The 223,250-nt window shown below is 68.0% G+C and carries 208 protein-coding genes, 4 tRNA genes, 3 rRNA genes and 4 pseudogenes (2 of these 219 running past the window's edge); 115 read left to right on the forward strand and 104 right to left on the reverse strand.

Annotated features, from left to right (window positions below):
• On the forward strand, positions 1-912 hold the 3' portion of the coding sequence (locus LCF40_RS05635) for an A24 family peptidase (protein ID WP_224827703.1). Its footprint begins 222 nt before the window's first position; the window shows 912 of its 1,134 coding nt (coding positions 223-1,134); the start codon falls outside the window, past its left edge; the stop codon is at positions 910-912.
• Positions 913-1,484: 572 nt separating this feature from the next.
• Here the strand turns inward: LCF40_RS05635 and LCF40_RS05640 are convergent.
• From LCF40_RS05640 to LCF40_RS05660, 5 genes are all read right to left on the reverse strand, one after another.
• The gene (locus LCF40_RS05640) at positions 1,485-1,718 is read right to left on the reverse strand and encodes a hypothetical protein (protein WP_224827704.1); all 234 of its coding nucleotides are present in this window, start codon (positions 1,716-1,718) and stop codon (positions 1,485-1,487) included.
• A gap of 41 nt (positions 1,719-1,759) precedes the next feature.
• A complete protein-coding gene (locus tag LCF40_RS05645; protein WP_224827705.1) occupies positions 1,760-2,551 on the reverse strand; it encodes an ABC transporter permease subunit in 792 nt (263 codons plus the stop codon).
• Entirely contained in the window at positions 2,544-3,518 is a 975-nt protein-coding gene (locus LCF40_RS05650; protein WP_224827706.1) for an ABC transporter ATP-binding protein, read from the reverse strand. Before LCF40_RS05650 ends, LCF40_RS05645 begins: the two co-directional genes overlap by 8 nt.
• Before the next feature lie 161 nt (positions 3,519-3,679).
• Positions 3,680-4,099, reverse strand: coding sequence for an HIT family protein (locus LCF40_RS05655; RefSeq protein WP_224827707.1), 420 nt, complete (start codon positions 4,097-4,099; stop codon positions 3,680-3,682).
• Between the two features lie 175 nt (positions 4,100-4,274).
• Positions 4,275-4,913: a uracil-DNA glycosylase gene (locus LCF40_RS05660; RefSeq protein WP_224827917.1), complete on the reverse strand. Its 639-nt coding sequence runs from the start codon at positions 4,911-4,913 to the stop codon at positions 4,275-4,277.
• Positions 4,914-5,075: 162 nt separating this feature from the next.
• Here LCF40_RS05660 and LCF40_RS05665 point away from each other — a divergent pair, with 162 nt between their 5' ends.
• Positions 5,076-5,306: a DUF8151 family protein gene (locus tag LCF40_RS05665; RefSeq protein ID WP_114578012.1), complete on the forward strand. Its 231-nt coding sequence runs from the start codon at positions 5,076-5,078 to the stop codon at positions 5,304-5,306.
• Between the two features lie 107 nt (positions 5,307-5,413).
• On the forward strand, positions 5,414-8,590 hold the full coding sequence (ileS, locus tag LCF40_RS05670) for an isoleucine--tRNA ligase (RefSeq protein WP_224827708.1): 3,177 nt from the start codon (positions 5,414-5,416) through the stop codon (positions 8,588-8,590).
• Between the two features lie 3 nt (positions 8,591-8,593).
• Here the strand turns inward: ileS and LCF40_RS05675 are convergent, their stop codons facing one another.
• From LCF40_RS05675 to LCF40_RS05690, 4 genes are all read right to left on the reverse strand, one after another.
• Positions 8,594-8,773, reverse strand: coding sequence for a GPR1/FUN34/YaaH family transporter (locus LCF40_RS05675; RefSeq protein WP_114577925.1), 180 nt, complete (start codon positions 8,771-8,773; stop codon positions 8,594-8,596).
• A gap of 83 nt (positions 8,774-8,856) precedes the next feature.
• Complete coding sequence (gene prs, locus LCF40_RS05680) at positions 8,857-9,720, reverse strand: ribose-phosphate diphosphokinase (RefSeq protein WP_224827709.1); 864 nt, start codon at positions 9,718-9,720, stop codon at positions 8,857-8,859.
• Positions 9,721-9,906: 186 nt separating this feature from the next.
• A complete protein-coding gene (locus tag LCF40_RS05685) occupies positions 9,907-10,449 on the reverse strand; it encodes a GrpB family protein (RefSeq protein WP_224827710.1) in 543 nt (180 codons plus the stop codon).
• Positions 10,450-10,695: 246 nt separating this feature from the next.
• Complete coding sequence (locus LCF40_RS05690; protein WP_224827711.1) at positions 10,696-11,547, reverse strand: HVO_0234 family beta-propeller protein; 852 nt, start codon at positions 11,545-11,547, stop codon at positions 10,696-10,698.
• Between the two features lie 73 nt (positions 11,548-11,620).
• On the opposite strand from LCF40_RS05690, the gene glmM reads away from it, so the two are divergent.
• On the forward strand, positions 11,621-12,985 hold the full coding sequence (gene glmM, locus LCF40_RS05695) for a phosphoglucosamine mutase (RefSeq protein ID WP_114577922.1): 1,365 nt from the start codon (positions 11,621-11,623) through the stop codon (positions 12,983-12,985).
• On the opposite strand, the gene LCF40_RS05700 is transcribed toward glmM, so the two are convergent.
• Positions 12,982-14,118, reverse strand: coding sequence for a DUF7118 family protein (locus LCF40_RS05700; RefSeq protein WP_224827712.1), 1,137 nt, complete (start codon positions 14,116-14,118; stop codon positions 12,982-12,984). The genes glmM and LCF40_RS05700 overlap by 4 nt on opposite strands.
• Positions 14,115-14,489: a phosphoribosyl-AMP cyclohydrolase gene (hisI, locus tag LCF40_RS05705; protein WP_114577920.1), complete on the reverse strand. Its 375-nt coding sequence runs from the start codon at positions 14,487-14,489 to the stop codon at positions 14,115-14,117. Before hisI ends, LCF40_RS05700 begins: the two co-directional genes overlap by 4 nt.
• Before the next feature lie 198 nt (positions 14,490-14,687).
• Between hisI and LCF40_RS05710 the strand changes: the two are divergent.
• Positions 14,688-15,621, forward strand: a pseudogene (locus LCF40_RS05710) (transcription initiation factor IIB).
• 108 nt (positions 15,622-15,729) lie between these two features.
• Here LCF40_RS05710 and LCF40_RS05715 read toward each other — a convergent pair.
• Entirely contained in the window at positions 15,730-22,746 is a 7,017-nt protein-coding gene (locus LCF40_RS05715; RefSeq protein WP_224827713.1) for an LAGLIDADG family homing endonuclease, read from the reverse strand.
• A gap of 1,096 nt (positions 22,747-23,842) precedes the next feature.
• Between LCF40_RS05715 and LCF40_RS05720 the strand changes: the two genes are divergently transcribed.
• From LCF40_RS05720 to LCF40_RS05745, 6 genes are all read left to right on the forward strand, one after another.
• Positions 23,843-25,317 (forward strand): 16S ribosomal RNA (locus tag LCF40_RS05720).
• Between the two features lie 112 nt (positions 25,318-25,429).
• Positions 25,430-25,501, forward strand: a tRNA-Ala gene (locus LCF40_RS05725).
• 228 nt (positions 25,502-25,729) lie between these two features.
• Positions 25,730-28,646: ribosomal RNA gene (locus LCF40_RS05730) — 23S ribosomal RNA — on the forward strand.
• 115 nt (positions 28,647-28,761) lie between these two features.
• Positions 28,762-28,883 (forward strand): 5S ribosomal RNA (gene rrf / locus LCF40_RS05735).
• Together the 16S, 23S and 5S rRNA genes with 2 tRNA genes alongside form the textbook arrangement of a ribosomal RNA operon.
• A 195-nt stretch (positions 28,884-29,078) precedes the next feature.
• Positions 29,079-29,154 (forward strand) — tRNA-Cys (locus LCF40_RS05740).
• A gap of 257 nt (positions 29,155-29,411) precedes the next feature.
• Entirely contained in the window at positions 29,412-30,425 is a 1,014-nt protein-coding gene (locus LCF40_RS05745; RefSeq protein ID WP_224827714.1) for an LLM class flavin-dependent oxidoreductase, read from the forward strand.
• Between the two features lie 42 nt (positions 30,426-30,467).
• On the opposite strand, the gene LCF40_RS05750 is transcribed toward LCF40_RS05745, so the two are convergent.
• Both LCF40_RS05750 and LCF40_RS05755 read right to left on the reverse strand, forming a co-directional pair.
• On the reverse strand, positions 30,468-30,875 hold the full coding sequence (locus tag LCF40_RS05750; RefSeq protein ID WP_114577916.1) for a JAB/MPN domain protein-containing protein: 408 nt from the start codon (positions 30,873-30,875) through the stop codon (positions 30,468-30,470).
• 30 nt (positions 30,876-30,905) lie between these two features.
• A complete protein-coding gene (locus tag LCF40_RS05755; RefSeq protein WP_224827715.1) occupies positions 30,906-31,592 on the reverse strand; it encodes a hypothetical protein in 687 nt (228 codons plus the stop codon).
• Between the two features lie 170 nt (positions 31,593-31,762).
• On the opposite strand from LCF40_RS05755, the gene LCF40_RS05760 reads away from it, so the two are divergent.
• The gene (locus tag LCF40_RS05760) at positions 31,763-33,277 is read left to right on the forward strand and encodes a TrkH family potassium uptake protein (protein WP_224827716.1); all 1,515 of its coding nucleotides are present in this window, start codon (positions 31,763-31,765) and stop codon (positions 33,275-33,277) included.
• Between the two features lie 24 nt (positions 33,278-33,301).
• On the opposite strand, the gene LCF40_RS05765 is transcribed toward LCF40_RS05760, so the two are convergent.
• The 4 genes from LCF40_RS05765 to LCF40_RS05780 all read right to left on the reverse strand — a co-directional run bounded on the left by LCF40_RS05765 (position 33,302) and on the right by LCF40_RS05780 (position 37,138).
• On the reverse strand, positions 33,302-34,480 hold the full coding sequence (locus LCF40_RS05765) for an aspartate kinase (protein WP_114577913.1): 1,179 nt from the start codon (positions 34,478-34,480) through the stop codon (positions 33,302-33,304).
• A gap of 144 nt (positions 34,481-34,624) precedes the next feature.
• The gene (locus LCF40_RS05770; protein ID WP_224827717.1) at positions 34,625-35,053 is read right to left on the reverse strand and encodes a universal stress protein; all 429 of its coding nucleotides are present in this window, start codon (positions 35,051-35,053) and stop codon (positions 34,625-34,627) included.
• Positions 35,054-35,086: 33 nt separating this feature from the next.
• Positions 35,087-36,262 (reverse strand): inorganic phosphate transporter, encoded by a 1,176-nt coding sequence (locus tag LCF40_RS05775; protein WP_224827718.1) that lies wholly within the window; start codon positions 36,260-36,262, stop codon positions 35,087-35,089.
• A gap of 117 nt (positions 36,263-36,379) precedes the next feature.
• A complete protein-coding gene (locus LCF40_RS05780; RefSeq protein WP_224827719.1) occupies positions 36,380-37,138 on the reverse strand; it encodes a TrkA C-terminal domain-containing protein in 759 nt (252 codons plus the stop codon).
• Between the two features lie 785 nt (positions 37,139-37,923).
• On the opposite strand from LCF40_RS05780, the gene rpiA reads away from it, so the two are divergent.
• A complete protein-coding gene (gene rpiA, locus LCF40_RS05785; protein WP_224827720.1) occupies positions 37,924-38,601 on the forward strand; it encodes a ribose-5-phosphate isomerase RpiA in 678 nt (225 codons plus the stop codon).
• On the opposite strand, the gene LCF40_RS05790 is transcribed toward rpiA, so the two are convergent.
• From LCF40_RS05790 to LCF40_RS05800, 3 genes are all read right to left on the reverse strand, one after another.
• Entirely contained in the window at positions 38,598-39,038 is a 441-nt protein-coding gene (locus tag LCF40_RS05790; protein ID WP_224827721.1) for a Rieske (2Fe-2S) protein, read from the reverse strand. The genes rpiA and LCF40_RS05790 overlap by 4 nt on opposite strands.
• 24 nt (positions 39,039-39,062) lie before the next feature.
• Positions 39,063-39,464, reverse strand: coding sequence for a hypothetical protein (locus LCF40_RS05795; RefSeq protein ID WP_224827722.1), 402 nt, complete (start codon positions 39,462-39,464; stop codon positions 39,063-39,065).
• Between the two features lie 102 nt (positions 39,465-39,566).
• Positions 39,567-39,734, reverse strand: a complete 168-nt coding sequence (locus tag LCF40_RS05800; RefSeq protein ID WP_114577906.1) for a DUF1931 family protein — start codon at positions 39,732-39,734, stop codon at positions 39,567-39,569.
• Positions 39,735-39,972: 238 nt separating this feature from the next.
• Between LCF40_RS05800 and larB the strand changes: the two genes are divergently transcribed.
• The 3 genes from larB to LCF40_RS05815 all read left to right on the forward strand — a co-directional run bounded on the left by larB (position 39,973) and on the right by LCF40_RS05815 (position 41,316).
• Positions 39,973-40,725 (forward strand): nickel pincer cofactor biosynthesis protein LarB, encoded by a 753-nt coding sequence (gene larB, locus LCF40_RS05805; protein WP_114577905.1) that lies wholly within the window; start codon positions 39,973-39,975, stop codon positions 40,723-40,725.
• Between the two features lie 109 nt (positions 40,726-40,834).
• The gene (locus LCF40_RS05810; protein WP_224827723.1) at positions 40,835-40,984 is read left to right on the forward strand and encodes a DUF7563 family protein; all 150 of its coding nucleotides are present in this window, start codon (positions 40,835-40,837) and stop codon (positions 40,982-40,984) included.
• 80 nt (positions 40,985-41,064) lie between these two features.
• A complete protein-coding gene (locus tag LCF40_RS05815; RefSeq protein ID WP_224827724.1) occupies positions 41,065-41,316 on the forward strand; it encodes a GIY-YIG nuclease family protein in 252 nt (83 codons plus the stop codon).
• A gap of 1 nt (position 41,317) precedes the next feature.
• Here LCF40_RS05815 and LCF40_RS05820 read toward each other — a convergent pair whose 3' ends face one another.
• Positions 41,318-41,908, reverse strand: coding sequence for an NADPH-dependent FMN reductase (locus tag LCF40_RS05820; protein ID WP_114577903.1), 591 nt, complete (start codon positions 41,906-41,908; stop codon positions 41,318-41,320).
• Between the two features lie 124 nt (positions 41,909-42,032).
• On the opposite strand from LCF40_RS05820, the gene LCF40_RS05825 reads away from it, so the two are divergent.
• Both LCF40_RS05825 and LCF40_RS05830 read left to right on the forward strand, forming a co-directional pair.
• Complete coding sequence (locus LCF40_RS05825; RefSeq protein ID WP_224827725.1) at positions 42,033-42,608, forward strand: hypothetical protein; 576 nt, start codon at positions 42,033-42,035, stop codon at positions 42,606-42,608.
• A gap of 96 nt (positions 42,609-42,704) precedes the next feature.
• On the forward strand, positions 42,705-44,087 hold the full coding sequence (locus LCF40_RS05830) for a phosphoglucomutase/phosphomannomutase family protein (RefSeq protein WP_224827726.1): 1,383 nt from the start codon (positions 42,705-42,707) through the stop codon (positions 44,085-44,087).
• Position 44,088: 1 nt separating this feature from the next.
• Here LCF40_RS05830 and LCF40_RS05835 read toward each other — a convergent pair whose 3' ends face one another.
• Positions 44,089-44,367, reverse strand: a complete 279-nt coding sequence (locus LCF40_RS05835) for a DUF7577 domain-containing protein (RefSeq protein WP_224827727.1) — start codon at positions 44,365-44,367, stop codon at positions 44,089-44,091.
• 130 nt (positions 44,368-44,497) lie between these two features.
• Here LCF40_RS05835 and LCF40_RS05840 point away from each other — a divergent pair, with 130 nt between their 5' ends.
• A complete protein-coding gene (locus tag LCF40_RS05840) occupies positions 44,498-44,845 on the forward strand; it encodes a hypothetical protein (RefSeq protein WP_224827728.1) in 348 nt (115 codons plus the stop codon).
• On the opposite strand, the gene LCF40_RS05845 is transcribed toward LCF40_RS05840, so the two are convergent.
• The 3 genes from LCF40_RS05845 to LCF40_RS05855 all read right to left on the reverse strand — a co-directional run bounded on the left by LCF40_RS05845 (position 44,842) and on the right by LCF40_RS05855 (position 46,685).
• Positions 44,842-45,246 (reverse strand): GNAT family N-acetyltransferase, encoded by a 405-nt coding sequence (locus LCF40_RS05845; protein WP_224827729.1) that lies wholly within the window; start codon positions 45,244-45,246, stop codon positions 44,842-44,844. The two genes, LCF40_RS05840 and LCF40_RS05845, sit on opposite strands and share 4 nt — an antisense overlap.
• Positions 45,243-45,470: a ubiquitin-like small modifier protein SAMP2 gene (gene samp2 / locus LCF40_RS05850; protein WP_224827730.1), complete on the reverse strand. Its 228-nt coding sequence runs from the start codon at positions 45,468-45,470 to the stop codon at positions 45,243-45,245. Before samp2 ends, LCF40_RS05845 begins: the two co-directional genes overlap by 4 nt.
• A gap of 132 nt (positions 45,471-45,602) precedes the next feature.
• On the reverse strand, positions 45,603-46,685 hold the full coding sequence (locus LCF40_RS05855) for a DUF8173 domain-containing protein (RefSeq protein WP_224827731.1): 1,083 nt from the start codon (positions 46,683-46,685) through the stop codon (positions 45,603-45,605).
• A 96-nt stretch (positions 46,686-46,781) separates the two neighbouring features.
• Between LCF40_RS05855 and LCF40_RS05860 the strand changes: the two genes are divergently transcribed.
• On the forward strand, positions 46,782-49,859 hold the full coding sequence (locus tag LCF40_RS05860; RefSeq protein WP_224827732.1) for a replication factor C small subunit: 3,078 nt from the start codon (positions 46,782-46,784) through the stop codon (positions 49,857-49,859).
• 69 nt (positions 49,860-49,928) lie between these two features.
• Positions 49,929-52,703, forward strand: a complete 2,775-nt coding sequence (gene alaS, locus LCF40_RS05865) for an alanine--tRNA ligase (protein ID WP_224827733.1) — start codon at positions 49,929-49,931, stop codon at positions 52,701-52,703.
• Positions 52,704-52,852: 149 nt separating this feature from the next.
• Here the strand turns inward: alaS and LCF40_RS05870 are convergent, their stop codons facing one another.
• On the reverse strand, positions 52,853-54,685 hold the full coding sequence (locus tag LCF40_RS05870; RefSeq protein ID WP_224827734.1) for a carboxypeptidase-like regulatory domain-containing protein: 1,833 nt from the start codon (positions 54,683-54,685) through the stop codon (positions 52,853-52,855).
• 239 nt (positions 54,686-54,924) lie between these two features.
• On the opposite strand from LCF40_RS05870, the gene LCF40_RS05875 reads away from it, so the two are divergent.
• Both LCF40_RS05875 and LCF40_RS05880 read left to right on the forward strand, forming a co-directional pair.
• Positions 54,925-56,328 (forward strand): MATE family efflux transporter, encoded by a 1,404-nt coding sequence (locus LCF40_RS05875; RefSeq protein ID WP_380683715.1) that lies wholly within the window; start codon positions 54,925-54,927, stop codon positions 56,326-56,328.
• Positions 56,329-56,377: 49 nt separating this feature from the next.
• A complete protein-coding gene (locus LCF40_RS05880) occupies positions 56,378-57,697 on the forward strand; it encodes a cation:proton antiporter (protein ID WP_224827735.1) in 1,320 nt (439 codons plus the stop codon).
• Positions 57,698-57,724: 27 nt separating this feature from the next.
• Here LCF40_RS05880 and LCF40_RS05885 read toward each other — a convergent pair whose 3' ends face one another.
• The 4 genes from LCF40_RS05885 to trmY form a co-directional block, all read right to left on the reverse strand.
• Complete coding sequence (locus LCF40_RS05885) at positions 57,725-58,081, reverse strand: hypothetical protein (RefSeq protein ID WP_114577892.1); 357 nt, start codon at positions 58,079-58,081, stop codon at positions 57,725-57,727.
• Positions 58,082-58,388: 307 nt separating this feature from the next.
• A tRNA-Pro gene (locus tag LCF40_RS05890) sits at positions 58,389-58,461 on the reverse strand.
• 76 nt (positions 58,462-58,537) lie between these two features.
• The gene (locus LCF40_RS05895; RefSeq protein WP_224827736.1) at positions 58,538-58,939 is read right to left on the reverse strand and encodes a CHY zinc finger protein; all 402 of its coding nucleotides are present in this window, start codon (positions 58,937-58,939) and stop codon (positions 58,538-58,540) included.
• A complete protein-coding gene (trmY, locus tag LCF40_RS05900) occupies positions 58,939-59,532 on the reverse strand; it encodes a tRNA (pseudouridine(54)-N(1))-methyltransferase TrmY (RefSeq protein WP_224827737.1) in 594 nt (197 codons plus the stop codon). Before trmY ends, LCF40_RS05895 begins: the two co-directional genes overlap by 1 nt.
• 99 nt (positions 59,533-59,631) lie before the next feature.
• Between trmY and LCF40_RS05905 the strand changes: the two genes are divergently transcribed.
• A complete protein-coding gene (locus LCF40_RS05905; protein WP_224827738.1) occupies positions 59,632-59,790 on the forward strand; it encodes an HVO_A0556 family zinc finger protein in 159 nt (52 codons plus the stop codon).
• Positions 59,791-59,817: 27 nt separating this feature from the next.
• Here the strand turns inward: LCF40_RS05905 and LCF40_RS05910 are convergent, their stop codons facing one another.
• The gene (locus tag LCF40_RS05910) at positions 59,818-61,116 is read right to left on the reverse strand and encodes a S1C family serine protease (RefSeq protein ID WP_224827739.1); all 1,299 of its coding nucleotides are present in this window, start codon (positions 61,114-61,116) and stop codon (positions 59,818-59,820) included.
• Between the two features lie 82 nt (positions 61,117-61,198).
• Between LCF40_RS05910 and LCF40_RS05915 the strand changes: the two genes are divergently transcribed.
• From LCF40_RS05915 to LCF40_RS05935, 5 genes are all read left to right on the forward strand, one after another.
• Positions 61,199-62,551, forward strand: coding sequence for a tRNA pseudouridine(54/55) synthase Pus10 (locus LCF40_RS05915; RefSeq protein ID WP_114577888.1), 1,353 nt, complete (start codon positions 61,199-61,201; stop codon positions 62,549-62,551).
• A gap of 71 nt (positions 62,552-62,622) precedes the next feature.
• Positions 62,623-63,093, forward strand: coding sequence for a YbaK/EbsC family protein (locus LCF40_RS05920; RefSeq protein ID WP_114577887.1), 471 nt, complete (start codon positions 62,623-62,625; stop codon positions 63,091-63,093).
• Between the two features lie 628 nt (positions 63,094-63,721).
• On the forward strand, positions 63,722-64,378 hold the full coding sequence (rnhB, locus tag LCF40_RS05925) for a ribonuclease HII (protein ID WP_114576757.1): 657 nt from the start codon (positions 63,722-63,724) through the stop codon (positions 64,376-64,378).
• A 73-nt stretch (positions 64,379-64,451) separates the two neighbouring features.
• Positions 64,452-65,351: a DUF502 domain-containing protein gene (locus tag LCF40_RS05930; protein WP_224827740.1), complete on the forward strand. Its 900-nt coding sequence runs from the start codon at positions 64,452-64,454 to the stop codon at positions 65,349-65,351.
• Between the two features lie 37 nt (positions 65,352-65,388).
• Positions 65,389-66,399 (forward strand): sodium:calcium antiporter, encoded by a 1,011-nt coding sequence (locus tag LCF40_RS05935; RefSeq protein WP_224827741.1) that lies wholly within the window; start codon positions 65,389-65,391, stop codon positions 66,397-66,399.
• Positions 66,400-66,418: 19 nt separating this feature from the next.
• On the opposite strand, the gene LCF40_RS05940 is transcribed toward LCF40_RS05935, so the two are convergent.
• The 3 genes from LCF40_RS05940 to secF form a co-directional block, all read right to left on the reverse strand.
• A complete protein-coding gene (locus tag LCF40_RS05940) occupies positions 66,419-67,135 on the reverse strand; it encodes a DUF2270 domain-containing protein (RefSeq protein ID WP_224827742.1) in 717 nt (238 codons plus the stop codon).
• A 108-nt stretch (positions 67,136-67,243) separates the two neighbouring features.
• Positions 67,244-68,830 (reverse strand): preprotein translocase subunit SecD, encoded by a 1,587-nt coding sequence (locus tag LCF40_RS05945; RefSeq protein WP_224827743.1) that lies wholly within the window; start codon positions 68,828-68,830, stop codon positions 67,244-67,246.
• The gene (gene secF / locus LCF40_RS05950) at positions 68,830-69,708 is read right to left on the reverse strand and encodes a protein translocase subunit SecF (RefSeq protein ID WP_224827744.1); all 879 of its coding nucleotides are present in this window, start codon (positions 69,706-69,708) and stop codon (positions 68,830-68,832) included. The genes LCF40_RS05945 and secF overlap by 1 nt, the downstream gene beginning before the upstream one ends.
• A 118-nt stretch (positions 69,709-69,826) precedes the next feature.
• Here secF and LCF40_RS05955 point away from each other — a divergent pair, with 118 nt between their 5' ends.
• A complete protein-coding gene (locus LCF40_RS05955) occupies positions 69,827-70,183 on the forward strand; it encodes a DUF7968 family protein (protein WP_224827745.1) in 357 nt (118 codons plus the stop codon).
• A 14-nt stretch (positions 70,184-70,197) separates the two neighbouring features.
• Here the strand turns inward: LCF40_RS05955 and LCF40_RS05960 are convergent, their stop codons facing one another.
• The gene (locus LCF40_RS05960; protein ID WP_224827746.1) at positions 70,198-70,584 is read right to left on the reverse strand and encodes a hypothetical protein; all 387 of its coding nucleotides are present in this window, start codon (positions 70,582-70,584) and stop codon (positions 70,198-70,200) included.
• 318 nt (positions 70,585-70,902) lie between these two features.
• Between LCF40_RS05960 and LCF40_RS05965 the strand changes: the two genes are divergently transcribed.
• On the forward strand, positions 70,903-71,175 hold the full coding sequence (locus tag LCF40_RS05965; RefSeq protein WP_114576765.1) for a hypothetical protein: 273 nt from the start codon (positions 70,903-70,905) through the stop codon (positions 71,173-71,175).
• On the opposite strand, the gene LCF40_RS05970 is transcribed toward LCF40_RS05965, so the two are convergent.
• Genes LCF40_RS05970 through LCF40_RS05980 form a run of 3 tightly spaced genes read right to left on the reverse strand, consistent with a single transcriptional unit; the run spans position 71,172 to position 72,729 of the window.
• On the reverse strand, positions 71,172-71,660 hold the full coding sequence (locus LCF40_RS05970; protein WP_114576766.1) for an NUDIX hydrolase: 489 nt from the start codon (positions 71,658-71,660) through the stop codon (positions 71,172-71,174). The two genes, LCF40_RS05965 and LCF40_RS05970, sit on opposite strands and share 4 nt — an antisense overlap.
• 12 nt (positions 71,661-71,672) lie before the next feature.
• The gene (locus LCF40_RS05975) at positions 71,673-72,152 is read right to left on the reverse strand and encodes a DUF5812 family protein (protein WP_114576767.1); all 480 of its coding nucleotides are present in this window, start codon (positions 72,150-72,152) and stop codon (positions 71,673-71,675) included.
• A 37-nt stretch (positions 72,153-72,189) separates the two neighbouring features.
• The gene (locus LCF40_RS05980) at positions 72,190-72,729 is read right to left on the reverse strand and encodes a DUF8056 family protein (RefSeq protein ID WP_114576768.1); all 540 of its coding nucleotides are present in this window, start codon (positions 72,727-72,729) and stop codon (positions 72,190-72,192) included.
• 131 nt (positions 72,730-72,860) lie between these two features.
• Between LCF40_RS05980 and LCF40_RS05985 the strand changes: the two genes are divergently transcribed.
• Entirely contained in the window at positions 72,861-74,183 is a 1,323-nt protein-coding gene (locus LCF40_RS05985) for a glucose-6-phosphate isomerase (protein WP_224827747.1), read from the forward strand.
• Between the two features lie 30 nt (positions 74,184-74,213).
• Positions 74,214-75,329, forward strand: coding sequence for a CPBP family intramembrane glutamic endopeptidase (locus LCF40_RS05990; protein ID WP_224827748.1), 1,116 nt, complete (start codon positions 74,214-74,216; stop codon positions 75,327-75,329).
• Between the two features lie 40 nt (positions 75,330-75,369).
• On the opposite strand, the gene LCF40_RS05995 is transcribed toward LCF40_RS05990, so the two are convergent.
• Both LCF40_RS05995 and LCF40_RS06000 read right to left on the reverse strand, forming a co-directional pair.
• The gene (locus LCF40_RS05995; RefSeq protein ID WP_114576771.1) at positions 75,370-75,828 is read right to left on the reverse strand and encodes an NOB1 family endonuclease; all 459 of its coding nucleotides are present in this window, start codon (positions 75,826-75,828) and stop codon (positions 75,370-75,372) included.
• A gap of 4 nt (positions 75,829-75,832) precedes the next feature.
• On the reverse strand, positions 75,833-76,078 hold the full coding sequence (locus LCF40_RS06000; RefSeq protein WP_114576772.1) for a PRC-barrel domain-containing protein: 246 nt from the start codon (positions 76,076-76,078) through the stop codon (positions 75,833-75,835).
• Positions 76,079-76,189: 111 nt separating this feature from the next.
• On the opposite strand from LCF40_RS06000, the gene infB reads away from it, so the two are divergent.
• On the forward strand, positions 76,190-77,998 hold the full coding sequence (gene infB, locus LCF40_RS06005) for a translation initiation factor IF-2 (RefSeq protein ID WP_224827749.1): 1,809 nt from the start codon (positions 76,190-76,192) through the stop codon (positions 77,996-77,998).
• 22 nt (positions 77,999-78,020) lie between these two features.
• On the opposite strand, the gene LCF40_RS06010 is transcribed toward infB, so the two are convergent.
• From LCF40_RS06010 to pepF, 5 genes are all read right to left on the reverse strand, one after another.
• Positions 78,021-78,857 carry an MSCRAMM family adhesin SdrC gene (locus LCF40_RS06010; protein ID WP_224827750.1) on the reverse strand — a complete coding sequence of 279 codons (837 nt, stop codon included), beginning with the start codon at positions 78,855-78,857 and terminating at the stop codon, positions 78,021-78,023.
• Between the two features lie 95 nt (positions 78,858-78,952).
• Positions 78,953-79,348, reverse strand: a complete 396-nt coding sequence (locus LCF40_RS06015; protein ID WP_114576775.1) for a DUF5811 family protein — start codon at positions 79,346-79,348, stop codon at positions 78,953-78,955.
• Positions 79,349-79,468: 120 nt separating this feature from the next.
• Complete coding sequence (locus tag LCF40_RS06020) at positions 79,469-79,948, reverse strand: pyruvoyl-dependent arginine decarboxylase (protein ID WP_224827751.1); 480 nt, start codon at positions 79,946-79,948, stop codon at positions 79,469-79,471.
• A 556-nt stretch (positions 79,949-80,504) separates the two neighbouring features.
• On the reverse strand, positions 80,505-81,737 hold the full coding sequence (gene pan2, locus LCF40_RS06025; RefSeq protein ID WP_114576777.1) for a proteasome-activating nucleotidase Pan2: 1,233 nt from the start codon (positions 81,735-81,737) through the stop codon (positions 80,505-80,507).
• A 113-nt stretch (positions 81,738-81,850) separates the two neighbouring features.
• Positions 81,851-83,647 (reverse strand): oligoendopeptidase F, encoded by a 1,797-nt coding sequence (gene pepF, locus LCF40_RS06030; RefSeq protein ID WP_224827752.1) that lies wholly within the window; start codon positions 83,645-83,647, stop codon positions 81,851-81,853.
• Positions 83,648-83,761: 114 nt separating this feature from the next.
• Here pepF and LCF40_RS06035 point away from each other — a divergent pair, with 114 nt between their 5' ends.
• Complete coding sequence (locus LCF40_RS06035) at positions 83,762-84,817, forward strand: lactonase family protein (RefSeq protein WP_224827753.1); 1,056 nt, start codon at positions 83,762-83,764, stop codon at positions 84,815-84,817.
• A 481-nt stretch (positions 84,818-85,298) separates the two neighbouring features.
• Here the strand turns inward: LCF40_RS06035 and LCF40_RS06040 are convergent, their stop codons facing one another.
• The gene (locus tag LCF40_RS06040; RefSeq protein WP_224827754.1) at positions 85,299-86,312 is read right to left on the reverse strand and encodes an SGNH/GDSL hydrolase family protein; all 1,014 of its coding nucleotides are present in this window, start codon (positions 86,310-86,312) and stop codon (positions 85,299-85,301) included.
• 134 nt (positions 86,313-86,446) lie between these two features.
• Positions 86,447-87,292 (reverse strand): aldo/keto reductase, encoded by an 846-nt coding sequence (locus LCF40_RS06045; RefSeq protein ID WP_224827755.1) that lies wholly within the window; start codon positions 87,290-87,292, stop codon positions 86,447-86,449.
• Positions 87,293-87,532: 240 nt separating this feature from the next.
• On the opposite strand from LCF40_RS06045, the gene LCF40_RS06050 reads away from it, so the two are divergent.
• Entirely contained in the window at positions 87,533-88,882 is a 1,350-nt protein-coding gene (locus tag LCF40_RS06050) for a M28 family metallopeptidase (RefSeq protein WP_224827756.1), read from the forward strand.
• Positions 88,883-88,925: 43 nt separating this feature from the next.
• On the opposite strand, the gene truA is transcribed toward LCF40_RS06050, so the two are convergent.
• Positions 88,926-89,735, reverse strand: coding sequence for a tRNA pseudouridine(38-40) synthase TruA (truA, locus tag LCF40_RS06055; protein ID WP_224827757.1), 810 nt, complete (start codon positions 89,733-89,735; stop codon positions 88,926-88,928).
• Between the two features lie 229 nt (positions 89,736-89,964).
• Here truA and LCF40_RS06060 point away from each other — a divergent pair, with 229 nt between their 5' ends.
• Complete coding sequence (locus tag LCF40_RS06060; protein WP_224827758.1) at positions 89,965-91,491, forward strand: sulfatase; 1,527 nt, start codon at positions 89,965-89,967, stop codon at positions 91,489-91,491.
• 112 nt (positions 91,492-91,603) lie between these two features.
• Here LCF40_RS06060 and LCF40_RS06065 read toward each other — a convergent pair whose 3' ends face one another.
• Both LCF40_RS06065 and LCF40_RS06070 read right to left on the reverse strand, forming a co-directional pair.
• Positions 91,604-92,563: an NAD(P)/FAD-dependent oxidoreductase gene (locus tag LCF40_RS06065; RefSeq protein WP_224827759.1), complete on the reverse strand. Its 960-nt coding sequence runs from the start codon at positions 92,561-92,563 to the stop codon at positions 91,604-91,606.
• Between the two features lie 73 nt (positions 92,564-92,636).
• Positions 92,637-93,635, reverse strand: coding sequence for an ornithine cyclodeaminase family protein (locus tag LCF40_RS06070; RefSeq protein WP_224827760.1), 999 nt, complete (start codon positions 93,633-93,635; stop codon positions 92,637-92,639).
• A 243-nt stretch (positions 93,636-93,878) separates the two neighbouring features.
• Here LCF40_RS06070 and LCF40_RS23125 point away from each other — a divergent pair, with 243 nt between their 5' ends.
• From LCF40_RS23125 to LCF40_RS06080, 3 genes and pseudogenes are all read left to right on the forward strand, one after another.
• A complete protein-coding gene (locus tag LCF40_RS23125) occupies positions 93,879-94,001 on the forward strand; it encodes a hypothetical protein (protein WP_318247888.1) in 123 nt (40 codons plus the stop codon).
• Positions 94,001-95,158 (forward strand): annotated as a pseudogene (locus tag LCF40_RS06075) (RNA-guided endonuclease InsQ/TnpB family protein). The gene LCF40_RS23125 and the pseudogene LCF40_RS06075 overlap by 1 nt, the downstream one beginning before the upstream one ends.
• A 126-nt stretch (positions 95,159-95,284) precedes the next feature.
• Positions 95,285-96,208: a hypothetical protein gene (locus LCF40_RS06080; RefSeq protein WP_224827761.1), complete on the forward strand. Its 924-nt coding sequence runs from the start codon at positions 95,285-95,287 to the stop codon at positions 96,206-96,208.
• A 134-nt stretch (positions 96,209-96,342) separates the two neighbouring features.
• On the opposite strand, the gene thsA is transcribed toward LCF40_RS06080, so the two are convergent.
• The 8 genes from thsA to rio1 all read right to left on the reverse strand — a co-directional run bounded on the left by thsA (position 96,343) and on the right by rio1 (position 104,365).
• Positions 96,343-98,022 carry a thermosome subunit alpha gene (gene thsA / locus LCF40_RS06085; protein ID WP_114577051.1) on the reverse strand — a complete coding sequence of 560 codons (1,680 nt, stop codon included), beginning with the start codon at positions 98,020-98,022 and terminating at the stop codon, positions 96,343-96,345.
• Positions 98,023-98,206: 184 nt separating this feature from the next.
• Entirely contained in the window at positions 98,207-98,764 is a 558-nt protein-coding gene (locus LCF40_RS06090; RefSeq protein ID WP_224827762.1) for a KH domain-containing protein, read from the reverse strand.
• A 175-nt stretch (positions 98,765-98,939) separates the two neighbouring features.
• On the reverse strand, positions 98,940-100,379 hold the full coding sequence (locus LCF40_RS06095) for a 5'-nucleotidase C-terminal domain-containing protein (protein ID WP_224827763.1): 1,440 nt from the start codon (positions 100,377-100,379) through the stop codon (positions 98,940-98,942).
• 130 nt (positions 100,380-100,509) lie between these two features.
• Positions 100,510-101,007, reverse strand: a complete 498-nt coding sequence (locus LCF40_RS06100) for a metallophosphoesterase (protein ID WP_224827764.1) — start codon at positions 101,005-101,007, stop codon at positions 100,510-100,512.
• A gap of 56 nt (positions 101,008-101,063) precedes the next feature.
• Positions 101,064-101,774 (reverse strand): DUF2270 domain-containing protein, encoded by a 711-nt coding sequence (locus LCF40_RS06105; RefSeq protein WP_224827765.1) that lies wholly within the window; start codon positions 101,772-101,774, stop codon positions 101,064-101,066.
• A gap of 42 nt (positions 101,775-101,816) precedes the next feature.
• Positions 101,817-103,061, reverse strand: a complete 1,245-nt coding sequence (locus LCF40_RS06110) for a tryptophan--tRNA ligase (protein WP_224827766.1) — start codon at positions 103,059-103,061, stop codon at positions 101,817-101,819.
• A 229-nt stretch (positions 103,062-103,290) separates the two neighbouring features.
• On the reverse strand, positions 103,291-103,455 hold the full coding sequence (locus tag LCF40_RS06115; RefSeq protein WP_198667868.1) for a hypothetical protein: 165 nt from the start codon (positions 103,453-103,455) through the stop codon (positions 103,291-103,293).
• A gap of 40 nt (positions 103,456-103,495) precedes the next feature.
• Positions 103,496-104,365, reverse strand: a complete 870-nt coding sequence (gene rio1, locus LCF40_RS06120; RefSeq protein WP_224827767.1) for a serine/threonine-protein kinase Rio1 — start codon at positions 104,363-104,365, stop codon at positions 103,496-103,498.
• Between the two features lie 85 nt (positions 104,366-104,450).
• On the opposite strand from rio1, the gene LCF40_RS06125 reads away from it, so the two are divergent.
• The 3 genes from LCF40_RS06125 to ligA all read left to right on the forward strand — a co-directional run bounded on the left by LCF40_RS06125 (position 104,451) and on the right by ligA (position 107,588).
• Positions 104,451-104,828, forward strand: a complete 378-nt coding sequence (locus tag LCF40_RS06125) for a 2Fe-2S iron-sulfur cluster-binding protein (protein ID WP_224827768.1) — start codon at positions 104,451-104,453, stop codon at positions 104,826-104,828.
• Positions 104,829-104,881: 53 nt separating this feature from the next.
• Positions 104,882-105,373, forward strand: coding sequence for a DUF302 domain-containing protein (locus LCF40_RS06130; RefSeq protein ID WP_224827769.1), 492 nt, complete (start codon positions 104,882-104,884; stop codon positions 105,371-105,373).
• Between the two features lie 91 nt (positions 105,374-105,464).
• A complete protein-coding gene (gene ligA, locus LCF40_RS06135) occupies positions 105,465-107,588 on the forward strand; it encodes an NAD-dependent DNA ligase LigA (protein ID WP_224827770.1) in 2,124 nt (707 codons plus the stop codon).
• On the opposite strand, the gene LCF40_RS06140 is transcribed toward ligA, so the two are convergent.
• Genes LCF40_RS06140 through LCF40_RS06150 form a run of 3 tightly spaced genes read right to left on the reverse strand, consistent with a single transcriptional unit; the run spans position 107,585 to position 109,744 of the window.
• Positions 107,585-108,487: an ABC transporter permease gene (locus LCF40_RS06140; protein WP_114576796.1), complete on the reverse strand. Its 903-nt coding sequence runs from the start codon at positions 108,485-108,487 to the stop codon at positions 107,585-107,587. The two genes, ligA and LCF40_RS06140, sit on opposite strands and share 4 nt — an antisense overlap.
• Positions 108,484-109,413, reverse strand: a complete 930-nt coding sequence (locus LCF40_RS06145) for an ABC transporter ATP-binding protein (protein ID WP_224827771.1) — start codon at positions 109,411-109,413, stop codon at positions 108,484-108,486. The genes LCF40_RS06140 and LCF40_RS06145 overlap by 4 nt, the downstream gene beginning before the upstream one ends.
• Positions 109,414-109,468: 55 nt before the next feature.
• Positions 109,469-109,744: a DUF7967 family protein gene (locus tag LCF40_RS06150; RefSeq protein ID WP_224827772.1), complete on the reverse strand. Its 276-nt coding sequence runs from the start codon at positions 109,742-109,744 to the stop codon at positions 109,469-109,471.
• 101 nt (positions 109,745-109,845) lie between these two features.
• On the opposite strand from LCF40_RS06150, the gene LCF40_RS06155 reads away from it, so the two are divergent.
• From LCF40_RS06155 to LCF40_RS06165, 3 genes are all read left to right on the forward strand, one after another.
• Positions 109,846-111,579: an excinuclease ABC subunit C gene (locus tag LCF40_RS06155; protein WP_224827773.1), complete on the forward strand. Its 1,734-nt coding sequence runs from the start codon at positions 109,846-109,848 to the stop codon at positions 111,577-111,579.
• Positions 111,580-111,593: 14 nt separating this feature from the next.
• Positions 111,594-111,914, forward strand: a complete 321-nt coding sequence (locus LCF40_RS06160; RefSeq protein WP_224827774.1) for an SUI1 family translation initiation factor — start codon at positions 111,594-111,596, stop codon at positions 111,912-111,914.
• A 192-nt stretch (positions 111,915-112,106) separates the two neighbouring features.
• The gene (locus LCF40_RS06165; RefSeq protein ID WP_224827775.1) at positions 112,107-113,333 is read left to right on the forward strand and encodes a putative manganese transporter; all 1,227 of its coding nucleotides are present in this window, start codon (positions 112,107-112,109) and stop codon (positions 113,331-113,333) included.
• Between the two features lie 128 nt (positions 113,334-113,461).
• Here LCF40_RS06165 and LCF40_RS06170 read toward each other — a convergent pair.
• Positions 113,462-113,546 (reverse strand) — tRNA-Lys (locus LCF40_RS06170).
• A gap of 128 nt (positions 113,547-113,674) precedes the next feature.
• Here LCF40_RS06170 and LCF40_RS06175 point away from each other — a divergent pair.
• Entirely contained in the window at positions 113,675-115,492 is a 1,818-nt protein-coding gene (locus LCF40_RS06175; protein ID WP_224827776.1) for a helicase C-terminal domain-containing protein, read from the forward strand.
• On the opposite strand, the gene LCF40_RS06180 is transcribed toward LCF40_RS06175, so the two are convergent.
• The 3 genes from LCF40_RS06180 to LCF40_RS06190 are packed head-to-tail and all read right to left on the reverse strand — an operon-like array spanning position 115,489 to position 117,993.
• Positions 115,489-115,611, reverse strand: a complete 123-nt coding sequence (locus LCF40_RS06180; RefSeq protein WP_224827777.1) for a surface glycoprotein — start codon at positions 115,609-115,611, stop codon at positions 115,489-115,491. The two genes, LCF40_RS06175 and LCF40_RS06180, sit on opposite strands and share 4 nt — an antisense overlap.
• Positions 115,612-115,615: 4 nt before the next feature.
• Positions 115,616-116,824 (reverse strand): class I SAM-dependent methyltransferase, encoded by a 1,209-nt coding sequence (locus tag LCF40_RS06185; protein WP_224827778.1) that lies wholly within the window; start codon positions 116,822-116,824, stop codon positions 115,616-115,618.
• Complete coding sequence (locus tag LCF40_RS06190; RefSeq protein WP_224827779.1) at positions 116,824-117,993, reverse strand: 60S ribosomal export protein NMD3; 1,170 nt, start codon at positions 117,991-117,993, stop codon at positions 116,824-116,826. Before LCF40_RS06190 ends, LCF40_RS06185 begins: the two co-directional genes overlap by 1 nt.
• Before the next feature lie 145 nt (positions 117,994-118,138).
• Here LCF40_RS06190 and htpX point away from each other — a divergent pair, with 145 nt between their 5' ends.
• The 3 genes from htpX to radA all read left to right on the forward strand — a co-directional run bounded on the left by htpX (position 118,139) and on the right by radA (position 120,817).
• Positions 118,139-119,035, forward strand: a complete 897-nt coding sequence (gene htpX, locus LCF40_RS06195; RefSeq protein WP_114576805.1) for a zinc metalloprotease HtpX — start codon at positions 118,139-118,141, stop codon at positions 119,033-119,035.
• Between the two features lie 43 nt (positions 119,036-119,078).
• Complete coding sequence (gene pspAB, locus LCF40_RS06200; protein WP_114576806.1) at positions 119,079-119,684, forward strand: PspA-associated protein PspAB; 606 nt, start codon at positions 119,079-119,081, stop codon at positions 119,682-119,684.
• A 101-nt stretch (positions 119,685-119,785) separates the two neighbouring features.
• Positions 119,786-120,817 (forward strand): DNA repair and recombination protein RadA, encoded by a 1,032-nt coding sequence (gene radA, locus LCF40_RS06205; protein WP_224827780.1) that lies wholly within the window; start codon positions 119,786-119,788, stop codon positions 120,815-120,817.
• Between the two features lie 105 nt (positions 120,818-120,922).
• On the opposite strand, the gene sufU is transcribed toward radA, so the two are convergent.
• Both sufU and LCF40_RS06215 read right to left on the reverse strand, forming a co-directional pair.
• Positions 120,923-121,348, reverse strand: coding sequence for a Fe-S cluster assembly sulfur transfer protein SufU (gene sufU / locus LCF40_RS06210; protein WP_114576808.1), 426 nt, complete (start codon positions 121,346-121,348; stop codon positions 120,923-120,925).
• Positions 121,349-121,392: 44 nt separating this feature from the next.
• Complete coding sequence (locus tag LCF40_RS06215; RefSeq protein WP_224827781.1) at positions 121,393-121,671, reverse strand: DUF8015 family protein; 279 nt, start codon at positions 121,669-121,671, stop codon at positions 121,393-121,395.
• Positions 121,672-121,788: 117 nt separating this feature from the next.
• On the opposite strand from LCF40_RS06215, the gene LCF40_RS06220 reads away from it, so the two are divergent.
• Positions 121,789-122,238, forward strand: a complete 450-nt coding sequence (locus LCF40_RS06220) for a DUF5814 domain-containing protein (protein ID WP_224827782.1) — start codon at positions 121,789-121,791, stop codon at positions 122,236-122,238.
• A gap of 12 nt (positions 122,239-122,250) precedes the next feature.
• Here the strand turns inward: LCF40_RS06220 and LCF40_RS06225 are convergent, their stop codons facing one another.
• The 3 genes from LCF40_RS06225 to LCF40_RS06235 all read right to left on the reverse strand — a co-directional run bounded on the left by LCF40_RS06225 (position 122,251) and on the right by LCF40_RS06235 (position 124,296).
• A complete protein-coding gene (locus LCF40_RS06225) occupies positions 122,251-122,664 on the reverse strand; it encodes a DUF8146 domain-containing protein (RefSeq protein ID WP_224827783.1) in 414 nt (137 codons plus the stop codon).
• Between the two features lie 81 nt (positions 122,665-122,745).
• Positions 122,746-123,366, reverse strand: coding sequence for an RPA family protein (locus LCF40_RS06230; RefSeq protein ID WP_114576811.1), 621 nt, complete (start codon positions 123,364-123,366; stop codon positions 122,746-122,748).
• A complete protein-coding gene (locus tag LCF40_RS06235; protein ID WP_224827784.1) occupies positions 123,367-124,296 on the reverse strand; it encodes a replication factor A in 930 nt (309 codons plus the stop codon).
• Positions 124,297-124,433: 137 nt separating this feature from the next.
• On the opposite strand from LCF40_RS06235, the gene LCF40_RS06240 reads away from it, so the two are divergent.
• From LCF40_RS06240 to LCF40_RS06250, 3 genes are all read left to right on the forward strand, one after another.
• The gene (locus tag LCF40_RS06240) at positions 124,434-124,751 is read left to right on the forward strand and encodes a DUF7091 family protein (protein ID WP_114576813.1); all 318 of its coding nucleotides are present in this window, start codon (positions 124,434-124,436) and stop codon (positions 124,749-124,751) included.
• Between the two features lie 161 nt (positions 124,752-124,912).
• Positions 124,913-125,821, forward strand: a complete 909-nt coding sequence (locus LCF40_RS06245; protein WP_224827785.1) for an NAD+ synthase — start codon at positions 124,913-124,915, stop codon at positions 125,819-125,821.
• A 42-nt stretch (positions 125,822-125,863) separates the two neighbouring features.
• Positions 125,864-126,706 carry a polyprenyl synthetase family protein gene (locus tag LCF40_RS06250; RefSeq protein ID WP_114576815.1) on the forward strand — a complete coding sequence of 281 codons (843 nt, stop codon included), beginning with the start codon at positions 125,864-125,866 and terminating at the stop codon, positions 126,704-126,706.
• Positions 126,707-126,755: 49 nt separating this feature from the next.
• Here LCF40_RS06250 and LCF40_RS06255 read toward each other — a convergent pair whose 3' ends face one another.
• The 3 genes from LCF40_RS06255 to pheS form a co-directional block, all read right to left on the reverse strand.
• Complete coding sequence (locus LCF40_RS06255; RefSeq protein ID WP_114576816.1) at positions 126,756-126,944, reverse strand: hypothetical protein; 189 nt, start codon at positions 126,942-126,944, stop codon at positions 126,756-126,758.
• Between the two features lie 115 nt (positions 126,945-127,059).
• Positions 127,060-128,820 (reverse strand): phenylalanine--tRNA ligase subunit beta, encoded by a 1,761-nt coding sequence (gene pheT, locus LCF40_RS06260; RefSeq protein WP_224827786.1) that lies wholly within the window; start codon positions 128,818-128,820, stop codon positions 127,060-127,062.
• Positions 128,820-130,322 carry a phenylalanine--tRNA ligase subunit alpha gene (gene pheS / locus LCF40_RS06265; protein WP_224827787.1) on the reverse strand — a complete coding sequence of 501 codons (1,503 nt, stop codon included), beginning with the start codon at positions 130,320-130,322 and terminating at the stop codon, positions 128,820-128,822. The genes pheT and pheS overlap by 1 nt, the downstream gene beginning before the upstream one ends.
• Positions 130,323-130,817: 495 nt before the next feature.
• Between pheS and LCF40_RS06270 the strand changes: the two genes are divergently transcribed.
• Positions 130,818-131,060 carry a hypothetical protein gene (locus LCF40_RS06270; protein ID WP_224827788.1) on the forward strand — a complete coding sequence of 81 codons (243 nt, stop codon included), beginning with the start codon at positions 130,818-130,820 and terminating at the stop codon, positions 131,058-131,060.
• Between the two features lie 145 nt (positions 131,061-131,205).
• Here the strand turns inward: LCF40_RS06270 and LCF40_RS06275 are convergent, their stop codons facing one another.
• Positions 131,206-131,580: a CBS domain-containing protein gene (locus LCF40_RS06275; protein ID WP_224827789.1), complete on the reverse strand. Its 375-nt coding sequence runs from the start codon at positions 131,578-131,580 to the stop codon at positions 131,206-131,208.
• A 120-nt stretch (positions 131,581-131,700) separates the two neighbouring features.
• Here LCF40_RS06275 and LCF40_RS06280 point away from each other — a divergent pair, with 120 nt between their 5' ends.
• Entirely contained in the window at positions 131,701-131,895 is a 195-nt protein-coding gene (locus LCF40_RS06280) for a cold-shock protein (protein WP_114576821.1), read from the forward strand.
• 152 nt (positions 131,896-132,047) lie between these two features.
• Positions 132,048-132,257: a DUF8106 domain-containing protein gene (locus LCF40_RS06285; protein ID WP_114576822.1), complete on the forward strand. Its 210-nt coding sequence runs from the start codon at positions 132,048-132,050 to the stop codon at positions 132,255-132,257.
• Positions 132,258-132,270: 13 nt separating this feature from the next.
• On the opposite strand, the gene LCF40_RS06290 is transcribed toward LCF40_RS06285, so the two are convergent.
• The gene (locus LCF40_RS06290) at positions 132,271-132,492 is read right to left on the reverse strand and encodes a hypothetical protein (protein ID WP_114576823.1); all 222 of its coding nucleotides are present in this window, start codon (positions 132,490-132,492) and stop codon (positions 132,271-132,273) included.
• Positions 132,493-132,586: 94 nt separating this feature from the next.
• Between LCF40_RS06290 and LCF40_RS06295 the strand changes: the two genes are divergently transcribed.
• Together LCF40_RS06295 and LCF40_RS06300 are read left to right on the forward strand one after the other, a co-directional pair.
• On the forward strand, positions 132,587-134,575 hold the full coding sequence (locus LCF40_RS06295) for a helix-hairpin-helix domain-containing protein (RefSeq protein ID WP_224827790.1): 1,989 nt from the start codon (positions 132,587-132,589) through the stop codon (positions 134,573-134,575).
• Between the two features lie 96 nt (positions 134,576-134,671).
• On the forward strand, positions 134,672-135,796 hold the full coding sequence (locus LCF40_RS06300) for an ORC1-type DNA replication protein (RefSeq protein WP_114576825.1): 1,125 nt from the start codon (positions 134,672-134,674) through the stop codon (positions 135,794-135,796).
• Here the strand turns inward: LCF40_RS06300 and LCF40_RS06305 are convergent, their stop codons facing one another.
• From LCF40_RS06305 to LCF40_RS06315, 3 genes are read right to left on the reverse strand one after another with little or no spacing between them, the layout of a single operon-like run.
• The gene (locus LCF40_RS06305; RefSeq protein ID WP_224827791.1) at positions 135,797-136,828 is read right to left on the reverse strand and encodes a DUF7972 family membrane protein; all 1,032 of its coding nucleotides are present in this window, start codon (positions 136,826-136,828) and stop codon (positions 135,797-135,799) included.
• Positions 136,821-137,027 carry a Sp36 family protein gene (sp36, locus tag LCF40_RS06310; RefSeq protein ID WP_224827792.1) on the reverse strand — a complete coding sequence of 69 codons (207 nt, stop codon included), beginning with the start codon at positions 137,025-137,027 and terminating at the stop codon, positions 136,821-136,823. Before sp36 ends, LCF40_RS06305 begins: the two co-directional genes overlap by 8 nt.
• A gap of 45 nt (positions 137,028-137,072) precedes the next feature.
• Complete coding sequence (locus LCF40_RS06315; RefSeq protein ID WP_224827793.1) at positions 137,073-137,348, reverse strand: DUF7553 family protein; 276 nt, start codon at positions 137,346-137,348, stop codon at positions 137,073-137,075.
• Positions 137,349-137,469: 121 nt separating this feature from the next.
• Here LCF40_RS06315 and uvrB point away from each other — a divergent pair, with 121 nt between their 5' ends.
• A complete protein-coding gene (gene uvrB, locus LCF40_RS06320) occupies positions 137,470-139,527 on the forward strand; it encodes an excinuclease ABC subunit UvrB (RefSeq protein ID WP_224827919.1) in 2,058 nt (685 codons plus the stop codon).
• 195 nt (positions 139,528-139,722) lie between these two features.
• On the opposite strand, the gene LCF40_RS06325 is transcribed toward uvrB, so the two are convergent.
• Both LCF40_RS06325 and LCF40_RS06330 read right to left on the reverse strand, forming a co-directional pair.
• Complete coding sequence (locus tag LCF40_RS06325) at positions 139,723-140,268, reverse strand: HD domain-containing protein (RefSeq protein WP_224827794.1); 546 nt, start codon at positions 140,266-140,268, stop codon at positions 139,723-139,725.
• 140 nt (positions 140,269-140,408) lie between these two features.
• On the reverse strand, positions 140,409-140,981 hold the full coding sequence (locus LCF40_RS06330) for a DUF5518 domain-containing protein (protein WP_224827795.1): 573 nt from the start codon (positions 140,979-140,981) through the stop codon (positions 140,409-140,411).
• A gap of 585 nt (positions 140,982-141,566) precedes the next feature.
• On the opposite strand from LCF40_RS06330, the gene LCF40_RS06335 reads away from it, so the two are divergent.
• The 5 genes from LCF40_RS06335 to LCF40_RS06355 all read left to right on the forward strand — a co-directional run bounded on the left by LCF40_RS06335 (position 141,567) and on the right by LCF40_RS06355 (position 146,639).
• Positions 141,567-142,625 carry a thiamine ABC transporter substrate-binding protein gene (locus LCF40_RS06335; protein ID WP_263623605.1) on the forward strand — a complete coding sequence of 353 codons (1,059 nt, stop codon included), beginning with the start codon at positions 141,567-141,569 and terminating at the stop codon, positions 142,623-142,625.
• A 68-nt stretch (positions 142,626-142,693) separates the two neighbouring features.
• A complete protein-coding gene (locus LCF40_RS06340) occupies positions 142,694-144,475 on the forward strand; it encodes an ABC transporter permease (RefSeq protein WP_224827796.1) in 1,782 nt (593 codons plus the stop codon).
• Complete coding sequence (locus LCF40_RS06345; protein ID WP_224827797.1) at positions 144,472-145,560, forward strand: ABC transporter ATP-binding protein; 1,089 nt, start codon at positions 144,472-144,474, stop codon at positions 145,558-145,560. The genes LCF40_RS06340 and LCF40_RS06345 overlap by 4 nt, the downstream gene beginning before the upstream one ends.
• Positions 145,561-145,649: 89 nt before the next feature.
• The gene (locus LCF40_RS06350; RefSeq protein WP_224827798.1) at positions 145,650-146,186 is read left to right on the forward strand and encodes a DUF7342 family protein; all 537 of its coding nucleotides are present in this window, start codon (positions 145,650-145,652) and stop codon (positions 146,184-146,186) included.
• Positions 146,187-146,639, forward strand: coding sequence for a toxin-antitoxin system TumE family protein (locus LCF40_RS06355; protein ID WP_224827799.1), 453 nt, complete (start codon positions 146,187-146,189; stop codon positions 146,637-146,639).
• Between the two features lie 575 nt (positions 146,640-147,214).
• Here the strand turns inward: LCF40_RS06355 and LCF40_RS06360 are convergent.
• Both LCF40_RS06360 and LCF40_RS06365 read right to left on the reverse strand, forming a co-directional pair.
• Positions 147,215-149,593, reverse strand: a complete 2,379-nt coding sequence (locus LCF40_RS06360) for an ATP-dependent DNA helicase (protein ID WP_114576836.1) — start codon at positions 149,591-149,593, stop codon at positions 147,215-147,217.
• Between the two features lie 119 nt (positions 149,594-149,712).
• Positions 149,713-150,015, reverse strand: coding sequence for a hypothetical protein (locus tag LCF40_RS06365; protein WP_224827800.1), 303 nt, complete (start codon positions 150,013-150,015; stop codon positions 149,713-149,715).
• 145 nt (positions 150,016-150,160) lie between these two features.
• Between LCF40_RS06365 and LCF40_RS06370 the strand changes: the two genes are divergently transcribed.
• On the forward strand, positions 150,161-150,745 hold the full coding sequence (locus LCF40_RS06370) for a DUF1684 domain-containing protein (protein ID WP_224827801.1): 585 nt from the start codon (positions 150,161-150,163) through the stop codon (positions 150,743-150,745).
• Positions 150,746-150,764: 19 nt separating this feature from the next.
• On the opposite strand, the gene LCF40_RS06375 is transcribed toward LCF40_RS06370, so the two are convergent.
• Positions 150,765-152,117: a serine hydrolase domain-containing protein gene (locus tag LCF40_RS06375; RefSeq protein ID WP_224827802.1), complete on the reverse strand. Its 1,353-nt coding sequence runs from the start codon at positions 152,115-152,117 to the stop codon at positions 150,765-150,767.
• A gap of 96 nt (positions 152,118-152,213) precedes the next feature.
• Here LCF40_RS06375 and LCF40_RS06380 point away from each other — a divergent pair, with 96 nt between their 5' ends.
• The gene (locus tag LCF40_RS06380; protein WP_224827803.1) at positions 152,214-152,873 is read left to right on the forward strand and encodes a metallophosphoesterase family protein; all 660 of its coding nucleotides are present in this window, start codon (positions 152,214-152,216) and stop codon (positions 152,871-152,873) included.
• 110 nt (positions 152,874-152,983) lie between these two features.
• Entirely contained in the window at positions 152,984-153,358 is a 375-nt protein-coding gene (locus LCF40_RS06385) for a hypothetical protein (RefSeq protein ID WP_114576841.1), read from the forward strand.
• Here the strand turns inward: LCF40_RS06385 and LCF40_RS06390 are convergent.
• The 4 genes and pseudogenes from LCF40_RS06390 to LCF40_RS06405 form a co-directional block, all read right to left on the reverse strand.
• Positions 153,355-154,692, reverse strand: a complete 1,338-nt coding sequence (locus LCF40_RS06390) for a tryptophanase (protein WP_224827804.1) — start codon at positions 154,690-154,692, stop codon at positions 153,355-153,357. The genes LCF40_RS06385 and LCF40_RS06390 overlap by 4 nt on opposite strands.
• A gap of 100 nt (positions 154,693-154,792) precedes the next feature.
• Complete coding sequence (locus tag LCF40_RS06395; RefSeq protein ID WP_224827805.1) at positions 154,793-155,983, reverse strand: DUF1616 domain-containing protein; 1,191 nt, start codon at positions 155,981-155,983, stop codon at positions 154,793-154,795.
• Positions 155,984-156,055: 72 nt separating this feature from the next.
• Positions 156,056-157,090, reverse strand: a pseudogene (locus LCF40_RS06400) (glycosyltransferase family 4 protein); the annotation flags it as partial.
• 99 nt (positions 157,091-157,189) lie between these two features.
• Positions 157,190-158,053: a hypothetical protein gene (locus LCF40_RS06405; protein WP_224827807.1), complete on the reverse strand. Its 864-nt coding sequence runs from the start codon at positions 158,051-158,053 to the stop codon at positions 157,190-157,192.
• A 231-nt stretch (positions 158,054-158,284) separates the two neighbouring features.
• Here LCF40_RS06405 and LCF40_RS06410 point away from each other — a divergent pair, with 231 nt between their 5' ends.
• Positions 158,285-159,304, forward strand: a complete 1,020-nt coding sequence (locus LCF40_RS06410; RefSeq protein WP_224827808.1) for a lysylphosphatidylglycerol synthase transmembrane domain-containing protein — start codon at positions 158,285-158,287, stop codon at positions 159,302-159,304.
• Positions 159,305-159,315: 11 nt separating this feature from the next.
• Here the strand turns inward: LCF40_RS06410 and LCF40_RS06415 are convergent.
• A pseudogene (locus LCF40_RS06415) lies at positions 159,316-159,821 on the reverse strand (archaeosine biosynthesis radical SAM protein RaSEA); the annotation flags it as partial.
• 167 nt (positions 159,822-159,988) lie between these two features.
• Between LCF40_RS06415 and LCF40_RS06420 the strand changes: the two are divergent.
• Entirely contained in the window at positions 159,989-161,878 is a 1,890-nt protein-coding gene (locus LCF40_RS06420; RefSeq protein ID WP_345777842.1) for a bifunctional metallophosphatase/5'-nucleotidase, read from the forward strand.
• A 313-nt stretch (positions 161,879-162,191) separates the two neighbouring features.
• Here LCF40_RS06420 and LCF40_RS06425 read toward each other — a convergent pair whose 3' ends face one another.
• Both LCF40_RS06425 and LCF40_RS06430 read right to left on the reverse strand, forming a co-directional pair.
• Positions 162,192-165,854 carry a DNA polymerase II large subunit gene (locus tag LCF40_RS06425; RefSeq protein ID WP_224827810.1) on the reverse strand — a complete coding sequence of 1,221 codons (3,663 nt, stop codon included), beginning with the start codon at positions 165,852-165,854 and terminating at the stop codon, positions 162,192-162,194.
• Entirely contained in the window at positions 165,854-166,273 is a 420-nt protein-coding gene (locus LCF40_RS06430) for a PPC domain-containing DNA-binding protein (protein WP_114576849.1), read from the reverse strand. Before LCF40_RS06430 ends, LCF40_RS06425 begins: the two co-directional genes overlap by 1 nt.
• Before the next feature lie 212 nt (positions 166,274-166,485).
• Here LCF40_RS06430 and LCF40_RS06435 point away from each other — a divergent pair, with 212 nt between their 5' ends.
• The 7 genes from LCF40_RS06435 to LCF40_RS06465 all read left to right on the forward strand — a co-directional run bounded on the left by LCF40_RS06435 (position 166,486) and on the right by LCF40_RS06465 (position 175,259).
• Positions 166,486-168,618 (forward strand): ABC transporter substrate-binding protein, encoded by a 2,133-nt coding sequence (locus LCF40_RS06435; protein WP_224827811.1) that lies wholly within the window; start codon positions 166,486-166,488, stop codon positions 168,616-168,618.
• A gap of 169 nt (positions 168,619-168,787) precedes the next feature.
• The gene (locus LCF40_RS06440; RefSeq protein WP_114576850.1) at positions 168,788-169,861 is read left to right on the forward strand and encodes an ABC transporter permease; all 1,074 of its coding nucleotides are present in this window, start codon (positions 168,788-168,790) and stop codon (positions 169,859-169,861) included.
• Positions 169,858-171,576 (forward strand): ABC transporter permease, encoded by a 1,719-nt coding sequence (locus tag LCF40_RS06445; protein ID WP_224827812.1) that lies wholly within the window; start codon positions 169,858-169,860, stop codon positions 171,574-171,576. Before LCF40_RS06440 ends, LCF40_RS06445 begins: the two co-directional genes overlap by 4 nt.
• Positions 171,576-172,928, forward strand: a complete 1,353-nt coding sequence (locus LCF40_RS06450) for an ABC transporter ATP-binding protein (RefSeq protein WP_224827813.1) — start codon at positions 171,576-171,578, stop codon at positions 172,926-172,928. The genes LCF40_RS06445 and LCF40_RS06450 overlap by 1 nt, the downstream gene beginning before the upstream one ends.
• Entirely contained in the window at positions 172,925-174,262 is a 1,338-nt protein-coding gene (locus tag LCF40_RS06455; protein ID WP_224827814.1) for an ABC transporter ATP-binding protein, read from the forward strand. Before LCF40_RS06450 ends, LCF40_RS06455 begins: the two co-directional genes overlap by 4 nt.
• Positions 174,263-174,264: 2 nt before the next feature.
• The gene (locus LCF40_RS06460; protein ID WP_224827815.1) at positions 174,265-174,699 is read left to right on the forward strand and encodes a DUF7555 family protein; all 435 of its coding nucleotides are present in this window, start codon (positions 174,265-174,267) and stop codon (positions 174,697-174,699) included.
• Between the two features lie 38 nt (positions 174,700-174,737).
• Entirely contained in the window at positions 174,738-175,259 is a 522-nt protein-coding gene (locus tag LCF40_RS06465) for a DUF7529 family protein (RefSeq protein WP_224827816.1), read from the forward strand.
• 34 nt (positions 175,260-175,293) lie between these two features.
• Here the strand turns inward: LCF40_RS06465 and LCF40_RS06470 are convergent, their stop codons facing one another.
• On the reverse strand, positions 175,294-175,470 hold the full coding sequence (locus LCF40_RS06470; RefSeq protein ID WP_198667872.1) for a DUF7556 family protein: 177 nt from the start codon (positions 175,468-175,470) through the stop codon (positions 175,294-175,296).
• 95 nt (positions 175,471-175,565) lie between these two features.
• Here LCF40_RS06470 and LCF40_RS06475 point away from each other — a divergent pair, with 95 nt between their 5' ends.
• The 4 genes from LCF40_RS06475 (at position 175,566) to LCF40_RS06490 (ending at position 179,237) form a co-directional block, all read left to right on the forward strand.
• On the forward strand, positions 175,566-176,417 hold the full coding sequence (locus tag LCF40_RS06475; RefSeq protein ID WP_224827817.1) for a CBS domain-containing protein: 852 nt from the start codon (positions 175,566-175,568) through the stop codon (positions 176,415-176,417).
• A 188-nt stretch (positions 176,418-176,605) separates the two neighbouring features.
• Positions 176,606-178,354, forward strand: coding sequence for a glycine--tRNA ligase (glyS, locus tag LCF40_RS06480; protein ID WP_224827818.1), 1,749 nt, complete (start codon positions 176,606-176,608; stop codon positions 178,352-178,354).
• A gap of 54 nt (positions 178,355-178,408) precedes the next feature.
• Positions 178,409-178,984 (forward strand): dolichol kinase, encoded by a 576-nt coding sequence (locus tag LCF40_RS06485; protein ID WP_224827819.1) that lies wholly within the window; start codon positions 178,409-178,411, stop codon positions 178,982-178,984.
• 40 nt (positions 178,985-179,024) lie between these two features.
• Positions 179,025-179,237: a hypothetical protein gene (locus LCF40_RS06490; protein WP_224827820.1), complete on the forward strand. Its 213-nt coding sequence runs from the start codon at positions 179,025-179,027 to the stop codon at positions 179,235-179,237.
• On the opposite strand, the gene LCF40_RS06495 is transcribed toward LCF40_RS06490, so the two are convergent.
• Positions 179,238-179,708, reverse strand: coding sequence for a TspO/MBR family protein (locus LCF40_RS06495; protein ID WP_224827821.1), 471 nt, complete (start codon positions 179,706-179,708; stop codon positions 179,238-179,240).
• Between the two features lie 124 nt (positions 179,709-179,832).
• On the opposite strand from LCF40_RS06495, the gene LCF40_RS06500 reads away from it, so the two are divergent.
• Positions 179,833-182,247, forward strand: coding sequence for a DEAD/DEAH box helicase (locus tag LCF40_RS06500; RefSeq protein ID WP_224827822.1), 2,415 nt, complete (start codon positions 179,833-179,835; stop codon positions 182,245-182,247).
• Positions 182,248-182,266: 19 nt separating this feature from the next.
• Here the strand turns inward: LCF40_RS06500 and LCF40_RS06505 are convergent, their stop codons facing one another.
• Together LCF40_RS06505 and LCF40_RS06510 are read right to left on the reverse strand one after the other, a co-directional pair.
• Positions 182,267-183,118 carry a phosphatase PAP2 family protein gene (locus LCF40_RS06505; protein ID WP_224827823.1) on the reverse strand — a complete coding sequence of 284 codons (852 nt, stop codon included), beginning with the start codon at positions 183,116-183,118 and terminating at the stop codon, positions 182,267-182,269.
• A 96-nt stretch (positions 183,119-183,214) separates the two neighbouring features.
• The gene (locus LCF40_RS06510) at positions 183,215-183,946 is read right to left on the reverse strand and encodes an Sjogren's syndrome/scleroderma autoantigen 1 family protein (RefSeq protein ID WP_224827824.1); all 732 of its coding nucleotides are present in this window, start codon (positions 183,944-183,946) and stop codon (positions 183,215-183,217) included.
• Positions 183,947-184,064: 118 nt separating this feature from the next.
• Between LCF40_RS06510 and LCF40_RS06515 the strand changes: the two genes are divergently transcribed.
• From LCF40_RS06515 to LCF40_RS06565, 11 genes are all read left to right on the forward strand, one after another.
• A complete protein-coding gene (locus tag LCF40_RS06515) occupies positions 184,065-184,454 on the forward strand; it encodes a DUF7522 family protein (RefSeq protein ID WP_114576863.1) in 390 nt (129 codons plus the stop codon).
• Between the two features lie 41 nt (positions 184,455-184,495).
• A complete protein-coding gene (locus tag LCF40_RS06520) occupies positions 184,496-184,993 on the forward strand; it encodes a DUF5813 family protein (RefSeq protein ID WP_224827825.1) in 498 nt (165 codons plus the stop codon).
• A gap of 48 nt (positions 184,994-185,041) precedes the next feature.
• Complete coding sequence (locus LCF40_RS06525) at positions 185,042-186,094, forward strand: AI-2E family transporter (protein WP_224827826.1); 1,053 nt, start codon at positions 185,042-185,044, stop codon at positions 186,092-186,094.
• An 83-nt stretch (positions 186,095-186,177) separates the two neighbouring features.
• Positions 186,178-186,330, forward strand: coding sequence for a 50S ribosomal protein L39e (locus LCF40_RS06530; RefSeq protein ID WP_114576866.1), 153 nt, complete (start codon positions 186,178-186,180; stop codon positions 186,328-186,330).
• A gap of 2 nt (positions 186,331-186,332) precedes the next feature.
• A complete protein-coding gene (locus LCF40_RS06535) occupies positions 186,333-186,611 on the forward strand; it encodes a 50S ribosomal protein L31e (protein ID WP_114576867.1) in 279 nt (92 codons plus the stop codon).
• Positions 186,612-186,616: 5 nt separating this feature from the next.
• Positions 186,617-187,282 (forward strand): translation initiation factor IF-6, encoded by a 666-nt coding sequence (locus LCF40_RS06540; protein ID WP_224827827.1) that lies wholly within the window; start codon positions 186,617-186,619, stop codon positions 187,280-187,282.
• Between the two features lie 123 nt (positions 187,283-187,405).
• Positions 187,406-187,873, forward strand: coding sequence for a prefoldin subunit alpha (pfdA, locus tag LCF40_RS06545; RefSeq protein WP_224827828.1), 468 nt, complete (start codon positions 187,406-187,408; stop codon positions 187,871-187,873).
• 9 nt (positions 187,874-187,882) lie between these two features.
• Positions 187,883-189,346, forward strand: a complete 1,464-nt coding sequence (gene ftsY / locus LCF40_RS06550) for a signal recognition particle-docking protein FtsY (RefSeq protein ID WP_224827829.1) — start codon at positions 187,883-187,885, stop codon at positions 189,344-189,346.
• Between the two features lie 83 nt (positions 189,347-189,429).
• Positions 189,430-189,681, forward strand: a complete 252-nt coding sequence (gene purS / locus LCF40_RS06555; RefSeq protein WP_224827830.1) for a phosphoribosylformylglycinamidine synthase subunit PurS — start codon at positions 189,430-189,432, stop codon at positions 189,679-189,681.
• Between the two features lie 90 nt (positions 189,682-189,771).
• On the forward strand, positions 189,772-190,446 hold the full coding sequence (purQ, locus tag LCF40_RS06560; protein WP_224827921.1) for a phosphoribosylformylglycinamidine synthase I: 675 nt from the start codon (positions 189,772-189,774) through the stop codon (positions 190,444-190,446).
• Positions 190,447-190,550: 104 nt separating this feature from the next.
• Positions 190,551-192,833: a PAS domain S-box protein gene (locus tag LCF40_RS06565; RefSeq protein WP_224827831.1), complete on the forward strand. Its 2,283-nt coding sequence runs from the start codon at positions 190,551-190,553 to the stop codon at positions 192,831-192,833.
• 1 nt (position 192,834) lies between these two features.
• Here LCF40_RS06565 and LCF40_RS06570 read toward each other — a convergent pair whose 3' ends face one another.
• On the reverse strand, positions 192,835-193,929 hold the full coding sequence (locus tag LCF40_RS06570) for an archaeosine biosynthesis radical SAM protein RaSEA (protein ID WP_224827832.1): 1,095 nt from the start codon (positions 193,927-193,929) through the stop codon (positions 192,835-192,837).
• Between the two features lie 80 nt (positions 193,930-194,009).
• Here LCF40_RS06570 and LCF40_RS06575 point away from each other — a divergent pair, with 80 nt between their 5' ends.
• A complete protein-coding gene (locus LCF40_RS06575) occupies positions 194,010-194,270 on the forward strand; it encodes a hypothetical protein (protein WP_114576875.1) in 261 nt (86 codons plus the stop codon).
• Here the strand turns inward: LCF40_RS06575 and LCF40_RS06580 are convergent.
• Positions 194,252-194,467, reverse strand: a complete 216-nt coding sequence (locus tag LCF40_RS06580; protein WP_114576876.1) for an HVO_0649 family zinc finger protein — start codon at positions 194,465-194,467, stop codon at positions 194,252-194,254. The two genes, LCF40_RS06575 and LCF40_RS06580, sit on opposite strands and share 19 nt — an antisense overlap.
• A 78-nt stretch (positions 194,468-194,545) precedes the next feature.
• Here LCF40_RS06580 and LCF40_RS06585 point away from each other — a divergent pair, with 78 nt between their 5' ends.
• From LCF40_RS06585 to LCF40_RS06600, 4 genes are read left to right on the forward strand one after another with little or no spacing between them, the layout of a single operon-like run.
• On the forward strand, positions 194,546-196,408 hold the full coding sequence (locus LCF40_RS06585; protein ID WP_224827833.1) for a bacterio-opsin activator domain-containing protein: 1,863 nt from the start codon (positions 194,546-194,548) through the stop codon (positions 196,406-196,408).
• A gap of 42 nt (positions 196,409-196,450) precedes the next feature.
• Positions 196,451-196,645, forward strand: a complete 195-nt coding sequence (locus LCF40_RS06590; RefSeq protein WP_114576878.1) for a DUF1328 domain-containing protein — start codon at positions 196,451-196,453, stop codon at positions 196,643-196,645.
• A gap of 40 nt (positions 196,646-196,685) precedes the next feature.
• Positions 196,686-197,516 carry a 3-methyl-2-oxobutanoate hydroxymethyltransferase gene (panB, locus tag LCF40_RS06595; protein ID WP_224827834.1) on the forward strand — a complete coding sequence of 277 codons (831 nt, stop codon included), beginning with the start codon at positions 196,686-196,688 and terminating at the stop codon, positions 197,514-197,516.
• Positions 197,513-198,445, forward strand: a complete 933-nt coding sequence (locus LCF40_RS06600) for an alpha/beta fold hydrolase (RefSeq protein ID WP_318247889.1) — start codon at positions 197,513-197,515, stop codon at positions 198,443-198,445. Before panB ends, LCF40_RS06600 begins: the two co-directional genes overlap by 4 nt.
• Here the strand turns inward: LCF40_RS06600 and LCF40_RS06605 are convergent, their stop codons facing one another.
• The gene (locus LCF40_RS06605; protein WP_224827835.1) at positions 198,446-198,715 is read right to left on the reverse strand and encodes a hypothetical protein; all 270 of its coding nucleotides are present in this window, start codon (positions 198,713-198,715) and stop codon (positions 198,446-198,448) included.
• Between the two features lie 117 nt (positions 198,716-198,832).
• Between LCF40_RS06605 and LCF40_RS06610 the strand changes: the two genes are divergently transcribed.
• Positions 198,833-200,080 (forward strand): aminotransferase class V-fold PLP-dependent enzyme, encoded by a 1,248-nt coding sequence (locus LCF40_RS06610; protein WP_224827836.1) that lies wholly within the window; start codon positions 198,833-198,835, stop codon positions 200,078-200,080.
• A gap of 91 nt (positions 200,081-200,171) precedes the next feature.
• On the opposite strand, the gene LCF40_RS06615 is transcribed toward LCF40_RS06610, so the two are convergent.
• From LCF40_RS06615 to LCF40_RS06630, 4 genes are all read right to left on the reverse strand, one after another.
• Positions 200,172-200,537, reverse strand: a complete 366-nt coding sequence (locus LCF40_RS06615; RefSeq protein WP_114576883.1) for a NifU family protein — start codon at positions 200,535-200,537, stop codon at positions 200,172-200,174.
• 61 nt (positions 200,538-200,598) lie between these two features.
• On the reverse strand, positions 200,599-202,368 hold the full coding sequence (locus LCF40_RS06620) for an LVIVD repeat-containing protein (protein WP_224827837.1): 1,770 nt from the start codon (positions 202,366-202,368) through the stop codon (positions 200,599-200,601).
• Between the two features lie 43 nt (positions 202,369-202,411).
• Positions 202,412-203,380 carry an ROK family protein gene (locus LCF40_RS06625; protein ID WP_224827838.1) on the reverse strand — a complete coding sequence of 323 codons (969 nt, stop codon included), beginning with the start codon at positions 203,378-203,380 and terminating at the stop codon, positions 202,412-202,414.
• 77 nt (positions 203,381-203,457) lie between these two features.
• Positions 203,458-203,907 (reverse strand): universal stress protein, encoded by a 450-nt coding sequence (locus LCF40_RS06630; RefSeq protein ID WP_114576885.1) that lies wholly within the window; start codon positions 203,905-203,907, stop codon positions 203,458-203,460.
• Positions 203,908-204,005: 98 nt separating this feature from the next.
• Here LCF40_RS06630 and LCF40_RS06635 point away from each other — a divergent pair, with 98 nt between their 5' ends.
• The 16 genes from LCF40_RS06635 (at position 204,006) to LCF40_RS23130 (ending at position 219,848) form a co-directional block, all read left to right on the forward strand.
• Entirely contained in the window at positions 204,006-204,746 is a 741-nt protein-coding gene (locus tag LCF40_RS06635; RefSeq protein ID WP_224827839.1) for an SDR family NAD(P)-dependent oxidoreductase, read from the forward strand.
• A 92-nt stretch (positions 204,747-204,838) separates the two neighbouring features.
• Positions 204,839-205,270 (forward strand): PPOX class F420-dependent oxidoreductase, encoded by a 432-nt coding sequence (locus tag LCF40_RS06640; protein ID WP_114576887.1) that lies wholly within the window; start codon positions 204,839-204,841, stop codon positions 205,268-205,270.
• A 78-nt stretch (positions 205,271-205,348) separates the two neighbouring features.
• The gene (locus LCF40_RS06645) at positions 205,349-205,597 is read left to right on the forward strand and encodes a hypothetical protein (RefSeq protein WP_224827840.1); all 249 of its coding nucleotides are present in this window, start codon (positions 205,349-205,351) and stop codon (positions 205,595-205,597) included.
• Between the two features lie 128 nt (positions 205,598-205,725).
• Positions 205,726-205,983 (forward strand): hypothetical protein, encoded by a 258-nt coding sequence (locus LCF40_RS06650; RefSeq protein ID WP_224827841.1) that lies wholly within the window; start codon positions 205,726-205,728, stop codon positions 205,981-205,983.
• Positions 205,984-206,096: 113 nt separating this feature from the next.
• Complete coding sequence (gene uvrA / locus LCF40_RS06655; RefSeq protein ID WP_224827842.1) at positions 206,097-209,060, forward strand: excinuclease ABC subunit UvrA; 2,964 nt, start codon at positions 206,097-206,099, stop codon at positions 209,058-209,060.
• Positions 209,061-209,133: 73 nt separating this feature from the next.
• Positions 209,134-209,514, forward strand: a complete 381-nt coding sequence (locus tag LCF40_RS06660; protein WP_224827843.1) for a DUF7994 family protein — start codon at positions 209,134-209,136, stop codon at positions 209,512-209,514.
• Between the two features lie 55 nt (positions 209,515-209,569).
• A complete protein-coding gene (locus tag LCF40_RS06665) occupies positions 209,570-210,553 on the forward strand; it encodes a WD40/YVTN/BNR-like repeat-containing protein (protein WP_224827844.1) in 984 nt (327 codons plus the stop codon).
• Between the two features lie 223 nt (positions 210,554-210,776).
• Positions 210,777-212,783 carry an ABC transporter substrate-binding protein gene (locus LCF40_RS06670; RefSeq protein ID WP_224827845.1) on the forward strand — a complete coding sequence of 669 codons (2,007 nt, stop codon included), beginning with the start codon at positions 210,777-210,779 and terminating at the stop codon, positions 212,781-212,783.
• 62 nt (positions 212,784-212,845) lie between these two features.
• The gene (locus tag LCF40_RS06675; RefSeq protein ID WP_224827846.1) at positions 212,846-213,820 is read left to right on the forward strand and encodes an ABC transporter permease; all 975 of its coding nucleotides are present in this window, start codon (positions 212,846-212,848) and stop codon (positions 213,818-213,820) included.
• 2 nt (positions 213,821-213,822) lie between these two features.
• The gene (locus LCF40_RS06680) at positions 213,823-215,010 is read left to right on the forward strand and encodes an ABC transporter permease (RefSeq protein WP_114576895.1); all 1,188 of its coding nucleotides are present in this window, start codon (positions 213,823-213,825) and stop codon (positions 215,008-215,010) included.
• Entirely contained in the window at positions 215,007-216,047 is a 1,041-nt protein-coding gene (locus tag LCF40_RS06685; protein WP_114576896.1) for an ABC transporter ATP-binding protein, read from the forward strand. Before LCF40_RS06680 ends, LCF40_RS06685 begins: the two co-directional genes overlap by 4 nt.
• Complete coding sequence (locus LCF40_RS06690; RefSeq protein WP_224827847.1) at positions 216,040-217,389, forward strand: ABC transporter ATP-binding protein; 1,350 nt, start codon at positions 216,040-216,042, stop codon at positions 217,387-217,389. Before LCF40_RS06685 ends, LCF40_RS06690 begins: the two co-directional genes overlap by 8 nt.
• A gap of 75 nt (positions 217,390-217,464) precedes the next feature.
• Positions 217,465-217,779, forward strand: a complete 315-nt coding sequence (locus LCF40_RS06695; protein ID WP_114576898.1) for a 30S ribosomal protein S24e — start codon at positions 217,465-217,467, stop codon at positions 217,777-217,779.
• A gap of 1 nt (position 217,780) precedes the next feature.
• Complete coding sequence (locus LCF40_RS06700; protein WP_114576899.1) at positions 217,781-217,915, forward strand: 30S ribosomal protein S27ae; 135 nt, start codon at positions 217,781-217,783, stop codon at positions 217,913-217,915.
• 30 nt (positions 217,916-217,945) lie between these two features.
• A complete protein-coding gene (locus LCF40_RS06705) occupies positions 217,946-219,610 on the forward strand; it encodes a bifunctional N(6)-L-threonylcarbamoyladenine synthase/serine/threonine protein kinase (protein WP_224827848.1) in 1,665 nt (554 codons plus the stop codon).
• 106 nt (positions 219,611-219,716) lie between these two features.
• Positions 219,717-219,848, forward strand: coding sequence for a hypothetical protein (locus LCF40_RS23130; protein WP_255565231.1), 132 nt, complete (start codon positions 219,717-219,719; stop codon positions 219,846-219,848).
• 61 nt (positions 219,849-219,909) lie between these two features.
• On the opposite strand, the gene LCF40_RS06710 is transcribed toward LCF40_RS23130, so the two are convergent.
• Together LCF40_RS06710 and LCF40_RS06715 are read right to left on the reverse strand one after the other, a co-directional pair.
• The gene (locus tag LCF40_RS06710) at positions 219,910-221,547 is read right to left on the reverse strand and encodes a hydantoinase B/oxoprolinase family protein (protein ID WP_224827849.1); all 1,638 of its coding nucleotides are present in this window, start codon (positions 221,545-221,547) and stop codon (positions 219,910-219,912) included.
• Positions 221,544-223,250: the 3' portion of a hydantoinase/oxoprolinase family protein gene (locus LCF40_RS06715; protein WP_224827850.1), read on the reverse strand. The gene runs 309 nt beyond the window's last position; only the last 1,707 of its 2,016 coding nucleotides appear in the window; the start codon falls outside the window, past its right edge — the gene reads right to left on this strand; the stop codon is at positions 221,544-221,546. The genes LCF40_RS06710 and LCF40_RS06715 overlap by 4 nt, the downstream gene beginning before the upstream one ends.

The following is a 223,250-nucleotide window of genomic DNA, read 5'->3' on the forward strand; positions in this document are numbered from 1 at the left end:
CCGAGCGTCGCGTGGGTCCCCCTGGGGGCCCTCGGCGCTGTCTTGCTGTGCTGGGAGGCGTGGCTGGCCTGGCGGGCCGGCCCGCTCGCCCGGAGCGACCTGCTCGTGCCCGCCGCCGTCGGCTTCGGGCTCGTCGTCCCGATCGCCTACTTCACGTGGTGGGCCGGGGGGTTCGGCGGCGCCGACGCCCGGGCGCTGTTCGCGCTCGCGCTTCTCTTCCCGACGGTTCCGACGTACGCCATAGAGATCCCGCCGGACACCCCCCCGTTTCCGCTCGAGCCCGGGACGATCGCCGCGTTCCCCTTTACGATACTCGCCAACGCGGTCGTCGTCGCCGCCTGCGTCCCCGTTGCTCTCGCGGTCCGGAACGCCGCCGCTGGCCGGCTGACTCCCGCGATGGCCGTCGGCCGCCCCGTCGACTGGGACGCCCTCGAGGAGACCCACGGTCGGCTCCTCGAGACGGCGGAAGGGCCCGCCCTGAGAGCGGGACTCGACCTCGATGCCCTCCGGATGTACCTCCGGTGGCGGGGGCTGACCGTCGCCGACCTGCGGGCCGATCCCGACCGCTACCGCGATCCCGCGACCCTCCCCGTCGAACCCGATCGGCCGACCGACGGCGCGGTCGGGGCGGGGCGGTCAGCTCCCACAGGAGCCGCGGCGGGCGATGGCGACCGACCGGCCCGCGGCCCGGAAGCGACCGCCGACGACCCCTGGGGAGCGGAAACCTTCCTCGACGAGATCGAGGGCACGGCCTACGGCACCTCGCCCGAAACGCTCCGGGAGGGCCTGGAGGTCGTCCGTCGCCGCGACCGGGTCTGGATCTCGCCAGGGATGCCCTTCCTGGTCGCGGTCCTCGTCGGCCTCGTGATCGCGCTCGTCTACGGCGACCTCCTGGTCGGGCTGGTGGCGTGATTCCGCTGCTGTACGCCGTTCCCGAGAACCCCAACGACGGTCGTGGTTGTACCGGACCGGAGACGCCACTCCGTTCAGCAAACGGTAGCGAGGAGCCTCCTTCCTCAACGAGCGACCGACGGGAGCGAGTAGGGTGGAGAGGAATCGCGTTGCGAAGCTGGACGAAACCGCAAGGATTAGGCCGTCTCCGCCCGTTATGTGAGATACTGCCGTCCTCGCACAAGCCGGGGTCGGTAGGAGCCACGAGTAAACTGGCTCCCGTGGTGCGACGGCGTGGCCGTCGCACCCTATACTCGGGAACGACGACCGCGAACGGGTTCGATCCCCGTCCCCAGTGTTGGGGTAGAGTGAGAGAACACCGGGAATTAAATCGGCGGGACAATCCACGGAACGGATCCGGTAGGCGGGTCGCAGCAACAACTCCGACCCGCCGTCCGCCCGTGGACGGTAAGAGGAAGCCGGGCCGCGCCCTTGCATGGGGTTGCGGGGTACAATGTCGTTGCGGTAAAGCCCCGCCCTCAAGGAGTGACCGACCGCCGCAAGGCGGGAGGGTGCGAGTAGGGCGGGGTAGTTTACCCGTATCGGTCGTACACCGGAACGAGGACCGTCCACACGACCGCGACCCCCGCGCCGACGGCGACGATCGCGGCCCAGAGGGCGGTCGGCCCGCGAGGCGGCGGTCCCCGCGCGAGCGCGACGACGAGCGCGAGGAAGAGCCCGGCGCTCGCGAAGAGGGTCCCGAGTTCGAGGGCCGCGGCGACCGGGGTGGCGCGGACGTCGGCCCACAGTCCCGAGAGCCATCCCATGGGGCGAAATCCCACCGGGACCCACAAAGTCCTTCCTCCCGCTACGCGCCGACGTCCGCCCGCCGGAACCGGATGGACGCGAGAACCACGAGCGCTGTGGTCGCCCCGAGCAGGACGACCGCACCGCCGAGGTCGTGGCTCCCGTCGACGAGGATCGCGCTCGGGTCGTAGTAGGCGGTCGGGCTGATCCCCCCGATCCACTCGAGGTTCTCGGCGCTCGCCGATATCGAGTCGACCAGGAACAGCGCGAAGACGGCGGCGAGGGCGGCCCGCTGGGCGACGTCGGCCCGGTCGACGAGCGTCGAGAGCAGGAGGCCGATCGCCGCACACGCGAGCAGGTAGGGGATCGAGAGCAGGTGGACCATCGCCAGGTCGACGGCGTCGATCGACTCGCCGACGGCGATGACGCCGCCGTAGACGGCGAGCGGGACGACGGCGTTGAGCACGAGGATCGGCACCGCGAGCGCGAGGAACTTCTCGCCGAGCACGCGGCTTCGGGAGACCGGCAAGGAGAGCAGCAGGTCCATTCGGTCGCGCTCGACGTCGGTGGCGATCGCTCCGGCGCCGAGGTAGGCGACGTAGAGCCCCAGAAGGAGCACCCAGAGGAACTGGTAGACCTCGACGGCGAGAAAGCCCTCGATGGTGCCGATCGCCTCGATCCCGAAGGCCTCCCGGAAGGCGGGCGGGAACGCCTCGGCGTAGCTCTCCATGTCGACGTCGGCAAAGGAGGGAAAGAAGGCGACGAAGAAGACCGCGAGGGCGCCGAGCCCGACCGCGAGCGCGAGGGTTCCCGTCAGGCGCTTTTCGGCCTCGTAGCGGACGATCTCAAGCATCGGCGTCACCTCCGGCGGGTTCGCTCGCCGGTTCGGGCGCCCTTCCGGACTCTTCGCCCGCATCGCTCTCGTTGCCCTCGCCGTCCGAGTCCTCGCTCCCGCCGTAGTAGTGCATGAACACGTCCTCGAGAGGCGGTTCGGCGATCTCGACGTCGACGACGTCGTAGCTCGCGAGGTGGGCCAGGAGCGTGCCGTAGTCGCCGGCATACGCAAAGCGGTGTTCGTCGCCGAGCCTCCGGACGTCGGTCGCGCCCTCCACGTCGCCCAGCCCGCTCCCCTCGCCGCCGACCTGGACGCGGACGCGCTTGCCGCCCCGGTCGACCAGGCTCTCGACGTCCTCGGCGGCGACCAGTTCTCCCTCCCGGAGGATCCCCACTCGGTCACAGACCCGCCGGACCTCGCTCAGGACGTGACTCGAGAAGAAGACGGTCGTCCCGCGGTCGCGTTCGGCCCGGACGAACTCGTTGAACCGCTCCTGTTTGAGCGGGTCGAGCCCGCTCGTGGGTTCGTCCATGATCACGAGGTCGGGGTCGTGCATGAACGCCTGGATCACGCCCAGCATCTGGCGGTTCCCCGAGGAGTATTCGCGGATCTCCCGATCGAGGGGTGGCGTGAAGATCTCGAGGAGTTCCGCGCGTCGTTCGTCGCCCCGGATCGACGCGAAGTAGTCGAGCACCCGCCGCCCGGTGACGTCCTCGTCGAAGCCAAGGTCGGCGGGGAGGTAACCGATCCGGCGCTTTGCCTCGATCAGATCCGACTCGCTGGTGACGTCGGCGCCGAGTACCTCCGCCGAACCGGCCGTCGGCGAGAGCAGCCCCAGCAGGACCCGGATCGTCGTCGTCTTCCCGGCGCCGTTGGGGCCCAGGAAGCCGAAGACCTCGCCTTTCCCGACGGAGAAGGACAGCGACTCGATCCCGACGACCTCGCCGTAGGTCTTCGTTAGCTCCCGGACCTCGATCGCAGCCATACCACCGGTAGAACGTGGAGCTACATATACAGTTCCGGTCGCCGATAGGAGCCACGGCTCCTCTTCATACGGACTTCTGTGAATCAGTACCGGTGAAACCGTGACCGTTCTGGGATTTCACCGGTAAATCGTTACAGCAATCCGTATCAGGCCCGAGACGGTCAGAGCCGGTCGTCGATATCGCCCGCGATCTTATCTAGTTCCTCGTCGGAGAGGTCGGGCGGGTCGCCCGCGACGGCGTGGATCGGGCCGCCGCCGTCGCCCTCGAATCGGGGGATGACGTGGCCGTGGACGTGCGGGACTTCTTGGCCTGCGGCCTCGCCGTTGTTGAACGCGACCGTCGTCGCGTCGGCATCGACGGCCTCCTCGACGGCGGGCACCACCCGGTGGAGGGTCGCGTAGAGGTCGCTCGCGACGTCGTCGGGGACGTGGTTCAGGCGCTCGTACTCCTCTTTGGGGATCACGAGGGTGTGTCCCGGCGCGAGCGGGTTGGCGTCGAGAAAGGCCAGCGTGGTCTCGTCCTCGTAGACGACGCGCGCGGGGATGTCCCCCGAAACGATCTGACCGAAGATCGTGCTCATACGCGGACGTGTGTCCCCATCGGGCAAGAAGGTTGGCGATGGTGGCGGAGACCGGTCGCGGAGTGCGACCCGAATGGTTCCCGATCGGTCGATTCACACATGATTCTTCCGGCTCTGTCGGGCGGCGACCGAACGCTGTGGGGACGGCCGACGACGAGCGGCGACGACCGGACGGTCACCCGACGAGGTCCTCGAGTGCCTCGCCGACTGCCGTCCGGTACTCCTCGGGTTCGTACCCCAGCCGGGCGACCCAGACGTCCTGGTAGGAGGGGTGTAGGATCGGGAGCAGCGTGAGGCCGAGTCCGCCCAGTGGGATCGGCTCGAGCACGCAGTCGAGAAAGCCGTCCAGCTCCCGTCCCTCGGCCGCGAGCACCGAGGTCGTCGCGTGTTTGCCGGTCGCAAGCACCACGGCGGGGGAGACGGAGTCGATTTCGGCGAGCAGGTGATCCCGACACCGCTCGCGCTCCCCGGGGGTCGGCTCGCGGTTCGTCGGCGTCTCGTCCTTGCTCGCGGCTTCGCCGCTCGCCTCCGAGGACCGTGGCTCCTCGCTCGCGGGAAAACACTTCACGGCGTTCGTGTAGTAGGCGTCGGGATAGCCGACGTCGGCGAGCAGCCGGCGGATCCGCCGGCCGGAGTGGCGGGAGGTGTAGGCCTTCCCGGTCCAGTTGCCCCCGCGCCAGCGGTCGGCCTCCGGGTTCCCGTATCCCGGCGCCTCGCCGACGACGATCACGTCCGCGTCCCCGGGTCCGGTTCCCCAGGAGATCCGCTCGCGGCCGGAGACGAGGGCGGGACAACGGCGACAGCCCGGCGCCATGACGTGGCGGCGGTCCGGCAACGCGGGCTCGGAGGACTCCGGATCGAACACGCCCGGCGTTCGGAGCGGCCGGCCAAGGGCTTCACGGTCCTGGCACCGTGGCGCCTCTCGAGCCCGGGCGGGATAGACAAGTTTACGTCCGTCCACTCGTTTCCCTGTTTCATGCGCGAACTCGCAGTCGAGGTGCTTTCGGCGGTCGTCTACGCCGTCGCCGCCGGGCTGTTGACGGTCGTCGGTACCGCCGCGGAGTACACCAGCTTCCAGTACGTCACGACCGGCGGGGAGACGATGGTCGCCGTCTGGCTCGCCGTCTTCGGCGGAATCATGCTGTACGCCGGGATCACGGTGGGTCGCCGGAAGGCCCTCGCCTCGCTCGCCTCACTCGCCGGATAACGCCGTCCTCGGTCGGTTCTCGGGCCTCGATCGCCGACTCTCGCTCTGCGTTCTCGGCCGTCTGCACAACCGATTCCCCTTTAGTGTCCGAGGCGGTCGTATCCCCTATGAGCAGGTTCGGCGAGATCGAGGAGGGCTATGACCCCCACGCGGTCGAGCAACGGGTGTTCGACCACTGGGAGGACGTAGACGCCTACGAGCGGACCAAACGGCACCGAGCCGAGGGCGAGACCTACTTCTTCGTCGACGGCCCGCCGTACACCTCCGGGTCGGCCCACATGGGGACGACCTGGAACAAGAGCCTGAAGGACTGCTACATCCGGTTCCTGCGAATGCAGGGCTACGACGTCACCGACCGCCCGGGCTACGACATGCACGGGCTCCCGATCGAGACCAGAGTCGAGGAGCAACTGGGTTTCGAGAACAAAAAGGACATCGAGGCCTACGGCGAGGACGCCTTCATCGAGGCCTGCAAGGAGTACGCCGACGAACAGCTCGAGGGCCTCCAGTCGGACTTCCAGGACTTCGGCGTCTGGATGGACTGGGACGATCCGTACAAGACGGTCGACCCCGAGTACATGGAGGCCGCCTGGTGGGGCTTTTCGAGGGCCGCAGAGCGCGGCTTAGTCGAGAAGGGCCACCGGTCGATCTCGCAGTGTCCCCGGTGTGAGACCGCCATCGCGAACAACGAGGTCGAGTACGAGGACGTCTCCGACCCCTCGGTCTACGTGAAGTTCGATCTCGCCGACCGCGAGGGATCGCTGGTCGTCTGGACGACGACCCCCTGGACCATCCCGGCGAACACCTTCACAGCCGTCGATCCCGACGGCGAGTACGTCGGCGTGCGCGCACGGAAGGAGGGGGAGGAGGAACTGCTGTACGTCGCGGAGGCGAAGTACGAGGAAGTCCTCCGGGAGGGTCGCTACGACGACTTCGAGGTCGAGGAGGAGCTCGCGGGCGAGGAGCTGCTCGGCTGGGGGTACGACCATCCCCTCGCGGCGGAGGTCCCAGACCACACCGATCACGACGGCGCCCACGAGGTGTACGCCGCCGACTACGTCGAGACGGAGGGCGACGGCACCGGCCTCGTCCACTCCGCGCCGGGCCACGGCGAGGAGGACTTCGAGCGCGGCCGGGAACTGGGCTTCCCGATCTTCTGTCCTGTCGGGAGCGACGGCGTCTACACCGATGCTGGTGGGAAGTACGAGGGCCAGTTCGTCAAGGAGGCCGACGAGGAGATCATCGCCGACCTCGAGTCGAAAGGGGCGATGCTCGCCTCCGGGACGATCACCCACAGCTACGGCCACTGCTGGCGCTGCGATACCGGGATCGTCCAGATCGTTACCGACCAGTGGTTCATCACGATCACCGACATCAAAGACGAGCTCCTGGAAAACATCGAGGACAGCCAGTGGCACCCCGAGTGGGCCCGCGACAGCCGCTTTCGGGATTTCGTCAGCGAGGCCCCCGACTGGAACGTTTCCAGACAACGATACTGGGGGATCCCGATCCCGATCTGGACCCCCGAGGGCCGCGATGACGACGAGGAGATGATCGTCGTGGGCGATCGGGAGGAACTCGCCGAGCGCGCAGACCAGGCTATCGATCCCGACTCCGTGGATCTCCACAAGGACACCGTAGACGAGCTGACGATCACCGAGGACGGGACGACCTACACCAGGGTTCCGGACGTCTTCGACGTCTGGCTCGACTCCTCGGTCGCCTCCTGGGGCACTATTGGCTTCCCCGCCGACCAGGAACGGTTCGAGGAACTCTGGCCCGCCGACCTCATCATGGAGGCCCACGACCAGACCAGGGGCTGGTTCTGGTCCCAGCTCGGGATGGGGACCGCGGCGATGGGCGAGATTCCCTACGAACAGGTGTTGATGCACGGGTTCGCCCAGATGCCCGACGGCCGGGCGATGAGCAAGTCAAAGGACATTCTGGTCGATCCCCACGAGGCGATCGACCGTCACGGCCGGGACGTCATGCGCCTCTTCCTGCTCTCGAACAACCCCCAGGGCGAGGACATGCGCTTTTCCTGGGACGGGATGGAGACGATGGAGAATCATCTCCGGACGCTCTGGAACGTCGTCCGGTTCCCGCTGCCGTACATGCGTCTCGACGGCTTCGATCCCGACGAAACCACTCTCGAGGACGTCGATTCGGACCTCGAGGTCGTAGACGAGTGGGTGCTCGCCCGCCTCCAGTCCACGAAACGGGAGGTGACCGCGGCGTTCGAGGACTATCGCCAGGACCGCGCCCTTTCGGCTCTGATCGAGTTCGTCGTCGAGGACGTCTCCCGGTACTACGTCCAGGCGGTCCGCGAACGGATGTGGGACGAGGAGGAAAGCGGGTCGAAGACGGCGGCCTACGCAACGATTCACCGTGTCCTCAGGGAGGTCGTGACGCTGCTCGCCCCCTACGCTCCCTTCGTCGCCGACGAACTCTACGGGACGCTCACCGGCGAGACCGGATACGAGACGGTCCACATGGAAGACTGGCCCGAGGTCTCGGACTACTGGACCGACGACGAACTCGAGGCCGACGTCGCCCTCCTCCGCGCGATCGAGGAGGCGGGCGCGAACGCCCGCCAGGGAGCCGGTCGGAAGCTTCGCTGGCCCGTGACCCGGATCGTCGTGGCCGCGGACGACGAGCGGGTTGCCGAGGCGGTCGCCCGCCACGAGGACCTGCTGGCCGACCGGCTCAACGCCCGTGCGGTCGAACTCGTGGGTCCGGGCGAGCGGTGGGGCGAACTCGCCTACAGCGCCGAGGCCGACATGAGCGAACTCGGCCCCGCGTTCGGCGACCGCGCCGGCGAGGTAATGACTTCGCTGAACGAGGCCCGGATCGAGGAGCCCGACCTCGCGGCCCTAGAGGGGGCGGTCGGCGAGGAACTCGAGCCCGAGATGGTTTCGTTCGTCACCGAGACGCCCGAGGACGTCGCCGGCACGGCGTTCGGAATCGACGGCGACGACCGCGGCGTCGTCTACGTCGACGCCGACCTCACCGAGGACATCGAGAGCGAGGGCTACGCCCGCGAGGTCGTTCGACGGGTCCAGGAGATGCGAAAGGACCTCGACCTCGACGTCGAAGAGCGGATCGCAGTCGAGATCGCTATCGCCGACGACCGGGTCGCCGACCTCGTCCGCCGGCGGGAGGAGCTGATCCGCGAGGAGGTCCGGGCCGACGCGATCGGGGACGTCGATGAGGGCCACCGCATGGAGTGGGAGATCGAGGGGGTCGACGTCGAGCTGGCGATCGAGCCGGCCCCTTCGTCCTGACGGTCAGGCCCCTGCGCTCCCCGCGACCGCCACGTACAGTCCGACGACGCCCGCCACCACGATCGCCCCGCCGCCGACCGCAAGCGTGGTCAGTCCGCCCTGGAAGATCCCGGCGACGAGCACGCCCAGGCCGACCGCGAGGGTCAGAAACGACGCGCCGAACGCGACCGTGTCCCGCTTCATGTCCCGTCCTCGGTCCCGCATCGAGGTAATACCACGAGGCCGTCCTCAGTCGCTGTGACCGAGAGCCGGCGGCGAGACCCTGATCAGTCCGCCGACAGGTGCTCGGCGAGGACCGGCGCGACCGAGGCCGCGGTCGCCGGCCCCTCGATCGTGTCGGTACCGTAGATCGCCTCGACGCCGCTCGCGGCGAGTTTGGTGTAGGCGTTTCCGGCCAGCAGCGGGTGGACACAGGTCGCAAAGACCCGGGCGACCTCCCGGTCGTGGAGCACTTCGACGGCCTCGCTCATCGTCGATCCGGTCGCGATGATGTCGTCAGCGACGACGACGTCGCGGCCGGCGACGTCCGCGTCGGAGGGCGTGATCTCGACGCTGTCGCCCGACAGTCGGTGCTTGTCGAAGTGGTCGATCTCGCCGCTGCCGTACGTGTCTCGAACGGTTTCGGCGATGCCGACGGCTCCCTCGTCGGGCGCGAGAAAGACCGGATCGGCGAGGTCGTCGGGGAGCGGGTCGGCGAGAACCGGAGCGGCATCGACTACTTCGGCGGTCGGCTCGAAGAACTCGCACACCCCTTCCTCGTGGGGGGAGACGGTGAGCACGCGGTCGGCGCCGGTCGAGATCGCCCGGGCGACCGCCCGCGAGGAGATCGGCTGGCCGGACTCGAAGGCCCGATCCTGGCGGGCGTAGCCCATGTAGGGGAGGACGGTGACGACCTCCTCGGCACCGGCCTCGTGGAGAGCGTCCTGGAGCAAGAGGAGCTCGAGGTGGGCCGCGTGGGAGGTCGTCGAGGCGACGACGACGGCCCGGTCGGCGTCGAAGCCGGGGACCGCGGCGAGGAGTTCGCCGTCGGGAAAGCGGTCGTACTCGACGGCCGCGAGCGGGCAGTCGAGTTCGGAGGCGAGAGCCGCCGAGAGTGCCTGGGAGGCCGAGCCGCTGACGATCGCTGTCATGGTCGGGGCCACAGCCCGGACGGTAAACCCGCTTTCGTTCCGCGTTCGGTCGGTACCGCTTATCTCGCCATGTGGCCTGATCGGATAATTTCGATGTAACTCGGAGTGAATATCATGTTACATTGGGACTGCGTACGTAACGTGGATACTTCCGTCAGAAATATGGATATTGAGGGAGTGTGGTGCCTAAAGGTAGCCAGGCAGACGCTCCTCGTAGCCGGCCGCTTCGGCGCGTTGGATCAGGTCCGAAACGACACCCGACTTTGCTTTGGTGTAGTCGCCAGGGTCATCGGCGTGGTTCTCGACAGCCTCGCGCTTGACTTCCTCGTACTCCCTGCGTGCGTCTGCGTGATCGCGAAGGTAATCGCGGAAGAGAATCTGGTTTCTGATCTTGTCCTCGTCGTCCATGGTATGCATCCTGTGGAAGACAGCGTGGTCGTCGGCCCAGTTGATGAGCAGAATCGAGGTGTCAGTCTCGGAGAAACGCTCGAACTCCTCATGTTCCTCTTCGATTCGCTCTCCGGTTGCGTCCATTTGTTCAAACGCGTCGAAGGCGACAAGGACGTCTAGTGCGGGTTTGCCAGGGACGCCCGGAATCGCAGTACTTCCTACGTGGTGTATTCCGAGTAGTCCCTCACCAGCAGCCGCTCGAAGTCGCTGCTCCTCGCGCTCGTATTTCTCTGTCCAGACCGGATCTTCGAACAGTGTGATATCTTCATCGGGGTCCATCGCTGGACAAGTACGTAGCGGCTGCTATCGGAAAAGAATTATCTTTGAGATTAAATTTACTCTCTACTTACTATTTCACACTTTGCAAATTTAATTCTTTCGGAGAAGCCAGTGGTGACGTCATGATGAATGGATGATTTGACAGCCTTTGATAAGTCGATCGCTGCACCGTTATCTACTTGATCTGTATGTAACACGGAGTAAGCTATTCGGACCTAACGTTGCGGTCTAAAACCAACCGGTATCTCAACTTGTCACGCCAGACTCAGGACCGGCGAGGGCGACGGCGCCGACGTCGGGGACGCCGAGGGGGTGGCTCCGCCACTCCCTGACGGTCTCGCCCGATTCGCCCGCGAGGAACTCGCCGTCCTCGGTCACCGCGTACGCCCGCTCGCCGTACGCGAAGCCGGCGACCTGCCCGGGAGCCTCTCCCCGGTCGTGCCAGTCACCGTCGGCGTGTTCGTACACCCGCTCGCCCGCGGCCGCGTGGGCGCGGGCGAGCGAGCCGGGTTCGCTCGCGGGGTCGGCGCCGACGACGTCGAACGCGCCCTCGACCGACCGGAGCCAGCCGTTGCCCAGCGCGTACAGCCCGTCGCCGGTCGCGGCGAGGGGGATCCCCGCCGCCGAGACGTCCCGTGCGTCGTCGAGCCCGGCCGGCTCGAGCCCCTCGCCCTGGACCCGAAGAACGCCGTCGGCGGTCGCGACCAGGTCGCCGTCGATTCCTCGAACCTCGCGCGCGTCGCCGAGGGTCGTCCACTCGCTGCCCCGGAGGCGGGCGACCCGGTCGTCCGGCCCGACCGCGATCACTCTCTCGCCGTCGACGCCGACGCGGGTCGCGGGGCCGAACCCGGTTTCCTCGAGGTCGGGGTCGCCGCCTGCCACCCCGCGGTCGGCGAGCAGGAGGGCGTCGTCGGTCGCGACGGCGAGTTGGCCGCCGGCGGTCGCGACGTCGCGGGCGCGCCCGCGCCGGCGGAGGCCGAACTCGCCGACGGAGCCGCCGGCGATCGAGACCGAGAGCAGGCCGACGCCGCCCGCGACGTACGCCCGGTCGGCGCCCGCCCGGTCGCCGTAGACGCGTTTCTCGTCGATCGTGCTCATGGCGGTTTCTCGGCGGGCCACGGGTATGCCCCCTTCGGAACCCCTTTGGGTGCTCCGTCCCGAGCGCTCGTTGATGGAGATCTTCGGCTCGAGCGGGACGCGCGGGGTCGCCGGCGAGGAGGTGACCCCCGAGTTCGCCATGCGCGTCGCGAAGGCCGTGGGGACGGTCAGGGGGGACGGGCGGGTCGCGGTGGGTCGGGACACCCGGACGAGCGGGCGAATGCTCGCCGACGCAGCCGCGAGCGGGCTCGCGAGCGTCGGCCGCGACGTCGACCGGCTGGGCGTCGTCCCGACCCCCGGAGTCCAGGCGTACGCCGCCCGCGAGGGCGTCGAGGCACTCGTCGTCACGGCCTCGCACAACCCGCCGCGGTACAACGGGATCAAGCTCGTCGGCAGCGACGGGATCGAGCTCTCGGTCGCCGAACTCGAGCGGATCGAGGAGACGTTTGACTCGGGGGAGTTCGCCGACGCCGCCTGGGACGGGGTCGGCCGGGCCGAGGGCGTCGAGGGTGCCGGCCGGGCGTATGTCGAGGACCTGCTCGGGGCCGTCGATCGCTCGCGGATCGCCGGTGCGGAGCTGACCGTCGCCCTCGATCCGGGCCACGGCGCCGGCGCCGCCACTACCCCTCGATTCCTCCGGGAACTGGGCTGTCGCGTGCTCACGGTCAACGGCCAGCCCGACGGGCGCTTTCCGGGCCGGGATCCCGAGCCCGTCCCGGCGAACCTCGGAGACCTCTCGCGGCTGGTCCGGACCAGCGACGCCGACGTCGGGATCGCCCACGACGGCGACGCCGACCGCGCGGTGTTCGTCGACGAACGCGGCGAGTTCGTCAGCGGCGACGCCTCGCTGGCCGCGCTCGCGGCCGCCGAACTCGACGCCGGCGACGCCGTCGTCTCCGCGGTCAACGTCTCCCAGCGGCTGGTCGACGTCGCCGACGAGGCGGGGGCCGACTTGGAGCTCACCCCGATCGGGTCGACGAACATTATCGGCCGGGTCCGGGAGCTCACGGAGGAGGGCCGGCGGGTGCCCGTCGCCGGCGAGGGAAACGGCGGGGTCCTCTTTCCGGGCTACCGCCTCGCCAGAGACGGCGCCTACACGGCCGCGCGCTTTCTCTCCGTGCTCGGCGGCCGCCGGGTCAGCGAGGTCGTCGCGCCCTACGACGACTACGCGAACGTCCGCCGGAACGTCCACTACGAGTCGCCCGGCCAGCGGGCGGCGATGCTTACGGCTGCGGCCAACCGCGCCGAACGGGAAGGCGCGACGATCAACACCCGCGACGGCTACCGGCTCGACTACGGCGACGCGTGGGTGCTCGCCCGACCCTCGGGCACCGAGCCGCTGGTCCGGATCTACGCCGAAGCGCGGGACATCGCGCGCGCGGAGATGCTGGTTGCGGGGATGTACGACGAACTCGTCGAGGCGAAAGCCGAGATCTAGAGCGCCTCGCTGAGGCGGTCGCGCTCGGCCCGAAGCCTCTCGAGTTCCGCTTCGACCCGGCCGTCGGCGAGCCGTTCGCGTTCCGTCTCGGTGAGCCGGTCGGCCGCGACCGCGGCCTGCCGGAGTCGCCCGTACTCGGGATCGCGGGTCGTCTCCCGAACCGCCCGGAGGGCGGCGACTTCGGCCTCGCTCCCGACGCGCTCGACGAACGGGCGGAGCTCGCGGGCCCGCCGGGAGAGGACGCCCGCGGGTTCGGGGGGCCACTCGACCGTGAGCGGTTCCGCGTCGATCCCCTCGAGGGAGGTCCGCTCGGTCGTCACCCGGCGTTTCAACGCGTCGGCGTCCGCGACGTAGTGGGCGAGTTTCGAGCGGGAGTAGCCGGCGTACTCGAGGAGGGTCGGGACCGGCTCGGTGCCCGCCGGCGCCTCCTCGACGTAGCGGCGTAGCGCCTCGGGCGGGCGCTCGAAGGGAACCAGCGGGTAGAGCCGGCTCCGGTCCACGAGGTCGAACAGCTCCCGGGCCGGAGCTTCCCGTCGATACTGCTCGAAGGCGTCCTCGACGGCCGCGTTGTAGCGGTCGATCGGGTCGCGGAGCCGTTCGACCGGTGCCTCGAGATCGGCCGATCCGAGCTCGAGAAGCTCCTCGCGGCGCTCGATCCCCGCCTCGAGCTCGTCGAGACGCTCCCGGATGTCGATCCGGGCCGACTCGCGGGCCTCGGCGGCTGCCTCGCGCTCCTTGAGCAGATCGACGAACTCGCTCGCCGGCTCGACGGCCTCGCGGGCCCGCTCGAAGTCGGCCTCGCTCAGCCGGCGCTTGTCGATCGCGTCGTTCGCGTCCTCGAACGCCCCTCGGCGCGGGAGGTCCTCGGGGAGGTCCTCGAGCAGGGACTCGAACTCGCCCTCGAGCTCGACGTAGGCCTTGAACGTCTCCTTGCCGGTTCCGGCGGCTCGACCCTCGTACTCCTCGAGGAGGCCCGTCGCCTGCCGGTAGGCATCGGCGACCCTCTCTACGGTGTCCTCGCCGTGTTCGTCGATCCGGTCTTCGGCCTCCGCGTGGCGCCGCCGGGTGGCCTCGAGGCGTTCGACCGGTCCGTCGTCCTCGCCGGTCCGTGGGCTCTCGAGACGCTCGCTCATTCGTAGACGGTGTCGGGATCGAACACTCGTTCGCCGACGGTCTCGCCCTCTATCGTCCGGTAGAAACAGGACCGATGGCCGGTGTGGCAGGCCCCGCCCTCCTGGTCGACGAGGTAGAGCAGGGTGTCGGCGTCGCAGTCGACCCGGACCTCCGCGACCGACTGGACGTGGCCGCTCGTGGCCCCCTTCTCCCAGAGTTCGTCCCTGCTCCGGGAGTAGTAGTGGGCCCGTCCGGTCTCTCGGGTCCGCGCCAGCGCCTCCGGCGAGACGTAGGCGAGCATCAGCACCTCCCCGTTTTCCGCGTCCTGGGCGACCGCGGGGACGAGCCCGCTCTCGCCGAAATCGACGTCGACGGCCGCGCTGTCATCCATGTTCGACGCAATGGCCGTCGGTGCGATAGGTCTTTTGCCGGGCCCGAGCCCGGACGTTTTTATCCGATCGGGGAAGCAGACCCGATCGTGCCCTCTCTTCGCATATATTTCCTACCGGTGGTTTCGGATAGATAGACATTAAGAACTAATAGAAAGATCCACGGTGGGCGGTAATGTCCGACGGACATGTCGGTGAGAATGACGGGCGTTCCACCCACGCGATGTCCCGAGTGCGAGGGGCGGCTCCGGCCGGTCGGCACGGAACTGGTCTGTGAAGAGTGCGGCCTCGTCACCGAGGGCGACGTCATCGACCACGGCCCCGAGTGGCGGTCGTTCGACCGAGCCGAACGAAAACGGACGGGAGCGCGCCTGACGCGTTCGCGCCACGACCGGGGGCTCTCGACGCGGATCGGCTCGGGATCGAGGATTCGGGTGACCGGCCGGAAACGCCGTCAACTCGCCCGAATGTGCCGGGAACAGGCCCGTGCGCGCTTCGAGACGAAAGCCGACTACAACCGGATGACCGGCTTCACCGAGATTCGGCGGATCGTCTCCCAACTCTCCCTTCCGGGGGCCGTTCGGGAGCAGGCCTGTACGCTCTTCGAGTCCGCACAGACCGAGGACCTCCTCGTCGGCCGCTCGCTCGAGGGGTTCGCCGCGGCCGTGGTGTACGCGACCTGTCGAACCCGCGATATCGCCCGGACGAGAGAGGAGATCCTCGAGATATCACGGGCCGACGGCGACGAACTCGCGGCCGCCTACGCCGCGCTCAACCGCGAACTCGGCCTCCCGACGGGCCCGATCGACCCGGGAGTATCTTCCCCGGTACGCCTCCCGGCTCGACCTCGACAACGGCGTCGAACGCCGGGCCGAATGGTACGCACGCGACCTGGCCGAAGCCGCTGTCCTCGGCGGGCGGAACCCGAGCGGCGTCGCCGCGGCCTGTCTCTACGCCGCCGCCCGCCGGGGCGACTGCGAGTCGATCACCCAGGCGACGGCTGCCGACGTCGCCGGCGTCTCGCCCGTGACGGTCCGATCGACGGTCGAGGAGATCAGAGCCCTCGGATCCGGCGATGCAGACGCTGATGAGGGGAAAGAGCCCGACGACGGCGACCGATCCACGGATGACTGATACGGATTGCTGTAACGATTTACCGGCGAAACTGTGACGTTCTGCGTTTCGCCGGGTAATGACTTATAGCGGTCCGTATGAGCGGGCGCTCGGGATCGTGACCGCGAGTCAGGTCGTCCGGAGGTGATCCATGCTCGGCTCGTAGACCTCCCCTTTCTGTTTGAGGTTCTCAATCTCGTGTTCGGCTTTCGACTCCTCTAACCCGATCTCCTCGGCCCGGTCGAGGACGATGTCGACCGGCGCGCCCTCGTCGTACTCCTCCTCGATGTCGGTAATGAGCTGCTTGATGTTCTTGATCCGGTCGCGCTGGGATTTCGAGGTCCCCGCCTCGACGATGTCGGCGTCGAACTCGCCGGTCTCGGGGTCGACGCCGATGTCCTGGAGACACGACCGGACGATCTCGATCACCCGTTCTGCGTCGGCCAACTCGACGGTATCCGAGAGCCGGATCCGGGCGCTTGCCTCCGAGAGCCGGACCAGCGCCTCGAGTTTTCGGGCCGTGACCGGCACGGGGGCGTCCTCGTCGGTCCCCTTCGAGCGCAGATCGACGTAGAAATCGCGGATCTCCTCGCGGGCCGCCTCGGTCATCCGCGGGTGGCAGTTCTGTTTGGCGTGGGCGATGTACTTCCGGAGGAGTTCGGCGTCGATCGTCGGATCGACCTGCTCGGTCATCTCCGTTATCTCGTCGGCCGACACCTCGAGGGTGTTCATCTCCTCGCGCTGGGTCGTGAGTTCGCCCGCGTAGTTCGTCGTGAGGATGTGTTCGGCCAGATTGCGGTCTTTCTCCTCGTCGGGCTTGTCCGTCACGGTGAAGATCAGGTCGAACCGCGAGATCAGGGCGGGCTCGAGCTCGATCTGTTCGCTGATCGGTTCGTACTGGTCGAACCGGCCGTACTTGGGGTTTGCCGCGCCGAGCAGCGAACACCGCGATTTCAGGGTTGCGTTGATCCCCGCCTTGCTCACGCTGATCTGTTGTTGCTCTAAGGCCTCATGCATGGCCGACCGGTCCTCGGAGTTGTGGACGACCATTCCGTTCGCGATGAAGTTGTGTGTCCCTTCGACGGTCAGGTCGTAGACTCGTGGCTGTTCCCGGCGTTCGATTTCGTCGAGAATCTCCGATACTCGAGACCGTTTCGTATCGAGTAGCTCCCGACACTCGGAGCGAACTGTATCGAAGTTCCCGACGTCGGTCTCGCCCGCAAACAACCGTGAAACGGTCGAACCAGCGACACCCATCTCCTCGGCGACCTGCTTGAGAGAGATTTCGTACGCCTCCAGCCGGGTTCGAAGTTCGTCCCACGTTTCTACCGCGCCGTCGTTTTCGAGCAGGGATCGTGCCTCCTCTCGGACCGAACCGACAGTGGTCACGCCGACTTCGTCGGCGAGACGCTGTTCGAGAACCCGGACTCTGGTGTCGATATGTTCGCGCGAATCGATCCGTCGAACGCTTTCCACTCGACGCCACTTCACGTCGCCCCTGATTAGCTCTCGAAGCGGGTCCAGATCGACCGAGGCTGGCGTCTCGAGGAGTTCGCGGAGTCGGTTCCGGACCCGTTCTCGGAGCTGGGAACCGTCACCCCAGCGGACCGAGAGTTGCGACTGAGAGATCGACATTTCTTCGGCTAACTCCTGCTGGGGGACGTGATACCGTTCCCGAAGCACGGCGAGTCGATCCCAGGACGTCTCCGTTGTAAGTTCGTCGTAATGGTCGTTCGCCTCCATCCGTCGGTTTTCGAACGCCTCGAGGACGCGCTTCGAGAGACGGATCGACGCGTTCGCGTCACCGTTTTCGAAGTTGCAGTAGGTCGAATCGTGTTCGAGGCCACACTCCGACTGGTGGAGGCGGAGCGCACCCCGGGTCTGTTCGAACAGTTCGCCACACTCCGGGAGCACGTCTATGATGGTTCGAGTTCCGGTGGTCCGTTCACAGGCACGCTCTAACGCTTGCCGTTTTCGCCCGAGCGTGAACCCAATGTGGCGCTCGAACGCGGCAAGCGATTCGTCGGACGTGATCGCGAGAACGAACAGGTCACGTCCTCTCTCCCGGGACCGCGTCTGTATCTGGCTCGAGACGCCGAACTCGAGCAACAGCATCTTCGTACCGAGCAATAGTTCGTAGCTCGAGGAGGCTATTTTGACGGCGCGCTCGCCGACCGTTCCCTCGGAATCCGCGAGCGCACGGACGAAGGCCGCTTTCGTCTCCCGGGACGCTTTCGTTACCGTCTCCGGAAGCCGTTTGCCGTCGTAGTTTTCGAGGTTCGTTCCGGCGTCAAGGAGTTCGTCTACGTACTCCTTCCCGTGGACGCGGACCGTTTCGACGCCGTCGTCTCGTCGTTCGCTCGGGTGACGAACGGCCCGCGTATCGAACGCGTTCGCACACGCCGTTTCGAAGTCCCGAAGCAGTTCTTCCTCTTTGTTCGTAAATCGGATCCCATAGACGCCTTCCTTCCGGTCATAGAAGACGTTACCATCACCGGCGAGGTATCCGAGGATAGCCCCGTGCGAGGGTGAGAGATGGTCTATTTTCTGATCCGGCCTCCCCGTCGGCAGGACACTGACCCCACCGTCCGTCACTTCTTCGGGAATCCGTCCGGGAACGAAAACCCAGTCGTCTTCTTCCAGGTTCTGTGCTTGACGCTCGGTTCGTTCTCCGCCGTCCAGAACGAAAAACGGGTGGTCGGCGGTCGTCGTTAGCCGCTCTCCACTCTCTAGTTCGACCCGTCGGAGTTCGTTCGGTGAGCCGTACTCGTGGACTGCGAGCACGTCCCGCTTGACGATGCTCCCGTCTTCGTCCATCGTCCAGACGTCCACATCGACGTTCCGGATCGTTCGTCCGTTCTCGAGTTCCTCGATACTTCCGCTGTCTACTACATCGTGTGCGAGTTCACGGATCGGCTTGATTCCGTTACCGGTCCGGACCAGCGTATCCCCGGTGACACACCGCATCTTGTCGAGTTCGTCGATCGCCGCGATCCCACGATCCGCGAGGACGAGCGCGCCCGCCTCCAGGGTCCACTGCTGGCCGTCGCCGAAGTCGTCACGGACGGCGGCGGCAGTGTTGTGGGTGACGATCCCGTTCCCGACGAAGTTGTGCGTCTCCGGGACGGTGAGGTCGAACACTTCCTTCTCGCCGGTATCGACGGCGGAGACGACCTCGTCCCAGCGAAGGTCCGCGTCGATGACGTGGGCGACGGTTTCCTCGGCCGGAGCGAGGTCGAGGTCCTCGAGCATCCGGCGCGCCCGGGATCGACTCGGATTGTCGCCCCTGCGGACGTTGTTGTGGTAGTCGCCGGCTACGCCGCCGTCGGCGGCGACGAGTGCGGGGCCGACCGGCATCGTCTCGCGCTGTCTGCGCTCCTCTCTCACGACCCCTTCGAGCGCTCGCCGTTTCGCATGGGAGTCGAACCCGATCGCGTCCGCGTAGCGGTCGATGTCGGCGCCGAACATCTCGACGAAGTACTGGACGTGCTTCGACTCGATCGTCTGCCCGTCAGCGAGTTCGTAGGTTCCCCGCCGGTCACGTTCCCTGACTCGCGAACGGACGCCGTAGGTCTCCAACACGAGCTGGATCTGGTCTGCGAGGCGCTCGCTGATGGTCGAAACGAGGACGCTCGATCCGCCATCGTCCCGGGCGGACACCGAGCCGTCCGCGTCCATCAGCCCGCGGAGGAACGCGTCGGCGTGTTCCGCGGTCGTCAGCTCGGGGGCGAGCGCAAGGTCGTCTTTCGGCGTCGCCATGCCGGCGTTTTCGAACAGCCTGGCGATCGTCGCGCTGTTGACGCGGATGCAGGGGACCCGGTCGTCCTGTCGTTCGATCGCCGGCCGCTTGTCGAACTTCTCGGCGAAGATCTTCGCTGCGCGCTCGAGCAGCGCTTCGTCGCCGTTCGAGATTCGGACCTGCCCTCGGTTGCCGCCGCGTCGATCGATCGAGATATCGCCGTCGCCGAAGACGAGCCCGAGCAGGTACATCAGATCCGCATCGAACCGCTCGGGAAGCGTGATCGAGTCGCCGTGGCGTATCATCAACCGATCGAACTCGACGTCCTCACGGGTCGCGCCGACCGCATCCAACATCCGGTCTACCTTCTCGAGAGGAACGTAGCGGTTCTTGAGGTGGAGATAGATGAAGTCCTCGGAGAGGTCGAGCGCGGCGGCGGCGTCCCGAAGGGTTCCGAACTCGTCGGTCAGGGACTCCCGCAGGAACTGGACGGAGTCGTCGGCGAGTTCGATCTTTTCCGTTGTGAGTTCCATGAAGTCCCGAACCGACCGCTCTGCTCGTTCTACGTTGTCGTACTTCGGAATCGCGACGTGATCACCCGGTTCCACGTCGGTGATCTCGGTCCACTCGATACCGGACTCGCCACAGGTCAGAACGGGGGTGTTGACCGATGCCTCGAGTTCCTTCCCGTCGTTCGTCTCGATCCGACGACACGGCTTCTCGGGCATCCGCCAGACGTGCGAGGAGTCCGCCTTGATCATCTCCCCTGCGTTCCGGTCGAACGTTCGTACACCAACCTCCTTCTCGACTGCCGTCTCGGCCGAAACCGATTCGGGGAGTTCCCCGGAGACGACGTCCTCGATCCGCCGGAACCCGCTGTCGGTGTGGATCGTCGTATCGGCGGTCACACAGAGCCCTGCACTGCTACTGCCTTTCCCCGACGTGTACACCGAGCGGGGCGCGATGTTCTGGATGTAGCTCAGCATCTGGGAGTTGTGCGAGATGACCCCGTTCGAGACGTAGTTGTGAGTCCCCTCGACCTCAAGGTCGTATACCCAGTCATAATCGGGCTCGACCTCGTCGATGGACTCGATCCGCTCCCAAGCGACGTCTCCAGTAGCAAACCGCTCGAGGTCGCTAACACTCGTGTCCAGGGTGCCACCGTCCGTCGAGACGACCTTTTCGGGCTTGTGTTTCTCCGTTCCAAGCGCGTCGTTGAAAGCCCTGATGACTTTCCGGAGGTTTTCTCGACTCGGGTTCTTGGATCCGCGTTCGTAGTTTTGATACGTCGCTTTGGGAAGCCCGCAGTCGGCCTGCGTGATCGAGAGCGATTCCCGAATCCGACGAAGCTCCGAAGCGAGGTTTGGAACGACATCGAGGTCCGTATTGGCCTTCGTTCCGGCGTGCTCCAGTGCAGCCTGTTGCTTTCGCTCGGTTATGAATCCGATTTCAGCGACGTACTTTCCGAACTCGTTTCCGCTTATTCTGAGACGGTAGCTCCCGTTATCCCTCTCGTGTAGCTGTGAGCGAACTCCGAGCGAGAGGAGCAGTGTCCTCACACCCTCGAGTAACTCCCGACTCATCGACGTGACGGTTATCTCTCGCTGCGATACCGAAACGTGTCCTTCACCTTCGATGAACGCTTTGAGGAACTCCGATCTAGTCGAGTCGGAGCCACCGAAAACGGGATCGGGAACGCACTGTTCGCTGGACGGCCGAAGAATACGCGGTTCGATCGACTCGAGGAAACTGACGAACTCCCCCGCCGAACAGAGCAGTTCACGAGCGTCATTTCCTTCGTGTGGTTCGCGTTCGGTGGTGTCGAGCCCTAACGTCTCCAAAGTATCTGCTGTGTCGTTCAGTACTTCCCTGTCGTTGTTCGTAATCGAAACGAATCCCGTATTATCGTCGCGCTTTTCGACGTACCCTTCCGCGACGATATAGCCGACCAATCGGGCCAATGCAGGCGTCCACTCGTTCGGTGGGTCGAGTCGAACGGCGTTTCGCGATCTGGATCGGCGAAAATCGATTTCCAGCGTATCGTCTCCGTTCGTCGGGAGAGTTCGAGGCGTAGCGATGAACCGTCCTTCGGTGAGTTCGTCTGCAGCTATCGGACTGAACTGACCCTCGTGCTGTACGAACAAGGGATGGGACGGAGTCACCTCGAGTTCGCGTCCGCTCGAGGTTCGTATTCGATACATCCGCTCGGGCGCTTCTCGTTTCCAGACTTTCGTGGCTTGCCGTGTTCCCATCGTCCCGTCGTCTTGGAGAGAGGGGACGTCGATATCGACCTCGTCGTACCAGCCGTCGTCGACCGGCTTCGGATCGTTGAGGTTGGATTCGACGAGATCGCGGATCCGCACGTCCTGTCCGTCCGCGAGCGTCACTCTCGTATCTCCGCGGACGCACTTCCCGGTGCCCGGGTCCCCGATCAGGAGCATGTGGAGGTCCCCCCGGATCCGCGAGCCGTCGGGGAGATGTTTGGTGACGCCCGAGAAGAGCTGGAGCATCATCGCGAGTTTCTCCTGTTCGTAGCCGTAGATCGAGGGCGCGATGGACTCGACCATCCGCTCGTAGACGTCCTCGCTTTCCGAGAGCTGGTAGATACGCTTTTTGTCCTCGTCGGTGATGTCCATGTCCTCGAACTGCTCTTCGTCTACCTCCACGGACATCCCCTCCATGTAGAAGTCGAAGACGGGGGACTTGTCCTGGCCGTCGCCCTGTTGTTCGAGCCGGAGGACGCCCGCCGCCGAGACGTGGTCGCCGGGGGTCACCTCGCCCGTGATGTCGTCCTCGACGTGGACGTCGATCGCCTGGGGAGTTTCCCCGCCACGGAGGCCCTCGGGGCTCTCCTGGATCCGGAGCTTCTGGGAGTCGACGAACTCGGACTGATCGAAGTTCACCCGGAAGGGTCCCTGGCGTTCACAGCCCTGGCACTCGTGGGGTTCCTGGAAGTCGCCGCTGGATTGCGGTACCCTGGTAAGAGTGCCACAGAGCTGGCACTCGAAGGCGGCCTCCTCGACTTTCGGGCGGACGTCGGTCGCCTTCCGGACGATGCCCCGGACCTGCACCAGGGTGTTCATGTGGCGGGCCCGGATCTCGCGGATCTCGGGGGACTCCGTGTCCGCGAGCCCGCGCACGCGAACGTGTGCCCGTCCGAGACTGACGTCGATCGGGAGGTCGTAGAGCCGCAGCGCCTCCTCGGCGTACTGCTGGAGCTGTTCGGGCTGGCTGATGAAGTCGTCGGCGAGGTCGGGATCGAACCGGTAGAGGTCCTGCCAGTCGACCGACAGCGAACGCTGTTCGTTGGGGTATCGCTGGGCGAGCTGTTTGACCTCGTTGTCGTAGTAGTTCCTGAAGAACTGCTCGAACGCGTCGACGAGTTCCGCGTTGCCCGCTTGCGCCATTGACCTCCCCTAGCGCTCGATGGTCTATAAACCGTCGCTCCTCGAGATTCGGATCGCGGCCGGCGGCTCGGCGGGAAGCCCTCGCCCGGCAACGGACTGCACAACCGCTTTTCGGATCGACGCGCTGGCATCGGTATGGTCACCGATCCGGTGTGTGGCTCGGAGGTACACCCACAGGACACCGAGGGACAGTCCGAGAAAAACGGGAAGATGTAGTACTTTTGCTCGCTCGACTGCCGCGAGTCGTTCGAACAGGACTCCGACGCCTACATCGACTGAACGGACTCGTTTTTGCGTGGGGCCGACTCTACCGGAGATCGAGTAGTTCATACACGCGCGCACCCTCGCGTGTGAACGCGCGGGAATCATCCGATCAGACCACGCCCACGAGGGCGGGATGACCGATCGACCTCCACCCGCGCGACACTCCTTCGACGTATCTGATCGAGCCGCCGCTTCGTTTAAGTAGTGTAAGGTGTCGGTCCTGGCGGTGGAAAACCGTGCCATGGTATCGGGTTTCGGAGCGCCTCCAGTCCGACGGCGTTATATGTACCCCACTCCTCGGATGGAACGCAAACGACGTGGTCCACGCGGCCACGTCCCCTCCGGCCGAGATCCGGCACGGGGGTCGGCACACATCCGCGCGCCGCCGAGCGGTCGGCGGGGTGCGAACGACGACGCCGGGTTCCGGCGGCCGTCGCGAGACGACGCCCTTATATGATAAGGGCGGATACGAAAAGTCACGCGACGGTCGTTCCGGATGCGACTTCCGGCGCGATCCGTTCCGAAGCCCTTATCAGTACAAGGGCACTCGGATGTGATGCGAAGAACGCGTGAGTGACGGGGCGTTCGACTCGCTTCGTCGTCTCGGACGCGAGGTCCGAAGGGGTTAAGTACCCTTCCGGGCCTACAAAGAAGTCCGAAGGAGATGAGGATTCCACCCCTGCGGTCCGCCGTCAAGATGGAATCTGATGTTAGCCTTGACAGTTCGGTGACGCCCGATCGGTCCGACCGATCGCGATCACCGAACGGACCAAGTTACGTGTGAGTGTGTTTACACACTCCGCCAAACTCCCTGGCATCGCCAGGGAATAGCATTCCGGTTGATCCTGCCGGAGGTCATTGCTATTGGAGTCCGATTTAGCCATGCTAGTCGCACGGGTTTAGACCCGTGGCGGATAGCTCAGTAACACGTGGTCAAACTACCCTGTCGAGCGCGATAACCTCGGGAAACTGAGGCTAATAGCGCATACGGCTCGGTGCCTGGAACTGGCCCGAGCTCGAAACGCTCCGGCGCGACAGGATGTGGCTGCGGCCGATTAGGTAGACGGTGGGGTAACGGCCCACCGTGCCCATAATCGGTACGGGTTGTGAGAGCAAGAGCCCGGAGACGGAATCTGAGACAAGATTCCGGGCCCTACGGGGCGCAGCAGGCGCGAAACCTTTACACTGCACGACAGTGCGATAGGGGGACTCCAAGTGCGAGGGCATATAGTCCTCGCTTTTCACTACCGTAAGGTGGTAGTAGAATAAGTGCTGGGCAAGACCGGTGCCAGCCGCCGCGGTAATACCGGCAGCACGAGTGATGACCGCTATTATTGGGCCTAAAGCGTCCGTAGCCGGCCGAACAAGTCCGTCGGGAAATCCGCACGCCTAACGTGCGGGCGTCCGGCGGAAACTGTTCGGCTTGGGACCGGAAGGCTCGAGGGGTACGTCCGGGGTAGGAGTGAAATCCCGTAATCCTGGACGGACCACCGGTGGCGAAAGCGCCTCGAGAGGACGGATCCGACGGTGAGGGACGAAAGCTAGGGTCACGAACCGGATTAGATACCCGGGTAGTCCTAGCTGTAAACGATGTCTGCTAGGTGTGGCGCTGGCTACGAGCCAGCGCTGTGCCGTAGGGAAGCCGTGAAGCAGACCGCCTGGGAAGTACGTCTGCAAGGATGAAACTTAAAGGAATTGGCGGGGGAGCACTACAACCGGAGGAGCCTGCGGTTTAATTGGACTCAACGCCGGACATCTCACCAGCACCGACAGTGTGCGATGAAGATCAGTGTGATGAGCTTATTGGAGCCACTGAGAGGAGGTGCATGGCCGCCGTCAGCTCGTACCGTGAGGCGTCCTGTTAAGTCAGGCAACGAGCGAGACCCGCACTCCTAATTGCCAGCAACACCCTTGTGGTGGTTGGGTACATTAGGAGGACTGCCAGTGCCAAACTGGAGGAAGGAACGGGCAACGGTAGGTCAGTATGCCCCGAATGTGCTGGGCTACACGCGGGCTACAATGGTCGAGACAGTGGGATGCCACGCCGAAAGGCGGCGCTAATCTCCGAAACTCGATCGTAGTTCGGATTGAGGGTTGAAACTCACCCTCATGAAGCTGGATTCGGTAGTAATCGCGCCTCAGAAGGGCGCGGTGAATACGTCCCTGCTCCTTGCACACACCGCCCGTCAAATCACCCGAGTGAGGTCCGGATGAGGCCGCCGTAACGGCGGTCGAATCTGGGCTTCGCAAGGGGGATTAAGTCGTAACAAGGTAGCCGTAGGGGAATCTGCGGCTGGATCACCTCCACTGATCAGGACCGGGGCGACGCCCCGGCCTACTATTCGGTCCGTTCGCGATCGCCCGTCGTCCGACCGGGCACCTTTGAACTGTCAAGGCTAACCATCCCCCGCGAGGGGGTGGGCCCATAGCTCAGTGGTAGAGTGCCTCCTTTGCAAGGAGGATGCCCTGGGTTCGAATCCCAGTGGGTCCATACGTCGGGGTCGAGGTCGAACCGTGTCCCTTAAGTGGGAGACGGCGCTACGATCTGATCCCGAAGACCGATGCACCACCCCGCGCAAGCGTGGGTGGGAAGGGTTGATGCATGCCAGCCGTCTACTGGCGTGCGGATGAGACCGTGTGTACGTGTAGTCCAGGCGTCCACTGGACCCGTTCCCGGGTCACTAGCGTTGCACTCAGTGCAGCGTTACATCCGATCCGTAGAACGTGGCTACTGTGCCAGCTGGTGGATAGCTCGGCTCGAGTGCCGATGAAGGACGTGCCAAGCTGCGATAAGCCCAAGGGACCCGCATGGAGGGTAAGAACTTGGGATCTCCGAATGGGAATCCCCACCGCAATTGCTTCGCGCAATGGGGAACGCCGGGAATTGAAACATCTTAGTACCGGCAGGAAAAGAAAGCAAACGCGATGTCGATAGTAATGGCGAATGAACCCGACACAGTCCAAACCGAAGCCTTCGGGCAATGTGGTGTTCGGACTGACTCTCACTCTCAGAACTGCGACACGAAGTCTCCTGGAACGGAGCACGAAACAGGGTGACAGTCCCGTACTGTCGAGTAGTATGAGACGCGTCAGTACCAGAGTATCGGGGGTTGGATATCCCTCGAGAATTTCGCGGGCATCGACCGCGAAGACTAAACACTCCTCGAGACCGATAGCAAACAAGTAGCGTGAGCGAACGCTGAAAAGCACCCCACAAAGGGAGGTGCAATAGTTCTTGAAATCAGTTGGCGATTGAACGACGGGGCATACAAGGCCCCGCGGAAAACGAACCAGGTGCGAACCTGTAGTAGGACCCGCGGGGAGCCGATGTTCCGTCGTACGTTTTGAAAAACGAACCAGGGAGTATGCCTGTTTGGCGAGTCTAACCCGATCATCGGGGAAGGCGAAGGGAAACCGATATGGCCGCAGTCTTACGACGAGGGCCACCGTGTTCAAGCGCGGGGAGTCAAACGGGCATTACCCGAAACCGGACGATCTAGACGTGGGCAAGGTGAAGCGTGCCGAAAGGCACGTGGAGGCCTGCTAGAGTTGGTGTCCTACAATACCCTCTCGTGACCTACGTCTAGGGGTGAAAGGCCCATCGAGTTCGGAAACAGCTGGTTCCAACCGAAACATGTCGAAGCATGACCTCTGCCGAGGTAGTTCGTGGGGTAGAGCGACGGATTGGGGGATCGCACTCCGAGAGGAGTGTGCCCCCCTGTCCAACTCCGAACCTACGAACGCCGTTGACGCGGGGAATCCGGTGCGCGGGGTAAGCCTGTGTACCGTGAGGGAGACAACCCAGAGCTGGGTTAAGGTCCCCAAGTGTGGACTAAGTGCGATCGAAGGTGGTCTCAAGCCCTAGACAGCCGGGAGGTGAGCTTAGAAGCAGCTACCCTCTAAGAAAAGCGTAACAGCTTACCGGCCGAGGTTTGAGGCGCCGAAAATGATCGGGGCTCAAGTCCACCACCGAGACCTAGCGGCACCTGTCACAAGGTGATCCAGTAGGTTGGCATTCCGTTCGGGTGGAAGCACGGGAGAGATCTCGTGTGGACCGTGCGGTAACGAAAATCCTGGTCATAGTAGCAGCGTTAGTCGGGTTAGAACCCCGACGGCCGAACGAGTAAGGGTTCCTCAGCAATGCTTATCAGCTGAGGGTTAGCCGGTCCTAAGTCAGCCCGTAATTCGAAGCTGACAAATGGGAAACAGATTAATATTTCTGTGCCGGTATGCAATAAAAGTCGACGCTTTGGGGCCGCCCAAGCCGGGCTTTCGCCCGGTCGAATCATCAAAATTCGTGGAAGCCGTAATGGCACGAAGCGGATGAACGGTGAGATAGCGCAAGTTGGGTCAACCTAGAGCCCGTGAAAAGACGAGCATACCGTCCGTACCGAGATCCGACACAGGTACTCATGGCAGCGAAAGCCAAGGCCCGTCGGGAGCAACCGACGTTAGGGAATTCGGCAAGTTAGTCCCGTACGTTCGCAATAAGGGATGCCTGCCCCGCGAAGGGGCAGGTCGCAGTGACTCGGGCGCTCCGACTGTCTAGTAACAACATAGGTGACCGCAAATCCGAAAGGACTCGTACGGTCACTGAATCCTGCCCAGTGCGGGTATCTGAACGCTCAGTACAATGAGAAGAAGGACCCGTTAACGGCGGGGGTAACTATGACCCTCTTAAGGTAGCGTAGTACCTTGCCGCTTCAGTAGCGGCTTGCATGAATGGATCAACGAGAGCGCCACTGTCCCAACGTTGGGCCCGGTGAACTGTACATTCCAGTGCGGAGTCTGGAGACCCCCAAGGGGAAGCGAAGACCCTATAGAGCTTTACTGCAGGCTGTCGCTGAGACATGGCCGCCATTGTGCAGCATAGGTAGGAGCCGTTACACAGGTACCCGCGCCAGCGGGTCACCGAGGCATCATTGAAATACTACCCGATGGTGGCTGTGACTCTCACTCCGGGAGGAGGACACCGGTAGCCGGGCAGTTTGACTGGGGCGGTACGCGCTTGAAAAGATATCGAGCGCGCCCCAAGGTTTCCTCACTCGGGTCGGAGACCCGAGTAAGAGTGCAAGAGCATAAGGAAGCCTGACAGTGTCCGGCACAACGACGGACGCTGACGCGAAAGCGTGGTCTAGCGAACCAATCATCCTGCTTGATGCGGGAGATTGCTGACAGAAAAGCTACCTTAGGGATAACAGAGTCGTCACCCGCAAGAGCACATATCGACCGGGTGGCTTGCTACCTCGATGTCGGTTCCCTCCATCCTGGCCGTGCAGAATCGGCCAAGGGTGAGGTTGTTCGCCTATTAAAGGAGGTCGTGAGCTGGGTTTAGACCGTCGTGAGACAGGTCGGCTGCTATCTATTGGGGGTGTTACGGTATCTGACGAGAACGTTCGTATAGTACGAGAGGAACTACGAATGGGTGCCACTGGTGTACCGGTCGTCCGAGAGGGCGAGTGCCGGGCAGCTACGCACCACGGGGTAAGAGCTGAACGCATCTAAGCTCGAAACCCGCTTGGAAAAGAGATACCACTGAGACCACTCCTACAAGAGGAGTTCGATAGACTCGGGGTGTACGCGCCAAGGCAACGAGGCGTTGAGCCCGCGAGCACTAACAGGTCGAGCCACCATTCATACGCATGGATCGTACGGACCCGTTGAACGGGTCCAGGCGCTAACTGGACTACACGTACATACGGCAACCACCGACGGTGGACCACGTCGTGGTTCGATTCCACGAGTCGGCGTTAGGGCGGCCACAGCGGCGGGGCAACTCCCGTACCCATCCCGAACACGGAAGATAAGCCCGCCTGCGTTTCGGTCAGTACTGGAGTGCGCGAGCCTCTGGGAAATTCGATTCGCCGCCCCCATTCATTACTTGCCCCGGAGTGGCTTCGCCACCCGGGGCGTTCATCATCACGAGGAGCGATAGCTCCCGCCACTACAGAGATCGACGGACAGAGGGTACCGGGCGCTCGAGGCGATCCTCGAGCGTCCGACCGCTCGCCCGCGGTCGTGGTGGACCGATACAGTTAACCACACCAGCCCACTACCCCGATTTGCGCGCCAAGGTGGCAGAGTCCGGCCTAACGCAGCGGCCTGCAGAGCCGCCCATCGCCGGTTCAAATCCGGCCCTTGGCTCTTCCTGCGGTGGATACTCATCCCGTAGATCCCTCTCTGACGTGGTTTTTGAAGCGGCTCCGATCGAATCCACGAGCGGGCTTGACCGATCACGTGCCGGCAGTCGCTGGTCGCTTCGGTGTCGAAGAACACACCCGGACTGCCCTGCCTCATATCTCCACCTTGTCGCGAGAGGAACTTAAAGGGAACCGGCGTCCGCGGCCGGAGCGGCCCCGGTTCCCACGAGTCATGTGTCCCGAGTCACAAACCCGAACCGAATGGATCTCTCGATCGTCGACATCGCGCCCGTTCGTCAGGGGGATACGGCGACGGACGCCTACGAGCAGTCGGTCCGTCTCGCGCGGGCGGCCGAACGCCTGGGCTACTCGCGCTTCTGGGTCGCCGAACACCACGGGCTGGCCGACGCCATCGCGAGCACCACCCCCGAGGTGCTCATCCCCCACATCGCCGCGCACACGGAGGAGATCCGCGTCGGCTCGGGAACGGTCCTGCTCAACCACTACAGCCCGTTCAAGGTCGCCGAGACGTTCGCCTCCCTCGACGCGCTCGCCCCCGACCGGATCGACCTCGGACTCGGCCGAGCAACCGGAATGCCCGCCGCAGACCGGGCGCTCCAGGGCGGGGACCCACGCCCCGGCGACGACCACGCCGAGAAGATCGAGGAGACGACGAGACACCTCGATGGGGCCTTCCCCGACGACCATCCCTACAGCGGGATCGAGATCCCCCGGTCGGGAGCGGGCACGCCCGAGGTCTGGGTGCTCGGCTCGAGTCCCTCGAGCGCGGAGATCGCGGGCGAACTCGGCCTTCCCTACGCGTTCGCCGCGTTCATCCGGCCGACGGTCGCCCCGCGGGCCATGGAGGCCTACCGCGAGGCGTTCCGGGCCTCGGAGTTCGATCTCGGACTCGACGAGCCCCACAGTATGCTCGCGGTCAACGTCGCCTGCGGGGAGACGGATCACGAGGCCGCACGGCTGCGAGCCTCCTCGGAGGCCGCCTACCGGCGGATGGCCCAGGGGGCGTTCGGCCCGCCGCCGACCGTCGAGGAGGCGGTCGACGAGCTCGGCGGCGTCCCCGAGCCGACGCCGGCCGATCTCGAGCCGGGCGAGTGGCCGCGGGCGATCTCCGGGAGCCCCGAAACGATCGGAACGCTTCTCTCTCGAATGACCGACGCGGTGGGCGCGAGCGAGGTGATCGTCCAGAACCTGATCGAGGATCCCGACGACCGGGTCCGGTCACACGAGCTGATCGCCGAGGGCGTCGGCCTCTGATAGGGTCGGAGACGACCCGGAAGTCCCCGATCGGCCCGCGGGCTACTCGAGGAACTCCGTGGGTGGCGCCGCGTCGACGACCGCGAGTTCGCGCCGGCGTCCCCGCCGGTCGAACGCCCGGACCGACTCCCGGTCCCAGGGCGGGACCGTGACGAGGACGACCTCCGCGAGGTCGTCGCCCTGGGTGACCGACAGCTCGCCCCGGGGGTGAGAGACGAACCGCCCCCCGACCTGGCCGGGGGGCGTCGAGAGGTCGACGCCGAAGACGGCGGCCACCGACCGGCCCGCATCGGGGAGGTAGAAGTCGGTGAAAACGGTCGCCTCCGGCGGGAGCGCGTCGTCGACGTCGGGAGCGGGCGTGGCCGAGAGCGCGATGGTCACTCCGTCGGGATCGGCGTCGCTCGCGAACTCAAGGAGGACCGCCAGCAGTCCGCGGGTGACGTAGACCACGACCGGTTGAGGGCACCGAGCGGGTTAGACCTATCGCGCCATCCCCCAGAGGGTCTCGGCACACAGCCGCGGGATCCGGGCGCGGGCGCCCGACAGCGCGTCCGACAGCGCCCGCGAGGCCCCCGAGGTGACTCCCGCGCCGTGGCCGACGAGAACGGTCTCGACGTTGCCGACGAACCGCCCGAGCGCCGCCCGCGGCGGGACCGCCCGGCGCATCGGGTGGACCCCGAGACGTTCGTCGCCCGCGAGGAAGTACGGCGCCGTCCCGACCGACTCCGGGACGATCAGGACCCCCCGATCGGGTTCGTAGAGGGCGACCTCGTTCCAGAACCGGCTCTCTACGACCGTGTGGCTCTCGAGGCCGCTCTCGCCGAGTTCGTTCCCGAAGCGGGCGATCGGTGTCCGGTCGGGGAGCTCGCCGCGGCCGTCGAACGCCTCGGGGAGCCAGACGGGAACGTCGTGGCGCGTTGCGATCGAGGCGGCGTCGCGGGTGTGGCGATCGAGGGTGACGGCGACGCCCTCGACCTCGCCGTGTTCGGCGAGCAGGTCGTCGAGCCCGGGGGCGTCGACGGGGTCGATCAGCCAGAGGCCGTCGTCGCCGGCGACGGCGTGGCTCGCGCGCTGCATCGTCTCCTCGGGGTGGGCGATCCAGCCGACCCCGCCCGCGACGCGGTCGATCGGCTTCGGGCCCGCACTCTCGCCGGCAGGTGGCGTCATGGAGCCGTTTGGGGTCGCGAGCCCTTAAATTCGGGTCCGCCGGAAACCGGGGCGGCGGACGGGCCGTCGGCGGCCGGGTATGGGACCACTTATTCCGTGGGCGTCCGGAGGGCCGGTGTGATACAGCGTCGAGAGGCGAACCGACGGTCGAGGCGGGCCGGCGGTCCGCGATGAGGGTCCGCGTCGACTGGCGATCCAGCGCCAGCCTCGTCGGGACGGTGCTCCGGTGGCTCGCGGTTCCCCTCGCCGTCCCGCTGGTCATCGCGATCGTCGACGGCGAGGACGTCCTCGCGTTCGCCGGCGCGATCGCCGTCACCGTCGTCGTCGGCACCCTCCTCGAACGACTTCGCGACGATCGCGACCTGGGCCAGCGCGAGGCGTTTCTCGTGGTCGCGGCCGTCTGGTTCGCCGTCGCCGGCGTCGGCGCGATCCCGTTCGTCCTCGCGGATCCCGGAAGCGTGACCGACTCGCGGGCGCTCGCCCACCCGGTCAACGCCCTCTTCGAGAGCACCAGCGGGATCACGACGACGGGTGCGACCGTCCTCGCCGATTTCGGGGCCCAGTCCCGAGCGGTGTTGCTCTGGCGCCAGCTCCTCCAGTGGCTCGGCGGGCTGGGGATCCTGGTCGTCGCGATCGGCCTGCTCTCGAACCTGATGGTCGGGGGCGCACAGCTGATGGAGACCGAGACCCAGACCAGGAACGTTCACAAGCTCCGGCCCCGGATCGCCGAGACCGCCCGGCTCATCTGGGGGCTGTACGTCGGGCTCACCCTCGTCGCCGTCGTCGTCCTCTACGGGCTCTACCTCGTCGGGGCGGCGCCGAACATGGACCTCTTCAACGCCGTCTCGCACGCCCTGACCAGCGTCGCCACCGCCGGCTTCTCCCCCCATCCCCAGAGCGCCGGCGGCTTCTCGCCGGCGGCCCAGTGGGCGCTGATGCCGTTTATGACCCTCGGGGCGACGAACTTCATCCTGCTGTACGCGCTCACCCGCGGGGAGTGGCGTCGGCCCGCAGAAAGCGACGAGTTCCGGTTCTACGTCGGCTTCCTCGCGGTCGCCTCCCTGATCGTCGTCGCCCTCCTGGCGGGCGACCCCGAGTTCGATGGCGGGCTCGAGCCGACGGTCCGCCACGGGCTGTTCAACGTGATCTCGATCACGACGACGACCGGCTACGCCTCCGTCGACTACACGTTCTGGACGCCCGCGGCCAAACACCTCCTCTTTCTGTGCATGTTCGTCGGCGGGATGGCCGGGAGCACGACCTGTTCGATCAAGACGATCCGGTGGCTCGTGATCCTCAAATCCCTCCGGCGGACGCTGTTTCTGGCCGTCCACCCCCAGGCCGTCCGCCCGCTTCGGCTGGGCGACGGCGTCGTCGAGGAGGAGACGATCCGGGACGTCTTCTCCTACGTCTTGCTCGCGATCCTGATCTTCTTCGGGCTGACGGTCGTCGTCGTCGTCGACTCGGCCCGCGTCGGCGGGGCCATCGGCGAGTTCGAGGCCATGGGCGCCGCGGCCTCGATCTTCCTCAACATCGGCCCCGCCTTCGGCGCAGCGGGCCCGTTCGACAGCTACCTCGTGTTCCCGACGTCCACCCGCGCGGTGATGGTCGTCATGATGTGGATCGGCCGGATCGAGATCATCCCCGTGCTCGTTCTGTTGACCCCCGCCTACTGGCGATCGTAGCCGGCTCCTCGGGGCAACGAGTATCTAGAACAGTTCCTGGGTGATCTCTAGGGTCTCCTCGCGGTCGTCCCAGCGGACGAACAGCGCGACGCTGGTCGCGCTCGTGATGATGTCGTGGAGGTTGATGTGGGCCTCGCCCAACGGATCGACGATCTCGCTGACGATCCCTGGCTGATTGGGGAGTTCGCCGCCGGTGACCCGGATGACGGCCGTCGGGGCGTCGACGGTGACGCTAGAGAGGGCGTCGCTGGCGACGACCTCGCGGTGGAGGATGGTCTCGGCCTGTTCTGCGTCCTCCTCGTCGACGTAGAAGGTGATGGTGTCGAGGCCGCTGGCGACCGCGTCGATGTTGACCTCGCTGTCGCCGAGAGCGGCCGACAGCGACTGGAAGACGCCGGGCTGGTTGCGGATCGCCCGGCCGGCGACGGTGAGACAGGCCAGCGGGCGCTCGCGCATGTCGACTAAGTTGCTGAACTCGCCCTCGATGCTCGTCCCCCCCGAGAGGAGGTCGCCATGCTGGTAGTGAACGACCCGGACGTCGAGTTTGCCGTCCTTGTAGGAAAGCGCCGAGGGGGCGACGACCTCCGCACCCCGAAAGGAGAGGTTGCGGAGTTCGTCGACCGAGATCTCGCCGACGTTTCTGGCACCCTCGACGACGTGGGGGTCGCCGGTCATCACGCCCTCGACGTCGGTGACGATGACGACCTCGTCGGCGTGCATGTACTTGCCCAGCATGACCGCGGTGGTGTCGCTCCCGCCGCGCCCGAGCGTCGTCACGGAGCCGTCGGTCCCCTCGGCGAGAAAGCCGGTGATCACGGGGACGGCCTCGCCCAGCGAGGCGGCGACCTCGTCGGTCCGCCGGCGGGTCTCTTCGACGTCTACCTCGCCGATGTCGTCGGTGACGATCGGCCAGTCCTCGCTTCCGGGCTCGAGAAACCGGGCGTCGATCCCGCGGGAGGCCAGTGCCGCCTTCAGCATCCGCACCGAGATCCGCTCGCCCATGCTGACGATCTGGGAGCGGTCTTCCTCCTCGGCGTCGAAGGTGATCTCCGAGAGGAGGTCGTCGGTCATCGACCCCATCGCGCTGGCGACGACGGCGATCTCGTGGCCGTCCTCGACGGCGGCGGCGATCGAGTCGGCGGCCCGGTTGATCCGGTCGCCGCTGCCGAGGCTGGTGCCGCCGAACTTCGCTACGACCCGCATCGCGCCCCCCCGTCGAGAACCCTGGAAACGGTGGATATCCCTGCCATCGTGTGCCGATCGGTTACCGGAGCGGGGCAATAACGCTGTCCCTTCGGGAGACCCGGCCGGGAGCGGGGGTCATCCTCCGACGGGGCCGGGAGACCGTCAGCGCACGATCGTTACCGGCACCGGCGCCCGCTTCGAGACCGTCTCGGCGACGTTGCCGACGAGAAACCTGTGGGTCACGCGCTCGCGGTCGGCGCCGTGGGCCCCGATGACGACCGCGTCGTACTCGTCGGCACGGTCGATGACGTTCCGGGCAGGGTGGCCAATCCCGACGACCGTCTCGATCTCCCGGCCCTGCTCGTCGGCGACCTCGCGGGCGCGTTCGAAGACCGGGGCCGCGCGCTCGGCGGCCGCCGCGTCCAGGTCGTCCTCGAGGGTGAGTCCCACGGCCTCGCCCATCATCATCGACGGGACGCCGACGACGTGGAGGACGGTCACCTCCGCGTCGGGGTGGTTGTCCAGGGCGTACGCGAGGGCGCGGCCGGCAGGGTCGGAGTTGTCCATCGGGACGAGGATGCGCGAGAGCATACTCGACGTAGGCGGCCCGGGACCGTAAACTCCCTAGGCGACCCCCGGGAAGGCGACGAAGAAGCCGTAGGCCAGAAGCGTCGACATCGAGGGACCGATGACCCACATCGAGACGTACTTCATTACCGCCCGCGGGTTGAACAGATCGCCCGCGCGGAGCACCTCCGCGGGCTCTTCCTCGCCGATGGGGGCCGCCGGCTCGTCGGCCGTCTCCGCGGCGGTGATCGCGCCCGGGACGATCTCGTGGTCGCCGGCGTTGCGGGTGACCGCCTCGCGGACGGTGACCGGGCGGGTCGCCCGACCCCAGCCGATGCCGACGATCGTCATCACTGTCGCCATCACGAGGCTGATCGGGATGCCGATGGCCGAGAGGGCGGTCGTGATCGTCGAGGCGGTCACCATCACGAAAAGAGCCGCGAGCAGCGGGATGTCGCTCAACTCGCCGCCGACCGACTCCATCGTCCGACGGGCGATCGTAAACCCGCCGAGGCCGATCGCGAGCGTGGCGATCACGACCGCGGTGGTCACCTCCAGTCCCGCCTCGCCGACCAGCGGCGCGGCGGCATTGGGCACGTTGCTTGCGCCGGCGCTGAAGGCCATGTAACAGCCGATGACGAGGACGACCGCCGTCGTGGCGAGCTCGGCCCGGGTCGTGTTCGGTCCGAGCTCCGGCCGCGGGACCGCCCCCCGCCGGTCGAGGGCCAACAGCGGCCCCTCGGACTTCTCGATTCGCACCCGCCGGTTGATCTCGGGGTAGAGATACCGGCCGATGACGCCGCCGATCCAGAAGCCGATGATCGGCGTCACGACCCACCAGGAGACGATCCAGGCGATCGTCTCGTAGTTCAGGCTGTCGGTCGCGAGCCCCAGCCCCGCGATCGCACCCACCGTCGTCATCGAGGTGGGGACGGGCACGCCGAAGACGTTGGCGACGAGGATCCCCAGCCCGATGAAAAAGAGGACGGCGACCCCCGCCGACAGCGTGAGTTCGGTCGTGATGATCTCCCCGCTCAGCGTATCCATCACGTTCCGCCCGACGGTCATCCCTCCGAGGAAGACGAAGCCCGTCATCACCGCCGCCGCGGTCGTCTTCGTGACGATCTCTGCTCCCACCGCGGGCCCCCACGTGATCCCCGTCGAGGAGCCGCCGATGTTGAACCCGACGAAGATCGAGGCGACGATACCGACCAGGAGGAGCGTCTCGACCATCGGCGAACCCTACCCAGTCGGCGATAAAATAAGTGCGTGATCGCGATCTACTCGAACCTACGGGTTTCCCGATCGTGGGCCCGGACCCAAATCGGTCGGATCGTTACATCGGGGTGCTTACTGATCGATGATTATTTCTTGTTCAGCGAGGATGTTTTTGTGTTCGTCACGCGCCTTATTGTGGGCCTCAACGTCCCCTTCGTTTCGATCTGCGAGTTCCTGTAATCGATCTTCTTTCCCATAGAGGATAACGGTATCTCCCGGTTGAATCTCTGTATCAGGATGGGGGGCACCGATATAGTCACCATTTCGTTTAATCCCGAGCAGGATCACCCCTTCCTCAGAGAGGTCCAATCCGCTGGCTGTATCATTTGCCAGCCATTCGTCTTCGTTGATCTCGATTTCGGCGACGCGATATTCACTCTGAAGACCGAGCACCTTCGTGTAATCTTTAATGGCAAGATCCGTCGTCTGGTCAAGCGCCAATTCGATAACCGGCGTCAATGCTCGATTCAATAGTTGGCTACGAGCGAGAAGAAGAATCCCGACAACGCCACTGATAACGTAGATGAGGGTAAGAAAGTCCTCGCCCTCGGCGTTGATAAACGAGAGAAGGAGTGTCGCAAGCGCACTCACAATCCCGATGCTTCCGAGTCGGATAAGCCAAATGACAATAGTTCGTCTGCTTGGCTCCGAGACCGTAAACTCTGCTTCTTCGGTCGTGTACCCCGCTCCCGAAAATGCTGATGCTGCCTGAAATGAGGCCACGTCCGGTGAGAGACCAGTCATTCGAAGTGCAATCGCTCCGATCCGAACCACGAATAGTGCGAGGGCAAAGATGATGAAAACGGACAGGATTTGAGTGGTCGCTACCATGAGATAGTGTTCTACAGAGAACTGTAAAAATACACAGTCCCCATTCAGCAAACGGTAGCGAGGAGCCTCCTTCCTCAACGAGCGACCGACGGGAGCGAGTAGGGTGGAGAGGAATCGCGTTGCGAAGCTGGACGAAACCGCAAGGCTTAGGCCGTCTCCGCCCGTTATGTGAGATACTGCCGTCCTCGCACAAGCCGGGGTCGGTAGGAGCCACGAGTAAACTGGCTCCCGTGGTGCGACGGCGTGGCCGTCGCACCCTATACTCGGGAACGACGACCGCGAACGGGTTCGATCCCCGTCCCCAGTGTTGGGGTAGAGTGAGAGAACACCGGGAATTAAATCGGCGGGACAATCCACGGAACGGATCCGGTAGGCGGGTCGCAGCAACAACTCCGACCCGCCGTCCGCCCGTGGACGGTAAGAGGAAGCCGGGCCGCGCCCTTGCATGGGGTTGCGGGGTACAATGTCGTTGCGGTAAAGCCCCGCCCTCAAGGAGTGACCGACCGCCGCAAGGCGGGAGGGTGCGAGTAGGGCGGGGTAGTTTACCGGGATCGCTATCTTAGCAGACCGTGTGTAACGATAGCTTCGGAGCGTGTCATACAATGGTTCTCAATAGCTACCGTTCGAAGAGAATAATTTGAATGAAACTCCCAACTACCGAGATCAACGGAGTCAGGCACGATGTGGAGGCTGTATAATCGCCGAGTAGAGGGTGTGAGACGAATTCTATGACACGCTATCGAGAAGCTACAACCCTTTTGTCGCCCCCGAACGTCCGTCGAGGCATGAAGGGCGAGGGTGGCTCCGAGGGGGCAAAGCGCCGGGCGGGCCAACGGGCGGCCCGGGAGGTCGAGTCGGGGTGGGTCGTCGGCCTCGGCACCGGCTCGACGGCCGCCCACGCGATCCGGGCGCTCGAGGACGCTGACGTCCGAGGGATCCCCACCTCCTACCAGTCCCGGGGGCTGGCGATCGAGGCGGGAGTCCCCCTGACGAGCCTGGACGAGGTCGAGGGGGTCGACCTCTCGATCGACGGCGCCGACCAGTTCGCCCGCGGGTCGGGCGCGTTGATCAAGGGCGGTGGGGGCGCACACGCACGCGAAAAGATCATCGACGGGGCCGCCGACCGGTTCCTCGTCGTCGCCGATCCGACGAAGGCGACCGACGTCCTCGACCGGCCGGTGCCCGTCGAATGCCTCCCCGACGCCCGCCCGGTCGTCGAAAACCGGCTTCGGGAGTGTGGCGGCGAGCCCGACCTTCGGGAGGCCGCGGGGAAAGACGGCCCGGTGATCACCGACAACGGGAACCTCCTGATCGACTGTGCGTTCGGCGCCATCGAGGACCCCGGCGGGCTGGCGACCCGGCTGTCGGCGATCCCGGGGGTCGTCGAACACGGCCTCTTCGTCGACCTCGCCGACACGGTCTACGTCGGAATCGAGGAGGGGGTCGAACGGATCGACTACTAGAAGCCGATGTGGGAGGTCGACCCCGGCATATCGTCGTCCCCGTCGTCGCCGTCACCGCTTCCGATCCCGCCGGCGTGGCGGAACCGGGCGTCCTCGTCGACGAGGTAGACCGAGCCGAGTTCGACGACCGTCTCGACCGGCCTGAGGGTAGTCCCGGCAGCCTCGCCGTTGTCACAGTCGCCCGTACAGGGCTCGAACAGCGAGCCGTGGCGGGGACAGACGATCCCCCCCTCGCGGATCGTCGCGCCGAAGCCCGGATCGAGACGCTGGGCCTCGTGGGGGCAGACGTTGACCCAGGCCTCGACCTCGGCGCCGTCGTCCTCGCAGGGCACCAGGATGACCTCCTCGCGATCCCCATGTCGGTCCTCGATGGTAAAGAGCCACGACCCCTCCTCGCGGACGGTCTCGACCGCCGTCAGTCGCGTGCGTTCGGCCACGCCCGGGCAGTGGGTCCCGCCGATTCAAAACGTTCCGGTCTCCTCGGGAGCGTCGGCTCGTCCCGCGAGCGCGGCGAGCAGGTAGACCGCTCCGAGCAGGCGCGCGAACGGCCGGACCCAGGGTTTGAGCTCGATCTCCCCGGCGTTCTCGTAGGCGGCCCCGAGGGCGACCGCGAGGGTCCGGTCCGGGGCAAGCGCCAGCGGGAGGCCGACGACCGCGAGCAGCCGACGGGCCGACGCCGGCACGGCACCCCGAAGGGCGAGGCGGACGAAGAGGAATCCCTCGAGGCGGGCGATCGGGACCGTCCACCGGCGAATGCGGGCCCGTTCGGGGTTCTCGAAGGCGAGCCGTTCGCCCCACTCCACGAGCCGGTTCGGCGCGACGATTTCGACGAGGCCGACGACGACGAGGAACGGACGGTACATACCTCTCCTACGGGCGCCGTCGACAAAAGCGGTTCCGCGCGGCCCGCCGTCGACAGCGGCCGCTGGCGGGTTCACGCGCGAAAAAACGGGGACTCGACGACCTTACAGGTCGCGGGGCTGGACCGTCTTCCGGTCGTTGTCCTCGGCGCGTCGGGCAGCGTCGGAGAGCAGTTCGTCGACTTCCTCGTCGAGGGCGTCGTAGAAGTCCGAGGCGACGTTCTTGTCATCGAGCGCTTCCTTGACGGCGGCTTTGACGATAAGGTCTGCCATACGATACCTCCTTTCCGTTTCCAGCTTATAAACGTTCTGTTTACATGCCGGATAGCGGGCGTCTCGCGGGCTCCCACGGCGATCTACCGGCTCCTGCCACCATAAAGTATATACGATGATGGTGGCACCGGCCGGAACGATCCGTCCGACCGCTCTGACCGGCCGCGATCGCCCGTCCGAGCCGCTCGCGCGCGCCACGGTCCGACGGATTCGAGTAGGCGCGGACCCGAGACGCGCTATGCGCGACATCCTCGAAGCCGTCGCGGCGGGCGAGCTCTCGCCGGTCCGCGCGGAGGCGGAGCTAGCGGGGTACGTCACCGGCGAGGCCGGGCGGTTCGACGCCGCACGGGGGGAACGCCGAGGGATCCCCGAGGCCATCCTCGCGGAGGGAAAGACGCCCGAACAGGTCGCCTCGCTTGCGGCGACCGCCGTCGAGACGACCGGACGGGCACTGATTACCCGAATCGACGACGAGGGGGCCGCGGCGGTCGAGGACCGTTTCGCCGGCGGGGACGCCACCCGAGAGCGGCGGGGATCGACGCTCGTGGTCCGCGGAGCCGACCGCGAGCCCGCCGAACTCGCGGCGACGGTGGGGCTCGTGACCGCGGGGACGGTCGACGGCCCCGTCGCCGACGAGGCCGAGGTGGTCTGTGCGGACGCCGGCGCGTCGGTCGACCGGATCGACGACGTCGGGGTTGCCGCCCTCGATCGGACCCTGGACCAGGTCGACCGGCTGTCGCGGGCTGACGTCCTGATCGTCTGTGCGGGCCGGGAGGGCGCTCTGCCGACAGTGATCGCGGGGCTGGTCGACACCCCGGTCATCGGCGTTCCCGTCTCCAGTGGGTACGGGTTCGGCGGCGACGGGCGGGCGGCGCTTTCGGGGATGCTCCAGTCGTGTACCGTCCTCTCGGTGGTCAACGTCGATGCGGGGTTCGTCGCGGGCTGTCAGGCGGTCCTGATCGCCCGGGCGATCGATGGCGCCGGCGAGTGAGGGTATCGAGAAAAAATCCTCCCGGAAGGAAAAAACCGGGTCGAATTTGGGAAAGAGTATTTAATCCTACGCCGAGTAGTTCGACGTGCCGGTGACGCCCGGCACGACCATGCCCGAGTGCAACCACTGTGGTGCGCACGTCTCCGAACGGTTCGTGCGGGTCTTCTCCGACGAGACGGGGGAGGTCCACGCGTGTACGGCCTGCTCGGCGAACGCGGGAATCGCCGAAGTGGCCCGGGAACGTGCCCGGAGCACCTGACCCTCCAGGACGCACCGCCGTCGATTACCACGCGCCCCCACGCCGCGACGCTTTTTGGCCCGCCGGATCCACACACCGACATGAGCGCTTCCCACGTCGTCTACGTCCTCTCGTGTGCCGACGACAGCCTCTACACCGGTTACACGACCGATCTTGAACGTCGGGTCGCCGAACACAACGCGGGCGAGGGCGCGAAGTACACCCGCGGCCGGACGCCGGTCGCGGTCGTCCACAGCGAGTCCCACGAGTCGCGGTCGGCGGCGCTCTCGAGGGAGTACGAGATCAAGCAGCTGAGCCGGGCCCGGAAGCTGGAACTGGTCGGCGGCGAGTAGATCAGTCGTCGGCCGCGGCCCGCGAGGTCGTCACGTCGGGTTCGATGAAGGCGTACTCCGCGAGCATCCGGCCGAGCTTCTCGACGCGCTCCTGGAGATCGGGGTCGACGAACCGACGGCCGTCGATCGCGTCCGGATCGGCCTCGAACTCGCCGGAGGCCCCGCGGATGCCGACCTGGTGGGGGAGCACCCAACCATGCACTCCTCGAACCGTGATCCGGAGGTGGTCGAGCGTCGACCCGTAGGAACCCCCGCCCGCCGAAGCCAGCAGCCCGACGGTGGTGTCCTCGAACTCGTCGAAGCCACAGTAGTCGTGGAAGTTCTTCAGTGCACCCGAGTACGAGCTGTGGTAGACGGGGGTGCCGAGCGCGACGGCGTCGGCCTCCCGGACGATCCGCATCGCCTCCTCGCCGTCGCCCTGGCCGTCGACGTCGGGGTCGTAGACCGGAAGGTCGTACTTCCGGAGGTCCAACAGCTCGGTCTCCGCGCCGGCCTCCGCGGCGGCCCGGAGGGCGTACTGGAGGGCGGTTCGGGTGGTGCTCTCGTCGCGGAGGCTTCCGCTTACCGCGACGACGCGTGGGGCCGAACTCATACCTCGAACTACCGGTCCGGACCGGAAAACGCCGTCGGATCCCGGGGACAGTTCGAGGACGGGCGCTCGACAGTGCCCGATCATTTTCCGACAGGGCTATCCTGGGCGACGGGCCAGAGCGGACATGGAACCCGTCTCCGGACCCACGAGGCGTCAGGTCGCCCTCGGCGTCGCCACCCTCGCGGCCGGCCTCGCCGGCTGTCTCGGCAGTCTCACCGACGACGGCGGCCACGAGCACGAACACGACGATCCCCCCTGGGAGTGGGGCGGGTCGTACGAACTCGAGTCAGGGGTCTACACCTACACGTATCACGAGGGACCCGACCCGGAGATGGACCTCGCGTTCGTCCCCGCCGAGGAATCCGACGACCACGGCCTCTTTCATGCGGGGGAGACGGCGACGGAACTGTTCGAGGCCGACGACGCGGACACGGTCGTTTCCGACGGCGACGCGATACGACCCTCCTCTGAGACGCTGTATCGCATCGAGTTCGAGTCCGCCGGCGAAACGACGATCGAGTTGCGCGTCGGTTCGGACGGGCCCTATTCGATGTTCACCGCCCACGTCCCCGACGAGTTCGACGCGAAACTCCGCGCTCCGGCCGGCGACGAGATGGCGCCGGAGGCGACCGAACTGCGTTCGGGCCACGACCACGGGAACGACGATCACGACCACGAAAACGACAGCCACGATCACTGACGACCGACCGGTCGGTCCGGCAGCAACTCCGACCGGCCGGGCCGGGACGAGCACGCGTGCGTCGCCTTTTTCGCACCGCGTTGCGAGTGAGAAGACATGGAACCAGAGGCGATCACGTTCGGTACCGACGGCTGGCGGGCGACCCTAGACGAGTTCACGACCCCCCGGGTTCGGATCTTCGCCCAGGGCGTCGCATCGTATCTCCGTGAGGAGGGTCCGGAAGGCCCCGTCGCGGTCGGCTACGACGCCCGCGAGAGCTCGCCCGCGTTCGCCGAGGAGATCACGCGCGTGCTCTGTGCGAACGGGTTCGACGTCCTCCTTCCCGAACGGGATCGCCCCACCCCACTCTTCGCCTACGGCATCGTCGACCGGGACCTCGCGGGCGCGGTCGTCGTCACCGCCTCCCACAACCCGCCGGAGTACAACGGCGTGAAGTTCATTCCCGGAGACGGCGCGCCAGCACTCCCGCCCGTGATGGACGGGATCGAGGACCGACTCGCCGAACCCGAGACCCTGCCCGAGGACGAACACGGCTCGGCCCGCGAGGTCGACTTCGTCTCGCCCCACGCCGACCAAGTCCGCGAGCTCGTCGACACCGACGGTATCTCCGGACTCTCGGTCGCCTACGACGCCATGCACGGAAGCGGGCGGGGGACGACCGATACCCTCCTCGAACGAGCGGGGGCGGACGTCTCCCGCCTGCGCTGCGAACGGCGGGCGGACTTCGGCGGCTCGCCGCCCGAACCCGCCCCCGAAAATTTGGAGGAACTCGTCGAGCGGGTCGAGGGAGGCGACGCGGAGGTGGGGATCGCAAACGACGGCGACGCGGATCGGATCGCGGTCGTCACCCCCGAGCGGGGCTACCTGGACGAGAACCTCTTTTTCGCCGCGCTGTACGACTACCTGCTCGAGGACGACGCGGGCCCGGTCGTCCGGACGGTCTCGACGACGTACCTGATCGACCGGGTCGCCGAAGCTCATGGCGAGTCCGTCCGGGAGGTCCCCGTCGGCTTCAAGTGGATCGCTCAGGCCATCGAGGAGGAGGACGCGCTGGTCGGCGGCGAGGAGTCGGGCGGTTTCACGATCCGCGGCCACGTCCGCGAGAAGGACGGCGTCCTGATGGCGGCCGTCGCCGCGGCGATGCATGCCGTCGAACCGATCGACAACCGGGTCGACCGGCTGCTCTCGGCCCACGGCACCGTCGTCCAGGACAAGACGAGCGTCGACTGTCCCGACGACGAGAAGGAGCGAGCGATCGCCGAGCTCGAGGACCACATTCCCGAGGAGGTGCGGGGGGTCGCAGTCGAGGACGTCGTCACCGCCGACGGCTTCAAGCTCCTGCTCGCGGACGGGTCGTGGCTGCTCGTCCGCCCGAGCGGCACCGAGCCCGTCCTCCGGGTGTACGCCGAGGCCGAGGACGGCGAGCGCGTCTCGGAGCTGCTCGCAGCGGGCGAAGAGCTGCTCGGGACGGTCGTGTAACTCACTCGCGGCCGAACGGCCGGGATCGGGCCGCCGCCGAGACGGAATCGGCGTCCGGCAGCTCTCCCGCGCAGTTCCCGCAGTAGCGGTAGTCGGGGTCGTTTCTCCTCCCACAGCGGACACACCGGCCGGGGATCGACGAGGGGCCGGTCGCGTAGTTCGTCGGATCGTACTGGGCGGGGAGGACCGCCTGCCGGGGCGGGCTGGCCAGGCGGTCGAGAGCCGCGTAGACGAGGACGAGGGCCACCCCGAGAAGCGCCGCCCAGATCAGCCATTCCATCCCCTGTCCGTAGACGGCCCGTGGCAATAAGTGTCACCGGGAGCGGGCCGCGGCCGCGAACCGCCCCAACCGGTGAGCAGGTTGCGCTCTCCGGGTCGAACGGTATCCGGGTCGAGGCCGAAGGGGTGGTATGAGCGACACGGACGACCACGCCATGATGGAACTGGACGCCGACGCCTGGCACCAGGACGACGAGGGCAACCACTACATCGACTGCCCGGAGTGTGGGTCGGCGGCGACGCTCTCGAACGTCGTCAACCACGGTCGGTGTAACGCGTTCATGGACCAGGCGGAGTCGGATACCGAACTCGACGAGACGGAATTTTCGTGCACCGCATCGCTCTCGCTCGAGCTCCGGTACACCTCCGAGCCGCCGGGCGAGTCCGACCGCGAAACCGCCGAGGACCCCCAGGAGCAAGCCGACGACGTCGACATCGACGACCAGGCGTCGGGAACCGAGGGCGCGCCCTCGAACTAATCGAACTCGCCCCGGTACCGATCCTCGTCGTCGACCGGCTGGATCGCAAACCCCAGCGACTCGTAGAACGGCTCCACGGAGGCGTCGAACTCGGCGACGAGCCGGCCCTCCCGCTCGCCCGCCGCCTCGACGAGCGCGCGGCCGATCCCCCGGTCGCGCCGGGAGCGCCGGACCGCGACGGCGACGACCTCCCACCCCCCTGCGATCGGCTCGCAGACGAGCGTTCCCAGCGGCCGTCCCGTCCCGCCATCGCCGCCGTCGCTCCGGACTGCCAGGAGGACGTCGCCGGCCTTGATCCGCGCGTCGAGGTCGGGGACCGAGAGCACGGCACCGTCGACGAGTCGGCGGACGGCGAGGCGGTCCCCGGGCGTCGCCGTCCGGACCGCGACCTCCTCGCTCATCCCCCCTTTATCAGCCGGAGGACGGTCACGCGCTCGGCCTCGACCGGCCGGTCCTCGGGAACCGGCCTGCCCTCGACGAGGACGGTCGCCTCGTGGGGGCTGAGTTCGACCGCCGAGAGGAGGTCGGCGTACGTCGGCGTCTCCGGGGGCGCCCCGCCGGCGATCTCCTCGAGCTCGACCTCGCGGTCGTCCTCGCCGGCGACGGAGACGGTGACGGTGGTCATGGCCCGAGTTTCGTCCGGTGGAACTTGAGAACGTCGGCTTTCACGGGGACGTGCATGGAGACGTGGGCTCTGGAAACGGCGGTTCCACCGATGGTTCGGCACCGACCCGGTGTGGCCTATTCAGGCGGGTTCTCAGAGGCCGGGCGAGGGCTCGCGCCGGCTACCGCGCGCGTGGACGTACAGCCCCACTGCGAGCGCGCCGAAGCCGAGCAGGAAGATCAGGAAATTGATCAGCCCGCCGAGGTAGGGCACCAGACCGAGGACGGCACCGGCGATCAGGCCGACGACGAGCGCGAGCCAGCGGTTCCCGATCCCCGCATACGAGAGCAGCCAGGCCGCGACGGCGAAGCGTCCGTAGACGATCCCGATCCAGACGGAGAGCGCGAAGACGAGCGAGCCGACGAGCGTGATCGGGATGCCGATCACCGTGATCGCGACCGCGATCAGCACGACCGGAACCGCGACGAGGACGCCGATGCCCGCGAGCCCGGTCCGAACGGGGTCGTCGGCGACCCGCTCGGCGACCCCCGTCGAGAACCGTGGGAACAGCGCGAGCAAGGCGGCACCCAGAAGCAGGTGCAAGAGGAGCGCGTAGGCGTCGAACAGCCAGGAGGCGACGGGGCCGATCGTCGGTCCGACCTCGACGCCGACCGTCGAGTCCCGCGTCAGGTCGCCCGCGACCGCAGCCTCGTTGCCCTCCAGATCGCCGTCGTAGCGCATGTCGCCGGCGATCGACGCTCCATCGCCGAGCACGATCGTCTCGGCGCCGACGCTCACATCGCCCTCCACCGTCCCCGCCAGACGAACGTTGCCCGCGCCGGCCTCGACGTCGCCGGAGACGGTCGCACCCTCCGCGACGAGGAGGTTGCCGGCCGCCGCCGAGACGTCGCCGGAGACGGTCCCCGAGATCTCGACGTTGCCGGCGGCGACGGAGACGTCTCCTTCCACGGTGCCGTCGATGTAGACGTTGCCCGCGAGCCCGCTCACCGATCCCTCGACCGTCCCGCCCTCCTCAACGATGATCGTTCCCGCGACCGCGGCTATTTCGTCGACGGTCTCGCCGTCGGCGACCGTGACTGTGCCGCCGACGTTCGACTGGGCCGGCTGGGCGGTCGTCCCGTCGGCAGCGCCGGGGACACCGGCGACCGGAGCCGAACCGACGAGGACACAGACGAAGCACACGGCGGCGAGCCGGACGGAGGGAGCTTCGAGCATGGACTCCCCCACCACGCAGGAGGACTTAAAGGTTGAACGGGTGACACGGGGCGGCCCCTTCGGGGTACTTATGGGCGGGCCACCCCTCCGACCGGTATGAGCGAGGCCGACGCCGCCGACAGGGAGGGCACCCCCGGCCGGACCGACGTCTGGATCGAGAAGTACCGCCCCGAACGGCTCTCGGAGATCAAGGGCCACGAGGACGTCGTCCCCCGTCTCGAGCGCTACGTCGCCACCGACGACCTCCCCCACCTCATGTTCGCAGGGCCGGCAGGGACGGGGAAATGTGTTACCGGCGAGACCCCGGTGCTGACGAGCAACGGCGTTTCCCCCATCTCGGAGGTCGTCGGCGACGTCGAGGGGTTCGATCAGCCCGAGGACGACCTCGAGATTCTCACCTACGGATCCGACGGCGACTTCGAGTACACCACACCATCCCAGGTCTTTTCCAAGGAGGCCTCCGACCTCATCTCGGTCGAAACCCGGGACGGAAACGAGATCACGGTCACGCCCGAACACAAGCTCTTGGTAGCCGACGAGGAGGGGCTCTCCTGGCGGGAGGCAGGATCACTCTCGGGCGGGGAGCGCATCGCTAGACCCCTTTCGATGCCCGTCGCGGACGACGATCCGGCGCTCGACTGGCTCTCCACGATGGACGGCGACCGGACGTTCGTCACCGTCTCGGAGTCGTTCGCCAAGGAGTACGCGATTCCGGCCGAGGAGAACTACGTTGGCCAGAAGAAGACGGTGATCGGTGGTCTCCGACGGGGCGACTCCCTCGAGGAGATCACCGAGGAACACGACGTCTCCCGAAAAACTGCAGGGAACTACGCCCGATCGCTTTCGATCGACCTTGAAAGACCGTCCACGACGTGTTCGCTCTCGTTCCTTCGTGGGCTCGACGCCGACCGATCGGAACTCGAAGGCCACGTCGAATCAGTCCGATACGTCACCGACTACAACCAGCGATCCGATCCGATTACACCGCCCTGGGAGCTAACGCCGGAGCTGGCACGCTTCGTCGGGCTCGCGATCAGCGAGGCTCGAATCGAGAACGGACGCATCAAGTTCTACAACACCGACGACGCGCTCCTCGATGCGTTCGAGCGCCTCGCAGAGGTCCTGTTCGGCGTCGAGACGACTCGAGGAACCCAGAAGGACGTCCTGTATGTCGAACTCCGGACCAAATCCCTTCATCACTTCCTCGCGTCGTGTTTCGGCGTCTTCGGCGACTCAATCGAGATCGGATCGACGCTCGTCCATGCCCCGGCGGAGGTTCGGGCGGCGTTCCTGCAGGCGATCTTCGATTCGGAGTCGTACGTCGCCGACCAGGGAACGATCGAACTCACGCAGAAAGACGAGTCGCTAATCACCCTCTGTTCGTACCTGCTCGCTTCCTTCGGGATCCCGACACGCCGAAAGCGAGTCGAGAAGGCGGCGACGAACGGCTCGGGTCCGAAGCGGGAGTACCACTCGCTGTACGTCTCGGGAACGTCCCACATCTCGCGGTTCGCGGACGAGATCGGCTTCACGATCGACCACAAGCGCGATCGACTCGCCGACGCGACGGCTGGAACCGGGAACCCGAATCACGATACGATTCCGGCTCAGGAGGCCATCGACGACCTCTGTGAGATGCTCGCCCTCGATAAGGGACCGTTGGTGACCGGGAGCCTGAACCCCGACAGGCCCGGCCGCGAGTCACACATGGAGGACATCGACCGCGTCCTCGACGCAGCATCCGAGCGAATCGAGACGGCCCAACGAGTCCGACAAGAGGTCGAGTCCCTCCGCGGCGAAATCCGTTCTTTGAGCGCCGTTCTCTCGACGTGGACCGGTGATCGCGCCATGCTCGAACCCCTCGAGACGCGAACGGATATTGCGGAGACGACCGGAGTTCGAACGGACCGATTGCTTGAGTATGCCGACGGCCGACGATCCCCGACCGCGAGCCGCGCGGGCGAGTTGCTCGTGACCCTCGGCTCCCGGCCCGACACGCCGGATACCGACAGCGTCCAGACGGTGCTCGGGTCGTCGATCGAAGCGCTCGGCGTTTCGGACAACCGCGTTGCGGAGAGAACGGAGTTGCTCGGTCGGGACGTCAGAAACCTGATCGAGAGCGACGGTCACGACCTCGCCACCCTCGCGCGGTTCGATACGGTCGCCGAGCGTATCCACGACGTCGCCTCGGAGATGTGCTCGATGGCGGTGATCGAACGACTCTCCGCACTCGATCGCCTCTCGCGGGACACGCTCTACTTCGATCGCGTGACCGAGGTCGAACCCGTCGAGGGGAGCAGGCGCGTCTACGATCTCACGGTTCCGGGAACGCGAAACTACGTCGCCGGACGGGTTCCGACGGTGATGCACAACACGACCGCGGCACAGGCCATCGCCCGCGAGATCTACGGCGAGGACTGGCGCGAGAACTTTCTCGAGCTCAACGCGAGCGACGAGCGCGGGATCGACGTCGTCCGCGACCGGATCAAGAACTTCGCGCGGACGAGCTTCGGGGGGTACGACTACCGGGTCATCTTCCTCGACGAGGCCGATGCCCTCACCAGCGACGCCCAGTCGGCGCTGCGCCGGACGATGGAGCAGTTCTCGAACACGACCCGCTTCATCCTCTCGTGTAACTACTCGAGCCGGATCATCGACCCGATCCAGTCGCGGTGTGCGGTCTTTCGGTTCACCCAACTGAGCGACGAGGCGATCGAGGCCCAGATCGAGGAAATCGCGAGCGAGGAGGGCATCGAGGTGACCGACGACGGCGTCGAGGCCCTGGTGTACGCCGCCGCGGGGGACATGCGCAAGGCGATCAACGGGCTCCAGGCCGCCGCCGTGATGGGCGAGCTCGTCGACGAGGAGACGGTGTTCGCGATCACTTCGACCGCCCGCCCCGAGGAGGTCGAAGCGATGGTCGATCGCGCGATCGCGGGCGACTTCACCGCCGCCCGCGCCGCGCTCGACGACCTCCTCACGGATCGGGGGCTCGCCGGCGGCGACGTCATCGACCAGCTCCACCGCTCGGCCTGGGAGTTCGATCTGGCGGAACGGGAGACGGTCCGCCTGCTCGAGCGGCTTGGCGAGGCCGACTACCGGATCACCGAGGGCGCGGGCGAACGCCTCCAGCTCGAGGCGCTGTTGGCCTCGCTGGCCCTCGAAGACGGGTAGGTGTCGCGGGAGCCGCGGAACGGCCGGTGCGCAACTGTTTTACCGTCTCCACGGCCAACCACACCTATCATGAGCGCTCTCGAGGAGGAGTACCGTCTCGACTACTTCGAGGAGGAGGGGTTCGAGCGCAAGGAGTGTCCCTCCTGTGGCGCACACTTCTGGACGCGCGATCACGACCGGGAGACCTGCGGGGAGCCCCCGTGTGCGGAGTACGAGTTCGTCGGCGATCCGGGCTTCGACGAGCCCCACAGTTTGGAGGAGATGCGCGAGGCCTACCTCTCCTTTTTCGAGGACCACGGCCACGAGCGGATCGACCCCTACCCGGTCGCCGCCGAGCGCTGGCGCGAGGACATGATGTTGACCATCGCCTCGATCGCCGACTTCCAGCCCCTCGTGACGTCGGGGGAGACGCCGCCGCCGGCGAACCCCCTCACCATCTCCCAGCCCTGCATCCGGATGCAGGACATCGACAACGTGGGGAAGACGGGCCGGCACACGATGGCCTTCGAGATGATGGCCCACCACGCGTTCAACGCCCGCGAGGACGTCGAGGGCGAGTACGCCTACGAGGGCGAGGTCTACTGGAAGGATCGAACGGTCGAGCTCTGTGACGAACTGCTGGAGTCGATGGGCGCCGACATCACCGAGGTCACCTACATCGAGGACCCCTGGGTCGGCGGCGGCAACGCCGGCCCCGCCATCGAGGTCATCTACAAAGGCCTCGAGCTGGCGACGCTCGTCTTCATGTGCATGGAACGGGACCCCGAGGGCGAGTACGAGCTGAAGGACGGGAACCGTTACTCGTTCATGGACACCTACGTCGTCGACACGGGTTACGGCCTCGAACGCTGGACCTGGATGTCCCAAGGAACGCCGACGGTCTACGAGGCGGTCTACCCCGAGATGATCGCCTTCCTCCGGGAGAACGCCGGGATCGACCATACGGAGGAGGAGGTCGACCTTGTCAACCGCGCCGCGCGGCTCTCGGGGAACCTCGACATCGACGACGTCGACGACGTCGAGGCCGCCAGAGGCGAGATCGCCGCCGAACTCGGCATCGACGTCGCCGAACTCCGCGAGCTCGTCGAGCCCCTCGAGGCGATCTACGCGATCGCCGACCACTGTCGCACCCTCGCGTACATGTTCGGCGACGGGATCGTCCCCTCGAACGTCGAGACGGGCTATCTCGCCCGGATGGTGCTCAGACGGACCAAACGCCTCTGTGACACCGTCGGCGTCGACGCGCCGCTGGACGAACTCGTCGACATGCAGGCCGAACGCCTGGGCTACGAGAACCGCGATACGATCCGGGACGTGGTCCGTTCGGAGGTCGAGAAGTACCGCGAGACCCTCGAACGCGGGGGACGTCGGGTCGAGGCGATCGCCGAGGAGTACGCCGAGCGAGGCGAGCCGATCCCGACCGAGGAGCTCCTCGAGCTCTACGACTCTCACGGCATCCAGCCCGACATGGTCGCCGAGATCGCCGGCGAGGTCGGCGCCGAGGTCGACCGGCCCGACGACTTCTACAGCCTCGTCGCGGCCCGCCACGACACTCCCGAGGAGGCCGAGGCCGTCGAGGGGAGCGGGGACGACCGGTTCGACGACCTCCCCGAGACCGAGACGCTGTACTACGACGACCAGCAACGCACCCAGTTCGAGGCGGTCGTCCTCGACGTCTTCGAGCGCGAGGAGGGGTACGACGTCGTGCTCGACCAGACGATGTTCTACCCCGAGGGCGGGGGCCAGCCCGCCGACCACGGCACGCTCTCGACCGACGACGCGACCGTCGAAGTCCGGGACGTCCAGCGCGAGGATGGCGTCGTCCTCCACCGGACCGACGGCGACCTCGGGAAAGGCGAGTTCGTGAAGGGTCAGATCGACGTGACCCGCCGCCGGCGGCTGATGCGCCACCACACCGCGACCCACATCGTCATCCACGCTGCCCGGGAGGTCCTGGGCGAGCATATCCGCCAGGCCGGCGCCCAGAAGGGCATCGACTCCTCGCGGATCGACGTCCGCCACTACGATCGGATCTCGCGGGCGGAGGTAAAGGAAATCGAGGGCGTCGCCAACGAGATCGTGATGGACAACACCTCGGTGAGCCAGGAATGGCCCCACAGAAACGAGGCCGAGGCCGAACACGGGTTCGACCTCTATCAGGGCGGCATCCCGCCGGGGACGAACATTCGACTGATCCACGTCGCCGAGGACGTCCAGGCCTGTGGCGGGACCCACGTCGCCCGCACGGGCGACGTCGGCGCGATCAAGATCCGCTCGACCGAGCGCGTCCAGGACGGCGTCGAGCGGCTCACGTTCGCGGCGGGCGACGCCGCGATCTCGGCGACCCAGGAGGTCGAGGACGCCCTCTACGAGGCGGCGGAGATCCTGGACGTCTCCCCCCAGGAGGTTCCCGAAACCGCCGACCGCTTCTTCGAGGAATGGAAGGCCCGGGGCAAGGAGATCGACGATCTGCGAGAACAGCTCGCTGCGGCCCGCGCGGGCGGCGGGGGCGGCGGCGAGGAGGTCGCGGTCGGCGAGGCGACCGCGGTGATCCAGCGCATCGACGCCGACATGGACGAGCTCCAGGCGACGGCGAACGCGGTCGCCGAGGACGGCACGATCGCGGTGATCGGCAGCGCCCGAGACGGCGCCCAGTTCGTCGTCGCCGCCCCCGAAGGAACCGGCGTCGACGCTGGCGAGGTCGTCTCCGAACTCGCCGCCCGGGTCGGCGGCGGCGGCGGCGGTCCGCCCGACTTCGCCCAGGGCGGCGGGCCCGACGGCGAGGCCCTCGAAGAGGCCTTGGCGGACGCACCCGACGTGCTCCGGCGGGTTCTGAACGCCTGATTCTACGGGCTCGTCGGGAGCGACGGCACACGACCGTCGGGATGCCCGGCGGACCGAACGGACCGCTCATAGGGTCGGTTCCAAGTCAGTGCCCCGTCGATCGCAACACGGTGGCGCGATCGAACGGTACACCGTTGTAACCGACCCTCTCAGAGCTCGATCGTGATCGGCTCGTCGCGGTCGCCGGCGACCCGGACCTGTTCCTGGGGGACCCGGTTGTAGCCGTCGGCGCGTGCGGATATCGTCCACTCGCCACACCAGGTCGTGATCTCGACGGTGCCGTCGGCGCCCGTCTCGCCCGTCGGGTTCTCCATGAGGCCGTGGTCGGGCCGCGCGACGTCGACGGAGACGGTCGCGTTCTCGACGGGGTCGCCCGTCCCCCCGTCGACGACCTCGACCGGGGCGGTACAGTCCTCGGGCTCGACGACCGCCCGAACCTGGACCGTCCGTGGGTCCTCGCCGACCGTGACGACCGTCGCCATCGGGTTCGTCCGGTAGAGTTCACGCTCGTAGGCGACGATCCGGTACTCCGCCGGCTCGACGTCGAAGGAGGCGAGGCCAGTCGGTCCCGTCTCGGCCTCGAGTTCGCGGCCGGTCCCGTCCTCGCGTGCGACCGAGACGGTCACGCCGGAAACCGGCTCCCCCGAAACGGGGTGGACCGCACGGACGGTGAGCGCCGCCTCGCTTTGGGCCTGGAGTTCGACCTCGATATCGGTGTCCATCCGGTGGTCGTGTTCGAGGGTCGTCCCTGCGTAATCGGGGTGGTCGATCTCGATCGTGTACGTGTTCTTGTAGATCACGTCGCCGTAGACCCCGTTTCCGTTCGTCTCGCCGGAGAACTCGAGGGGAACGTCGCCCGGGGTCGGTTCGCCGGTCCCGAGGACGGAGGCGCCCTCGATCGGGTCGCCGTTCCCGTCGACGACCCGGAGGGTCAGTCCCGCGGTTCCGGGCTCGCCTTCGGCCTCGAGGGCGACGACGACGTCGCTTTCGCCCTCGTGGCTGTGTTCGACCGTCTTCGTGACGTAGTCGGGATGTGAGACCTCGATCGTGTACTGGTTTTCGTAGATGACGTCGTCGTAGAGCCCTTCGCCGTCGGTCTCGCCGGAGAACTCGAGGGGGATGTCCGCGGGGTGGGAGTCGCCGACGCCCGCGACCTCGGCGCCCTCGATCGGGTCGCCGACCGCGTTCGTCACCCACAGCCGCAGCAGGGAGGTGTCGGGCTCGCCTTCGGCGGACTCGAGTTCGACGGTGAGTTCGCTCTCGCCGTCGTGGACGTGATCGACCGTCGCCGACTCGAAGTTGGGGTGGCTGACCTCGATGGTGTACTCGTTCTCGTAGACCTCGTCGGTGTAGACGCCCTGGGCGTCGGTCTCGGCGACGAACTCCGTCGAGACGTCGGCCTCGAGGGACTCGCCGGTGCCGTGGACCGTCGCGCCCTCGACCCGTTCGCCCGCCGGGCCGAAGACCGTCACGGTGATCGGGTGTTGGGGTGGTGCCTCGACGTCCCCGCTGCCGGCCGGGTCGTCGTCGGTGTCGTTGCCGTCCGTTTCGTCGTCCGTCCCGTTGTCATCGGTGTCGTTGCCCTCGGACTCGTTGCCGTCGGTGCCGTTCGTCTCGCCGTCGGCATCGTCCGTGCCGTTGTCGGTGTCGGTATCGTTGTCGTCGTCCGTCCCGTTGCCGTCGGTCTCGTCGTCGCCGAACCCGTCGCTCGTCCCGTTGTCGCTGTCGTCGGTGTCGTTGTCGTCCGTCTCGTCGGTTCCGTTCTCGTCGAGACCGCCGTCGTCGGTATCGTTCCCGAGGTCCTCCCCGTCGGACTCATTGCCGTCGGTGTCGTTGCCGTCGCTGTCGTTGCCCTCGGTATCGCTATCGTCGGTTTCGTTCTCCTCTTCGTCCCCGTCGAGGGGCTCGGCCGCACAGCCGGCGAGCCCGATGGCGAGGGCGGTCGTCCCCGAGAACAAAAGCTCCCGTCGATCCAGTTGCATACGTGATACTCGTTAGCACTGATAGAAAACGTTTCCGATGCGATCGGTTACCGGTGCCCGTCGGGAGCATCCCGGCAGCATCGCGCATCCCGACCCCGTTCGCAGGAACGCCCGGTTCGTCCACAGAAAAATAATATTTATGATAGTTCCCGGCGGGACGGAGCCGGCCTAGCGCCGGTCCCAGTAAGGCCCTCCCCTTCCGCCAGCCTGTTTATCGGGGTCGGCATCCGGGCGAGTGGATGGCGCTGCTCGGTCGGGGACGCGACGACGTGCTCGCGGTCTGGCGGCGAGCCGTCGGGCTGGGGTGGCCGATCGCGGTCCAGCAGACGCTGAACACGCTGATGCGGACCGTCGACGTCGTCGTCACCGGCCTCTTCTCCCCGGCGGCGGTCGCCGCCGTCGGCCTCGCCGACCTCTACGCCCAGCTCCCGCTGCGGATCGGCCTGGGCCTCGGGACGGGCGCCATCGCGCTCTCGAGCCAGGACACCGGCCGGGGCGCCGACCTGGACCGGGACCGGGCGGTCAGCCAGGCGCTGCTGATCGGGTTTCTCTGTGGGCTTCCCCTCGTCGCGGTCGGCCTGCTCGCGGCCCCCTCCCTGATCGCGGTGCTCGGTGCCGAGACCGAGGTCGTCACGCTCGGCGGGGCCTATCTGACGCTGGTCTTCGTGGCCGCGCCGGTCCGGATCGTCGGCCTCGTCGGCGCCCGCGCGCTCCAGGGAACGGGCGACACCCGCACCCCGATGTACGTCAACGGGACGGCGAACGTCTGTAACATCCTCCTGACGGTGAGCCTCGGCCTCGGGATCTCCGTCGCGCCCGACCTCGGTATCGTCGGCGTCGGGCTCGCGACGGCCGTCAGCCGCACGCTGGAGGCGGTCGCGGTGGTCGGAGCGATCGCCAGCGAGCGGACCCCGCCCGGGCTCACCCGGCCTCGAGACCCCACGATCACCCGCCAGCTGATCGCGGTCAGCGTCCCGAACTTCGCCGAGGGGATGAGCACCTCGCTGGCGAACTTCCCGTTCAACGCCCTCCTCCTGCTCTTTGGCACCGAGGTCAACGCCGCCTACCACATCGGCCGGCGAATCTACCAGCAGCTCACCGGGCCGATCTACCGCTCGCTCTCGACGGTGGCGAGCATCGTCGTCGGCCAGACCGTCGGCGAGGACGACCCCGCGGGCGCCCGGTTCGCTGCCCGGGCAATCCTCGTCCTCGGGACCGTCACGATGGGCGTCTCGGGGGTCGTCCTCGTCGTCGCCGCCGCCCCGCTCGCGGGCGTGTTCACGAGCGACGCGGCGACGAGGGCCTACGCGGTCGAGTTCACCCGGGTCTTCGGCGTCTCGATGCTCTTCTTCGGGGTCTTCTTCCCGCTTTCGGGCGCGCTGCGGGGCGCCGGCGACACCCGGACGCCGTTCTACGCCCGGTTTCTCGGCACGGTCGTCTTCATGCTCGCCGGCTCGTACCTGCTCGCGATCACCCTCGGCTACGGCCTCCCCGGGGTCTACGTCGGGATCGTCCTCTCCTACGTCTGCTGGGCGGCCGTCGTCGCCGCGGGCTTCCGGTGGGGAAACTGGCTCGAGACGGCCGCCTCGATGATCGACGAGCGCGCGGAGGCGGAGGGCGAAACCGGTCCCGGACGGTCGTAGCCCGCGGCAAGCCGCCCGTTTACCGTCCCCGGTGCCGTAGGGTCGGGGAGTGAGTCCGTATGACGTCTTCCTCGTGATCGTCGCCCTCGGGCTGTTCGGGGCGATCGTCCTCCCCCGGCGGCTCGCCGGGAAGCCCCTCTCGCTCCCGATCGTTTACGTCGCCCTCGGCGCGGTCCTCTTTACGGTCGTGCCGGGCGCGCCCGCGGTCGATCCGGTCGCCACCCCGGCGGCGACCGAGCGCCTCGCCGAGCTCGTCGTGATCGTCGCCCTGATGGGCGCGGGGCTGAAGATCGACCGGCCGTTCGGCCTCGCGGGCTGGGCTTCGACCTGGCGGCTGCTCGCCGTCGCGATGCCCGTCACGATCACGCTGACCGCACTCCTGGGCTGGGGCGTACTCGGACTCCTGCCCGCGACGGCCGTCTTGCTGGGTGCGGTTCTCGCGCCAACCGATCCCGTCCTGGCATCCGACGTCGAAGCCGGTGCGCCCCTGACCGAGGTCGAAGAGGAGCGCGCGCCCGAGAACCGCTGGGGGTCGGTACGGTTCTCGCTGACGTCCGAGGCGGGGCTCAACGACGGGCTCGCCTTTCCGTTTACCTACCTCGCGATCGCGCTCGCAGCGGCGACCGGGCCCGCCGCCACGGGCGGCTGGCGGTGGCTCGCGGAGTGGGCGCTCGTCGACGTCGGCTACCGGATCGCCGTCGGCGTCCTCGCCGGCTATGCGATTGGAGTCCTGATGGCTCGGCTCGTCTTCGGCTCGCCGGCGCCCTCCCGCCGGGCCGAGGTGATGGCCGGCGCCGAGGCGCTCGCGACGACGCTGCTCGCCTACGGCCTGACCGAACTGGTCGGCGGCTACGGCTTTCTGGCGGTGTTCGTCGCGGCACTCGCGCTCAGACGCTACGAGTGGACCCACGAGTACCACCGCGAGCTCCACGACTTCGCGGCGATCGTCGAACGCCTGCTGATGGCGGCCGTCCTCGTTCTCTTCGGCGGCGCGGTCGCCGGCGGCCTGCTCGCCCCGCTGACGCCGGCCGGCGTCGCGGTCGCGCTCGCGATCCTCCTCGTCGTCCGGCCGCTCTCGGGCCTGCTCGCGTTCGCGGGTTCGGACGCCCCCCTGGCCGACCGGGCGGCGGTCTCCTGGTTCGGGATCCGCGGCGTCGGTTCGTTTTACTACCTCTCCTTTGCGCTCGCTCACGCCTCGTTTACGGAAATCGAACTCCTCGTCGCGGCCGAGCGCCTCTGGGCGGTCGTCGGCTTGGTCGTCCTCGCCTCGATCGTCCTCCACGGGATCACCGCGAGCCCGGCGATGGCCGCCATCGACCGCCGCCGGCACGGCGACCCCGATCCCGGCCCCGACCCCGACGACCGCTGATCGAGCGATCTGCGGACCGCGAGCGGGTCAGAATCCCGGAACGCCCACCGCCTCGAACGTGACGATCTCGAGGACGGCGAGGACGTACATCACGACGAAGACGGTGAGCCAGGCCCCGAGGGTGATCAACAGGGCATCGATCCACCCGCCGGGATACCGCGAGTTGATGATCGCGAGGTAGGCGATGAACACCAGGATCGGCCCCAGCAGCGGAACCCACCCGAAGAAGAAGCCGACGACCGCCCAGACGATCGCTCCCAGCAGGGCGGTCACGATCGCGTAGGTGTAGTCCTCGACCCCCGTGACGACCCGGGCACCGACGTAGATGCCCAGCGCGCCGATCAGGAGGCTGACGACGAACACGATGATGGATGCGACGACCATGCCCAGGATCGTCCACGAGGAGTGTAAACAAGGTAGTGCTTGCAACGGCCGATATCGACCCCTTCAACGGTTCTCGCGAGGAGATGTCCACGAGCAATGACCAGTCTCGGACGGGACGAACCGGGCGGAGACGAATCGGGCAGGCAACAGCGCGACTCCGGTCGATCACGGTACGAGAAGTAGGCCGGCGCGAATTCGAACTCCTGGGGACTCGCTTCGCTCGTCCGCCGTGCTCGAATCCGCTTGGGTCCATTTACCCGCATCTCGGACTCGTCGCTGCGCTCCTCGTATCGCGGTGCGGGAAAAGTGGGCCGGCGCGAATTCGAATCGCGGTTACGGCCACCCGAAGGCCGAAGGATACCAAGCTACCCCACCGGCCCGCAGGCGGACTAACGCCCGTTGATCGTTTAACGTTTCCGGAACTGCGACCCTCGAGGACCGGGCCGCAGGCGAGGGCTATGTCTCGAGATACCGGTCGTGATGGCGACGGCAGCCGGGGTTGAACGCGGCCCCGCAGTCGGGACAGGCCTCGTCGCAGGCGAGATAGGCCTCGACGGAGAGGGTCGCGCCGCAGGCACCACAGAGCACGCCGGGCTCGCCGAACGCCGACCGGGGGATCCGCTCTCCGTCGTGGTCGGCGAGTTCCTCGTGGCAGGAAAAACAGGGGTAGTAGGTGCCACAGCAGGGAAACCGGAAGGCGATCACGTCCACCGGGTCGTCGTAGTGGGCACACCGCGTCTCGCGATCGACGGCGACGCCCCGCAGCGGGACCGAAAAGCGGTCGTCGGTCTCCGGCGGCGGGGTCGTCCGCCGGTCGCCGTCGTCGCCCTGCCCGCCGTCCCCCGCTTCCCGGTCCATCAGTACGCCGTGTAGCCGTCGGTATCCAGCCAGTTGTGCGCGACGGTGATCGCCTGGTCGGCGTGGACTCTCGTGGGGCCGATCCGGAGCCGTCGGTCGGCCCGCTCGGCGAGCAGCTCGCCCTCGCGCTCGGTGAAGTCACGGTGGTCCGAGAGGACGAAAACGGGATCCGCGGGCGGCTCGGTCTCCGCGAGCGGGTCGCCGTCCTCGTGGAGCGTGAGGAGCGGCCCCTCGCCGGCGACCGCATCGAGGGTGGCCTCGATCCCCCGCCTGTAGAGGGAGATCCCGGGGCTCGGTTCGGCGGGCATCGCGCCGATGGCCTCCTCGCGGGCGTCGAGGGCGGTCCGAACCAGGGCTGCAGTGCTTCGCTCGTCGGGGTTCAGCCGCCGCAGCTCGCTCCCGTCGAAGGTGATCGCGAGTTCGTCCCGGCAGACGACGTGGACCCGGACGTCCTCGCGGATGTCGTGGGAGACGAGCAGGGCGGCGGTGATCGACCGGCAGAGCGCGTCGAGGCGACCGGCGCCGGGGAGGTCGTCGAGCGAGAAGTCGGCGTCGGTCGGGAGTTCGTGGCCGAGGCAGACGAACTGGCGCATACCGGCATGAGGGCGGCCGGCGGGATAGGACCCTCGTTTCGCGTGCGGGTTGCATACGCATGGGGAGGCGTTTCCCCTCGCGCGGGCGGAGCCCGGCCCATGGCACGAGCCGAGCGCGGCGGGGCCCGCGAACTGTTCGCCAGGCTCGAGGGGCGAGCGTGTACGTACTGCGATGGCGACCTCGTTCGCGAGCGCTACAAGGGCGATCGGGCGGTCGTCTGTGTGGAGTGTGGGACGCCGGCAGCGCGAGCGCCGTGAGGTCGCGAGAACGGCGCGCCCCCGTCGTCAGGGCGACTGGGACGCGGATCCCGTCCCCATCTCCTCGGCGATCTCCGCGCGGGCGCCGAGGGTGACCTCGACGGTGGTTTCCTCGCCGTCGCGGTAGACCCGGACGGGCACCGTCTCGCCGGGACTCGTCTGGAGGGCGAGGACCCGCGCGAGGGCGTGGCCGTCGGGGGTCGACTCGCCGGCGAGCTCGAGAACGACGTCGCCACCGACCGGGACAGCGCTCCCGCCGCGCTGGACCTGGTTGGGCGACGGTTCGAGGACGCCGTCAGCGGGGCCGCCATCGACGACGTCGTAGACGATGACGCCGTCGGCCTCCGGGAGGTCGTTCTCCTCGGCGATCGTCGGATCGACGGGCACGTGGCTGATCCCCAGAACCGGGTGGCGGTACTCGCCCTCCTCGATCAGGGCGGGAACGACCCGGTCGGTCAGCGCCGCCGAGATCGCGAAGCCGACGTTGTCGCCGCCGGCGGCGTTGATGACGCCGACGACCTCTCCCTCTAAATCGACGAGCGGGCCGCCGCTGTTGCCGGGGTTGATCCCGGCGTCGGTCTGGACGACGTTCGGGTAGGCAAACCCCTGGCCGGGCATCTCGAGGGTGCGATCGACGCCGCTGACGATCCCCTGGCTCATCGAGCCCTCGAGCCCGAACGGGTTCCCGATCGCGAGCACCTCCTGGCCGACCCGGGGGGAATCGGTCGCGAGGCCGAGGGGCTCTGCGTCCTCGGGGACGTGATCGACCTCGAGGACGGCGAGGTCGCTGTAGCGATCCGAGCCCAGGATCTCGGTCGTCGCCCAGTCGCCGTTGGTGTAGCGGACGTCGACCTCGTCGCCGTTGACGACGACGTGTTGGTTCGTGACGACGTGGCGGTCGTCGTACAGAAAGCCCGAGCCCTGTCCCTGGCCCTGATTGCCGGTCCGTGGGTCCTCGACGCCGCCGACCTGAAGGAACGTGACCGAACCGACGACCGCTTCGTAGACCTCGTGGTAGACGTCCGCGTCCGCCGCCGGATCGGTGGCGTTCTCGCCCGCCTCCGTCGCCGTCCCGTTGGATTCCGTTCCGTTCGTCGCGGTCCCGTTCGCGTCCGTCTCGTTCGTCCCGGTGGCGGCGTCGGTCCCGTTGGTCGCGCTCCCGTTCGTTCCGTCCGTGTCGTTCGTCTCGTTTGCATCGTCCGTGTCGTTCGTCCCCGCCTGGTTCAGCGGGTTCGAACAGCCGGCGAGCGCGCTCGCAGACGCGACGCCGACGGCCGCGAGAAGCCGTCGCCGGCCGAGGTCGGGGCCCGCTCGGGGATCACTCATGGCCTCGTCGAGGGACGGGACGGACTTGAATCCTCGGCGTCGAAGGGAAAACGTGTTACCCCGCCCGTCCCGAGGACAGGCGATGACGATACTCGAGCAGGCCCGCGCGGTCGCCGGGACGGGGCCGGTCTGTGCGACCTGTCTCGGACGCCCCTTCGCCGAACGGAGCTTCGGGCTGACGAACGCCGAGCGCGGGCGGGCACTGCGGACGACGATCGCCCTGGAGGACGACGAGCCCCACGAGCCGGTCTCCCCCGTCGACTGCTGGGTCTGTGAGGGCTACTGCGCCCCGGAGGTCGCCGACGCGCTCGCCGAGGCCGTCGTCGCCGCCCTCGAGGGGTTCTCGGTCGGGAGCTACCAGGTCGGTACCCGAACGCCGCCGCTGGTCGAGGAGAACGACCGCCTCCTCCGGGAGGACGCGGGCCTCCCCGCCGACGCCGGCGACGCACTCAATCGCGACCGCAACCGCGAGGTCGGCCGCCGGGTCGGCACCCGCCTGGAGGGGGCCGACGTCGACTTCGACCGACCCGACGCCCTCGCCGTGATCGATCTCGAGGCGTTCGACCCCCGGGAGGTCATAGAGACCGGCACCGTGACGGGCCACGCCGTCGACGTCCAGGTCAACCCCGCGTTCGTCTACGGGCGCTACCGCAAGCGCGAACGCGAAATCCCCCAGACCGAGTGGCCCTGCCGGGAGTGTGGCGGCAGCGGCGTCCAGCTCGGCGACGACGGCGAGGAGCCCTGCGACCACTGCGGGGGCTCGGGCTACATGTACGACACGAGCGTCGAGCAGGTCGTCCGCCCCCACGTCGTCGAGGCGATGGACGGCGAAGCGGGCACCTTCCACGGCGCGGGCCGCGAGGACGTCGACGCCCGGATGCTCGGGGAGGGACGGCCCTTCGTCCTCGAAGTGGAACGCCCCCGTAACCGCTCGCCGGAGCTCGCGCCGGTCGAGACGGCGATCAACGAATCGGAGGTGGGCGTCGAGGTCTCCGGCCTCCGGCTCGCGAGCTACGAGACCGTCGAGCGCGTGAAAGAACACGCGGCGAGCAAGCGGTATCGGGCCGAGGTCGCCTTCGGCGAGCCGGTCGAGGAGGGCGAACTGGAGGGCGCCCTCGCCGAACTCCGGGGAACGACCGTCGCCCAGGAGACGCCCCAGCGGGTCGATCACCGCCGGGCGAGCATGGTCCGCGAGCGGACCGTCTACGACGCCGGCGGCGACCTCGAGGAGCCGACCCGGGCCGACGTCGAGATCCACGGCGAGGGGGGCCTCTACGTGAAGGAGCTGATAAGCGGCGACGACGACCGGACCGAGCCGAGCCTCGCGGGCCTGCTCGGCACCGACGCGGAGGTGACGGCCCTCGACGTCCTCGCGGTGGAAGGCGAGGACGAGCCGTTCGAACGCGAGGAGTTCTTCCTCGACGACGGCGAGTGAGTTCGGCGCCGAACACACACGGTTCGGCCGGATCGTGGAGATCATGTTCCCCCACCCCGTCCGACCTCGGTATGCACCGGCGAGCCCGGGAGTTTCGGGACCGCGTGACCGATCAGTTCGGCATCGACCTCGCGATCCACGAGTTCCCCGAGGGGACGAAGACCGCCGAGGACGCCGCGGCCGCCGTCGGCTGCGAGGTGAGGGCGATCGCCAGCGCGCTCGTCTTCGTCGCCGACGGCGATCCGATCGTGGTCGTCACCAGCGGCGCCAACCGGGCCAGCGAGGCAAAGGTGGCCGAGGAACTCGAGACCGGAGACGTGAGGATGGCCGATCCCGACACCGTCCGGGAGGCCACCGGCTACGCCATCGGGGGCGTCCCGCCGTTCGGTCACGACGGTGACGTCCCGACGCTCGTCGACGAGACGCTCCTCGCGGAAGAGGAAGTGTGGGCCGCCGCCGGCACCCCCGAGGCCGTCTTCCCGATCGACCCCGAGCGGCTGGTCGAGTTCGCGGGGGCCAGGCCCGCCGACGTGGTCGAGTAGTCCCAGGAACTCGTGGACGGTTCACCGAATCGGTTTCGCGAGGACGTCCGAGGGCGATCCTGTTCAGTGGAGGTGCCGACTGAGCGATCGGTAACGAGTAAGACTTCCGAGACTAGTCAACCCCAAAACATTAATTCGAATATATGTCTATAGCTGAGATATGGCTTCGATATCGGCCGGATACGCCAGTTACGGAATTTTTGCCTTCGGATTGCTGATGCTCGTTGCGACCATTGTGTTCTCCTCACAGACGGCACTTGCCTGTCAGTTTGACAGTGCGATTTATGATATGATCGGCATCCACCCGACGCGGAGTTCGATCGAAGGGGTCGTTCCACCCGGAACGGGTGGTCCTCTCCGAGGAGGTGGACTCATCTGGAACGATGGATGTAATGAACGCGGGAGCCCGCTTCTGCTTCCCGTATTAGGTGTAATCGGAACAATCACGGGGCTGCGTTTTATCATATGGGACGTTCACACGCAGTATTTATCTAACTGACCTCCGTGTTCTGTCGTTGATCTCTACTGGGCAGTGCGGGCAAGAGGGTGGCCATGAGAACCAGGCTCGTCCCACCCACGGCCACCGGGAGCCACAACGGTTTTGTCCCGGCCGTCCGACCGCCGAGTCATGCCGTTCGGAGCCGACGAGGCCGGCAAGGGGCCGGCGCTGGGGTCGATGTTCGCCGCGGCCCTCTACGTCGCGGACCCGAGTGCGCTCCCCGAGGGAGTCGCGGACTCGAAACGCCTGTCCCCGGAGCGCCGCGAGGAGCTCGCCGCCGCCCTTCGAGGGGACGACCGGGTCCGGATCGGCGTCGCCGAGATCACGACCGAACGGATCGACGACCCCGAGACCGACATGAACGGGCTCGCGGTCTCCGCCCACGCCGAGGCGATCGACGGGGCGCTGTCGGGGCTCGGCGGCGACGAGCCGGTCCCGGGGCTGTGTGACGCCTGCGACACCGACGCCGCCCGCTTTGCGGATCGGGTCGAGGCGGCCTGCGAGGCCGCCGTGGCGGTCGAGGCCGAACACGCCGCCGACGACGCGGACCCGGTCGTCGCCGCGGCGAGCATCGTCGCGAAGGTCTCCCGGGACGCCCACGTCGCGACTCTCGCCGAGGAGTACGGCACGGTCGGCAGCGGCTACCCGAGCGACCCGACGACCCGCGCGTACATCGAGGGCTACGTCGCCGACCACGGCGAACTGCCGCCCGCTGCCCGGGAGTCGTGGGCGACCTGCGCCGACGCGCTCGCGGCGGCCGAACAACGCGGGCTGGGGGAGTTTTGAACATGGCGGGTCATGCAAGCCTCATCTCCTTGCCGATACCGTGGTTATCCCGTCGCGTGACAGGGAGGCGACGATGAACGGCGACGACTGGGGACCGTTTCGGGCGGGCAAGTCGATCTACACGGAGATCAGCGAGGTCGTCCTCGCGGGGATCGCGATCATCGTCCCGATCGTCGTCACCGTCTACGTGCTCCAGGTGGCACTCGGGTTCGTCGCCGGCGCGCTCGGACCGATCATCGCCTTTCTGGACTTCGTCGGCATGTTCGATCTGATCGAGGCGACCGGCTTTCTTCCCCTGCTCGCCGACATCGGGCTCTACCGCTGGACGATCGACTTCCTCACCGAGATCATCGCGTTGCTCGCGCTGTTCGCGCTCATCGTCGTCATCGGTCTGATCGCCTACCACCCGTGGGGCCGGCGACTGGTCGACTTCTTCGACGTCGCCATCGAGTCGATCCCCGGGGTCGGCACCGTCTATCGGAGCTTCCGGCGGATGGGCGACATCATGCTGGACGACGACGTCGACAACTTCCAGGAGGTCAACCTGGTCGAACTCCACGGCGAGGGAACGTACGTCATCGGCTTCCGGGTGGGCGAGGCCCCTTCGGTCGTCGAGGACGCGACCGGCGACGGGTCGGTGACGATGTTCATCCCGTTCGCGCCGAACCCGGTCACTGGTGGGTTTCTCACCTACGTCTCGCCCGACCAGCTCCACGACGTCGAGATGACAGTCGAGGAGGGCGTCCGGAACATCATCACCAGCGGCGTCTCCGGCCACGAGTCCGACCAGGCCGACATCGACCTCGCGCTCGACACTCCCGTCGTCCAGGAGGTCATCGAGAACGGGCCGGATCTGACCGACTCCGGCGACGAAGCCGACGAGACGACCGACGGCCGGCGGTTCCGGACCGGGAGCGACGCGGCCAGAGACGAGCACGCCGGCGGCGACCGGGAGAACGACCGCGGGAACTGATCGCGTCCTTTATTCCGCCCCCGAGTGATCGACCGCTGTGCTCTCCGTCCTCGCTCTCCTCGCCGTCGCCGCGGTCGCGACCGCGGTCGTCTGGGTCGGCAGCAGCCGTCTCGAGGACGCCGCCGCCGACCTCGCGGTCGCCTACGGCGCGCCCGCGGTCGTCCAGGGCGCGATCATCGCCGCCGTCGGCTCGAGCATGCCCGAGCTCGCGAGCGTCCTCGTGGCGGCGGGACTCCACGGCGAGTTCGAACTCGGGATCGGCGCCATCGTCGGCTCGGCCGTGTTCAACCTGCTCGTGATCCCCGCGATCTCGGTGCTCGTCGGCGGACGCGCGGAGACGAGCCGCGACCTCGTCTTCAAGGAGTCGCTGTTCTACATGCTCGCGGTCGCGACCCTCCTGCTCACGTTCTCGCTTTCGGTGATCTACTACCCCACCGACGGTGCCCTCTCGGGGAACGTGACCCGCCCGCTCGCGCTCGTCCCCCTCGCGCTCTACGGGCTCTACCTCTACACCCAGTATCTCGAGATCTCGGAGGGGGGCATGACCCGGGACGCCTCGATCGCGCTGGGACGGACCTGGCTCCGCTTCGGAGGCGGCCTCGTGTTGATCGTCATCGGGGTCGAGGGGCTCGTCCGGGCGGCCATCGGGCTCGGCGACGCGTTCGGAACCCCCGCCTTTCTCTGGGGGATGACCGTCGTCGCCGCGGGCTCGAGCGTCCCCGACGCGTTCGTCAGCATCGTCGCGGCCCGGGAGGGCCGGCCGACGGTGAGCCTGGCGAACGTGCTCGGGAGCAACGTCTTCGACCTGCTGGTGGCGATCCCCGTCGGGGTGCTCGTCGCCGGCTCGTTCCCGATCGCCTTCCCCAACGTCGTCCCGATGATGGCCTTCCTGGTCGGGGCGACCATCGCCTTCTTCGTCATCGCGCGCACCGAGATGGCGCTCTCCCGGCGGGAGGCCTGGCTGTTGCTCGTCCTCTACGCTTGCTTCGTCGTCTGGCTCGTCGTCGAGAGCGTCGGCCTCACGGGCGTGCTCCCCGAGACCGGGTAGGGTGGAGCCAGCACGCCCGTCACTCCTCGTCCTCGTCCTTCCACTCGCCCGGGTTCACGTCGTGGTACTCGCCTTTTGCCTGCCGGGGGGTCGGCCAGACCGTCACTCCCAGGAGCGCGAGGTAGTAGCCGAGGACGACCGCGACGACGACAGTTCCCGGGATCCCCGGGACCGAGGCCGTCTCGAGCCAGTCTTCCCCCGAGACGAAGACCGTGATCCGGAAGATCCACGCGACCAGCAGGACGCTCTGGAGGGGGAAGTACACCCGCCGCAGGCGCCGGGTCATCGCCTCCCGCCTCGAGACCTTCAGCGTCGGCTTCCGGAGGTCGTCGGCGATCGCCCGGCGCCACTCCTGGTGGACCGCCCCGTCGGGATCGAAGGCGTTGGCGAAGACGTTCTCCTCGATCAGACGGACCCGCGCCCGCGTCGCGTCGTACGACCGGTATCGCCGGAGGTCGAAGGCCAGAAGGATCGACAGCGCGAGCATCCCGATCAGCAGGAAGTACGGCGGGCTGTCGGGGGTCGCAAACGACAGCGCGAGGACGGCGGCGAGCAGGCCGATCGCCCAGTCGACGGTGAGGTCGAGCCGGCTGACCCCCGTCGACATCTGGCCGACCTCGCCGCGGTAGTAGTGGGGGAGCAAGGAGAGGAAGTCCGAGGACTCCCGCCCGGCCTCGGCGGCCACCTCGCGTCCCTCCTCGCGTTCGGGGTCGAACGAGTCGTCGTCGGGTCCCATGCCACGAGTAGGGTTCCAGCGGATAAAACACGCCTCGTCGCCGGGCGTGACGTCCCGGTTTCGGCGACGGTCGGGGGCGAGAGCCAGTGGCGCCGCGACGCCGGCGGGCTACTCCCCGGTCAGCAGGTATCGCAGGATGTCGCCGTAGGCCGGACGGGTGACGAAGACGCCGATCAACACCCCGAGGATGGTGATGATCGCGAACCCGCGCAGATCGCCGAGGCTGAGGACGGCGAGGGGCGCCATCGCGATGATCGTCGTCGCGGCGGCGGCCCCGATCACCCAGAACGCCTTCCTGAAGCGGGAGGCGAACACCCGCCGGGAGTTGACGTCGCCTTCCTCCATCACCTCGTCGGCGATGATGATGAGGTCGTCGACGCCGGTGCCGACGACCGCGATGAAGCCGGCGACGTGGGAGAGATCCAGGGGCATCCGGATCGCCGCCGCGAAGCCGAGCAGGATCACCACCTCCGCGAGCGCGGTCACGACCATCGGCCCCGCGACCCGCCGGTCGGCGTAGCGGAGGTAGACGACGCCGCTCACCGTCAGTACCGAGAGGACGCCCGTGACCAGCGAGAACAGCTTGAACTGCTCTGCGAGGGCGGGCTCGACCGAGAACGTCCGGTCGTTCTCGAAGTCGAGGGGTGCCCGCAGGCTCCCCGCCCGGAGGTTGACCGACAGCGCCTGGGCCTCGGTCTGGGAGGGTGCGAGCATGACGAACTGGGGGTCCTCGACCCACTCGCCGCTTCGCATCGGCCCCGCGAGATCGGGACCCATGCTGTGGGCGTCGACGACCTCGCCGTCGACGATGGTCAGCAGACAGTAGTTTTGCCCGTCGGTTCCGGGCTCGCCGAAGCCACACTGGCCGACCCCCGGACCCGTGAAGCCGTACTCGTTCATCGCGGCCTGGAACTCCGGAGCCGCCTCCTCGGAGACGCTCACCGGGACGTGGTGGCCGTTCTGCTCGTTGTACGCCGCCGGATCGACGCCCGCGAAGTCGCCCTGCTCGAGGACGGTCTCGTTGGTCTGGCCGCCCTCGCCGTCGGGGTAGTGAGCCCGGACCTCGACGATCCCGCGCTCGGAGAGCAGGGTTCGAAGCTCCGCGGGCGTGCGGTCGGGGACCTCGGTGACGATGTAGTACTGGCCGTTGGGGGCCGACGACTGGGAGACCCGCCCGCCCGAGAGGCCGGCCTCGTTGATCTTCGTCTCTATCGTCCGGATGATCGAGTCCCGGGTCGACTGGGTGACGCCGTCGCGGACGTCGCCTTCCGTCGCGTCGACGCCGGCCGCCCGGAGGGCCGCGGCGAACTCCTCGTGGGAGACGTCGTCGACGAACAGCTCGGCGGTGTGAAAGCCGCTGTCCTGGTGGAACTGGACGCTGACGTTCGCGGAGTCGACCCCGAGTTCATCCTCGAGGGTCGCCTCGACCTCGCCCGCCCGGTCGGGTTCGATCTCCAACTCCTCGGCGGTGGTGCCGACGACCGGGGCGCTGATACGGGTGCCGCCGTCGAGCCCGAGCCCGTAGGCGAGGTTCGTCGGGCTCGCCCCGGCGTCGGCGCTCTCGTTCCCGCCGCCGGCGAACTCGTCCTGGGGGAGGAGCCCGCCGGGGACGAACAGCGCTACGAGGGCGACGCCCACGAGGATCACGAGGAGGATGACCCGCCAGTGGGCCCCGACGACCGATCGAAGGCCCATCAGCGGGCCACCCCCTCGTGGACGTACCACCGCAGGAGGCTCAGGTTCAGCAGGTAGGTGTTCAGCAGGTCGGCCGCCAGCCCGACGAAGAGGATCAGTCCAATCGAGGAAAGCAGGTCGATGCCGAAGGCGGTCGCGGCGACGGCCATCACCGCCATCGCGGCCATCGAGGTCACGGTCATCGTCACCCCGGTTCGCATCGCCCGGTGGACGCTCTCGGTGAAGTCGCCGCCCCGCCGGAGCACCGAGTTGTTGAGCAGGATGTCGGAGTCGACGGAGTAGCCGATCAGCATCAGGAGTGCGGCGACGGTGCCGAGCGAGAGCGGGATTCCGACGAGGTTCATCACCGCAAGCGGGATCACGATGTCCGAAAACGCCGAGACTACGATGGCGACGCTCGGGACGAACGTCCGAAAGAGCGCGAACGCGAGGACGCTCATGCCGACGAAGGCGGCACCCACCCCCAAAAGTGCGGTCCGCTGGGCCTGAGCACCGAAGGCAGCCGACGTCGACGTTACCGACTGGACGACCTCCCCGTCGCCCGCCGGCTCCAGGTTGGCCGCGGCCTGCTCGCTCAGGGCGGACTCGTCGGTCGAGGCGAACTGGACGATGTAGCGGTCGTCCTCGGCCTGGACGGCCTGGACCGACTCGGGTTCGGCGTCGAACGCCGCGGGGATCTCGGCGCGGTCGCTGGCGGTGTCGACGGTCAGCTCGGTTCCGCCGGCGAACTCGATGCCCATCGCGACGGGCGCGCCGGTCAGCAGGTACCAGCCCAGCAGTATCGCGAGCGCGAGGGCCAACACCGCGAGCGGAACCGCCGCGAGCTGGCGGTCGGAGTAGGGCGTGTAATCGATCTCCGGGACGTCGAAGCCCCCCATCGTCCGCACGTCGAACGGGCCCCAGGTAAGCCTTCTCACTTCCGCCAGCGGGCGCCGACCACGACGCGGCTCCACGGGTGGGCGGGAGAGCTTTCCCCCTTGAGGTCGTTCATCGAGTATGGCTCGAGGGACCGACCGACACGGCGGAGCGAGCGAGGAACCGACCGCGGAGGCCGACCGGATCGTCGTCTCCTACCCGGCGGACCTCTCGGAGTGGGGCCGCTCCCGGCTCGAGGAACCCTCGTTTCTGGCGTGGCTCGGAAAGACCCACGACGCGGCCGCGGCGGGCGACGTCTGGGAGGAGTTCGTCGACGTCGGTTGCTGTGGCTCGACGCTCGACGTCCCCCTCCGCGTCGAGGGGATCGAGGGCGGCTCGCGGATCGGCGAGGACACCGAGATCGAGTACGCCGTCCGGGAGGCCTGCGGGATCGAGGGGAGCTGGCAGGTCCAGAGCGAGGGCGCTCCCGAGAGCTAACGACGGTCGGCCGACTACTCGTCGGCTCCATCGGCGCCGTCGGCACTCGGCGACCGCGTATGGGAGTCGGGTTCGAAGCCGTCGCCACGGTCGACGCCTCCCGTCTCCACGTGCTCCCGTCGTTCGCTCGTCGGTGGGCCGTAGCGTGCCGGCGGCCGCTCCCACCGGAGCCGCGGACGCCCCTCGGACGCCGGCTCCACCCGCCGAACCGGCGTCTCCACGTAGAGCTCGACGAGGAACTCCGCCTCGAGGGACTCGAGGCTGACCGGCCCCTCGCGGGCGCGTTCCGTCCGCTCGAGAAACGCCCGTAGCTCCGCCGAGATCGGGTCCTCGGACTCGATCTCCAGGTCGTCGTGGATGACGGCCGCGGTCCCGTCGCCGTCGATGACGTGTAGCTTCATCGATTCCTCTCGGTGCTCCTCGGGACGGATGCCCACGTGTCCTCCGGCACCTATCGTGGAAGACGCCGCCGGGACCCGTCTCGCTACCGGGATACAGCGAGCGTCTCGACAAAAGCGTGTCCCAATTTCTCGCCCCGAATCCGTAGAAAGAAGGGGCGGCATCCAAACGTTCACTCCGTCTCGCTCCGGGTCGATCGCGTCGATCGCGTCGAACGCGTCGAACGCGTCGAGAGTCCTCGAGGGGGGCACCCCACTGACGCGGCCGCCGGCCGTCGCGACCGGGGCGGAGTATTAGTCCCCGCGGGCCGTCCGTGGTCCATGGCCGAACGGGTCGAACTCTCCGACTGGGTGGAACTGACCGCACAACTGCGCCGGTTCGCCGACGGCGCGGAGACGACCGTCGACGACGACCGGATCCGGATCGAGTTCGGATCGGCCCACGTCGAGATCGGGCGGGAGGGGCGCGTCGAGACGGGGATGCCCCTCCACGGGTTCGAGCGGGAGGGCGACGCCGAGTTCGTCGTCGACCACGAGGCGGGCACGCTCACCGTCGAGGGCGAGACCACGAGCTACACGTTCAGACGGCCCTAGAGGTACTCCCGGAGGTACTCGTCGTCGTGGAGGGCCTCAGGAAGCGACTCGAACCACCGGGCCGCCTCGATCTCGTCCTCGGCGACGCCCAGTTCCGAGGGATCGGGGATCTCGCCGCTCGCGCGGGCCGAATAGACGACGAACCGTGCCGAGAACCGCTCCCGGCCGTCGTCCGCCGAGACGTAGCGCTGGTCGAGGACGACGAGCGGCGAGCCGACGGTCCCCTCGAGTCCGGTCTCCTCGCGTAGCTCCCGGCGGGCCGCGGCCGCCGGCGGTTCGCCGGGCTCGACGCTCCCGCCGGGGAGAAACCAGCCGTCGGTCCAGGCGTTCCTGACGAGCGCGATCCGCCCGTCGGGGTCGAGGACTCGCGTCGCGGCCGCGAGCGCGGTTCCCTCGAGGGCCCACTCCCGGAGGTCGTGGAGTTTGGACTCGGGGAGCCTGAGAGTCTGTGGCTCGCGCGGGACCTCCGGTGGAAACCGATCCATCAGTCGGGTGAATCAGTCCGGCAGGTAGCGCACGCTGACGACGCCCTCCCCCTCCTCGGCCGACCGCCGCACCTCGACCCGGACGGCCTCGAGACGGGCCGCCCGCGCGACCGTCTCCGTGTCCTCGAGGACGTCCTCGGCGGCGGCCTCGACCTCGCCGGGCGGGACCGGGAGAACGTGGATCTCGCCGGTTCCCGCCCGCTCGATCCGGGCGACGTCGCCGACGTCGGTCCCGGCGGCGACCTCCTGCTCCTGGGTGGTGGGTGCCAGATCGCTGTCGACGACCTCGACGGTCCGGCGATCCTCGATCTCGGCCACCTCCCAGGTGACCTCCATCGGCGGTTCGGGCGCGAGGGTCGCCTCGAGGACGTCGCCCGTCTCGAGGTCGGGGTTCGCAGAGAGGGTGTGGAGCTGTGCGGTTTCTACATCCCGGACGATGGCGCTGTCGGGGTCGGCCTCGGTGACGATGAAGGTCCCGCTCCGTTCGCTCATGGGCGGGAGGAGGCGAGCCGCGGGCTTCGGGCTTTCGTTAGCGCGAGCGCAGGTGGACGGCGTAGATCGCGAGTGCCGCGACGACCGGCAACAGGAGGCCGACGGGGGCGGGGAGGGCGTACAGCGCCTCCAACAGGGCGCCGCCCGTCCCGTCGGTCCCGACCTGCTGGGCGGGTGGCGTCGAGACGATCAGGGCGACGTACACCGACGCGGCGAACGCGAAGCCCGAAACCGCGAGCCGGCGGTCGTAGGTCGCGTCCGCCCCCCTATCGCGGTCGCCGCTGCCCCGACGATGCCGGCGAGCGACGAACAGCACCGGGGCGACGAGGGGGCCGACGACGAGCAGGGCGACGACGACGAAGAACGCGCGCATGAGCGAGATCGTCCCGCCGGAGGCGGCGGCCGTGTCCGCGATGAGGACGACCAGTGCGAGCGCGAAGATCACCGCAACGCCGGCGGCCAGCAGCCCGCCCACTGCCGCGTAGAGCTTGAACAGGAGGGAGCCGCTCCGGCGGAAGGCGTAGGGGAAGGCGCCGAGCAACCCGCTGTAGGACCGGTCGTCGGCCGCGTTTGCCATTGCCGAGGGTACGGCGGCCGGCGGAATAAGCGGTGCGGTCGGCGGATGGCGGAGCACGACGGGCCCGACGGACGACGTACGGCGACGGCTCACGACGGAACGCCTTTGGCCCCGGCGGTCGGGGCAGGCGTATGGAGATAGACGTCGGCAACGCGCTCGCGTCGGTCGCCTCGCCGGGGGTCTCGCGGGACTCGCTGGAACGCCTCGACGAGCGCGTCGCGCGGGCCCACGAACGCATCGAGGCCGGGCGCGCCGAGGGCGAACACGGCTACGCCGCCCTCGAGCTCCCCGTCGAGACCGACCCCGAGCCGATCCACGGCGCCGTCGACTCGTTGGAGATCGATCCCGAGGCGCTCGTCACGGTCGGCATCGGCGGCAGCGCCCTCGGCGCGAAGACGCTCGTCGACGCCCTCGGCTCCGGCGAGGTCGAGACGGTCTTTCTGGACAACGTCGATCCCGACTGGGTCTCCCGGCGGCTCGCCAACCTCCCCCTCGAGCGTACCGCCGTCAACGTCGTCTCCCGGTCGGGAACGACCGCCGAGACGCTCGCGAACTTCCTCGTCGTCAGGGAGGCCATGGAGGAGACGGGCGTGGACTGGACCGACCGGACCGTGGTGACGACCGGCGAGTCGGGCCCGCTGGCCGAACTCGCCGACGGCCACGACCTCCCGAAACTCGCGGTCCCCGACGGAGTTCCGGGCCGGTTCTCGGCGCTCTCTCCGGTCGGGCTGTTCGCGCCCGCAGTCTGTGGCCACGACATCGAGGCGATCCTCGACGGTGCTCGCGCAGAACGCGAGACGCTCTCGGGATCGCTCTTTTCCTGTCCGGCCTACGCCTACGGCGCGACGACCTACGCCCTCGAGACGCGCGGGGCGTCGGTCAACGCGATGATGCCCTATGCTGAGTCCTTAGAGACCTTCGCCGAGTGGTTCGCCCAGCTGTGGGCCGAGAGCCTCGGCAAGGACGGGCTGGGCCAGGCGCCCGTCCGGGCGCTTGGCGCGACCGACCAGCACTCCCAGCTCCAGCGCTATCGCGCGGGTCCCCGCGACACCCTCGTCACGTTCGTCACCCCCCGGGAACGCGGGGAACGAGAGATCCCCGACGCGGGGATCGAGGACCTGGACTACCTCTCGGGTGCGGGTCTCGAGGAGCTGATCGACGCCGAGTTCGAGGCGACCGAGGCGAGCCTCGCGGCCGCGGGCCGGCCGACCGTCCGCCTCGAGATCGACTCGGTAGACGCCCGCTCGGTCGGCGGCCTGCTCTACGGGATGGAGGCGGCCTGCGTGCTCGCGGGCGAACTCGCGGGCATCTCCGCGTTCGACCAGCCCGCCGTCGAGTGGGCCAAACGCGCGACCCGCGGCCTGCTCGGCGGCGGCGAGTTCGCCGAGAGCGAGGCGGTCGCCGAGAAGACCGAACTGCGGATCGGCGGCCCGTCGGGCGCGTCGATGCGGTGACGCTTTGGGGGCGGAGCCGAAGGGAGAGGTATGACCGAACGGGTGGAGAGTGCGGGTGGCGTCGGCAGCGACCGGGTCGTCCCGGCCGTCGGGACGGTGCTGGCGGGGCTCGCGCTCGTGGGCCTGCTCTCGCCGGTGACCCGGAGCGGGGTCGACGCGCTCGCGGTGTTTGCGGCGGCCGGCCTCGCCGCCGCGGCCGTCGGCGCGTTCGTGCTCCGTCGCCACGGCGCCATCGGGAAGCGGCCGGCCGGGATCGTCGCCGCGGCCGCGAGCCTCGGCGCACTCTTGCTCGCGGGCTACGCGCTGAACCGGGGGCTGGTCGGGCCGGTCGGGTTCGGGCCGGTGTCGGTGCCGACGGTCGTCGTCGCCGTCCTCGCCGCCGGCGGCGCGCTGGCGCTCGGGGTCGCCGAGGCCGTCGGCCTCGGGGATCGCGAGGTCCTCACGCGGACGCGCCTCGCCATGGGTTTGGGGGTCGTCGGCGCGGTCGGCCTCCTCGCGGCGTACGCGGCGACCTTCGTCGTCGCCGTCCCGGCGATAGTCGTCCTCGGGACGTTCTCACAGACCGAGGAGATCGTCCTCTCGCAGCTCGGAATGGCCGTCGGCACCGGCGCGGTCGCCGTCGCCTACCTCCGGCTCACCGACCGGCCGTTGTCGTTTCTCGACGTTCGGGTCCCCTCCCTGCGGGACGTCGGCTGGACGGTCGGCGGGCTTGTCGCCCTCGTCGCCGTGTTGCTCGCGATCAGCGCGCTGATGAGCGTCGTCGGCGCCGAGCAATCGACGCACTCGACGGCCGAGGCAGCGGCCGAGAACCCCGAGATCCTCCTCGTGCTCATCCCCGCCGCCGTCCTCGTCATCGGCCCCTTCGAGGAGCTGCTCTACCGAAACGTCATCCAGAAGTCGCTGTACGGCGAGTTCTCGCGGGCCGGCAGCGTCGTCGTCGGCAGCGTCCTCTTCGCGGTCGTCCACGTCATTAGCTACAACACTGCCACGGTCGGCGCCGTGATCGCGAGCCTCGCGGTCGTCTTCGGGCTCTCGATCGTGCTCGGGGCCCTCTACGAGCGAACCGAGAACCTCGTCGTGCCCGCGCTGGTCCACGGGCTCTACAACGCGATCGTCTTCGCGAACCTCTACGTCACGTACGCGTGAGCGGGGCTCGGGGGCCACGACGGGTCGATAGAACGGATCGTCAGGACGGGTTCTTCCGGGCGAGCTCCGAGCCACAGATCGGACACCGCTCTTTCTCCTCGTCGAACTCCCGGCCACAGCCCTGACACTGGAAGCGCCAGTCGCGCTGTTCCTCGATCCCCTCGCGGGCGATCACCTCGACGTCCACGTTCAGCTTCTCGGCGACGTTCTGCATCGCGTAGTCGTCGGTGACGAGGACGGCGTCGAGTTCGAAGGCGGCGGCGACGAGTCTGACGTCGGTCTCCGAAAGCTCCGCTAAGTCGCCCGATTCCTTTGCGGCCCGCCGGACGGTCTCGAAGGTGTCGTCGTCGGGAATGTGGACGTACATCCCCGACCCCTCCATGGCGTCGTAACGGTAGGCGCTCTCGTCGGTCAGCTCCTCGCGGACCATCGGGATCGTCGCCGTCCGCTCGGTGGTGTGAAAGTCGTGGATGAACGCCGAGGAGTCGAGGACGTGCATGACCTCAGCGCTGGACGACGATGTAGTCTTTGACCGCACGGACCCGATCGATCGGGACGTAGAAGCGACCGGTGTCGTCCTGCTCGAAGTCGACGGATCGAGTGGCCACGTCGTCGTCGGGTTCGACGACGAGGTCGTGGAGCTTCCCCGAGTGCGTATCGACCGTGATGTTGTACAGCATCCCCAGTTCGGTGCCGTCCGAGCCCATGACGAGACGCCCGAACAGGTTCTCCGCGAGTACGTCGCTCATACCTCCCCTTCTGACTTATGACTATTAAACGCCACGGGGCCGCCGGGCCAGACGATGGGTTTAACTGTCGCCCCGGGGACCACACTACCAGTCCCTTCTCGGGTGGTCACCATGTCGGATACCGATACAGAGACGGACGCTCATACACCCTCCCTCAGAACGCCGATCGTCGCCGTGCTCGGCCACGTCGACCACGGCAAGACGAGCCTGCTGGACAAGGTCCGGGGTTCGGCGGTCATCGAGGGCGAAGCCGGCGCGATCACCCAACACATCGGCGCGACCGCGGTGCCCCTCGAGGTCATCTCCGAGATCGCGGGCGACCTCGTCGAGCCCGACGACTTCGACCTCCCCGGACTCCTGTTCATCGACACGCCGGGCCACCACTCGTTTACTACCCTGCGATCGCGGGGCGGCGCGCTCGCGGACATCGCGATCCTGGTGGTCGACGTCAACGACGGCTTCCAGCCCCAGACCCGCGAGGCCCTCGAGATCCTCCAGCGCTCGGAGACCCCCTTCATCGTCGCGGCGAACAAGGTCGACACCGTCCCGGGCTGGAACGCCAACGAGGACACCCCGATCCAGAGCACCTACGACCAGCAATCCGAGCGCGTCCAGGGCGCCGTCGACACCGCCCTCTACGAGATCATCGGCCAGCTTTCGGAGGCGGGGTTCTCCGCGGACCTCTACTGGCGGGTCCAGAACTTCCAACGCAACGTCGGCGTCGTCCCCGTGTCGGCGATGACCGGCGAGGGGGTGCCGGACCTGCTGGCGGTGATGATGGGGCTCTCCCAGCGCTACATGAAAGCGGAGATGGAGATCGATGTCGCCGGTCCCGGCGTCGGCACCGTGTTGGAAGTAAAGGAGGAGAAAGGGTTCGGGACGACGATCGACACCGTCCTCTACGACGGAACGATCCGGGCCGACGACCGCCTCGTCGTCGGCGGAACCAACGACCCGATCGTCACCGACGTCCGGGCCTTGCTCCAGCCCCGCCCGCTCGCCGAGATCCGTACCGAGAGCCGCTTCGAGCGCGTCGATGAGGTCTCTGCGGCCTCGGGGATCAAGATCGCCGCGCCCGACCTCGGCGATGCGATGGCCGGCGCGCCCGTCCGAGTGGTCAGAGACCGTCCCGTCGAGGACGTGATCGCCGAAGTCAGGGCCGAACTCGCCGACATCGCCGTCGACACCGCCGATGAGGGCGTCGTCGTCAAGGCCGACACCCTCGGCAGTCTCGAGGCGATGGCCGACGCCCTGGCCGACGCCGAGGTCCCCATCGTCCGCGCGGAGGTCGGCGACGTCGCCCCCCGGGACGTCTCGGTCGCCTCGACGGCCGACGACGCGAACGAACGCGTCATCCTCGGCTTCAACGTCGACGTGCTGGACGACGCCGAGCGCCGCGCCGAGATCGACGACGTTCGCCTGTTTACCGACGACGTCATCTACCAGCTGATCGAGGGCTACGAGCGGTTCGTCGAGGAGCGCGAACGCGCCCAGCAGGACACGGTCCTCGAGTCGATCACTCGACCCGCCCGCTTCCGGATCCTCCCCGATCACGTCTTCCGCCAGAACGACCCCGCGGTCGTCGGCGTCGAGGTCGGCTCGGGCACGATCCGGACCAACGCCGTTGTCGCCGCCTTCGAGGGCAACGAGACCGATCGCGTCGGCCAGATCAAGGGCATCCAGGAACAGGGCGAGGACGTCGAGGAGGCCCGCGCGGGCGAGCGGGTGAGCGTCGCCATCGACGGCCCCACCGTCGGCCGCGACATCGAGGAGGACGACGAGCTCTGGATCGAACTCCCCGAGAAACACGCGAAGATCTTAGAACAGGAACTCGCCGACGAGATACCCGCCGACGAACTCGAGGCGCTCAACATGTACTTGGAGCGCCGCCGGAAACGCGACCCCTTCTGGGGGAAGTAGCTCCTCGCTCGGAGAACACCCGCTACTCGGTCACGGTGAACTCGCTGCCGATTCCGAGATCGGTGTCCTCCCTGCCCTCCGGCGAACTGACGCTCCAGTAGACGAACCGGTACGTGCCCGGTTCGAGGAGCTCACAGACCGCGTACGGCGTTTCGCCGAGCGTCGGCTTCGCCATCCCCTCCCGGGTCAGCGTCAGCGACCACTCGAACCACGCGGTCGGCGGGGACGACTCCGGCTTTATCGAGCCCATATCCATCCAAGTCTCGAGGGCCGAATTCACCCGATAGATGGATTCCCAGCCGTCGTCGGTCTCCCGTTCGACGGTGAACTTCTCGCCGGTTCCGAACCGGGAGTTGTCGTCTCCCTCCAGCCATCGAAGCGTCGCCGTGATCTCCTCGCCGAGCGCGACGGGGTCGGGAGAGGCCTCGAGTTCGAACGTCTCGCCGGTGTCGTACTCGAGCCGTCCGTACTCGACCTCCTCGAACTTCCCCGAGAGGGGAACGAGACTCTCGCCACACGACGGCGGCTCCCGGAGCTCCATTCCGCTGTCCTCCGGGGAGTTTATCCTGGGACTCCCGTGCCAGCCGATCGTCTCGTTCGAGTCGCCGGAGTCCGTGGAATCGGTGGAATCGGTAGACCCGTTCGAGTCGTTCGATTCGGTAGAGCTGTTCGAGTCGGTGGATTCCGTGGATCCATCGGATTCGGTAGAACCGTTCGATTCCGTGGATTCGTCGGAGTCAGTCGAGTCGCCGTCTCTCTCGTCGCTCCCGCCGGGATCGGAGTCGCCATCGCTCAGACAGCCCGCGAGGACGAGTCCCGTACCCGCTCCGACCGTCGAAACGAACGCGCGCCGGTCCATACCCGTCCTTGACCGTCACCCAAAGAAAAACGTGGGTAACGTGAAACGTTCTTTTCACCCAAACCCGAGTGGCGTAGCCGATAGGGATCGACCGTCTACCGCGCGGTCGGCTCGACGCCGTCGCCGATGGCCTGTTTGACCTGGAGGGCTGCGCTCGCGGCCAGCCCGCGGGCGACCTCCGAGCGTTCGTCGGCCGCGATCATCTCGTCGTCGATGGCCGCCTCCACGTCGGGCGTAAAGCCCGCGCTGACGGGGTGGCCGACCGGCGGGCGGACGGCGACGCGGACCTGTGGGCCGGTCGCGCCGTCGGCAACGTCGCCCTGGACGACGTACTCGTCGGGGAGGAACTCCCGGGTTAGGGCGGCGATCCGGGAGACGTCCCGGTTGAGGGCGCGTTTCTGCTCGCCGGACAGCTCGGCGACGTCCTCGGCCGCCCGTTCCCCGGCGTTCGTGACACCCGGCAGCCCACCGTACGGCGTGTTTCCGTTCATGAGAACTCGCTATCCACACAAGGGGCCGCCCGAGCAAAAAGCGTTCGGCTCCCGCCGTGACCGGTTCGCATACCCGAGCGGCCGGCTCCCGAGATCGGAACCGACGGCGGCGGCCCGCTCCTACAGGATCGGCTCGCTCTCGCCGTAAATCGCGAGGACGACCGCGGAGGTGTACGTCCCCGACTCCGCACTCGCGGTCTCGACGCGATCATCGGGCTCGCCCAGATCCCACTCCCGAAGGTCGCCGCCGGCCTCGAGACCCTCCCGGACCCGGCGGCGGACGTCGTCGGCGTCGGCCTCGCCCGCGGCCTCGTAGAACAGCCCCGGGCCCGTCTCGCCCTCCCGGACCCAGCCGAGTGCGGCGCTCGCTCGGCCCGGCCCGGCGACGGTCGCCCGCGCCTCGACGACGGTCAGTTTCTCGCCCACCGGTCCGAGATCCGGGGCGGTTCCGACCGCCCGAACCTCGGCGTCCTCGGGGATCACCGAGGAGACGGGGACCAGGTTGTAGTTGCAGATCCCCGCCGCCGCGAGCGCCGCGTCGTAGGCGGCCATCTCCGTCGGCGCTGACGCCGACCCCCGGACGATCCGAATCGTTCCCATTGGCGGGGGTCGGGGATCGGCGGCGTAAGGGCTTGCGATCCGTGGACGACCTGCGCGATCAGGGTGGCGGTCGGTGGCCGTGAGCGGAGCCTGAAGAACTGAAGGCTCCGCGATCCAACGAAAGAGCAAGCTCTTTCGAGCATCGCGAAACCGAAGGTTTCGCTCAACGGGAAAGGGCAGGCGTCCTATCGATACTCACCGCGAGCGACTGCAAGGAGCGAGCGGGCCGACGACCGATGTGGCGCGAACGAAGTGAGCGAAACGGAGAGAGGAGTGCTTTTCATCAACGCTAAGCGGAATCGGAGATTCCGCGAGGTCCGAAAGAACGCGAATCGCGCTCTTTCGAGATTTTGCCGAGTGCGGTCGCCTGAGTGATTAGCGCAATGGATGAATACGCATCACAGGCTCCAGCTCAAAGCGCTTCTCACCACGAGTGGATTTCCCGATTAAACAAGCCTCCGAGCGTCGCTGAGAACTAGATCGCCACGTTCCTTCTGGATATTCAGGTGTTGCAGTGACCACTCTGCGACCGCACGCAGCGCAAAAGGTTGGTCGTCTATTGGTAGAAGTAGCCCGCCGCGGGCACGACGTCGCTCCCGTCGTCGTCCTCGATCTTCTCGATGGCGGCCTCGAAGTCGCCGGTCTCGACGGTGGTCCGGTCGTCCCGGATCGCGAACATCCCGGCCTCGGTCGTCAGACTCTCGATCTCGGCGCCGCTGTAGCCGTCGGTTTCGGCGGCGAGGGCAGCGAAGTCGACGTCCTCGGCGACTTCCATCCCGCGGGTGTGGATCTCGAAGATCCGCTCGCGGCCCGCCTCGTCGGGTTCGGGGACCTCGATGAGGCGGTCGAAGCGGCCCGGTCGGAGGATCGCGCGATCGAGCATATCGAAGCGGTTGGTCGCGGCGATGATCCGGACCTCGCCGCGGGCCTCGAAGCCGTCCATCTCGGAGAGCAGTTGCATCATCGTCCGCTGGACCTCGGCGTCTCCGGAGGTTTTGGACTCGGTTCGGGTCGCGGCGATGGCGTCGATCTCGTCGATGAAGATGATGGCGGGCTCTCGTTCGCGGGCCATCTCGAAGAGGTCCCGGACGAGCCGGGAGCCCTCGCCGATGAACTTCCGGACGAGTTCCGAGCCGGCCATCTTGATGAAGGTGGCGTCGGTCTTGTTCGCGACCGCTTTGGCGAGCATCGTCTTCCCGGTACCCGGCGGGCCGTAGAGGAGCACTCCCGAGGGCGGGTCGATTCCGACCTCCTCGAAGACCTCGGGCTGGGAGAGGGGCTGTTCGACGGCCTCGCGGACGTCTCGGACCTGCTCGTCGATGCCGCCGATCTCCTCGTAGCCGACCTCGGGGCTCTCGGTGATCTCCATCGCCTGGGCCCGCGCGTCGGTCTCGGCGTTGAGCACCGTCTGGATGCCAAAGGAGTCGTCGACGGCGACCCGGTCGCCGGCGTCCAAGCGCTCGTAGGTCCGCGGGGCGGCCTCGGTCAGCACCTCCTGATTGTTGCCGTGTTGTTTGACGACGACCTCGCCGTCGTCGAACGTGTCCTCGACGGTCGCGACGTACAGCGAGGAGCTCTTCAGGGCCTTGTTCTCGCGTTCGACGCGGTCTGCCTCCTCCTGGAGTTGCTCGCGGCGCTCGGTCGCGGCCTCGAGCTGGTCGTCGAGTTCGGCGTTGACCTCGGCGATCTCGTAGAAGTGAGAGCGAAGCGCCTCGAGTCGTTTGTCGTCGGGTAGCTCCGGATCGATCTCGCGCGTCGGTCGATCGGGAAGCGACGGGCTTCGGGACATCCTGTTGTACACCGGTAAGTCGTGGACCGTAAATGTGCCTTTGGGTCCCGACCGTTTTCTCGGGCTTCGACCGAATCGCGGGTCTGACGGCCGAACGCGCGAGTAATCCTCGCTTACGCGTCCAGCAACGACTCGAGGTCGGCGATCCGGTCCTCGTAGCTCCCGATCGCGCGCTCGATCGGCTCGGCGGAGTCCATGTCGACGCCCGCGATCCGGAGGAGCTCGAGGGGGTACTCCCTGGACCCGCTTCGGAGGAACTCGCGGTAGTCGGCCGCCCGCGCCTCGCCGTCCTCCTCGATACCGTCGGCGATGGCGAGCGCCGCGACGATCCCGGTCGAGTACTGGTAGACGTAAAAGGCCCGGTAGAAGTGGGGGATCCGCATCCACTCGCGGGCGATCCGGTCGTCTACCGCCGCGGGTTCGTAGTAGCGGCCCTTGAGGTCGCCGTAGAGCTCGTCCAGACGGTCGGCAGTCAGCGCCTCCCCTTCCTCCTCTAACCGGTGGGTCTCGTGTTCGAACTCGGCGAACAGCGTCTGGCGGAACAGCGTCGAGCGCACCCGTTCGAGGAACTCGTTGACGACGTGGCGCCGGAACGCCTCGTCCTCGACGGTCGAAAGCAGGTGGTTGGTGAGCAGCGCCTCGTTGACCGTGCTCGCGACCTCGGCGACGAAGATCTCGTAGCCCGAGTAGACGTAGGGCTGGCTCTCGGAGGCGAGTTCGGAGTGCATCGAGTGGCCCAGTTCGTGGGCCAGGGTGTACATCGAGGAGACGTCGTCCTGGTAGTTCATCAGGATGAACGGCTGGGTGTCGTACGTCCCACCCGAGTACGCGCCCGATCGTTTGCCCTCGTTCTCGTAGACGTCGACCCACCGGGAGTCGAGACCCTCGGCGACCCGGGACTGGTACTCCTCGCCCAGCGGCGCGACCGCCTCGACGACGTGGTCGGTCGCCTCCTCGTAGGAGAGGTCGGGACCCTCGTCGCCCGTCAGGGGCATGTAGAGGTCCCACATCCGGAGCTCGTCGAGTTCCAGGGCGTCCCGCTTGAGTTCGGCGTGGCGGTGGAGCGCCCCGAGGTTGTCGTTGACCGTCTCGACCAGGGTGTCGTACACCGAGACGGGGACGTTCGGGCCGTCGAGGGCGGCCGCGCGGGCCGTGTCGTAGTTGCGGGCGCGGGCGAGTTTCACGTCGGATTTGACGCTGTTCTTGTAGGCGGAGGCGACCGTGTTGCGTACGTCGCCCCACTCGTCGAAGTACGTCTCGTGGACCCGCCGACGGAACTCCCGGTCGGGGCGTTTGAGCAGCGTCGTGAAGTTGCTCTGGGTCAGTTCGACGGCCTCGCCATCGCTGTCCTCGACGTCGGGAAACGTCATGTCGGCGTCCGACAACATGCTGTAGACGTCGCCGGTCGCCCCCGTCACCTCGCCCAAGTCGGCGAGGAGGGCCTCGACCTCCGCCGACCGCGTGTGGGGTTTCATCCGGAGGACGTCGTCGACGTAGTGATCGTAGGTCTCCAGATTGGGTTCGACCTCGCACATCGCCTCGAACTCCTCGCGGGTGAGCGACTGGATCTCGGGTTCGAGATACGAGCCTGTCGACTGGGCCTCGGCGGCAAGCGACTGGGCGCGGGCCGAAAGCGCCTGGTAGCGCTGGTCGGTCGTGTCCTCGTCGCTTCGCATCCGGGCGTAGGAGGCGACCATCGCGACCTCGCGCATGACCTCCTCGTGGCAGGCGAGGGCGTCGAGGAGGGTCTCGGCGTCCTCCACGGCGCGTCCCTCGTAGGATTCGAGGTCCTCGATGCGATCCTCGACGGCCTCGTAGGCCGCCTCCCAGTCGTCGTCGCTCGCGTAGATGCTCTCCAGATCCCACTTGTCTGCGGGGTCCACCTCGGACCGTTCGGGAACCGAACTCATGGCACGGGTTTCGAATCGCAACGGGTAAAGCGTGACGAACGCCGCGAGGGAGAGAGAATCGCGGCCGTCGCCGCTTCCGACAGGGTGATTCGGCTCGCCCCGGAACGGTCGTCGATGGCGATCGATCCTACGCTCGCGTTCGTCGCGGCCTCGACCGACGCCGGCGAGGACGGCGTCCTCGGCTTCCGCCTCGAGGACGGGCGACTCGAGACGACGGGTGCGGCCGACGGCGGCTCGCGCCCGGCGTTTCTCGCCGCGAGTCCCGACGGAACCCGCCTGTACGTCGCCAACCGGGAGGGCGAGGACGGACGGATCGTCGCCTATACGATCGAGGAGCGTGGAACCCTCTCGCGGCTGAACGCGGTCCCGACGGGCGGCGGGGGGACGCCGTGTTACTGCAGCGTCGATCCGACCGGCCGATGCGTGCTGACCGCCCAGTACGGCGGCGGAACGGTGTCGGTGCTCCCGATCGACGGGGACGGCCGGCTCGGCGGGCCGACGGCAGTCGTCGACCACGAGGGGTCGGGCCCGGACGCCGACCGCCAGTCCGAACCGCACCCCCACGCCTTCCTCGCGGGCCCGGACGGCGAGTACGCCTACGCGCCCGACCTCGGCGCCGACCGCGTCTTCGTCTACGCCCTCGATCCCGTAGCCGGCCGCGTCGAACCCGCCGACTGCGGCCACGTCGACGTCCACCCCGGCGCCGGACCGCGCCACCTCGCTTTCGATCCGACCGGCCGCTATGCCTACGTGATCGGTGAACTCGATTCGACCGTGACGGCGTTCGAACGCGACCTCGACACCGGCGGGCTCAAGCCGGTCGCGGTCGCGAGCACGCTCCCCGAGGGGTTCGACGGCGAGAACGCCGCGGCCGATATCCACGTTCATCCCACCGGGGAGTTTCTCTACGGCTCGAACCGCGGCCACGACTCGATCGCCGTCTACGAACTCGGGGGTGACGGCCGCCCAACCCTCCTCGGGACCGAGCCGACCCGGGGCGAGTGGCCCCGTAACTTCGCGCTCGATCCCGCCGGCGAGGTCCTGTTCGCCGAGAACGCCGACAGCGACACGATCGTCGCCTTCGCCGTCGGGAGCGACGGCGCCCTCGAGGCCACGGGCGAGGTGACTGACTGTCCGTCTCCGGTCTGTCTGGCGTTCGTGACCGGGTAGTCCCCACCCGATTTGGGGCATACCGCCCACGATCGAGCGTGCGTCCGTAACGGCCCGCTACGGAAGGTAGGTCGCGAGACAGTTCACGATTCGATCGAGTCGCTCGTTGACTCCGTCCTCCGGTTCTTCCTCCTCATCGGATTCGGAGGCCATACTCCGTTCACGGAGCGTTTCGGTAAAAAGATCCCTTCTCGAGGAGGTCGCTTCCTCATGCCCCGGACGCAACGCGACGGCCGATACGAACTGAGGTACCGGCTGTCCGTCCGTCACGGTTCCCGAGGGGATCGAGTGCGGAGAATCACAGGTACAGACCGCAGTATGAGACGGGGAGTTCGACGGGACCTCCGGATTGCACCCCCGGCTGGCTCCGTCTCGGATCGTTCGGCGTCGAACTCGGAGCGCGGTTCGATCCCAACGCGTGGTGTCACGACCGGCGTAACGGGGACGATCGCGGCCGTCAGGGGCGGCTCCGTTCGGCGGGCTACTCGACTATCCTCTCGAGCCGGTCGGCCAGCGCGGTCCCGATCATCGCCATCCCGTCGTCGCCCGGGTGGAGGAGGTCTGCGGTCAGTCCGGAGACCTCCATCAGATCGGGGCCCGAGACGAGGTGGAGGTCGTCGTGGTCGGAGTCGGCGACGATCGAGCGCAAGGCGTCGCGAAAGCCCTCGCTTCGCTCGCGGTCGCCGCTGGCGGTGAGGTCCGCGAAGTACGGGAGGAGGGTGACGCAGGCGATCGGTTTCTCGGGATGGGCCGCCGCGATCGTCTCGACGAAGGTCTCGGCGCGAGAGTGGAACTCGTCGATCGAGAAGTCGGCGTTGGCCATGTTCACCGACAGCGAGAGCGTCGCGACGTCGAAGTCCTCGCGGCCCGCGATGTGGTCGGCCATCGTCCGATCGCAGTACGCCGAGCCCGAACAGCCGAGGTTCAGGGCGTCGTACCCCAGTTCGCGGGCGACCCGGGTGACGTAGTTCGTGTGGGGCGTCGAGGCCGCGGCGCCCTCGGTGATCGAGGTTCCGTAGGCGAGGTATCGGGTGTCCGGAAGCTCGTCGGCCGTCGGCGGGCGACACTCCCCCGCGACGTCGTGGACGGCGACCGCGGGCGTGCGCTCGGTAAGGAGCCGACAGACCCGCGGGTCGAATCGACCCGTCTCGGTGCCCTCGGAGAGGTCGGCCAGCCGGTCGGGAACTCTGAGGGATAGGGTCTCGGGTTCGGGGCCGATCTCGGTCGGCTTCCAGGGCTGGAACACGCCCCAGAACGGGTGGATTCTCGTCGGTTCGGGAGCAGAGAGCGTCACCTCGATCTCGGCGTCCCCCTCGGGAACGAACCGGATCTCGCATCCCGTGGGTTCGCCCACCCGCTCGCGGGCGCTGTCGTTCAGCCCCTCGCCGACGGAGGCGGGCACGCGACGAAGCCGGTCGCCCTCGGGGTTCCACTCGGCGGGAACCGTCTCGGCGACGTTGTGCAACGAGATCGACGGGTACTCGGCGATCGACATTGGATCTGACTCGGCGATCGGATCGGGGTTACATTGCTCTGTTGGAACGCCCTGGCTCTCGTCCGTCGGTTTCCTTCCTTCCCCGCTTCGGAACAGCGTACAGTCCGGACTACCAAGCCGGCCGATAGCAAGGGTTACTGCGAGATCCCGTAGACGTCGCCGGTCCACTCGCGGGCGGGCGTGTCGTACACCGGCTGGTCGCGCTCGCGCTCGTCCAGCCGTTCTCTGTCCTCCTCGTCGAGTTCCCACTCGAGCACGTCGAGGTTCTCCCGGACGTGGTCGGGACTCGAGGATTTCGGGAGCGGAACGACGTCGCGCTCTATCGCCCACCGGAGGACGATCTGGGCGGGGGACTTGTCGTAGGAGTCGGCGAGTTCGTTGACGACCTCGTCCTCGAAGATCTCGGTGCGAGCGAGGGGCGCTGCGGCCTCGATGGTGGTGTCGGTCTCGCGGCAGTAGTCGACGAGGTCGGGGCGCTGGAACCAGGGGTGGAACTCGATCTGGTTGACCGCGATGTCGACCGGCGAGACGTGGTGGGCACAGCTGAGCTGGTAGGCCGAGAAGTTCGAGACGCCGACGTTTCGCACCAGCCCCTCCTCCTCCAAGGTGGCCATCGCCTGGAGGCTCTCGCGGAGCGAGATCGCGGGGTTGGGCCAGTGGATCAGGTAGAGGTCCAGGTAGTCCGTGCCCAGTTTCTCGAGGGAGTCCTCGCAGGCCCCGATCAGCGACTCGTAGCCGAGGTTCTTCGGGAGCACCTTCGAGGTCACGAAGAGGTCCTCCCGGTCGATGTCGTGGTCGGCGATCGCCTCGCCGACCGCTTCCTCGTTCATGTATCCCTCCGCGGTGTCGATATGGGTGTAGCCCGCGTCGAGAGCAGCCCGGACCGACTCCTGGACCGTCTCGCCCGCGATGTCCCAGGTGCCACAGCCGACCACGGGCAGTTCGTCGCCGCTCGGGAGCGTCGTCGTCGGGGTCGTCATGGGCGAGCGTAGCCGGGTTGGCGCCTTTATCGTGGCGCTTGCGGCAGGAGTGATCGTAGTTGGTGACGTGACGAGGTCCCGTAGCGAGGAGTCCATCGGACAGCGGTGAAGACGATGTCGGAAGCCGCCGGCCCCTTCCAGTCCCATCCCGAAGCGGTTGCTCTGCTGGCACTCGCCTCTCCAAACACGACTTGTACCAGGGCCGGGAGCTTCATGGCTCGCGGGGCGAATCGGGACCCCATGAGCGAGGAAATCGATATCGATGCCGATGACAGTCTCGAGCGCGCGCTCGGCCGGGCGTGGTCCTCGGATCGGCCCTGGAACCTGCTGACCCGGCTGACCGAACTCCCGAACCGGATGGGCGGCTCGCCGGGCGAGCGCCGCGCGGCCGAACTCGTCCGCGAGGAGTTCGAGTCAATCGGCCTCGCGGACGTCCGAACGGCGGAGTTCCCGATGGCCCGCTGGGAGCGGGGGGAAACGGAGCTTGCGGTCACCGATCCCGTCGAGCGCTCCTTTCGGGCGATCGCCCTGCCGTACTCGCCGGCCGGCGACGTCGAGGGGCCGATCGTTGACGTCGGCTACGGCACCCCCGAGGAGATCGAGGACGCGGGCGAGGCTCTCGACGGAGCCATCGCCCTCTCGAGCACGACGACGCCGCCGGGCCGGCGGTTCGTCCACCGGATGGAGACCTTCGGCCACGTCGCGGCCGCGGGCGCCGCGGGCTTTCTGTTCGCGAACCACGTCCCCGGTCAGCTCCCCCCGACGGGCTCGCTCCGGTTCGACGGCGAGGCCGCGATTCCGGGAGTGGGCGTCAGCAGGGAGGCCGGCGACTGGCTCGCGGAGTACGCAGAGCGAGCGGGCCGGGGCCGGCTTCGCGTCGAGGCGACCACCACCGAGGGAACCAGCCGGAACGTCCACGGCACCCTCGGCGGGGGCGACGAGGAGATCGTTCTGCTGGCCCACTACGACGCTCACGACGTCGGCGAGGGGGCACTGGACAACGGCTGTGGCGTCGCGGTCGTCGCGGGCGCCGCCGCCATCCTTGCCCCCCTGGAGCTCGACTGTCGGGTCCGGGTCGCCGCCGTCGGCTGCGAGGAGGTCGGACTGATCGGCGCCGAGGCCCTCGCCGAGGAACTCGATCTCGACGCGGTCCGGGCGGTCGTCAACGTCGACGGCGCGGGGCGCTTTCGGAACCTCAAGGCGTACAGCCACGCGAGCGACGCGATCGCCGACCTCGCCGAGTCGGTCGGCGAGGCGTTCGGCCAGCCGGTCCTCGACGAACCCGACCCCCACCCCTTCAGCGACCACTGGCCCTTTCTCCGGGCGGGGGTGCCGACCCTCCAACTCCACAGCGAGCGCGAGGGCGACGAGCGCGGCCGGGGCTGGGGCCACACCGAGGCCGACACCCGCGAGAAGGTCGACCCGCGGAACCTCCGCGAGCACGCGATGCTCGCCGCGCTCCTGGTCTCCGAACTGACCCGTGCCGACCCGCCGCGGGTCCCCGACGACGTGCTCCGGGCGGCGCTCGCCGACCAGGAGTACGAGCCAGGGATGCGCGCCGCCGACATCTGGCCCGCGGACTGGACGTAGCCCGGCCGTCTCCGGCTCCTCTTCTCCCACCCTCGAACCGCCGTCAGCCGATTCCGTCCCGGAGCTGTCCGGCGACGCGGGCGCCGGTCCGGCGTTCGACGCGCCGCCGCTCGAACACCCGCCGGGCGCTCTCGGCGGCCTCGGCGTCGGTCACGAAGCCGAGATCGGGGTAGTCGACGGCGGCGAGGACGAGCGGTTCGGCGGGCGCCGGGGGAATCCCCTCGTGGCCCGGGAGGGGCTCGGGGGCGAGCGCACGCCCGACCCGTTCTTCGGGGTACTCCCCGCGGCCGACGCCCGCGGCGAGGCCGACCAGCCGCCGGACGAGCTGGCGCGAAAAGCCGCGCGCGCGGGCCGAGAGCCGGAGGTAGTCGCCGTCCCGAACGGCCGAGAGGGCGATCTCGCGGTCGGTGTTCTCGTCGTCGGGGGTCAGATTGTGGTAGTCGTGTCGCCCCGAGAGCTCCTCCATGGCGCGCTCGGCTCGCCCGTCGTCGATCGTTTCGGGTGGCGCGTGGAGGTGATAGACGTACTTCCGGCTCGAGGCGTGATGGGTCGCGTGAAAGTTCGACGGAGCGTCGGCGCTGGCCCACGCCCGGACGTCGGCGGGGAGTTCGGCGTTGACGGCCCGCGGGGAGAGCCAGTCGGGGGCCTCGAGGGCGACCGTCTGGGCGAGCGCCGAGACCCCTCTGTCGGTCCGCCCGGCGGCAGCGTACCCCGATGGTTTGTCGGCGTCCTCGGCGAGCACGGAGAGTTCGCCGAGTGCGTCGAACAGCGCGTCCTCGACGGTCGGGACCGAGGGCTGGCGTTGGAAGCCGTAGTAGGGGGTGCCGTCGTAGGCGATCCGGAACGCGCGCATTCGGTCGCCGTGGGGACTCCGGGGAGGTAATACTGCCGGCCTCCGCGCCCGCTGGCTCGTCATCGCGAGCGCGAGGGAGGATCCGATAGCCGGGCCCGTTCGTCGGGAGAACTGAGGGATCGAACCCGTGGGGTCGCCGCAGTCCTGCGGTTCGCGGGACGGATCACGTGTAGGACCTGCATAGGCCAGGGTGCCAGCCTTCCCCGCGACGGGCGGATGGGCGTCCACGATGGTCGAAACCGACGACGAGAGCGGGGCGTCACATGGCAGCGTGCGGAACGTGGTGCTGGTCGTCCTCGATACGGCCCGTGCGACGCGGTTCGAGGGAGTCGCCGGGGACGGCATCCCCTCTCGCTTCGCGAGCATCGACGACCGGACGATGCCGACGCTGGCCGACGTCGGGATGGAGGGGACCGTCTTCGAGCGGGCGTTCTCGACCGCCCCCTGGACGCTGCCCTCCCACGCCTCGCTGTTTACGGGGACGTACCCCTCCGAACACGGCGCCCACGGCGGTCACACCTACCTCGACGACTCGCTACGGACGCTGCCGGAGGCGTTTGCGGCCGCGGGCTATGAGACCGTCGGCGTCTCGAACAACACCTGGATCACGAGCGAGTTCGGCTTCGACCGGGGGTTCGACGAACTCCGCCGGGGCTGGCAGTACGTCCAGTCCGACGTCGACATGGGGACCGTCGTCCGCGGCGAGGACGTCGCGGAGAAGCTCTCTGCGGCCCGGGACCGCCTGCTCGAGGGCAACCCGGTCGTCAACGCCGCGAACGTCCTCTACAGCGAGTTCCTCCAGCCCGCCGGCGACGACGGCGCCGCCCGGACGACCGACTGGATCGGCGACTGGCTCGCCGGCCGCGAGGACGACCGCCCCTTCTTCCTCTTCTGTAACTACATCGAACCCCACGTCGAGTACGACCCGCCACGTGCGTTCGCCGAACGATACCTTCCCGACGACGCCACCGTCGAGGAGGCCCGGGAGATCCGCCAGGACCCACGCGGGTACGACGTCGGCGACTACGAGATCACCGACCGGGAGTTCGACCTCCTCCGGGGACTGTACCGCGCGGAGTGTGCCTACGTCGACAGCCAACTCGAGCGGCTCCGGGAGTCGCTGCGGGCGGCCGGCGAGTGGGAGGAGAGCCTGGTCGTCGTCTGTGGCGACCACGGCGAACACGTCGGCGACCACGGTTTCTTCGGCCACCAGTACAACCTCTACGATACCCTGACCCACGTCCCGCTGGTCGTCACGGGCGGGCCCTTCACCGGCGGCGGCCGCCGCGAGGACCTCGTCTCCCTGCTCGATCTCCCCGCGACCCTCCCTGCGGTCGCGGGCATCGAGGACCCGCTCGCCGAGCAGGGTCACGGCCGGTCGCTGCTCGCGAGCGGCGAGCGCGACGCCGTCTTCGCCGAGTACGTCTCCCCCCAGCCCTCGATCGAGCGCCTCGAGGACCGGTTCGGCAAGGGGGCGATCCCCGAGCGGGTTCGGGCGTTCGACCGGCGGCTGCGGGCGGTCCGGACGGGAGGGAAGAAGTACGTGGCCGGCGACGACGGCTTCGAGCGCTACCACGACCTGACCGAGGACCCCCGCGAGCGCGAGGACCTCGCCGAGGAGCGTCCCGCCCGGGCCGGGGCGCTTGCCGCCCGGCTCGAGGAGCGCTTCGGGGGCCTGACCGAGGCCGAGGCCAGCGGGAGCGTCTCGATGGCGGCCTCGACGGAGGACCGGCTGGCGGATCTGGGCTACCTCTGACGGTCGGCGGGACCGGGACGCGATCCCTTCGGTGACGACGCGTGGGTCGTGGTCGGCGGGTCGAGCGGGAAGCGATCGTGGCTGTCGGCGTACGACGCGTTCGCGTTCGTCGTCAAGCCTCCCCGTGCTCGAACGCCTCCTGTGAGAGCTCCATGTTGACGGTCGCGCCCACGACGTTTCCGTCGGCGGCGGCGGCCGGAACGGAGAGCGCCGAGAGCGCCGAGGCGTCACCGGCGACGAACAGTCCCTCGATCGACGTGAACCCGACGCCGTGGCCCGAGCGCTCCGCTTCGACGAGCCCGGCCTCGGTCACCTCGAGACCAAGTTCCTCGACCAGATCGGCGCGTTGGGTCATCGCCGGCGGGTAAAAGAGCGCGTCACGGGGTATTTCGCGGCCGTCGGCGAGCGAGACGCTCTCGAGCCCGTCCCCGGTGCCGGTAAGTGCGACGATTGGTTCGTCCTCGATCTCGACTCCGCGATCCGCGAAGGCCGAGCGCGTGTCGGCATCGAGGACGTCGTGTCCGTCGGTGAAGACGACGAGGTCCTCGCTCAGATTCGAGATCAGCTTCGCGTACTCGATGAGGTGCTGATCGGTGATCAACACCCCGAGGGCCCCGTCTCTGACCTCGTAGCCGTGACAGTACGGGCAGTGGTAGACGCCGTTTCCCCACAACTCTTCGAACCCGTCGGTTTCGGGAAGCTCGTCGGTAACCCCGGTCGCCAGAACGACCTTCCGGGTCGTAACGGTTTCGTCGCCGTCGAGCGTGCTCGTAAAGCCATGTTGGTCTTTCGTAACGGTCGTCACCCGTCGGTCCCGGAACTCGCCGCCGTAGTCGGCGACCTCCTCCCGGCCGAGCCGTCCGAGTTCTCGTGGTGCGATCCCGTCCCGGGTGAGATAGCCGTGTACTTCGGCGGCCGGACCGTTGCGCGGGTCGCCGTCGTCGCAGACGAGGACGCTCCGCAGCGAGCGACCCAACTGGAGCGCAGCGCTCAGCCCCGCCGGGCCCCCGCCGATGACGAGTACGTCGTAGTCCGTCGAGGTGTCGTCGCTGTCCGTCTCGGTCGGTCGCATATTGATAACTATGTTAATAGAAATGATAACCCTTTCCCGGCGACGGAAGGACCCGTGAAGCGCGGAATCGGTGTTACCGGTTGCTACCGGCGATCCCGACGAGGTCGAAGGGGGTCCCCTCGCCCTCCGCGTTCGCTCGCTCGTAGACGACCCGGGCGGTGGCGACGTCCTGGATCGCGAGCCCCGTCGAGTCGAACACCGTGACGCCCGTCTCGGCGGTCCGGCCGGGGGCCGTCCCGACGACGACGTCGCCGATCTCGGCGTGGAGGTCGTCGTCGGTAAGGACCCCCTCGCTCCAGGGGACGTTGATCTCGCCCGAGTGGGTACACTGCTCGTAGTCGTCGATGACGATCCGCGCGTTTCGAAGGAGTTCGTCCGCGAGTTCGTGTTTGCCCGCGGCGTCGGCGCCGATCGCGTTGACGTGGGTTCGCTCGCCGACCGCGTCCGCGTGGACGATCGGCTCCTCGACGGGCGTCACCGTCGAGAGCACGTCACAGCTCCCCGCCTCGGCGATCGACCCCTCCCGGATCGCAAAGCGGTCCTCGAAGGCCGCGACGAACGCTTCGAGGCGCTCCGCGTCGGGGTCGCTCACGACGACCTCCTCGATGGGGCGGACCTCGGCGATCGCCTCGAGCTGTGCGTACGACTGGACGCCGGCGCCGACGATTCCCAGGCTCCGGGCCTCCGGGATCGCGAGGTGGTCGGTGGCGACGGCGGCGGCCGCGCCGGTCCGCAGGCGGGTGAGCTCAGTGCCGTCCATGATCGACAGGGGGAAGGCGGTCTCGGGATCGGAGTAGATCATCGTCCCGATCACCGTCGGCAGCCCCCGGTCGGGGTTGTCCGGGTGGACGTTGACCCACTTGACGCCGGCGGCGTCCCACTCCTCGGCGTCGAGGTAGGCCGGCATCGACCGGAAGTCGCCGTTGTAGCGGGGCAGGTCGACGTAGGACTTGGCCGGCATCACCGTCTGGCCCCGCGCCTCGGCGGCGAAGGCGTCCTCGACGGCACCGATCACGTCGGGAAAGCGGGCGTTGTCCTCGACGTCCTCGCTCGAGAGCAGCAGCGTCTCCATGAGGCAAATCTTGCGGGCGGGTACTTGTACTTAGCTTAATCGAGGCGCTACGCCCCCTTCCTCAGCGAGCAGATCGAGCAGGGAGGGGATGTAGCGTCCCCAGAAATCTTCGATTTCTGGCGTGCGAAAGAGACGCAACGCGTCTCGTCAACACCGTTCGTTTTTCATACACTCTCCTACGGCGGGCCCACAGGCTCACGTTCCGCAACACTCATGCGCATATAGACACATAATACGCATATCGTGAGACGGAAGAATATCACCATTCGAGAGGATCAAGCAGAGTGGGTAGAGGACAACCACCTGAACCTCTCGTCGTTCGTCCGTGCTCAACTGGACGAACTCATTGAGGAACGCGAGAGCTGATGTATTACGCCTACAAGTATCGCCTCAAGCCGTCTGGTTCCCAACGCGAGGAATTGGACCGCCACCGCGATATCTGTAGGTAACTGTACAATCATGCGCTCTACCGCTTCGACCAAATCCCCGAGAGTGCAGGCACGCTCAATCAACGGGTTCGGTCCATCCGTGACGAAATTTCGTCTCTGAAAGACTGGTGGGATGCTCTCTCGGACGTATACTCAACAGTCCTGCAAACAACGGTTATGCGGATTGAGCAGAACGTCAACTCACTCGAAGGACTCAAGGAGAACGGCTACGGCGTCGGCCGACTCAAATGGAAGCCACCGCGCGAGTTCCGCAGTTTCACGTACAGTCAGTCTGGCTTCAAGCTCGACAAGAAGGGCGGTCAGACTGTCTTGTCCCTCTCGAAACTCGCGGACATCCCGATACGGCTCCACCGAGAGATTCCCGACGACGCCGCACTCAAGCAGGTGACACTCAAGAAGGAACCGACAGGCGAGTGGTTCGCCACGTTCGGTGTCGAAGTCGACCGAGAGCCACCAGAGAAGCCGGATGTCCCAGAGAACGTCGTCGGCATCGACGTGGGGATTCTGACGTACGCCCATGACACTGACGGCCACGCTGTTGAATCGGTCGATCTCTCGGACGAACGCGACCGACTCGAGCGAGAGCAACGAAAACTCTCGCGCAAAGAGCACGGGTCGAACAACTACGAGAAACAACGCTATCGCGTTGCCGAGTGCCACGCCGACCTGAAGCGAAAGCGACGGGACTTCTTGCACAAGCTCTCGAACGACTACGCCCGAGAGTACGATCTCGTCGCGGTCGAAGACCTTGACGCGAAAGGTCTTGCCGAACGTGAGGGTAACTCTCGGAATCGTGCTGGAGCAGCGTGGGGAACGTTCCTCCGAATGCTCGAGTCCGACAAACCGCTGTGGGTCCGCGAACACTCCTGTCCCTCCTGTGGGTTCACCGCCGACAGGGACTGGAACGCAGCGTGGAACATTCTGTCTCGCGGTCTCAAGCAGGTAGGAGTGGGACGCTCCGAATCACCGCCTGTGGAGACTGCGCTCCCTACGGGAACCACGTTGGTTCCTGCACAGCGCGTCGTGGAAGCAGGAAGCCCCACCCGCAAGCGCGAGCCGAAAGGCGAGCGGTAGGGTGGGGTAGTTCACTTCGTGCTGAACGCCGCTCCGACGTCCCGACTCTGACCGCGTTCGCGTCGAGGGGGGATGTCTCCTTCAGGATGGAAAACACATTTGGGCCGTCACTGTGACCACGCAGTCGTGTCCAGGCTCGCCGCGGTCGTCCTCGTCGCTTGTCTCGTTCTCACGGCGGGCTGTGGCGGCTTCTCCGCGAGTTCGAACGATCCCGCCCCAGACCGGGAACCGTACGGCGTCGAGGAGTCGGTCGACGCCTCGGTCGAGGAGGAGACGGAGGGAGAGCAGTTGCTCCCCGGGCTCACCACCGAGGGGCTGACCAACGTGGCTAACCTCCGGAAGGTCCACGGGGACGCCATCGGTAACGAGACGTTTACGGTCCGGACCGAAACCGAGTCCCTCTCCGATTCCGAAAACGAAAGCGAACCACGGACCACCGAGACGACGAGGTACGTCGATCCCGACGCCGGAACCGTCTTCGGGGTCACACGGATCAACCAGTCCGACGCCGATCCGGGATCCGGTGTCGACCGCTCACCGATCCGGGCGGTCGAGCAGTGGCACGGCGACGAGACGCTAACCCGGTTCGAGTTCGAGAACGGATCCGTCGAGTACCCGTCGAGCGGCGATGGGTCAGTGTCCCGAAACGAGACGGTCCGACAGGCGATGACTGGTCCTGTCGTATCGCTGGGGAGCCTCGAGAACACGACGACCGTCGGGACCGTCGACGCCGAGGACGGCACCTACTACGTCGTCGAGGGCTCTATGAACGACTCGTCGGCCATCGAGGACGGGACGACCAGAGAGGTCGAGGTCCGAGCGCTCGTCCGCGAGGACGGCCTCGTCCGCCAGACGGTCGTCAACCAAAGCTACGGCGGAGACGGCGAGCGAACGACCATCAACGAGACCATCGAAATCGTCGACGTCGGCGAGACGACCGTCGAACGACCCGACTGGTACGACGAGGCGCTGGCGGCCCAGCCCGCCGAGTCCGCGTCGGAAGAGGCCAACGAAACTTCGGGCGGGGCGAGGACAGCGAACGAGACGTAGGTCGTCGTTCGGACGGGGGGCACGCGATGGATCGTCCTCTACGAAAGCGACGTCTCGACGGTTCCTCCCGTCAAAAAATCGGTGAGTCGGTTGCGGCTCTCTCGTCGCGTCGGTAGTGGTGTGGCGGGCCGAACTTACATCGCGCCGCCCATGCCACCCATACCGCCCATGCCGCCCATGCCGCCACCCATGCCGCCGCCGGGGCCGCCGGGTGGCATCTCGTCGTCGTCGTCGTCGCCGGTCTTCCCGCCGACGAGGTCGCCCGCGGCGATGACGTCGTCGATGCGAAGCAGCATGACGGCGGCCTCGGTGGCCGACTCGATCGCCTGGGTCTTCACGCGCAGGGGCTCGTAGACGCCCTCCGCTTCCATGTCGATGACGTCGCCCGTGTAGGCGTCGAGGCCGGCACGGGTCTCGCCGCCGTCGTGCTGGCTGCGCAGGTCCACGAGCGAGTCGATGGGATCGAGGCCGGCGTTCTCCGCGAGCGTACGGGGAACGATCTCGAGGGCGTCCGCGAACGCCTCGACGGCGAGCTGTTCGCGCCCGCCGACGCTGTCGGCGTAGTCACGAAGCGCGAGGGAGAGCTCGACCTCGGGGGCGCCGCCGCCGGCGAGCACCTTCCCGTCCTCGAGGGTCGTCCGGACGACGCCCAGCGAGTCCTCGATCGCGCGGTCGACCTCGTCGATGACGTGTTCGGTGCCACCGCGGAGGATGAGGGTGACGGCTTTGGCGTCCTCGACGTCCTCGACGAAGATGCGCTGGTCGCCGCCGACGTCCTTCTGGGCGACGCTGCCGGCGTAGCCCAGGTCGTCCTCGGAGAGGTCGGAGACGTTCGAGACGGGCCGGGCGCCCGTCGAGCGCGCCAGCCGGTTCGCGTCGGAGTCCTTGACGCGCCGGACCGCGAGGATGCCCTCCTCGGCGAGGTAGTGCTGGGCCATGTCGTCGATGCCGCCGTCGACGAAGACGGCGTCGGCGCCGACCTCGACGAGGGCGTCGACCATCTCCCGGAGCTGGGCCTCCTCCTGGTCCATGAACTCCTGGAGCTGGTCGGGGTCGGTGACGTTGACCTCGGCGTCGATCTCGGTCTCCTTGACCTCGATCGCGTCGTCGATGAGCGCGACGTTTGCGTCCTCGACGAAGTAGGGCATGCTGTCGGAGACGCGCTCCTTGCTGATGATGGTGCCCTCAACGAGCTCGGAGTTCTCGATCGCCCCGCCGACGACCTTCTCGACTTTGACGTTCTCCGTGTCGATCCCGTCGTCGTCGGCGACGGCCTGGACGGCGTCGACGACGAGGTCGGCGAGCAGGTCCTTGGCGCTCTCGGCACCCTTGCCCGTCATCGCCGTCGCGGCGATCTGTCGGAGGATCTCGGTGTCGTCGCTGTCGACCTCGATGGCCTCCTCCTCTAGGGCTTCGGTGGCCTGTTCTGCGGCCTGACGGTAGCCCTGGGCGAGGGTGGTCGCGTGGATGTCCTGGTCGAGAAGCTCCTCGGCGCGTTTGAGGAGTTCGCCCGCGACGACGACCGCCGACGTCGTCCCGTCGCCGACCTCGTCCTCCTGGGTCTCGGCGACCTCGACGATCATGTTCGCGGCCGGGTGGTCGATGTCCATCTCGCCGAGGATGGTGACGCCGTCGTTGGTGACGACGACGCCGCCCGAGGAGTCGACGAGCATCTTGTCCATCCCCTTCGGCCCGAGGGTCGTCCGGACCGACTGGGAGACCGCCTTCCCGGCCGTGATGTTCATCGACTGTGCGTCCTTGCCCGAGGTGCGCTGGCTGTCCTCGGAAAGTACGATGAGGGGCTGGCCGCCCATCTGTTGTGCCATGGTCAAGTCGAGGATTGATTGGTATTCTATATAAATCTTTCCGTATCCGGGAACCGAACCCCGTCAGGTAGCCGGGGTCCGGAGGTCGGTACCGGTTAGCACGCGGCATTTATACGGGGATCGGCATCGAGGTCGACGGCGGCCGATGGACCGTGGCGACGGATTCCGGCGGTCAGGATCCGCCGCCGGGATACCGGTGGTAGGTCAGTCCCTGGGCTTTCATCTCGTTGTGGCGCTCCTCTAAGAAGGAGTAGACGGTACCGTGGGGTGCGCCGTCGAGCAACATCTCCGCGGCGGTCCGGACGGCATCGACCTGCGGGGGCGTGCCGATGATGCCAAGGGTCGAGCCGTAGATCACCACCGAGGCCCCCGACAGCTCCTCCATCAGCTCGCGGGTGCGCCCGTTCTCGCCGATCAGGCGCCCCTTCTTGCGTTTCATGTCGTTCGTGTTCCGGGCGGCGGCGTCGATGTCCACGAGGTCGAACGACACCATCTCGTCGTCGAGCAGGGACAGCGCGTCCTCCGGGGGAAAGCCACGCCCGATCGCCCGGACGATGTCGGGGCCGTTGAGCCCGGTCACGGGGTCGCCGACGGTCTCGATCGCGACCGAACCGTTCTCGGAGTCGATATCCAGACGGACCTCCGCTTCGGCCTCGATCTCGCGCATCGTCTCGCCGCCCTCGCCGATGAGAACGCCGATGCGGTCCTGCGGAATCTTCACGTGCTGCATGTCCTCGGGTAGTCGCCCGGTCGTGTTAAGCCCTTGGCTCGCACGTTCAGCGCCTCTCTCCGAGCGATCGGAAGCCGGTTTCGCCCGCCCTCGCGCCGGCGGTTGCACCGACTCACGATCGGAGAGTCATCGGTGGAAAAACGGGAGACGAGCCGGCAAACACTCGATATTCGGCTCACCTCCCGGACGCCGGTCTCCGTCCCCGGTCGGCGTCCTCCGCAGAGACGCGCCGGATCCGTCCCTCGAGGCCGACGTCCAGCCCGCCCTCACGGGCGTGCGCGACGAGCGTCTCCCACTGGGGCTCGTGTTCGGCGACGGCGGCCCCCCAGTTCAGCGGCGGATACGTGTCCACGTCGACGGCGTACTGTGCGGTCGCGACCCGGTATCTCCGGTCGGGGGAGAGGGAGTTGCCGCCGACCGCGACGGAACGGAGATCGTTCGCGTCGGTCCAGACGACGCGCAGGCCGCTTACGTGCAGGCGGACCCAGCCGCGCTCGCCCGGATGCGGGTGGGCTGCCTCGGCGAGGACGTCCCGGAGGGCCGCCCCGCTCACCTCAAGTTCGACGACGCTTCCGGCGAACGGACACAGCGAGACGACCTCGCCGACCGTGACGTCGGCCGACAGCGACGGCCCGGCCCGGAGCGATCCCGCGAGAAAGAGCCCGACGTCGGCGCCGGCCGCCGCGCGGAACGCGTCCGCGGCGAAGTTTCCCAGGCGGCTCTCGCCGCGGAATCGCTGCCGGCTCGTCCGCGGGAGTTCGTCGTCGGCGTGTGCGATCACCTCGTCGACGCCGAGGGCCTCCCGACGCTCCCGGTAGGCGGCGGCGACCTCCGCGGCGACCGCCTCGTCGATGGCACCCTCGATTCCGTTCTCGTCTACGGGAGTCCCGTCCCGGCCGACCTCGTGGAATCGGGCGGCGGCTTCGTCGGGACCGATTGTCACGTCGGCGAACTCGGCGTCGCCGTTCGTCCGGACGAGGAGCGTCCCGCCCACCCGTTCGGCGTACCGCTCGTGGAGGTGGCCGCCGAGGACGACGTCCGCGTCGGCGGCGGCCGCGACCGAGCGGTCGTCCGCACCGCAGTGGGCGAGCACGACGCGGTAATCGACCGGCGGGAGGTCGTCGAACGCCGCCGTCACGGCGGCGGCAGGGTCGGTAAAGCGCAACTCCTCGATGGTGCCACAGATGTCGGCCGTCTTCGGGTGTGAGACGCCGACCACGCCGATCCGGGAACCGCCGCGCTCGACGACGGTGGCGTCGGGAATGCGGTCGGTCCCCGGCCCTTCGACGTTTGCACAGAGATAGGCCGGAGGAACCGACTCGCCCCACTCGAAGGCCCACTCCCGGCCGAAGTCGAAGTCGTGGTTGCCGAAGGTGTCGGCGGCCGGTTCGACCGCCTCCAGAAACGGGCGGGCCTGGGCGCGACCCTCGTCGGTCAGGAGGGCGAGCGTCCCCAGTGCCGTGTCGTCGCCGGCACCGACGACGAGCGTCGTCTCGTCACGCACTGCCGCGATCCGGCCGGCGAAGGCGCCGATCCGATCGGGGTCGTCGAACGCGCTTTCCAGGTCCGAGTAGCCGAGGAGACGGATCGCCCCCTCGCGGGTAGCGTCGGGCATGTGTGGCTATGTGACTCTCCGTGTCGCGTCCGCCGTGGACGCGACGGTGCTACGTTCCGGTCCAACGGGCAACAGGAAAACGTATTCGGTCCATTGTCAGCTCGTTCCGTGACTCGGCGCTTTCCGGCGTCTATCCGATCCGTTCGAACCGGACCTCCTCGGTTTCGGTGTCGACGACGGCGACCGTTCGGTGCTCGCTCGGAACGGTCGGGAACTGCGCGCCCGGATTGATGACGGTCGTCTCCCCCACCTCCCGCTGCTCGCGCTCGTGGTGGTGGCCGTAGCAGACGAAATCGTACTCGCCGCTCTCGGCGTAGCCCTCCACGTCCTCGCGGTCCTCGCCGTGGAGGACGGCGAACCTCGAGTCCTCGAACGTGAGGTCGGCGAAGCGGCCGTGGAGTTCGCTGCCGGCGAGGTCGGCAAAGCCCGCTTCTAAGCCCTCGACCTCGCCGTCGTTGTTCCCGAGGACGCCGTGGAGCTCGAGTCCCTCGAAGAACGGGAGGACGGGTGGCGCGATGAAGTCGCCACAGTGGACGACCGTGTCTACGCTTTCCGCCTCGAAGATGGCCACTGCATCCTCGATCGCCTCGACGTTGTCGTGGGTGTCCGCGATGATGCCGACCTGCATGTATGGCTGTCGTGGCGTCGGCGACGGCCAAGTAGCTTCGGGCCCGGACGACTCTCTCAGGGTTTCTTCCAGCTGCCGGGCTCGGTCCCGTGGACCTCGCCTTTGGCTCGCCGACCGTGGGGCCAGGACGCGACTGCGAGCACGCAGACGAAAAACGCCGCGACCGCGGCCGCGACGGCCACGCCGGGGATCCCGGGCAACTCGGCGGCCTCCGTCCACCGGGATTCGGGGGTGAACAGGGTCACCTTCGCAGCCCACGCGATCCCGACGACGCCGAACAGAAGCCCGTAGATCCGACGGACGCGCCTGGACAGCGCCTCGAGCGTCGAGACCTTGAACGTCGGGTACCGGAGATCCGCGCTCAGCTCCTCGCGCCAGCGGGGGTGTTCGGCCCCGACGGGATCGAGGGCGTTCGCGAAGACGTTCTCCTGAAAGAAGCGAACCCGCGCCCGATAGAGGTCGAAAAACCGGTAGCGGCGAACCTCGTACGAGAGGAACATCGCGAGGACGAGTCCCCCGATCAGGAGGAGGTACGCGGGCAGCTCGGGGGCCGAAAAGACGATCGAGAGCAACGCGGCCAGGACGGTGATCGCCCAGTTGGTCGTCCGGTCGATGCGGTCCTGGGCGGCGTTGGCCTGAGCCACCTCCCCGCGGTAGTAGTGGGGCAACGCCGAGAGCAACGCCTCGGCGTCGTCGGCGATCTCGGCCCCGATCTCCTCGTCGCCTCGACCGATTCGGCTCCCGCCGTTCTCGTCGTCCGTGGACATATGGGGGCTCTCGACGCCGCCGACCATAGTCCCCCGACGCCACTACGGGAGACGGGCCACGCCCGCCGACGCGAGCGCGCGCTCGCGCTCGCCGTCGGTCAGCCGATAGGGTGCGAGTTCCCCCTCGAGATCTCCGAGTGCCGCCCGCCGCTCCTGGTGGCGGGCCAGAAACCCGGTCAGGCGGTCGATCAGGATCTCCTTTAGCTCGCCGCTCAGGAGCTCCCCGGAGCGATAGCGCTCCTCGATCTCCGCGAGCCGGTCGTCGTCGGGCTCGAGAAACGCCCGGAGGTACTGGAAGGGAACGTCAGTAGCGGGGTCGCCGCCATGCTCGCGGTGGGCCTCGATGGTCGCGCGTCCGCCGGTGTAGGCGTGTTCGCGGATCGTCTCGGCAACCGTGTCAGGATCGTCGGCGAGCTCGATCGACGGCGCGTCGTCCGAGGAACTCATCTTTCCGGGACCGGCGAGACTGGGCAGAAATCGCCCGAGCAGCGCGCTGGGCTTCTCGACGGGCAGGGCCTCCTTCGCGGCGACGTCCCGACAGACCCGGACGTGGGGGTCCTGATCGACCGCGATCGGGACCAGCGTCGGCTGGCGGCCCTCCACCAGTTGGGGAGCCAGGAGGTGGGTCGCCTGGACCGCCGGATAGAACTGGAGGCCGACGGTGTCCTGCTCGCCGTACACTGCCTCGACGGTCGCCGGCGTGAGGTGCTTTGCGAGCCGAACCGCGATCGGATAGACGACGTCCGCGTCCGCAGTATCGATCACGATCCGGGTGCGCTCGGGGTCGAAGCCGACCGCGAGCAGGTCCCGGAGGTTCTCGCGGGTATGGGCGCCGATCGACTCGAAGGATTGGCTCTTGGCGAGGAACTTCTCGTCGTCCGAAATCGGGAGGTAGACCGTCGCGCCCGTCGCCTCCTGGAACCGTCTGGCGAGGTAGAGGGGAACGACGTGGCCCAGGTGCATCGGGCCGGAGGGTCCCCGGCCAGTGACGACCGCGTGGGGGTCGCCGGCTCGAGCCGCCTCGAGATACTCGTCCACATCGCGGCCCGCGTAGAACGTCCCCCGGCGGAGCAGGGGGTGGTCGGGAAGTCCTTCGATCTGCTCGTCGGTGAGGGGGTCTGCGCCGAAGCGTTCGACGAGTTTCTCGTAGTCGATCTCGCCGTCGACCTCGTAGGGCGTGACGGTGAACCCGTTGTCACCGCCGTCGTGGCGGTCGCTGCGGGAACCGTCGGCTCCATGGTCGCCATGCTGTGCGTCCGTCTCCGTCTTCTCCGTTGGTTTCGTCATTGCTGTCGGTGTGACTGGCTGTGGCTGGCGCGTGGTTCGCCGATCGAAAAGAGGTGAAGGGAGCCGTCGGCACCGCACCCGCCGGGTTAGGCCGCGTCGGAGACGGTGTCGGGACTGTCCGCTCTCGGGACCGACCGCCAGTGCCAGCCGAGAGCGGACTGCATCGCCCGAAGCGAAGGCGCCGACTCACCTAACGGTTTCGCCGCGGGTGGCGACGCGATTCCGCTAGTCAGGACGGGTTCTGGTGACTGATCTTCTCGCCGACCGTTCCCGGGACGGGCGTGCCACAGTCCCGACAGATAAAGCGCCGGCCGGTCGTCGTCGAGCGCGTCTCGACGTCCTGCTTGTAGCGGATCTCGGCCCCGCAGGAGCACCTGTAGCTCGTCCGGCTCATGGCTCCGGGTACGAGCGCACGGACGAAAAATCGTGCGCCGTCAGTCCCGCGAGGGATCGGGCTCCGGATCGGTGACGAACTCGAGGAGCGCGTCGGGATCGGTCTCGACCCCCTGGCGGGCAAAGAAGTTCGCGACGTTCTCACAGTCGCGCTCGAGGAAGTCCCGGCTGTTGGGGTGGTGGACCGTCACGGCTTGCCCGAGGTCGATGACGACGAGCTGGCCCTCGTCGAAGACGACGTTGTACTCGCTCAGGTCGCCGTGGATCAGCCCCGCCGAGTAGAGCCGGCGCATGTACTCTCTCAGGACCTCGTAGGCTGTTTCGGGGTTCTCGATCTCGACCTCGCCCAGCCGTCTCGCGCGGCCCTCCTCGTTGCCGATGTACTCCATCACGAGGACGTTCCGCTCGGTCGCGATCGGCTCGGGGACGCGAACGCCCGCCCGGCGGGCACGCTCTAAGTTCGACAGCTCCTTTTTCGTCCAGGCGAGGACGACGTCCTTTTTCTTCCCGCCCAGCCCCTCGAACCGGGGGTCACCCTCGAGGTAGTCGCGCATCTGGCGGAAGTTCGAGGCGTTGATCCGGTAGACTTTGACCGCGACCTCGCGATCGTCGCCCAGCGCGTGGTAGACGTTGGCCTCCTTGCCCGTCGAGAGCGGGCCGCCGAACGCCTCGACGTGGCCGTCCTGGACGAGCTTGTAGAGCGCGGCGAAGGTGGCGTCGTCGAACACCGACTGCTCGACCTTGAACTGATCCGCGTCCTTGATGCGCTCCTGGAACTGCTCGAACTCCCGGTCGCGGTCGCGGGCGATCCGGTCGGCCTCGGTGTCGGCGACGTCGATCGGTTCCCACTCGTCGCCCTCGATGTCGCCGCCCTCGGGATCGACCATCCCGAACTCGGTGCCCGTGTCCATTCGTCCTCCCTACGGGGCGCGGGTGGGTAAAGACTGGGTCTCTCCGGCCCGATCCGCTTTTGGCTCCCTCGATCCTACCGGCGGTATGAACGACTCGTCCGGAGACGCGGGACGGGAGGAGTACGACGTCACCCTCGAGTGGCCGGACGGCCGCAGCCGAACCCTCGACGTCCGATCCCGGGAGAGCGTCCTCAACGCCGCCCTCCGGGAGGGGCTTCGGCTGCCATACGACTGCCGGAAGGGGACCTGCACGACCTGCGTGGGCCGGGTCGTCGCCGTCGCCGACGACGCCGTAGATCCCGCGAGCGCCATGGACCACCGGCGGGCGCCCCGCGCGCTCGACCCTGACGACCTGGCCGACGGCTACGCCCTGCTCTGTATCGCCCTGCCGCGGGCGGACTGTCGGGTCGCGGTCGGGCCGACGGTCCGAAGCGAACTCGGTGACAGCCCGTGGGGGCGGTGACCGGGACGCGACGCCTGGCGAATCCTTTTGTCCGGCCCGCGACACGACGGGGTATGAGCGACGCAGACGAGCCCTCGGAGCCGGCCGCTGGGGAACGCGAGATCGCGCCGGCGGCGTCCGAGGCACTGCATACGACCCTGTCGATCGACTTCGAGGACGCCGTCCCCTTCGTTCAGGTCGAACACGAACTCGCCGGCTTCGAGACGGTGACGGTCACCCGGCTCGACGAGATGATCGCGGGGATGTTGGGCGAGGAGATCGACCGAACCGCCCTGCTCGTGACCTGTCACCCCGAGATCGCCCGGGACGCCCTCGCGGTCGACTGCTCGCTTTCCGCCCTGCTCCCGTGTACGACGGCGATCTACGAGCGCGAGGGCGACGACGCGGTCCACGTCCACCACGTCTCCGCGACGAAGGCGATGCGCGACCTGGGCTGTGCGCCCGCGGACGCCGGACTCGAGGCGGTAATCGAGAGGACCGGCGAGCTCATGGAGACGGTCTGGGAGAACGTCGAGGAAAACGCCGAGGAGGCAAGCGAGGTGTAGGACATCTTCGCTTCTGGCGGGGGATCTCGAGGCCTTCGCCGACGCCTGTAGTAAGGTTGACGGGCCCCCGGTCCGGATCTCCGACCAACGAATGTCCCTCGCCGACGAGAACGAGAACCCCTATCTCCGGGAACCCTCGACCGAGTTCGCCCCCGTCGAGGAGCTCGCCGAGGAGGAGGCCGAAGCACAGGCCGACGTGCTCCGGGAGGCGATCCGCGAACACGACCGGCGCTACTACGTCGAGAGCGACCCCCTGATCGCCGACCGGACGTACGACGCGCTCTTCGCCCGCCTGCAGGACCTCGAGGACGCCTTCGACCTCGCGACTCCCGACAGCCCGACCCGCCGGGTCGGGGGCGAACCGCTCGACGCGTTCGAGACCGTAGAACACGTCGCGCCGATGCTCTCGATCGAGGGCAGTGGCGAGGAGGCCGACGTTCGGGAGTTCGACGAGCGGGTCCGGCGGGAACTCGGTCGCGAGGCGAGGTACGTCTGCGAGCCGAAGTTCGACGGGATCTCGCTTTCGGTCGTCTACGAGGAGGGTGTCTTGGAGCGGGCGGTCACCCGCGGCGACGGCCGCGAGGGCGACGACGTCACCCGGAACGCCCGCACCATCGGGTCGCTTCCCCAGCGCCTCCACGGCGACCCGCCCGACTTCCTCGCCGTCCGCGGGGAGGTCTACATGCCGAAGGACGATTTTCAGGCCCACAACAGAGAGCGGATCGAACGCGGCGAGGACCCGTTCGCGAACCCCCGAAACGCCACTGCAGGAACGATCCGTCAGCTCGATCCCGCGGTCGTCGCCGAGCGCCCCCTCGAGGTGTTCTTTTTCGATATTCTGGAGGCCAGCGAGCTCCCCGAGACCCACCACGAGGCCTTGGAGCGGTTCCCCGAGTGGGGGCTGCGGACCAACGACCGGGTCGAACTCGCGGAGTGCGGGGAACCACGTTCTGCGGACGATACGAGCGGCGACACTCGAGACGCGATCGAGGCGGCCATTGACTACCGCGACCGACTCCTCGAAGAACGCGACGACCTCCCCTACGAGATCGACGGCGTCGTGATCAAGGTCGACGACCGCGCGGGCCGCGAGGAACTCGGCCGGACCGCCCGCCACGACCGGTGGGCCTACGCCTACAAGTTCCCCGCGCGCTCGGAGGTGACGACCGTCCAGGAGGTCGCCGTCCAGGTCGGGCGAACCGGGCGGGTAACGCCCGTCGCCCTGCTCGATCCCGTCGACGTCGGCGGCGTGACGGTCTCGCGGGCGAGCCTCCACAACCCCGCCGAGATCGCCGAGAAGGACGTCAACGTCGGGGACACCGTCCGGCTCACCCGCGCGGGCGACGTCATCCCCTATGTCGAGGAAGTCGTCGAGAAGGGGTCGGAGGGCCACTACGAGCTTCCCGACCGGTGTCCGGTCTGTGACAGCGCGATCGAACGCGACGGGCCCATGGCCTTCTGTACCGGCGGCCTGACCTGCAGGGCCCAGCGCCGCCGGTCGATCGAGTACTACGCGGGCGACGACGGTCTCGACCTCGAAGGCTTAGGAGAGCGCAGCGTCCGCCAGCTGATCGAGGCCGGCCTCGTCGAGTCAGTTCCCGACCTCTACGAACTCGATCGGGAGGAGCTCGCGGGCCTCGAGGGCTGGGGCGAGACAAGCGCGAACAACGTAATGAGCGAGATCGAGGCGAGCCGGGAGCCTCCCCTCGACGAGTTCCTCTCGGCGCTCGGCATCCCCCACGTCGGTCCCGCGACCGCCCGCGCGCTCGCCGCCGAGTTCGGGACCTTCGATGCGGTCCGGGAGACCGCCCTCGAAGAGCCCGACGCCCTGGAGGAGGCGGGCGAGATCGGCGACACGGTATCGGAGACGATCCACGAGTTCTTCGCGAGCGAGGGCAACGCGCGGGTGGTCGACCGCCTGCTGGACCACGTCTCGCCCCAAGAAGCGGCGATCGAGGAGGGTGGGGAGGAACTCGAGGGCCTGACCTTCGTCTTCACGGGCTCGCTCTCGCAGTTGACCAGAAGCGAGGCCCAGGAGGCAGTCGAGGTCCACGGCGGGTCGGCGACGAGCAGCGTCTCGGGCAACACCGACTACCTCGTCGCCGGCGAGAGTCCGGGGGCGACGAAGCGCGAGGACGCCGAAGCGGAGGGCGTTCCGATCATGGGGGAGGGTGAGTTCCTCAGCTTCCTCGCGAGCCGCGGCGTCGGGATCTAGAGGTCGACCCGGTCGAACCGGGCGATCGCGATGGCGGTCGGGACGACGATCCAGACCAGCAGGATCAGGAACGAAAACCAGTTCTGGAGGTAAAAGGGGACCCCGCTCGGGAACAACTCGGCGGAGAAGGCGGTGCCGAAGCCGGGAGCCTCGACGGCGTCGATCACCGAGAGCGCGTTGGCGTAGGCGACCCCTGGGTCGATCGTCTGAACGAACAGTCCCCAGTCGGGGAGGCGCTCGTACTGCATCTCGTTTCCGTTCATCGTTTGCGTGACCTCGACGCCCGAGAAGTAGCCCTGGTTCATCAGGATCTGGAGAGCGAAGTTTAGCAGGTTCCAGACGACGTAGAAGAGGACGAAGACGCCGAACATCGCGGCGCCGGCGATCGTCGTCGACTTGGTAATCGAGGAGAGCGCGATGGCGATCCCGAGATAGGCGATGCCGTAGAGGATCGTCATGGCGATGAAGCCGGCGTAGTCGGCGATCGCCGGCGGCGAGAGCATGACGGCGACGACGACGGCACCGATGACGAAGCCGATCAGCAGCGACAGCGAGAGGACGGTCGCCCGGCCGAGATACTTCCCGAGGACGACGTCGATCCGGGAGTGTGGCAGGGAAAGGAGGACCTTGATGCTGCCCGACTCGCGCTCGCCGGCGATCGACTTCCAGCCGAGCAGCAAGGCGATCAGCGGGACGACCAGCCGGGTCACCTGGCTGACCGTTCCCAGGAAGTCGGCGGTGGACGTGTCGGCGTTTCCGAAGTAGCCGATCGCAAAGGCCGCGAGCCCAACGAGCAGGAAAAAGAGGAGGCTCAGCCCCCAGAACGTCCACGACCGGACCGCGTCCCGGAAGTCCTTGGTCGCGATCGCCCGGACGCTCGTCGCGTTGACGTCGCTCATGCACTGACCTCCTCCCGGCGGTCGGTCGTGTACGCCCGGAAGACCTCCTCCAGAGAGGTGTCGTCGGTCGAGAAGTCGAGCACCTCACAGCCCGCGTCCTCGATCTCGTGGATGACCGCGGTCTTTGACCCCTCGGTGGCGACGACGATCGCCGGCGTCTGTCCCTCCTCGACGTCGACCGACGTGACTTCGGGCATCGACCGGACCCGCTCGACGGCCCCCTCGTCGATCCGGTCGACGGAGACCCGAAGCGTCGCACCCGTCGTCACCGAGTCCTGGAGCCCCGAGACGGTATCGACGGCGACCATCTCGCCGTCCCGGAGAATGCCCACCCGATCGCAGACCGCCTCGACCTGCTCCATGATGTGACTCGAGAAAAAGACGGTCGCGCCCCGCTCGTTTTCCTCGCGAACGAGGTCACGCATCTCGCGTGCGCCGTTGGGGTCGAGCCCGGTCGAGGGCTCGTCGAGCACCAGGAGATCCGGCTCTCCCACGAGCGCCATCGCGAGCAGGAGCCGCTGGCTCATCCCCTTCGAGTACCCCCCAGCCTTCCGGTCGATTGCCTCCTCCAGTCCGACGCGGGAGAGGAGGTGTTCGGGGTCGTCGTCGGCGTCCTTCGAGTCGATCGCGAACTCGAGGTGCTGGCGGGCGGTCAGCCGGTCGTAGGTCTCGACGCCTTCGGGGAGGACGCCGGTCCGGCGGCGGATCTCGCGGCTCTCGGCGCGGACGTCCTTGCCGAAGACCCGGATCTCGCCGTCGGTCGGCCGGGCGAAGTCGAGTAAGACGTTGATCGTCGTCGACTTCCCCGCGCCGTTGGGTCCCAGAAAGCCGAACACCTCGCCCTCCCGGACCGTAAACGAGAGATCCTCCAGGGCGACCGTGTTCCCGTAGCGTTTGGTGAGCCCGTCCACTGCTATCGCTGACATGTATGTGAAATCCCAGCAGAGTCCGATAAGTCTTGTCACTCGGGGACGATGACGGTCAGATCGGGTCGTCGGGGGCGTGGTCGGCCGCGACGCGGGCGGCCTCCTCGGCGTACCGTTCCCGGCGGTCGTCGTCGGTCACCGCCTCGAGGTCGTCCTCGGAGATCCGCTTGCCGGCAGTCACCTCGTCGCCCGCTCGCATCGCCGCCGCCGAGCGCTCGCGGCGGTGAAAGCGGTCGCCGTCGGGGGTCGCGTAGACGGTCGTCACGAGGTTGCGGTCGTCGAACGCCCGCTCGACGAGCCAGCACTGGACGTCTTCGTCGGGATCGGTCATGGTCGGCGTTCGACCTCCGGCGTGGTGAATCTGGCGTCCGTCCGTGGACGTGACCGGCCGGGGACGTCAGGCTCAAACCCGTCGACTCGCTAGGGACCCCGATGAACGCCGAGGCCCTTTCGACGCGGGCCGGGGAGCTCCCCCGCGAGCCCGGCGTCTACCAGTTTCGGGAGGGGGAGACGACGATCTACGTCGGGAAGGCAGTGGACATCCGCGACCGGGTTCGGTCGTACGCCGACCCCCGAAGCGCCCGCATCCGCCGGATGGTCGACCGCGCCGACGGCCTCGAGGTCGCCGTCACCGACACCGAGACCCAGGCCCTTCTTCTGGAAGCGAACCTGATCAAGCGCCACCAGCCCCGGTACAACGTCCGGCTGAAAGACGACAAGTCGTATCCGATGGTCCAGCTGACCGACCATCCCGCACCGCGCATCGAGATCACGCGGGACCCCGACGAGTCCGCGACGGTGTTCGGCCCCTACACCGAGATGGGGCGAGTCGAAACCGTCGTGAAGGCCCTCCGGGAAACGTACGGGATCCGGGGCTGTTCGGACCACAAGTATTCGGGCCGCGAGCGGCCCTGTCTCGACCACGATCTGGGGCTCTGTACCGCCCCCTGCACCCGCGAGATCGAACTCGAGGACTACCGCGAGGACGTCTCCCTGGTCGAACGCTTCCTCGAGGGCGAGACAGGGATCCTCGCCGATCCGATCGAGCGGGAGATGGAGGTCGCATCCCAGGAACAGAACTTCGAGCGGGCGGCGAACCTCCGGGACAGGTTGGAAGCCGTCGAGGCGTTCCACGGCGAGGGCGGCGAGGCCGTCCAGTCGGTCGGCGACGAGCGCGCCGTGGACATCCTCGGGGTGGCGATCGAGGGCGAGTCGGGGACCGTCGCCCGGCTCCGGGCCGAGGACGGGAAACTGATCGACCGCGAGCGCCACCGGCTCTCTGCGCCCGACGGCCCCGGCGGCGTCTCCGAGTTGCTCGCGGCCTTTCTCGTCCAGTACTACGCCGAGCGGGAGCTACCGGACGCGATCCTCCTCCCCGAGGAACACGGAGACGACGAAGTGGGGGCCTGGCTCGAGGCCGAAGGGGTCTCCGTGCGGGTGCCCGGCGCGGGCCGGGAAGCGAAACTCGTCGAGCTGGCGCTGAAAAACGCCAGAAAGAACGTCGGCGGGCGCGATGCGTGTGGGATGCTCGCCGACGCGCTCGGACTCGACTCCGCGGCCCGAATCGAGGGCTTCGACGTGAGCCACGCCCACGGCGCGTCGGCGGTCGGCAGCAACGTCGCCTTCGAGGACGGGAGCCCCGACAAGTCGGGCTACCGCCGGAAGAAGCTGACCGACGCAAACGACGACTACGCCAACATGAAGACCCTGCTCGAGTGGCGTGCGACCCGCGCCGTCGAGGGGAGAGACGACCGTCCCGACCCCGACCTCCTGTTGATCGACGGCGGCGAGGGTCAGCTCTCGGCCGCCCGCGAGGCCATCTCGGAGGCGGGCTGGGAGGTTCCCGTCGTCGCGCTCGCAAAAGCGGAGGAGCGGGTGATCAGCGCCGACCGGAGCCACTCGTGGCCCTCGGATGCGGCCCACCTCCACCTCCTCCAGCGGGTCCGCGACGAGGCCCACCGGTTTGCGGTGCAGTACCACCGGACGGTCCGCGACGACGTCTCTACGGTCCTCGACGACGTTCCAGGGGTGGGCCCCGAGACCAGAAAGCGGTTGCTTGGACGGTTCGGCAGCGTCGAGAACGTCCGGGAGGCCAGCCGCGAGGACCTGACGAGCGTCTCGGGGATCGGCGAGCGGACCGCCGAGACGATCCGGTCGCGGCTGTAGGACCCGACGGAACTATGGGTCTCGGTGTCGTTTCTCGACGTGTGTCCGAGGACGAACTCGACGACCTGCTCGACGAACTTGACAGTCAGGGCGACCTGGAGACCTCCCAGCAGCTGCTCACGCTCCGAACCGAGAGCCGCCGGTACGACAAGCCGGTGACGATCATCGAGGGGTTCGACCTCCCCGACTCGGAGGTGGAGTCGATCGCCTCCGACCTCAAGTCCTCCGTGGGCGCCGGCGGCACGGTCGAGGACGGTCGGATCGAGATTCAGGGCGACCACCGCGACCGCCTCCCCGAGTTGCTTCGCGACCGGGGGTTCGACGTTCGGGCCTGAGAACGGACGCTGTGCGGACGGGACGGGATCGCGGGGTCGAGGGCCCCCTAGCGAGTGGCTCGGCGTCCGTCGATCGACGGCTCGTTCCGGATCAGAATGAGTGCCACCGCAACATATAAACCACTCACTGTGAACTAAATAATTAGATGGGTCTAATTATCCACTCCCCTCCCGACCGGGGGGTGTTCGTCCGTGCCTGAAGCGACGACGATCCTGCTCGAGTCGCTCCGGGACGGCTACGTCCAGGTGAGCGTCTTCGTCGCGATCACGGTGCTCGCGTTCGGCCTCGTCCAGTATCTGACCGGCGGGGCGCTCCTGCGCGCGATCGAGGAAAACGAGCGCCTCCAGCCGGCACTCGGCGGGCTGCTCGGGCTGACCCCCGGCTGTGGCGGCGCGATCGTCGTGATGCCGCTGTATCTCCGTGGCACCGTCAGCTTCGGGACCGTCGTCGCGACGCTCGGCGCGACCGCGGGCGATTCCGCGTTCGTCATCCTCGCGCTCGCGCCCGAGGCCGCCCTCTACGCCTACGCGATCGCCTTCGCCGCTTCGGTGGCGACGGGCTACCTCGTCGATTCGGTTGGGCTCGGCGTCTCGCGGGTCGACGCCGCCGTCGCGCGGCTCTCGCCCGCGACGGCCGACGGCGGGACCGTCGCTGGCGGCGGCGCCATCGGTCCGAACCCGGCCCACGACTACGCCGGCGAGTCCCCGACCCACAGCCACGAGACGGGGCCGGATCGCCACTCGCGGGTCCTCACGCCGCTGTCGCACCTCGCTCACGTCCTCTGGTGGGTCGCCGCGATCGTCGGCCTCGTCCTCGGCTCGCTGTACCTGCTCCGGGGCGGCCCCGAGGTCGCACTCGCGGTCGGCCCCGGCTTCGACGGCCTGTTCACCGTCGTCGGCCTCGTCGGCGCTTCCCTCTCGCTCTATCTCTACGCCGTCGGCCGCCACTACGTCGGCGAGGGGACCGTCGCCCGCGCCCGGGACTCGTTCTCGTCGGTCTACGACACACTCGTCCACGCGGCGATGGAGACCAGCTTCGTCACCGTCTGGGTGCTCGTGGCCCTGGCGGGCTACGAGTACGTCGTCTTCTTCACCGGGGCCGACGTCGCGACCCTCGCGGCGTCGGCGGGCGTCCTCGCACCCCTCGGCGGCGCCGTCGTCGGGCTGATCCCCGGCTGTGGCCCCCAGATCGTGCTGGCGAACGTCTACGCCGAGGGCGGGCTGCCCTTCTCCGCGTTGAGTGCGAACGCGATCGCCCAGGACGGCGATGCCCTGTTCCCGCTGCTCGCAGTCGACGCCAAGGCCGCCATCATCGCGTCGATCTACAACTTCCTGCCCGCCGTCGTCGTCGGGGTCGCACTCCACTTCCTGTGGGGTCCCGTCTTCGGGATGGCCGAGTTCGGGTTCGGCGTGTTGTGACCAGCGGGACGTAACACGGCCCTTCTCACGAAGGCTCATCGTGCCTGCCGAACGACCCTGCTCGGAGGCCGTGATTCCCTGCTCAAGTCCACCGTTTCGCGTCTCCTCACGGCGTGTTCGTCGCGAAGCGGAAGGGGTGGGATTCGAACGCCACGCGGCCTGAGGGCCGCCGCGGGCAAGGCCCGCGGTGCTCTGCCACTGAGCTACCCTTCCGCGTTTCCATCCAGCGGAGCCACCCGATTAGTAACCGACCGCCTACCCCGGTCGCGTCCGGCGGTAGGCGCCGCTTTCCTCCCGATCGATTCGGTGGCTTTAGGGGTCTACCGAACCCCCACCCATCGGTGAATCCCGCCCGGATCGAGAGCGAGTTTCCCGCCCCCGGCTACCGGGGCGCCCAGGAGCAGGCCCTCGCGGACATACGCGAGGCGTTCGCGGCCAATCGGGTCGTCCTGGTGCGGGCGCCCACGGGTAGCGGTAAGTCCCTGCTCGCCCGTGCGGTCGCGGGCTGTGCCCGGACGGTCGAGGAGGCAGAACCGAGCGAGGCCACGGGTGCCTACTACACGACGCCGCAGGTCTCACAGTTGGACGACGTCGCGGGCGACGACCTCCTCTCGGACCTTCGGATCGTCCGCGGGAAGGGCAACTACCGCTGTATCCTACCTCACGAGACGAACACGCCGGTCGATCGGGCACCCTGCGTCCGCGAGCGGGGCTACGACTGCTCGGTCCGACACCGGTGTCCGTACTTCTCGGATCGCGCGATCGCGGCCAACGGTTCGATCGCCGCGATGACCCTCGCCTACTTCATGCAGACCGCCGGCAGCGAGGTGTTCCGGACGCGGGACGTCGTCGTCATCGACGAGGCCCACGGCCTCTCGGAGTGGGCCGAGATGTACGCGACGATCCGGCTCGGTCCCCGATCGGTCCCCATCTGGGAGGAGCTTCGGGTGCCCGACGTCGAGGGCGCGGACGACCCCGTCGAGCGGACGGTCCGCTACGCCGAGAGCCTCGCGGGGACCTGCGAGCGCCACAAGGACGAGTTGCTCGGCGAGGACGAACTCACTCCCGGCGAGGTCCGCGATCGCGACCGCCTCCAGGAGCTGATCGGCGACCTCGAGTGGTTCGTCGACGACTACCGGAACCCCGAGAGCCCGACGACGTGGCTGGTGGACCAGGACCCCGGCGAAGGCGACGGTCGAGAGGGCAAAGAGGGCGGCGCTGGCGGCCCGCTGACGATCAAGCCGATGGACCCCGAGCGCTATCTCCACCACACCGTCTGGGACCGGGGCAACCGGTTCGCGCTATTCTCGGCGACCATTCTCGACAAGGAGGCGTTCTGCCGGGGCGTCGGCCTCGATCCGGACGACGTCGCCCTGGTAGATGTCCCCCACACGTTCCCGATCGAGCATCGCTCGCTGTACGACGTCACCTGCGGGAAGATGACCTACGAGCACCGCGGAGAGACGATTCCGAAGATCGCGCGAACGATCGTCCGGATCATGCAACACCATCCCGACGAGAAGGGGCTGATCCACGCCCACTCCTACGCGATCCAGGAGCGGCTGCGGGACCTGCTTGCCGACTTCGGCGTCTCCGATCGGATCTGGAGCCACGGCCGCGAGGACCGCGACGCGACCTTGGAGGAGTGGAAGGCCTCGACCGGATCAGGTGTGTTCCTCTCGGTGAAGATGGAGGAAGCCCTCGATCTGGAGGGCGACCTCGCGCGCTGGCAGGTGCTCTGCAAGGCGCCCTTCCTCAACACGGGCGACTCGCGGGTGGCCCATCGCTTGGAGTCCGGCCAGTGGGCGTGGTACTTCCGGGCCGCCCTCAGAACGGTGATCCAGGCCTGTGGCCGGATCGTCCGGGCGCCCGACGACCACGGCGCGACCTACCTTGCCGACTCGAGCCTGCTCGACGTCTTCGATCGCTCGCGGTCGGCGATGCCCGGCTGGTTCGCAGAACAGGTCGATCGCATAGAAGAGCCCGACCTCCCCGCGTTCGACCCGTCGGCGGCCGGCGGCTCCGGGGATGGGTCCTCGGGGGCGGCCGGCTCGAGGGACGCCTCGTGTTCGGGCGGCCATCGGTCGCGTTCCCGGTCGGGCTCTCGCTCCGACTCGGGGTCGCGGAACAGCCCCCTCGCGGACGTCTGGGACGCCTAGAGCAGCGCGCCCGCGCCCCAGGCGACCATCGAGGTCACCATCAGGAGGGCAAACAGCAGGGCGATGAGCTGGTTTCTGTCCATGTAGGGTCGTTCGCGCCGCGGTCCAAAGAAGCTCACGACCTCATTCGACCCACACGTCGAGGACGACGTGGGCGACCCCCGGGCTGTGGCTCTTCACTCGCCGCCGTTCGAGGATCTCGAGTTCGCGGCCCGCCCGGGAGACGGCCGACTCGAGCCGTTTTTCGGGTCGATCCCGGAGTTCGGACTCGGGGGTGGCCTCGTGGTAGTGGACGACGCCGCCGGGAGCGAGCGCGCGGAGGGCGTCGTCGAGGTAGGTGTGGGCCGCCGCGGTTCGCTCGGTTCCGCCACGGTCCCCCCCCTCCGAACCGCCGCTGCCGTAGTAACCCATGACGATCCGGTCTGCACCTCCCGAGTCGGCGACGCCGTCGGCGACCGCCCGGCAGTCCGCCCGGTAGGCGTCGATCCGCTCCTCGACCCCGTTCAGGACGGCGTTCTCGAGCAGGTAGCGGAAGGCGGTCGGATTGATCTCCGCCGCAGTTACGTCCGCGCCGGCACGGGCCATCGGCAGCGTGAAGTAGCCGATCCCGGCGAACATGTCGAAGACGCGTTCCCCGGGTTCGACCGTCTCGCCCATCCGGACGCGCTCGGCCTGGTTTCCCGGCGAGAACATTACTCTCGAGGGATCGAGCGCGTACCGGGTGCCGTGTTCGGTATGGATCGTCTCCGTGTCGGCCTCGCCCGCAAGCAGCCGCGTCCGGGGTTCGCGGTAGGTGCCCGCGTCCCCGTCGGTCGCGATCCCGCAGTCGGCGAGCACGCTGTCGGCCTCGCCGTGATGTTCGAGCAGGGCCTCCCCCAACTCCCGCTCGTCGGGACAGTCCTCGGGAACGCTCACGAGGATCACCGAGCCGATCACGGCCCACGATCCAGGCACCGTCTCGAGAGCGGCCTCGTCCCAGCCCCGCTCGGCCAGCCGGTCGGCGAGGTCGGTCGTACGCCGGTCGGGATCGATCTGGCGGACGACCTCGAGAACGCGGGTCTCCGTCGGCGGCTCGGTGACCGGAAGCGCGACCCGCTCTCCGTCCTCGCGGTCGCCGCCGGCTCGCGCTGTGGTGGCGTCCTCGCTGTCCTCGGCCGTGCTCGCCTCCTCCCGGACGCGTCTCGAGTCGTCGTAGACGCCCTCCGTGCGAAGCGACTCGATGGCCGTCTCCACACGCGGTTTCTCGACGATCACCGCCAACGGCGCGTCGATCCGGTCGAGATCGGGCTCGACGGTCGCCTCCGGGTCCCCCGAATTCTGGTCATCGGTCATCAGTTCTGCCGGTCCGCGTAGGGGTCGTACGGTTCGTCCTCCCCCTCATCGCTTGCGGGGTCGTGGTCGGGGAGGACGTGCAGGCCCGCGCGGCTCTTCAGGACGGGGACGGTTTCGGCGTCGGGGTCAAAGTAGTCGGGTCGGGCGACGGTCTCGGCCTGGAACGTCTCCGGATCGAGGACCTGGACCGCGTTCTCGTCCTCGACGGTCACGACCGTCGTCTCCTGGGCGTCCTCGATGGCTCCCAGCCGTCGGGCATCGGGCGAGTCGCCCTCCTCGTAGCCCGCCTCGTACCGTTCCCCGGTCGTCACGCGGACGCCTTTGAGGTTCCCGCGGGCGCTGCGGACGAGGACCGGCCCACCCTCGTCGTCGGCGAGGTCGATGACCTCCCCCGGCCGGTAGGGCGGCAGGCGGACGGCGAACGTCACCCGGTACACTTCGTTGCCGTCCTCGTCCTCCGTGACCAGGGTCTCGGCGTCGTTGACGCTGCCGCCGAACTCCTCTATCATCTTGTTCGAGATCTTCTTCCCGATCTTGTTCGTCGAGACCTTGATGTCGGCGCCGTCGTCGGTCTCAGTGAACTCGGTGACGAAGGCGTTTCGGTCGCCCGTCGCCTCCATTTCCGCGACCGTCCGCTCTGCGATCTCTCTGGCGCGCTCGACTTCCTCGCTCGTCGGGGTTCGGTCCTCGGCGCGGATCTGGACGGTGCTCGCGTAGTAGTCGCCCGCGATCCGGCCACACCGGGTGCAGGTCTGGCGGGCGATCCGGACGAGGATCGAACGCTCCTCCTCGACGGGCCGTCCGCGGGCGACCCCGGTGAAGTACGAGTGCATCCGGATCGTGTTCTCGTCTACCTGCTCGGGTTCGACCTGCCAGGCGAACTCCCGGACATCGACGTGGACCGCGACCGCCTCGCTTACCTCCTCGATCGCGACGTCGGTGTAGTCGTCGGCATCGACGTCCACCCAGCGCCGGCCCCGGTGGACCGCACCACACTGGGCACAGACGGAGACGTCGATCCGCTCGGGCGCCTCGACGAACTCGAACTCCTCGAAGTAGCAGTCCTCACAGATCGCGGGACCGTCGCCCTCCTCCCCCTCCGCGGCCGCGGCGCTCTCCCGATCGATCGGGTCCCCACACCGCGGACAGAACGCGCGCGACGTCGTCATCGTCCCCCGTTGGACCCTCGGCCTGTTAAACGACCCGCTCGCCCGGCCACGCCCGTCGCGGGGCCTCTCACCCCGTGAGAACTCCACACGAAACGAGGGGGTCGAGATCCGGCCATATTTATCCTGTCAACCCCTACTGACGTCCATGGACTGGCAGCCCGACTGGGGACTCCGCGCGCGGATGGGACTGACGATGTTTCTGCTCTTCTGTGTCTACCTCGTCTTCCTCGTCGGACTCACGACCGCCTTCGGCGGCGGCGCCGAGAGCCTCCTGCTGGTCGCCGTCCTCCTTGGAAGCTTCTCGCTCGTCCAGTTCTTCTTCAGCGACAAGATCACCCTCTGGAGCATGGGCGCCTCGAAAGTCGACGAATCCGAGTACCCCGAGCTCCACGCCGCCGTCTCCCGGCTCTCCCAGCAGGCCGACCTCCCGAAGCCGACCGTCGCCGTCGTCGACTCCCGGACGCCAAACGCCTTCGCGACGGGGCGCTCGCCGAGCAACGCCGCCGTCGCGGTGACCACCGGCCTGCTCGAGACCCTCGACCGGGAGGAGCTTGACGGCGTCCTCGCCCACGAACTCGCCCACGTCAAGAACCGCGACGTCGCCGTGATGACCATCGCCTCCTTTCTCTCGACGGTCGCCTTCCTCATCGTCCGCTTCGGCGGCCAGATGATGTTCTACACCGGCGGCGGACGGGGCCGGGACGGCAAGGGTGCGGCCGGGATCCTGGTCGCGATCCTGGTCTCCCTTCTCGTCTGGATCGTCAGCTACCTGCTGATCCGAGCGCTCTCGCGCTATCGCGAGTTCGCCGCGGATCGTGGTGCGGCCGCGATCACGGGCAACCCCTCGGGGCTCGCGAGCGCGCTCATGAAGATCTCCGGCGAGATGGAGAAGGTGCCCGACGACGACCTCAGGGAGGAAGCCGAGATGAACGCCTTCTTCATCATCCCGATCAGGTCGGGCATCGTCGGCCGACTCTTTTCGACTCACCCCTCGACCGAACGCCGGATCGAGCAGCTCCGCGAGCTCGAACGCGGGATGTAGCGGGAAGCGGGGGGTTTCTAAGGCTCGACCACCGACCCCCGCCATGGGACTGTTAGACGGGCTCCGGTCGGTGCTTGGCGTGCGCGCGGAGTCGGACGCCAAACGCGAGGCCGACCCCGAGGACCTCTTCGGGATGAGTACCGCCTACCTCACGATGGAGGCGGACCTGGGCTACGACTCCGCCGACGCGGGCGCGCTCTGCTTTTCCGGCGTCGACTCGAAGCGCTTTCGCGAGGCGGTCGAGGAGGTCCAGGCCATCCTTGAGGCGGGCCAGGAGGAGACCGAGACCGACTTTCGGATCACGGAGGACGACCACGGCTACCACTGGGTCGTCCTGGAGGACACCGACCCCGAGGACCTGATCACGAGCCTCCACTTCGCTGCCGACACCTTCATCGAGGAGGGGTTTGGCTCCCGGCTGCTCGCCGCCGTCTTCGCCTATCGCAACGAGGACGGCCCCGCCTACTGGATCTACTCCTTCCGGCGGGGCGCGTTCTACCCCTTTGCCCCCCGCTCGGGCCATGAACGGGACTCGAGCGCCGAGTTCAAACTCGAGTCGACCCTTGAGGGCGAACTCGAGATCGAGGACGAAAAGGAGCGCTGGCACCCCCTCTGGCCGAGCGCGGCCGGCGATCATCCCTGGGAGTGACGACGTCGTCGATCCGCGACCGACCCCGCTTCCCGCTCGCAGTTTCACTTCCACTTTCCTGTTAAAGAGGCTTTATGGCCCCCGGGCGACAACGACGGGGTATGGCAGACGCAGACCTAGAGACCCTCCCCGGCGTCGGACCGGCGACCGCTGACAAGCTCTTCGAGGCGGGCTTCGATAGCTTCCAGAGCCTCGCGGTCGCCTCGCCCTCCGAGCTGTCGAACACGGCCGACGTCGGCGAGTCGACCGCGAGCGACATCGTTCAGGCCGCCCGCGACGCGGCGGACATCGGCGGCTTCGAGACCGGCTCGACGGTCCTCGAGCGACGAAACGAGATCGGCAAGCTCTCCTGGCACATCGACGAGGTCGACGACCTGCTGGGCGGCGGCATCGAGACCCAGTCGATCACCGAGGTGTACGGCGAGTTCGGCGCCGGCAAGTCCCAGGTCACCCACCAGATGGCCGTCAACGTCCAGCTTCCAAAGGAGGTCGGCGGTCTCCACGGGTCGTGTATCTTCGTCGACAGCGAGGACACCTTCCGGCCCGAGCGGATCGACGACATGGTTCGGGGCCTCCCCGAGGAGGCCATCGAGGCCGCTCTGGAGGACCGCGAGATCGAGGGTAGCCCCAGCGACGAGGAGGCGATGGAGCAACTCGTCGAGGAGATTTTAGAGAAGATCCACGTCGCGAAGGCGTTCAACTCGAACCACCAGATGCTCTTGGCCGAGAAGGCCAACGAACTCGCCGGCGAACGCGAGGACGACGACTACCCGGTTCGGCTGGTCTGTGTCGACTCGCTGACCGCCCACTTCCGGGCGGAGTACGTCGGCCGGGGCAACCTCGCCGACCGCCAGCAGAAGCTGAACAAGCACCTCCACGACATCGACAAGGTCGGCAACCTCCACAACGCCGCCGTCATCGTCACCAACCAGGTCGCCTCGAACCCCGACTCCTTTTTCGGCGACCCGACCCAGCCCATCGGGGGGAACATCCTGGGTCACAAGTCCACGTTCCGGATGTATCTCCGGAAATCGAAGGGCGACAAGCGGATCGTCCGCCTCGTCGACGCGCCCAACCTCGCCGACGGCGAGGCCGTCATGCGCGTTCAGGACGGCGGACTCAAACCCGAGTAAGGCCCGAACGGTCCCGGTACGACGGCGGTTTTTCGTGTCGTTTCTTCGTGGCCACCGAGTCGGCGGCACCATCCAGAAAGCAGGGGTGGCCCCGGACGCCGCGGCCTACTCCTCGTCGTCCTCGGTCGTCGTCCGTTCCTTGTCGAGTTCGCCCCGGTGGATCTCGGCGCCGTCTTGGGCGACCTTCTCGGCGAGGACGGCACACTTGATCCGCATCGGGGAGACCTCCACTCCCAGCAGGTCGACCGCGTCGTCGCGGTCCATCTCGAGGAGTTCGTCTATCGTTGCTCCCTGGAGTTCCGTCGAGAGCAGGCTTGCCGACGCCTGGCTGATCGCACAGCCGTCGCCGGTAAAGGAGAGTTGCTCGATCCGCTCGTCGTCGTCGAGGCGGACGTCGATGCGGATCTCGTCGCCACACATCGGGTTCTCGCCGACGTGGCTGAACGTCGGCTCCTCGAGTTCCCCATAGTTCCTGGGGTTCTTGTAGTGATCGAGGATCTGCTGTCGGTACATGTCCGAGCCCATTCCCATAGTTGTCACTGGTAGGAGGGTCCGTCCGAAAAGGGTTGCGCCCGTCAGGCCGCCCCTTCGTCGGGATCGATCGGCGGATTCAGGTAGCAGGCGTCGGCGACGACGGCGGCCGCGACGACCGCCGCCGGAACCAGGGCCCCTTCGACTGCTACTCCCGCAACGGGCGCGATGGCCAGTGCGACCCCGAAGACGACCGGGATGACCGCGAGCATGAGGTCGTACCGGTCCGCCGAGGCGAGGACGGTGACCAGTCGTTCGAGTGGATCCGGCCGCCGATCGGGGTCGTGTCTCCGTCGTCTGGAGCTGTCGATCGTCTCGGTCATCGTTCTCACCTCCAATCGACGGAAGGCGCTCCGATCACAAAAGTTCTACGGGGCCGAGCGACGACACCGTCGGGTCGCATCGCTTTTGGTCTGCCAGCACCAATTCGAGCCAACGCCGTGGCCATCACCGACAAGATCTACGTCAAGAACCACCGCCAGCTCGCCTCCCAGCTTGAGACGTCCATCCCGAAGGGGGCGTTCAAGGGCGCGACCCTCGACGTCCTCTTCCAGGGATCGGGTCTCGAGAAGTTAGACGACGCGAGCCAGGAGCGGGTGCTCGACTTCGCGAGCGACTTTCTCGACTGCGACTGCGAGACCAACCCCTACTGTGGCTGCCCCGAACGGAAGTTCGCCGGCTACCTGCTCGACCTGCGCGCACAGGGGCTCGGCCCCGACGCCATCGTCGACGTGATGGGCGACGACTACATGCTCTACGCCTACCCCGGCGACGTCCTCTCCTTTCTCGACGACGCCGTCCGGACCCTGGAGGCGGCCGAGGCCCTTGCCCGGGTCGACGGCGCCGACGCCGACGAAATCGCCGGGGTCAGGCGCGACCTCGCGCGATAACGCTCTCCCGGCTCAGCCCAGGCGGTACGGCCCCTGCTCGCCGTCCGTGATCTCGTCGTCCGCGTCCAGATCGTCGAGCAGGAGCACCTCTTCCTCGCCTTCCAGTCGGTCCTGGAGCTCGGTGACGTACTCGCGGTACTCCGCGACCTGTTCCCGGAGGTGTTCGGACTCGAGTTCGAGGCGTTCGTGTTCCCGGACGAAGCTCTTCGAGACCTCGACGGTCGGGGGGAACGAGGGCTCGTCTTCCGTCCGGCCGAGTTCGTCCTCGGGGACGACCGCGACCTCGCCGTCGTGGGCGACGAGCATGTCGACGTAGTCCCTGAACACCGACGACAGCGAGATGTCCCGCTCCTCGGCGATCTCCTGGAGCGCGACGAAGGCGTCCTCGTTGACCCGGAAGGAGACGGTCTTGTTCTTGTTGCCCATTCGGGCCGTTCTTCCCCGCCAGTCCACTTAACGATTCGTCAGACGGCCGGCCGTGAGCGATCGCTGAAGCGGGCGGTCGGGTCAGTCCGCCGATCCCTCGACGCTCTCCAAGGCTTCGACGACCGCCCGGCGATAGTTCTCGACGGGGAGGTCGTAGCGCTCGTCGACCATCCGGGCGTACTCGTTGCCCGTCGCGTCGGGGGCGCCCTCGGGTGATTCCTCCTCGGCTTCCCACGCCTCGAACGCCTCGATCCGGTCCAAGGTGCGCTCTGCGGTCTCGACGACCCAGCGGTTCCGGGTTGCCTCGTCGACGACCGCGATCGACTCCGGCCGCAGAGAGACGTTGACGGTGCCGTCGTCGGTCTCGTAGGTTCGGGGTTTGCCGACGACCGAGACGTACGCCGGGGTCTCTGCCTCCCGCAGGACGGAGGCGGCCTCGGGCTGGTACTGGCCGGCGTAGACGAAGAACGTGCCCGTGGGGTCGACGACCCGGCCGCGCCAGTACTCGCTGTCCTCGCCGACGTCCTCGGTTTCGGTGAGGGTGCCGACGACGAAGACGCGGTTGGCCCGCTCTCCGGTCGGGAGCAGCGCGTAGTTGGGCGCGCGCTCCTCGTCGCTCTCCTTGAACGTGTAGGTCGCGTCGTTGAACTCGCTGGCGAACGTCCGGCGTGCGACCTCTCGGGTGAGCTGTGATCCGGACATCTACATCGACCTCGCTCTGATCAGCAGGGCCTCGCCATCCACGGCCCCATCGAGCTCCTCGACGTCGTCTGCGAGCACGTACCGGCCAAAGGTGGGCCCCTCGATCCGGTAGTAGGTGCCGACGACCCGACCGCGGATCTCGTCTGCGACGACCGTCGTATCGAGGGCGTCCATCGCCATCTCCTTTGCCTCCTCGAGACTGATGCCCGTGAGGCCCTCGGTCGCCTCGGCGTCGAAGATGACCTCGTGGGCGTCGATGCCGTCGTCGACGACGCCCTTGATGCGGAGGTCGAACTCGCCTTCGACCTCGCCGTGTTCGTTACACCGGCCGTTCTGGAGCACGCGCGTGCAGTCGTCGTGGGGACAGCGCTTGATCAGCCCGCTGCCCCGTTGCATGTCGACGAGTGCCCCTTCGACGACGCTGGTGTCGTCGCCGACCTCCAGATCCCCCTCTACTTCCTCGATGCCCGTCGTCGAGTTGAGCTTGACCGAGTACCGGCCCTCGTACTCGTCGGTGACGACGTTTCGAAGCTCGTAGACGCCGCCCTCCGAGAGCGAGGGAAGGTCGGATTTGGCCCACTTCGTGAACTTGATCGTTCCCGTGGGATCGCCGAGCAGACCGACCTGGGCGACCGAGTCGCTTCTTGGCTCCCAGAGCTCGATCACCTTCGCCGTGAGGTCGATCCACTGTTCGGGCTCGTCGACGTCCTCGATCTCCGCGGCCTCGCTCCCGCCGCCGGCGATGTCCTCGCGCTCCAGGCCCGCCTCCTCCAGGTAGTGGTTGGTGACGCTGCGTCGGGCCTCCTCGACGGGCACCTTGTACTCGTCGACGAGGGTCCGCAGGCGTCCCTCGACGTCGTCTACTGCGACGTCGATGTGGTCTGAAAACTGCTCGTGTACGTCCTCCGCGTGTTGTCGTACGTCGCTCATTGTCTCACGCCTCCGCCTGTGTTTCGTTGGGAGGCATGTCGGTCTTCGCTCCCGATCGTATTTAAACTGCCGCCACCGGAGCGAAAGTGGTCCTGCCGGCGACGGGCCTTTGGGTCTCGCCGCCGAACCGTCCTCCGATGGCCGACCGCGACGAACTCGAGGGCTTCCTCCGCACTACCCTGCAGGACGCCGGCAGCCGCTTCGAACGGCTGCGCCGCTCGGCCGGACTCGCGGAAGCCCGAGAGCACTACGAGTCGGCGCGAAACGCCGCCGGACTCCCCGAGGACGACGCCGGGCGCGCCCGGATCGTCTGCCGGCGCTACGCCGAGCGGCGGGCGACCCGGCTGGACGAGGAGTTCCGGCCGGCATGTTACGAGGCGGGCCACCCCGACTGCGAGGGCTGTCTCGAGGACGTCCGCGAGGGCCGCGTCGAGACCTGGTCTCGTAGCCAGTGATCCACACACCGGACGCACCGCCGTCATGTGGTCGAGTGTGCAGTGGCTCTTCCTGACTCCGATAGCTCGCGCGGTCGCGGCATTTAGTCACATGGGTGCTCTTCCACCGATATCTTTATACGGTAGGTTATTGTCCAACTCTATCTGTGAAAACTCCATCTATGGGCGCTGATAGAGGTGAAACGAGTACGAACGATCACGAAGAGTTCTCGGAGACCATGTTCGTCACGGCCCCCGACGACCTCGAGTCGGTCCACGCCGAGGCCGTCGGGACCATCGAGCGGGCGGTCCGCGATGCGGGCGCCGAGGGCGCCGTCGTCGCGATGAGCGGCGGGATCGACTCGACGCTGACCGCGGCGCTCTCCCGGGAGGCCCTCGGCGAGGAGCGGGTGCTCGGACTCGGGCTTCCCTCGACGAAGACGGAGGCCGCAGACGGCGCCGACGCCCGGACGATCGCCGAGGGGCTGGGGATCGAGTATCGTGAAATCCAGCTTCGTCCCCTCGTGGATGCCTTCGAGCGGACCGTCGGCGCGGCGGTCGATCCCGACACCGAGGGCGACCACGGCGACGACCGCCTCCTCGGGAACGCCACCGCCCGGTTCCGGATGACCGCGGCCTACTACGCCGCAAACGCCACGAACCGGCTCGTCGTCGGGACGGCCAACCGCTCGGAGCTCCTCCTGGGATACTTCACGAAATACGGCGACGGCGGCGTCGATCTCAACCCCCTCGGGGATCTCTACAAGACCGAGGTCCGGGCGCTTTCGGCCTGGATGGGCCTCCCCAAGCGGATCGTCGGCAAGGACCCCACGGCGGGCTTCTGGGCCGGCCAGACCGACGCCGACGAGCTCGGTGGGACCTACGACGAGATCGACCCGCTCCTCCGGCGGACGATCGACCGGGGCGAACCCGTCGAAAGCGCGGCCGCCGCCGTCGGGATCGAGACGGACCTCGCTCGCGAGATCGTGGCGATGTGCGTCGAATCAAGCCACAAGCGGGCCACCCCGCCGACTCCGGGGATCGCCGACCGACGGCTCGAGGCTCCCCCGTCCGCGATCGAGGACGCCTGACGCTCCGTCATATACTTGGCGAGGGGGTCCTAAGCGCGTCCAATGGAACCGCTCGAGCGCCGTCGGGGGCTGATCGAGGAGCGCCTCGTCTCGGTCGTCGACGGCGTCGAGCCCGACCGGCTCTCCGACGAACTGCGCCACGTCGCGCTCTCGGGTGGGAAACGCGTCCGGCCGACGGTCACCGTGCTGGCCTGTGAGACCGTCGGCGGCGAGGCCGCGGAGGCCGTCGACTTCGGCGTCGGGATCGAACTCGTCCACGGCGCCTCGCTCGTGATCGACGACATCATCGACCGTTCGGAACTCCGCCGGGGCTCGGCGAGCGCGTGGGCCGAGTTCGGCCACGGGCCGGCGATCGTCGCCAGCGACGGTCTGCTGGGGGAGGCGTTTGCCCTCCTCTCTGCGGACCCCCGGGCGACCCGGGTCGTCGCCGAGGCGATGGTCGAACTCGGCGTCGGCGAGGCGACGGAGCTCTCGGAGGTGCCCGAGACCGAAGCCGAGTACATGACCCTCGCTCGCCGGAAAACGGGGGCGCTCTTTCGGGCCGCGGCCGAACTCGGCGCGATCGCCGCCGACGCCGACGCCGTCGCGATCGAAGCCTTAGGGGAGTACGCAGAACGCGTCGGCGTCGCCTTCCAGATCCGCGACGACGTCCTCGATGCCGTCGCCGATCCCGCGACCCTCGGCAAACCCGCCGGCCGGGACGCCGAGATGGATCGCCCCTCGGTGGTCCAGGTCACCGATCTCTCGCCCGAGGAGGCCGACGAGCGCGCCCGCGCGGAGGCCGAACGCGCGATGGACGCCCTCTCGCGGATCGACGCCGCCGACTCCGAAGCGCGAGGCTATCTCGAGGACCTCGCCGAGTTCGTCGTCGACCGCGAGCGGTAAGCACCGGTCGCGGCTACCGTGTTCGGATCGGACGGGAGCCGACGCGTTCTCACTCGTTCGGACTGTCGAAGCTCTCGTACACCGCGTGTTTTCGGAGATCGGAGTGATACGCCCAAGTCGCCCCGAGACCTGCCCCGACCACGATCCCGGCGAGGAGGCCGACCACCCCTCCGAGCGAGGCGCCGGCGAGCCCGCTCAGAAAGGCGAGCGAGACGACGACGGCGTCCTTGTAGTCCATGCGGATAGGTCGTAGCGAACTGTCATAACGGTTCGGGCCGTCTTTCGTTCGCCCCCATCGTGGGTGGAGTTCGCAATCGAACGCGAGCGGTGAACGTCTCGACGGAGAGTCCGAACTACTCGAGCGCCGAGAGTTCGAACTCGAAGGCCGCGACGGGCACTTCGAGGTCGTGGGCGACGATGACTTCGGGGTGGACCTCGCCGACGACGCCGACTTCCTCGCCGTCTACGACGACCGCGGCGGCCCGCCCGTCGATGAAGCTCGGATGCTCCGCAGGTGGCGTCTCGAGGTCGGCGCCAAAGGCGCGCACGACGGTCTGGAGGCGGGCTTTCGCGTCCTCATAGGCCGCGTCGTTCCGGGCGACGAGCCCGGCGACGTGGCGGCTCTCGGCGACGTTGGTGGTCTCGGCGTCGTCGATTCGGGCGGTGAAGCCGACCTCCGAGAGGTCCTGGGGGTAGGCCCGGTGGGTGTTGTTCTCGAGGACCGAGAGCAGGGAGGGGAGGAGCCAGGTCCGGACGATGGTGTACTCCTCGCTGTAGGTCTCCTTGATCCGCGGGGGCGCGCCGGCGCCGAAGCCCTCGCCGTCGGGCGAGATCGACATCGCCTCGAAGGTCGCTTCCTCGCTGGTGAGGTGGAAGGTGAGCATGTCCTCGAAGCCGAGGCCGACGAGGCGGGTCCGGACGGCGGCCTCGAGCCTGGACCGCTCGTGACGACCGCCGACGGTGCTGACGTCGGGATAGCGGGGTTCGAGATCGTTGAAGCCGTAGGCCCGGCCGATGTCGTCGATCAGGTCCCGCGGATGGAGGACGTCAACGCGGTAGGGCGGAATCGTCACCTCGTAGGCGAGTTCTTCGGGCTCCTCGATTTCGTGGCCTTCGCGGGAGACGTCGAGGCCCGCACGCTCGCCCAGGTCGATCACCTCCTCGGGACCGAGATCGATTCCGAGCACCGACTCGATCCGGTCGTGAGCGAGGCGCTTCTCGTCGGTCGAGAGATCCGGCCGGACGAGGTCGCGGCCGGCGTGTTCGCCGCCTGCGTCCTCGGCGTACTCGACCGTGACCTCCTCGAGCGTTCCCCCGCGAGCCGAGAGAGCGTAACAGACGATGACGCACATCTTGTCGATCGTCCACTGGTCGGTGCCGGTGAGTTCGACGAACAGATCCCGGGAGTCGGTCGAGACCTCGGTCCGCCGGCCGTTGATCACCGGCGGGAACGAGAACAGCCCGAGGTCGTCGTAGATCGCGGGATAGCGGTCGCCGCCGACGAGGTCGGCGTACGTTTCCCCAGTGGGGTGCTCGGTGAGCACCTCCCCCGGGGTCAGCTCGCTGTCGGAATCGAGGGGGACGAAGCGGTCGCCGTCGGGGGAAACGCCGGTGTAGCGAACGGTCGGCTTCCCGTCGGTCGCCTCGGCCGATGCGGAGAGCGCGTCGCTCCCCTTCAGCATGGTCAGATCGTGGATCCCGATCGCGCCTTTCGCGCGTCCCCGGCCCATCGTCGCGTGGAGCTTCTCCTGGAGCTGGATGATCGAGTCCAATGCTGCGTCGTCCAGATCGACGCCCCGGACGACCGCACCCGTCACGTACGGGCGGTCGTCGGGGACCTCGCCATCGACCTCGATGGTCCACTCCGGGGAGTTGGTCTTCGGGACGTACACCCCGCGTGCGTCGCCGTACTGGTAGCGAAGCGAGCGGGCGACTCCCTCGACCGAGAGCCGATCCAGTCTGTCGGGGGCGAACTCAAGTTCGAACTCGTCGTCCTCGGTTCGGCCCTCGAACTCGAGGCCGAGCGCGAACAGGTCGTCGATCAGCTCGTCGTCGCCCGCCTCGTGGCCGGTCAGCTCCCGGAGCGCGTCGGGAGAGATCTCGACGGTGGGCATCAGTAGCTCACCTCCGCGTTCCGCAGGAAGTCCAAGTCGGCGAGCGTCCCGTGGAGATCCCGGATGTCCTCGGCACCGGTCGTGAGCATCGCCAGCCGCTCGAGGGCGAGCCCCCAGGCCATGACGTCACACTCGACCCCCAGGGGCTCCAACATTTCCTCGCGGAACAGTCCCGAGTTGCCGATCTCGATCAGCTCGCCGGTCGTCGGATGCGTGCCGAACAGCTCGAAGCTCGGCTCCGTGTAGGGGTTGTAGTGGGGTTTGAACTCGATGTCCGTGATCCCGAACTGGGCGTAGAACTCCTCGAAGGTGCCCATGAGGTCGCGCACGGACAGCGAGTCGGCCATTACCCAGCCCTCGATCTGGAAGAACTCCAGTAAATGGGTCGCGTCCAGGGTGTCGTTTCGGTAGGCCTTCTCGACGCTGAAGAATCGGGCAGGGGGGTCGATCTCGCCGATTTCGGTCCCCGAGAGGTATCGAGTGGTGAGCGAGGTCGTGTGTCCGCGCAGGGCGAGCGCGCGGGCGAAGCCCTCGTCCCACGGCGAGTGATAGCCGTCGCCGTCGGGGCCGACGCCCTCGCGGTGGGCGCGTTCGACGCGGGAGACCAGGCCTTCGGGGAGGTCGTCGATCTCGCTCGGCTCCTCCAAGGCGAAGCGGTCCCAGTGGGTTCGCGCGGGGTGGTCCTGGGGCATGAACAGGCAGTCGTTGATCCAGAAGTCGGCGTCGGCGTGGGGGCCGTCCATCTCCTCGAACCCCATCCCGACGAGCACGTCCTTGACTCGCTCGCCGGTCTCGCGCAGGACGTGCAGCCGGCCGCCATCGACGCGTTCGGCGTCGGCTTCGACGTTGTATGCGCCGAACTCGACGTCTCGCCACTCGCCGCTGGCGAGCAGTTCGGGAGTGAGCTGGCCGACCGTCTCCCGGCTCTCGACGCCCTCCATCAGCGCGGTGACGCCGTCGTCGGAAAGCGTCACCGTCCGTTCGGTCCGCTCGCTGCGCTCGATCAGCCCCCGACGCTCGAGTCGATCCAACACCTCGTCGCTGGGAGCCGCCTCGCCCGCCGTGATCGCGTCGAGAGCCATCGCCTCCGAGTCCGTGTCGGGGACGGCGTCGGGGTCGGTCGTCACGGTTCCGGAGTCGATTTTGCCGTACCCCTTCCGGGCGTAGTTCGAGAGCGCGATATCGACCTCCGGTCCTTCGAGACCTGCCCGGCCGATCGCCTCTCCCATCGGAACCGGATCGGCGTCGAGCCCGCGGGCGGCCTCGTAGAGACGGACCTCGGGGAGGCCCCGATCGGCGTACTCATCGCCCTCCTCGGTCAGCGTGGTCGATTCCTCCTCGCGCGAGAGGACGACGACCAGCCCCCGCTCCTCGAGTTCGAACGCGGCCCCGGTGACGGTCTCGGGCGGAAGGTCGGTCTCGGCGGCCAGTTCGTCGATCGGCGTCGCGTCCTCCGCGCTCGCTGCCCGGAGGACCGCGGCCTGTGCGTGTGGGAGTTCCATTTGGTGTGTAGACTGCGTGTCGGTCAGTTAGCGGTTCCGACTCGTCTCGAACGATCGCGCGAACGCCCGCGTTCGCGGGCGGTTTCCCCGGCGGCGTCGGTCGTCGCCGGCTCCACCGGCCCGCTCACCGGGCGAAGAAGAAGCCGAACCCCGGACGGGAGCCACGCGGCTGGCGGACGACGCTGGCACGGTGGGGTTCGGGTGCCATGCCCGACTCGAGACGCGGCCGGAGCAAAAACCTTGCGGCGCCCTGTCGTGTGAAGCGGTATCACTCATCGCCAGGAGTTATGTTTCCCGGGCCGACAGGTATGTTCACACGATGACCGACCTCCGATTCTAGGTCCGGTCGGAGGGGCTTCCCCGACGGCCGGACTCGACGGCACCGTCCGGCCGCGTTCTCGACGGCGGATCCGCAGGCGACCGCCTGCGGGACCGTCCGCACTCGCGTCCGAACTCCGACTCCACCGGGGAGAGTCGTCCCCGGACTCACCACCAATGCAGCGACTACGCACGCGCGACGAACTGGCACACGAACGACGCAGGCGCCGCGAACGCGCCGAGGACCGGCCCTCGAGGGTCGACGCCGTCCTCATCGCGCTCGCGGCCGCGGTCGTGCTGGCGGGGACCGTCGGGGTGGCGGTCGTCGTCGCCCTCGCCGTCGGCATCGTCCTCGGGGCCGTCCTCGCGAGTTCGGCCCGTAGACCGGTCCCCGCACCCGCCGAATCGACGGCGGGGTGACCGACGACACGGTCCACGATCCGAGCTTTCGGTGACGGCTCCCGGCTCGAGGGGTTCGACGCCGGCGGACGACGAGTTCGGCGATCACGCCCTCCTCTCGGCGTCGGGACTCCCGCCGGGCGGCCCGGCCGGTCACGACGACCGGCTACGAGAGGTGGGCCGCGACGTCCGTCGAGGAGACCATCCCGACGTAGTCGTCGTCGACGACCGGGAGGTGTTTGATCCCGTAGGTCGTCATCATCGCGGCGACCTCCTCCATGTAGAGGTCGGGCGAGACGGTCTCGACGTCGGTCGTCATCACGTCGCTCACGCGGATGTCGGAGGGGGTTGCGCCCTCGGCGACGGCCGCGAGGACGTCCGTACTGCTGATTATTGCCCGGGGAGTGGTGAGCACGACCAGCGCGCTGATCCCCTCCTCGTGCATCCGCCGGGCGGCCTCCTGGACCGTCGCGTCCGCGGCGATCGTCTCGAGGGGCGTCGACATCACGTCCGCGACTCTCGTCCCGTCTCGGGAGCTCATACCCGTCTCGACGCGGACCGTCGGTATGGTCCTTTCCCCGGCCGGCGGTCGGGGTCGTCGACCTGCCGGGCCACCGCTTCCGGAACCGTTATCCCGGAGCCCGGCGTACGAGCGGGCGCAATGGCAACCGGTACGGTCGACTTCTTTAACGACACTGGCGGCTACGGATTCATCGAAACCGAGGACGCGGACGAGGACGTCTTCTTCCACATGGAAGACGTCGGCGGCCCCGACTTAGAGGAGGGTCAGGAGGTCGAGTTCGACATCGAACAGGCCCCCAAGGGCCCCCGTGCGACGAACCTCACCCGAAAGTAACGCCGTCTTCGACGGCGTGCGGTTTTTATCGACGCGACCGCCGAGAGACGCGACCACCCAGCGACGCAACCGCCGGCAACGCGCGCCTCGCGGTCGCTCACGGACGTTCATGCCACACAACCGCTTTAGTTCTCCAGTGCCTACCGCGTCCAATGACGCAGCCTTCGACCGACCGAAAGACGCGACCGCCGCCGGACCGGACGAAACACACGCTGTTCTGTCCGGCCTGTGGCCACGAGGCAGCGATCGACGGCGACTGGGAAGTCATAGAGGAGGACGGCGAACGCGTGCTTTCCTGCCCGCGCTGTGGGGAGGTCGTCGACCGGCGACCCCGCCGAGGACGGCGCCCGCTCGTCGCCTGAGCGGCTGGTTCCGTTACTGGCCCGCACCGCCGGCGTCCCGGCCCCGAATCAGCTTTGCGATTCCCCCGGCGACGAAGGCGATCAACGCCCACTTCCAGGCGAGGACCCCGAGGACGACCAGCGCGATCCCTCGCAGCGGGTGGCCGTTCGCGAACGCCCGCTTTGCGTGGCGGAGCACCGAGAGGACCGCGAGCAGTCTGCCGACCGTCCCGCGGGAGAGTTTCGTGAGTACCATGCGGAATGCAGGCGCCGAGCGGGAATAACCCGCTCCCTTGTGACGGAGACGGGGGTACCAAGGCTTTTGGCGTCCCGGGGCAAGTCCGGTGACGATGGAGTTCGAGGCGATCCCCGGGGTCGGGGCAAAGACCGCGAGCGCCCTCGCCGAACTCGAGGCGCCCGAGGAGGCCCTCCGGACGGGCGACGTCGCGGCCATCGCCCGCGCGCCGGGGCTCTCCCCGGGGCGGGCCGCCCGGATCGCCCGCGGCGCGATCCGCCTCGACCACGACGACCCCGGCGGGTTCCTCGCGACCGAACGCGCCCGCGAGATCCACCGCGACCTCCTCGCGCTCGTCCGGGAGCGGGCGGTGACCGACTACGCGGCCCGCCGCCTCGAGACCTTTTATCCCAGCCGCCGGGCCTCCCGGATCGAGGAGGCCCGCGGGTTCGTCGAGCGCGCCATCGAGCGCGACCCCGACCCCGACGTCCTCGCGGCCTTGGAGGACGTCGTGCCCCTCGAACGCCCCGGCGACGTCCGCGTCTCCGAACGGTGTCTCGCGACCCGGGACGCGGAACGCTACGCGGAGGCCCGCGAGGCGGTCCCCGAGCTTCCGGTCGAGATCGTCGAGGACGCCCGCGGACTGGCCGAACTCGCCCGCGGCTACGCGACGGTGGTCGCCCTCGACGAGGCGTTCGCGGGCGTCGACGTCTCCGGCGACGTCCGGGTCCGGCCCGACGCCGTAGAGGACCCTGCCGACATCGTCCCCGAGCGGGCGCTCGCCTTTTTCGCGCGAAATCGCGGCTCGATCCGGGCCGCCATCGATGTTCACCGTGCCGCCGGCCTCGAGGCGCCCTGCGAGGTCGACGGGCTCGAGTCGGCCATGGACCGGCTGGGAGCGGACGGGACTGTCGCCGGCGACGACGAACTCGACCGGCTGGCACGGGCGGTCGACGACCTCGACGCGGCGGTCGGAACGGCCGAGAGCGTCGCCAACGACCGGCTCCGGGAGGCGATCCGCGAGCGGGACGTCACCATCGAGGGCAGCGATCTCCTCTCGCTGGTCGAGCAGGGTGCGGGCGCCGACTCGCTTCTGGCCCGCGAGCTGAGCGAGGAGTACGACGCCGCCGTCGCGGCCGCTCGCAAGCACCTGCTCGACGCGCTCGATCTCGACTCCGGGGAGGCAGACCTCGCCCGCCGGATCCTCGACGACGACCCCACGTTTCCCGTCGAGCGCGACGAGGAGGCCGTGGCCCGCCTGCGCGAGGAGCTGGTCGCCGCCCGCGACCGCCGGGCGGCGGAGCGAAAACGCGAGCTCGCGGCGACGCTCACCGATCGCCGCGAGGGCGTCGAGGAGCTCGTTCGCGGGGCCTTGGAGCTCGACGTCGAACTCGCGATCTCGCGGTTCGCACGGGACTTCGGCTGTACGACGGCGGAGTTCGGCGGCGACGGCGTCGCCATCGAGGGTGGGCGTTCGCCGTTGCTCCCCGAGGCCCGCGAGGAGGTCGAACCCGTCGATTACGAGGTGACGGGGCCGACGCTGCTCTCGGGGGTCAACAGCGGCGGGAAGACCTCGACGCTGGATCTGGTCGCCGCGGTCGCCGTTTTGGCCCACATGGGGTTTCCGGTGCCCGCAGACCACGTCCGCCTGCGTCGGTTCGAGGAACTGCACTACCACGAGAAGAGCCAGGGCACCCTCAACGCGGGCGCCTTCGAGTCCACCGTTCGGGACTTTGCGGACCTCGCGACGGGCGCCGACGGCCGGCTCGTGCTCGTCGACGAACTCGAGAGCATCACCGAGCCGGGTGCGAGCGCGCGGATCGTCGCGGGTATCCTCGAGACGCTCGCCGAGCGGGACGCGACGGCCATCTTCGTCTCGCATATGGCCGGCGAGATCCGCGAGCGGGCCGACGTCGCGGTCGGCGTCGACGGCATCGAGGCCGTCGGGATCGTCGACGGCGAGCTCCGGGTGGATCGCTCGCCGACGAAGGGTCGGCTCGCGCGCTCGACCCCGGAGCTGATCGTCGAGAAGCTCGCCGCCGAGGACGGGAACGAGGGCGACCGCGGCGGCTTCTACGGCCGGCTGCTCGAGAAGTTCGAGTGAGCGGTTTCGGAGGTGTCGGGGTCCCCACGTACTGCCCTCGAGTCCGAACCCGGCCCCGCGCAAACACTGAAGTAGCCCGGGAGCGAGGTGAAAGTGATGGGAGGCGACGAGGGAATGCTGTCCTGGGACGAGTCGGTGTTCAGGGACGAACACGTCTTCGAGATCGATTACGTCCCCGAGGCGTTCGTCCACCGCGAGAGCCAGATGCAGGGGCTGTCCCACGCGCTCCGGCCCGCGCTCCGGGGCTCGCGCCCGCTGAACGTCTCGGTCCGGGGCCCGCCCGGAACCGGGAAGACGACGGCGATCCAGAAGCTGTTCGGGGAGGTCGCCGCCGAGACCGCCGAGGTGGAGACGATCCGGGTCAACTGCCAGGTCAACTCCACCAGGTACGCTGTGTTCTCCCGGCTGTTCGAGGGCTGTTTCGACTACGAACCCCCCTCCTCGGGGATCTCGTTCAAGAAGCTGTTCGGCCAGATCGCCGAGAAGCTGATCGAAGAGGACCGGGTGCTCGTCGTCGCGCTCGACGACGTCAACTACCTCTTCTACGAGAACGAGGCCAGCGACACCCTGTACTCGCTGCTCCGGGCCCACGAGGAACACCCCGGCGCGCGGATCGGCGTCATCGTCGTCTCCTCGGACCCGACCCTCGAGGCCATCGACGAACTCGACGCGCGCGTCCAGAGCGTCTTCCGGCCCGAGGACGTCTACTTCCCGGTGTACGACGAGCCCGAGATCGAGGAGATCCTCGGCGAGCGCGTAAAGCGGGGCTTTCACGACGGGGTCGTCTCCGGGGACGTCCTCTCGCGGGTCGCGGCCCTGACCGCCGAGAGCGGCGACCTCCGGGTCGGGATCGACCTGCTCCGGCGGGCCGGCCTGAACGCTGAGGCGCGCGCGAGCCAGGTCGTCGAGGGCGGCGACGTCGAGGACGCCTACGAGACCTCGAAACACGTCCACCTCTCGCGGAGCCTCGCGAACCTCGCGGCGAGCGAACGCGAACTGCTCGCGGCGATCGCCGACAACGACGGCGAACAGGCCGGCGCGGTCTACGAGGCGTTCCACGAGCGGACCGATCTGGGCTACACCCGCTACTCCGAACTCGTCAACAAGGTAGACCAGCTCGGCCTCATCGACGCCGAGTACGCCGACGTCGAGGGACGGGGGCGCTCGCGGTCGCTCTCGCTTTCGTACGACCGGGAGGCGGTACTCGATCGCCTCGAGTGACTACCGCTGGGAGTCCCGGAGGATCAGCGGCCCGATCGCCAGGGTCCGTTTCGCGGCGGTCGCGATCCGGGTGATGTAGGCGGTGAGCAGGAGAAACGGCGAGAGCGTGAAGGTGAACGCGGCCCCGACGAGCCAGAGGAGGTTCTCGACGCCGAGGGTCGACCCCGGCGCGGTCGCGGTGTCGACGAACACCACCATCATCCCGCTGACGACGATCGCGGGGATCGCGAGATAGAGGATCAGCCGCGAGAGGTCGATCAGCGCCCACTGGAAGTACAGCGTCTTGACGTGTTCTCTGGCGGGCCCGAACATCGACAGGGCGGTTCGGAGCTCGTCGAACGCCTCCCAGCCCTCCTCGTCCAAAGCGTCCCGGTAGTCGTCCTCCAAGCGTTCGATCTGAAAGACCTTCCAGGAGTAGTTGTAGTCGAGGGCGGCGTAGACGACGTCGAACGTGCCGAACTTCGCGCCGTCTAGCTTCTCGCGGACGGTTTCGGCGTTGCCGGTAACGCTCTCGACGAACTCCTCGACCTCGCCGGCGAACTCGTCGTTTTCGGAGTCCTGGACGACCTCCTCGAGCTCGTCGGCCCGGGACTCGGTCGCGTCGACGAGCCCCCGGAGGAACGCGGAGGGGTCCGCGGGCGCGGGTTTGCCGGTGAGGTCGCGCATGTAGTCGCGGAAGTCCATCGTCTCGCTCATCCGGGTCCGCTGTTCGCCCAGCGGGCCGTTCTCCTGGGAGAGGATCAGCTGGCTGATCGTGACGACCAGCGTGACGCCGGTGATCAGGGCGCTGAGCATCGTCCCGAATATCCATCCCATGACCGACCGTTGCTGGACGACCTCCGGGATCGTCGGGTCGAGTGCCGCCCCGAGCATGAAGACGAGGAAGACGGCGACCGAGAGGCCGGCGGTGACGCCCAGCCGGTTGGCGCCGAGCAACAGCCAGAGCTTGAGGCGGCTCTCTCCGGCCCGCTCGCGCATCGTGTTCTCGGTGCTGACCTGGTCTTCGTCGCCGTCGTCGCTCTCCTCAAACATCGTCGTCCGCGGGCCGTTTGAAGACGAGGAACTTCGTCCCGCCGCCGGTGTACGTGATCGTATCGACCAGCTCCCAGCCGTCGGCGCCGTACTCGTTCAACAGCTCCCGGGGATCGGAGGCCTCCTCCATCGTCGGGTCCCGAGGGGGTTCGGCGGTCTCGTACTCCCACCGGGTCGCCGGGCCGTCGTCTCCGCTCATTGGGGACCCGTACTTGCTTCGGTATCAAAACGGTTCGGCCGGCAGCTAGCTCTGGGGGAGCTCCTCGCGGTAGCTCTCGGCGTGAGAGAGCGCCTGCTCGATCCGGTCTTCGGTCTCTCCCTCGGCGCGCTCCTCGGCCTGGCGGAGCGCGTTCAGGTGTTCGTCCATCAACGCGTGGTCGGGCGTCCGGCCGTCGTCTACCAGCTCGGCGAACGCGGCCGCGGTCTCCTCTACGTCCTCGCGGACGTCGTCGTCGGCGGTCTCCGCCGCCGCCTCGAGTTCCTCGCGGGCGCTGGTGAGTCGGAGTTCGTCGGGGGCCATACCGCGGGAGAACGGACGCGCGATGAAAACCCTGGCGATGGCCCGCCGGCCTCCCGTCGAGAGTCCGCCCGGCGGCGGGAAGCGAGTCCTCAAGTGGCTGGGACACCTACTCCGGCCAACCGTGAGCGACTCCCGTGGCCCCCTCCAGCCCGACCGCCCCGACGCCGACCATCCCCTCGAGGTCGACGCCCCGTTCGAGCCCGCCGGCGACCAACCCGAGGCGATCACCGACCTCGTCTCCGGCTTCGAGTCCGGTCTCACAGAACAGACGCTGCTGGGCGTCACCGGCTCCGGGAAGACCAACACCGTCTCCTGGACCGTCGAGGGCATCCAGACGCCGACGCTGGTGATCGCCCACAACAAGACCCTGGCCGCCCAGCTCTACGAGGAGTTCCGGGAGCTGTTTCCCGACAACGCCGTCGAGTACTTCGTCTCCTATTACGACTACTACCAGCCCGAGGCCTACGTCGAGTCCTCGGACACGTACATCGACAAGGACGCCTCGATCAACGACGAGATCGACCGGCTCCGACACAGCGCGACCCGGTCGCTTTTGACCCGCGAGGACGTGATCGTCGTCGCTTCGGTGTCGGCGATCTACGGCCTCGGTGACCCCCGCAACTACGTAGACATGTCTCTCCGCCTGGCGGTCGGCGAGGAGGTCGGCCGCGACGACCTGCTGGCCCGGCTCGTGGACCTGAACTACGAGCGAAACGACGTCGACTTCACCCAGGGCACGTTCCGGGTGCGGGGCGACACGGTCGAAATCTACCCGATGTACGGCCGGTACGCGGTGCGGGTCGAACTCTGGGGCGACGAGATCGACCGGATGGTGAAAGTCGACCCACTCGAGGGCGAGGTCCAGGGCGAACAACAGGCCGTTCTGCTCCACCCCGCAGAACACTACTCGATCCCCGAGACGAAACTCGAACGGGCGATGGACGAAATCCGCGAGGACCTCGATTCGCGCATTTCGTACTTCGAGCGCCAGGGCGATCTCGTCGCCGCCCAGCGCATCGAGGAACGCACCACCTTCGACCTCGAGATGATGCAGGAAACGGGCTACTGTTCGGGCATCGAGAACTACTCGGTGTATCTCTCCGATCGGGACTCCGGGGAAGCACCGTACACCCTCCTCGACTACTTCCCCGAGGACTTCCTGACGGTGATCGACGAGTCCCACGTCACCCTCCCCCAGATCAAGGGCCAGTACGCCGGCGACAAGTCCCGGAAGGACTCGCTGGTCGAGAACGGCTTTCGCCTGCCGACGGCGTACGACAACCGGCCACTGACCGCAGAGGAGTTCCGGGAGAAAACCGGCAAAACGCTGTACGTCAGCGCCACGCCGGGAGAGTACGAGCGTGAGGAGAGCGACCGGATCGTCGAACAGATCGTCCGCCCGACCCACCTCGTCGATCCCGCAGTGGAGGTCTCGCCGGCCAGCGGCCAGGTCGACGACCTGATGGACCGGATCGCAGAACGGATCGACCGCGACGAGCGCACGCTCGTCACCACCCTCACAAAGCGGATGGCCGAGGACCTGACCGAGTACCTCGAGGAAGCCGGCGTCGCGGTCGAGTACATGCACGACGAGACCGACACCCTGGAGCGCCACGAGATCATCCGCTCCCTTCGACTGGGCGAGATCGACGTCCTCGTCGGGATCAACCTCCTCCGAGAGGGGTTAGACATCCCCGAGGTCTCCCTCGTGGCGATCTTAGACGCCGACCAGGAGGGCTTTCTCCGCTCGGAGACGACGCTCGTCCAGACGATGGGCCGCGCCGCCAGAAACGTCAACGGCGAGGTCGTCCTCTACGCCGACGACCCCTCGAGCGCCATGGAATCGGCAATCGAGGAAACCCGCCGCCGGCGCGAGATCCAGCGCGAATACAACGCAGACCACGGCTACGAGCCGACGACGATCGAGAAGGCGGTCGGCGAGACGAACCTCCCGGGGAGCCAGACCGACACCGGGGGCGTCTCCGGCCGGGAGGTCGGCGACGACGAGGAGGCCGCCCGGTATATCGAGGAACTCGAGGATCGGATGGAGGAGGCCGCGAGCAACCTTGAGTTCGAACTCGCCGCCGACATCCGCGACCGGATCCGGGAGGTCCGCGAGGAACACGACCTCGCGGGCGACGACGAAGACGGAATCGCCCCGCCCGCCGAGGAGTTCTGAAGCCGGACTCGGCCATCGTACGGTCGCCGATTTCCAGTGTGTGACTCGAGCCCGATAGCGTTACTCCGGTCTCGAGTGCGCGTTGTGCAGTCGTTGGTGTTCAGGTTATCTACCCAGAATAGATATATAAAGTAATGATATAACACTGCTGACTCGGCAGCATCCGGAACCTCTCTCCTAAATATAACTCGATGATCAAGTCTCAATGTTTTTCCTCACTCGTTCCTTCACAGTGGGGAACTTCTTCTTGAGATCTTGATATATGTCTTCCTCCCCGATATACGATTCGGAATTCTCGATGAAATACTCCATCTTCTCGATCTGATTGTTTTGTAGACTGTCGGAGTCTCCCAGACCGTAGTACTCACTGTTGTCTAGGATATCCGTAGCTTTCACAACCACCGCAGCTCTTCCCAGCTCAAAACACCTTTCATAAATATCGTAGTGTCTCTCGAGGTAGTCGTCGATACTCTCGTCGAAACTAGTGGCTTCAACGATATTTGCAACGTTCTTCCCGAACCTCGAACGAATCTCGTCGGAAGTTACATCCGTATCCTCTAATAGGTCGTGCAGAAGGCCAGATATGACGATACGCTTTTCATAGCCTCTCTGGTAAAGAGCTATTCCCACTCTCGTACTGTGGAGGATCACTGGCTTCGGGTTGTCTCCCGACCCTTCGAATGAACGTGCCAGATACTGGATACCTCGCTCGATCTCTTCGTCTTCTTCTAGATCCCTCATCTCTGATGAAAAGCCGGGCTCGCTATTGAATTATATTTGGTTCGAACTGCCTGAAACGCTTCTGCTGACGACCCCACGGGGATCGCTCGGAGACGAGACGGCGTTCGAAACGTTGGCGTTCGAAGCGGGTGGCTCCTTGGTCAGCGGTCGAACCGGTCGGGATCGGTCCCGTCGCCGGTCGAACTCGACCCCGTTCGCTCGCGGTCGTCCTCGAGAGCGCGGTCGATCGGATCGAGGTCGGCGTCGTCCCGTCCGGCTCCGGCGTGTGGCTCCTCGTCGAGGGACGTGTACCGCTCCCGGTCCGTGGGTCGGTCTCGCCCCATTCCGAGGGTGTCCCGGGCCGACGCCCGGTGCTCGGGGAACTCCCGGGCGAGGACCGCCCCGAGGTAGCCCCCGGCGGCGCTGAAGCCGACGGTGTAGACGACGGCCGCCGCCGTGACGAGGCCGACGACGACGATCATCGCGACGATCCCGCCGGCGGGAACCCCGAGGACGCCGAGCCAGGCCGATAGCACGGCGAGCCCGAGGAGGCCAAGCCCCGCGAACGGGAGCAGGGTGATGAGGCCGGCGAGGGCGCCGACCAGGGTCCCCGCCCGCCCGTCCTCGCCCTCCAGGAAGCCCGAGACCGCGCCCCCGAGCACCGTCGAGAACGGCAGGAAGGCGAGGACGACCGCCGCGACCGCGCCGACGACTGCGTTGACGATCGTTCCCATGGGTCGAGGGACGCTACCGGCGGCCAAAAGGTCGGCGGTCGGTTCCACCGAGTCCGTGTCCTTAAGACCACTCGGTGGAAACACCCTGTAATGAACCGACGAGCGTTCCTCAGGGCAGCCGGCGTCGGCGGCGTCGGCGTCACGATCGCGGGCTGTTCGACCGGGAACGGCGGCGACGACGACGGGAACGAAACCAACGATACCGACACCGGCGACGCGAACGAGACGGACTCCAACGCTACCGGCGACGAGGCGAGCGGGGACGACGGGACCGATGGCGAGGACGACGCGAACGACACCGGGCCGAACGGGACCGGGTCGAACGGGACCGACGACAACGCCACCGACGGCGCCAACGGGACCGACGGAAACGGGGACGACGGCCACGACCTCGTCGTCACCGTCGAGGACGAGGCGGGCGAGCCCGTCGACGACGCGATCGTTCGGATCAGGACGGAAGGCGACATCCTCGGCGGCCTCTTCGGCGGCGAGGAGACGGAGGAAGCGGCGACCGACAGCGACGGCGAGGTCGTCGCCGAGGGCCTTTCGGACGGCACGTACACCGTTGCCGCCGAGAGCGGCGACCTGAGCGGCGAACGCGAGGTCGAGATCGACGGCGACAGCGCGGAGGTCACCGTCGCCGTCGTCGAGCAGACGGAGGGACGGCTCCGGATCGCGACCTACAGTTCGATGGTCGACGGCGAGGAGCCCGCCGGCGTCTGGCTCAAGGAGGCCTTCGAGGAACGCTATCCCGACGTCACGATCGAGTGGACCGTTCCCGAAGCGGGGGTCAACCACTACATCCAGCGCGCCCAGCAGGACGCCGGGATCGACGTCGACGTCTACTTCGGGCTCAACGTCGACGACCTCGTCCGGATCGACGACACCCTCGACGAACAGCTGTTCGCGTCCCTCGAGCGCGACCGGGTAGAGCGGGCCGACCGCGTCCGGGACGACCCGGCCGTCGAGTTCGGCGACCCCGACGACCGGGTGCTCCCCTACGACACGGGGTACATCAGCCTCGTCTACGACGAGGGGGAGGTCGAGGGCCCCGAGAGCTTCGAGGACCTCGTCGACCCCGCATACGAGGGGACGCTGCTCGCCCAGAACGCCCAGGACTCGGATCCGGGCCGGGCGTTCTTGCTGTGGACGATCGACGCCTACGGCGCGGACGGCTACCTCGACTACTGGCGGGAGCTAGTCGACAATGACGTCCGCATCCTGGGGAGCTGGGACGATGCCTACAGTGCCTACGAGAACGCCGAACGCCCGATGGTCGTCTCCTACTCGACCGACCAGGTCTACACCAACCGCTACGACGGCGACATGTCCCGGAGCCAGATCGCCTTTCTCGAGGACCAGGGATACGCAAACCCCGAGGGGATGGCGGTGTTCGAGGGAAGCGAGAACGCCGACCTCGCGTACGCGTTCATGGACTTCGTGCTCTCGTCGGAGGCCCAGGCCGAGATCGCCGTCCGGAACGTCCAGTTCCCCGCCGTCGCCGACGAACACGTCGATCTCGACGCCGAGTACGACGAGTACGCCCACGAGCCCCCCGAGTCGATCGCGCTCGGCTACGAGGAGCTGAGCGGGAACCTCGGCGGCTGGATCGAGGACTGGGCCCGCGAGATCGCCTCCCAGTAGTGAGCTCGAGGGCGGGCGGACCCGGCGGCCGTCGGGATGGCCGGAGCCGTCGGAGCGGGCGGAATCGGTTGCGTGGATGGGCCGGGAGGCACGCCCTCACCGTCCTCGCCGTCGCGACGGCGGCGATCCTCGCCGTCATGTTGTATCTCCCCGTCGGGATCGTCTTCTCCCAGGCCGTCTTCTCCGAGGGAACTCCCACGCTCTCGGCGTTCCGGGCGGTGCTCGCCGACCCCTTCTACACGGGCGCGCTCGCGGGCGTTCTCGCCGATCCGCTCGCGATCGGGGCTCACGTGGAGGGCGTCCTCGAGTGGCTCCGGGCGGGAGCGCCCGTCCCCCGGATGGGACTGTTCGGCTTTACGGCCTACCAGGCCGCCCTCTCGACCGTCGCGAGCGTCCTCCTCGGGCTTCCCGCGGCCTACGTACTTGCGACCTACGAGTTCCGGGGCCGCCGGACGATCCGGTCGCTGACGATCCTCCCGTTCGTCCTCCCGGGGATCATGGTCGCGGTCGGCTTCTACGCGATGTTCGGTCGGGACGGGACCCTAAACGCGGCCCTGGACTTTGCGGGCCTGGGCCCCGTCGACTTCATCGGGTACAGCCCCCTCGCAGTCGTGATCGTCGCCCACGCGTTCTACAACGCGCCCCTGGTGGCGCGGGTCACGCTCGCGGCCTGGGAGTCGGTCGATCGCCGGGCCGTCGAGACCGCCCGGTCGCTCGGGGCAGGTCCCGGACGGGCGTTCCGGGACGTTGTCGTTCCCCAACTCCTCCCCGCCGTACTCACCGGCGCCCTCCTCACGTTCGTGTTCACGTTCATGACGTTCCCCATCGTCCTCGCGCTCGGCGGGCTCGGGCTCGCGACCGTCGAGGTCTGGATCTACGACCGGATCTCCCAGCTCGCGGTCGCGGAGGCCGCGACCCTCGCCGTCCTCGAGACGGTCCTCACCCTGGGGCTGACCTACGCCTACCTCCGCTACGAGTCCGCCCAGGCCGGAATGAGCCGCGGGGACGCCTCGCCCGCTCGCGAGCCGCTCTTCCCGGATCTCCGAACCGCTCTCTCGGCCCGCCGGCTCGCCGTCCTCGCCTACGGCGCGGTCGCCGTCGTCGTCTTCGTCGGGCCGATGGCGAGCATGGTCGTCGGCGGGGTCACCGACGGCGGCGGCTTCACTCTCCGTCACTACCGCTTTCTCGCCGAGCGTCAGGCGACCGGCGCGGCCTACCAGACGCTTCCCTGGCCCGCGATCCGCAACTCGCTTCTGTTCGGCGTCGCGACCCTCGCCGTCGCGCTCCCGATGGGCGTGACGATCTCCGTGCTGACGGTCCGCTCGCGGTGGGGGACGGCGATCGACGCCCTCGCGATGGTCCCCCTCGCGGTCAGCGGCGTCGTCTTCGGGATCGGGCTGCTCGAGGGGCTCGTGTTCGGAACCGATATCGGAGGGTTCCGTCTTCAGGTCACTGGAGCCGCGGCGATCGTCGCTGCCCACGCCGTCGCCGCCTACCCCTTCGTCGTCCGGAACGTCTCACCCCTGCTGGCCGACTTGGACCCGGCGCTCGTCGAGTCCGCGCGCGCACTGGGCGCGAGCCGCGCCCGCGCGCTGCTCGACGTTGAGCTCCCCCTCGTGGCGAGCGGGATCGTCGCCGGCGCCGCCTTCGCCTTCGCCATCTCGATCGGCGAGTTCTCCTCGACGGTGATTTTGGCGAGCGGGAGCGACGCCTACACGATGCCCGTCGCCGTCGAGCGCTACCTCGGCCGCCGGAACGGCCCCGCGATCGCGATGGGGACCGTTCTCCTCGTCGTGACCGCCGCGAGCTTCGTCGTCGTCGACCGCGTCGGCGGGAGGTTCGAGGCGTGACCGAACTCGCCCTGGATGGGGTCTCGAAGGCGTACGACGAAACGACCGCCCTCCGGGACGTCTCCCTCGCCGTCGCGGACGGCGAGTTCTTCACCCTCGTCGGTCCCTCGGGCTGTGGAAAGACCACCACGCTCCGGACGATCGCGGGCTTCGAGGAGCCCACCGCGGGCGAGGTCCGCTTCGACGGGGAATCGGTGACCGGGCTCGGGCCCGAAGCCCGGGACGTCGGCGTCGTTTTCCAGAACTATGCACTCTTCCCCCACATGAGCGTCGCCGAGAACGTCGGCTACGGCCTCAAGTTTCGGGATTCGGGGACCGCGAGTTCGGAGGCGCGGATCGAGGAACTCCTCGAGCTGGTCGATCTTTCAGGAATGGGCGAGCGAGAGCCGAGCCAGCTTTCGGGGGGGCAACAACAGCGGGTCGCACTGGCCCGCGCGCTCGCCCCCGAGCCGAGCCTCCTCCTGCTCGACGAGCCGATGAGTGCCCTCGACGCCCGCCTCCGGGAATCGCTCCGCCGCCAGGTAAAACGAATCCAGTCCGAGCTCTCGATCACCACCGTCTACGTCACCCACGACCAGGAGGAGGCCCTGGCGATCTCCGACCGCCTTGCGGTGATGAACGAGGGCCGGGTCGAACAGATCGGCACCCCCGAAGCGATCTACCGGCGACCACGAACGAGGTTCGTCGCCGAGTTCGTCGGCGACAACAACGTTCTGGCAGGCGAGGTCCGTGGACGCGAGGACGACCGACTCCGGGTCGGCGTCGACGGCGGCGAGTTCGCGATCGGCGATCCCGTCGCGGACTCGGGCCGGGATTCCGGCGACCGGGACGGGGGAGTCGAGTCCGCGCCGTCTCCCGGCGACCGAATCATCTTCTGCGTTCGCCCCGAAGCGCTCCGGGAGGACGCCGAAACGAATCGAGTACGGGTGAGCGTCGAGGGCCAGGAGTTCCACGGCGAGAGCGTCCGGGTGGACGGCCGGTGGGGAGAGACTCCGATCGTGCTTCGGCTTCCCGACGTTCCCACGCACGAGGAGTTGACCGTCGGGTTCGAGCCGGAGGCGGCACACGTCGTCGAGCGAGAGTAAGTCGGCCTCGAGAGTCCGCCGAAAGGGGCGGCGAATCAAATATTTGTGAGATCTGAGGATATATTGCGTTTCGGGGCGTAGGGAGAGCCATGACCGATATCGATCCGACTCCGCCGCCGGAGGACGTCGAGGAGGTCCGGACGCGCTGGCACGACGACGCCGACACGTTCGATCGGGTCTACGACGTCGTCCTCGGGATCACGGAGCCGACGAGCCACGCCGAGATCGCGGAGATCGCGGACTGCTCGCCGAACGCGGCGAAAAAGCACGTCGAGCGCCTCGCGGAGATGGGCATCGCGCGCGCCGACCGCTCCGGTCGTCCCGTCCGGTACGAACGCAACGACGGCTACCTCGAGTGGCAGGAGGCGAGCCGGCTCGCCGAGGAACTGACCGTGGAGGAGATCGTCGATCGCGTCGAACGACTCGAGGAGCGCCGGGGCGAGTTCGAGGACCGCTTCGGAGCGACGGATCCGACGGCGGTGTCGGTCTTCGATCTGGACGATCACGACGCGATCCACGAGCGGATGGAGGCGGTCGGCGAGTGGCAGTCGATCGACCGGGACGTTCGGCTGTACGAACTCGCACGGCGGCTGATCCAGAACGACGGGCACCTCCTCCCGGCGTAGATGAACCCGCCAGGAAATGGGGAAGGGGGATCGACGGGGCCGCCCGATCGCCAAACCCTCCGGCTGCTCGAAGGCGTCCTCGCCGAGGACCCGACGGTCGCCACGACCGAGTTCGAACCGAACGGCTCCGAACCGACCCTGCTCCGTGCCTCGTTCGAGACGGACCGATATCCGGACACCGTCGAGGCCGCCCGGCTCGACGTCCGCTGGTTCGCGAGCGGCGACTTCTCGATGCACTATGTCGAGACTCTCGCCGACGGCGACCGCTGGGAGTGTCGATGGGATCGCCACCCCAACCCGCACGACGGGCGGCTCCACTTTCACCGACCGCCGACCGGCGACGAGGTCGAGGCCCTCGAGATGGCGGCGGTTCACCCGCTCGACGTCACGGCAACGGTGCTCGCCGCAGTCGAGCCGCGAATCGAAGGCCACTGGTCGGCCGACGGGTCTTGACTCCTCTCGTTCTCTTTTCGCACTCTCGAGCCGTCGTCGATCGCTCTCGCCGACGAGACGAACACGAAGGACTGCTCTCAGCAAACGGTAGCGAGGAGCCTCCTTCCTCAACGAGCGACCGACGGGAGCGAGTAGGGTGGAGAGGAATCGCGTTGCGAAGCTGGACGAAACCGCAAGGCTTAGGCCGTCTCCGCCCGTTATGTGAGATACTGCCGTCCTCGCACAAGCCGGGGTCGGTAGGAGCCACGAGTAAACTGGCTCCCGTGGTGCGACGGCGTGGCCGTCGCACCCTATACTCGGGAACGACGACCGCGAACGGGTTCGATCCCCGTCCCCAGTGTTGGGGTAGAGTGAGAGAACACCGGGAATTAAATCGGCGGGACAATCCACGGAACGGATCCGGTAGGCGGGTCGCAGCAACAACTCCGACCCGCCGTCCGCCCGTGGACGGTAAGAGGAAGCCGGGCCGCGCCCTTGCATGGGGTTGCGGGGTACAATGTCGTTGCGGTAAAGCCCCGCCCTCAAGGAGTGACCGACCGCCGCAAGGCGGGAGGGTGCGAGTAGGGCGGGGTAGTTTACAGCCGATCCCGAAACCGATCCAACCCGAGCCCCAGCATATCGGGACTCACAGGTTGAAACTCCTCGCGTTCGTCCTCGGGGAGGAACTTCCGGACCGAGTCCCACTCCTCGCGGGCGTAGCGCTCGTCCACGAGCACCCGGATCCCGACCTCCTCGGGACCTCTGATCACCCGCCCGATCGCCTGGCGGGCCTTCCGAACGGCGGGGACCGTCAGCGCGTAGGTGAAGCCGTCCCCGAAGGCATCGTCGTAGGCCCGCCGGACCGCCTTCGTCCGCGGGCTCGAGGTGTTGACGATCGGGACGCCACAGACGGCGGCGGCGGCCAGCCGGTCGCCGCCGTAATCGACGCCCTCGGTGAGCGTCCCCCGGAGGCTCGTGACCAACACTTTCCCCTCGCCCGCGAAGAACTCGTCCTTCAGGGTCTCGGTCGCGTCGTCCCCGCTCGCGGCGTCGAGCAAGACCGGTTTCTCGACGCGCGCCTCGAGTACACCCGCAGCCCACTCGGCCTCCGCATAGCTCGGCATCCCGACGAGGACGTTGCCGGGGACCGACGCGACCTGTCCGATCGCGTCGGCGTACTGCCGGCGAGTGGGGGTCTCCTCGCCCGGCGCCCCACGATTCTCGTAGGTGAACTTCGGCGCCGCGACCGCGAAGCTCTCGCGGTTTTCCTCGGGGAAATGCAGCCCGTAGCGCCGAGTTGCGACGGGCCGGTCCTCGCCCTCCAGATAATCGAGCCCGGTGACCTCGGTGAAGACGTCCATCGGCTCAAGGGTCGCGCTCATCAGGATCCCGCCGCCGAAGGAGGCGAGCCGAGAGCCGATCGCGTCGCTGGGCACGCAGTTGTGCAAGGCGAGCCGGCCGTTGTAGGCCCGGCGCCAGCTATCGGCGGGTTCCTCCTCGTTCCAGGTCCGCTCGAGTTCTACCTCCCGGAAGTACTCGGTGTGATCCCGGCGGTACCACTCGCCGACGACGCGACCGACCGCGGGCGCCGCTCGCGACTTTTCCTCGCCCTCGGCCTCGTTGATGATCCGGGCGACGACCGCGCCGACCGACTCCGTGCGGACCCACAGCTTCTCGCCGTAGCCCGCCTCGCGGGCCCACGCTGAGATCTCGTCCTCGGCGGGCACCTGGGGATCGCGAAGCGGGATCTCCGCGTCCTCCAACTCCATCAGGTCGGACTTCCAGCCCCGGTGCTCGCCGTCGAGATGCGCCCGCACGCGCCGGTCGAGTTCCTCGCGCAGTGCTTCCAAAAAATCGCGAACTGCTTCGATCTCGTCGGCCGAGACGTCCGAATCGTTCAGTTCCGCACGCACGAGGTCGGCGTCGGCGGTCTTCGACCCACTCTCTGTACTTCGCCCCTCGCGGTCGAACTCGAGGGGCTGGAGGACCCGCGAACACTCGGTGACGGCGTCCCTGAGCGAGGTGTCCGCGATCCCCTCGCTCACGAGGTCCCGGACGCGGGGTTCGAGCATGTGGGCCTCGTCACAGACGACGAACGTCTCTTCGTTCAACAACTCGCCCGTGAACGCGCCGGTCGTCGTCGGGTCGAAGGCGTGGTAGTAGTTGCCGATGACGACCTCGACCTCGGGGAGGGCCGCGCCCATGATCGAGTGGGGACACGAGCCATGGCGCATTCCCAGCGAGACGAGTTCCTCGGGGGTGACGAGGCCGACATCGGTAAGGTCGAACGGGACCGCTTCGGCCCGCGAGCCGCCCTCGTCGCCCTCGTCGGGGAGGTCCTCCAGGTACTGGGCGTAGAACGGACAGTACTCGACGCCGCCGGCCGGGCCGCCGTCGTCGTACGTGGGGATCTCGGGAGGGTAGGAGGCGGTCTCGCCCGCGCTCTCGAGCAGTCGGATGCCCCCGTCGCTGCGACCGCTGTCGGCGAGCCCGGTCTGCTGGCTTCTGGCATCTGCCGCGAGAGAGCCCGCGGTGGTCGCCCCGCCCTCGCCCGTCAGGTCGCGGGTCCGCTCGCGGAGGTTCTCACACCGGTCGTACACCACGCCGTCGTCGAACTCTGCGACCCCCTCACGGTTGTACGGGCAAACGTCGGCCTTCCCGACGAGGGTCAACCCCGAAACGGGATCCCACTCCCCTGGAAGGTTCGCGTTGATCGTCTCCAAGTCCTCCTCGAACTGCCGGAGCTGTTGTTTGACGCTCGTGAGGACGACCACGCGCTCGTAGTCGCTGTCGGGGTCCCGGACGAGGTCGATCCCCGCCGAAAGCGCGAGCATCGTCTTTCCCGTACCGCAGGCTCCCTCGACGACCGTAAACCCGCCCTCGCGGGCGGTCTCGAGTGCGGTCTCGATCCCGTCTACCTGGTCCGCGTAGGGTTCGGCGTGGCCGAACACCTCGCGCCAGGAGCCCTCGCTCATCTCTCCGGAACTCGTCGTCGCTCGTCCATAGGGATGTCGGAGCCGACTGGGCGCGCCATCGGTCATAAACCCGCGGATCGGATGGAGTCGATGGGGCCGAAGCGGGTTCTCGCCGGATCTCAGCCGAACGAGTGGTTCGTCCGGCTCCGCTTGTCGTCACCTTCTGGGCCACTCCACACGATAACCGCACTCTGTGCCACGAAGAGGGCGGCGAGCGTCACGAGACAGAAGAACAGATCCGGACCGGACAATAGGTAGTGTAACGAGCCGAACAGCGTCACGACCACGCCGGCCTCGAGAGATCTCGTTCTCCAGGATTCCGCCTCGAGAGACTCCAAATAGAGCCCACCAACCCCCACGAGGAGCCCGGCCGAACCGGGAACCACTCCGGGTTCGATCCTCTCCGGCGCCGCGGCGACCATCACGGCGAGAAGAACTCCGGAGACCACGAGTGTCGTTCTCCCGTGCATGGTCGTCGTATCGTCACACCATCATATAGTCCTACCGACGCCAGGACTCACACCGATCGAACACAACCCCTTCCCGTTCCCGGCCGCTACCCGACGTATGGCCGACGATCCGGAGTTCGACGTCGAGGGCTGGCGAACGGAACTCGAGGAGAAGCGCACGGAGAAAGACGAGTTCTTTTCAACCCATCCCCAGTCGCCGATCCCGCCCGAGGACCGCGAGGCCTTCGACGGGCTGGACTACTTCGAGCCCGATCCCCAGTACCGACTCGAGGCGACGGTTTCGATCCCCGACGACCCCGCGTCCGACCCGGTCTACATGGAGACGACGGCGGGTGGAGAGGTCCGCTATCTCCGAACCGTGGTGCTGACGATGGGCCTCGAGCGCGAAGAGCCCAACCTCGCCGACGCGGAACTCGAACTCGCGGGCTACGAACAGGAGGGAACCGATGGCGCGCTGTTCGTCCCCTTCCGGGACAAGACGACCGGGCAGATGACCTACGGGGGCGGGCGCTACATGGAACTGGAGGCCGAGGACGACCTCGCTGAGGGCGACTCGATCGTCGTCGATTTCAACCTCGCCTACACTCCTTTCTGTGCCTACAGCGAGACCTTCGCGTGTCCGCTTCCGCCCGAGGAGAACTGGCTCGAGGTCGCGATCCCCGCGGGCGAACGGTTCGAGTAGCGTTGCGGAACGGACTGATTTACTGCTCGGTGAGCACCGTGGTCCACTTTCCCATCGAGAGCACCAACTCGAGTCCCGTCTCCGTCTCCCGGAACTCCGCGAGCCACAGCGCCCCGTCTCCCGGGCGGACCGAGAAGACGTACCGGTCGTCACCGATCTCCTCCGGCGAGGCGGTGACGGAGAGGGCAAAGCCCTCCACCGTCAGCTCGATTAGTCCCATCCGAACGGGCTCGACGACCACTGTCTCGGCGTTCCGGTACGCTCCATAGGTCCCGGAAACGGTCTCGACCACCTCGGAGAGCTTTATCGCCCGGACGCGGTCGGCGGGCTCCTCGCCGCAGGCGATCGCGAGGAGCGCCTGTCCGAGCGTGGCGGCCGGCGGCCCGTGACGGTTGAGCGCCAGCGCGACGCCGAGACCGTCCTTCGGGAGGACGCCGATGTAGGCGCTTGCGCCGTCGATCCCACCCAGGTGGCTGGCAAGGAGTTGCTCGGCGAACTCGCCGATCTCCCAGCCGTAGCCGTACCCTCGCCGGCTGTCGTCGCTGGTCGGGAGCGGCGGCGACTGGAGGTTTGTCGCCTTCGCGAGGAGATCGGAGTCGAGTATCCGGCTCCCCTCTACCTCGCCGCCGTCGAGCACACACCGCCCCAGTCTGGTGAGTTCCCGCGGGGAGCTGATCAACCCGCCGGCCGATCCTGCACCACCGTCGTAGGTCTTCACCACCAGTTCCCCGTCGCGCTCGGCGTAGCCCGTCATCGCGTCGTCGTCGGTCCGGAGCGCGTCCGGGTCGAAGGTGGACCGTTCCATCCCGAGCGGATCGAGGACCTCCTCGCCGACGTACCGGTCGTAGGGACGGCCGTCCACGGCCTCGATCAGCTCCCCGAGGACGAAGTAGCCCCCGTTGGAGTACATATATCGATCCCGGTCGAGGAGGCGCTGATCCGCTGCGCCCCTCACGTGCTCGAGCAGCCCGAGATCCTGCCCGTCGTCTATGGTGCCGTGGAGCGCCGAGAAGTCCCGCGGGATCCCCGACGAGTGCGAAAGCAGCTCTTCGACGGTGATCGGATCGCCGGGGACGTCGTCGAGGATCGGCACGTACGCCCCGATATCGCCGTCGAGATCGATCTCTCCCCGATCGATCAGCCGAAGCACCGCGAGGGCGACGACGGGTTTCGAGAGCGACGCGACCGAGTACAGCGTGTCGGGGGTCGCCGGTGCCCCAGACTCGACTTCCCGCTCGCCGAGGCCCGTTGCGACGCGGACTCCCTGCTCGTCGAAGACGACGGCGCTGACGCCGGGAACGTCCTCGTCCTCGCGCCAGTCGCCGAGAAACGAATCGATCCGGTCGGCCGTCGTCCGTGCCCTCTCTCCCATGCCCTTCGATCAACGAAGCTGACACATAGGTCTTGCCTGGGACGGGAGACAGCACGAGGCCGAGGATACATACCACTGGACGCGCTCGCCTCGGGTATGCGCGTCGGGCTCATCTCCGATATCCACGGCAACCGGGTCGCCTTAGAGGCCGTCCTGGCGAATATGCCGGACGTAGACCGACTGGTCTGTGCGGGCGACGTCGTCGGCTACAATCCCTGGCCCGCCGACTGCGTCGACGCCATGCGCGAGCGGGGGGTGCCGACGGTCGTCGGCAATCACGACGCCGCCGTCGTCTCGGGAACCGCCTTCCGGTTCAACGAGATGGCGAAAGCGGGCGTCGAGTACGCCCGCCGGGAGCTCGACGACGAGCAGTTGGGATGGCTCGAGTCCCTCCCCGAGACGCGCCTGACCTGTGACGACCGGGTCAAACTCGTCCACGGCCATCCCGACGATCCCGACCGCTACACCTATCCCGCGGACTTCTCGCCCCGACTGCTCGACGAGGAGGACGTCCTCGTCCTCGGCCATACCCACGTCCAGCACGCCGAGAGCTACGGCGAGGGGATCGTCGTCAACCCGGGAAGCGTCGGCCAGCCCCGCGACGGCGACCCGAAGGCGGCCTACGCCGTCCTCGATCTCGACGCGATGGACGTGGACCTCCACCGGGTCGCCTACGACGTCGAGGCCGTCCAGCGGAAGATCCGGGAGGAGGGGCTGCCCGAACGGCTCGGGACGCGGCTCGCCCGCGGGAAGTAGACGGAGACGGGGTTCGACGGCCCTCGGCCGGTCTCTTTCGATTCCGGGCCCGCCCTGCACGCACGGACCGGCCCAACAGCTAACTGGGGGGAGGCCGTATCCGGCTTCGCATGTCACTCAAACGGATGCTGAGCGGGGATCCATCCCGAAGTTCGTTGCTGTACATTGTCATCGGGGGACTCTCGCTCGTCAAGGCCGTCGCCCTCTACAACGACCGCGAACGGTTCCGCCGCGAGCTGACCGACGCCGCGCTCTTTCTCGGCGTCGGGCTCGTCCTCCGGCGGTACGGACAACTGAAGGAGCAGAAACGCCAGGAACTTGAGTCACAGGTGCCCGGATGGCTCGCCAAGCGAGGGGGATCCGACGGATCGGAGCGCTCCGGCCCCGGCCTCCGTGCCCGCGCGAAAGCCCGGTTCGGCGACGAGCCCGAACCCGAGCCGACCTACCGCGAGCGCGCCCGCCAGGCCGTCTCCGACCGCCGTTAACGGGGCCGTAGCTCCGCGGTGAAGTGGCGCAGTTCGGGGGTCGAGGGTTCGCTTACGATCTCGAGACCCCGAACGTTCTCCCGGTTCGTGACCGCCGCCGCGGCGTCGGCGACGTGCTCGAAGTGTTCTCGGTGGTAGCTCCGGCGGGGCACCGCCAGCCGCACGAGATCCGGCCGGTCGGCCCCCGGGAAGGCGAAGCTCCCGAGTTCGACGCCGCGGACGCCGCCCTCTCGATACAGTTCGCAGACGAACGTCTGGCCGGGGAATGCCTCCGGCGGGATATCGGGAAAGACCTCGCCCGCATCGACGTACACCGCGTGGCCCCCGGTCGGCGTGTAGATCGGGACTCCCCGCTCCGCGAGGAGGTTGCCGAGCGTCCGGACGCGCTCGAGCCGTCCCTCGACGTACCCTTCCTCGACGGCTTCTCGGAGGCCGACGGCGAGGGCGGCCATGTCCCGGCCGGCCATCCCGCCGTAGGTGGGAAACCCCTCGTAGAGGATCCCGCGTTGACGACACTGCTCGTGGAGGTCCTCCTCGCGGAGCGCGACGAACCCGCCCGCGTTCGAGAGCCCGTCCTTCTTGCCGCTCATCACGAGGGCGTCGGCGTAGGAGAGCTGTTCGCGGGCGATATCGGCGATCGGATCGCCCTCGAACTCGCCCTCGCGTGCGCGGACGAAGCCGGCGTTCTCGGCGAACCGGCAGGCGTCGATGACGAAGGTGGCACCGATCCTGTCAGCGAACTCGCGGACCCGGCGGGTGTTCTCGACGCTGACGGGCTGGCCGGCCGCCGAGTTGTTCGTGATCGTGAGGATCACGACGGGGACGCGGTCGGCGCCGACCCGATCGACGACCTCGTAGCCCCGGTCGACCGAGAAGTTTCCTCGAAAGTCGCCCTCGCCGTCGGGGTCGAACGCGCCCGGCGCGGGGCAGTCGACCGGCTCGGCTCCCTGGTTCGCGACGTGGGCCCGGGTCGTGTCGAAGTGGGTGTTGTTGAGGACGACGTCACCCTCGGAGACGAGGCTGCCGTAGAGGACGTTTTCGGCGCCCCGTCCCTGGTGAGCGGGGACGATCCGGGGAAAGCCCATCACGTCCCGGACGCTTTCCTCCAACTGCTCGAAGCTCTCGGAGCCGGCGTAGGACTCGTCGCCGCCCAGCAGGGCAGCCCACTGGTCGGTGCTCATCGTTCCCGTCCCGCTGTCGGTCAGCAGGTCGACGTAGACGTCCCTGCTCGCGAGGTTGAAGACGTTGTAGCCCGCGTCCTCTATCGCCCGCTCCCGGCGCCCGCGGGAGGGCAGCTCCGTCCGCTCGACCATCGACGACCGGTAGGCGACCATGGCCGTCCCTCGGTGGCCGGACAGTTCAACTTCCCTGTCGGAATCAGTCGGCGAGCGCACGGAACCGGCCGTTCGTGTCCAGACGTGGCGACGGGCTCGGTCAGCCGTCGTCCCCGCCCCCCGGCTCGATGCTCCCGGGCTCGACGTCGACCCAGAGGTGGACGTAGTAGTCGGTGGTCTCCGTCGAGAGCTCCGCGGGCACCTCGTCGGGGTACAACAGCCAGACCAGCCGGACGTCCTCGCCGGTCATCGTCGGCTCGACCTCGTGGGGGTGGTGCCAGCTCTCGTTGTGGGCGAGACGGGTCTCGAACCGGTCGAGTTCGTTCTGGTCGCGAACGACCGTCTCGTTGACGGTCGCGTTCGCGGCGGTTCCGTTTCCGGCCGTCTCGTTCCCGACCGTGTCGTTCTCGACCACCTCGACCTCCTGCTCGACGAGAACCACCGTGTAGTTGGTCGTCCGGTGTTCGTGGTTGTCGACGCCGACGATCACCTCGCTGCTCTCGCCGCGCTGGAACTCCTCGGGGTAGCCGTCGGCGACGAGCTCGCCCTCGTCGGTCTCGGTGAGGAGGTAGACCGCCGAGAACTGTTCGCCGGTCTGGGGGACCATCACCGCGTAGCCGACGCTCGCGACCGCCAGCAGGATCGAGGCCGCCAGCAGGATGTTCAGCGCCGCGTCGGCCCGCGAGTCGGGCCGGGCGATCTCGTCGCGACCGGCGGCGATCCACGCCCGGTAGGGCACCGCAAACCGCTCGTCGGCGGGGAGTTCCCGCCGACGGTGGGCCCCGACGGCGACGGCGATCAGCGTGAAGGCGCTGACGGCGACCATGATCGGCACCAGCCGGATCCCCCACGGCGTGAAGTTGAGCACGAGCCCGATGAGGGGGACGACGGCGATCGAGAGCCCGAAGGAGAGCGCGACTCGCTCGATCCCGTCGATCCCCGAGCGGGCAGAGCGGCTCCAGGTCGCGCTGGCGTCCCCGTCGATCCCCGAGCGGGCAGAGCGGCTCCAGGTCGCGCTGGCGTCCCCGCCGTCTCCCTCCTCCTCGATCCCGGCACCGTCGGCGACCGGCGACTCCCCCTCCTCGGGGAACAGCGCCGCGACGAACGCGTAGCCGGGGACGAAGAGCACGAACGCGAGCCCGATCGGCACCCGGAGCGGCGTCTCGCGGATCACGGGCGCGAGCACCGCGACGTTGGTCGCGACGACCAGCGCGACCGCCGCGGCGAGGTCGGCCGGTAGCTCCCGGAGCCCTCGAGGAAGCGCGAGCCACAGCGTCCGGGGCGCGACCATCGGTAATCCGATCGGTCCCATCGCCCTAAAAGTCGGTCGATCCTCGCGGATCGGCGGTGGCGGCCAGTCTGCTCAGACCAGCCCCTCGTACAGCGCGAGATACCGGTCCGCGATCGCCTCGAGGGAGAACGCCTCGCTGCGGTCGGCCGCGTTCGCCCCGATCCGCTCGCGCAGCGCCGGCTCCTCGAGGCGCTCGATAGCCGCCACGAACCCCTCGAGCGATTCCGCCTTCAGGCAGTCCTCGCCGTCGACGAGCCACTCGTAGGTCGGGATCTCCCGGACCAGCGGCGGCTTTTTGCAGGCCATCGCCTCCAGGAGGGCCATCCCCTCGTTTTCGTTCTTGGTCGGGAAGTAGAAGACGTCGCCGGCGGCGAACGCGCCCCGCGGGTCCTCGATGTAGCCCGTAAATCGGCAGTTCTCGGGTGAGTTCGCGACGAGTTCGCGGGTCGAACGGGGCTGGAGGTATTTGTCGAGCGTGCCCCCCGTTGGATTGAGGTAGCCGAACCAGACGAAATCCAGGTGGGGCATCCGGCGGGCGGTCTCGACGAACGTCTCGACACCCTTGCGCTTGATGACGTGACCGAACATGAAGACGACGGGGGGCTCGAGGTCGTAGCGCTCCAGATACTCCTCGCGGAGGTTCGAAAAGCCCCGGAGGCGATCCGGGTCGAAGCCGTTCGAGATCACCGTCGTCGGCGTGTCGGTGTACGTTTCGACCACATCGCGGTTGTGCTCGGAGGGACAGACGAGGTGGTCGACCCGGCCGTAGGCGTATTCGAGGTAGGGCCGGAGGGGGACGGCGAGGGCGTTCGAGAGGACGAAGCTCTCCCGGAAGTCCTCGGCGGTCTGGTGGGCGTGTGCGACGACGGGGACCCCCCTCCGGCGGGCTCGTTCGGCGTAGTAGAGCGATCTGGGGCCCATGTTGTTGAGGTGGAGCAGATCGACCGACAGCGAGGGTTCGGTCGTGTACTCGATTCCCTGATCCTCCAGGATTCGGCGCTGGTTTCGCACCGACTCGGCGTGGCCGCCGGTGATCTGTGACTCCCACTCGAAGTAGTGGCTGACTCTCACCCTCGGCCCCTCCTCGTCAGGCGGCCGTCGGCCCGCGCGGTCCGCCGGCTGCCGGCCGGCGACCGGTGCGGGCGAGACCGGCGGACGCGCGGCCGGCGGGTCACGGTCGGCGACCGGAACGCTCCCACGGCGCGATCACCGGACCTCGAGCCAGGGGACCTCCACGAGCGGCGGGATGTGGGTCTCGACGTGGTGTTCCCAGACCCCCTGCTCGCCGAACGCCTCGCCGTGGTCGGCGGTCACGACGACCCGGCCGTCGAGTTCGGTGACCAGGTCGGCGACGGCCTCCAGGGCGATCCGGAGGTTCTCCTCGTAGAGGGCCATCGCGGCCGTCCGGGTCCCGTCCGTGAGGAGGTCGGCGGGGTCGAGCTCGAGCCAGAGGCCGACCTTCTGGGCGAACCCGCTGTCCTCGAGGCGCTCCTCGACTTTCGGGCGGATCGCGTTACCCAGCAAGGAGAGGGCGCCGGTGCCGCCGTCGGTGGCGGGCTCGCTCTCGGCCTCCTGGCGCTTGATCCCCTTCTGGATCTGCTTGAGTTTCCGGCCTTTCCCCCGCGAGAGGTAGGGGGCGTGGGGCTGCATGTAGTGGAGCACCGTCCGGTCGGCGTCCTCGACTTCCTCCTGGTGGTTCTCCAGGGCCTCCGCGAGCGCGCCGGGCGGGACGGTCCCCAACTCGTCGTCCCAGCCGCTCTTCCAGACGTCGATCACCTCCCGGATATGATCGCTCGCGGTCCACTCGTACTCACAGCTCGCCCCCCACTTGAGCTCGCTGAGAGGGATCCCCAGGTCGTTGATGAAGGGGTTGCCCGAGAAGTAGGCGATGTCGTGGTCGCCGGTGAACGTCCGGGAGGCCCACTCGGGGGTCGAGGAGCCGACGCTGCGTCGCTTCTCTACGTCTCCGTCGAGGTAGTCGTCGTAGACGTCCCTGAACACGTCGTACCGGCACGCGTCCAGCACCAGACAGTAGTCCCACCCTGACTCCAGAAAGCGCTGGTCGTCCATCGGTCGTCGGGGAGTCGTCGTCCGACCATTGTATTCTTTCCGTTAAACCGACGGTCGTCGCCCGCTCGCCACTGACTCGCGTGAATCCCCTGTCTTGTGGAGGGCTGTGGCCGGAGCGTTCTCCCGCCGAGGGCCCCAGTTGTGGCCCAAACCCGCTCCGGGTAGCGGGTTCCCGGTCCGGACCCGCCAGGAAAGCGGACCCTTCAAGTCCAATACGGTGCCGTACTCGCCATGGACGAGCGGAACCGGCGGACGTACCTCCTCGGCGCGATCGGGGCCGTCGTGGTCCTCACGCTCCTGTTCGTCGCCGTCGGCGCCCGGCGGATCGCCGACTCCCTGCTGTCGGCCGATCCCGTCTTCGTCGCCGCGACCGCCGGCCTCGCGTGTTGCTGGCTCGCGGCCTGGGGGCTGATGCTCAGGACCGTCCTCGGCGCCCTCGGCGTCTCCCTCCCGCCGCCGCTGGCGGTCGCCGTCTACGCCGGGATCGTCTTCGGGAACAACGTCACTCCCTTCGGCCAGGCCGGCGGCGAGCCGGTCGCGGCCGCTCTCGTCTCGAAGGTGGCCGACGCCCGCTACGAGACCGGCCTCGCCGCCGTTACCAGCCTCGACGTCCTGAACGTCGTCCCCTCGCTCTCGCTTGCCTTTCTCGGCGTCGGCTACTACGCGACCACCGCCGCCGTCGGCGAGCGCCTCGAGGCCGCCGTCCTCTCGGTGGCCGCCCTCGGCGTCGGCGTCGTGCTCGTCGCTACGGTCGTCTGGCGGCGCCGTCACGCGATCGCCACCCGGCTCCCGGCGGTCGTCGCCCCCCGCCTCGGCCGGCTGGGGGGAGAGCGGTTCGACCCCGAGGCGCTCGAGGCCGACCTCCGGGAGCGAACCCGGCGGTTCTTCGCGAACGTCGGCCGCGTCGCCACGAGCCGGCGCCGGCTGGCCGCCGCACTGGGCTTGTCGCTTTCGGGCTGGCTCTTCCAGGTCGTCGCGCTCGCGGCGGCGTTCGCCGCGGTCGGCCACGCCGCCCCGCTCGCCGTGCTCGTCTTCGCCATCCCGATCGCGAACCTCGCCGGCGCGGCCCCGCTCCCGGGCGGGCTCGGCGGCATCGAGGCCGCGTTCGTCGCCGTCCTCGTCCCGACGACCGGGATCGAGCCCTCCGCCGTGACCGCGGCCGTCCTCGTCTTTCGGGGAGCCACCTACTGGCTCTCGACCCTGCTCGGCGGCGTCGCCGTCTCCGCGTTCGGCGTCCGGACGGTTCGGTAACCTCGGTCGCGGTCGTGGCCCACGCGGTCCGTCGCGGTTTCCAGGCCCACCGCCACATCGGTCTCCAGGCCCTGTTCGGTGAAGTCCTCGACCGTCTCGCGGTCGACGAAGCCGGGCAGTGATTCGACGACGATGCGGTCGCGGTCGCCGAGCGCAGAAGCGATCGCCTGCCGGGTCTCCGCGGGTACCTCGCGCTCGTCGAGGAAGGAGCCGGAGGTGTAGATCTTCACCAGCCCGGAATCGCCATCGGTCTCCTCGGACTCGTGGTCGAGACAGTGCTGGATCTGGTCCATCAGGGCGTCGTGGGAAACCTGCTGCCCTCGACGGACTCGGCGACGTAGCCACACATCGTACAGCCGCCGGCGCGCGCCCAGCGACAGCCGCTGATGGTGAGGCTCTGGTAGACGCCGTCGGGCGTGTCGTCCTCGTCGATCCACACCCGGGTGTGCTCGTCGGGGTCGTAGCTCTGGTCGCTCTCCGCGCGGCTGTCGCGCATCGCTTCGGTGTGCGCGTCCATCCCCCGCCCGCGTTCGTACAACTTCGGGCGTCTCCTGGTTCGATAGCAGGCACGAGCGTTGGGGGAGTAGTTCTCATCTATATATTCCACTCCGCTACGAAATTTTATAATCGTACAACTCTGGGATCGAAACGATGCTTCGAGACGATACGTACCGGCGACGCGACGTGCTGCGAACGGGTGGAATCGTGCTCGGCGGCTCCCTCCTGTCGGGGTCAGCGACGGCCGACGACGGCGACGGAACGACGCTGACGCTCCTGTCGTACAACGACATTCAGACGGCGGCCGCCGAGGACGAGGACTTCCCACGGCTAGTGACACTCATCGAGGAGCGACGAGCGTCCGCCGACGGGCCGGTCGTCGTGGTCGGCGGCGGCGACCAGGTGGGACCGCACGCGCTCAGTCCGATCTCGCAGTGGCGCGCGCCGGTGGACGTGCTCAACGAGGTCGGGCCGGACGCGGACGTGATCGGGAACCACGAGTTCGACTACGGGTTCGACGCCATCTCCGACGTGACGGCCGACTCCGAGTTCCCCTGGCTGGCGACCAACCTCGTGACCGACGACGGCGAGGCGTTCGACGGGACCGAGTCGACGCAGGTCGTCGACCGCGGCGGCGTTCGCGTCGGGATCATCGGCCTCGCCGACGAGGGAGCGACGACCGGGAAGACGAATATCGACTTCGAGGCGGAGGGCGTCACCATCGAGGACTTCACCGAGACGGGCCCCGCGGAGGCACGGCGGCTCAGAGAGCAGGAGGACGTTGACGTCGTCGTCGCGCTCGCACACACAGGCGTCCCGGACGCGGAGGCGCTCGCCGAGGCGGACGCCGACGACGACATCGACGTGATCGTCGCCGGTGACGACGAGCTCCGCTATCCGCCGGAGACGACGAGTGGCTCCATCGTCTCCGAGGCGGAGGCGCGGGCGAACTACCTCAGCGAGATCGAACTGACGGTCGAGGGCGGCGAGGTGACCTCGTGGGACGGCGAACTGATCGAGGTCACGGACGACATCGCGAAGGATCCGACCGCCTCACAGATCATCAACGACTACCGCGCGGAGGTGAGCCTCGACTCGGTCATCGCCGAAACCGAAACGCCACTCGACGCCACGTTCTCGTCGAACTACCACCGCGAGACGAACTACGGCAACCTGATCACCGACGCGATGCGCGAGCGGACCGACGCCGACGTCGCGATCACGAACGCCGGCGGCATCCGCTCGGACGCGGTGTACGGTCCCGGCGAGATCACCGGCGGCGACGTGTTCAACACCCTCCCGTTCCCGAATACGATCGTCACGCTGGAGCTCACGGGGGCGGAACTCGTCGAGACGCTGGCGAGCCAGATCGTCACCCTCGAGAGCGAGACCGGGCAGGATTTCGGCGAGGAGGTGTCCCAGCAGGTCAGCGGCGTGCGCTTCGAGTGGGTCCCCCATGACGACGCGGAGCAGCTAGTTCGCGACGTGCGCGTCGGTGGCGAGGCGCTCGAGGCGGACGCGACCTACGAGGTCGCCGTCAACAACTTCATCGCCGACGGCGGGAGCGGCTACCCCCTCGAAGACAAGCCGATGATCGAGGACACCGACGAACTGCTCGCGACGAGCGTCGTCGAATACCTCAGGGAGCGTGATACCATCGCCCCCACCGTCGAGGGCCGCATGCAGCGCGTCGACCGCGACCTGCCCGACGCCGCCGTGACCGTCGACGGAAACGGCAAGGTCGTCGAGCAGTTCGACACGCCCGACGACGTCGAGTCGGTCACGGGTAACACCGCCGCGGTGTGGTCGCCTGACGGGGAGCACGTCGACGCGGAGCACGTCGTCTTCGACGAGGACGACGAGACGCTGGTCGTCCGCGCCGACGACGGCGCCCTCGCGGAGACGGTCGAAGACGCAGAGGACGGCGACGAAGTCCCGCTCGACCTCTACGTCGAGTACGAGTCGAGCGAGTTCGACCACGTCTACTTCGAGCGCTCCCGGCTGAACGCCGACCTCGCGGCCACCGTTCGACGGCGCGGCCGGAGCCGTGCTTGCGGGGCACCCGGGAGTCACTGACGAGACCCCGGACGACGCCGTCGGGCGTGTCGTCCTCGTCGATTCAGACCCGGTGGGGTCGTAGCTCTGGTCGCTCTCCGCGCGGCTGTCGCGCATCACTTCGGTGTGCGTGTCCATCCCCCGCCCGCGTTCGTACAGTTCGGTCGCCAGCTCGCTGCTCATGGCTGAACTGGGCGGTGCGGGAGAAATCGACTTGGCAGGGCCGCCAGGGCCAGTACGGGCGCTCCTCCTCCTCGTCCAGACGAACCCTCGTGGGGTTGAAGCGCCATGATCGAGTACCCGGCGATCCTCGAGCACTGGTTCCAGGCGAACCTTAGTCGTCTTCTCCGGGACCTGGGCCCATGAAATCCGCAAGGCTCGTGGGCTTATTCTTGTCGTTCTCGAAGACGCTCTCCAAGGACTTCTCTAACACCTCGAGGCGCTGTTTCGTGTACTCCCGGCAGCCGTACTCCTCGGCGACGTCGATCGCGGTCTGCATGTACTTGTTGACCGACCCCTGGTGGACGGTGAGGTTGACCTTCCCGCCACACTCCCGGCAGACCTCGGTCAGGGGCATCCGGCGGAACTTCGCCCCGCAGTCGAGACACCGGGTCTCCTGGCGCGAGAAGGCCCGGAGGTTCCCGATGAGGTCGGGCAGGAAGTGGTACTCGATCACCCGCTCTGCGACGTCGGTCTCGTCGACCGCCCGGAGCTTCCGGGCGAGCTCGAGCTGGGCGTCCATCTTCTCCATCATCGAGCCCAGGGTCTTGTACGCGGAGAGGTCCGGTCCGAGCGCGATGTCGCTCGTGTCGTGGGTGTGGGCGAAGCCGGTGTACTCGCCGTCGGTGCCGACGCTTTCCTCGGCGATTCGCACGTTGACGGATTCGGGGTCGGCCATCTCCCGGGTCGCCTCGTAGAACTCGAGGGGATACTCGCTCACGACGTCCATGTTGTGGGCCTCGTCGTCGATCTCGGCGGGATCGATCCGCGAGGACATGACGAGGGGGGCGTCCATCTTCCCGCCGCGCTGGTCTGGCAAAAAACTCTCACTGAAGTTCAGGAGGCCGTCCATGAGCAACATGACGCAGTCCTCGTCGCCGTCACAGTTCCGGCGCTTGGCCGCGTGAAAGTACGGATGTGCGTAGCCGACGGCGGCGCTCGTAAAGCCGATGACGCGGCCGACGGTCGCCGCGGAGGTGTGGGGGGCCATCCCGAAGACGAGTTCGCCGACGAGATCCTCCCGATCTTCTATCTCGTAGAAGGGCTCGAGCCCGTAGTACTGCGAAAGGAGGTCGTCGACGAAGTCCGCCGTCGCCATTACGTGGTCGGCGGCACCGTCCGAGAGAACGACGTCCTGGACCTTGAGTTCGACCAGTTGGTCCTCGTGAGTCAGGGGGTCGCCGTGGACGTCCTCTTCGTAGCCGAGTGCCTGCAACTGGCCGACATCGACGTCGAGTTCTCGCGCCCGGACCGAGGTCACGGGGAGGTCGGTCATGTCGTAGCGGACGGTGCCGTCCTTGAACGTGCTGACGTCGTGTTTCGCCCGAAGGATCCCCTTCTCCATCGGCTCGGGGACCCGATCCGCCGACATCATTCCCTTCACCCCTTTGAGGATCTCGAATGCGCTCTCGCGTTCGCCGACCGACTCGAGGGCGTCGCGGTACTCGGCGTCGATGTCGATTTCCGTTGCCTCGACACAGGTCGCCTCCCGCTCGCAGCGGTCGCACTCGACCCGGCCGGCCTCGTCGGGCTCGATCCGCCGGTCGCAGTCGGGACAGCGGTAGTCGGCCTCGGTCCGGCTCTCACACTCCGGACACCGGTTCTTGTACGTCTCGGTGTGACATTTGGGACACCGGTTGCGGGCGACGTCCACCTCGACCACTCCCGGCGTGTCGGACATCGTCTCGGCGTGGCTGCCCGCCTTCGCGACGTCGCGCTGGGCGCCGCCGGCCTCCCCGATCGGGAACAGGGTGTGGACCGCCGGGCTGAGGTCCCGGCGCTCGGACTTCTCGGGGCGGCCCATCCTGTTGCCGATCCGGGTCGGGGCCCGCTCTCGCACTGTGAAGGGCGCGACCTCGTCGACGGCCTCGATGGCGTTCTCGCCGCCGTCCCACTCGCGGGCGCGTTCGGAGAGGTCCCCGTGGACCCACATGCGTTCGATCCGCGGCCCGTCGGGGGCGTCCTCGCCGTCCTCACCCGACGGATCGGCGGCGACGCCGCCGTCGCCGATCGCCCGCTCGCTGTCTCCTCCACCAGCCCCGTCCGGTCTGCGAACCACGCAACCGAGCGACTCGACGAACGGCCGCCAGTCGTCGACCGTGATGCGGTCCTCGCGCTGTCGGTGTTCGATCACGACCGTCTCTAAGGCCTCCCGAACTGCCTCGTCCGGTTCGAGCACGAGCCGTTCGCCCGCGCGTTCGAGGCGACCGGCCGAGACCGCGTCGGCGAGCGCGTCGAACCCGTCGACCGGGAGGTCGTGCCACTGGTAGGTGTAGGTGGGATGAAGCGGCGCGTCGTACTCTTTGGCCCACTCGAGGGCGTTCGTGGCGGCCGGGGACTCGAGGTCGATCCCCGGATCGTCCGAGAGCGCCTGGACGTCCGCGCCCGCCGCCTCCATCTCCTGTTCCCACCACTCGACGGCGTAGCCCGCGGGCGCGAGTGGATGGTTGTTCTCGACGAACTCGCCGTAGTTGACGAGGTACTCGCCGGCGTCGATGATCGCCTCGACGCCGTTTTTCACCTCCCGGGCCTCCTCGACGCTATCGATCCGGCGGACGTCGCCGTTGGCGAGGCGAACGGTGGGGCCCTCGATGGAGTCGACGGGAACGACGCCGTGGGCCTTTCCGGGGCGTTCGGTCTTGATCTGGGTTCCCGTCGCGAGGAAGTCGTCGACGATGTGCATCGTCGCTGGGTGGACCCCGCCGGTCGCAAAGCCGTGATTTCGCGCCCGGCCGTACCGGAGGCGAAACCCTCCCTTCGCGCTGGGATGGGCGAAGACCGGCCGGCCGGCGATCAGGTCCCGGAGGAACTTCTCGGAGGGCTCCGCCCGGGGTGGTCCCACCGGTTTCGCCGGTTTCTCGGCGCCGTCCCCGTCGGCACCCTTCCCGTCTCCCGTCTCCTCCTCGTCGGCCTCCGATTCGTCCGTCTCCTCGCCGTCGGCGTAGTTGCCGTCGATCAGGTCCTGGAGCCAGGGCCAGTCGATTTCGTCTAACTCGCGGGTGTAGCGCTGGATCTTGGGGGCCTTCAGCGCGATCCCCTCGGCGAGGACGAGACACATCCCTCCGCGCGCGGAGTTGGTGTTTACCCGTTCTATGTCCCGAAAGCCCGAGACCTCCTCGTCGCCCGTCGCCTCGCCGTCCAGCATGATCGGCAGGTTCTCGGCGATGAACTTCGCCTCCTTGGCCTTGGGGGTGTACTGGAGTCCGGTCTCCGAATCGTAGAGGGCGATCTCCTCGGCGTAGCGTTCGACCTCGTCGCTTCTGGCGACGTACTGATCGACGCCGACGAGCGCGCGGGTGTAGTCGGCGACGAGCACGGAGAGTGCCTGGGCAGTGCCCCCCGCCGACCGGATCGGGCCCGCGTAGTAGACGTTGACGAATTCGGTGCCGTCGTCGTTCGTGAGGAGTTCGACCCGGTCGATCCCCTCGATGGGGGCGGCGACGACGCCCTCGGTGAGCAGGGCGACCGCCGTTCGGACGGCGCCCTCGACCTTTCCAGCCCGGGTCTCGTAGTCGCCGACCCGTCCCTCCGCGAAGTCCTCGGCGAGCGCCAGCGCGGCCTCCTCGCGGCTCATCTCGCCTTCGAGTTCGCGGACGCGTTCGGCGACGCCGTCGATCCCGAGGATGTTCTCGACTCGGTCGGCCATGTCGCGGGCGACGGGGATCTCGACTTCGGGCTCGGGGTCTTCCCCCCGTGATTTCGCCCGGTTTGCGATCTCGAGGGCCTCCTCCAACCCCCCTTCGAGCCGCTCGAAGTAGCGTTCGTCCTCGGGGCCCATCAGAGCCAGAGGTCGAGGTCGGTGGTCTCGTCGTGCGTGCGTTCGAGGGGCTCCTCGAAGACCCGGAGGTGAACCTCGCCGGCGAACACGGTCGCGCTATTCAGGTGGCCAGCCAGCGTCTCGCCGTCGGGTCGCGAGAGGACGGCGTGGGTGTGAGCGAACCGGTCGCCGTCGAGCCACGAGACGTTGCCGACACAGCTTGCGACCTCGAGGGGTTCGTCGAACTCGACGGGTTCGTACTCCTTCGTGTCCTGGTCGTAGAACCAGATCTCGGCGTCGGAGACGGCGCCGAGGGCGGTAAACCAGCCCGCGTCGGCGTCCGCTTCGGCGGCCAGCGACTCGATCTCCCCGCGCCAGTCGGCGCCCGTCTCGAGGCGCGCGACGTACTCCGCGCTCGAGTCGACTTCCCGGTAGTCCATACTCACGCCACGGTGAACGTCGGCAAAAAGTTCGGGGTTCCGGTCGAACCGGTTCGCCCCACCGGCAGCGGGTGTAGACAGGAACGCCTCGCGTTCCGGCGCCGCTGTCAACCAATTTTGCACATAATTGGACGATAAGGGCCAGTAGTGGCTGTTTTCTGTGCGGGACGGGGAACGGAACGTTTAACAGATTGGTGACCAAGGACAGACCTATGTCGCGGAAATCGACAATGGATCGGCGACGATTCCTCGAGGCAGCCGGCGGAACCGCAACCGCACTCGCGCTCGCGGGTTGTATGGGCGACGACGGTGGCAATGGTAACGGCAACGGGAATGGCAACGGAAACGGCAACGGGAACGGAAACGGCAACGGTAACGGGAACGGCAATGGTAACGGCAACGGCAACGGCGAGGCCGACAACGAGACGGACGGCAACGAAACCGAGGGCAACGAGTCCGAAGGGGGCGACGGGGAGGACGTAAGCAACGTCCAGAAGGCCCAGAACGCCTGGAACCGCGTCGAGCAGAACCCCAGCCCCGACGCCGAGGACGTCCGCAACGAGGCCTACGTCGCAATGGAGGAGGCCGTCAGGGACGACATGGTCCTGATGCCGCTGTACCACGGACTGAGCGAGCGGTTCTGGTACGACTGGGTCGACATCGAGCCGATGGGCCCGCTGGGGGGCCACCATCAGGTGTACAACACCGCCGAGGTCGATACGAGCAACGAGAACAAAGACGAGAACGTTCTGCGGCTCATCAGCGGGACCGTCTCCACGCTCGATCCCATCGAGTCGACCGACACCGAATCGGCGTCGAAGATCGGGCAGGTCTACGAGGGGCTGACGACCTACCCCGCGGGCGTCACGGAGATGGAGAACCAGCTTCTAGAGAGCGTCGAGCTCTCCGACGACGAGACGACCTACACGTTCACGATCACGGAGGGCGTCGAGTTCCACGACGGGACGGAGCTGACCGCCCAGGACTTCGTCTACTCCTGGCGCCGGCTCGTCGAGTCGCCGAACAGCCAGCGGGCGAGTTTCGCCCTCAGTCCGAGCACCGGAGTCGGCATGGAACACGAGACCAGCGAGGACGAGGGCACCGGGCCGGCGAACGTCGTCCCCGAGTCCCTCGGTGTCGAGGCCGTCGACGACTACACCATCGAGATGTCCATCGTCGGGCCGAACCCGTCGACCATGGACGTCCTCACCTACGACTCGTTCTCGGCCGTCCGGCAGGGCTACGTCGGCGACATTCCGGGCGTCGACGGCGAGGTCGACCAGGAGACGTTCGCCACCGAGGACATGAACGGCACCGGGCCCTTCACGTTCGAGGAGTGGGTGCCCGAGGACGTCGTGAGCGTCACCAGCTTCGACAACTACCACGGCGAGGCGGCCAGCGTCGACGGCGTCGAGTGGCAGGTCATCGAGGACGCCGAGGCCATCTGGACGGTCGCCAACGAACGAAACGTCGACGTCTTCGGCATTCCGACGCCGTACTACGAGGAGGGGAACATCGAGGCCGAGGAGGACGACCAGGGACGACAGGTCGGAACCTACAGCTCCATCGAGAACGGCGACACGGTCAACTACGTCGGCGTCTCGGACATCTCGACGTACTACTTCGCGTTCAACGTCGCCCAGACCGAACTCGCTCCCCGACAGGCGATCGCGTACATCACCAACCACGAGTCGATCGTCCAGGAGGTCTTCGCCGGGCGCGGGACCGAGGCGTTCAGCTTCACCCCGCCCGCGCTGTGGCCCGAGGACGTCGTCGCCTACGATCAGTGGGTCGAGGACTGGCAGTACGGCGCCAACCAAACCGACCGTGAGTCGGCGACCCAGGTCCTAGAGGAGGCCGGCTACACCGAGGACGATCCGTACTCGATCACGCTGACGACCTACGAGGACCCGACGTTCCAGGACGCCGCACGCCTCATCCGCGACCAGGCCTCCGGGACAGGCCTTGAGTTCGAGATCGAACAGGCCCAGTTCTCGACGCTCATCAGCCGCGGCGAGGAGGGGAACCTCCAGATGTACTCGCTGGGCTGGATCTGGAGCTGGACCTCCATCGCGTACGGCATGTTCGGCTTCGAGCCGGCCAACACCGACACCAGTCGCATGCCCGGCGAGGCCAACGGCTACTACCTCGACTGGCAGGCGGCCGCGGAGGGCGAACTCGAGACCGGCGGCAACGGCGGTGCCGGAAACGAGACCGGTGGGAACGAGACCGGCGGAAACGAGACGAACGAGACCGGTGGCAACGAAAGCGACGGCATGGACGCCGGTAACGAGACGAACGAAACCGGCGGCAACGAGACCGGCGGCAACCAAAGCGACGAGTAACCCCGTTCCCCGGTTCTCGCGAACTGACGGCGGTGTCGGTCCTCGACCCGACGAATCGTCGGTTCGATTCCTGTGACCCGCTCGCGAGAAACCGAGGCAAATATACCCTTCCATCGTAACCAACTACTATGATGAACACGGCGACCGTTTTCCAGGCAGGTGGGCCGCTGTGAGCCGCTGGCGGTACTTCTTCAAGCGGCTCGTGCTCATGGTACCGGTGCTCTTTCTGGTGATGACGCTCATCTTCGTCGCGCTCCGAATGGGTCCGCTGGACCCGGTCGCGGCTATCCTCGGCCCCGAGGGGACCGGCGGGGACGCCCAGGCGATCCGGGAGAGTCTCGGGCTCGACCAGCCCCTCTGGCAGCAGTACGTCGAGTTCATCATCGGCCTGCTGACGTTCAACTTCGGCCAGTCGTGGGTCATCCAGCCCGGCCGGACCGTCACGGAACTCGTCGGGATCTACGGCCCGCGGACGCTGTGGCTCGGCTTCTGGTCGATCCTCCTCCCGCTTTTCGTCGGGATCCCGCTTGGCTTCTACGCCGGGCTCAATCCCAACAGCTGGGGTGACTACGTCGCTTCGTTCGGCGGGATCGTCTGGCTCGCGATGCCGAACTTCTGGCTCGCGATCATGCTCCTCGCCGTCCTTCGCCAGACCGCCGGCGGCGCCGGCCCGCTGGGCTTCGACTGGTACACGTTCGGGCCGAACGTCGAGAGCCTCATCGGCACGCCGCCGCTTGATTTCCTGGGCACTACCTGGGGTTCGCTGGGGCCGCTCCCGATCCCCACCGGGTTCGACCCCGATCTCGGCGAGCTGCTGGTCGCGATCAAGGTGATCCTCCCGCCGGCGCTCGTCCTCGGATCGGCCTCGATGGCCGCGGAGCTCCGGATCGGCCGGACCGCCTTCCTCGAGACGATCAACTCGAACTACGTCGAGACCGCACGGGCCAAGGGGCTGTCGGGGCGGGTCATCGTCTGGAAACACGTCTTCCGGAACGCCCTGATCCCGCTGGTGCCGATCATCACGAACGAGGCGATCCTGCTCATCGGCGGCTCGGTCATCGTTGAAACCATCTTCGGGATCAACGGGCTCGGGGCGCTGTTCTTCAACGCGGCCGTCCAGGCCGACCTTCCGCTCGCCGGAGCGCTGATCTTCATTTTCACGATCATCACCATCGGGCTCAACATCGTCCAGGACCTGCTGTACACGATCCTTGACCCGCGCGTGGGGTACGACCAACAATGAGTTACGACTACGACGACGACCGAACGCTTCGCGAACGAATCGAGGCGAACCCGCGGCCGGCACTCGTCTGGCTCGCCGGGCTCGCCGTCTTGCTCGCGCTCGAGCTCGGGCGGGTCGCGCGCGCGATCGTCTACATCGGCTCCCTGACCCGCGGGTTTCTCGGCGGCGCCGCCGGCGTTCCCGGCACGGTCGCCGACAACGTCGCGGGCTCGCTCGGCGGCGCCGCTGGCATCGTCGGGGCCGCGATCACGGCGCTCCTCTTGCTTGCCGTCGCCGCCGTCCTGATCAAGTGGCTGTTCGTCCCCGTCTCGCTGGTCAACCGGCTCGGGCTCGACACCGGCGAGGGCAGGGACGAGATCATCGAGCGGGGGCTGATCACGGTCGCCCTCGCCGTCGTCGCGGCGCTCGTGGTCTTCACGCCCGTCGGCGCCGCCCTCGAGGCCGCGATCGGCTGGCTTACCGACGCCCTCGAGTCCGCGGGGACGATCCAGACGCTGACCCAGCGGGACACGATCCCGAACCAGGGGTATCGAACGCCGGGGGGCGGCTGGGAGGGAACGTTCCTCGGGCTCTCGCCGGCGGTGGCGTGGGCGATCCGCGTGTTCGTCATCTACGCCTACTCGTTCGTCGTCGCGGCCTGGCTCTGGAAGGGGTACGAGGTCTTCCGGGAGCACTACCGGGAGGCCGACTGGACGCCGCGAGACGACAGCATCAACCGGTTTCGGACCCACTACTGGGGGATCTTCGGGCTGGCGATGGTGTTCGCGTTCGTCGTGATGGCGATCTTTGCGCCCTCGCTGGGCCCGGTTACGGCGGAGGCGAACCTCTACTCGCCGTACGAATACGAGTTCCAGTATCTGGAGGGCGGCGAACTCCAGACGGTGACCCAGGGTGACGCGAACCTCGCGAGTCGCTCCCAGGGCGGCTCGGACAACGTCGGTCCCCTGAGCTACGACCAATACGACCGCTGGCATCCGGCCGGCACCAACCAGGACGGGAAGGACCTCTTTACCTTCCTGATGTACGGTGCCAGGACGTCGCTGGTGATCGGGCTCACGTCGATCGGACTGGCGACCGCGATCGCGTCCGCGCTTTCGATGATCACGGCCTACTACAAGGGACTGGTCGACGTGCTGACTGTCGTCGCGAGCGACACGATCATCTCGATCCCCGCGTTCCTATTGATCCTATTGTTGAACGTGCTGTTCGCGGAGGCGGATCACCCGATCATGGACATCTACAACGGCGGGTTCCTGCTCGCCCTGATCCTCGCAGGGGTGTACTGGCCGGGGCTGTGGCGGTCGATACGCGGGCCCTCCCTGCAAGTCGCCTCCGAGGAGTGGGTCGACGCGGCCAAGAGCTACGGCCAGAGCCCCGGAATGACGATGCGCAAACACATGAGTCCGTACATCCTGACATACATCATGATCTACGCCTCGTTGATGCTCGGTGCGGTCATCATCGTGACCGCCGCCCTCTCCTTCCTCGGGCTGGGGATCAGCCCCCCGACCCCCGAGTGGGGACGAGCGGTCAGTGAGGGGCGGCAGTACATCTCGGGGTCGTCGTGGCACATCTCGACGATCCCCGGCATCATGATCGTCTTCGTCGTCACCGGCTTCAACGCCCTGGGTGATGGCATCCGCGACGCGATCGACCCCGAGAGCGAGGCCGGAGACGCCAGTGCCGACGCGGCCGCCACGGGGGGTGGTGCCTGATGGCCGTCGAGCAGACCGCCGAGCGGACGGGAACCCGCGAAGAGCCGATCGTCACCGTCCGAAACCTCCAGACCGCCTTCTTCACCGACAAGGAGGTGATCCGGGCGGTCGACGGCGTGAACTTCGAGATCGTTCCCGGCGAGACCGTCGGCATCGTCGGCGAGTCGGGCTCCGGAAAGAGCGTCACGGCCCGCTCGATCATGGGGTTAGTCGACTCGCCGGGCCGGATCCTCGAGGGAAGCAGCGTTCGCTTCCACCACACCGACACCGTCCGGGAGTTCGCCGACCGGTTCCCCGGACGGACCGTCGACCTCGCGGCCGTCGCCGAGGGACGCGACCCGGAAGCGTTATTCGCCCACGACGCCGTCGGCGCGACGCCCTCCGCGTTCGGCTACGACGACGCGAGCGAGGCGTCCGTCGCGGACTTCGTCGCCGCCGGCTACGGCGAGGCCCTCGGGATCGACCCCGAGGACTGCGTGTTCATCACGGAGGGGACGGTCGACGACCCCCTGGACGGGTTCGTCGAGATCACCCGCCTCTCGGGGGAGTCCCAGCGCGCAATGCGCGGCGGCCGGATCGCAATGGTGTTCCAGGATCCCCTGACGAGTCTCAACCCGGTTTACACCGTCGGCAACCAGATCGAGGAGGCTCTCGAACTCCACCGGGACCTCTCGGGCCGGGAGGCGACCCGCGAGGCCATCGACCTGCTCGAGGCCGTCGGGATCCCTGACGCCCGCCGGCGGGTCAACGAGTACCCCCACCAGTTCTCGGGCGGGATGCGCCAGCGGGCCGTGATCGCGATGGCCCTCGCTTGCGATCCCGAGGTCCTGATCTGTGACGAGCCGACGACCGCCCTCGACGTGACGATCCAGGCCCAGATCCTCGAACTGCTGGCCGACCTCCAGACCGACCGCGACCTCGGAATCATGTTCATCACCCACGACATGGGCGTCATCGCCGACGTCTCCGACCGCGTCAACGTCATGTACGCCGGCGAGGTCGTCGAATCCGCCGCCGTCGAACCGCTCTTTGCCCAGCCGCGCCACCCCTACACGCGCGGGCTCCTCGAGTCGATCCCGGGCCGCCAGGAGGGCGGCCGGCTCCAGACCATCGAGGGGACGGTGCCGACGCCCAACGAGCCGGCGACCTACTGTCGCTTCGCGCCACGCTGTCCCGAACGCTTCGAGCCCTGCGATGAGGTCCACCCGGTCTCGGTGCCGGTCAACGACGAGGACGGGGACCACACCGCCGCCTGCCTGCTCTACCCCGAGGACGAGCCGCGCGAGGCGGCGGTTTCGAGCCACGAGGCCCGCGACGATTCGGTCCGCGAACAAGGGGGTGAGCGGCGATGAGCCAGGAACCCGTCGAGACGACGTTCACCGAGCCCGGCGCGGACGAGGACGTGATGGTCGAGGTCCGGGACCTCCGGACCTACTACGGCGGCGACAGCATGTTCGGTGGACCGCCGGTGAAGGCCGTCGACGGCGTCAGCTTCGACATCAAGCGCGGGGAGACCCTCGGACTGGTCGGTGAGTCGGGCTGTGGGAAGACGACGCTCGGGCGGACGCTCGTCCAGCTCGAGTCGGCGACCGGCGGCGAGGTGTTGTTCGACGGGACCGACGTCACGGAGCTGTCGGGCAAGCAGCTCAAACAGTGGCGCCGGAACAGCCAGATCGTCTTCCAGGACCCCGACTCGAGTCTCAACGACCGGATGACCGTCGGCGAGATCGTCCGGGAACCCCTCGACGTCCACGACGTCGGGACGCCCCGCGAGCGCCGCCAGCAGGTCCGGGAACTGCTCGACACCGTCGGGCTCCAGCGCGAACACTACTACCGCTACCCCCACCAGTTCTCCGGGGGGCAACGCCAGCGCATCGGCATCGCCCGGACGCTCACCTTAGAACCCGACTTCATCGTGCTCGATGAACCCGTAAGCGCCCTCGACGTGAGCGTCCAGGCGGAGGTCATCAACCTCCTGGAGGACCTCCAGGAGGAGTTCGGCCTCACCTACCTCTTCATCGCCCACGACCTCTCGGTCGTGCGCCACATCTGCGACCGGGTCGCGGTGATGTACCTGGGCAATATTATGGAGTTGGGCCCGACCGAGGAGCTGTTCGCCGACCCCGCGAACCCCTACACCCACTCGCTGCTGTCAGCGATCCCCGAACCGGATCCCACGAGCGACAGCGACCGGATCACGCTGTACGGGACGCCGCCGAACCCCCGCCATCCCCCCTCTGGCTGTCCCTTCAGCACCCGGTGTCCCGTCCGGATCCGTCCCGACGAGTTCGCCCATCTCGACGACGAACTCTGGACGGCGATCAACACGCTCCGGGAGGTGCTCCGCGAGCGCGAACGGGCCGACCGCACGACCACCGACCGGATCCGCGAGTTGCTCGGCCGCGAGAGCCGCTTCGGGACGATCGACGGGATCTACGAGGAGGTGTTCGGGGACGTCACGGTCCCGCCGGAGGTCGAGGAGCCCCTGGACGAGGCCGCCGACCACGTCCGGGCGGGTGACGAGGCGAGCGCCCTCGAGGTCCTCTTCGAGGCGTTCGGGGCCGTCTGTGAGGCCGAGGCGCCCGACTACTACACGGTCGGCGACACCGATCGAGAGAGCTTCTGTCACCGCCACGGCGACGAGTATCGCTCGCCCGCCGAGGTTTTAGACGAGCGCCACGGCTGACGATGCCGACGGGAGCCGACGAGTGGACGCGGCGGCTCCGCGTCGCGGCGGTGGTCTGGATCGACGCCGTCGGCTACGCGGTGGTCGTGGCGGCGGTCTCGGTCGCCGCCGCCCTCGCCGCCGCCGTCGTCTCGGGTGGCGGCCTCGTCCGCGGGAAGGCGCTGCTCTTCGTCGTCGGCTTCGTCCTGATGGGGTACGCGACGATCCGGCTGTGGCCGACCTCGCCCGAGGACGTAGAGCGCGGGGTCGCCGACTCGATCCCGTCGCCGGGCGAGCGGACGCGGTTCCAGTCGCTGGTGCGGGCGTTGCCGCCGCTGCGATGGCTGCCCTCGCCGCCGCCCGGAAGCCAGCTCAGTCCCGCGGGGAAGCTCTTCCTCGGAAGCCTGCTGGTTCTGCTGGCCTCCTACCTGATGGAGACCGTTTTCGGCGTCGTCTGACTCGAAAGGTCTAACCGGCTCGTGGTCCGAATGCGGGTATGAGCCAGCCCCCCGACGACGCGCGGATCCGCGAGCGCTCGGGCGCGGTCAACGAGGCCTGGGAGCGGACCATCGAGGAGACCGAACTGATCGCCGACGAGCGCCGCGAGCAGGGGTGGGAGGCGGTCACGATTCCGACCGTCCACACCTCGCCGACCGGCGAGCCCAGAGAGGCAGAGGATCAGCCCGGACTGGTCCACGTCGTCCCCGACAACCACGCCGAGGCGTTCACGGACGTCTTTGAGGCCGGCGAGTTCCCGGAGTTCGAGGTCTACCGCAACGAGGTCGAGGGAAACGTCTTCGTGGTCACCGAACTCGTCGACCCCGAGACGAAGACGGTCGTCCTGATCCGTGGCCGGTACGACTTCTCGCTCGCGGAGGGAATGATCTCGGCGGCGATGGAAACGGAAGCCATCTACACCCACGTCAAGACGATCGACGGCACCCTTCTCGGCTCGATCCGCCACGAACTCCTCACCCCGTTCGTTCCGGGCCTAGAGCACGACGGCGACGAGAGCTAGCCGGTCCCGTCCCCGAAAAACCGCCTGCCGGGAGCTACCGCCACCGCAGCAGCGTCGGCGCCTCCGCGGCGGGCATCGAGAGCCAGGCGCCGTCGGCGGAGATGTCGGCGATGACGAACGTCTCCTCGGCTGCGGCGGTGTCGATCGAACCGACGACGGTGTCGTCTTCTCCCGCGTCGCCGCCGGGCCGGACACCAGTATCCGGTGGCATGTGTGTCCACTTATCATACCGACGTATAAACGCGTCGGAACGGTTCGAGCGCTGAAACATGGGGTTTATACTCGGTTTGGCCCTACGGAGGGGACATGAACGTGGCCGACGCGATGACGCCCCGCGAGGAGGTCGTGACCGCCGAGCTGCCGGGCACCCGGACGGACGTCCTCGAGTACCTCCAGGAGCGGGCGTTCTCCTCGGTTCCCGTCGTCAAGGAGACCGACGACGGCACCGAGTACCGGGGACTGATCTCGCGTGACGCCCTGATCGAACAGCCCGACGAGGACCAGCTCGTCATGCTGATGGACGACGTGCCGACGACGACCAGAGACGCCAGCCTGGTGGAGGTCGCCGAGTTGATGGTCGGGGAGGTCGCTCGGCGGGTTCCCGTCGTCGACGGCGACTTCGAGGGAATCGTTACCGTCACCGACGTCGTCCACGCAATCGCGGCGGGCGACCAGCCCGTCGAGGCGGTCGTCGGCGACTACGCGACCGAGGACGTAAACACCACCTACGAGGGCGCGCCGCTGCCGGTCGCCGAACGCGAACTCTCCTACGCGAACGTCCCCTACACCATCGCGCTCGGCGACGACGGCCGGATGCGCGGCCTCCTCACCGAAGTGGACGTCCTCGACGTCGCTCGGATCGTCGAAGGGGAAGAGGAGACGGGGGACAACTTTCCCGACCAGGACTCCGAGTGGTCATGGGAGGGGATCAAGGCCGTCGGAAGCCGCTACTTGCCGACCCGAAACGTCGAGATCCCCGCCGAGCCCGTCTCGAGTTTCATGACCGACGACGTCGTCACGGTCTCGGCCCGCAAGTCCGTCCAGGAGGCTGCCCAGCTCATGATCAGCAACGACATCGAGCAGATCCCGATGGTCAGCGGCGACCAGCTCGTCGGCATCGTCCGTGACGTCGACCTGCTTCGGGCGCTGCGGGACTGACTCGCCAACGGGCGCGAGACGCCGACGACTGTCGGGGCGTCGACGGGCGCGGCGCCGTGTGGACCGTTGGCTCCCCCTCGAAACTGATTTTTGTGCGGGGGGCCGACGGGAGGACACGATGACAGTAGCGCCCGACTCGCGGCCTCGAACGCCGCGAGCGACCCACCGCCAGCGGCCGTCACCGAACCATGTCTGAGGACACCGGCGAGAAGGTAGTCGAGCTCGCCAAGCGACGGGGGTACTTCTTCCGGTCCTCGTCGGCCTACGGCGGCGTCGGCGGCTTCTACACGTTCGGCCCCCAGGGCGCTGCCCTGAAGGGCAACGTCGAGGAGGCCTGGCGCGACCGGTTCGCCGTCGGCGAGGGCCACATGGAGATCGACGCGCCGACGATCATGCCCGAGCCGGTCTTCGAGGCCTCGGGTCACCTCGACACGTTCGACGACATGTTGGTGGAGTGTCCCGACTGCGGCGAGAGCAGCCGGGCCGACCACGTCGTCGAGGACAACACGGAGTACGAGGACGCCGAAAGCCTCCCAATCCCCGAGGTCGAGGAAATCGTCGCCGAGTACGAGCTCTCCTGTCCGGAGTGTGGCGCACCCCTCGCGGGCGCCGCCATCGAGGAGTTCAACCTCATGTTCGAGACGCAGGTCGGCCCCGGCGACGGCCAGCCGGGCTACCTCCGGCCGGAGACCGCCCAGGGCATCTTCGTCGAGTTCCCCCGGCTGAAGGAGTACGCCCGCGGCCAGCTTCCGTTCGGCGTCACCCAGGTCGGCCGGGCGTACAGAAACGAGATCAGCCCCCGCCGGTCGATCATCCGGACCCGGGAGTTCACCCAGGCCGAACTCGAGCTGTTCGTCGATCCAGAGGGCGACGGCCCGGACCTCTCGGCGGTCGAGGACGTCCCGGTCCGGCTGTATCCCGCGAGCGAGCAACAGGCCGACGAGGGCGACGAGGTCGAGACGACCGTGGGCGAGGCGGTCGCCGACGGCACGATCGCCGACCCCTGGGTCGCGTACTTCCTCGGGGTCGCTCGCGAGTGGTACGAGTCGGTGGGCGTCGACATGGATCGCTTTCGCTTCCGCCAGCACCTCGCGGGCGAGCGCGCCCACTACGCCGCCGACTGCTGGGACGCCGAGGGCGAGGTGGGAGGCAACTGGATCGAACTCGCGGGCTTCGCCCACCGGGGCGACTACGACCTCTCGAAACACCAGGCCCACAGCGACGAGCGCTTCACGGTCTTCCGGCAGTACGACGAGCCAAAGACCGTCGAGCGCGCCGAGGTCGACCCCGACATGAGCTATCTCGGTCCCGAGTTCGGCGGCGACGCGGGGGACGTCGTCTCTGGCCTGGAGGAGCTGGCCGAGCGGGACCGGGCCGCTTTCGAGGATGAGACCGTCACCGTGGAGGTCGACGGCGAGAGCCACGAGATCCCCGTCGAGAAAACCGGCTTCGCCGTCGAGGAGCGCACCGAATCGGGCGAACACGTCGTCCCGCACGTGATCGAACCCTCCTTCGGCGTCGACCGACTCGTCTACACGATCCTAGAGCACGCATATCGCGAGGACGAGGTCGACAGCGAGGAACGGACCTACCTCGAAGTCGACCCCGAGGTCGCGCCCACCTTCGTCGGCGTTTTCCCCCTCCAGAGCGACGCCGAACTCGAGAGCGAGGCCGAGGGGATCGCGGCGTCCCTGCGGGCGGAGGGTCTGTCGGTGACTTACGACGACTCGGGCGCGATCGGGCGCCGGTACCGCCGCCAGGACGAGGTCGGCACACCCTTTTGTGTCACCGTCGACTACGAGAGCCGGGAGGACGGCGCAGTAACGCTCCGGGAGCGCGACTCCACCGACCAGGTCCGGCTCCCGATCGACGACCTCCCGGGGACGCTGTCGGCGCTGCGGGAGGGCGACCTCGAATTTGGGGAGCTTTCGGGCTGACCGCCCGACCGCGGTACCGACGAACTGATTACCCGGGCCGTAGAGGGGCGAGCCGTGGCTGACGAACTCAAACGCCGACTGGTCCACGCCAGCGGCTCCGGGCTGGTCGCGCTCTACTTGCTGGCCCGCTTTCTGGACCTCCCGTTGACGTGGCCCCGATTCCGGCTCCTGATGGCTGTCCTTGCGGCCGGCGCGCTCGTCCTCGAATTCTTCAGGCTGTACGTCGGTCTCGACTGGCGGATCTACGACGTCCTCACCCGCGACTACGAGCGGGACAACCCCGCCGGCTACGCCCTCTACCTGATAAGCATGGCCGCGGTCGTCCTCGTCTTCGAACCCGAGATCGCCCTCCCCGCAATGCTCATGCTCGCGATCGGCGATCCGGTCAGCGGCGCGGTTTCGGCGGACCGCTTGGAGCGGGTCAAGCCCCCGAAAGTGCTCCTGGCGATGTTTTCGGTCTGTACGCTGCTCGCCGTTCCCTTCCTGCCGACGACGGCGGCGCTCGCGGCGGCCGCCGGCGCGACGGTCGCCGACGGGGTGACGCTGCGGATCGCCACCTACGTCGTCGACGACAATCTGACGATCCCGCCGTACGCGGCGATCGCGGCCTGGCTCGCGCTCGCGGCCTGAACCGGGAACGCTTTTCGGCCCCGCGCCCCCACGACCGGTCATGCCGACCGTCTCGGGCCACGAGATCGACGGACCGACGGCGTGGCGGATCGCCGTCCTCGCCGTCGTCGTCTGCGGGTTCGTCCTCGCGTACCTCTCGACCGGACGCATCGCGGTGTCGATCGTCCTCGGATTCCTCGCCGCGATCGGTATCGCCGTCGCCGTCGCGGCCGTCTCCTCGCTTTCCCGGGCGATCCAGCGCGGGCTCCGGTGATCAGTTCAGCCGCCAGAGCTCGAAGTTCAGGACCGTCGCGAACGTGATCCAGGCGAGGTAGGGGACGAGCAGCGCGGCCGCACGTCGATCGACCCGGGCGAAGGCGGCGATCGTCGCGACGACCAGGACCCAGAGCGCGACGATGATCCCGAGGGCGACCCCCTGCGCCTGCAGCGAGAAGAAGGCGGGCGTCCAGGCGACGTTGACGAGCATCTGGAGCGCGAACAGGGAGAGCGCGAGACGGCGGCCGTCGCCCGTCCGCTCCCAGACGAGCCAGAGGGCGATCCCGAGCAGCGTAAAGAGAACCGTCCAGACGACGGGAAAGGCGATCTCGGGCGGGTAGATGGCGGGCTTTTCCAGACTCTCGAACCAGGGGGTGTCGGGCGAGGAGACGAGGCTCGGGGCGGCACCGACGGCGTTTACCGCCAGGACGGCCGCGACGAGCCGACCGGCGCTCCGGGCGGAGGCCATGCCGGAAGTAGGCGACGACCGGGCAAAGGACTGCCGACGGACACCGGCGGGGTCCTCCGTGGAGCGCGTTCACTTCCGCTCCGGTCCGGGAACGCTTAACCTCGCGGGGCCCGAAATCGGCCCGATGGCAGCGACCGAGGAGGAGCCGCCGACGATCGACCACCCGCTGCTCGCGCCGGGGGTCTTGGAGCGCCGGCTCTACCAGCTCCGGCTCGCGGGGACCGCGTGCGAGGACGACACCCTCGTCTGTCTCCCGACGGGGCTGGGGAAGACGACGGTGAGCCTGCTCGTGACCGCCCGCCGGCTGGAGGAGGTCGGCGGAACCGCCCTCCTGCTCGCGCCGACGAAACCGCTCGTGACCCAACACGCCGAGTTCTATCGGGAGGCCCTCGAGGTGCCCGACGAGGAGATCGTCGTCTTCACCGGCGAGGTCAGTCCCGACGACCGGGCGGAGCTGTGGGCCGAGGCGACCGTCGTGATGGCGACCCCGCAGGTCATCGAGAACGACCTCGTCGGGAGCAGAATCTCCCTCTCCGACGTCACTCATATCACGTTCGACGAGTGCCACCGCGCGACCGGCGACTACGCCTACAACTACATCGCCGAGCGCTACCACGCCGACGCCGACGACCCCCTCGCAACCGGCATGAGCGCCTCGCCGGGCGACGACGAGGAGGCCATCCTCGAGGTCTGTGAGAACCTCGGCCTCCGGGAGGTCGAGGTGATGACCGAGGAGGACGCCGACGTCTCGGAGTTCACCCACGACACCGACGTCGAGTGGGAGCGCATCGAGCTTCCAGACGAAGTCCTCGCGATCCGGGACGCCCTGAACGAGGTCATCACCGACAGGCTGGAGAAACTGAAGGAACTCGGGGTCGCCCGCTCGACCCAGCCCGACCAGTCCCAGAAGGATCTCAACCGGATGCGCGCCGAACTCCAGAAGCTGATCAACAACGACCAGTCGGAGGGCTACCAGGGGATGTCCGTCCACGCCGAGGTGATGAAGCTCCGCCAGGCCGTGACGCTGGTCGAGACCCAGAGCGTCGAGGCCCTCAGGAGATACTTCGAACGCCAGCGAAACCAGGCGAAGACCTCGGGGGCCTCGAAGGCGAGCCAGCGCCTCGTCAGCGATCCCAAAGTTCGGGAGGCGATGCGCAAAGCCGAGAGCTTCGACGAACTCCACCCCAAGTACCGCAAGACGCGGATGCTGCTGGCCGAGACTCTCGGTCTGGAGGGCGGCGACCGCGTCATCGTCTTCACCGAGTCCCGGGACACGGCGGAGGCACTGACCGAGTTTCTGAACACCAGCTTCGACGCCCGGCGATTCGTCGGCCAGGGCGACCGCGAAGGGTCGGATGGAATGACCCAGATCCAACAACAGGAGACCCTGGACGCCTTCCGCGCGGGGGAGTTCGAGGTGCTGGTCTCGACGTCCGTCGCAGAGGAGGGCCTCGACGTCCCCGACGTCGATCTCGTCCTCTTCTACGAGCCGGTGCCGACCGCGATCCGCTCCATTCAACGGAAGGGGCGGACGGGCCGCCAGTCGGAGGGCCGGGTCGTCGTCCTGATGGCTGAGGACACCCGCGACGAGGCCTACTTCTGGATCTCGCGGCGACGCGAAAAGGAGATGGAGTCGGAGCTGCGCGAGCTAAAGGGGATGGCGAGCGAGCTCGAAGCGGAGTTGGACGACGCCCAGCAGTCGCTGTCGGCGTTCGACGCGGAGGCGTCGGCGGGAGGCGGCGACGGGGGGAGCGAGGGCAGCGACGGCGGCGGAGCCGAGCGCGCCGACGGTCCGGAGGGCCAGCCCGGCCTCCAGGCGTTCGCTCCCGACGACGATCCGGACGAGGAGCCGGTCGAGCCGGCGGAGACGACGGTCCCCGAGGGCGAGGGAATCGAGGTCGTCGCCGACAGCCGGGAGATGGATGCGAACATCGCCCGCGAACTCTCGAAACGCGAGGGGATCGAGGTCCGCCTCGAGACTCTCGAAGTAGGGGACTACGTCCTCTCGGATCGCGCGGTCGTCGAGCGCAAATCGACGGCGGACTTCGTCGATTCGCTCGTCGGCGGCGACCGGTCGGTGTTCGAGCAGGTCGGCGCGATGGCCAGGGGCTACGGCCGGCCCATCGTCGTCGTCGAGGGCGAGGGGCTGTACGAACAACGCGATATCCACCCGAACGCGGTTCGGGGTGCGCTCTCCTCGCTCGCGGTCGATTTCGGGGCGAGCGTCCTGCGAACGGAGGACGAAGCCGATACGACCGAACTGCTCGCGGTGATCGCTGGGCGCGAACAGGACGCGAGCGACCGGGAGGTCTCCGTCCACGGCGAGAAGGGCGCGAAGACGCTCGGCGAACAACAGGAGTACGTCGTGAGTTCGATCGCCGAGATCGGCCCCGTCACCGCCCGCGCGTTGCTCTCGGAGCTGGGCAGCGTCGAGGCCGTGATGGACGCCAGCGAGGCGGAGCTACGGGACGTCGAGGGCGTCGGCGAGGTCACCGCCGAGCGGATCCGCGAGGTCGTCGGCAGCGAGTACGCCGGGTGAGTTCTCGTCTCCGACCGCATCAATCGCCCGCGTCGGAAGGGACCCCCTCGCCGTGGTCGGCGGGGATCGAAACCCCGCCGGCGCCGTCCTCGAGCCGGGCGACGAGGCGGCGGGCCGCGTGGACGGAGCCGACGCCGAGGGCGACGCCGGCCACGACGTCGACCAGCCAGTGGATGCCCAGGTACATCGTCGAGAGGACGACGCCCGATCCCACGACCGCGGCGATGGGGTACCACCGGGGGTACTCCCGGCGGGACCACCACGCGAAGCAGACGACGACGACCGCGAGCGACGTGTGCAGCGACGGGAAGACGTCCGTGTTCGCCGACATCGCCGCCGTGAGGTCCTGGGTCGCCGGGTAGGCGACGTACATCAGCCCCTCGACGGAGGCCAAGTGGTTCCGCGGGCCGTAGGCGATGACGAGGGTGTAACAGATCGCGCCGACCACGTAGTTCAGGAGGTACGCGACGAGGAGTTCCTTGAGACGGCGCCCGGTGGGCGAGAGGAAGTAAAGCACCGGCGCGGTCGCGATCAGAAACGGGAACCCGAACATGTACATCGCCGCGAAGAACTCCAGGGTCGCTCCGGGGACGACCTCCTGGAACGCGGGGACGAACCCGCCCTCGATGGCGTGGAGTTCGTCAGTGACGTCCCAGCCCAGTGCGCGCGAGATCCGCAGACTGTAGCCGTCCGTCGCCCGCTTGGCCAGAAAGCAGACGGCGGCGGCCCCGAGATACGGCGAGACGTCCCGGAGCCGATCTCCGACGCCGACCGAGCGGAGCTGTCGGGGGGTCAGACAGAGCGCACACGTCATCGACAGCCCGGTGAGGACGACCAGGACAGTCAGCACCGCGATCGGGATGAACGCCATACGTCATCCGATCGGCCGACCCACTCAGTTAAAGATACCTATTACGAACGACATGTAGCGGCGCGCTTCGGAGCCGGCGCGTGCGGGCCCCGCCGATCAGCGAAGCGCCGCGAGCGCCTCGCTCGCCTCGCGGGCGGCCGCGAGACACTCCTTGGCGTAGCGGGGATCGTCGGTCGCCGCGGCCTCCGCCGAAAAGCGCTCCAGGGCGGCGATCAGCGACTCGCGGGCGTCGGCCTCGCTCCCGCCGGCGGGAGTCCGGTCGGCAGCCGGTTCCGTCGGGGCCCTCGACGCTCCGGACCGATCCGGGGGGGAGGCGTCCCGGGAGGGCGTCGCCCGCGGTCCGCCCCGGTCGGCCCGCTGACCCGGGTCCGACGGACTCGTCTCGGGGCGGTTCCCGTGGGGCGGAGTCGCCCGCTCGTCGGCTCCGGCCGGGGCTGGCTCGGATCCCCCCGACTGGCCCCCGGGTTCGGCGGCCCGACCCTCCTCGCCCTCGCCCGGGCTCGAGACGTCGATCTCGGTCGCCCCGCCTGCGTTCCCGGGCCCCGTTGGGGCTCCCTGCCCCTGAAGCTTTCCTCCGGCCTGGTTCTCTGCCTCCTCGACGCCGGTGCCCTCGACGCCCTCGGGTCCGCCGTGACAGGACGGACAGAAGGTGACGCCGTTCTGGCGAAAGAGGGGGTCGCCACAGGTGCCACAGTGGGTGTTGGTCATCGTCGCACCCTTCAGGAGGAGGTCGCTCATCCGCTCGGTCGCCTGCCGGTCTTCGGCGTCGTCGCCGTACTTCTCCCGGAGCTTCTCGCGTTCGGCCTCCTTGTCGAACTCGTCGCTCATACGCGCCGGGACGGGCTCGAGCGTCGAAAAACCTCCGGCCCCTCGCGGGGGGATTGCGTGGAGCCACGAGAGTAGGCACATCCGACCCTATAAGACCCCTCCGGGCGAACGTCGGGGCATGGATTCGGGGTTACTGCCGGACGAGATCGCAGAGCGCATCGTGACGACCTCCCGGACGGCGGTCGGCGACAGCCTCCGGTCGGTGACCTACTTCACCCGCGACGACTTCGAGCAGCTTTATCTCCGAAGCGACCTGGAGCGCGACGCCGACCTCTCGACGTTCATCGGCCACGAGTGGCGCGGCTTCAAGACGGCCCAGACCGCCTACGAGGGCTCCGAGCTCGGGGATTATCGCTACACGATCCGCGTCTTTGACAACGGCTTTCTCATCCGGGTCACCTCCGACCGCGAGGGCGTGTTCGCGACGACCGATGGGCTCACGATGAAGGACTTCGAGGAGGTCGCGACCGCCCTCCGGTCGGTGCTGGCGGAGCGAGACCGGCCGTAGGAGCGCAAGGTCCTTGGCCGAACCGACCCTCGATGGGAGCGATGACCGACGACTCTGCGGACGCGTTCGCGCGCCACGAGGCCTTCGAGCGCCGTGAGGACGACCGGGAGGGGTACGACCTGACGACGACCGTCCTCGAGACGGCGGTCCGGCCCCACGAGGAAGTCGAGATCACGGTGACGGTGCCGAGCCTGGACGCCGCCGTCGCCGGCGAGACGGTCGCCGACGTCGTCGCCGACGGCTGGTTCGAGACCCTCGAGCGTCGCCTCGCCGACGCCTACCGGGTCGCAAGCGGGGAGGGCGAGGGGCCGACGGTCGAACGCGGCGCCCGCGAGATCCGGGTCCGCTTCGCGTACGACTCCCCGCGGCCGGCCGCCGACGCGAAGGCGCTGATCGAGTACGTCGAGGGCACCTACGTCCAGGGGCTGATCCCGGGCTACGAGTATCGCGGGCCGGCCGGGGCGCTCCTCTCGGCCGCCAAGGAACGGGGCGAGCAGGGGGCGGAGTCGGCCGGGGAGGGATCGGAGCCGCCGGTCTGAGATCGTGTATCACGGGCGCTTTTGGTGGTGGATCGCCCTGGGGGGACCATGGTCGCACGCGCCGGGCGGTCCGAACGGACCGCACTGGGGATTTTCGCGCTCACAAGCGTCGCCCTCGCCGTCGCCGTCGTCCTGCCGTACGTCCAGTACGTCCTGCTCGGGGCCCTGCTCGCGTACGTGCTCGCGCCCGCCCAGCGGAGCTTGGAGAGTCACGTGGGTTCGACGACCGCGGCCGTGGGCCTCATCAGTGCCGTGGTCGTCGTTCTCATCCTCCCGGTCGTCTACGTCCTCGTGGTGGCGATCCGGCAGGCCTCCGGGCTCCTGGGCGCGGTCCAGCAACAGGGGTTCGACCCGACGGCGATCGAACGCCAGCTCGAGGGGAGCGGCTACCGGATCGACCCCGACGTGCTCCGGACCGCCGTCGCCGACTACGAGGAGGAGATCGGGACGGGGATCCAGGGGCTGGTGACGGGCGTCTTCGACGTCGTCGGGGGGATCCCCGCGATCGTCTTCGGGCTCACGGTCACCGTCTTCGTGCTCTTTTCGCTGCTCCGGGACGGCGACCGGCTGATGGGGTGGCTCCGCGAGGTCGCCCCGGTCCGGCCGGCGGTCCAGGCCGAACTGCTCGCGGAACTCGACCGGCTGATGTGGGCCTCGGTCGTCGGCAACGTCGCCGTCTCGGCGATTCAGGCGATCGCGCTGGGGGTCGGCCTCTGGGCGCTCTCGGTGCCGGGGGTCGTCTTTCTCACCGTCGTCACCTTCGTGCTCGCGCTCCTGCCGCTGATCGGCGCCTTCGGGGTCTGGGTCCCGGTCTCGGTCTACCTGCTCGTGATCGGGCGGCCGGGAGCCGCCGCCGCCCTCGTCGTCTACGGCTCGCTGGTCAGCGCCTCGGATACCTACCTCCGGCCCGCGCTCATCGGCCGGAGCGGCCCGCTGAGCGCGGCGGTGATCGTCGTCGGCATCTTCGGGGGCGTCTCCGTGTTCGGCGCCGTCGGCCTCTTCGTCGGCCCCGTCGTCGTCGGCGCCGCGAAGGTCGGGATCGACCTCTACGCCCGCTACGGCCTCGAGGGGCTGGGGACGCCCGCCCCCGACGATCCGTAGTCCCGACGCGGGCGGAGGCGGCCGAGCGGGCGGTAAGCGGGATGGACAAGATTTTATGCCGGCGCGGGCTACGAGTGGCCACTATGGGCAAGAAATCCAAGAGCAAGAAAAAGCGGCTCGCGAAGCTCGAAAACGAGAACAGCCGCGTCCCGGCGTGGGTCATGCTCAAGACCGACATGAACACCCGGCGCAACCCCAAGCGGCGTAACTGGCGGCGCAACGACACCGACGAGTAACCATGAGCGCCAGTGACTTCGAGGAACGCGTCGTCACCGTTCCCCTCCGCGACGTCAAGAAGGGGGCGAACCACGAGGCCGCCGACCGGGCGATGACCATCGTCCGCGAGCACATCGCGAAACACTTCGCGGTCGAGGAAGAGGCCGTCCGCCTGGATCCCTCGATCAACGAGGCCGTCTGGGCCAACGGCCGGTCGAACCCGCCACGGAAGCTCCGGGTTCGCGCCGCGCGGTTCGACGAGGCCGGCGAGGCCGTCGTCGAGGCCGAGTTCGCCGACTAACCCGCGTGCTTCGCACCACATTCGCCGGCTCGTCGTACGTCGGCGTCTTCGCGAGCGCGACGGAAAGCGCCGTCCTCGTCCGTCCGGACGCCGACGAGGACGTCATCGAGTCGATCGCCGACGAACTCGCGGCCCCCGCGGTCGCGACGACCGTCGGGGGCTCCTCGACGGTCGGCGCGCTCGCGACCGGCAACGAGAACGGCCTGCTCGTGAGCAGCCGCGTCCTTGAGTACGAACGCGACCGACTCGAGGAGGCGATCGATCGGCCGATCACGGAGCTGCCGGGCTCGATCAACGCCGCCGGGAACGTGGTCCTCGCCAACGACTACGGCGCCTACGTCCATCCCGACCTCCCGCGGGAGGCAATCGGGGCGATCGAGGACGCCCTGGAGGTCCCCGTCGAACGCGGCGACCTCGCGGGGGTCCGAACGGTGGGGACGGCCGCGGTCGCCACCAACCGGGGGGCGCTCTGTCACCCGAAGGCCACCGACGCCGAACTCGACGCCGTCGAGGAGGCCCTGAACGTCCGCGCGGACGTCGGGACGATCAACTACGGCGGTCCCCTGGTGGGCTCGGGCCTGCTCGCGACCGAGGCCGGCTACGTCGTCGGCGAGGGGACGACGGGACCGGAACTGGGCCGGATCGAGGACGCGCTCGGCTACATCGACTGACGGCCGATCCCGACGGAAGGGAAGATTCTTCCGACTGCCCGCCGCAGGTAGGCGTATGAGTACGATCCAGCAGATCGAGGAATCACGACGCCAGTTCCGGACCGTCGTCGGGGTGTCCGACCGATGAGCGGCCGACAGGAGCTCCAGCAGCTCTCCCAGCAACTCGAGGAGGTCGAAGGCGAGATCGAGGGACTCCAGGCGACCGTCGAGTCCATCCGGGAAGAACAGAACGAGGCCGACGAGGCGATCGAGGCGATCGAGACCCTCGAGTCGGGCTCGACGGTTCAGGTCCCCCTCGGCGGGGGCGCCTACGTCCGCGCGGAGGTCGCCGACATCGACGAAGTGATCGTCGAACTCGGCGCCGACTACGCCGCGGAGTTCGAACAGGAGGGTGCGATCGACGCCCTCGAGAGCAAACAGGAGAACCTGGAAGACCGGATTGAGGAGGTCACCGAACAGATCTCCGAGCTCGAAGCCGAGAGCGCCCAGCTCGAACAGCAGGCCCAGCAGGCCCAACAGCAGGCGATGCAACAGCAGATGCAACAGATGGGCGGTCAGGGCGGCGGGCCGGGCGGTCCCGACGAGCAGTAACCGCCAGCCATGTTCGATAGTCTAAAGGAGAAGCTCGGGAGCTTCCGCGACGACGTCGAGGAGACCGCTGAGGAGAAGGCCGAGCCGGTCGAGGAGGGCGAGACCGACGCGGAGACGCCGAACGCGGACCCGGAAGCGGAGCTTCCAGAAACGGACCCCGACGTCGGGGTCGAGGGAACCGACGCGACGACCGGAGCCGGGACAGAGCCGGACTCCGAGGCGGAACCCGGGTCGGGAGAACGCGCCGACCTCGACGCGGAGTCGGGGACGGACGAACCCGATCCCGGCCGGGAGTCGGCGCCCGTCGCCGGCCCCGGCGAGTCGGGACCGACGCCGGCGGGCGAAACCGAGACGGATGCCGAGAGCGCGGACGCGACGGCCGCGGCCGCCGACTCCGGAACGGCCGTCGAGGACGCCCCGGAGGGCGGTTCCGAGCCGTCGATCGACCCCGATCACGGCGTCGCGGGCGAGGACGACCTCACCGGGGAGGCCGAAGCCGCCACGCACGACGGCGAGGTGTCGGCCGACGCCGACGAGAGCGAAGGCGGGGACGACCCCGAGGAGGACGTCGAGGAGTCGAACGCCACCGGCTTCGGCCGGAAGGCCCGCTCGCTCGTCCGCGGGAAGTTCGTCATCGAGGAAGAAGACGTCGAGGAGCCCTTAGAGGACCTCGAGCTCGCGCTCCTCTCGAGCGACGTCGAGATGGGAGTCACGGAGGAGATCTTAGAGAACATCCGCGAGGAGCTGATCGGCGAGACCCGGCGGTTCCGGGAGTCGACCGGCGAGGTCGTCGAGGACGCACTGAGGGAGGCGATTCACGACGTGATCAGCGTCGGCCAGTTCGATTTCGAGCAGCGGGTCGCCGACGCCGACAAGCCTCTCGTGATCGTCTTTACGGGCGTCAACGGCGTCGGAAAGACGACGACGATCGCGAAGCTGAGCCGGTACCTCGAGGAACGGGGCTTCTCGTCGGTGCTCGCCAACGGCGACACCTACCGGGCGGGCGCCAACGAGCAGATCCGCGAGCACGCCGCGGCCCTCGATCGGCGCCTGATCGCCCACGACCAGGGCGGGGACCCCGCGGCGGTGCTGTACGACGCAGTCGAGTACGCGGAGGCGAACGACGTGGACGTGGTTTTGGGGGACACCGCGGGTCGGCTCCACACCGACGAGGGGCTGATGGACCAACTCGAGAAGATTGATCGGGTGGTCGGTCCCGACATGGCGATCTTCGTAGACGAGGCGGTCGCGGGCCAGGACGCGGTCAACCGCGCCCGGGAGTTCGACGCGGCCGCCCCCTTCGACGGCGCCGTCCTGACGAAAGCCGACGCCGACTCCAACGGCGGCGCGGCGATCTCGATCGCCCACGTTACCGGAAAACCAGTCCTTTTCCTGGGGACCGGCCAGGGGTACGACGACCTAGAGCGGTTCGATCCCGACCGGATGATCGACCGGCTGCTGGGCGAGGAGTAGCCGACGGCGCCGCGAGATACACGTTCGTGCATCCTCCGAGCGACCCGAAAGCGTTTTTGAGCACGCTCGCGGGGGTTCGAGTAATGACCGCCTACACCGCGACGGTGACGGTCCGGCTCAAACGCGGCGTCCTCGACCCGGAGGCCGAGACAACCCGGAAGGCCCTCGAGCGACTGGGGTTCGACCTCGAGGAACTCCGGGCGGCCGACCGCTTCGAGATCGACCTCGATGCGGACTCCGAGGAGGAGGCCGGAGAGCGGGCCGAGAAGATGGCCGAGCGGCTGCTCGCGAACCCGACGATCCACGACTACAGCGTGGAAGTCGAGGGGCGATGACCCGGGCGGTCGCGGTATCGAGGTGGCGGCTGTGACGGTCGCGGTCGAGACGACGACGCCCGTCGGTCCCAACACCGGAGGGTGGCAACTGTGACGGTCGCGGTCGTCCGCTTCGGCGGCTCGAACTGCGACCGCGACGCCGCACGCGCGCTCTCGTATCTGGGGATCGAAAACGAAGTCGTCTGGCACGAGGACGGGCTCTCGGAGGACGTCATGGGTGTCGTCCTTCCCGGGGGATTTTCCTACGGCGACTACCTCCGGGCGGGGGCGATGGCGGCGCGCTCCCCGATCATGCGGGAGGTCCGGGAGGCCGCCGACGCGGGGGTTCCGGTGCTCGGGATCTGCAACGGCGCCCAGATCGGCTGCGAGTCGGGGCTGACTCCCGGCGCGTTCACCACCAACGAGAGCGCGCGCTTCCAGTGTGAGCCGGTCCACCTCCGGGTCGAACGTGCCGACACGCCCTGGACGGCCCGCTACGAGGCGGGCGACGTGTTGGAGATCCCCATCGCCCACGGCGAGGGCCGCTACGAGATCCGCGAGGACCGTCTGGCCGAACTCGAGGCCGACGACCGCGTCCTCTTTCGGTACTGCACGCCCGAGGGCGAGGTGGCACCGTCTTCGAACCCGAACGGCTCGCGGGGTGCGGTCGCGGGCGTCCTCGGCGAGCGCGAGACCGTGGCGGTGTTGATGCCCCACCCCGAGCGGGCGACGCTGCCCTCCGTCGGCACCACCGACGGCGGGGGAATCCTCCGTGGGTTCGCCTAAGGGCCACGAGCCGGTCCGTCTCTCCGAGCGCGCGAATTTTCCAGGTGGTTTAAGTGAACCGCGGTCCTGACCCGACGGAAGATGAGCGACGGACGACGGTACCGATGACAAGACCGGCACGCGTCCTCTCCGTGGGCCCGTCCTCGCGGGAGGTCGTCGCCGAGGTCTTCGGGAGCGTCGACTGCGTCCGGACGCTTGCCGCGTGTCTCTCGGCCCTGGAGGGCGACGGCTACGACTGCGTCGTCGTCGATTCCTCGCTGCCCGACGCGACCGGACCCGAAGTCGTCGAGGCGATCCGGGAGACGCGTCCGGGCGTCCCGCTCGTGGTCTGGACCGACGGAACGGACGTGCTCGCGGGCGAGGTGATCGCAGCGGGTGCGGACGGCTACGTCCCGAAGTCGGCGGGGGTCGGGACGCTCGCCGAGCGGGTTGCCGGGGTGACCGAGCGGGTGGCGACCGGCCTCGACTCCGGGGCGGACGATCTCGACGACGCATACGCCTCGGGGATCGTCGAGGCGATCGGCGACGCCATCTGCGTGCTCGACCGGGAGGAGGTCATCCGCCGGGTCAACGACACGCTCGCCTCGCTTTCGGGCTACCCGCGCGAGGAACTCGTCGGCGCACACGTCTCGACGATGCTCACCGCGGAGAGTTTGGAGCGGGGACGAAGCGAGATCGCGACCCTGAGAGCGGGCGAGCAGTCCGCCGTGACCTACGAGCAGACCATCGAGACCCGGTCGGGCGAGCGGATTCCCTGCGAGGTGACGGCAGCCCTGCTCCGGGAGGGAGGTGCGGTCATCGGGATCGCGGCGGTCATCAGGGACGTCCGCGACAGAGTCGAGATCGAACGGGAGCTGTGGGCCCGAAGGCGAAAGACGACCGCGCTCCACGAGGTCGCCTCGACCCTGGAGGACTGTGGCAGCGAGGCGGAGGTGTTCGAGACGGCCGTCGCGGCCGCCGAGGAGGTTCTGAACTTCGACGTCTGTGCGATCGACCGCGTCGAGGGCGACCGGCTCGTGAAGGCGGCGCTCTCCTCGAAGCTGACGGACGCCGACATTAGGCAGGAGTTCTCGATCGACGAGGGGATCGTCGGGAAGACCTACCGGAACGGGCGGACCTACCGGATCGGCGACGTCGCGGCGGACCCGGACGCCGAACCCGTCGAGGAGAAGTTCCGGTCGGTGTTGAGCGTCCCGATCGGCGAGTGGGGCGTCTTCCAGACCGTTTCGACCGAACCCGACGCATTCGACCGGAGCGACCGGGAGCTCGCCGAACTGCTCGTCGCCCACGTCGCCGACGCCCTGGATCGGATGGCCTTCGAGTCGCGCCTTCGCGAGGAACGCGACCGGTTCGCCGCACTGTTCGAGAACGTCCCCGACGCGGTCGCGAGCGTCCGTCATGAGGGAGACGAGGCGATCGTCGAACGGGTCAACCCCGCCTTCGAGCGGGTCTTCGGCTACGACGAGTCGACGATCGCCGGCGAACCTCTCGATCGGTTCGTCGTTCCCGACGGGGACGACGAGGAGGCCGAGGCGGTCAACCGTGCGGGCGCCGACGGCGCGGTCGTCGAGCGGGAGGTCCGCCGGCGGACGGCGGCGGGGATCCGCGAGTTTCGCCTCGAGATCGTCCCGATCGAGACCGACAGGGAGACGAGCCGCTCGTTCGGCGTCTACACCGACATCACCGAACGGAAACGCCGCCGGCAGCGTCTCGAGGTGTTGAACCGCGTGCTCCGCCACGATCTCAGAAACGGACTGAACGTCATCGACGGCTCCGCCGTGACCCTCGCCGAGTCCGTCGACGACGACGATCGGGAGTACGTCGAGACGATCCGCGAGCGCGCGGGCGACCTCCTCGAGCTCGCCGAGACGACCCGCGACATCGAGCGGAGCTTCGATCGCGCCCCCGCGGCTGCGGGCCCGGTCGACGTGGTCGCCGCCGTCAGGGAGGGGATCGACCGGGCCACGGCGACGGCTCCCGGGGCACGGATCGAGGCGTCGCTTCCCGATCGGGCCGAAGCGCGTGCGGGCGGGGTCTTGTCGACGGCGATCGCCCACGTGATCGAGAACGCCGTCGAACACGCCGGCGAGGCGCCGACGGTCGAGGTTCGCGTCGAGACGACCGACGAGACGGTCACGATATCGGTCGCCGACGACGGTCCGGGCGTCCCGGAGGTCGAACGCGAGATCCTCGCGGGCGGGGAGATCACCCAGCTCCGCCACGCCAGCGGGCTGGGGCTGTGGCTCGTCAAGTGGGCCGTCGGCCAGTCGGGCGGTGAGCTCTCCTTTTCGGAGAACGACCCCCGCGGGACGGTCGTCACGCTCGAGGTGCCCGCCGCCGACCCGCCGGGAGAGCGCGCGACCGGCGGACCGGACAGGGCGGGCTGACTCAGCGGACGAGGGGCTGGTTGTAGCCCGTCTCGAGGCTCATCACGGCGTCCCAGGTCGCCTCGCAGTCACAGGAGACCTGCTCGAACACCGAGGGGTCCTGACGGAGATCGAAGTCCTTGATCGCGGTCTGGACGCGGTCGTCACACTCCCCGCAGTTGTGGGCGCCCCGGTCGGAGCCGTGGCCGACGGGGTCGGAGACGACGATGGCGTCGGCGTCGGCTGTTTCCTCCAGAACGTGGGCGACCGACCAGAGCCACGGCGGCCGGTAGCCGTCCCGGAAGTGCAGATCGTCGACCATCGTGTAGCGCTGGACGTTACACGGGTTCATCGAGACGGTGTGACAGCCCGGAACCTCGCTACAGCGCTCGATCGAGGAGATCATGTCCGCGACCGCCTCGGGCTCGGCGAGGAAGGGCGGTTTCATCAGGAGGTAGGCCTTGATTCCGGCCGTGGCGTCGGCCTCGGCGTCGGCCACGGCGGCCTCGGCGCAGGCGTCCTCGAAGTCGGCGAACTCGAAGTACTTGTTGACGCAGTCCTGGCGCACCCGATCGGTCGCGGTCTCGAGGCCCACGGCGACGTCCGTGTCCAGGCCGTGCCCGGTGAAGTCGGCGATCTTCTCTCTCTCGACGAAGTCCGGCAGGCTCTCGACGACGATCCGCTCGCGGTCGGCAAAGGCGTCGGCGATCGCCTTCCGGGAACGTGCGCCGACCTCCCGTTCGTCGAGAAAGGAGCCGGAGGTGTAGATCTTGATGAGGTCGGCGGGCTCGTCGGCCTCCTCGGCTTCGTGATCGAGACAGACCTGGATCTGGTCCATCAGGGCGTCGTGGGAAACGCTGCCGCCCTCGACGCTCTCGGCGACGTAGCCACACATCGTACAGCCGCCGGCGCGGGCCCACCGACAGCCGCCCGTGTTCAGGATGATCGTCAGGCTCTCCATGACGCCCTCGGGGGTGTTGTCCTCGTCGACCCAGACGCGGGTCGGCTCGTGGGGGTCGTAGCTCTCCTCGCGCCGGGCGCGGATCTCCCGCATCGCCCGGTTGTGGGCGTCCATTCCCTTCCCCTGCTCGTAGACCTCGGGCGTGGGTTGACTCATTGCCGGAGAAAGCGCCCGCGGGCCTAAAGCGGCTTCGTCCCGCCGTGGCGGTTAAGCTCACTGGCGACGTACCGATGCCCATGACACCGCTCCCGAGGCCGGCGAATCGACGGACCGACCGGCGGACGGCACGGTCGGCGACGGAGGCACGCGTCGCGGAGCTTTCCGACCGCCTCGAGGCGACCGAACGGGATCTCGAGCGGCTCCGGAACGCCCTCGACGGCGTCGCCCGCGAACGGGGGACGTCGGTCACCGTGCCCTGTCGGTGCGGGCGGAGCCTGTTGCTCTACCGCGAGGGGATGCTCTCGTGTCCGAGCTGTGACTACCGGCGGCCGGTGTAGCCGTCCAGACGCACCGTCTTCGTCTCGTGGGCGCCACACGACGGACAGGCGTACTCGTACCGGACGCGGCTACCCGCGGCGGTCACCCGCCAGCCGCCGTCGGGGTCGCGGTGGCCACACGCCCGACATCGGAGTTCGTCGTCCTCGAGGCGTTGCCGGAGCCTGTCGAACGGCGAGCGCGCTCGTTGGACTGCCATATGGTACCATAGATCATTATCGATCATAAAGCTATGCGTGGCCCCCATCTTTAGGCCCACCCCTCCGTATGGAGGGTCATGGCCAATATCGACGGAACGCCCGGCGGACGGGGATCGGGCGAGCCGGGGGCCGCGCGCGCGGCGCTCGACTCGCTTATCGATCCGGTCGTGGCGGTCGAGGAGGGACGGCTGAGCTACGCCAACGCGGCCGCCGTCGAGGCGTTCGACCTCCCGCCCGACCCCGCGGGAGGGTCCGCGGCGGAGCTGGCGTGGTGGACGGCCGTCGAGCCCGAGATCCGGGAGGCGACGATCGGGACCGCCCGCGAGGTGTCGGGGGAGGCCCTTCCCGCGCCCGCGCGGATCCACCGCCAGGACGGCGGCGCGACGGTCACGTTCGACGGCGACGGCGGGCCGCCGGCTCGCGATCGGGCGGTCAAAGACCGCGCGATGAACGAGGCGCCCGTCGGGATCACGATCGCCGACGCCGAGAGTGAGGACGTCCCCCTGGTGTACGCCAACGAGGCCTTCGAGCGCGTGACGGGCTACCCCGTCTCGGAGGTCGTCGGGCAGAACTGCCGATTTCTCCAGGGCGAGGAGTCCGACCCCGAGGCGATCGAGGCGATGTGGCGGGCCGTCGAGGAGGCCGAACCCGTCACCGTCGAACTCGTCAACTACCGGAAGGACGGCACCTCCTTCTGGAACGAGGTGACGATCGCGCCCGTTCGCGAGGCGGGCGAACTGACCCACTTCGTCGGCTTTCAGAACGACGTCACCAAGCGCAAACGCGCCGAGCTCGCCCTCGAGCGCCGCACGGCCGAACTCGAACACGTCCTCTCGCGGATCGAGGGGCTGGTGCGGGACGTGACCGCCGCGGCCGCGGGCGCGACCGACCGGCCGACCCTCGAGACGGCGGTCTGCGAGCGGATCGCCGAGGAGGCGGGCTACGAGGGCGTCTGGATCGGCGAGCGCGACGCCGGCCGGGGGACGATCGAGGTACGGGCGAGCGCCGGGATCGATCCCGAGGCCCTCCCGCTGAACGCGGACCATCCGGCGCCCGAAGCGATCGGCGAGGGCGAGGCCCGTCTCGGCCCCGAGGAGGCCGCGTTCCCGCTGGTCCACAACGACGTCGAGTACGGCGTGTTGGTCGTCCGGGGCGGGGCGATAGACGACCGCGAGCGGGCGATCCTCTCGGCGCTTTCCCGCGCGGTCGCAAGCGGGATCAACGCCCGCGAGACGAGCCGTATCCTCGAGACCGACGCGATCGTCGCCGTTTCCCTCCGGATCGACGACCGGGGGTTCGCACCGGCGGCGCTCTCGGCGGCGGCCGACTGTCGCCTCGAGTACCGCCGCTCGACCCATCTCGCCGAGGAGCCCGCCGCCCTGTTTACCGTCTCGGGGGCGACGCCCGGGGCCCTCGAGGACGCCGCGGCGAACCTGGAGGGGGTCTCGGTCCGGACGGTCGTCGAGCGGGGGACCGAGGGGAGTCCGGAGCTGCTCGTCGAACTCAGGACCGAGGAGCCGGGGTTCGTCGAGTGGCTCTCGACCCGGGGCGGGGTCGTTCGCTCGATCTCCGCCGGGGACGGCGAGGCGGACGTGGCCCTCGAGCTCCCGGCGGCGGCCGACGTCCGGGCGGTCGTCGAGGCGATCGAGGAGCGCCATCCGGGGACCGACACCCGGTCGATCCGCCGACACGAGCGGGCCGGCGAGACCCGCGCGGAGTTCGCGAGCCGGCTGGAGGCCGACCTGACCGACCGACAGCTCGCCGCCCTGCGGCGGGCGTATCTCGGGGGCTACTTCGAGTGGCCCCGACCGACGACCGGCGAGGACCTCGCCGAGTCGATGGGGGTCGCCCGCCCGACGTTCCACGAGCACCTCCGCACCGCAGAACGGAAGCTGTGTGCGGCGCTCTTCGAGGGTGACGAGCCCGGAGACACGGCATAGGACGGCACCGAGGTTTATATTCCCGGTCTCCGTAGGCGAGGTATGTTCGATGCTATCACGACGATCCCGCTCCAGATCGGCGGCGGCGGCTTCCTCGAGCTGGCGATCGTGTTCTTCGTGCTCGCGATCATCGCCGCGGTCGTCGGGGCCCAGGGCGTCGCCGGGATCACGATGGAGATCGCACGCATCTTCGTGTTGATCTTCATCGTGCTCGCGATCATCTCGCTGGTGCTGTAACGGGCGACACCCCTACGATCCCCCGGGGCGAAGGGGAGCCATGAGCGAGACGACGATCCGCGACCTCCAGTGGAAGTACGACGAGGGCGAGGCCCTGACGATGCTGACGGCCTACGACGCCCCGATCGCCCGGTTGGTCGATCGGGGCGGAGTGGACATGATCCTCGTCGGCGACAGCGCCGGCCACAACCACCTCGGCTACGACGGCACTCTCCCCGTGACGATGGAGGACCAACTCTCCAATACTGCGGCGGTCGCCCGCGCGGCCGAGGAGGCGCTGGTGATCGGCGACCTCCCCTTTCTGTCCTACGGCACCTCCCTCGAGAAATCGGTCGAGAACGCCGGGCGCTTCCTGAAGGAGGCTGGCGCCGACGCGGTCAAGTTAGAGACCGCGCCGGGCGGCGAGGCCACCGTCGAGGTCGTCTCCCGCTGTACGGAACTGGGCATCCCGGTCCAGGGCCATCTCGGGCTCACGCCCCAGCGAATGAACCAGCTCGGGGGCGCGGTGATCCAGGGCCGGGAGGGCGCGGAAAGCGCGGCCGCCGACGAGCTGGTCGAGACCGCTCACGCCCTGGAGGCGGCGGGGATCTTCTCGTTGGTGCTCGAGGGGCTCACCGAGGCGGTCGCAAAGCGGATCTCCGAGGCCGTTTCGGTTCCGACGATCGGGATCGGGGCGGGCCGGCACGTCGACGGCCAGGTGCTCGTCATCACCGACGTCCTGGGTCTGGGCGGCGAGGGCTACAGCCTCTCGAAGCAGTACGCCGACCTCGACGGCATCATCGAGGACGCGGTCGCCGACTACGTCGAGGACGTCGAGTCCGGGCGGTTCCCGGCTCGGGAGAACACCTACGAGCCGATCGACGAGCAGTGACTGGCGGCGAGACCGCGGGCGGCGAGGAGTTCGCTTTCGGGGAGGGTCCGGTGGCCCACGGGGAGGCGATCACCAACGGCGTCCGGCTCCACTATGCCGCCGCCGGACCCGCCGACGGCGACCTCGTCGTCTTGCTCCACGGCTTCCCCGAGTGCTGGTACACCTGGCGCCGCCAGCTTCCCGCGCTCGCGGCGGCTGGCTACCGCGTCGTCGCGCCCGATTTGCGGGGATACAACCGCTCGGAGAAACCGCGCGGGACCGATGCCTACCGCCTGCCGGAACTCGCCGCCGATATCGAGGGACTCGTCTCCGAACTCGGCTCCGAGGAGGCGTCGCTGGTCGGCCACGACTGGGGCGGGGTCGTGGCGTGGAAAGCGGCGATGGAGTACGATTCCGTCTCCCGGCTGGTCGTCCTGAACGCACCCCATCCGGTCGAGTACGTCCGCGGGCTCACCGCGGAGCAGGCGCTGCGATCGTGGTACGCCGCCGCGATCCAGCTCCCGTGGCTTCCCGAGGTTCTCCTCGGCGCCCGCGAGTGTCGGGCGATCGGGAGGGTCCTCCGGGAGGGACCCGCCGAGCCCGGCGCCTTCACCGAGCGCGAGATCGCCCGGTTCCGGCGAGCGGCCTGCCGTCCGGGTGCCATGGCGTCGATGCTTTCTTACTACCGGGCGTTCGCCCGCCACACCGTCCGCACGGAGCTTCGCGGACGACTCTCGCCGGTCACCAGCCCCGATCCAGTCGAGCCCGTGGCCGCCCCGACGCTGGTCTGCTGGGGCGAACGGGACGCCGCGCTCTCGACCGACCGGCTCGACGGACTGGACCGCTACGCCACGGACCTGCGGATCGAGCGCTTCCCGGGGGCGAGCCACTGGGTCCACCGGGACCGTCCCGAGGAGGTGACGAGGGCGATCCTCGCACACCTTCCCTGACTACACGACCTCGATCCCGTTCCGTGCGAGCGCCTCCTCGGCGTCGTCCGTCGTTCCGGCGTCGGCGACGACCCGGACGGTGAGCGTGTGGGGCTCGAAGGGGGCTGCCGGCGGCTCGACGATCTCGCACCCCTCGATCCGCCAGCCGTCGAGCCCTTCGAGCGCCGACTCGACGCGCTCGCGGGCGTCGTCGCGGGCGGTCGTGTCGCTGCCGCTGTGGAGGGTGAGCCGGGCAGTCAGTGCCCGCACGTCGGCGTCGGCGGTGTCCATGTGCCGGCCGTAGCCACCCGGCGGGGTTGAAGCTATGGATCCCGCAAGCGGGCCGTCGCGACCGCGTGCCCCCCTCGACCGAAGGAGTGTTTTGTCTTCGGCCCCTCCTTGTGGCCAATGAGCCGGCAAACCGCCGAGACGGTAGACGTCGAGGCGATCCGCGAGGAGTACCCGATCCTCGAGCGGGAGTTCGACGGCGAGGACCTCGTCTACCTCGACAACGCGGCCACGACCCAGACGCCCGAGCCGGTCGTCTCCGCGATGAGCGACTACTACCGGGAGCAAAACGCCAACGTCCACCGGGGGATCCACCACCTGAGCCAGGAGGCATCGGTCGCTTACGAGGACGCCCACGACCGCCTCGCCGAGTTCGTCGGCGCCTCCGGGGGTCGCGAGGAGATGGTCTTTACGAAGAACACGACCGAAAGCGAGAACCTCGTGGCCTACGCCTGGGGAATGCGCGAACTCGGCCCCGGCGACGAGGTCGTTCTGACGGAGATGGAACACCACGCGTCGCTCGTGACCTGGCAACAGATCGCCAAACGAACGGGCGCCGACTGTCGGTACATCCGCGTGGACGACGACGGCCGACTCGACATGGACCACGCCGAGGAACTGATCGGCGAGGACACCGAGATGGTCTCGGCCGTCCACGTCTCGAACACTCTCGGCACGATCAACCCGGTCTCGGAGCTCGCCGACCTCGCCCACGCGAACGACTCCTATATCTTCGTCGACGGCGCCCAGGCGGTGCCCAACCAGCCCGTCGACGTCGAGGCGATCGACGCCGACTTCTACGCCTTCTCGGGCCACAAGATGGCCGGCCCGACGGGGATCGGCTGTCTCTACGGGAAATCCCACCTGCTGGAGGAAATGGAGCCCTACCTCTACGGCGGCGGGATGATCCGGAAGGTCACCTTCGAGGACTCGACCTGGGACGAGGTCCCCTGGAAGTTCGAGCCCGGCACGCCCCCCATCGCCGAGGCCGTCGGCATCCACGCCGCCGCCGACTACCTCGATGGTATCGGCCTCGAACGGATCCGCGAACACGAGAACGAACTCGTGACCTATGCCTACGATCGGCTCACCGAACACGACGACGTCGAGATCTACGGCCCCGAACCCGGTCCCGACCGAGGCGGACTGGTCAGCTTCAACATCGACGGCGTCCACGCTCACGACCTGGCCTCGATCATGAACGACCACGCGGTCGCGATCCGGGCGGGCGACCACTGCACCCAGCCCCTCCACGACGAACTGGGCGTCGCGGCCTCCGCGCGGGCCTCCTTCTACCTCTACAACACCCGCGAGGAGGTAGACGCCCTGCTGGAGGGGATCGACGACGCCCGTGAACTGTTCGCGTAGAGAGCGTGCTTCGCCACGAGCGAAGCACGGAGATACGAACGGAGAGGAACGGCCCGGTCGGTCGACTCGAGACGAGTTCCCGACTGATGGCTTAGAGGTGGTCCTTGCCGGGGTTCGAGGAGCCCCAGTCGCCACGCCCGCCCTCGGTCCGGTCGACGCCCATGATCGACTCGGCCTGGTCGGGACCGCCGAGGCTCTCGCGGGCGTCGGGCACCCGGATCGTCACGTCGTCGATCTCGGGCCACTGGATCAGTTCTGACTCGATGTTGCCCGTCGTCACGTCGCTGACCGAACAGCCCTTGCAGCCGCCGCCGAGTTCGACGATCACCTCGCCGCTCTCGGGGTCGGCCTTCCGGACGGCGCTGGTTCCCCCGTGCATCTGAATGATCGGCATCTCTCGAGCGAGCCAGCGCTCGACGCGCTCTCTGAGCGTCGCCTCTCCCTCGGAGTCACTCATCGCCCCCTCTAGGGAATCGACGGGTGAATAGTTTCGGGTCCGCACGCGGTTCGCGGGCGGGTCACCGGTCCCCGGCGTCCTCGCTCGCCCCGCCGGACCCACGCAGGCGGAGCCATGCGAGGACCGCCGCGCCGCCGGCGGCGACGCCCACGGTGACCGCGGCCCCGATCTCGAGGCTGGGGAGCCCGTTCCCGCCGTCGGCGTCGGCGGCCGATTCGTTCCCCTCCTCCGGCGGCGCGTCAGTTCCGTTCTCCCCGTCGTCGGTTTCACCCTCGCCGTTGCTCCCCCCGCCCTCCGCCTCGGTTCCGGCGTCGTCGCCGCCCGCTCCCTCCTCGTCCCCTTCTGCGTCGGTTTCGGTTTCGTTTTCGGTCCCGGCGGCCCCGTCCTCGCTGTCCGTGCTCTCGCCCTCGAGCGAGGCCGGGAACGTGTAGAGTGCGCCCTCCGTGGGTGCGTTCGGCACCAGCGGCGTCGAGGGCGCGACGACGATCCCGTCGGCGGCGTGGGCGGTCCAGAACGCCGCCCGCTCGCGGTCCTCGAAGCGGGCGATCTCCGCCGGATTCGCGGGCTCGCTCACGTCGTGAACCGAGACCCCGCCGCGATACCAGGAGGCGTAGAGCCGGCCGTCCCGGAGCGAGAAGTTGTGGGAGGTCGTCCACTCGCCGGCCGCGTAGGAGGCATCCTCCGTCGGCGGCGCCTCGATCGTCGCCAGGTGGTCGATCTCCGCCCGGTCGCTCGCGTCGTAGAGGTCGATCCCGCCGCTGCCCTCGGGATCGCCCGCCTCGGCGGCCCAGGCCTCCCGGCCGACCGCGAGCAGGTCGCCCGCGAGCCGCGCGTGGTGGTCGTTGCCCGGGAGGGTCTGCTGGGCCTCGGTGACGCCCGTCGCGGGGACCTCGAGCTGTGCTTCGACGTCGGTCTCGGCGACGTGGCCGACGTACGACGGGCTCGTGGGATCGCTGACGTCCACCAGGTAGGTGCCGGCGTTCCAGTAGGCGAGCACGGCGATGTCGTCCGAGAGGGTGACGTCGTGGAGGTACCACAGAAAGGGGTCGACGTCCGCCCACCGGGACTCGTGGTCGAGCAGGGACCAGCGGCCGACCTCGCGGGGCTCGTCGCCGCTCACGTCCACGATCACGAGCGGGTTCCGTTCGCCGTCGTTGCCGACGAGATAGCAGTAGCCCTCGTGGAGCGTGGAGTTGTGGATGTGGAAGTCGGTCTCGTACGCTCCGAGGGGCCGGGGACCGGCGGGATCGCTCACGTCGTAGAGCGCGAAGCCGGTGAAGACGTCCCGGGCCGGGTTCGCGGGCCCCGGGACGACGAGCCGGTCGCCCGCGACCGAGAGGTCGAGGATCTCCGTGAGCGCCTCGCCGGCGTCGGCCGTTCCGGCGCCGGCGGTATCGTTGCCCTCGGGGTCGCCGTCCTCCCCTGCGGTGTCGTTCCCGCCCGATTCCGCCGTCCCGTCGTCATCGCCGTCGCCGTCCTCGCTCGCGTCGTTCTCCCCGCCACCGGTCGGATCCGAGGGGTTCCCGCCGACGTCCCCGTTCGCGCCGTCGCCCTCGAGCAGGTCGCCGTCGACTATCCGGAGTCCGCGTCGCTCGGCGAGCAGCTCCGGCTCGGCGGGATCCGCGAGGTCGACGACCGCGAAGCCGTCGACGGTCGCGACGTAGGCCGTCCCGTCGCTTACGACCGCCTCGGCGGCGCCCGTCAGCCGGTGCCGACCGAGGGGCTCCCAGTCCGCCTGGACGCCGTTTCCGGTGGCCGGCCGGGACGCGAGGCCGGCGGCCGTGGCCGAGGCGGGGACCGAGGCGAGGAGCGCCCGCCGGGAGAGATCCATGTCCGCGCTCCGGGCGGGCGAGCAATAAGCGTGGGGCTCTCCCCTACCCGAGCAGCCGCCGGTCGCCGGTGCCCTCAGTCATCGCGCTCGCGAGGGCGCCCTCGACGACGACGTCGTCGCCGAGGTCGGTGACGGTAATCTCGGGGACGTTCGTCATCACGCTGTCGCCGACCCGCTCGCGGATCGGATCGACGACCTGCTCGGGGTTGTTCAGGGCGACGGCGCCGCCGAAGGAGACGACGATGGGGGCAAAGGAGTGGACGACGTTCGTCACCCCGAGGGCGTTCCAGTCGGCGACCCGCTCGATGGTGCGCTCGGCTACGGGATCGCCCTCGGCCGCGAAGACGTCTCGGGCGGTAAACGACTCCGACTCGAGGGGAAGCTCCGTTGACAGTCCCTCCTCGGCGGCGAGCATCGCCGCGTAGTCGGGGATGTTGTTGCCCGAGCAGTAGGCCTCCCAGTGGCCGTCGTGGCCACAGCCACAGGGCATCCGGCCCGCGGGGTCGACGACGCAGTGGCCGACCTCGCCGGCGTTGCCGTCCCAGCCGCCGAGAATCTGGCCGTCACAGCAGACGCCGGCGCCGATCCCCGAGGAGATGGTGATGTAGACCATGTCGTCGGGGTTGCGATCGGAGTGAAAGCGTTCGCCGATGACGCCGGCGTTGGTGTCGTTGTGGAGGTAGACGTCCTCGGAGCCGATCAGCTTCCCGATCGGGCCGGTCAGGGGGATCCGCCCGACGGTGTCGGGGAAGTTCGCGGGGCCGACGACGGCGCCCTCCGCGAGGTCGAACGGGCCGATCGAACCGATGCCGGCCGCCCGGATCGCCTCGGAGGCGACGCCCGCGTCGTCGATGGCGCCACGGACCGTCGCCAGGACCGCCTCGGTGACGTCGATTCCCGTGGGCCCCTGGGGGGTCTCCGTGCGGGTGGAGCCGATGACCGTCCCGTCGTCCTCGGCGACGACGGCCCGGACGTTGGTCGCCCCGAGGTCGACGCCGGCGTAGTAGTCCATCCGTGCCAGTTAGAGGGGCACGGCCCCACTTAACTGCACATCTTTATCCGCCCGCGAGTGAGTCGTTCGCACTCCGCCTACTCGCCACGGACGAACGTGACGGGACACGGCGAGGAGAGCAGTACCTCCTGGGCGGTCGAGCCGAAGACCGCCTTCCCCGCGGGCGAGCGCGAGCGCCCGCCGACGACGACCCGGTCAGCATCGACCTCCCCCGCGAGGTCGACGATCGAGGAGCCGTGGTCGCCGACGGCGCCGTGGACCTCGTAGTCGACGCCGGCGTCGTCGAGCCGGTTACCGATCTCCCGGATCGTCGCGTGCCGGGAGGCGACCTCGTCGGGATGGATGTCGAGGTCGGCGTCGAAATCGAGCCGGTCCAACACGTCCTCGTACTCCGACTCGGTGAAGACGTGTGCGAGGTCGACCGTCGCGCCGGCCGGCCCCGCGACCTCGACGACCGCGGCCGCGAGTTCGTCCGTTCGATCCGCGTCGCCCGGTCCGACCGCCAGCAGGATCGTCTCGAGTGCCATACTCTCTCCCTGCGTCTCGACCGGCTTAGTTCATTTGTCGGCCCGTCGACGACTTCGGGCATCGCGCCGTATAAACCGCCGCCGTCCCACCTCCCGCTATGGACGACACAGCCCTCGAGGGTCGGACCGTCCTCGTCACCGGCAGCGCCCGCGGTCTCGGCCGGGCGATCGCGCTCGCGGCGGCCGACCGCGGGGCGAGCGTCGCCGTCCACTACCACTCGAGCGCCGACGCGGCCCGCGAGGTCGCGAGCGAGGCCGACGAGCGCGGGGCGGCGGCGACGACGGCGGTCCAGGGTGACGTCACCGATCCCGAGAGCGTCGACGGGCTGTTCTCGGCGGTCGAGTCCGATCTCGGGCCGGTGAACGGGCTCGTCAACAACGTCGGCGATTTCGCGCCGGCCCACTGGGAGGACCTCGATCTCGCGACCTGGAACCGGGTGATCGAGACGAACCTCAACGGCACTTACCTCTGTGCGAAGCGGGCGCTGCCGGCGATGCGCGAGGCGGGCTTCGGCCGGATCGTCAACGTCGGCTACGCCTCCGCGGAGAAGGGCCTCGTCGCCCCCGAGAACTTCCCGTACTTCGTCGCGAAAGCCGGCGTCCTGATGTTCACCCGGATGCTTGCCGCGGACACCAGCGAGGACGGGATCACCGTCAACGCCGTTTCGCCGTACGTGATCGAGAACAGCGACGTCTTCCCCGAGGACCTGCCCCGTGGCCGGCCCGCGGCCTTCGCGGACGTCGTCCGGCCCGTGCTCTTCTTCCTCGACGCCGATAGCGACTACCTGAGCGGCGAGAACGTCGAGGTCGACGGCGGCTGGCTCCCCGAGGACGTGTAGTCGGCGGCCGCGCGTTGTCGGCCCCGTCCGGCCGCCGACAGGTGTTCGAAAGCGAAACGCCGATTGGCCCCGGTCACATCGGTACCCACGTAATGAGCGATCCCGCGGACATCCACAGCGGAACGATCCCCGAGTCGTACGTCGAGATCCTAGAGAAGAAGGCCTTCGGCCACGTCGCGACCCTCGAGTCCGACGGCTGGGCGCAGGTCACCCCGGTCTGGGTCGACCACGACGACGGCGAGGCGCTCCTCTTCAACACGCTCGAGGGCCGCAAGAAAGAGCGGAACATGCGCGAGGACCCCCGCGTCACCGTCTCGGTGACAGATCCGGACGACCCCTACCGCTATCTCTCGATCCGGGGCGAGGCCACGATGACCGAGGAGGGCGCCGACGACCACATCGACATGCTCGCGGAGAAATACATGGACGTCGAGGAGTACCCCTACCGGGACGGCGAGGAGGGCTCGCGCGTGATCGTCCGCGTGCCGGCCGACCGCGTCGTCACGCGAGGCGGCAACGAGTAGTCACGGGGACGACCCCATCGCAACCGCGGACGTAGCTGCAGGCAGCCGACTTATTCTCCCCCTCTTCGAACGACGGGCATGGCACGAACGCTGACCGACGACGACGTCGGCAAGAAAGTGATCGACGCGGAAGAAAAGGAACTCGGCATCGTCGCGAAAGTGGAACACGAGCGGGCCGCGGTCGATCCGAACCCGAGCGTCGCCGAACACGTCATGGCGAAGATCGGCTGGGAAGGGGAAGACGAGGAGGACTACACCGTCACCGAGGAGATGATCGACCGCTTCGACGAGGGCAACGACGAGATCATTCTCCGCGGGAACCTCTAGCACCTGGATCGTTCCCGGAGTACCACCCGACCGTACCGCCGCGTTACTGAACTCGAGTTCAGTAGGACGGGCTACAGAAATGAGTTTCAGATTACACTTATGCCGGGTCGGTACGTGGAACCACATGTATGAGACCTCGAGGCATCCACCCCGGCACGGATCGCTCCCCGCTCGAGACCGCCGCCGTCGCCTCGGCGACGGTCGTCGCGTTCTTCGGGCTCATGGTCGCCGTCTCCTACCCGCTCCCGGCGGCGGCCGCCGTCTTCGGCGCCGTCGTCGCACTGGCGGTTCCGCGGGCGGTCGCCGCGGCCCGAGCGCGGGTCGCCGTCGACCTCCCGGACGCCGACCCCTCGGCCCGGACCGGGAGCCACGGCCGCCGCTCCTGACGGCGACCGCGTCGGCCGCGGGAGCCGCGTCGAACCGTCGGACGAACCACTTTCGCCCCGGTGGCGTACGCAACCGACAGCCCTTCATTACTCGGTCCGCTGTAACCCGGTAGATGAGCACGGAGTACATCGAGGTGCGGGGTGCAGAGGAGCACAACCTGCAGGACCTCGACGTGGAGATCCCCCGCGAGGCCCTGACCGTCGTCACGGGGCTGTCGGGGTCGGGGAAGTCCTCGCTCGCCTTCGAGACGGTGTACGCCGAGGGCCAGCGCCGGTACATCGAGAGCCTCTCGGCGTACGCCAGAAACTTCCTGGGCCAGATGGACAAGCCCCAGGTCGAGACCGTCGAAGGACTCTCCCCTGCGATCAGCATCGACCAGAAGAACGCCGCGAACAACCCCCGGTCGACGGTCGGCACCGTCACCGAACTCCACGACTACCTCCGCCTGCTGTACGCCCGCGTCGGCACGCCCCACTGTCCCGAGTGTGGCCGCGAGGTCGGCGAACAGAGCGCACAGAACATGGTCGAGCGCATCCTCGAGCTCCCCGAGGGGACCCGCGCGAAGATCGCCGCGCCCGTCGTCCGCGACCAGAAGGGCGCCTTCGAGGACCTCTTCGACGAACTCGTCTCGGAGGGCTATGCCCGCGTCGAGGTCGACGGCGAGGAACACGACCTGACGACCGACCGCCCCGACTTAGACGAGAACTACGACCACACGATCGACGTCGTCGTCGACCGGGTGACGGTCAGCGCCGAGGACCGCCCCCGGATCGTCGACAGCGTCGAGACCGCCCTTGACGAGGCGGAGGGCGTCCTGAAGCTGATCCTCCCCGACCCGCCCGAGGAGGCTGATCTCGGAAACGAAGCCCGCTCGACGGGCGCGCTCGGCGACGCGGTCGCGGAAGAGGACCGCACGGTCGTCGAGTTCTCGAAGGACCTCGCGTGTACCCACTGTGGGATCGACGTTCCCGAACTCGAAACCCGGTCGTTTTCCTTCAACTCCCCCCACGGCGCCTGTCCCGAGTGCGAGGGGCTGGGCGAGACCAAGGAGATCGACGAGAGCCTCGTCGTCGTGGACGAATCGAAGCCGCTGAAGTCGGTGTTCGAACCCTGGAGCTACAACCGGTCGTACTACCGGACCAGACTGGACGCCGTCGCGGAGCACTTCGACCTCCCGCTCTCGACGCCCTTCGAGGACCTCGACGAGGAGACCCAGCAGGCGTTTCTCTACGGTACCGACGAGGAGGTGCTGTTCAAACGCCAGACGAAGAACGGCACCCGGCGAAAGCGCAAGCGGTTCGAGGGGATCATCCCAAATCTCGAACGGCGCTACCTCGAGACCGACTCCGAATCGACCCGCGAGCACATCGAGGACTACATGGGCGCGACGACGTGTCCGGTCTGTGAGGGCACCCGGCTCCAGCCGGCCTCGCGTGCGGTGCTCGTAGACGACACCGCGATCACCGAGGTCAACCGGATGAGCATCGGCGACGCCCGCGAGCGCTTCGAGGCGATGGAGGCCGACCTCACCGAACGCGAGAAGGTGATCGCCGAGGAGATCTTAAAGGAGATCCGCGCCCGCCTCGGGTTCATGTGTGAAGTCGGGCTCGAGTACCTCACGCTCGACCGCGAGGCCGCCACTCTCTCGGGCGGCGAGAGCCAGCGCATCCGACTCGCGACCCAGATCGGGTCGGGGCTCGTCGGCGTGTTGTACGTGCTCGACGAGCCCTCGATCGGGCTCCACCAGCGCGACAACGACCGCCTGCTCGACACCCTCCAGGAACTGCGGGACCTGGGCAACACCCTCCTGGTGGTCGAACACGACGAGGAGACGATGCGCCGGGCGGACAACGTCATCGACATGGGCCCCGGCCCCGGCTCGCGGGGCGGCGACGTCGTCGTCAACGGCCCCGTCGACGAACTGAAAGCCTGCGAGGACTCCATCACCGGCGACTACCTCTCGGGGCGTCGGGCGATCCCGGTCCCCGAGGACCGCCGCGAGCGAGCGGGCGAGTTGACGATCCGCGGGGCCCGCCAGCACAACCTCGCGGACGTCGACGTCTCGCTTCCCCTGGGCTGTTTCACCGCGATCACCGGCGTCTCCGGCTCCGGGAAGTCCACCCTGATGCACGACGTCCTCTACAAGGGCCTCGCCCGCCGGATGAACGACAACACCTCGGTGATCCCGGGCGACCACGATGGCCTCGACGGCCTCGATGCGATCGAGACCGTCAGGCTGATCGACCAGAGTCCCATTGGGCGCACTCCCAGGTCGAACCCGGCGACGTACACGAACGTCTTCGACTACGTCCGGGACCTCTTTGCGGAGACCAAACTCGCCCAACAGCGGGGCTACGAGAAGGGCCGCTTCTCCTTTAACGTCAAAGGCGGGCGCTGCGAGGAGTGTGGCGGGCAAGGGACGGTAAAAATCGAGATGAACTTCCTCTCGGACGTCCACGTCCCCTGTGAGGCCTGTGACGGCGCCCGGTACAACGACGCGACCCTCGACGTGGAGTACAAGGGGAAGACGATCGCCGACGTCCTCGAGATGGAGGTCGGCGAGGCCTACGACTTCTTCGAGGCCAACTCCCAGATCCGTCGCCGGCTCGAGCTCCTGAAGGACGTCGGCCTCGACTACATGACGCTCGGCCAGCCCTCGACCACCCTGTCGGGGGGCGAGGCCCAGCGGATCAAACTCGCCGAGGAACTGGGGAAGAAAGACACCGGCGAGACGCTGTACCTGCTCGACGAGCCGACGACCGGGCTCCACAGCGAGGACGAGCGCAAACTGATCGACGTCCTCCACCGGCTGACCGACGACGGCAACACCGTGGTCGTCATCGAGCACGAACTCGATCTCGTCAAGAACGCGGATCACGTCGTCGACCTCGGTCCCGAGGGCGGCGAGCACGGGGGGCGCGTCGTCGCGACGGGTACCCCCGAGGCGGTCGCCCGGACCGAGGACTCCCACACCGGCAGGTATCTCCGGGACCTGCTCCCGCGGGTCGATATCGAGGGCCCCCGGAGCGGCGACGACCGCCCGGAGCCCGCGGCGCCGACGATGGACGACGACTGACCGGGTCCGATGACGCTCGCCACGAACGGCGGTCGGTCCGCACAGTTATGAGTGCTCGCAGACACGTCGATACATGGCTCGGCGACGCCCGATGTTGGTTGGCGGTGCGGTACTGATCGCCGTTGCCGTCGTGGTGACTCCCGCCGACGGTCTTCCGACGACATCGCTCGAAATCGTCGGGGGCGTCTGTCTGGCCGCTTCGGGCCTCCTCCTCGTCCTCGGAAACGTCCTCGATTCGGTCTCGGTCGGCCCGCTGACTCTCCTCTGGTACGGGCTGATCGGATCGGGGTTCGTCAGCCTCGGGGGATACGTGCTCACGGGCGTGTTCGCGTCCACCAGCGGCAGTCTCGTGTTCGGTGTCCTCCTTCCGACCACCGCCGGTCTCTGTCTCTGCTGGATCGGTGTCCAGTACGCCCGCGGCTCGGAGCGCGTCGGGCTGGAGCCGGAGGTCTGAGCCCTACTGGGACGAGCGGGCGAAGCTTTCTCACCGCCGGCCGCGTACCCCGCGTATGGCACGGATCCACGCGGCGATGGACGAGGTGCTCGTGAGCTACGAGGACGGGGAGACTACCCGCCGTCTGGAGGGCTTCGACCTCGAGTGTTTGGCATGCTCGCCCGACGAGCCTGACCGCGTGTTCGTGGGAACCTTCGAGAACGGGCTCCAGCGTTCGACCGACGGCGGGCGATCGTTCGAGCGCCTCGAGGCCGACTTCGTGAGCGACGCAGTGCTCTCGCTTGCCGTGAGCCCGCACGACCCCGATACGGTCTACGCCGGCACCGAACCGAGCCGGGTCTACCGAAGCGATGACGGCGGCGGGAGCTGGACCCGTCTCGAGGGGATCGCCGATCTCCCCTCCGAGGAGGAGTGGTACTTCCCGCCCCGTCCGGACACCCACCACACCCGCTGGATCGAGGTCGATCCCTTCGATCCCGACCGCCTCTACGTCGGCATCGAGGCCGGCGCGCTCTTGGTGAGCCCGGACGGCGGCGAGACGTGGCGCGAGCGCCCGCCGGGGTCGCGCCGGGACAACCACAGCCTGGCGACCCACCCCGGCCGGGAGGGTCGGGTCTACTCGGCCGCGGGCGACGGCTTCGCGGTTTCGGATGACGGCGGCGACTCCTGGACCCACCCACAGGAGGGACTCGATCATCGCTACTGCTGGTCGGTCGTCCCCGATCCCGACGACCCCGACCTAGTCCTTCTCTCGAGCGCGAGCGGCGCCTCCTCGGCTCACACCGCCGAGCGCGCGGAGGCCTACGTCTACTGCTGTGGGGGCCTCGGTGGGCGGTGGGAGCGCCTCGAGGGGGAGTTCCCGACGGGCGAGGGCGTCGTCCGGGCGGAGTTCTCGACCCACGGCGGTGTGGTCTACGGCGTGACGAATCGTGGCGTCTTTCGCTCCCCCGATTTCGGCGACTCCTGGGAGCGCGTCGGGCTCGAGTGGGACGAGGACCTGGAGGCGTTGGCGCCGCGGGGGTTCGTCGCCGTTTCCTGACTACCGGTTCGACCCGGCACCGATGGCGATATCTTCAGGATATATAATTTTATTAATTTTTCCTAATCGACTTTCCCGGAGAGCATATTTTCAGTAGTATCGCCGTATGAGTTACGATGGGTGGCAATTTAGACTCGTAAACGAACGCATGAGCAACATATCTCCGTGGAAGCGGCCGCTCGTCAATCAATAAGCTTTTATGAAAGTGGGCTTCTGTTAGCGTATGCCGCGACGATTTCACGATCAACGGGACGACGAAACGGTTATCAACCGCCGACAGTGGCTCGCTGCTCTCGGCGTCGGCGGGGTCGGCGGTCTCGCCGGCTGTATGGGCGGCGACGGTGGTAACGGAAACGGCAATGGGAACGGAAACGGCAATGGGAACGGAAACGGGAACGGAGACTCGAACGAGAGCACCGAGGAGACGGAGACCGGGAACGAAACGAACGGGACCAACGAGAGCGACGGCGGAAACGAGACCAACGAGAGCGATGGCGGGTCGGGCGAGCCCACGATGTCGGAGTCCTACGACACCGTCACCTCCGCGTCGTTCGAGACCCTCAACCCGATCTACAACACAGAGGACGGCGCGGGGGACGCGATCGGTTACGCCCTGGATATGGGCTACACCTTCGACGGGAACAGCGAGTACTTCCCTCTGCTGTACGACATGTCCACCGAGGACGGCTCCGTCTGGACGTTCACCGTCCGCGAGGGCCTCGAGTTCAGCGATCCCTACGGCGAGGTGACCGCCTCGACGTTCGTCTATCTCATCCAGGAGGTCCACCAGAGCGAGTGGGCGGCGACCGCGGCGGCGACCTCCTGGGCCGGCGTCGAGGTCGAGGAGACCGGCGACTACGAGTTCCAGGCGACGCTTCCCGAGCCGAGCCTGCTCTGGCCCGAGAGCTACGACCCGCTGCTGTACCCCATCCCCCAGGACCTCCTTTCGCCCTACGTCGAGGAGGAGGACGCCGAAGGCCTCCAACAGGACGAGGAGCTCCTCGAACTCCAGTTCACCGGTAACCTCGGCGCGTACGTCCTAGACGAGTGGAACCGCGGCGCCGGGACGAGCTACAGTCGCAACGAGAACTACTACATCCAGAACATCGAGGAGGGTCCCGACAGCTTCAGCGACGCGCCGTACTTCGAGAGCGCCACGATCAGCGTCGTCGAGGAACAGGCCTCCCGCCTCGGTGCCCTGGAGACCGGGGAGGCCGACTCCGCCGGGATCCCACCGGAACGCGTCGAGGAGTTCCGGAACCTGGATGGAGTCCAGGTCAACGAGATCCCACAGCCGTACAACACGATCCTCTCGGTCAACATGCGCGACAACGGCTGGAACGCCGGTCCCGGGAACCTCTTTCGGCACATCCCGTTCCGGCAGGCGCTCAACGTCGCCGTCAGCAAGGACGACCTGATCGAGGGGATCTATCGCGGTCTCGCCGAGCCCCACTACACCTGGCAGCCCCGCTTTTCGGACTTCTATCCCGGCGACGATTCGATTCCGACGTTCGGGAGCGGCGACCAGTATGGCTCGGAGATGGCCCGTGGCCTCGCCGAGGACGCCTTCGAGCAGTCCGACCACGACTACGCCTTCGACGGCGACCAGATGGTCAACCCCGACGGCGACCAGGTCACCCTCGAGGTCCTCCACAGCTCCGGCCAGGAGGTCTCGAGAAACACCGCGGAGTTCATCGCCCAGGAGCTAGCCGAGAACCTCGGGATCAACCTCGAGGTCAGCGCGATCGACGGCACCCGCTTCGGCGAGGAGTTCTGGACCGCCACGCCGGCCGAAAGCGAGGAGGAACTCACCGCCGAGATCGACGGCGAGGAGGTCGTCTGGGAGTCCCCCGGCCCGAACAATCCGGGGCCGCGCTCGGTGACTGCAAACGAGAGCTGGGACATGTCGCTCGTGTACGGGCTGAACACCTACCCGCTGAACCCGCTGACAAACGAGGTGTTCTTCGACGGAGCCACTGCCCAGTACAACCCCGTCGGCTACTACCCCGAGTTCGACGCCGCGGGCCTCCTCGAACAGGCTCGCAACGCCGGAGGCCAGGAGGAACTCCAGGAGGCGTTCCAGGAGATCTTCGTCAACCTCGCCGAGGAGCAGCCGTACGTCATGCTGGTCTTTAGCGACGACATCATCGGCTACAACGACGGGCTCGTCGGACCGATCGAGAACTTCGCGAACGGCTGGGACTTCCCCGGCTGGTACATCGAGGAGTAAGGGCTCGTCGAGCGATCGCGGTTACCGTACTCGCGGGACACATAAATTCAGACGGTCACAATATGGGATTTGCCACATACGTCACTGCCAGGATGCTGTGGGCGGCGTTAGTATCGTTCATAATCGTCACGGTCACGTTCGTGTTGCTCTCGTTCGCCCCGAACCCCTCGATCCAGGAGGCGGCGACACAGGCGGCCCTCCAGGGCGGCGATCCGGCCGCCGCGGCCGAACGCGAACGCGAGCTCCGCGGGCTCAACGAGCCGCTCCACATCAGATACATGGATTTCCTCCAGAGCGTCTACACGCTGGACTGGGGCTGGTCCCAGTACCGCAGCCAGCCGGTCACGGAGGCGGTCTACGAGGGGCTCTACTACACCGCCCAGTACTCGGTGCCGTGGACGATCCTGACGCTCGTCCTCGGCCCGCTCGTCGGGCTCTACTCGGCGGCGAACATGTACAGCTGGAAGGACCACGCTGCGACGGGCTTTGCCTTCTTCGGCTACGCGATCCCGAACTTCTTCTTCGCAATCATCCTCCTGTTGGTGTTCGCGGTCTGGCTCGAGTGGATCCCCGTCGTCTACAACGCCAACGCCGCCGTCTTCAGCCTCGAGAACGTCCGGCAGTTGATCCTGCCGGTGTTCGTCCTCGTCACCGGCTCGATCGGGGGCATCATGCGCGTCTCCAGAAACGAGTCCGCGGAGTTCCAGAACTCGGAGTTCATGAAGACGGCCAGGGCCAAGGGCGTCTCGCCGATCCGGGCGTACCTGTACCACGTCCTGCGGCCCACGATGGTCCCGCTGTCGACGACGATCGTCGGCCAGTTGCTCGCCCTGTTTCTGGGCTCGTCGCTGCTCGTCGAGATCGTCTTCGGCATTCCGGGGCTGGGACGGATCACCTACGAGGCGCTGGTCGCACAGGACACGAACCTCGTGTTGGGGACGACCCTCTTTTTCACGTTCATCGCGGTCGTCGGCAACCTGCTGGAAGACATCGTCTTCACCGTCCTCGACCCGCGTATCAGCTACGACGATCGATAAAAATGGCAACTGAAAACCAGGACCGGTTCGATCGGGTCGACTGGGACGAGATCGCCGCCTCCCGCGGACGCGACCTCTCGGTCAACACGCTCGGCATGCTCGCGTTCGCCGTCCCGCTCGCGCTACTGGGACTCTACGACTGGCGGCTGGTCGACGAACGGGAGGCGACGTTTGGGGCGATCGGCTACGATATCGATATCACGAGCCTCGAGTACCTCTTCGTGTTCACGCTCCTCCTGTTCGCGTTCTACCTCGTCTTGCCGCTGTATCAGAACCCGAGACGGACGAAACACTACTGGACGGAGTTCAAACGGAACCGGCCCGCCGTCGTGAGTCTCGTCTGGCTGGCGATCGTCTTCGTCGGCGGGTTGATCGGCCCGCTGCTCATGAACGCGCCCCAACAGGACATCCTGATCAGCCACCAGCCCCCGGTCTACCTCTCGGTCGACCAGGCCAACGTCGCCAACTGTGTCGGCGAGATCGCAAACGGCCGGTGTCACGGCACCTGGGAGTACCCGCTCGGAACCACCAATGGCGGACGGGACGTCCTGACGGGGATCGTCTACGGGATGACGACCACCATGCAGATCGCGTTCATCGCGACGACGATCGTCGCCGTGGTCGGCATCTCCGTCGGGACGGTAAGCGCCTACGCCGGCGGCTGGGTCGACGAGGTTCTCATGCGGATCACCGACGTCGTGCTCTCCTTTCCGACCTTCCTCATGTTCCTGTTGATCCTCTACATCTACGGCGCCGGGATCGGGATGTTCATCCTGGTGTTCTCGGGGTTCGCCTGGGGCGGAACGGCCCGGTACGTCCGGAGCAAGGCGCTGTCGATCTCCGAGGAGGAGTACATCAAGGCCTGTCGGATCAGCGGGGCGAACACGTACGGGGTCGTCCGTCGCCACGTCGTTCCCAACACCGCCAGCAGCATCATCACCCAGCTGACGCTGCTCATCCCCGGCTTCCTGCTGTTCGAAGCCCAGCTCGCCTTCCTCGGGATCGGCGACACCGAGGTCCCGACGTGGGGACAGCTGATCTCGGCGGGCCGGAGCGATCTGGCCTTCGCCCCCTGGATCGTCCTGGCCCCCGGGATCGTCCTCTTCTTGACGATCCTCGCGTTCAACTTCCTCGGCGATGCCCTGCTCGACGCGCTCAACCCCGAAGCGCAAGCGGAGACAGACCAATGACGCCTGACACCGACCCACTGCTCGAGGTAGCGAACCTCCGGACGACGTTCGACACCGACGGCGGCGAACTCGTCGCCGTCGACGGCATCGACTTCTCGATCGACGCCGGCGAGACCGTCTGTATCGTCGGCGAGTCGGGCTCGGGAAAGACCGTCGCGACCGAGTCGATCACCCGACTGGTCAAGTCCCCGCCCGCCACCGTCACCGGCAGCGTCCGGTTCGACGGCGAGGACCTCCTCGAGGCGAGCGAGGAACGCCTCCGGGAGATCCGGGGCTACAACATCGCCCACATCTTCCAGAACCCACAGGAGGCGATGAACCACTGCTACAGCGTCGGCTGGCAGATCACGGAGGCGCTGACGATCCATACCGACGCCTCACAGGAGGAGGCACGCGCGAAGGCGATCGATCTGCTGGACCGCGTCGGCATCGCCAACGCCAGCTCCCGGTTCGACGACTACCCCCACGAGTTCTCCGGTGGCCAGAAACAGCGGGTGATGATCGCGATGGCGCTGGTCGGCGACCCCGACCTCCTGATCGCCGACGAGCCCACGACCGCCCTCGACGTCACCGTCCAGGGCCAGATCCTCAAGCTGCTCGACGATCTCCAGGAGGAGTTCGACATGGGCATCCTCTTCGTGACCCACGACCTCGGCGTCGTCGCCCAGATCGCGGACCGGATCGTCGTCATGTACGCCGGCAAGGTGATGGAGCGAGGCGACGTCTACGACGTCTTCGACCGGCCCGCCCACCCCTACACCCAGCAACTCCTCGAATGTCTCCCCGGAACGAGCGACTCGATCGGAGGGATCCCCGGCTCGCTTCCCTCGCCGACCGATCCGCCCGATGGCTGTCGGTTCGCCCCCCGGTGTGAGCACGCCGTCGCCGACTGTGAGGCCGGCGGGCAACCCCGAGAGGTCGAGGTCCGGCCCGGCCAGGCCGTCTCGTGTGTCTACTACCAGTCGGGCTACGACGCCTCGGTCGTCGAGGCCGATACCGGCGACGCCGAAACCTCCCGGGGGGTGGGCGATGACTGAGCCCCTGCTGTCGGTTCGCGACCTGAAGAAACACTACCCGATCAAGAAGGGGCTCCTGAACCGCCAGGTCGGCGCCGCACGCGCGGTCGACGGCGTCAGCTTCGACATCGCGCCCGGCGAAACCCTCGGGCTCGTCGGCGAATCCGGTTGTGGGAAGTCGACGGTCGCGACCTCCGCGATCCGTTTAGAGGAGCCGACCGCCGGCGAGGTCCTGTTCAACGGCGGGGACCGCCGCGGCGCGACCCGAAACGACGACGGGACCCACCCCAATGACGTCACCCGGTTCGACAAGGGAGAGCTGAAGGCGTTCCGGCGGGACGCCCAGATGATCTTCCAGGACCCCTCCTCGAGCTTCGATCCGCGGATGACCGTCGGGGCGACGATCGCCGAACTGCTCTCCATCCACGGGATGACAGACCGGGGCCGGCGCCGCCGGATCGTCGAGGACCTGATCGAACGCGTCGATCTCTCGGCGTCCGACTACGACCGGTATCCCCACGAGTTCTCGGGCGGGCAGAAACAGCGCCTGGCGCTGGCCCGCGCGCTCGTACTCGACCCCGACCTGATCATCGCCGACGAACCGGTGTCGGCGCTCGACGTCTCGGTCAAAGCCGAGGTCCTCTCGCTGATCGACGACCTCCAGGCGGAGTTCGGCCTCTCCCTGCTCTTTATCAGCCACGACATGTCCGTCATCCGTGAGATATGTGACAGGGTCGCGGTGATGTATCTCGGCGAGATCGTCGAACTCGGACCGACCGAGGAGGTCTTCCACGGGCCCGAACACCCCTACACCGAGGCGTTGCTCTCCTCGATCCCGACGCCCGATCCGCGGGCGACGCTGGACGAGATCGAGCTGACGGGCACCGTCCCGAGCCCGACGGATCCTCCCTCGGGCTGTCGGTTCCACACGCGATGTCACCGGGTCATCCAACCCGAGGACATGGAGATGGACCAAGCGGAGTGGCGCCGGCTGCTGACACTGCGCAAACGGATCGAATCCCGGGAGGTCGACGTCGAGCAGGCGACCGAGAACCTCGCTCTCGACGACGAACCCGACGACCTCTCGGACGAGGCGATCAAGTCCCAGCTCAGATCCGAGTTCGAACTCGAGGCCCCCCTCGATTCGGCGACCGCCGAGGCGACCCTCGAAACCGCCCTCGACCGGCTCGTCTCCGGCGACGCCGACGGGGCCGAGGAGGTGCTGTCGTCTTCGTTTACCACCCCGTGTGAGACCACGCACCCGGAGTTCGTCGACCACGACGCGGACCACAAGTCGGCGTGTCTGCTCCACGTCGACGACAGGCCCGACTCGCGGATCGGCGTCGAGAACGTGCCCCAGTGAGCGGGCGCGAACCCGTCGTTCGCGGCTTCGAAATCCTTTTAGGCGCCACGGCGGGATAGTAGGGTAACTGGACACATGGACGTCGCAATCGTTTCCGAAGAGGAGAACCCGATGTTGCACCGGACGGACGTCACGTTCGAACTGACCCACGACGACGCCACGCCCTCCCGGCTCCAGGTCCGGGACAGCCTGGCGGCGAAGCTGAACAAGGACGCAGGCGAGGTCGTCGTCCGGGAACTCGACACCAAGTTCGGGATGCGAAAGACCGTCGGCTCGGCGAAGGTCTACGAGACGGCCGCTCACGCGGGCGACGTCGAACAGGACCACATGCTCGAGCGAAACAAGATCGCGGCCGACGAGGAGAGCGAGGCCGACGCGGAGGAGGCCTGAGATGGCCCACCACGAGGTCTACGGCGACGACGGCGCGGCCGAACGCGAGGAGTGTCCCCGCTGTGGCGACTCGTTTCTCGCAGACCACGGCGACCGGCGCCACTGCGGGAAGTGTAGCTACACAGAGTGGGAGTAGCGAGCACGTTCTGACGCCCTTCCGGACGCCGTGAGTCACGATTCGTCGATCCGCGTCCTCGCCGTCGAGGGCACCGCGTGGGCTGCCAGCGCGGCCGTCTACGACGCCGGAAGCGAGGAGGTCTTCATCGAGACCGACGCCTACCTCCCCGACAGCGGCGGCATCCACCCTCGCGAGGCCGCCGAACACATGCACGGGGCGATCCCGCGGGTCGTCGAGACGGCGCTCTCACATGCCCGGGAGACGGTCGATGGACCCGCCAGTGAGCCGCCCGTCGACGCGGTCGCCTTCTCCCGGGGACCCGGATTGGGCCCCTGTCTGCGGATCGTCGCGACGGTCGCGCGGGCGCTCGCGCAGACACTGGAGGTTCCCCTGGTCGGGGTCAACCACATGGTCGCCCACCTCGAGATCGGACGCCACACCTCGGAGTTCAATTCTCCAGTGTGTCTGAACGCCAGCGGCGCGAACGCCCACCTGCTCGCCTACCGCAACGGCCGGTATCGCGTGCTCGGCGAGACGATGGACACCGGCGTCGGCAACGCCATCGACAAGTTCACTCGCCACGTCGGCTGGTCGCATCCCGGCGGGCCAAAAGTCGAGGAGGCGGCCGCCCGCGCGGAGGGCGAGGAGCTGCTCGACCTCCCCTACGTCGTCAAGGGGATGGACTTCTCGTTTTCGGGGATCATGACGGCGGCGAAGGAGGCCTACGACGGGGGCGAGGACGTCGAGGACGTTTGCTGTTCGCTCCAGGAGAACGTCTTCGCGATGCTCGCGGAGGTCGCCGAACGCGCGCTCTCGCTCACTGGACGGGAGGAACTCGTGTTGGGGGGTGGGGTCGGCCAGAACGCCCGCCTGCGGGGGATGCTCGCGGAGATGTGCGAGGCGAGGGGCGCCAGCTTCCACGCGCCCGACCCGCGATTCCTGCGGGACAACGCGGGGATGATCGCGGTGTTGGGCGCGAAGATGTACGCGGCCGGCGACACCCTCGAGATCGCCGACTCCCGCGTCGATCCCGACTTCCGGCCCGACCAGGTGCCCGTCACCTGGCGGGAGGCGCCCGAGCCGGCCCCGAGGCGAGCCGAGGGAGAGGCGGTTCGGGGCGCCGAGGCGGTCGTGACCCCCGAGGGCGACCGCGTGGTCAAACGTCGCCTGCCCAAGTCCTACCGTCATCCCGACCTCGACGACCGCCTGCGCCGAGAGCGGACCGCGGGGGAGGCCCGGCTGACGAGCCTCGCGCGCCGCGAGGGCGTGTCGACGCCCGTCCTCTCCGACGTCGATCCGCGGGAGGCGACCCTCGAGTTCGAACGCGTCGGGACCGCCGACCTCCGGGACGCTCTCACCGAGCAGCGGGTCCGGGAGGTCGGGGCGCACCTGGCGACGATCCACGGCGCGGGATTCGTCCACGGCGATCCGACGACGCGGAACGTCCGGGTCGGCGCCGGGACGGACGGCGATGGGGACGATGCAGGGGGTCGAACCTATCTCATCGACTTCGGGCTGGGCTACCACACCGACCACGTCGAGGACTACGCGATGGACCTCCACGTCGCGGAGGGGAGCCTCGTCGGCACGGCCGACGACCCCGACCCGCTTCGAGCGGCGCTCCGGGAGAGCTACCGCGCGGCCGGCGACGAGCGAGTTCTAAATCGACTCGCCGAGATCGAGTCCCGCGGGCGGTACGTCTCGGAACCCTGAATCCGGTCCGACCCGCCGGTCGGCGTCGGCTCGCTCGTCGTTCCTTCGCCGGTCGTCCGGACGGGCACGGTTATCGTTATCACACGGACGACCGAACCGCACTCCCATGGACGAGATCCTCGTCGCGGTCGCCAAGGGGGGCGAACTCGCCATCGACCTGTGTTTGACGTTCTACGAGAAGGTCTTTTCCGACGAGGAAGACGAGGGGGAGCGGTCGGTGGCTGACGAACCTCGGTAACCGAAACGTCTCCCTCCCATCGCCGGGAGCAGGCAGGCGGTCATCGTCCTCCGGCGACGTCTCACTCGCCGTCGCTCACCTTCCCGTCCTCACGATCACGCTCGCGAGCCTCCGGATCCCGTTCCGTGGGATCACCGTACCCGCCGCCGCCGGGCGTCCGGACCGTGACCGTCGCGCCTGCCGACACCGATTCCGTCGTCTTCGCTCCGACGGTCCGCCCATCGATCAGGTTCTCCCCGGTCGCGCCCGGTTCGCCGCCCGCGGCGCCCGCCGGTCGGGTCCGTCGGCGTTCGGAGAGCAGGGAGACGACGGCGTCGGTCTCGACTCTCACGGCCCGCTCGATTCCCAGCCCGCCCCGAAACTCGCCGTCGCCGCCGGTGTCGGGCCGGAGGCCGTAGCGCTCGACCCTGAGGGGGTACTCGGCCTCCAGGGCCTCGACCGGCGTGTTGAGCGTGTTGGTCATCCCGACCTGGACGCCGTCGATTCCATCGGAGTCCGCCCGGCCGCCGAGGCCGCCGCCGATCGTCTCGTAGTAGGTAAACCCTTCCTCGCCCGTGCCGTCGACGTCTCCGCTCGAGCCCCCTCCCCCGCGCCCGCCGATCACGAAGTTGTTCATCGTCCCCTGCCCCTGGGCCGGAACGCGATCCGGAACGCACTCTTCGAGGGCCGCGAGGACGACGTCGGTCACCCGCTGGCTGGTCTCGACGTTGCCGCCGACGACCGCCGCCGGCGGTCGCGGGTTCAGAAGCGACCCTTCGGGCGCCTCGACGCTGACCGGCGCGTAACAGCCGTGGTTGGGTGGGATCTCCGGATCGGTCACCGACCGGAGGACGAAGTAGACCGCGCTGGTCGCGACCGCGAGCGGGGCGTTGACGTTGCCCGCAACTTGGCTCGCGGTTCCCGCGAAATCGACCTCCATCCGGCGTCCGTCGATCCGCACCGTCGCCTCGATCGGGATCTCCTCGTCGGTGCGGCCGTCGCCCTCCATGACGTCGCGAGCGCGGTACTCGCCGTCCGGAAATCCCTCCAACTCGCCTTCGACCCGCTCGCGGGAGTAGTCGATGACGGCCTCGAAGGCGGTTTCGAGATCGATCTCGCTCTCCTCGGAGAGCTCCCGGATCCGCTCTTCGGCCCGGTCGGTCGCCGCGATCTGGGCCCGGAGATCCGCCCGACGCTCCTCGGGGTCCCGGACGTTCGCGAGGACCGTCTCGAGGAGGTCCTCGTCCATCTCGCCCCCGCGGACGAGCCGGACTCCCGGAATTCGGAGCCCTTCCTCGTAGATCTCGGTCGCCCCGGCGGGCATGCTTCCCGGGGTCGCCCCGCCGACGTCGGCGTGGTGGGCCCGGGAGACCGCGTAGCCCGTGACTTCTCCCGCCACAGCGATCGGCGCGACGAGGGTGACGTCGGGGAGGTGCGTCCCCCCCGCGAAGGGGTCGTTCAGCGCGACGACGTCGCCGGGGACGAGGTCCCGATCGAGGACCGTCTCGACCGCCCGGGGCATCGCCCCGAGGTGGACCGGGATGTGCTCGGCCTGGGCGACCATTCGGCCCTCGCGGTCGAACAGCGCCGTCGAGCAGTCCCGGCGCTCCTTGATGTTCGGCGAGCGGGCGCTGCGGATCAACACCTGGCCCATCTCGGTCGCGACCCCCTCCAACTGGTTGCGGACGACCTCGAGGGTGACCGGATCGACGCCGCTCACGCCGACTCACCCCCTTCAGTGAGCACGAGCGTCCCGTCCCCCCGGACGGTCGCCGTCCATTCGGGGGGAACGAGCGTCGTCGACTCGCGGCCCTCGAGAACCGCCGGGCCGTCGATAGTGGTTCCGATGGGCGGTCCCCGCCTGTCGTGGACCGCGGTCTCGTGAACGTCGTCGCCAAAGCGCGCCTTGCGGGTTCCCCGCTCGAAGCTCTCCTCTCCCTCGTAGGGGATCGGTCCCAGCTCCCGGCCGACGCTCGCCCTGGCCCGCAGCGTCACCAGTTCGACGGGGTCGTCGGTCCGGTAGCCGTAGGCCCGTTCGTGGGCGTCCTCGAACCGATCGCGGACGATCTCGGGATCGAACGGGTCGGGAGCGGGCACCGAGAGCTCGAAGCTCTGGCCGGCGTACCGGCAGTCCGCGACCCGATCGACGGTTCCCCGATCGGGGTCGCGGAGCCCTTCCCGGGCTCGCTCGCCGACCGCCGCGAACGCCGCTTCGACCGCCTCGAGGTCGGCCTCCGCGAGGCGGGTCCGGAGCGTTCGGACGGCGTCCACCTCCTCGTCGGCCGCGAGCAGCCCCATCGCCGAGAGCACTCCCGCTTGGAGCGGGACGACGACGGTTCCGATCCCCAGCCGGTCGGCCAGCGCCGCCCCGAACAGCGGGCCGGCGCCGCCGAAGGCGACCAGCCCGAACTCGCGGGGGTCGTGGCCAGCCTCGACGGTGACCTCCCGGATCGTCCGGGTCATCGTCGCCGCTGCGACCCGGTAGATCCCCGCGGCGGCCTCGGCAGCGGTATCGAACCCGCCAGCCTCCGCGAGTTCCGCGAGAACCGCCGTCGCCCGATCGGGCTCGAGGGCGAGCTCTCCCCCCAACTTCCCCCCGACGTATCCCAGCTCGACGGCGGCGTCGGTGACGGTCGGCTCCTCGCCGCCGCGGCCGTAGCAGGCGGGGCCGGGCTCGGCGCCCGCAGAGCGGGGACCGACCCGGAGCGCCCCCCCGCTATCGACCCGGGCGACGCTCCCGCCGCCCGAGCCGACGGTGGTCACGTCGACCATCGGGAGGTGGATCGGCACTCCGCCGACGGTCGTCTCGGCCGTCCGTTCGGCCTCGCCGTCCCGGACGAGGCTCACGTCGCTTGAGGTGCCGCCCATGTCGAAGGTCACCAGGCCCGCGAGGTCGCGGTCGGCAGCGACCCCTTCGGCTGCTCGGGCGGCGCCGACGACGCCCGCCGCGGGCCCCGAGAGTACCGTCGTCGCCGCTCGTTCTCTGGCCCGGTCGGCGCCCGCGACCCCGCCGTTTCCTCCCATCACCTGCGGGGTCGGGACGCCAGCCGCTCGGACCTGCTCGATCAGGTCGCCGAGGTAGGCGTCGACCGCCGGGCGGACGTAGGCGTCGGCCGCCGTCGTCGCCGTCCGCTCGTACTCCCGGAACGCCGCGAGCACCTCGTGGGAGACCGAGACCGGGATCGGGAGCCGGTCGCGCAGTCCCTCCGCGAGCCGGGCCTCGTTGTCGGGCGTCGCGTAGGCGTGTAGCAGCGCGACCGCGACGCTTTCGGCTCCCGTCTCGCGGATCTCGCCTGCGACCCGCTCGATCCCCTCCTCGGTCACGGGCCGCTCGACGCCTTCGGGGGTGGCGCGTTCGTCGACCTCGAGCCGGCGCCGGCGCGGGACCAGGGGATCCGGTCGCTCGACGCTCCGGTCGTACAG

Origin of the sequence: Saliphagus infecundisoli (assembly GCF_020177375.1) — an archaeon.
In the GTDB taxonomy this organism is placed as follows: domain Archaea; phylum Halobacteriota; class Halobacteria; order Halobacteriales; family Natrialbaceae; genus Saliphagus; species Saliphagus infecundisoli.

Excerpts from the sequence above, each read along its gene's own strand:
- LCF40_RS05640 (WP_224827704.1), bottom strand. The coding sequence starts at position 1,718 with ATGGGATGGCTCTCGGGACTGTGGGCCGACGTCCGCGCCACCCCGGTC.
- LCF40_RS05645 (WP_224827705.1), bottom strand. The coding sequence starts at position 2,551 with ATGCTTGAGATCGTCCGCTACGAGGCCGAAAAGCGCCTGACGGGAACC.
- LCF40_RS05650 (WP_224827706.1), bottom strand. The coding sequence starts at position 3,518 with ATGGCTGCGATCGAGGTCCGGGAGCTAACGAAGACCTACGGCGAGGTC.
- LCF40_RS05655 (WP_224827707.1), bottom strand. The coding sequence starts at position 4,099 with ATGAGCACGATCTTCGGTCAGATCGTTTCGGGGGACATCCCCGCGCGC.
- LCF40_RS05660 (WP_224827917.1), bottom strand. The coding sequence starts at position 4,913 with ATGGCGCCGGGCTGTCGCCGTTGTCCCGCCCTCGTCTCCGGCCGCGAG.
- LCF40_RS05665 (WP_114578012.1), top strand. The coding sequence starts at position 5,076 with ATGCGCGAACTCGCAGTCGAGGTGCTTTCGGCGGTCGTCTACGCCGTC.
- ileS (WP_224827708.1), top strand. The coding sequence starts at position 5,414 with ATGAGCAGGTTCGGCGAGATCGAGGAGGGCTATGACCCCCACGCGGTC.
- LCF40_RS05675 (WP_114577925.1), bottom strand. The coding sequence starts at position 8,773 with ATGAAGCGGGACACGGTCGCGTTCGGCGCGTCGTTTCTGACCCTCGCG.
- prs (WP_224827709.1), bottom strand. The coding sequence starts at position 9,720 with ATGACAGCGATCGTCAGCGGCTCGGCCTCCCAGGCACTCTCGGCGGCT.
- LCF40_RS05685 (WP_224827710.1), bottom strand. The coding sequence starts at position 10,449 with ATGGACCCCGATGAAGATATCACACTGTTCGAAGATCCGGTCTGGACA.
- LCF40_RS05690 (WP_224827711.1), bottom strand. The coding sequence starts at position 11,547 with ATGAGCACGATCGACGAGAAACGCGTCTACGGCGACCGGGCGGGCGCC.
- glmM (WP_114577922.1), top strand. The coding sequence starts at position 11,621 with ATGGAGATCTTCGGCTCGAGCGGGACGCGCGGGGTCGCCGGCGAGGAG.
- LCF40_RS05700 (WP_224827712.1), bottom strand. The coding sequence starts at position 14,118 with ATGAGCGAGCGTCTCGAGAGCCCACGGACCGGCGAGGACGACGGACCG.
- hisI (WP_114577920.1), bottom strand. The coding sequence starts at position 14,489 with ATGGATGACAGCGCGGCCGTCGACGTCGATTTCGGCGAGAGCGGGCTC.
- LCF40_RS05715 (WP_224827713.1), bottom strand. The coding sequence starts at position 22,746 with ATGGCGCAAGCGGGCAACGCGGAACTCGTCGACGCGTTCGAGCAGTTC.
- LCF40_RS05745 (WP_224827714.1), top strand. The coding sequence starts at position 29,412 with ATGGATCTCTCGATCGTCGACATCGCGCCCGTTCGTCAGGGGGATACG.
- LCF40_RS05755 (WP_224827715.1), bottom strand. The coding sequence starts at position 31,592 with ATGACGCCACCTGCCGGCGAGAGTGCGGGCCCGAAGCCGATCGACCGC.
- LCF40_RS05760 (WP_224827716.1), top strand. The coding sequence starts at position 31,763 with ATGAGGGTCCGCGTCGACTGGCGATCCAGCGCCAGCCTCGTCGGGACG.
- LCF40_RS05765 (WP_114577913.1), bottom strand. The coding sequence starts at position 34,480 with ATGCGGGTCGTAGCGAAGTTCGGCGGCACCAGCCTCGGCAGCGGCGAC.
- LCF40_RS05770 (WP_224827717.1), bottom strand. The coding sequence starts at position 35,053 with ATGCTCTCGCGCATCCTCGTCCCGATGGACAACTCCGACCCTGCCGGC.
- LCF40_RS05775 (WP_224827718.1), bottom strand. The coding sequence starts at position 36,262 with ATGGTCGAGACGCTCCTCCTGGTCGGTATCGTCGCCTCGATCTTCGTC.
- LCF40_RS05780 (WP_224827719.1), bottom strand. The coding sequence starts at position 37,138 with ATGGTAGCGACCACTCAAATCCTGTCCGTTTTCATCATCTTTGCCCTC.
- rpiA (WP_224827720.1), top strand. The coding sequence starts at position 37,924 with ATGAAGGGCGAGGGTGGCTCCGAGGGGGCAAAGCGCCGGGCGGGCCAA.
- LCF40_RS05795 (WP_224827722.1), bottom strand. The coding sequence starts at position 39,464 with ATGTACCGTCCGTTCCTCGTCGTCGTCGGCCTCGTCGAAATCGTCGCG.
- LCF40_RS05800 (WP_114577906.1), bottom strand. The coding sequence starts at position 39,734 with ATGGCAGACCTTATCGTCAAAGCCGCCGTCAAGGAAGCGCTCGATGAC.
- larB (WP_114577905.1), top strand. The coding sequence starts at position 39,973 with ATGCGCGACATCCTCGAAGCCGTCGCGGCGGGCGAGCTCTCGCCGGTC.
- LCF40_RS05810 (WP_224827723.1), top strand. The coding sequence starts at position 40,835 with ATGCCCGAGTGCAACCACTGTGGTGCGCACGTCTCCGAACGGTTCGTG.
- LCF40_RS05815 (WP_224827724.1), top strand. The coding sequence starts at position 41,065 with ATGAGCGCTTCCCACGTCGTCTACGTCCTCTCGTGTGCCGACGACAGC.
- LCF40_RS05820 (WP_114577903.1), bottom strand. The coding sequence starts at position 41,908 with ATGAGTTCGGCCCCACGCGTCGTCGCGGTAAGCGGAAGCCTCCGCGAC.
- LCF40_RS05825 (WP_224827725.1), top strand. The coding sequence starts at position 42,033 with ATGGAACCCGTCTCCGGACCCACGAGGCGTCAGGTCGCCCTCGGCGTC.
- LCF40_RS05830 (WP_224827726.1), top strand. The coding sequence starts at position 42,705 with ATGGAACCAGAGGCGATCACGTTCGGTACCGACGGCTGGCGGGCGACC.
- LCF40_RS05835 (WP_224827727.1), bottom strand. The coding sequence starts at position 44,367 with ATGGAATGGCTGATCTGGGCGGCGCTTCTCGGGGTGGCCCTCGTCCTC.
- LCF40_RS05840 (WP_224827728.1), top strand. The coding sequence starts at position 44,498 with ATGAGCGACACGGACGACCACGCCATGATGGAACTGGACGCCGACGCC.
- LCF40_RS05845 (WP_224827729.1), bottom strand. The coding sequence starts at position 45,246 with ATGAGCGAGGAGGTCGCGGTCCGGACGGCGACGCCCGGGGACCGCCTC.
- samp2 (WP_224827730.1), bottom strand. The coding sequence starts at position 45,470 with ATGACCACCGTCACCGTCTCCGTCGCCGGCGAGGACGACCGCGAGGTC.
- LCF40_RS05855 (WP_224827731.1), bottom strand. The coding sequence starts at position 46,685 with ATGCTCGAAGCTCCCTCCGTCCGGCTCGCCGCCGTGTGCTTCGTCTGT.
- LCF40_RS05860 (WP_224827732.1), top strand. The coding sequence starts at position 46,782 with ATGAGCGAGGCCGACGCCGCCGACAGGGAGGGCACCCCCGGCCGGACC.
- alaS (WP_224827733.1), top strand. The coding sequence starts at position 49,929 with ATGAGCGCTCTCGAGGAGGAGTACCGTCTCGACTACTTCGAGGAGGAG.
- LCF40_RS05870 (WP_224827734.1), bottom strand. The coding sequence starts at position 54,685 with ATGCAACTGGATCGACGGGAGCTTTTGTTCTCGGGGACGACCGCCCTC.
- LCF40_RS05875 (WP_380683715.1), top strand. The coding sequence starts at position 54,925 with ATGGCGCTGCTCGGTCGGGGACGCGACGACGTGCTCGCGGTCTGGCGG.
- LCF40_RS05885 (WP_114577892.1), bottom strand. The coding sequence starts at position 58,081 with ATGGTCGTCGCATCCATCATCGTGTTCGTCGTCAGCCTCCTGATCGGC.
- LCF40_RS05895 (WP_224827736.1), bottom strand. The coding sequence starts at position 58,939 with ATGGACCGGGAAGCGGGGGACGGCGGGCAGGGCGACGACGGCGACCGG.
- trmY (WP_224827737.1), bottom strand. The coding sequence starts at position 59,532 with ATGCGCCAGTTCGTCTGCCTCGGCCACGAACTCCCGACCGACGCCGAC.
- LCF40_RS05905 (WP_224827738.1), top strand. The coding sequence starts at position 59,632 with ATGGCACGAGCCGAGCGCGGCGGGGCCCGCGAACTGTTCGCCAGGCTC.
- LCF40_RS05910 (WP_224827739.1), bottom strand. The coding sequence starts at position 61,116 with ATGAGTGATCCCCGAGCGGGCCCCGACCTCGGCCGGCGACGGCTTCTC.
- LCF40_RS05915 (WP_114577888.1), top strand. The coding sequence starts at position 61,199 with ATGACGATACTCGAGCAGGCCCGCGCGGTCGCCGGGACGGGGCCGGTC.
- LCF40_RS05920 (WP_114577887.1), top strand. The coding sequence starts at position 62,623 with ATGCACCGGCGAGCCCGGGAGTTTCGGGACCGCGTGACCGATCAGTTC.
- rnhB (WP_114576757.1), top strand. The coding sequence starts at position 63,722 with ATGCCGTTCGGAGCCGACGAGGCCGGCAAGGGGCCGGCGCTGGGGTCG.
- LCF40_RS05930 (WP_224827740.1), top strand. The coding sequence starts at position 64,452 with ATGAACGGCGACGACTGGGGACCGTTTCGGGCGGGCAAGTCGATCTAC.
- LCF40_RS05940 (WP_224827742.1), bottom strand. The coding sequence starts at position 67,135 with ATGGGACCCGACGACGACTCGTTCGACCCCGAACGCGAGGAGGGACGC.
- LCF40_RS05945 (WP_224827743.1), bottom strand. The coding sequence starts at position 68,830 with ATGGGCCTTCGATCGGTCGTCGGGGCCCACTGGCGGGTCATCCTCCTC.
- secF (WP_224827744.1), bottom strand. The coding sequence starts at position 69,708 with ATGGGGGGCTTCGACGTCCCGGAGATCGATTACACGCCCTACTCCGAC.
- LCF40_RS05955 (WP_224827745.1), top strand. The coding sequence starts at position 69,827 with ATGGCTCGAGGGACCGACCGACACGGCGGAGCGAGCGAGGAACCGACC.
- LCF40_RS05960 (WP_224827746.1), bottom strand. The coding sequence starts at position 70,584 with ATGAAGCTACACGTCATCGACGGCGACGGGACCGCGGCCGTCATCCAC.
- LCF40_RS05965 (WP_114576765.1), top strand. The coding sequence starts at position 70,903 with ATGGCCGAACGGGTCGAACTCTCCGACTGGGTGGAACTGACCGCACAA.
- LCF40_RS05970 (WP_114576766.1), bottom strand. The coding sequence starts at position 71,660 with ATGGATCGGTTTCCACCGGAGGTCCCGCGCGAGCCACAGACTCTCAGG.
- LCF40_RS05975 (WP_114576767.1), bottom strand. The coding sequence starts at position 72,152 with ATGAGCGAACGGAGCGGGACCTTCATCGTCACCGAGGCCGACCCCGAC.
- LCF40_RS05980 (WP_114576768.1), bottom strand. The coding sequence starts at position 72,729 with ATGGCAAACGCGGCCGACGACCGGTCCTACAGCGGGTTGCTCGGCGCC.
- LCF40_RS05985 (WP_224827747.1), top strand. The coding sequence starts at position 72,861 with ATGGAGATAGACGTCGGCAACGCGCTCGCGTCGGTCGCCTCGCCGGGG.
- LCF40_RS05990 (WP_224827748.1), top strand. The coding sequence starts at position 74,214 with ATGACCGAACGGGTGGAGAGTGCGGGTGGCGTCGGCAGCGACCGGGTC.
- LCF40_RS05995 (WP_114576771.1), bottom strand. The coding sequence starts at position 75,828 with ATGCACGTCCTCGACTCCTCGGCGTTCATCCACGACTTTCACACCACC.
- LCF40_RS06000 (WP_114576772.1), bottom strand. The coding sequence starts at position 76,078 with ATGAGCGACGTACTCGCGGAGAACCTGTTCGGGCGTCTCGTCATGGGC.
- infB (WP_224827749.1), top strand. The coding sequence starts at position 76,190 with ATGTCGGATACCGATACAGAGACGGACGCTCATACACCCTCCCTCAGA.
- LCF40_RS06010 (WP_224827750.1), bottom strand. The coding sequence starts at position 78,857 with ATGGACCGGCGCGCGTTCGTTTCGACGGTCGGAGCGGGTACGGGACTC.
- LCF40_RS06015 (WP_114576775.1), bottom strand. The coding sequence starts at position 79,348 with ATGAACGGAAACACGCCGTACGGTGGGCTGCCGGGTGTCACGAACGCC.
- LCF40_RS06020 (WP_224827751.1), bottom strand. The coding sequence starts at position 79,948 with ATGGGAACGATTCGGATCGTCCGGGGGTCGGCGTCAGCGCCGACGGAG.
- pan2 (WP_114576777.1), bottom strand. The coding sequence starts at position 81,737 with ATGTCCCGAAGCCCGTCGCTTCCCGATCGACCGACGCGCGAGATCGAT.
- pepF (WP_224827752.1), bottom strand. The coding sequence starts at position 83,647 with ATGAGTTCGGTTCCCGAACGGTCCGAGGTGGACCCCGCAGACAAGTGG.
- LCF40_RS06035 (WP_224827753.1), top strand. The coding sequence starts at position 83,762 with ATGGCGATCGATCCTACGCTCGCGTTCGTCGCGGCCTCGACCGACGCC.
- LCF40_RS06040 (WP_224827754.1), bottom strand. The coding sequence starts at position 86,312 with ATGTCGATCGCCGAGTACCCGTCGATCTCGTTGCACAACGTCGCCGAG.
- LCF40_RS06045 (WP_224827755.1), bottom strand. The coding sequence starts at position 87,292 with ATGACGACCCCGACGACGACGCTCCCGAGCGGCGACGAACTGCCCGTG.
- LCF40_RS06050 (WP_224827756.1), top strand. The coding sequence starts at position 87,533 with ATGAGCGAGGAAATCGATATCGATGCCGATGACAGTCTCGAGCGCGCG.
- truA (WP_224827757.1), bottom strand. The coding sequence starts at position 89,735 with ATGCGCGCGTTCCGGATCGCCTACGACGGCACCCCCTACTACGGCTTC.
- LCF40_RS06060 (WP_224827758.1), top strand. The coding sequence starts at position 89,965 with ATGGTCGAAACCGACGACGAGAGCGGGGCGTCACATGGCAGCGTGCGG.
- LCF40_RS06065 (WP_224827759.1), bottom strand. The coding sequence starts at position 92,563 with ATGCGACCGACCGAGACGGACAGCGACGACACCTCGACGGACTACGAC.
- LCF40_RS06070 (WP_224827760.1), bottom strand. The coding sequence starts at position 93,635 with ATGGAGACGCTGCTGCTCTCGAGCGAGGACGTCGAGGACAACGCCCGC.
- thsA (WP_114577051.1), bottom strand. The coding sequence starts at position 98,022 with ATGGGCGGCCAGCCCCTCATCGTACTTTCCGAGGACAGCCAGCGCACC.
- LCF40_RS06090 (WP_224827762.1), bottom strand. The coding sequence starts at position 98,764 with ATGCAGCACGTGAAGATTCCGCAGGACCGCATCGGCGTTCTCATCGGC.
- LCF40_RS06095 (WP_224827763.1), bottom strand. The coding sequence starts at position 100,379 with ATGCCCGACGCTACCCGCGAGGGGGCGATCCGTCTCCTCGGCTACTCG.
- LCF40_RS06100 (WP_224827764.1), bottom strand. The coding sequence starts at position 101,007 with ATGCAGGTCGGCATCATCGCGGACACCCACGACAACGTCGAGGCGATC.
- LCF40_RS06105 (WP_224827765.1), bottom strand. The coding sequence starts at position 101,774 with ATGTCCACGGACGACGAGAACGGCGGGAGCCGAATCGGTCGAGGCGAC.
- LCF40_RS06110 (WP_224827766.1), bottom strand. The coding sequence starts at position 103,061 with ATGACGAAACCAACGGAGAAGACGGAGACGGACGCACAGCATGGCGAC.
- LCF40_RS06115 (WP_198667868.1), bottom strand. The coding sequence starts at position 103,455 with ATGAGCCGGACGAGCTACAGGTGCTCCTGCGGGGCCGAGATCCGCTAC.
- rio1 (WP_224827767.1), bottom strand. The coding sequence starts at position 104,365 with ATGGACACGGGCACCGAGTTCGGGATGGTCGATCCCGAGGGCGGCGAC.
- LCF40_RS06125 (WP_224827768.1), top strand. The coding sequence starts at position 104,451 with ATGAACGACTCGTCCGGAGACGCGGGACGGGAGGAGTACGACGTCACC.
- LCF40_RS06130 (WP_224827769.1), top strand. The coding sequence starts at position 104,882 with ATGAGCGACGCAGACGAGCCCTCGGAGCCGGCCGCTGGGGAACGCGAG.
- ligA (WP_224827770.1), top strand. The coding sequence starts at position 105,465 with ATGTCCCTCGCCGACGAGAACGAGAACCCCTATCTCCGGGAACCCTCG.
- LCF40_RS06140 (WP_114576796.1), bottom strand. The coding sequence starts at position 108,487 with ATGAGCGACGTCAACGCGACGAGCGTCCGGGCGATCGCGACCAAGGAC.
- LCF40_RS06145 (WP_224827771.1), bottom strand. The coding sequence starts at position 109,413 with ATGTCAGCGATAGCAGTGGACGGGCTCACCAAACGCTACGGGAACACG.
- LCF40_RS06150 (WP_224827772.1), bottom strand. The coding sequence starts at position 109,744 with ATGACCGATCCCGACGAAGACGTCCAGTGCTGGCTCGTCGAGCGGGCG.
- LCF40_RS06155 (WP_224827773.1), top strand. The coding sequence starts at position 109,846 with ATGAACGCCGAGGCCCTTTCGACGCGGGCCGGGGAGCTCCCCCGCGAG.
- LCF40_RS06160 (WP_224827774.1), top strand. The coding sequence starts at position 111,594 with ATGGGTCTCGGTGTCGTTTCTCGACGTGTGTCCGAGGACGAACTCGAC.
- LCF40_RS06185 (WP_224827778.1), bottom strand. The coding sequence starts at position 116,824 with ATGACCGATGACCAGAATTCGGGGGACCCGGAGGCGACCGTCGAGCCC.
- LCF40_RS06190 (WP_224827779.1), bottom strand. The coding sequence starts at position 117,993 with ATGACGACGTCGCGCGCGTTCTGTCCGCGGTGTGGGGACCCGATCGAT.
- htpX (WP_114576805.1), top strand. The coding sequence starts at position 118,139 with ATGGACTGGCAGCCCGACTGGGGACTCCGCGCGCGGATGGGACTGACG.
- pspAB (WP_114576806.1), top strand. The coding sequence starts at position 119,079 with ATGGGACTGTTAGACGGGCTCCGGTCGGTGCTTGGCGTGCGCGCGGAG.
- radA (WP_224827780.1), top strand. The coding sequence starts at position 119,786 with ATGGCAGACGCAGACCTAGAGACCCTCCCCGGCGTCGGACCGGCGACC.
- sufU (WP_114576808.1), bottom strand. The coding sequence starts at position 121,348 with ATGGGAATGGGCTCGGACATGTACCGACAGCAGATCCTCGATCACTAC.
- LCF40_RS06215 (WP_224827781.1), bottom strand. The coding sequence starts at position 121,671 with ATGACCGAGACGATCGACAGCTCCAGACGACGGAGACACGACCCCGAT.
- LCF40_RS06225 (WP_224827783.1), bottom strand. The coding sequence starts at position 122,664 with ATGGGCAACAAGAACAAGACCGTCTCCTTCCGGGTCAACGAGGACGCC.
- LCF40_RS06230 (WP_114576811.1), bottom strand. The coding sequence starts at position 123,366 with ATGTCCGGATCACAGCTCACCCGAGAGGTCGCACGCCGGACGTTCGCC.
- LCF40_RS06235 (WP_224827784.1), bottom strand. The coding sequence starts at position 124,296 with ATGAGCGACGTACGACAACACGCGGAGGACGTACACGAGCAGTTTTCA.
- LCF40_RS06240 (WP_114576813.1), top strand. The coding sequence starts at position 124,434 with ATGGCCGACCGCGACGAACTCGAGGGCTTCCTCCGCACTACCCTGCAG.
- LCF40_RS06245 (WP_224827785.1), top strand. The coding sequence starts at position 124,913 with ATGGGCGCTGATAGAGGTGAAACGAGTACGAACGATCACGAAGAGTTC.
- LCF40_RS06250 (WP_114576815.1), top strand. The coding sequence starts at position 125,864 with ATGGAACCGCTCGAGCGCCGTCGGGGGCTGATCGAGGAGCGCCTCGTC.
- LCF40_RS06255 (WP_114576816.1), bottom strand. The coding sequence starts at position 126,944 with ATGGACTACAAGGACGCCGTCGTCGTCTCGCTCGCCTTTCTGAGCGGG.
- pheT (WP_224827786.1), bottom strand. The coding sequence starts at position 128,820 with ATGCCCACCGTCGAGATCTCTCCCGACGCGCTCCGGGAGCTGACCGGC.
- pheS (WP_224827787.1), bottom strand. The coding sequence starts at position 130,322 with ATGGAACTCCCACACGCACAGGCCGCGGTCCTCCGGGCAGCGAGCGCG.
- LCF40_RS06270 (WP_224827788.1), top strand. The coding sequence starts at position 130,818 with ATGCAGCGACTACGCACGCGCGACGAACTGGCACACGAACGACGCAGG.
- LCF40_RS06275 (WP_224827789.1), bottom strand. The coding sequence starts at position 131,580 with ATGAGCTCCCGAGACGGGACGAGAGTCGCGGACGTGATGTCGACGCCC.
- LCF40_RS06280 (WP_114576821.1), top strand. The coding sequence starts at position 131,701 with ATGGCAACCGGTACGGTCGACTTCTTTAACGACACTGGCGGCTACGGA.
- LCF40_RS06285 (WP_114576822.1), top strand. The coding sequence starts at position 132,048 with ATGACGCAGCCTTCGACCGACCGAAAGACGCGACCGCCGCCGGACCGG.
- LCF40_RS06290 (WP_114576823.1), bottom strand. The coding sequence starts at position 132,492 with ATGGTACTCACGAAACTCTCCCGCGGGACGGTCGGCAGACTGCTCGCG.
- LCF40_RS06295 (WP_224827790.1), top strand. The coding sequence starts at position 132,587 with ATGGAGTTCGAGGCGATCCCCGGGGTCGGGGCAAAGACCGCGAGCGCC.
- LCF40_RS06300 (WP_114576825.1), top strand. The coding sequence starts at position 134,672 with ATGGGAGGCGACGAGGGAATGCTGTCCTGGGACGAGTCGGTGTTCAGG.
- LCF40_RS06305 (WP_224827791.1), bottom strand. The coding sequence starts at position 136,828 with ATGTTTGAGGAGAGCGACGACGGCGACGAAGACCAGGTCAGCACCGAG.
- sp36 (WP_224827792.1), bottom strand. The coding sequence starts at position 137,027 with ATGAGCGGAGACGACGGCCCGGCGACCCGGTGGGAGTACGAGACCGCC.
- LCF40_RS06315 (WP_224827793.1), bottom strand. The coding sequence starts at position 137,348 with ATGGCCCCCGACGAACTCCGACTCACCAGCGCCCGCGAGGAACTCGAG.
- LCF40_RS06325 (WP_224827794.1), bottom strand. The coding sequence starts at position 140,268 with ATGAGGGATCTAGAAGAAGACGAAGAGATCGAGCGAGGTATCCAGTAT.
- LCF40_RS06330 (WP_224827795.1), bottom strand. The coding sequence starts at position 140,981 with ATGGGAACGATCGTCAACGCAGTCGTCGGCGCGGTCGCGGCGGTCGTC.
- LCF40_RS06350 (WP_224827798.1), top strand. The coding sequence starts at position 145,650 with ATGACCGATATCGATCCGACTCCGCCGCCGGAGGACGTCGAGGAGGTC.
- LCF40_RS06355 (WP_224827799.1), top strand. The coding sequence starts at position 146,187 with ATGAACCCGCCAGGAAATGGGGAAGGGGGATCGACGGGGCCGCCCGAT.
- LCF40_RS06360 (WP_114576836.1), bottom strand. The coding sequence starts at position 149,593 with ATGAGCGAGGGCTCCTGGCGCGAGGTGTTCGGCCACGCCGAACCCTAC.
- LCF40_RS06365 (WP_224827800.1), bottom strand. The coding sequence starts at position 150,015 with ATGGTCGCCGCGGCGCCGGAGAGGATCGAACCCGGAGTGGTTCCCGGT.
- LCF40_RS06370 (WP_224827801.1), top strand. The coding sequence starts at position 150,161 with ATGGCCGACGATCCGGAGTTCGACGTCGAGGGCTGGCGAACGGAACTC.
- LCF40_RS06375 (WP_224827802.1), bottom strand. The coding sequence starts at position 152,117 with ATGGGAGAGAGGGCACGGACGACGGCCGACCGGATCGATTCGTTTCTC.
- LCF40_RS06380 (WP_224827803.1), top strand. The coding sequence starts at position 152,214 with ATGCGCGTCGGGCTCATCTCCGATATCCACGGCAACCGGGTCGCCTTA.
- LCF40_RS06385 (WP_114576841.1), top strand. The coding sequence starts at position 152,984 with ATGTCACTCAAACGGATGCTGAGCGGGGATCCATCCCGAAGTTCGTTG.
- LCF40_RS06390 (WP_224827804.1), bottom strand. The coding sequence starts at position 154,692 with ATGGTCGCCTACCGGTCGTCGATGGTCGAGCGGACGGAGCTGCCCTCC.
- LCF40_RS06395 (WP_224827805.1), bottom strand. The coding sequence starts at position 155,983 with ATGGTCGCGCCCCGGACGCTGTGGCTCGCGCTTCCTCGAGGGCTCCGG.
- LCF40_RS06405 (WP_224827807.1), bottom strand. The coding sequence starts at position 158,053 with ATGGACGACCAGCGCTTTCTGGAGTCAGGGTGGGACTACTGTCTGGTG.
- LCF40_RS06410 (WP_224827808.1), top strand. The coding sequence starts at position 158,285 with ATGGACGAGCGGAACCGGCGGACGTACCTCCTCGGCGCGATCGGGGCC.
- LCF40_RS06425 (WP_224827810.1), bottom strand. The coding sequence starts at position 165,854 with ATGGGCCCCGAGGACGAACGCTACTTCGAGCGGCTCGAAGGGGGGTTG.
- LCF40_RS06430 (WP_114576849.1), bottom strand. The coding sequence starts at position 166,273 with ATGGACTACCGGGAAGTCGACTCGAGCGCGGAGTACGTCGCGCGCCTC.
- LCF40_RS06435 (WP_224827811.1), top strand. The coding sequence starts at position 166,486 with ATGTCGCGGAAATCGACAATGGATCGGCGACGATTCCTCGAGGCAGCC.
- LCF40_RS06445 (WP_224827812.1), top strand. The coding sequence starts at position 169,858 with ATGAGTTACGACTACGACGACGACCGAACGCTTCGCGAACGAATCGAG.
- LCF40_RS06450 (WP_224827813.1), top strand. The coding sequence starts at position 171,576 with ATGGCCGTCGAGCAGACCGCCGAGCGGACGGGAACCCGCGAAGAGCCG.
- LCF40_RS06455 (WP_224827814.1), top strand. The coding sequence starts at position 172,925 with ATGAGCCAGGAACCCGTCGAGACGACGTTCACCGAGCCCGGCGCGGAC.
- LCF40_RS06460 (WP_224827815.1), top strand. The coding sequence starts at position 174,265 with ATGCCGACGGGAGCCGACGAGTGGACGCGGCGGCTCCGCGTCGCGGCG.
- LCF40_RS06465 (WP_224827816.1), top strand. The coding sequence starts at position 174,738 with ATGAGCCAGCCCCCCGACGACGCGCGGATCCGCGAGCGCTCGGGCGCG.
- LCF40_RS06470 (WP_198667872.1), bottom strand. The coding sequence starts at position 175,470 with ATGCCACCGGATACTGGTGTCCGGCCCGGCGGCGACGCGGGAGAAGAC.
- LCF40_RS06475 (WP_224827817.1), top strand. The coding sequence starts at position 175,566 with ATGAACGTGGCCGACGCGATGACGCCCCGCGAGGAGGTCGTGACCGCC.
- glyS (WP_224827818.1), top strand. The coding sequence starts at position 176,606 with ATGTCTGAGGACACCGGCGAGAAGGTAGTCGAGCTCGCCAAGCGACGG.
- LCF40_RS06490 (WP_224827820.1), top strand. The coding sequence starts at position 179,025 with ATGCCGACCGTCTCGGGCCACGAGATCGACGGACCGACGGCGTGGCGG.
- LCF40_RS06495 (WP_224827821.1), bottom strand. The coding sequence starts at position 179,708 with ATGGCCTCCGCCCGGAGCGCCGGTCGGCTCGTCGCGGCCGTCCTGGCG.
- LCF40_RS06500 (WP_224827822.1), top strand. The coding sequence starts at position 179,833 with ATGGCAGCGACCGAGGAGGAGCCGCCGACGATCGACCACCCGCTGCTC.
- LCF40_RS06505 (WP_224827823.1), bottom strand. The coding sequence starts at position 183,118 with ATGGCGTTCATCCCGATCGCGGTGCTGACTGTCCTGGTCGTCCTCACC.
- LCF40_RS06510 (WP_224827824.1), bottom strand. The coding sequence starts at position 183,946 with ATGAGCGACGAGTTCGACAAGGAGGCCGAACGCGAGAAGCTCCGGGAG.
- LCF40_RS06515 (WP_114576863.1), top strand. The coding sequence starts at position 184,065 with ATGGATTCGGGGTTACTGCCGGACGAGATCGCAGAGCGCATCGTGACG.
- LCF40_RS06520 (WP_224827825.1), top strand. The coding sequence starts at position 184,496 with ATGACCGACGACTCTGCGGACGCGTTCGCGCGCCACGAGGCCTTCGAG.
- LCF40_RS06525 (WP_224827826.1), top strand. The coding sequence starts at position 185,042 with ATGGTCGCACGCGCCGGGCGGTCCGAACGGACCGCACTGGGGATTTTC.
- LCF40_RS06530 (WP_114576866.1), top strand. The coding sequence starts at position 186,178 with ATGGGCAAGAAATCCAAGAGCAAGAAAAAGCGGCTCGCGAAGCTCGAA.
- LCF40_RS06535 (WP_114576867.1), top strand. The coding sequence starts at position 186,333 with ATGAGCGCCAGTGACTTCGAGGAACGCGTCGTCACCGTTCCCCTCCGC.
- pfdA (WP_224827828.1), top strand. The coding sequence starts at position 187,406 with ATGAGCGGCCGACAGGAGCTCCAGCAGCTCTCCCAGCAACTCGAGGAG.
- ftsY (WP_224827829.1), top strand. The coding sequence starts at position 187,883 with ATGTTCGATAGTCTAAAGGAGAAGCTCGGGAGCTTCCGCGACGACGTC.
- purS (WP_224827830.1), top strand. The coding sequence starts at position 189,430 with ATGACCGCCTACACCGCGACGGTGACGGTCCGGCTCAAACGCGGCGTC.
- LCF40_RS06565 (WP_224827831.1), top strand. The coding sequence starts at position 190,551 with ATGACAAGACCGGCACGCGTCCTCTCCGTGGGCCCGTCCTCGCGGGAG.
- LCF40_RS06570 (WP_224827832.1), bottom strand. The coding sequence starts at position 193,929 with ATGAGTCAACCCACGCCCGAGGTCTACGAGCAGGGGAAGGGAATGGAC.
- LCF40_RS06575 (WP_114576875.1), top strand. The coding sequence starts at position 194,010 with ATGACACCGCTCCCGAGGCCGGCGAATCGACGGACCGACCGGCGGACG.
- LCF40_RS06580 (WP_114576876.1), bottom strand. The coding sequence starts at position 194,467 with ATGGCAGTCCAACGAGCGCGCTCGCCGTTCGACAGGCTCCGGCAACGC.
- LCF40_RS06585 (WP_224827833.1), top strand. The coding sequence starts at position 194,546 with ATGGCCAATATCGACGGAACGCCCGGCGGACGGGGATCGGGCGAGCCG.
- LCF40_RS06590 (WP_114576878.1), top strand. The coding sequence starts at position 196,451 with ATGTTCGATGCTATCACGACGATCCCGCTCCAGATCGGCGGCGGCGGC.
- panB (WP_224827834.1), top strand. The coding sequence starts at position 196,686 with ATGAGCGAGACGACGATCCGCGACCTCCAGTGGAAGTACGACGAGGGC.
- LCF40_RS06605 (WP_224827835.1), bottom strand. The coding sequence starts at position 198,715 with ATGGACACCGCCGACGCCGACGTGCGGGCACTGACTGCCCGGCTCACC.
- LCF40_RS06610 (WP_224827836.1), top strand. The coding sequence starts at position 198,833 with ATGAGCCGGCAAACCGCCGAGACGGTAGACGTCGAGGCGATCCGCGAG.
- LCF40_RS06615 (WP_114576883.1), bottom strand. The coding sequence starts at position 200,537 with ATGAGTGACTCCGAGGGAGAGGCGACGCTCAGAGAGCGCGTCGAGCGC.
- LCF40_RS06620 (WP_224827837.1), bottom strand. The coding sequence starts at position 202,368 with ATGGATCTCTCCCGGCGGGCGCTCCTCGCCTCGGTCCCCGCCTCGGCC.
- LCF40_RS06625 (WP_224827838.1), bottom strand. The coding sequence starts at position 203,380 with ATGGACTACTACGCCGGCGTCGACCTCGGGGCGACCAACGTCCGGGCC.
- LCF40_RS06630 (WP_114576885.1), bottom strand. The coding sequence starts at position 203,907 with ATGGCACTCGAGACGATCCTGCTGGCGGTCGGACCGGGCGACGCGGAT.
- LCF40_RS06635 (WP_224827839.1), top strand. The coding sequence starts at position 204,006 with ATGGACGACACAGCCCTCGAGGGTCGGACCGTCCTCGTCACCGGCAGC.
- LCF40_RS06640 (WP_114576887.1), top strand. The coding sequence starts at position 204,839 with ATGAGCGATCCCGCGGACATCCACAGCGGAACGATCCCCGAGTCGTAC.
- LCF40_RS06645 (WP_224827840.1), top strand. The coding sequence starts at position 205,349 with ATGGCACGAACGCTGACCGACGACGACGTCGGCAAGAAAGTGATCGAC.
- LCF40_RS06650 (WP_224827841.1), top strand. The coding sequence starts at position 205,726 with ATGAGACCTCGAGGCATCCACCCCGGCACGGATCGCTCCCCGCTCGAG.
- uvrA (WP_224827842.1), top strand. The coding sequence starts at position 206,097 with ATGAGCACGGAGTACATCGAGGTGCGGGGTGCAGAGGAGCACAACCTG.
- LCF40_RS06660 (WP_224827843.1), top strand. The coding sequence starts at position 209,134 with ATGGCTCGGCGACGCCCGATGTTGGTTGGCGGTGCGGTACTGATCGCC.
- LCF40_RS06665 (WP_224827844.1), top strand. The coding sequence starts at position 209,570 with ATGGCACGGATCCACGCGGCGATGGACGAGGTGCTCGTGAGCTACGAG.
- LCF40_RS06670 (WP_224827845.1), top strand. The coding sequence starts at position 210,777 with ATGCCGCGACGATTTCACGATCAACGGGACGACGAAACGGTTATCAAC.
- LCF40_RS06675 (WP_224827846.1), top strand. The coding sequence starts at position 212,846 with ATGGGATTTGCCACATACGTCACTGCCAGGATGCTGTGGGCGGCGTTA.
- LCF40_RS06680 (WP_114576895.1), top strand. The coding sequence starts at position 213,823 with ATGGCAACTGAAAACCAGGACCGGTTCGATCGGGTCGACTGGGACGAG.
- LCF40_RS06685 (WP_114576896.1), top strand. The coding sequence starts at position 215,007 with ATGACGCCTGACACCGACCCACTGCTCGAGGTAGCGAACCTCCGGACG.
- LCF40_RS06690 (WP_224827847.1), top strand. The coding sequence starts at position 216,040 with ATGACTGAGCCCCTGCTGTCGGTTCGCGACCTGAAGAAACACTACCCG.
- LCF40_RS06695 (WP_114576898.1), top strand. The coding sequence starts at position 217,465 with ATGGACGTCGCAATCGTTTCCGAAGAGGAGAACCCGATGTTGCACCGG.
- LCF40_RS06700 (WP_114576899.1), top strand. The coding sequence starts at position 217,781 with ATGGCCCACCACGAGGTCTACGGCGACGACGGCGCGGCCGAACGCGAG.
- LCF40_RS23130 (WP_255565231.1), top strand. The coding sequence starts at position 219,717 with ATGGACGAGATCCTCGTCGCGGTCGCCAAGGGGGGCGAACTCGCCATC.